The 222887-nt window shown below is 62.5% G+C and carries 221 protein-coding genes, 3 tRNA genes and 1 other RNA gene (2 of these 225 cut by a window edge); 114 read left to right on the forward strand and 111 right to left on the reverse strand.

Going from position 1 to position 222887, the window contains the following annotated elements:
• A protein-coding gene (locus HB375_RS04835) for a LysR substrate-binding domain-containing protein (protein ID WP_167671862.1) crosses the window boundary here: on the forward strand, nucleotides 1-50 show its 3' portion. Its footprint begins 919 nt before the window's first position; only the last 50 of its 969 coding nucleotides appear in the window; its start codon lies off the left edge, out of view; its stop codon occupies nucleotides 48-50.
• Between the two features lie 18 nt (nucleotides 51-68).
• Here HB375_RS04835 and HB375_RS04840 read toward each other — a convergent pair whose 3' ends face one another.
• Entirely contained in the window at nucleotides 69-545 is a 477-nt protein-coding gene (locus HB375_RS04840) for a thioesterase family protein (protein ID WP_167671863.1), read from the reverse strand.
• Between the two features lie 10 nt (nucleotides 546-555).
• On the reverse strand, nucleotides 556-1845 hold the full coding sequence (locus tag HB375_RS04845) for an ArgE/DapE family deacylase (RefSeq protein WP_167671864.1): 1290 nt from the start codon (nucleotides 1843-1845) through the stop codon (nucleotides 556-558).
• 310 nt (nucleotides 1846-2155) lie between these two features.
• On the opposite strand from HB375_RS04845, the gene HB375_RS04850 reads away from it, so the two are divergent.
• The 8 genes from HB375_RS04850 (at nucleotide 2156) to HB375_RS04885 (ending at nucleotide 9203) form a co-directional block, all read left to right on the forward strand.
• Complete coding sequence (locus HB375_RS04850) at nucleotides 2156-2941, forward strand: transporter substrate-binding domain-containing protein (protein ID WP_167671865.1); 786 nt, start codon at nucleotides 2156-2158, stop codon at nucleotides 2939-2941.
• Between the two features lie 79 nt (nucleotides 2942-3020).
• Nucleotides 3021-3668 carry an amino acid ABC transporter permease gene (locus HB375_RS04855; RefSeq protein WP_167671866.1) on the forward strand — a complete coding sequence of 216 codons (648 nt, stop codon included), beginning with the start codon at nucleotides 3021-3023 and terminating at the stop codon, nucleotides 3666-3668.
• A 12-nt stretch (nucleotides 3669-3680) separates the two neighbouring features.
• Nucleotides 3681-4340: an amino acid ABC transporter permease gene (locus HB375_RS04860; RefSeq protein ID WP_167671867.1), complete on the forward strand. Its 660-nt coding sequence runs from the start codon at nucleotides 3681-3683 to the stop codon at nucleotides 4338-4340.
• A 38-nt stretch (nucleotides 4341-4378) separates the two neighbouring features.
• On the forward strand, nucleotides 4379-5125 hold the full coding sequence (locus HB375_RS04865; RefSeq protein WP_167672494.1) for an amino acid ABC transporter ATP-binding protein: 747 nt from the start codon (nucleotides 4379-4381) through the stop codon (nucleotides 5123-5125).
• A gap of 43 nt (nucleotides 5126-5168) precedes the next feature.
• The gene (locus tag HB375_RS04870) at nucleotides 5169-6800 is read left to right on the forward strand and encodes a N,N-dimethylformamidase beta subunit family domain-containing protein (protein WP_167671868.1); all 1632 of its coding nucleotides are present in this window, start codon (nucleotides 5169-5171) and stop codon (nucleotides 6798-6800) included.
• Between the two features lie 11 nt (nucleotides 6801-6811).
• Nucleotides 6812-7291: a GNAT family N-acetyltransferase gene (locus tag HB375_RS04875; protein WP_167671869.1), complete on the forward strand. Its 480-nt coding sequence runs from the start codon at nucleotides 6812-6814 to the stop codon at nucleotides 7289-7291.
• Between the two features lie 392 nt (nucleotides 7292-7683).
• Nucleotides 7684-8901, forward strand: coding sequence for a molybdopterin-dependent oxidoreductase (locus tag HB375_RS04880; protein WP_167671870.1), 1218 nt, complete (start codon nucleotides 7684-7686; stop codon nucleotides 8899-8901).
• A gap of 8 nt (nucleotides 8902-8909) precedes the next feature.
• Nucleotides 8910-9203, forward strand: a complete 294-nt coding sequence (locus HB375_RS04885) for a c-type cytochrome (RefSeq protein WP_167671871.1) — start codon at nucleotides 8910-8912, stop codon at nucleotides 9201-9203.
• A gap of 102 nt (nucleotides 9204-9305) precedes the next feature.
• On the opposite strand, the gene HB375_RS04890 is transcribed toward HB375_RS04885, so the two are convergent.
• The 4 genes from HB375_RS04890 to HB375_RS04905 all read right to left on the reverse strand — a co-directional run bounded on the left by HB375_RS04890 (nucleotide 9306) and on the right by HB375_RS04905 (nucleotide 11565).
• A complete protein-coding gene (locus HB375_RS04890; RefSeq protein WP_167671872.1) occupies nucleotides 9306-9497 on the reverse strand; it encodes a hypothetical protein in 192 nt (63 codons plus the stop codon).
• 98 nt (nucleotides 9498-9595) lie between these two features.
• The gene (locus HB375_RS04895; RefSeq protein WP_167671873.1) at nucleotides 9596-10453 is read right to left on the reverse strand and encodes a sigma-70 family RNA polymerase sigma factor; all 858 of its coding nucleotides are present in this window, start codon (nucleotides 10451-10453) and stop codon (nucleotides 9596-9598) included.
• A gap of 114 nt (nucleotides 10454-10567) precedes the next feature.
• Nucleotides 10568-10876 (reverse strand): antibiotic biosynthesis monooxygenase family protein, encoded by a 309-nt coding sequence (locus HB375_RS04900; protein ID WP_167671874.1) that lies wholly within the window; start codon nucleotides 10874-10876, stop codon nucleotides 10568-10570.
• 599 nt (nucleotides 10877-11475) lie between these two features.
• Nucleotides 11476-11565: transfer RNA gene (locus HB375_RS04905), tRNA-Ser, on the reverse strand.
• 211 nt (nucleotides 11566-11776) lie between these two features.
• On the opposite strand from HB375_RS04905, the gene HB375_RS04910 reads away from it, so the two are divergent.
• From HB375_RS04910 to HB375_RS04920, 3 genes are all read left to right on the forward strand, one after another.
• Nucleotides 11777-12097: a PetM family of cytochrome b6f complex subunit 7 gene (locus HB375_RS04910; protein ID WP_167671875.1), complete on the forward strand. Its 321-nt coding sequence runs from the start codon at nucleotides 11777-11779 to the stop codon at nucleotides 12095-12097.
• Nucleotides 12098-12177: 80 nt separating this feature from the next.
• Nucleotides 12178-12837, forward strand: a complete 660-nt coding sequence (gene msrA / locus HB375_RS04915) for a peptide-methionine (S)-S-oxide reductase MsrA (protein ID WP_167671876.1) — start codon at nucleotides 12178-12180, stop codon at nucleotides 12835-12837.
• Nucleotides 12838-12894: 57 nt separating this feature from the next.
• The gene (locus tag HB375_RS04920) at nucleotides 12895-13419 is read left to right on the forward strand and encodes a TIGR00645 family protein (protein ID WP_167671877.1); all 525 of its coding nucleotides are present in this window, start codon (nucleotides 12895-12897) and stop codon (nucleotides 13417-13419) included.
• 6 nt (nucleotides 13420-13425) lie between these two features.
• On the opposite strand, the gene mepA is transcribed toward HB375_RS04920, so the two are convergent.
• Nucleotides 13426-14310: a penicillin-insensitive murein endopeptidase gene (mepA, locus tag HB375_RS04925; protein WP_246728359.1), complete on the reverse strand. Its 885-nt coding sequence runs from the start codon at nucleotides 14308-14310 to the stop codon at nucleotides 13426-13428.
• 183 nt (nucleotides 14311-14493) lie between these two features.
• On the opposite strand from mepA, the gene HB375_RS04930 reads away from it, so the two are divergent.
• Nucleotides 14494-14904 (forward strand): PRC-barrel domain-containing protein, encoded by a 411-nt coding sequence (locus HB375_RS04930; RefSeq protein WP_167671879.1) that lies wholly within the window; start codon nucleotides 14494-14496, stop codon nucleotides 14902-14904.
• Nucleotides 14905-15019: 115 nt separating this feature from the next.
• Here HB375_RS04930 and HB375_RS04935 read toward each other — a convergent pair whose 3' ends face one another.
• A complete protein-coding gene (locus tag HB375_RS04935) occupies nucleotides 15020-15691 on the reverse strand; it encodes a histone (RefSeq protein ID WP_167671880.1) in 672 nt (223 codons plus the stop codon).
• A 558-nt stretch (nucleotides 15692-16249) separates the two neighbouring features.
• Between HB375_RS04935 and HB375_RS04940 the strand changes: the two genes are divergently transcribed.
• The 3 genes from HB375_RS04940 (at nucleotide 16250) to HB375_RS04950 (ending at nucleotide 19589) form a co-directional block, all read left to right on the forward strand.
• Complete coding sequence (locus HB375_RS04940) at nucleotides 16250-17203, forward strand: DMT family transporter (RefSeq protein WP_205800066.1); 954 nt, start codon at nucleotides 16250-16252, stop codon at nucleotides 17201-17203.
• A complete protein-coding gene (locus HB375_RS04945) occupies nucleotides 17200-18291 on the forward strand; it encodes an ATP-dependent DNA helicase (protein ID WP_167671881.1) in 1092 nt (363 codons plus the stop codon). Before HB375_RS04940 ends, HB375_RS04945 begins: the two co-directional genes overlap by 4 nt.
• A 209-nt stretch (nucleotides 18292-18500) precedes the next feature.
• Entirely contained in the window at nucleotides 18501-19589 is a 1089-nt protein-coding gene (locus HB375_RS04950) for a TRAP transporter substrate-binding protein (protein ID WP_167671882.1), read from the forward strand.
• A gap of 38 nt (nucleotides 19590-19627) precedes the next feature.
• Here the strand turns inward: HB375_RS04950 and HB375_RS04955 are convergent, their stop codons facing one another.
• Nucleotides 19628-20458: a lytic murein transglycosylase gene (locus HB375_RS04955; RefSeq protein WP_167671883.1), complete on the reverse strand. Its 831-nt coding sequence runs from the start codon at nucleotides 20456-20458 to the stop codon at nucleotides 19628-19630.
• A gap of 159 nt (nucleotides 20459-20617) precedes the next feature.
• Here HB375_RS04955 and HB375_RS04960 point away from each other — a divergent pair, with 159 nt between their 5' ends.
• The 3 genes from HB375_RS04960 to arsC all read left to right on the forward strand — a co-directional run bounded on the left by HB375_RS04960 (nucleotide 20618) and on the right by arsC (nucleotide 23188).
• Complete coding sequence (locus HB375_RS04960; RefSeq protein WP_167671884.1) at nucleotides 20618-21229, forward strand: hypothetical protein; 612 nt, start codon at nucleotides 20618-20620, stop codon at nucleotides 21227-21229.
• 185 nt (nucleotides 21230-21414) lie between these two features.
• A complete protein-coding gene (locus tag HB375_RS04965; protein ID WP_167671885.1) occupies nucleotides 21415-22749 on the forward strand; it encodes a sensor histidine kinase in 1335 nt (444 codons plus the stop codon).
• Nucleotides 22750-22759: 10 nt separating this feature from the next.
• Nucleotides 22760-23188, forward strand: a complete 429-nt coding sequence (arsC, locus tag HB375_RS04970; RefSeq protein ID WP_167671886.1) for an arsenate reductase (glutaredoxin) — start codon at nucleotides 22760-22762, stop codon at nucleotides 23186-23188.
• Here the strand turns inward: arsC and HB375_RS04975 are convergent.
• Genes HB375_RS04975 through HB375_RS04985 form a run of 3 tightly spaced genes read right to left on the reverse strand, consistent with a single transcriptional unit; the run spans nucleotide 23185 to nucleotide 24859 of the window.
• The gene (locus HB375_RS04975) at nucleotides 23185-23979 is read right to left on the reverse strand and encodes a sulfite exporter TauE/SafE family protein (RefSeq protein ID WP_167671887.1); all 795 of its coding nucleotides are present in this window, start codon (nucleotides 23977-23979) and stop codon (nucleotides 23185-23187) included. The genes arsC and HB375_RS04975 overlap by 4 nt on opposite strands.
• Nucleotides 23980-23984: 5 nt before the next feature.
• Nucleotides 23985-24515, reverse strand: a complete 531-nt coding sequence (locus HB375_RS04980) for a rhodanese-like domain-containing protein (protein ID WP_167671888.1) — start codon at nucleotides 24513-24515, stop codon at nucleotides 23985-23987.
• Nucleotides 24516-24544: 29 nt separating this feature from the next.
• Nucleotides 24545-24859, reverse strand: coding sequence for an ArsR/SmtB family transcription factor (locus HB375_RS04985; RefSeq protein WP_167671889.1), 315 nt, complete (start codon nucleotides 24857-24859; stop codon nucleotides 24545-24547).
• An 82-nt stretch (nucleotides 24860-24941) separates the two neighbouring features.
• On the opposite strand from HB375_RS04985, the gene HB375_RS04990 reads away from it, so the two are divergent.
• The gene (locus HB375_RS04990; RefSeq protein WP_167671890.1) at nucleotides 24942-25817 is read left to right on the forward strand and encodes an MBL fold metallo-hydrolase; all 876 of its coding nucleotides are present in this window, start codon (nucleotides 24942-24944) and stop codon (nucleotides 25815-25817) included.
• 53 nt (nucleotides 25818-25870) lie between these two features.
• On the opposite strand, the gene lepA is transcribed toward HB375_RS04990, so the two are convergent.
• Nucleotides 25871-27676 (reverse strand): translation elongation factor 4, encoded by a 1806-nt coding sequence (gene lepA / locus HB375_RS04995; protein WP_167671891.1) that lies wholly within the window; start codon nucleotides 27674-27676, stop codon nucleotides 25871-25873.
• A 204-nt stretch (nucleotides 27677-27880) separates the two neighbouring features.
• On the opposite strand from lepA, the gene HB375_RS05000 reads away from it, so the two are divergent.
• Entirely contained in the window at nucleotides 27881-28417 is a 537-nt protein-coding gene (locus HB375_RS05000; RefSeq protein ID WP_167671892.1) for a Dps family protein, read from the forward strand.
• Between the two features lie 9 nt (nucleotides 28418-28426).
• On the opposite strand, the gene hrcA is transcribed toward HB375_RS05000, so the two are convergent.
• The gene (gene hrcA / locus HB375_RS05005) at nucleotides 28427-29518 is read right to left on the reverse strand and encodes a heat-inducible transcriptional repressor HrcA (RefSeq protein WP_246728360.1); all 1092 of its coding nucleotides are present in this window, start codon (nucleotides 29516-29518) and stop codon (nucleotides 28427-28429) included.
• 232 nt (nucleotides 29519-29750) lie between these two features.
• Here hrcA and HB375_RS05010 point away from each other — a divergent pair, with 232 nt between their 5' ends.
• From HB375_RS05010 to rdgB, 3 genes are all read left to right on the forward strand, one after another.
• Nucleotides 29751-30269 carry a hypothetical protein gene (locus tag HB375_RS05010; protein WP_167671894.1) on the forward strand — a complete coding sequence of 173 codons (519 nt, stop codon included), beginning with the start codon at nucleotides 29751-29753 and terminating at the stop codon, nucleotides 30267-30269.
• Nucleotides 30270-30337: 68 nt separating this feature from the next.
• On the forward strand, nucleotides 30338-31051 hold the full coding sequence (gene rph / locus HB375_RS05015; protein WP_167672496.1) for a ribonuclease PH: 714 nt from the start codon (nucleotides 30338-30340) through the stop codon (nucleotides 31049-31051).
• A 32-nt stretch (nucleotides 31052-31083) separates the two neighbouring features.
• A complete protein-coding gene (gene rdgB / locus HB375_RS05020) occupies nucleotides 31084-31734 on the forward strand; it encodes an RdgB/HAM1 family non-canonical purine NTP pyrophosphatase (RefSeq protein WP_167671895.1) in 651 nt (216 codons plus the stop codon).
• 44 nt (nucleotides 31735-31778) lie between these two features.
• Here rdgB and HB375_RS05025 read toward each other — a convergent pair whose 3' ends face one another.
• Complete coding sequence (locus tag HB375_RS05025; protein ID WP_167671896.1) at nucleotides 31779-32300, reverse strand: DUF2852 domain-containing protein; 522 nt, start codon at nucleotides 32298-32300, stop codon at nucleotides 31779-31781.
• A gap of 82 nt (nucleotides 32301-32382) precedes the next feature.
• A complete protein-coding gene (locus HB375_RS05030) occupies nucleotides 32383-33009 on the reverse strand; it encodes a TetR/AcrR family transcriptional regulator (RefSeq protein ID WP_167671897.1) in 627 nt (208 codons plus the stop codon).
• 137 nt (nucleotides 33010-33146) lie between these two features.
• Here HB375_RS05030 and hemW point away from each other — a divergent pair, with 137 nt between their 5' ends.
• Nucleotides 33147-34307, forward strand: a complete 1161-nt coding sequence (gene hemW, locus HB375_RS05035; protein WP_167671898.1) for a radical SAM family heme chaperone HemW — start codon at nucleotides 33147-33149, stop codon at nucleotides 34305-34307.
• A gap of 136 nt (nucleotides 34308-34443) precedes the next feature.
• Here hemW and gshB read toward each other — a convergent pair whose 3' ends face one another.
• A complete protein-coding gene (gene gshB, locus HB375_RS05040; RefSeq protein WP_167671899.1) occupies nucleotides 34444-35388 on the reverse strand; it encodes a glutathione synthase in 945 nt (314 codons plus the stop codon).
• A gap of 141 nt (nucleotides 35389-35529) precedes the next feature.
• Nucleotides 35530-35835, reverse strand: a complete 306-nt coding sequence (locus HB375_RS05045; protein WP_205800068.1) for a DUF1127 domain-containing protein — start codon at nucleotides 35833-35835, stop codon at nucleotides 35530-35532.
• Nucleotides 35836-36084: 249 nt separating this feature from the next.
• Between HB375_RS05045 and HB375_RS05050 the strand changes: the two genes are divergently transcribed.
• Nucleotides 36085-36957: a LysR family transcriptional regulator gene (locus HB375_RS05050; RefSeq protein ID WP_167671900.1), complete on the forward strand. Its 873-nt coding sequence runs from the start codon at nucleotides 36085-36087 to the stop codon at nucleotides 36955-36957.
• Between the two features lie 9 nt (nucleotides 36958-36966).
• Here the strand turns inward: HB375_RS05050 and HB375_RS05055 are convergent, their stop codons facing one another.
• Together HB375_RS05055 and rsmI are read right to left on the reverse strand one after the other, a co-directional pair.
• The gene (locus HB375_RS05055) at nucleotides 36967-37344 is read right to left on the reverse strand and encodes a YraN family protein (protein WP_167671901.1); all 378 of its coding nucleotides are present in this window, start codon (nucleotides 37342-37344) and stop codon (nucleotides 36967-36969) included.
• On the reverse strand, nucleotides 37341-38279 hold the full coding sequence (rsmI, locus tag HB375_RS05060) for a 16S rRNA (cytidine(1402)-2'-O)-methyltransferase (RefSeq protein WP_167671902.1): 939 nt from the start codon (nucleotides 38277-38279) through the stop codon (nucleotides 37341-37343). The genes HB375_RS05055 and rsmI overlap by 4 nt, the downstream gene beginning before the upstream one ends.
• A gap of 123 nt (nucleotides 38280-38402) precedes the next feature.
• Between rsmI and HB375_RS05065 the strand changes: the two genes are divergently transcribed.
• Nucleotides 38403-39719 carry a penicillin-binding protein activator gene (locus tag HB375_RS05065; protein ID WP_246728361.1) on the forward strand — a complete coding sequence of 439 codons (1317 nt, stop codon included), beginning with the start codon at nucleotides 38403-38405 and terminating at the stop codon, nucleotides 39717-39719.
• Nucleotides 39720-39729: 10 nt separating this feature from the next.
• Here the strand turns inward: HB375_RS05065 and HB375_RS05070 are convergent, their stop codons facing one another.
• Both HB375_RS05070 and HB375_RS18480 read right to left on the reverse strand, forming a co-directional pair.
• Entirely contained in the window at nucleotides 39730-40239 is a 510-nt protein-coding gene (locus HB375_RS05070) for an OsmC family protein (RefSeq protein WP_167671903.1), read from the reverse strand.
• A gap of 27 nt (nucleotides 40240-40266) precedes the next feature.
• On the reverse strand, nucleotides 40267-40593 hold the full coding sequence (locus tag HB375_RS18480) for a hypothetical protein (protein WP_205800069.1): 327 nt from the start codon (nucleotides 40591-40593) through the stop codon (nucleotides 40267-40269).
• Between the two features lie 380 nt (nucleotides 40594-40973).
• On the opposite strand from HB375_RS18480, the gene HB375_RS05085 reads away from it, so the two are divergent.
• The 3 genes from HB375_RS05085 to HB375_RS05095 all read left to right on the forward strand — a co-directional run bounded on the left by HB375_RS05085 (nucleotide 40974) and on the right by HB375_RS05095 (nucleotide 45101).
• Nucleotides 40974-43724, forward strand: a complete 2751-nt coding sequence (locus HB375_RS05085; RefSeq protein WP_167671904.1) for a [protein-PII] uridylyltransferase — start codon at nucleotides 40974-40976, stop codon at nucleotides 43722-43724.
• A gap of 61 nt (nucleotides 43725-43785) precedes the next feature.
• Nucleotides 43786-44394: a nucleotide exchange factor GrpE gene (grpE, locus tag HB375_RS05090; RefSeq protein ID WP_167671905.1), complete on the forward strand. Its 609-nt coding sequence runs from the start codon at nucleotides 43786-43788 to the stop codon at nucleotides 44392-44394.
• Between the two features lie 71 nt (nucleotides 44395-44465).
• Nucleotides 44466-45101 carry a trimeric intracellular cation channel family protein gene (locus HB375_RS05095; protein ID WP_343232351.1) on the forward strand — a complete coding sequence of 212 codons (636 nt, stop codon included), beginning with the start codon at nucleotides 44466-44468 and terminating at the stop codon, nucleotides 45099-45101.
• Here HB375_RS05095 and HB375_RS05100 read toward each other — a convergent pair.
• From HB375_RS05100 to HB375_RS05135, 8 genes are all read right to left on the reverse strand, one after another.
• The gene (locus HB375_RS05100; protein ID WP_167671906.1) at nucleotides 45098-45613 is read right to left on the reverse strand and encodes a MepB family protein; all 516 of its coding nucleotides are present in this window, start codon (nucleotides 45611-45613) and stop codon (nucleotides 45098-45100) included. The genes HB375_RS05095 and HB375_RS05100 overlap by 4 nt on opposite strands.
• Nucleotides 45614-45626: 13 nt before the next feature.
• The gene (locus HB375_RS05105; protein WP_167671907.1) at nucleotides 45627-46565 is read right to left on the reverse strand and encodes a hypothetical protein; all 939 of its coding nucleotides are present in this window, start codon (nucleotides 46563-46565) and stop codon (nucleotides 45627-45629) included.
• 32 nt (nucleotides 46566-46597) lie between these two features.
• The gene (locus HB375_RS05110) at nucleotides 46598-47218 is read right to left on the reverse strand and encodes an alpha-ketoglutarate-dependent dioxygenase AlkB family protein (protein WP_167671908.1); all 621 of its coding nucleotides are present in this window, start codon (nucleotides 47216-47218) and stop codon (nucleotides 46598-46600) included.
• A gap of 45 nt (nucleotides 47219-47263) precedes the next feature.
• A complete protein-coding gene (locus HB375_RS05115) occupies nucleotides 47264-47782 on the reverse strand; it encodes a GNAT family N-acetyltransferase (RefSeq protein WP_343232352.1) in 519 nt (172 codons plus the stop codon).
• Nucleotides 47779-48399 carry a 2,3-bisphosphoglycerate-dependent phosphoglycerate mutase gene (locus tag HB375_RS05120; RefSeq protein WP_167671909.1) on the reverse strand — a complete coding sequence of 207 codons (621 nt, stop codon included), beginning with the start codon at nucleotides 48397-48399 and terminating at the stop codon, nucleotides 47779-47781. The genes HB375_RS05115 and HB375_RS05120 overlap by 4 nt, the downstream gene beginning before the upstream one ends.
• A gap of 40 nt (nucleotides 48400-48439) precedes the next feature.
• Nucleotides 48440-49246: a 4-hydroxy-tetrahydrodipicolinate reductase gene (gene dapB, locus HB375_RS05125; protein WP_167672501.1), complete on the reverse strand. Its 807-nt coding sequence runs from the start codon at nucleotides 49244-49246 to the stop codon at nucleotides 48440-48442.
• A gap of 118 nt (nucleotides 49247-49364) precedes the next feature.
• Nucleotides 49365-49670, reverse strand: a complete 306-nt coding sequence (locus HB375_RS05130; RefSeq protein ID WP_167671910.1) for a DUF1330 domain-containing protein — start codon at nucleotides 49668-49670, stop codon at nucleotides 49365-49367.
• Nucleotides 49670-49960: a DUF1330 domain-containing protein gene (locus HB375_RS05135; protein ID WP_167671911.1), complete on the reverse strand. Its 291-nt coding sequence runs from the start codon at nucleotides 49958-49960 to the stop codon at nucleotides 49670-49672. Before HB375_RS05135 ends, HB375_RS05130 begins: the two co-directional genes overlap by 1 nt.
• A 168-nt stretch (nucleotides 49961-50128) precedes the next feature.
• Between HB375_RS05135 and HB375_RS05140 the strand changes: the two genes are divergently transcribed.
• The gene (locus tag HB375_RS05140; protein ID WP_167671912.1) at nucleotides 50129-51100 is read left to right on the forward strand and encodes a metallophosphoesterase family protein; all 972 of its coding nucleotides are present in this window, start codon (nucleotides 50129-50131) and stop codon (nucleotides 51098-51100) included.
• Between the two features lie 8 nt (nucleotides 51101-51108).
• On the opposite strand, the gene pyrF is transcribed toward HB375_RS05140, so the two are convergent.
• The 5 genes from pyrF to HB375_RS05165 form a co-directional block, all read right to left on the reverse strand.
• Nucleotides 51109-51837 carry an orotidine-5'-phosphate decarboxylase gene (gene pyrF, locus HB375_RS05145; protein WP_167671913.1) on the reverse strand — a complete coding sequence of 243 codons (729 nt, stop codon included), beginning with the start codon at nucleotides 51835-51837 and terminating at the stop codon, nucleotides 51109-51111.
• A gap of 8 nt (nucleotides 51838-51845) precedes the next feature.
• On the reverse strand, nucleotides 51846-52433 hold the full coding sequence (locus tag HB375_RS05150; RefSeq protein ID WP_205800070.1) for a class I SAM-dependent methyltransferase: 588 nt from the start codon (nucleotides 52431-52433) through the stop codon (nucleotides 51846-51848).
• 204 nt (nucleotides 52434-52637) lie between these two features.
• A complete protein-coding gene (gene dnaJ / locus HB375_RS05155) occupies nucleotides 52638-53783 on the reverse strand; it encodes a molecular chaperone DnaJ (RefSeq protein WP_167671915.1) in 1146 nt (381 codons plus the stop codon).
• Nucleotides 53784-53897: 114 nt separating this feature from the next.
• Nucleotides 53898-55811, reverse strand: a complete 1914-nt coding sequence (dnaK, locus tag HB375_RS05160) for a molecular chaperone DnaK (protein WP_167671916.1) — start codon at nucleotides 55809-55811, stop codon at nucleotides 53898-53900.
• A 261-nt stretch (nucleotides 55812-56072) separates the two neighbouring features.
• The gene (locus tag HB375_RS05165) at nucleotides 56073-56477 is read right to left on the reverse strand and encodes a VOC family protein (RefSeq protein ID WP_167671917.1); all 405 of its coding nucleotides are present in this window, start codon (nucleotides 56475-56477) and stop codon (nucleotides 56073-56075) included.
• Between the two features lie 83 nt (nucleotides 56478-56560).
• Between HB375_RS05165 and HB375_RS05170 the strand changes: the two genes are divergently transcribed.
• Entirely contained in the window at nucleotides 56561-56986 is a 426-nt protein-coding gene (locus HB375_RS05170) for a GNAT family N-acetyltransferase (protein ID WP_167671918.1), read from the forward strand.
• A 63-nt stretch (nucleotides 56987-57049) separates the two neighbouring features.
• Here HB375_RS05170 and HB375_RS05175 read toward each other — a convergent pair whose 3' ends face one another.
• From HB375_RS05175 to HB375_RS05185, 3 genes are all read right to left on the reverse strand, one after another.
• Complete coding sequence (locus HB375_RS05175) at nucleotides 57050-57481, reverse strand: hypothetical protein (RefSeq protein ID WP_167671919.1); 432 nt, start codon at nucleotides 57479-57481, stop codon at nucleotides 57050-57052.
• Between the two features lie 2 nt (nucleotides 57482-57483).
• Nucleotides 57484-58386: a methylated-DNA--[protein]-cysteine S-methyltransferase gene (locus HB375_RS05180; protein WP_167671920.1), complete on the reverse strand. Its 903-nt coding sequence runs from the start codon at nucleotides 58384-58386 to the stop codon at nucleotides 57484-57486.
• A gap of 85 nt (nucleotides 58387-58471) precedes the next feature.
• Complete coding sequence (locus HB375_RS05185) at nucleotides 58472-58981, reverse strand: DUF2244 domain-containing protein (protein ID WP_167671921.1); 510 nt, start codon at nucleotides 58979-58981, stop codon at nucleotides 58472-58474.
• A gap of 20 nt (nucleotides 58982-59001) precedes the next feature.
• Between HB375_RS05185 and nth the strand changes: the two genes are divergently transcribed.
• A complete protein-coding gene (gene nth, locus HB375_RS05190) occupies nucleotides 59002-59721 on the forward strand; it encodes an endonuclease III (RefSeq protein WP_167671922.1) in 720 nt (239 codons plus the stop codon).
• 5 nt (nucleotides 59722-59726) lie between these two features.
• Here nth and HB375_RS05195 read toward each other — a convergent pair whose 3' ends face one another.
• On the reverse strand, nucleotides 59727-60524 hold the full coding sequence (locus HB375_RS05195; protein ID WP_167671923.1) for an undecaprenyl-diphosphate phosphatase: 798 nt from the start codon (nucleotides 60522-60524) through the stop codon (nucleotides 59727-59729).
• A 176-nt stretch (nucleotides 60525-60700) separates the two neighbouring features.
• Here HB375_RS05195 and HB375_RS05200 point away from each other — a divergent pair, with 176 nt between their 5' ends.
• Together HB375_RS05200 and queG are read left to right on the forward strand one after the other, a co-directional pair.
• Nucleotides 60701-61393, forward strand: a complete 693-nt coding sequence (locus HB375_RS05200) for a glutathione S-transferase family protein (RefSeq protein WP_246728362.1) — start codon at nucleotides 60701-60703, stop codon at nucleotides 61391-61393.
• Nucleotides 61291-62517, forward strand: a complete 1227-nt coding sequence (gene queG / locus HB375_RS05205) for a tRNA epoxyqueuosine(34) reductase QueG (RefSeq protein ID WP_246728363.1) — start codon at nucleotides 61291-61293, stop codon at nucleotides 62515-62517. The genes HB375_RS05200 and queG overlap by 103 nt, the downstream gene beginning before the upstream one ends.
• Here the strand turns inward: queG and olsB are convergent.
• Together olsB and HB375_RS05215 are read right to left on the reverse strand one after the other, a co-directional pair.
• On the reverse strand, nucleotides 62505-63422 hold the full coding sequence (gene olsB, locus HB375_RS05210) for a l-ornithine N(alpha)-acyltransferase (RefSeq protein WP_425515159.1): 918 nt from the start codon (nucleotides 63420-63422) through the stop codon (nucleotides 62505-62507). The genes queG and olsB overlap by 13 nt on opposite strands.
• Before the next feature lie 193 nt (nucleotides 63423-63615).
• Nucleotides 63616-65154 (reverse strand): YifB family Mg chelatase-like AAA ATPase, encoded by a 1539-nt coding sequence (locus HB375_RS05215; protein WP_167671926.1) that lies wholly within the window; start codon nucleotides 65152-65154, stop codon nucleotides 63616-63618.
• A 212-nt stretch (nucleotides 65155-65366) separates the two neighbouring features.
• Between HB375_RS05215 and HB375_RS05220 the strand changes: the two genes are divergently transcribed.
• Nucleotides 65367-66758 (forward strand): selenium-binding family protein, encoded by a 1392-nt coding sequence (locus HB375_RS05220; protein ID WP_167671927.1) that lies wholly within the window; start codon nucleotides 65367-65369, stop codon nucleotides 66756-66758.
• A gap of 13 nt (nucleotides 66759-66771) precedes the next feature.
• Complete coding sequence (locus HB375_RS05225; protein WP_343232353.1) at nucleotides 66772-67401, forward strand: hypothetical protein; 630 nt, start codon at nucleotides 66772-66774, stop codon at nucleotides 67399-67401.
• Nucleotides 67402-67404: 3 nt separating this feature from the next.
• Here the strand turns inward: HB375_RS05225 and mutS are convergent, their stop codons facing one another.
• A complete protein-coding gene (gene mutS / locus HB375_RS05230; RefSeq protein WP_167671929.1) occupies nucleotides 67405-70125 on the reverse strand; it encodes a DNA mismatch repair protein MutS in 2721 nt (906 codons plus the stop codon).
• Between the two features lie 146 nt (nucleotides 70126-70271).
• On the opposite strand from mutS, the gene HB375_RS05235 reads away from it, so the two are divergent.
• A complete protein-coding gene (locus HB375_RS05235; RefSeq protein WP_167671930.1) occupies nucleotides 70272-72560 on the forward strand; it encodes an NADP-dependent malic enzyme in 2289 nt (762 codons plus the stop codon).
• Here HB375_RS05235 and HB375_RS05240 read toward each other — a convergent pair.
• Nucleotides 72557-73297, reverse strand: a complete 741-nt coding sequence (locus HB375_RS05240; RefSeq protein ID WP_167671931.1) for a sulfite exporter TauE/SafE family protein — start codon at nucleotides 73295-73297, stop codon at nucleotides 72557-72559. The genes HB375_RS05235 and HB375_RS05240 overlap by 4 nt on opposite strands.
• A 90-nt stretch (nucleotides 73298-73387) precedes the next feature.
• Between HB375_RS05240 and HB375_RS05245 the strand changes: the two genes are divergently transcribed.
• The gene (locus tag HB375_RS05245; RefSeq protein WP_343232354.1) at nucleotides 73388-74005 is read left to right on the forward strand and encodes an HAD family hydrolase; all 618 of its coding nucleotides are present in this window, start codon (nucleotides 73388-73390) and stop codon (nucleotides 74003-74005) included.
• 105 nt (nucleotides 74006-74110) lie between these two features.
• Nucleotides 74111-76576 carry an ATP-dependent helicase HrpB gene (hrpB, locus tag HB375_RS05250; RefSeq protein ID WP_167671933.1) on the forward strand — a complete coding sequence of 822 codons (2466 nt, stop codon included), beginning with the start codon at nucleotides 74111-74113 and terminating at the stop codon, nucleotides 76574-76576.
• On the opposite strand, the gene HB375_RS05255 is transcribed toward hrpB, so the two are convergent.
• The 4 genes from HB375_RS05255 to aroA form a co-directional block, all read right to left on the reverse strand.
• Nucleotides 76573-76950 (reverse strand): methylglyoxal synthase, encoded by a 378-nt coding sequence (locus HB375_RS05255; RefSeq protein ID WP_167671934.1) that lies wholly within the window; start codon nucleotides 76948-76950, stop codon nucleotides 76573-76575. The two genes, hrpB and HB375_RS05255, sit on opposite strands and share 4 nt — an antisense overlap.
• 13 nt (nucleotides 76951-76963) lie before the next feature.
• Nucleotides 76964-77770, reverse strand: a complete 807-nt coding sequence (locus HB375_RS05260; protein WP_246728364.1) for a DUF1194 domain-containing protein — start codon at nucleotides 77768-77770, stop codon at nucleotides 76964-76966.
• 71 nt (nucleotides 77771-77841) lie between these two features.
• On the reverse strand, nucleotides 77842-78465 hold the full coding sequence (gene cmk, locus HB375_RS05265) for a (d)CMP kinase (protein WP_167671935.1): 624 nt from the start codon (nucleotides 78463-78465) through the stop codon (nucleotides 77842-77844).
• Between the two features lie 8 nt (nucleotides 78466-78473).
• Entirely contained in the window at nucleotides 78474-79823 is a 1350-nt protein-coding gene (gene aroA, locus HB375_RS05270) for a 3-phosphoshikimate 1-carboxyvinyltransferase (protein ID WP_167671936.1), read from the reverse strand.
• Nucleotides 79824-79992: 169 nt separating this feature from the next.
• Here aroA and HB375_RS05275 point away from each other — a divergent pair, with 169 nt between their 5' ends.
• The 7 genes from HB375_RS05275 to HB375_RS05305 all read left to right on the forward strand — a co-directional run bounded on the left by HB375_RS05275 (nucleotide 79993) and on the right by HB375_RS05305 (nucleotide 94850).
• Nucleotides 79993-80382 (forward strand): TIGR02300 family protein, encoded by a 390-nt coding sequence (locus HB375_RS05275; RefSeq protein WP_167671937.1) that lies wholly within the window; start codon nucleotides 79993-79995, stop codon nucleotides 80380-80382.
• 82 nt (nucleotides 80383-80464) lie between these two features.
• Nucleotides 80465-80540 (forward strand) — tRNA-Ala (locus tag HB375_RS05280).
• A gap of 578 nt (nucleotides 80541-81118) precedes the next feature.
• A complete protein-coding gene (locus HB375_RS05285) occupies nucleotides 81119-86719 on the forward strand; it encodes a cadherin domain-containing protein (protein ID WP_167671938.1) in 5601 nt (1866 codons plus the stop codon).
• A 253-nt stretch (nucleotides 86720-86972) separates the two neighbouring features.
• Complete coding sequence (locus HB375_RS18350; RefSeq protein WP_167671939.1) at nucleotides 86973-88877, forward strand: calcium-binding protein; 1905 nt, start codon at nucleotides 86973-86975, stop codon at nucleotides 88875-88877.
• A 74-nt stretch (nucleotides 88878-88951) separates the two neighbouring features.
• The gene (locus HB375_RS05295) at nucleotides 88952-93091 is read left to right on the forward strand and encodes a beta strand repeat-containing protein (RefSeq protein WP_167671940.1); all 4140 of its coding nucleotides are present in this window, start codon (nucleotides 88952-88954) and stop codon (nucleotides 93089-93091) included.
• 722 nt (nucleotides 93092-93813) lie between these two features.
• Entirely contained in the window at nucleotides 93814-94341 is a 528-nt protein-coding gene (locus HB375_RS05300) for a hypothetical protein (protein WP_167671941.1), read from the forward strand.
• A 110-nt stretch (nucleotides 94342-94451) separates the two neighbouring features.
• The gene (locus HB375_RS05305; RefSeq protein ID WP_167671942.1) at nucleotides 94452-94850 is read left to right on the forward strand and encodes a transcriptional repressor; all 399 of its coding nucleotides are present in this window, start codon (nucleotides 94452-94454) and stop codon (nucleotides 94848-94850) included.
• Between the two features lie 729 nt (nucleotides 94851-95579).
• On the opposite strand, the gene HB375_RS05310 is transcribed toward HB375_RS05305, so the two are convergent.
• Nucleotides 95580-96539, reverse strand: coding sequence for a helix-turn-helix domain-containing protein (locus HB375_RS05310; RefSeq protein WP_167671943.1), 960 nt, complete (start codon nucleotides 96537-96539; stop codon nucleotides 95580-95582).
• A gap of 292 nt (nucleotides 96540-96831) precedes the next feature.
• Here HB375_RS05310 and HB375_RS05315 point away from each other — a divergent pair, with 292 nt between their 5' ends.
• Nucleotides 96832-100149 carry a calcium-binding protein gene (locus HB375_RS05315; protein WP_167671944.1) on the forward strand — a complete coding sequence of 1106 codons (3318 nt, stop codon included), beginning with the start codon at nucleotides 96832-96834 and terminating at the stop codon, nucleotides 100147-100149.
• A 415-nt stretch (nucleotides 100150-100564) separates the two neighbouring features.
• On the opposite strand, the gene HB375_RS18485 is transcribed toward HB375_RS05315, so the two are convergent.
• Nucleotides 100565-102910, reverse strand: a complete 2346-nt coding sequence (locus HB375_RS18485; RefSeq protein WP_167671945.1) for a calcium-binding protein — start codon at nucleotides 102908-102910, stop codon at nucleotides 100565-100567.
• Between the two features lie 450 nt (nucleotides 102911-103360).
• On the opposite strand from HB375_RS18485, the gene HB375_RS05325 reads away from it, so the two are divergent.
• Nucleotides 103361-104461, forward strand: a complete 1101-nt coding sequence (locus HB375_RS05325) for a helix-turn-helix transcriptional regulator (RefSeq protein ID WP_167671946.1) — start codon at nucleotides 103361-103363, stop codon at nucleotides 104459-104461.
• Between the two features lie 9 nt (nucleotides 104462-104470).
• On the opposite strand, the gene HB375_RS05330 is transcribed toward HB375_RS05325, so the two are convergent.
• Nucleotides 104471-105574 (reverse strand): response regulator, encoded by a 1104-nt coding sequence (locus HB375_RS05330; protein ID WP_167671947.1) that lies wholly within the window; start codon nucleotides 105572-105574, stop codon nucleotides 104471-104473.
• A gap of 190 nt (nucleotides 105575-105764) precedes the next feature.
• Between HB375_RS05330 and HB375_RS05335 the strand changes: the two genes are divergently transcribed.
• Nucleotides 105765-106238: a hypothetical protein gene (locus HB375_RS05335; protein WP_167671948.1), complete on the forward strand. Its 474-nt coding sequence runs from the start codon at nucleotides 105765-105767 to the stop codon at nucleotides 106236-106238.
• Nucleotides 106239-106344: 106 nt separating this feature from the next.
• The gene (locus tag HB375_RS05340; protein WP_167671949.1) at nucleotides 106345-108507 is read left to right on the forward strand and encodes a malate synthase G; all 2163 of its coding nucleotides are present in this window, start codon (nucleotides 106345-106347) and stop codon (nucleotides 108505-108507) included.
• 73 nt (nucleotides 108508-108580) lie between these two features.
• On the opposite strand, the gene HB375_RS05345 is transcribed toward HB375_RS05340, so the two are convergent.
• The 3 genes from HB375_RS05345 to HB375_RS05355 are packed head-to-tail and all read right to left on the reverse strand — an operon-like array spanning nucleotide 108581 to nucleotide 112247.
• Entirely contained in the window at nucleotides 108581-110239 is a 1659-nt protein-coding gene (locus tag HB375_RS05345; protein WP_167671950.1) for an ABC transporter permease subunit, read from the reverse strand.
• Nucleotides 110236-111237 (reverse strand): ABC transporter ATP-binding protein, encoded by a 1002-nt coding sequence (locus tag HB375_RS05350; RefSeq protein WP_167671951.1) that lies wholly within the window; start codon nucleotides 111235-111237, stop codon nucleotides 110236-110238. Before HB375_RS05350 ends, HB375_RS05345 begins: the two co-directional genes overlap by 4 nt.
• Nucleotides 111238-111251: 14 nt before the next feature.
• Nucleotides 111252-112247 carry an ABC transporter substrate-binding protein gene (locus tag HB375_RS05355; protein ID WP_167671952.1) on the reverse strand — a complete coding sequence of 332 codons (996 nt, stop codon included), beginning with the start codon at nucleotides 112245-112247 and terminating at the stop codon, nucleotides 111252-111254.
• 97 nt (nucleotides 112248-112344) lie between these two features.
• On the opposite strand from HB375_RS05355, the gene hisN reads away from it, so the two are divergent.
• The gene (gene hisN, locus HB375_RS05360) at nucleotides 112345-113133 is read left to right on the forward strand and encodes a histidinol-phosphatase (RefSeq protein WP_167671953.1); all 789 of its coding nucleotides are present in this window, start codon (nucleotides 112345-112347) and stop codon (nucleotides 113131-113133) included.
• Between the two features lie 4 nt (nucleotides 113134-113137).
• Here hisN and HB375_RS05365 read toward each other — a convergent pair whose 3' ends face one another.
• Entirely contained in the window at nucleotides 113138-114166 is a 1029-nt protein-coding gene (locus HB375_RS05365) for a 5-oxoprolinase subunit C family protein (protein WP_167671954.1), read from the reverse strand.
• Nucleotides 114163-114885: a 5-oxoprolinase subunit PxpB gene (gene pxpB / locus HB375_RS05370; RefSeq protein ID WP_167671955.1), complete on the reverse strand. Its 723-nt coding sequence runs from the start codon at nucleotides 114883-114885 to the stop codon at nucleotides 114163-114165. The genes HB375_RS05365 and pxpB overlap by 4 nt, the downstream gene beginning before the upstream one ends.
• Nucleotides 114886-115068: 183 nt before the next feature.
• On the opposite strand from pxpB, the gene HB375_RS05375 reads away from it, so the two are divergent.
• Nucleotides 115069-115857 (forward strand): 3-hydroxybutyrate dehydrogenase, encoded by a 789-nt coding sequence (locus HB375_RS05375; protein ID WP_167671956.1) that lies wholly within the window; start codon nucleotides 115069-115071, stop codon nucleotides 115855-115857.
• 7 nt (nucleotides 115858-115864) lie between these two features.
• On the opposite strand, the gene pip is transcribed toward HB375_RS05375, so the two are convergent.
• Nucleotides 115865-116809, reverse strand: coding sequence for a prolyl aminopeptidase (gene pip / locus HB375_RS05380; protein WP_167671957.1), 945 nt, complete (start codon nucleotides 116807-116809; stop codon nucleotides 115865-115867).
• Nucleotides 116810-116997: 188 nt separating this feature from the next.
• Between pip and HB375_RS05385 the strand changes: the two genes are divergently transcribed.
• The 4 genes from HB375_RS05385 (at nucleotide 116998) to HB375_RS05400 (ending at nucleotide 120929) form a co-directional block, all read left to right on the forward strand.
• On the forward strand, nucleotides 116998-118071 hold the full coding sequence (locus HB375_RS05385) for an extracellular solute-binding protein (protein ID WP_167671958.1): 1074 nt from the start codon (nucleotides 116998-117000) through the stop codon (nucleotides 118069-118071).
• A gap of 69 nt (nucleotides 118072-118140) precedes the next feature.
• Nucleotides 118141-119226 (forward strand): ABC transporter ATP-binding protein, encoded by a 1086-nt coding sequence (locus tag HB375_RS05390; RefSeq protein ID WP_167671959.1) that lies wholly within the window; start codon nucleotides 118141-118143, stop codon nucleotides 119224-119226.
• Nucleotides 119223-120086 (forward strand): ABC transporter permease, encoded by an 864-nt coding sequence (locus tag HB375_RS05395; protein WP_167671960.1) that lies wholly within the window; start codon nucleotides 119223-119225, stop codon nucleotides 120084-120086. Before HB375_RS05390 ends, HB375_RS05395 begins: the two co-directional genes overlap by 4 nt.
• 3 nt (nucleotides 120087-120089) lie before the next feature.
• Nucleotides 120090-120929: an ABC transporter permease gene (locus tag HB375_RS05400; protein ID WP_167671961.1), complete on the forward strand. Its 840-nt coding sequence runs from the start codon at nucleotides 120090-120092 to the stop codon at nucleotides 120927-120929.
• Between the two features lie 65 nt (nucleotides 120930-120994).
• Here HB375_RS05400 and HB375_RS05405 read toward each other — a convergent pair whose 3' ends face one another.
• From HB375_RS05405 to HB375_RS05430, 6 genes are all read right to left on the reverse strand, one after another.
• Complete coding sequence (locus HB375_RS05405; protein ID WP_167671962.1) at nucleotides 120995-122062, reverse strand: dipeptidase; 1068 nt, start codon at nucleotides 122060-122062, stop codon at nucleotides 120995-120997.
• 127 nt (nucleotides 122063-122189) lie between these two features.
• On the reverse strand, nucleotides 122190-122960 hold the full coding sequence (locus HB375_RS05410) for an ABC transporter ATP-binding protein (RefSeq protein WP_167671963.1): 771 nt from the start codon (nucleotides 122958-122960) through the stop codon (nucleotides 122190-122192).
• Between the two features lie 11 nt (nucleotides 122961-122971).
• Nucleotides 122972-123808: an ABC transporter ATP-binding protein gene (locus HB375_RS05415; RefSeq protein WP_167671964.1), complete on the reverse strand. Its 837-nt coding sequence runs from the start codon at nucleotides 123806-123808 to the stop codon at nucleotides 122972-122974.
• Entirely contained in the window at nucleotides 123805-124737 is a 933-nt protein-coding gene (locus HB375_RS05420) for an ABC transporter permease (RefSeq protein ID WP_167671965.1), read from the reverse strand. The genes HB375_RS05415 and HB375_RS05420 overlap by 4 nt, the downstream gene beginning before the upstream one ends.
• Nucleotides 124734-125795 carry an ABC transporter permease gene (locus tag HB375_RS05425; RefSeq protein WP_425515160.1) on the reverse strand — a complete coding sequence of 354 codons (1062 nt, stop codon included), beginning with the start codon at nucleotides 125793-125795 and terminating at the stop codon, nucleotides 124734-124736. Before HB375_RS05425 ends, HB375_RS05420 begins: the two co-directional genes overlap by 4 nt.
• Nucleotides 125796-125802: 7 nt before the next feature.
• A complete protein-coding gene (locus tag HB375_RS05430) occupies nucleotides 125803-127398 on the reverse strand; it encodes an ABC transporter substrate-binding protein (RefSeq protein WP_167671966.1) in 1596 nt (531 codons plus the stop codon).
• Between the two features lie 204 nt (nucleotides 127399-127602).
• Here HB375_RS05430 and argH point away from each other — a divergent pair, with 204 nt between their 5' ends.
• The 3 genes from argH to HB375_RS05445 all read left to right on the forward strand — a co-directional run bounded on the left by argH (nucleotide 127603) and on the right by HB375_RS05445 (nucleotide 129918).
• Nucleotides 127603-129003 carry an argininosuccinate lyase gene (argH, locus tag HB375_RS05435; RefSeq protein WP_425515161.1) on the forward strand — a complete coding sequence of 467 codons (1401 nt, stop codon included), beginning with the start codon at nucleotides 127603-127605 and terminating at the stop codon, nucleotides 129001-129003.
• 184 nt (nucleotides 129004-129187) lie between these two features.
• Entirely contained in the window at nucleotides 129188-129622 is a 435-nt protein-coding gene (locus HB375_RS05440) for an Hsp20 family protein (protein WP_167671968.1), read from the forward strand.
• Nucleotides 129623-129645: 23 nt separating this feature from the next.
• The gene (locus HB375_RS05445; protein WP_167671969.1) at nucleotides 129646-129918 is read left to right on the forward strand and encodes a BQ00720 family protein; all 273 of its coding nucleotides are present in this window, start codon (nucleotides 129646-129648) and stop codon (nucleotides 129916-129918) included.
• 46 nt (nucleotides 129919-129964) lie between these two features.
• Here HB375_RS05445 and HB375_RS05450 read toward each other — a convergent pair whose 3' ends face one another.
• A complete protein-coding gene (locus HB375_RS05450; protein WP_167671970.1) occupies nucleotides 129965-130723 on the reverse strand; it encodes an alpha/beta hydrolase in 759 nt (252 codons plus the stop codon).
• 73 nt (nucleotides 130724-130796) lie between these two features.
• Between HB375_RS05450 and HB375_RS05455 the strand changes: the two genes are divergently transcribed.
• The 6 genes from HB375_RS05455 (at nucleotide 130797) to pheT (ending at nucleotide 137331) form a co-directional block, all read left to right on the forward strand.
• Complete coding sequence (locus tag HB375_RS05455) at nucleotides 130797-132041, forward strand: glycosyltransferase (protein WP_167671971.1); 1245 nt, start codon at nucleotides 130797-130799, stop codon at nucleotides 132039-132041.
• A 137-nt stretch (nucleotides 132042-132178) separates the two neighbouring features.
• A complete protein-coding gene (gene infC, locus HB375_RS05460) occupies nucleotides 132179-132700 on the forward strand; it encodes a translation initiation factor IF-3 (protein ID WP_246728365.1) in 522 nt (173 codons plus the stop codon).
• 331 nt (nucleotides 132701-133031) lie between these two features.
• Nucleotides 133032-133232, forward strand: coding sequence for a 50S ribosomal protein L35 (gene rpmI, locus HB375_RS05465; protein WP_167671973.1), 201 nt, complete (start codon nucleotides 133032-133034; stop codon nucleotides 133230-133232).
• A 39-nt stretch (nucleotides 133233-133271) separates the two neighbouring features.
• The gene (gene rplT / locus HB375_RS05470) at nucleotides 133272-133640 is read left to right on the forward strand and encodes a 50S ribosomal protein L20 (RefSeq protein ID WP_167671974.1); all 369 of its coding nucleotides are present in this window, start codon (nucleotides 133272-133274) and stop codon (nucleotides 133638-133640) included.
• Nucleotides 133641-133812: 172 nt separating this feature from the next.
• Complete coding sequence (pheS, locus tag HB375_RS05475) at nucleotides 133813-134895, forward strand: phenylalanine--tRNA ligase subunit alpha (protein WP_167671975.1); 1083 nt, start codon at nucleotides 133813-133815, stop codon at nucleotides 134893-134895.
• 12 nt (nucleotides 134896-134907) lie between these two features.
• A complete protein-coding gene (pheT, locus tag HB375_RS05480; protein WP_167671976.1) occupies nucleotides 134908-137331 on the forward strand; it encodes a phenylalanine--tRNA ligase subunit beta in 2424 nt (807 codons plus the stop codon).
• Between the two features lie 12 nt (nucleotides 137332-137343).
• Here the strand turns inward: pheT and HB375_RS05485 are convergent, their stop codons facing one another.
• Entirely contained in the window at nucleotides 137344-138153 is an 810-nt protein-coding gene (locus HB375_RS05485) for a HesA/MoeB/ThiF family protein (RefSeq protein ID WP_167671977.1), read from the reverse strand.
• Between the two features lie 157 nt (nucleotides 138154-138310).
• On the opposite strand from HB375_RS05485, the gene HB375_RS05490 reads away from it, so the two are divergent.
• The 10 genes from HB375_RS05490 (at nucleotide 138311) to HB375_RS05535 (ending at nucleotide 147754) form a co-directional block, all read left to right on the forward strand.
• Nucleotides 138311-139315, forward strand: coding sequence for a BMP family lipoprotein (locus tag HB375_RS05490; RefSeq protein ID WP_167671978.1), 1005 nt, complete (start codon nucleotides 138311-138313; stop codon nucleotides 139313-139315).
• A gap of 152 nt (nucleotides 139316-139467) precedes the next feature.
• Entirely contained in the window at nucleotides 139468-140991 is a 1524-nt protein-coding gene (locus tag HB375_RS05495; protein ID WP_167671979.1) for an ABC transporter ATP-binding protein, read from the forward strand.
• Complete coding sequence (locus HB375_RS05500) at nucleotides 140991-141425, forward strand: VOC family protein (RefSeq protein ID WP_167672504.1); 435 nt, start codon at nucleotides 140991-140993, stop codon at nucleotides 141423-141425. The genes HB375_RS05495 and HB375_RS05500 overlap by 1 nt, the downstream gene beginning before the upstream one ends.
• Nucleotides 141422-142528, forward strand: a complete 1107-nt coding sequence (locus HB375_RS05505) for an ABC transporter permease subunit (protein ID WP_167671980.1) — start codon at nucleotides 141422-141424, stop codon at nucleotides 142526-142528. The genes HB375_RS05500 and HB375_RS05505 overlap by 4 nt, the downstream gene beginning before the upstream one ends.
• A 7-nt stretch (nucleotides 142529-142535) precedes the next feature.
• Entirely contained in the window at nucleotides 142536-143441 is a 906-nt protein-coding gene (locus HB375_RS05510) for an ABC transporter permease (protein WP_167671981.1), read from the forward strand.
• A 1-nt stretch (nucleotide 143442) separates the two neighbouring features.
• A complete protein-coding gene (locus tag HB375_RS05515) occupies nucleotides 143443-143847 on the forward strand; it encodes a cytidine deaminase (protein WP_167671982.1) in 405 nt (134 codons plus the stop codon).
• Nucleotides 143848-143892: 45 nt separating this feature from the next.
• A complete protein-coding gene (locus HB375_RS05520) occupies nucleotides 143893-144735 on the forward strand; it encodes a purine-nucleoside phosphorylase (RefSeq protein WP_246728366.1) in 843 nt (280 codons plus the stop codon).
• Entirely contained in the window at nucleotides 144728-145489 is a 762-nt protein-coding gene (gene deoC / locus HB375_RS05525; RefSeq protein ID WP_167671983.1) for a deoxyribose-phosphate aldolase, read from the forward strand. Before HB375_RS05520 ends, deoC begins: the two co-directional genes overlap by 8 nt.
• Nucleotide 145490: 1 nt before the next feature.
• Nucleotides 145491-146813 (forward strand): thymidine phosphorylase, encoded by a 1323-nt coding sequence (deoA, locus tag HB375_RS05530; RefSeq protein WP_167671984.1) that lies wholly within the window; start codon nucleotides 145491-145493, stop codon nucleotides 146811-146813.
• Nucleotides 146810-147754 (forward strand): NAD(P)-dependent oxidoreductase, encoded by a 945-nt coding sequence (locus tag HB375_RS05535; RefSeq protein ID WP_167671985.1) that lies wholly within the window; start codon nucleotides 146810-146812, stop codon nucleotides 147752-147754. The genes deoA and HB375_RS05535 overlap by 4 nt, the downstream gene beginning before the upstream one ends.
• On the opposite strand, the gene HB375_RS05540 is transcribed toward HB375_RS05535, so the two are convergent.
• The 18 genes from HB375_RS05540 to HB375_RS05625 all read right to left on the reverse strand — a co-directional run bounded on the left by HB375_RS05540 (nucleotide 147751) and on the right by HB375_RS05625 (nucleotide 168014).
• Nucleotides 147751-148602, reverse strand: coding sequence for a C40 family peptidase (locus HB375_RS05540; RefSeq protein ID WP_167671986.1), 852 nt, complete (start codon nucleotides 148600-148602; stop codon nucleotides 147751-147753). The two genes, HB375_RS05535 and HB375_RS05540, sit on opposite strands and share 4 nt — an antisense overlap.
• The gene (locus HB375_RS05545) at nucleotides 148599-148946 is read right to left on the reverse strand and encodes a MarR family transcriptional regulator (RefSeq protein ID WP_167671987.1); all 348 of its coding nucleotides are present in this window, start codon (nucleotides 148944-148946) and stop codon (nucleotides 148599-148601) included. The genes HB375_RS05540 and HB375_RS05545 overlap by 4 nt, the downstream gene beginning before the upstream one ends.
• A gap of 67 nt (nucleotides 148947-149013) precedes the next feature.
• The gene (locus HB375_RS05550; RefSeq protein ID WP_167671988.1) at nucleotides 149014-150396 is read right to left on the reverse strand and encodes a leucyl aminopeptidase family protein; all 1383 of its coding nucleotides are present in this window, start codon (nucleotides 150394-150396) and stop codon (nucleotides 149014-149016) included.
• A 63-nt stretch (nucleotides 150397-150459) separates the two neighbouring features.
• Nucleotides 150460-151959, reverse strand: coding sequence for a phosphomannomutase/phosphoglucomutase (locus HB375_RS05555; protein ID WP_167671989.1), 1500 nt, complete (start codon nucleotides 151957-151959; stop codon nucleotides 150460-150462).
• A 111-nt stretch (nucleotides 151960-152070) separates the two neighbouring features.
• Nucleotides 152071-152979, reverse strand: a complete 909-nt coding sequence (locus tag HB375_RS05560) for a 2-dehydro-3-deoxygalactonokinase (RefSeq protein WP_167671990.1) — start codon at nucleotides 152977-152979, stop codon at nucleotides 152071-152073.
• Between the two features lie 44 nt (nucleotides 152980-153023).
• On the reverse strand, nucleotides 153024-153653 hold the full coding sequence (gene upp / locus HB375_RS05565) for a uracil phosphoribosyltransferase (RefSeq protein ID WP_167672506.1): 630 nt from the start codon (nucleotides 153651-153653) through the stop codon (nucleotides 153024-153026).
• Nucleotides 153654-153689: 36 nt separating this feature from the next.
• Nucleotides 153690-154943 carry a DUF1688 family protein gene (locus HB375_RS05570; RefSeq protein ID WP_167671991.1) on the reverse strand — a complete coding sequence of 418 codons (1254 nt, stop codon included), beginning with the start codon at nucleotides 154941-154943 and terminating at the stop codon, nucleotides 153690-153692.
• A 52-nt stretch (nucleotides 154944-154995) separates the two neighbouring features.
• Nucleotides 154996-156258 carry a GTP cyclohydrolase II gene (locus HB375_RS05575; protein WP_167671992.1) on the reverse strand — a complete coding sequence of 421 codons (1263 nt, stop codon included), beginning with the start codon at nucleotides 156256-156258 and terminating at the stop codon, nucleotides 154996-154998.
• 326 nt (nucleotides 156259-156584) lie between these two features.
• Complete coding sequence (locus HB375_RS05580; protein WP_205800073.1) at nucleotides 156585-157415, reverse strand: hypothetical protein; 831 nt, start codon at nucleotides 157413-157415, stop codon at nucleotides 156585-156587.
• Nucleotides 157416-157475: 60 nt separating this feature from the next.
• A complete protein-coding gene (locus HB375_RS05585; protein ID WP_167671994.1) occupies nucleotides 157476-158696 on the reverse strand; it encodes a phosphopentomutase in 1221 nt (406 codons plus the stop codon).
• A gap of 74 nt (nucleotides 158697-158770) precedes the next feature.
• Nucleotides 158771-160420, reverse strand: a complete 1650-nt coding sequence (locus HB375_RS05590; protein WP_205800074.1) for an ABC transporter ATP-binding protein — start codon at nucleotides 160418-160420, stop codon at nucleotides 158771-158773.
• Nucleotides 160407-160907: a hypothetical protein gene (locus HB375_RS05595; RefSeq protein WP_167671995.1), complete on the reverse strand. Its 501-nt coding sequence runs from the start codon at nucleotides 160905-160907 to the stop codon at nucleotides 160407-160409. Before HB375_RS05595 ends, HB375_RS05590 begins: the two co-directional genes overlap by 14 nt.
• The gene (locus HB375_RS05600) at nucleotides 160904-162067 is read right to left on the reverse strand and encodes an ABC transporter permease (protein WP_167671996.1); all 1164 of its coding nucleotides are present in this window, start codon (nucleotides 162065-162067) and stop codon (nucleotides 160904-160906) included. The genes HB375_RS05595 and HB375_RS05600 overlap by 4 nt, the downstream gene beginning before the upstream one ends.
• A 1-nt stretch (nucleotide 162068) precedes the next feature.
• The gene (locus HB375_RS05605; protein ID WP_167671997.1) at nucleotides 162069-163181 is read right to left on the reverse strand and encodes a microcin C ABC transporter permease YejB; all 1113 of its coding nucleotides are present in this window, start codon (nucleotides 163179-163181) and stop codon (nucleotides 162069-162071) included.
• Nucleotides 163181-163585: a DUF4260 domain-containing protein gene (locus tag HB375_RS05610; RefSeq protein WP_343232356.1), complete on the reverse strand. Its 405-nt coding sequence runs from the start codon at nucleotides 163583-163585 to the stop codon at nucleotides 163181-163183. Before HB375_RS05610 ends, HB375_RS05605 begins: the two co-directional genes overlap by 1 nt.
• A gap of 4 nt (nucleotides 163586-163589) precedes the next feature.
• The gene (locus HB375_RS05615) at nucleotides 163590-165455 is read right to left on the reverse strand and encodes an extracellular solute-binding protein (protein WP_167671998.1); all 1866 of its coding nucleotides are present in this window, start codon (nucleotides 165453-165455) and stop codon (nucleotides 163590-163592) included.
• Nucleotides 165452-167290: an extracellular solute-binding protein gene (locus HB375_RS05620; protein ID WP_167671999.1), complete on the reverse strand. Its 1839-nt coding sequence runs from the start codon at nucleotides 167288-167290 to the stop codon at nucleotides 165452-165454. The genes HB375_RS05615 and HB375_RS05620 overlap by 4 nt, the downstream gene beginning before the upstream one ends.
• A 184-nt stretch (nucleotides 167291-167474) precedes the next feature.
• Nucleotides 167475-168014 (reverse strand): c-type cytochrome, encoded by a 540-nt coding sequence (locus HB375_RS05625; protein ID WP_167672000.1) that lies wholly within the window; start codon nucleotides 168012-168014, stop codon nucleotides 167475-167477.
• Nucleotides 168015-168251: 237 nt separating this feature from the next.
• On the opposite strand from HB375_RS05625, the gene HB375_RS05630 reads away from it, so the two are divergent.
• The 3 genes from HB375_RS05630 to HB375_RS05640 are packed head-to-tail and all read left to right on the forward strand — an operon-like array spanning nucleotide 168252 to nucleotide 170373.
• Nucleotides 168252-168995, forward strand: coding sequence for a 3-deoxy-manno-octulosonate cytidylyltransferase (locus HB375_RS05630; RefSeq protein WP_167672001.1), 744 nt, complete (start codon nucleotides 168252-168254; stop codon nucleotides 168993-168995).
• Nucleotides 168992-169846 carry a prephenate dehydratase gene (locus HB375_RS05635; protein WP_205800076.1) on the forward strand — a complete coding sequence of 285 codons (855 nt, stop codon included), beginning with the start codon at nucleotides 168992-168994 and terminating at the stop codon, nucleotides 169844-169846. Before HB375_RS05630 ends, HB375_RS05635 begins: the two co-directional genes overlap by 4 nt.
• Nucleotides 169843-170373, forward strand: coding sequence for a GNAT family N-acetyltransferase (locus tag HB375_RS05640; RefSeq protein ID WP_167672002.1), 531 nt, complete (start codon nucleotides 169843-169845; stop codon nucleotides 170371-170373). The genes HB375_RS05635 and HB375_RS05640 overlap by 4 nt, the downstream gene beginning before the upstream one ends.
• A 4-nt stretch (nucleotides 170374-170377) precedes the next feature.
• On the opposite strand, the gene nudC is transcribed toward HB375_RS05640, so the two are convergent.
• Together nudC and HB375_RS05650 are read right to left on the reverse strand one after the other, a co-directional pair.
• A complete protein-coding gene (gene nudC, locus HB375_RS05645) occupies nucleotides 170378-171280 on the reverse strand; it encodes an NAD(+) diphosphatase (protein WP_167672003.1) in 903 nt (300 codons plus the stop codon).
• Between the two features lie 2 nt (nucleotides 171281-171282).
• On the reverse strand, nucleotides 171283-171699 hold the full coding sequence (locus tag HB375_RS05650) for an HIT domain-containing protein (protein WP_167672004.1): 417 nt from the start codon (nucleotides 171697-171699) through the stop codon (nucleotides 171283-171285).
• 96 nt (nucleotides 171700-171795) lie between these two features.
• Here HB375_RS05650 and ffs point away from each other — a divergent pair.
• The 4 genes from ffs (at nucleotide 171796) to recR (ending at nucleotide 174701) form a co-directional block, all read left to right on the forward strand.
• Nucleotides 171796-171892, forward strand: an RNA gene (gene ffs, locus HB375_RS05655) — signal recognition particle sRNA small type.
• Between the two features lie 46 nt (nucleotides 171893-171938).
• Nucleotides 171939-173762, forward strand: coding sequence for a DNA polymerase III subunit gamma/tau (locus HB375_RS05660; RefSeq protein ID WP_167672005.1), 1824 nt, complete (start codon nucleotides 171939-171941; stop codon nucleotides 173760-173762).
• Between the two features lie 5 nt (nucleotides 173763-173767).
• The gene (locus HB375_RS05665) at nucleotides 173768-174088 is read left to right on the forward strand and encodes a YbaB/EbfC family nucleoid-associated protein (protein WP_167672006.1); all 321 of its coding nucleotides are present in this window, start codon (nucleotides 173768-173770) and stop codon (nucleotides 174086-174088) included.
• 7 nt (nucleotides 174089-174095) lie between these two features.
• The gene (recR, locus tag HB375_RS05670; protein WP_167672007.1) at nucleotides 174096-174701 is read left to right on the forward strand and encodes a recombination mediator RecR; all 606 of its coding nucleotides are present in this window, start codon (nucleotides 174096-174098) and stop codon (nucleotides 174699-174701) included.
• Here the strand turns inward: recR and HB375_RS05675 are convergent.
• Nucleotides 174698-176311 carry a sensor histidine kinase gene (locus tag HB375_RS05675; RefSeq protein ID WP_167672008.1) on the reverse strand — a complete coding sequence of 538 codons (1614 nt, stop codon included), beginning with the start codon at nucleotides 176309-176311 and terminating at the stop codon, nucleotides 174698-174700. The genes recR and HB375_RS05675 overlap by 4 nt on opposite strands.
• Before the next feature lie 158 nt (nucleotides 176312-176469).
• Between HB375_RS05675 and dapD the strand changes: the two genes are divergently transcribed.
• From dapD to HB375_RS05695, 4 genes are all read left to right on the forward strand, one after another.
• Nucleotides 176470-177312, forward strand: coding sequence for a 2,3,4,5-tetrahydropyridine-2,6-dicarboxylate N-succinyltransferase (dapD, locus tag HB375_RS05680; protein WP_167672009.1), 843 nt, complete (start codon nucleotides 176470-176472; stop codon nucleotides 177310-177312).
• Nucleotides 177313-177364: 52 nt separating this feature from the next.
• Nucleotides 177365-177865, forward strand: a complete 501-nt coding sequence (locus HB375_RS05685; protein WP_167672010.1) for a DUF805 domain-containing protein — start codon at nucleotides 177365-177367, stop codon at nucleotides 177863-177865.
• Nucleotides 177866-177896: 31 nt separating this feature from the next.
• On the forward strand, nucleotides 177897-179066 hold the full coding sequence (gene dapE / locus HB375_RS05690) for a succinyl-diaminopimelate desuccinylase (protein WP_167672011.1): 1170 nt from the start codon (nucleotides 177897-177899) through the stop codon (nucleotides 179064-179066).
• Nucleotides 179067-179154: 88 nt separating this feature from the next.
• On the forward strand, nucleotides 179155-179739 hold the full coding sequence (locus HB375_RS05695) for a hypothetical protein (RefSeq protein ID WP_167672012.1): 585 nt from the start codon (nucleotides 179155-179157) through the stop codon (nucleotides 179737-179739).
• Here HB375_RS05695 and truA read toward each other — a convergent pair.
• The 4 genes from truA to def are packed head-to-tail and all read right to left on the reverse strand — an operon-like array spanning nucleotide 179736 to nucleotide 182437.
• Nucleotides 179736-180479, reverse strand: coding sequence for a tRNA pseudouridine(38-40) synthase TruA (gene truA, locus HB375_RS05700; RefSeq protein WP_167672013.1), 744 nt, complete (start codon nucleotides 180477-180479; stop codon nucleotides 179736-179738). The genes HB375_RS05695 and truA overlap by 4 nt on opposite strands.
• A 1-nt stretch (nucleotide 180480) precedes the next feature.
• Nucleotides 180481-180990, reverse strand: coding sequence for a GNAT family N-acetyltransferase (locus HB375_RS05705; RefSeq protein WP_167672014.1), 510 nt, complete (start codon nucleotides 180988-180990; stop codon nucleotides 180481-180483).
• Nucleotides 180987-181919 (reverse strand): methionyl-tRNA formyltransferase, encoded by a 933-nt coding sequence (gene fmt, locus HB375_RS05710; protein ID WP_167672015.1) that lies wholly within the window; start codon nucleotides 181917-181919, stop codon nucleotides 180987-180989. The genes HB375_RS05705 and fmt overlap by 4 nt, the downstream gene beginning before the upstream one ends.
• Nucleotides 181916-182437, reverse strand: a complete 522-nt coding sequence (gene def, locus HB375_RS05715) for a peptide deformylase (protein ID WP_167672016.1) — start codon at nucleotides 182435-182437, stop codon at nucleotides 181916-181918. Before def ends, fmt begins: the two co-directional genes overlap by 4 nt.
• A gap of 87 nt (nucleotides 182438-182524) precedes the next feature.
• On the opposite strand from def, the gene HB375_RS05720 reads away from it, so the two are divergent.
• Entirely contained in the window at nucleotides 182525-183694 is a 1170-nt protein-coding gene (locus HB375_RS05720; protein WP_167672017.1) for a DNA recombination protein RmuC, read from the forward strand.
• A 346-nt stretch (nucleotides 183695-184040) separates the two neighbouring features.
• Nucleotides 184041-184568, forward strand: coding sequence for a cupin domain-containing protein (locus HB375_RS05725; RefSeq protein WP_167672018.1), 528 nt, complete (start codon nucleotides 184041-184043; stop codon nucleotides 184566-184568).
• A 265-nt stretch (nucleotides 184569-184833) separates the two neighbouring features.
• On the opposite strand, the gene HB375_RS05730 is transcribed toward HB375_RS05725, so the two are convergent.
• A complete protein-coding gene (locus HB375_RS05730) occupies nucleotides 184834-186438 on the reverse strand; it encodes a calcium-binding protein (RefSeq protein WP_167672019.1) in 1605 nt (534 codons plus the stop codon).
• 145 nt (nucleotides 186439-186583) lie between these two features.
• On the opposite strand from HB375_RS05730, the gene HB375_RS05735 reads away from it, so the two are divergent.
• Nucleotides 186584-187078, forward strand: coding sequence for a cupin domain-containing protein (locus HB375_RS05735; protein WP_167672020.1), 495 nt, complete (start codon nucleotides 186584-186586; stop codon nucleotides 187076-187078).
• Between the two features lie 8 nt (nucleotides 187079-187086).
• Here the strand turns inward: HB375_RS05735 and HB375_RS05740 are convergent, their stop codons facing one another.
• The 8 genes from HB375_RS05740 to rpmH all read right to left on the reverse strand — a co-directional run bounded on the left by HB375_RS05740 (nucleotide 187087) and on the right by rpmH (nucleotide 194070).
• Nucleotides 187087-187809: a pyrimidine 5'-nucleotidase gene (locus tag HB375_RS05740; protein ID WP_167672021.1), complete on the reverse strand. Its 723-nt coding sequence runs from the start codon at nucleotides 187807-187809 to the stop codon at nucleotides 187087-187089.
• A gap of 76 nt (nucleotides 187810-187885) precedes the next feature.
• Entirely contained in the window at nucleotides 187886-188797 is a 912-nt protein-coding gene (argB, locus tag HB375_RS05745; protein ID WP_167672022.1) for an acetylglutamate kinase, read from the reverse strand.
• Between the two features lie 73 nt (nucleotides 188798-188870).
• The gene (locus tag HB375_RS05750) at nucleotides 188871-189239 is read right to left on the reverse strand and encodes a DUF423 domain-containing protein (RefSeq protein WP_167672023.1); all 369 of its coding nucleotides are present in this window, start codon (nucleotides 189237-189239) and stop codon (nucleotides 188871-188873) included.
• Nucleotides 189239-189892, reverse strand: a complete 654-nt coding sequence (gene yihA, locus HB375_RS05755) for a ribosome biogenesis GTP-binding protein YihA/YsxC (RefSeq protein WP_167672024.1) — start codon at nucleotides 189890-189892, stop codon at nucleotides 189239-189241. The genes HB375_RS05750 and yihA overlap by 1 nt, the downstream gene beginning before the upstream one ends.
• A gap of 56 nt (nucleotides 189893-189948) precedes the next feature.
• Nucleotides 189949-191451 carry a CHAD domain-containing protein gene (locus HB375_RS05760; RefSeq protein ID WP_167672025.1) on the reverse strand — a complete coding sequence of 501 codons (1503 nt, stop codon included), beginning with the start codon at nucleotides 191449-191451 and terminating at the stop codon, nucleotides 189949-189951.
• Nucleotides 191452-191649: 198 nt separating this feature from the next.
• Nucleotides 191650-193494, reverse strand: a complete 1845-nt coding sequence (gene yidC, locus HB375_RS05765) for a membrane protein insertase YidC (protein WP_167672026.1) — start codon at nucleotides 193492-193494, stop codon at nucleotides 191650-191652.
• Nucleotides 193487-193915, reverse strand: coding sequence for a ribonuclease P protein component (rnpA, locus tag HB375_RS05770; RefSeq protein WP_167672027.1), 429 nt, complete (start codon nucleotides 193913-193915; stop codon nucleotides 193487-193489). The genes yidC and rnpA overlap by 8 nt, the downstream gene beginning before the upstream one ends.
• A 20-nt stretch (nucleotides 193916-193935) precedes the next feature.
• Nucleotides 193936-194070 carry a 50S ribosomal protein L34 gene (gene rpmH / locus HB375_RS05775; RefSeq protein WP_027314822.1) on the reverse strand — a complete coding sequence of 45 codons (135 nt, stop codon included), beginning with the start codon at nucleotides 194068-194070 and terminating at the stop codon, nucleotides 193936-193938.
• Between the two features lie 344 nt (nucleotides 194071-194414).
• Between rpmH and HB375_RS05780 the strand changes: the two genes are divergently transcribed.
• The 3 genes from HB375_RS05780 (at nucleotide 194415) to HB375_RS05790 (ending at nucleotide 197496) form a co-directional block, all read left to right on the forward strand.
• Nucleotides 194415-195857: a dihydrolipoyl dehydrogenase family protein gene (locus HB375_RS05780; RefSeq protein ID WP_343232357.1), complete on the forward strand. Its 1443-nt coding sequence runs from the start codon at nucleotides 194415-194417 to the stop codon at nucleotides 195855-195857.
• A 7-nt stretch (nucleotides 195858-195864) separates the two neighbouring features.
• A complete protein-coding gene (locus HB375_RS05785; protein ID WP_167672029.1) occupies nucleotides 195865-197325 on the forward strand; it encodes a sensor histidine kinase in 1461 nt (486 codons plus the stop codon).
• Between the two features lie 94 nt (nucleotides 197326-197419).
• Nucleotides 197420-197496, forward strand: a tRNA-Arg gene (locus HB375_RS05790).
• Nucleotides 197497-197704: 208 nt separating this feature from the next.
• On the opposite strand, the gene HB375_RS05795 is transcribed toward HB375_RS05790, so the two are convergent.
• The 3 genes from HB375_RS05795 to HB375_RS05805 all read right to left on the reverse strand — a co-directional run bounded on the left by HB375_RS05795 (nucleotide 197705) and on the right by HB375_RS05805 (nucleotide 199429).
• The gene (locus tag HB375_RS05795) at nucleotides 197705-197923 is read right to left on the reverse strand and encodes a DUF4287 domain-containing protein (RefSeq protein ID WP_167672030.1); all 219 of its coding nucleotides are present in this window, start codon (nucleotides 197921-197923) and stop codon (nucleotides 197705-197707) included.
• A gap of 41 nt (nucleotides 197924-197964) precedes the next feature.
• Nucleotides 197965-198372 carry a DoxX family protein gene (locus HB375_RS05800; RefSeq protein ID WP_167672031.1) on the reverse strand — a complete coding sequence of 136 codons (408 nt, stop codon included), beginning with the start codon at nucleotides 198370-198372 and terminating at the stop codon, nucleotides 197965-197967.
• A 268-nt stretch (nucleotides 198373-198640) separates the two neighbouring features.
• On the reverse strand, nucleotides 198641-199429 hold the full coding sequence (locus tag HB375_RS05805; protein WP_167672032.1) for a class I SAM-dependent methyltransferase: 789 nt from the start codon (nucleotides 199427-199429) through the stop codon (nucleotides 198641-198643).
• Between the two features lie 198 nt (nucleotides 199430-199627).
• Between HB375_RS05805 and HB375_RS05810 the strand changes: the two genes are divergently transcribed.
• Genes HB375_RS05810 through HB375_RS05820 form a run of 3 tightly spaced genes read left to right on the forward strand, consistent with a single transcriptional unit; the run spans nucleotide 199628 to nucleotide 202586 of the window.
• Complete coding sequence (locus tag HB375_RS05810) at nucleotides 199628-200767, forward strand: ABC transporter substrate-binding protein (protein ID WP_205800077.1); 1140 nt, start codon at nucleotides 199628-199630, stop codon at nucleotides 200765-200767.
• 5 nt (nucleotides 200768-200772) lie between these two features.
• Entirely contained in the window at nucleotides 200773-201837 is a 1065-nt protein-coding gene (locus HB375_RS05815; protein ID WP_167672033.1) for a FecCD family ABC transporter permease, read from the forward strand.
• Nucleotides 201831-202586: an ABC transporter ATP-binding protein gene (locus HB375_RS05820; protein WP_167672034.1), complete on the forward strand. Its 756-nt coding sequence runs from the start codon at nucleotides 201831-201833 to the stop codon at nucleotides 202584-202586. Before HB375_RS05815 ends, HB375_RS05820 begins: the two co-directional genes overlap by 7 nt.
• Before the next feature lie 31 nt (nucleotides 202587-202617).
• Here the strand turns inward: HB375_RS05820 and HB375_RS05825 are convergent, their stop codons facing one another.
• A complete protein-coding gene (locus HB375_RS05825) occupies nucleotides 202618-203502 on the reverse strand; it encodes a hypothetical protein (protein ID WP_167672035.1) in 885 nt (294 codons plus the stop codon).
• A gap of 166 nt (nucleotides 203503-203668) precedes the next feature.
• Between HB375_RS05825 and HB375_RS05830 the strand changes: the two genes are divergently transcribed.
• From HB375_RS05830 to HB375_RS05845, 4 genes are all read left to right on the forward strand, one after another.
• A complete protein-coding gene (locus tag HB375_RS05830; RefSeq protein WP_167672036.1) occupies nucleotides 203669-204004 on the forward strand; it encodes a hypothetical protein in 336 nt (111 codons plus the stop codon).
• Between the two features lie 54 nt (nucleotides 204005-204058).
• Nucleotides 204059-204985 (forward strand): LysR family transcriptional regulator, encoded by a 927-nt coding sequence (locus HB375_RS05835; RefSeq protein WP_167672037.1) that lies wholly within the window; start codon nucleotides 204059-204061, stop codon nucleotides 204983-204985.
• A 68-nt stretch (nucleotides 204986-205053) separates the two neighbouring features.
• Nucleotides 205054-206331, forward strand: coding sequence for a 4-aminobutyrate--2-oxoglutarate transaminase (gene gabT / locus HB375_RS05840; protein WP_167672038.1), 1278 nt, complete (start codon nucleotides 205054-205056; stop codon nucleotides 206329-206331).
• Nucleotides 206332-206487: 156 nt separating this feature from the next.
• On the forward strand, nucleotides 206488-206754 hold the full coding sequence (locus tag HB375_RS05845; RefSeq protein ID WP_167672039.1) for a GlsB/YeaQ/YmgE family stress response membrane protein: 267 nt from the start codon (nucleotides 206488-206490) through the stop codon (nucleotides 206752-206754).
• A gap of 63 nt (nucleotides 206755-206817) precedes the next feature.
• Here the strand turns inward: HB375_RS05845 and HB375_RS05850 are convergent, their stop codons facing one another.
• Nucleotides 206818-207057 (reverse strand): YgaP-like transmembrane domain, encoded by a 240-nt coding sequence (locus tag HB375_RS05850; protein ID WP_167672040.1) that lies wholly within the window; start codon nucleotides 207055-207057, stop codon nucleotides 206818-206820.
• 138 nt (nucleotides 207058-207195) lie between these two features.
• Between HB375_RS05850 and HB375_RS05855 the strand changes: the two genes are divergently transcribed.
• The 8 genes from HB375_RS05855 to HB375_RS05890 all read left to right on the forward strand — a co-directional run bounded on the left by HB375_RS05855 (nucleotide 207196) and on the right by HB375_RS05890 (nucleotide 211319).
• On the forward strand, nucleotides 207196-207690 hold the full coding sequence (locus tag HB375_RS05855) for a YciE/YciF ferroxidase family protein (RefSeq protein ID WP_167672041.1): 495 nt from the start codon (nucleotides 207196-207198) through the stop codon (nucleotides 207688-207690).
• 100 nt (nucleotides 207691-207790) lie between these two features.
• Complete coding sequence (locus HB375_RS05860; protein ID WP_167672042.1) at nucleotides 207791-208261, forward strand: hypothetical protein; 471 nt, start codon at nucleotides 207791-207793, stop codon at nucleotides 208259-208261.
• A 12-nt stretch (nucleotides 208262-208273) separates the two neighbouring features.
• Nucleotides 208274-208669, forward strand: coding sequence for a phage holin family protein (locus tag HB375_RS05865; RefSeq protein ID WP_167672043.1), 396 nt, complete (start codon nucleotides 208274-208276; stop codon nucleotides 208667-208669).
• Nucleotides 208666-209067 carry a DUF3618 domain-containing protein gene (locus HB375_RS05870; protein ID WP_167672044.1) on the forward strand — a complete coding sequence of 134 codons (402 nt, stop codon included), beginning with the start codon at nucleotides 208666-208668 and terminating at the stop codon, nucleotides 209065-209067. Before HB375_RS05865 ends, HB375_RS05870 begins: the two co-directional genes overlap by 4 nt.
• Nucleotides 209068-209089: 22 nt before the next feature.
• Nucleotides 209090-209728: a hypothetical protein gene (locus HB375_RS05875; RefSeq protein WP_167672045.1), complete on the forward strand. Its 639-nt coding sequence runs from the start codon at nucleotides 209090-209092 to the stop codon at nucleotides 209726-209728.
• Between the two features lie 41 nt (nucleotides 209729-209769).
• On the forward strand, nucleotides 209770-210252 hold the full coding sequence (locus HB375_RS05880) for a response regulator (RefSeq protein WP_246728368.1): 483 nt from the start codon (nucleotides 209770-209772) through the stop codon (nucleotides 210250-210252).
• A 111-nt stretch (nucleotides 210253-210363) separates the two neighbouring features.
• Nucleotides 210364-210750, forward strand: a complete 387-nt coding sequence (locus tag HB375_RS05885) for a response regulator (protein WP_167672046.1) — start codon at nucleotides 210364-210366, stop codon at nucleotides 210748-210750.
• Nucleotides 210751-210995: 245 nt separating this feature from the next.
• A complete protein-coding gene (locus HB375_RS05890) occupies nucleotides 210996-211319 on the forward strand; it encodes an SWIB/MDM2 domain-containing protein (protein WP_167672047.1) in 324 nt (107 codons plus the stop codon).
• 15 nt (nucleotides 211320-211334) lie between these two features.
• On the opposite strand, the gene HB375_RS05895 is transcribed toward HB375_RS05890, so the two are convergent.
• Complete coding sequence (locus tag HB375_RS05895; protein WP_167672048.1) at nucleotides 211335-211973, reverse strand: hypothetical protein; 639 nt, start codon at nucleotides 211971-211973, stop codon at nucleotides 211335-211337.
• Nucleotides 211974-212047: 74 nt separating this feature from the next.
• On the opposite strand from HB375_RS05895, the gene HB375_RS05900 reads away from it, so the two are divergent.
• Nucleotides 212048-212911: a D-amino-acid transaminase gene (locus HB375_RS05900; RefSeq protein ID WP_167672049.1), complete on the forward strand. Its 864-nt coding sequence runs from the start codon at nucleotides 212048-212050 to the stop codon at nucleotides 212909-212911.
• 3 nt (nucleotides 212912-212914) lie between these two features.
• On the opposite strand, the gene HB375_RS05905 is transcribed toward HB375_RS05900, so the two are convergent.
• From HB375_RS05905 to HB375_RS05915, 3 genes are all read right to left on the reverse strand, one after another.
• Nucleotides 212915-213853 carry a coiled-coil domain-containing protein gene (locus tag HB375_RS05905; RefSeq protein WP_167672050.1) on the reverse strand — a complete coding sequence of 313 codons (939 nt, stop codon included), beginning with the start codon at nucleotides 213851-213853 and terminating at the stop codon, nucleotides 212915-212917.
• A 108-nt stretch (nucleotides 213854-213961) separates the two neighbouring features.
• A complete protein-coding gene (locus tag HB375_RS05910; RefSeq protein WP_167672051.1) occupies nucleotides 213962-214564 on the reverse strand; it encodes a DUF1134 domain-containing protein in 603 nt (200 codons plus the stop codon).
• A gap of 154 nt (nucleotides 214565-214718) precedes the next feature.
• Nucleotides 214719-215573: a 3'(2'),5'-bisphosphate nucleotidase CysQ family protein gene (locus HB375_RS05915; RefSeq protein WP_167672052.1), complete on the reverse strand. Its 855-nt coding sequence runs from the start codon at nucleotides 215571-215573 to the stop codon at nucleotides 214719-214721.
• Between the two features lie 173 nt (nucleotides 215574-215746).
• On the opposite strand from HB375_RS05915, the gene chpT reads away from it, so the two are divergent.
• Nucleotides 215747-216388, forward strand: coding sequence for a histidine phosphotransferase ChpT (gene chpT / locus HB375_RS05920; RefSeq protein WP_167672053.1), 642 nt, complete (start codon nucleotides 215747-215749; stop codon nucleotides 216386-216388).
• Here chpT and HB375_RS05925 read toward each other — a convergent pair.
• A complete protein-coding gene (locus HB375_RS05925; RefSeq protein ID WP_167672054.1) occupies nucleotides 216363-217268 on the reverse strand; it encodes a LysR substrate-binding domain-containing protein in 906 nt (301 codons plus the stop codon). The genes chpT and HB375_RS05925 overlap by 26 nt on opposite strands.
• Nucleotides 217269-217351: 83 nt before the next feature.
• Between HB375_RS05925 and HB375_RS05930 the strand changes: the two genes are divergently transcribed.
• Nucleotides 217352-218239: an EamA family transporter gene (locus HB375_RS05930; protein WP_343232358.1), complete on the forward strand. Its 888-nt coding sequence runs from the start codon at nucleotides 217352-217354 to the stop codon at nucleotides 218237-218239.
• Here HB375_RS05930 and HB375_RS05935 read toward each other — a convergent pair.
• Both HB375_RS05935 and ctrA read right to left on the reverse strand, forming a co-directional pair.
• Nucleotides 218236-218670, reverse strand: coding sequence for an EamA family transporter (locus HB375_RS05935; protein ID WP_167672055.1), 435 nt, complete (start codon nucleotides 218668-218670; stop codon nucleotides 218236-218238). The two genes, HB375_RS05930 and HB375_RS05935, sit on opposite strands and share 4 nt — an antisense overlap.
• An 86-nt stretch (nucleotides 218671-218756) precedes the next feature.
• On the reverse strand, nucleotides 218757-219458 hold the full coding sequence (gene ctrA, locus HB375_RS05940; RefSeq protein WP_167672056.1) for a response regulator transcription factor CtrA: 702 nt from the start codon (nucleotides 219456-219458) through the stop codon (nucleotides 218757-218759).
• 588 nt (nucleotides 219459-220046) lie between these two features.
• Between ctrA and HB375_RS05945 the strand changes: the two genes are divergently transcribed.
• A complete protein-coding gene (locus HB375_RS05945) occupies nucleotides 220047-220451 on the forward strand; it encodes a flagellar export protein FliJ (protein WP_167672057.1) in 405 nt (134 codons plus the stop codon).
• A 57-nt stretch (nucleotides 220452-220508) separates the two neighbouring features.
• On the opposite strand, the gene HB375_RS05950 is transcribed toward HB375_RS05945, so the two are convergent.
• Entirely contained in the window at nucleotides 220509-221105 is a 597-nt protein-coding gene (locus HB375_RS05950) for a GNAT family N-acetyltransferase (RefSeq protein WP_425515162.1), read from the reverse strand.
• A 207-nt stretch (nucleotides 221106-221312) separates the two neighbouring features.
• On the opposite strand from HB375_RS05950, the gene HB375_RS05955 reads away from it, so the two are divergent.
• Both HB375_RS05955 and HB375_RS05960 read left to right on the forward strand, forming a co-directional pair.
• Entirely contained in the window at nucleotides 221313-222308 is a 996-nt protein-coding gene (locus tag HB375_RS05955; RefSeq protein WP_167672058.1) for a lysylphosphatidylglycerol synthase domain-containing protein, read from the forward strand.
• 8 nt (nucleotides 222309-222316) lie between these two features.
• Nucleotides 222317-222887: the 5' portion of a class I SAM-dependent methyltransferase gene (locus tag HB375_RS05960; RefSeq protein WP_167672059.1), read on the forward strand. The gene runs 257 nt beyond the window's last position; only the first 571 of its 828 coding nucleotides appear in the window; the start codon lies at nucleotides 222317-222319; its stop codon lies beyond the right edge, outside the window.

Consider the following 222887-nt stretch of genomic DNA (forward strand, 5'->3'; position numbering starts at 1 on the left):
TCGACGAGACACCCTTGTCCGAGCGCACCTATCCGAGTGATGCGGTGTGAGATCCTTCGGCTCGATCCTCAGTCGCGCTTGAGGCCGACGCGGCGGCCCGCGATTTCGGGCCATCCCAGGGCGTCGGAGGCTCGGCGAAAATCTGTGAGCCTGTCCACGATTTCCGTCGGCAGTGGCGTGGAGCGGCGCTGGTTGAGATCCACGTGGATCGTCACCACTTCGAGGCTCGCGGCGAGGAAATTCTCTTGCGCGTGCTTGATCTGGTGAAACAGGTGGATGCGCTTGGCATCGAAATCGAGGACCCGCGTCTCAATCTCATAGGGCGCTTTCGGGGGAAGCTCGCGGTGGAAGACGGTATGTAGCTCCAAAGCGAAGGTCGAACATCGCTTCGCGTCGCGATAGACCGGATCGATGCCGACGCGATGCAGGAGCGCGACGGAGGCGATGTCAAAAGCCGCCACATAGGCCGCGTTCGTCATGTGACCGTTGAAGTCGACCCATTCGTCGCGCACAGTCTCGCGCACGGAGATCCACGGAGCTGCCATCTTTTTCTTCTTATGCCTTTTCGAGGCCGCACCATTCCGCGGCAAAGAGCGCCAGGACCTCGCCGACGCTGAGAATGCTATCGATGGATACCCACTCGTCGATGCCGTGATAGCTGCCGCCGATGGGGCCATAACAGGTTGCGGGCGTGTCGCCGTAGAGTGCAAGGAAGCGCACATCCGTCGTGGCGGTGGATGCCAACCGTTGCGGCTCGCTCCCGACGGCCTGCCGGTGCGCCGCGGAGAGCACCTGCATGAAGGGCGCGTTCGGATCGATGGTGCAGCCCTCGGCCTGGAAGCCGCGGTAGGAGATCTCGATGCCGATATTAGCGAGACCGGGATGCTTCGCCTTCGTCGCCGCGACATTCGCCTCGATGGCGCTCTTCACGCTCTTCAGTGACGTGCCCGGATAGAAACCGACGCGCACGAGCATGGTTGCGGAGCACGCAACCGTCGAACCCCAGTCTCCGCCTTCGATGCGGCCGAGATTGAAATTGACCGGATGAGGGTTGGTGGTGAATTCTGGGTGCCGGTTTTCCGGCCGGTTCCAATCCTCCTCCAGTTCGCGCAAGCCGTCAAACAGCATGTAGGCAGCGGTGATCGCGCTGACGCCGACGGAGGCCTCCAGCACGTGGGCGGGCTTGCCGAGAATGCGCAGCGTTACCCACATTACCCCGAGCTGGGACGTCATGATCGTCTGCTGGAACGGTTCCGGGATGATCGCCGCATCCGCCCTGTATCCGCGTGCCACGCAGGCGAGCGCGCCGTTGCCGGTGCATTCTTCCTCGATGACCGATTGGAACATTACCGGGGCCGCCGGCGCGTAGCCGAGGTCGCGCAACGCCTCATAGGCAAGGCAATAGGCGACGAGGCCGGATTTCATGTCGCCCGCGCCGCGTCCGTAGAGACGCCCGTTCCGTTCGCTCGGCGAAAAGGCGGGAGTCGTCCACAATTCCGCCTCCCCGGGGGGCACCACATCGATGTGCCCGTTGAAGATGAGAGAGCGCCCCTGAGCGCGCCCTTTCGGAACGTGCCGTGCGATCACGTTGGGGCGATTGGTGTAGTCCTGGTGAACTGGCGGCGAAAAACCGGAGCGATCGCGGATTGCATCGACGTCGACATCGAAGGTCTCGACCGCAAGGCCCATCTCAGTGAAGATTCCGGCCATGATTTCCTGGCCGGCCTGCTCCTTGCCGAGGGTCGTGTCCGCGCTGACGAGACGGTGGAGGCGCTGGAGCGCCTGATCGCGACGGGCTTCAATCGCTGCGCGCAGGTCGCTTCGGAAAGTGTCGTCGACGGGCATCGTGATCGTGACCTCGATATCGGACGCCGGCAGACGCGGCGCTCACCTCTCGACAGAACTTCATTGCGTCTTCCAGTCAAATAGAAACGCCGAATGGCGCGCATTCCCGATGGATCACGGGCGGAATAACGTATCAGGAATGCCGCGCCTCCCGGGTTGCATTCACAAAACCTATCAAACTTATTCCGAATATCTATTTGCGAAATGCTCCCTCGGCCGATCTCTTAGTGCCCTCAATGAAAGGCAGAGTCCGGCTTGTGCTCCGAAAGCCGGAGAGCCAAAACGAGGGCATCGGGGCTGGAGGCTCACAATGTTTAAGTTTTCGTCCCGCGGTTTGGCTATGGGTCTGGCGGTAGCCATCGCGCTCTCGTCCGTCGCCGCGCGCGCCGACGATCTCGCCGATGTGAAGAAGAGCGGCGAGCTGACGGCGGCTATGAGCGGCGCCTATCCGCCCTTCAACTTCGTCGATGCCTCGACGAACCAGGTGGTCGGTTTCGACGTGTCGATCGCCAATGCGCTGGCGCAGAAGCTCGGCGTCAAGGCAAAGACCGTGACGACGGCGTGGGACGGCATCATCGCCGGTCTCCTCGCCAAGAAATACGATTCCATTGTCGGCAGCATGACCATCACGCCCGAGCGCGAAAAGGTCGTCGATTTCGTCGGGCCTTATTATCACGCGGGCCGCGGTGTGTTCGTCACTGAAGGTTCTAATGTCAAGACTCTGACGGATCTTAAGGGCAAGACCGCTGCCGTCACCTTAGGCGAAACCCATGAGAAATGGGCGAAGCAGCAGGATGGCTGGACCGTCAAGACCTACAAGGGTCTGCCGGAGCTTCTTCTGGAGCTGAAATCCGGACGCATCGACGCGATCGTCGCCGACAACGTGGCGGTTCTCGTCGCGGTCAAGAGCAGCGGCGACAAGGTTCGTCAGCTCGAGACGCCGAACATCGAAGGCGGCAGCGTCGGTATCGGGATCGCCATCCGCAAGGGCAATCCCGAGCTTAAAGCGGCGATGCAGAAGGCGCTCGACGACATCATGGCCGACGGCACCTATGAGAAGATCGCCCAGCAGTGGATCGGTCGCGACATCCGCTGATCCCGTCATCGCTCTTGCGGATCCCGGGACCTTGTGGTTCCGGGATCTCCGTTAAACGACTCGTTTCGAGGAGAGGTCAATGGATTTCGGCCTGATGGCGCGCATTTTTCCGTTCTTCCTGGAAGCCGCGCTGGTCACCATTGAATTGTCGCTGCTCTCGCTCGCTCTCGGTCTCACGGTCGCGGCTGTGATCACCATGTTCCGGCTGTCACGCCTACGGACCCTGCGTGCGATCGGCACGCTCTATGTCAGCCTTATGCGCGGCACGCCCTGCCTGATCCAGCTCTTCATTCTGTATTTCGGCGGTCCGCAGATCGGCATCAATCTCAGTCCCTTCGCGGCGGGAGCTATCGGGCTCGGCATGAATATCGGGGCCTACATGGCCGAGGCGATGCGCGGCGCGATACTCGCCGTTGATCGGGGACAGACCGAGGCGGCGCGGGTGCTCGGCTTCAGCCGCTTCGAGACCATGCGGATCGTCGTTCTGCCGCAGGCGGCGAAACTGATGATCCGGCCGCTCGGCGTGAACGCGGTCGCCCTCGTCAAGGGAACCGCGCTCGTCTCCACTATCTCGGTTGTGGACCTTACCTACACCGCACAGCGCTTCATCGGCTCCACCTACAAGCCATTCGAGATTTTCGCCGTCGCCGCAATTCTCTACATGGCGATGATCTATGCCCTGTCGAAGGTGGTCGATTTCCTCGATCGTCGCTACGCCGCTGCGTGACGGAGAGATTTCATGCAGGGTTTGGATTTCAGCGTCGTCTCTTCGTATCTCGACATCATCTGGGTCGGGGTTTGGTGGACCGCCACCATCACTGTCTCCGCATCGCTGGTCAGCGTGCTCGGCGGCATTCTTCTCGCCGTGGCGGTTCTCCATGGACCGTCGGCTCTGCGCTATCCCATGCGCCTGTTCAGCTGGATCTTTATGGGCACACCGCTGCTCTTGCAGCTCTACCTGATCTATTTTGGTTTGGTGCAGATCGGCATCGACATCCCGGCGCTCGCGGCGGGCATCATCGGGCTCGGCCTCCACTTCGCGGTCTACAACGCGGACATTCTCCGCGCCGGCATCACCGCCGTCGACATGGGCCAGACGGAAGGCGCGCGCACGCTCGGCTTCTCGCGCCTGCAGACCCTTCGCTACGTCATCGTTCCGCAGGCGCTTCTGAATACCGCGCCGCCGATTGGGGGCAACCTCATCGCGCTTCTGAAGGAATCGGCTATCGTCTCCGTGATCGGGGTGACCGAACTCGTTCATTCCGCGCAACTCGCCATCAGCGAGACCTACAGGCCGTTCGAGTTCTACGTCATCGCCGCGGTCCTGTACTATGTCCTGAACCTGGCGCTTGAAGGCATCCTGAAAGTGATCGAGACAAGAGTGGAGGCCACCCGATGAACGCGGCCAGCAAGTTCGCGGGCGCTAACGACCGCCCGATGGTGCAGGTCATAGATGCGCACAAATCCTTTGGCGCCTTCGAGATCCTGAAGGGCATCAATCTCTCGGTGAACAAGGGGCAGATCGTAGCTATCATCGGCCCGAGCGGCTCCGGCAAGAGCACACTTCTGCGCTCGATCAATCATCTGGAGGCCCTCAACAAGGGCGAGGTCTGGGTCGACGGCATCCAGGTGAATCGTCCGCTCACCGGGCACGCCTTCGAGCAACACATCAACAGTGTGCGCCAGCGCATGGGCATGGTCTTCCAGCACTTCAATCTGTTCCCGCACATGACCGTCGGCGAGAACGTCACCGTCGGGCCAATCAAGCTCAGGAAGATGCCTGCCGCCCGCGCCCGCGATCTCGCCATGGAGCTTCTCGGAAAGGTCGGGCTTCAGGACAAGTACGACGCCTATCCGTCGCGATTGTCCGGTGGCCAGAAGCAGCGGGTCGCGATTGCGCGGGCGCTTGCCATGGAGCCCTCGGTGATGCTGTTCGACGAGGCGACCTCCGCGCTTGATCCCGAACTCGTCGACGAGGTCAATCTGGTGATGAAGCAACTGGCGAGCGAGCACATGACGATGATTATCGTCACACATGAAATGCGCTTCGCCAGCGAGGTCGCCGACCGGGTCCTCTTCATGGACGGCGGCATCGTCGTCGAGGAAGGGCCGCCGAGCGAGATCTTCAGCAACCCCAGGATGGACCGGACGCGCACCTTCCTCAAGAAACACTTGGCCGGTTGAGACGCGCCGCGCGCCAGACGAATACGACGAACAGGAATTGGTCATGACACGTAACGATTATCCCGATTACGGCCTCACCCATGAGGAACGGCGTCGCGCGGTTCTCGGGCATTATTACGAGCAGCCCGGCATGGACGGCGCCCGCGGAGAAATCTGGTGCTACACCGACCGCTATTCGTACCGTGCCGGGGATGTGCTCACCCTGTTTGTGAGTTCGACGGCGGAACGCTACCGGCTCGAGATCGTTCGCGACGGTGGCGTGGAGACGCCCGTTCTGACGGCGGAGCGCCTAAGCGCGTCATGGCAGGACACACCGGATCAATGCTCAGTCGTCGGCTGCGGCTGGGAGGCCTCGCACGAGATCCGGATTCCCTCCGAGTGGAGCTCGGGGGCCTACCGCATCACCCTGACGGCGGAGGGGCGCGACGGGCGGCTCATCCGCTGCTATCACCTGTTTATCCTGCGCCCCACGATGGGAAAGAAGCCGAAGCGCATTCTCCAGGTCGCTGCCACCGGCACCTGGACCGCCTACAACACCTGGGGTGGCTCCAACCATTATCAGGGGATCACCGGTCTGAAGCGCAATCAATACGCGCCGGTGGTCAGCATCGAGCGGCCCTTCTGCCGCGGCTTCGTTGTGCTGCCTCCCGAGGCGCCGCGCGTGCCTCTCGAGTTCCAGGTTCCTCCCGCCCTGCCGCCACGCTACCCGCACATGGAATGGGCCTACGCCCATGGCTACAGCAAGAAGTACGCCTCCTCCGGCTGGGCGAGCTATGACAGCCATTTCTTCCGCTGGGCGGAGCGCGCGGGCTACGCCATCGACCTCGCCAGCCAGCACGAGCTGCATTTCGAGCCAGAGCTTCTCGACGGTTACGATTGCGTGGTCTTCGTTGGTCACGACGAATACTGGACCTGGGAGATGCGCGACGCGGTCGAGCGCTATGTGAAGATGGGTGGCAAGGTCGGGCGCTTTGCCGGAAACTTCATGTGGCAGACGCGCCTCGAAGACGCGGGCCGCCGTCAGGTCTGCTACAAGTACCGCGCCGCGGAAGACCCCATTCTCAATGGCCGCGACCTGACCCGATTGAGCACGTCGTGGGAAGATGCCCGCGTCGGCCGTCCGGGATCGGAGACCTTCGGCCTCCTTGCGACGCGCGGTCTCTATGTGGGCTGGGGCGGCTGCGCGCCACGCGGGGTGCGTGGGTTCCCGATCTACCGCCCCGAGCACTGGGCCTTCGAGGGAACCGGCATCTACTACGGCGATATCCTCGGGGCGGATTCGCACGTCTTCGGCTATGAGGTGGATGGCCTCGATTATGTGATCGAGGGTGGCTTGCCGCGTCCGGCGGACGGCAGCGGCGCGCCGGAAGGCCTGCAGATCCTCGCGCTCGGCATGTCCTCACTCAAGGAGGAGAGCGCCGACATTCCCGCCGACGATCAGTTCCTCTCCGACGAGGACGCGCGCTTCGTCGCGAGAACGCTGATCGGCAACGACAAGCCCGACGCGGTGGAGAAGGTAAAGCGCGGCGCCGGCATGATAGTCAATTTCCCGATGGGCAAGGGCGAGATTTTCCACGCGGGCAGCTGTGAATGGGTCGCCGGGCTCTTGCGCAAGGACCCCATGGTGGAGAAGGTGACGGCCAACATCATGAACCGCTATCTCGGCGGCCGCTGAACAGGGATGCCATGAGCGTCGAGACGAAGGACATTATCATCCGCGAGATCGCGGCCTCGGACCACGCGGCGGTAGCCGCCATGCTTCGGAAACTCGGGCATCATGTTGGCGCTGAGCCGAAGGTCACGGCGAAGGATCTCGCAGCGTACGGTCCCCTCGGTCACCGCTGCACCGAAATTCTCGTCGCGGAAGCGCAGGGCGCGATCATCGGCATCGCGCTCTACTCCATCGTCTTTTCCGCTTGGCGGGGGCAACCGGGTATCTATGTCTCGGATCTCTTCGTGGAAGATAAAGCGCGCGGTTTGGGTATCGGTACGCGACTGCTGCGCGCTGCCGTCGCGCGGGAAATGCCGCGCGGATGCGCGTATCTAAAGCTCGATGTCGACAAGGACAATGCGGAAGGCCTCTCGTTCTACGAGAAGCGCGGCTTCAAATCGAGCGACCGCGAACGGACCATGGTGCTGGAAAAGGATGGCATGACACGCCTCTGAAGTATCGTCCTCATCGCATTGCGCGTCCGAGGGCAAGGGCGAGCTTTGCCTGGAACTGCGCCCCCATTCTCGGCGTCTTGTCGGAACGGTTAACCGTGTTTGGCGGTGCCCGCGAACTGGCGAAGTCTCGGCGGCGGAAGCAAAGCGTCAAGTCGTCGCCGGAGCCGCTGCCGCGCAAGCGCGTCCAGAAGGTCGCGTGATGGCCTCCTTCAGCCTTGCCATGGGGCGCCGACAACAACCTGAGTCTTTGAGACAGACTCACCTCTTGGATTGGTAGATCAGAGGCGAGCAGCGACACCCGTTACCTCGGCCCACGCATCCCTTGGTTCCCTCGACAGAGGCCAGTTCGACCCTACTCTTTCTAAAAAGCCTAACCAGCGGCGGGAACACCCATGGCCACGAGAAGATCCTTCATGATCGGCGCGACCCTGGCGGCTCCGGCGCTCCTCCGAAAGGCGGTTGCGGCGGAGGGCCTGGGCCTCGATCCGCACCTTCCAGCAGGAACGTTAAGCGAAGCCGCCCTGGAGGCTTTGCCCGGTAAGGTGCCTCTCATCAAGCTGAGCTATCGCCCACCGAACTACGAAACGCCGCTTCGCTATTTCAACGATCTCTTCACGCCCAACGATGCGTTCTTCGTGCGCTATCACCTCTCGGATATCCCGGAGGTCGATCCCAACACCTGGGGTCTGACCATCGGCGGTGATGCAGCGGCAAAGCCATTCGAGTTGACGCTCGATGCTCTCAAGCGGGATTTCGCGCCTATCGAGATCGCAGCGCTCTGCCAGTGTGCGGGCAACCGGCGCGGCCTGTTCGACCCTCATGTGCCTGGCGTCGAATGGGGCTACGGCGCCATGGGCAATGCCCGCTGGAAGGGTGTCCGGCTCAAGGATATCCTTGAGCGCGCGAACCTCGCCAAAGAGACCATCGAGATTTCCTTCCAGGGAACCGATGGGCCGGCCTTCGACAAGACGCCGCACTTCGTCAAGAGCATCCCGATCTGGAAGGCGCTCGATCCCGACACGCTCGTGGCTTACGAGATGAATGGGCAAGCTCTGCCTCACTTCAACGGCGCTCCGGCGCGGATCGTGGTCCCAGGATGGGCTGGAACCTACTGGATGAAGCACGTCACCCGGATCACCGCGCGCTCCACGCCCGAGGATAATTTCTGGATGAAGGCGGCCTATCGCATTCCCACCGGCAAGTTCCCCCTCGTTCAGCGCTTTCTCAGCCAGGAGACGGTCGCCAGTACCCCGATTACCGAAATGGTCGTGAACTCCGTCATCACGGCGCCGGCCGCAGGCGATGCCGTCAGGATGGGCTCGACGCTCACGGTCAAGGGTGTAGCTTGGGATGGCGGCTACGGCATCACTTCAGTCGAGGTCTCGACGGACGAAGGCCAATCCTGGGCGCGGGCGACGCTCGGTCCGGATGTCGGCCGCTACTCGTTCCGGCCCTGGACGTTTCAGGTGAGGGCGACTAGCAAAGGCCCCCTGACACTCATGGCGCGAGCCTCAAATGCGATCGGCCAAACCCAGACCTCGGCCTTGATCCAGAACCCTGCCGGATATCATCACAATCTGATGCATCGCGTCAGCGTCACCGTTGCATGAGGTCCACCATGAGAAAACCGCTTCTGGCAGCACTCGCTCTCGCCGTGTCCACTGCGGCCCACGCCGACGAGACGGTGATCACCCTCAAAAACGCTCCCGGCCGGGATGTGGTGATGAACAACTGCGCCGCCTGCCACAGCCTGGACTACATCCAGATGAACTCCCCCTTTCCCGACCAGAAGGTGTGGGAAGCCGAGGTGACCAAGATGATCAAGGCCTTCGGTGCGCCGATCGATGACGCCGATGCAAAGACGATCATCGACTATCTCAGCCGGAACTACGGGACCGGCGGTCCTACATAGGCCATGTCGAGACCGGGCATCCCCTGATCTTCGAAACCAAGAGGCTATGACGGTTCTGTCGCGAATTCTCGATAGGTATGAGGGCTATTCCCGCCAGTGGTCTCACGCAGCCAGAATGTTGAACTGTTCGGCGAGAGGCTGCCGCCGATTGCAGGCATATTTCGCCTGCTGTTTGCGCATCGGACTGGAACATTGGGCGCGGGAGAGAATGGCGAAATTCGACCCATTTGCCAGCGCGTTGAGGTCTTTATTTCGGGCTGCCAGAGAATGCGGGTTGCCGAAAAGCACCGACATTTCGGGCGCTTGCGGGTATGGCGTCCCTCAGCCGTAAGGACCTCGTGGAACGGGCGCTTGCTCATGGCAACACCGCGCCCTCTACACACTGATCCGGTTCAAGCTAGACGCACCCAATCGACGGCTTCAATCGCATAAGGAGCAAACAGGAAATCGCGGATCGCGACAATCCGGTTATCCTGCCAGTCGAGCAGAACGAAATGCGCGGGCTTTTCCATTGGACCACCGCTGTCGAACACCAGCATCGCCAGGCGCCCTTCGACCGCTCCGAAGACGAAACGCCACTTCGTTTCCTCGGCATACCGGGTAAAGTAACGGCCGATGCTCTCACGGCCCTCGAGCTTGAGCCGGTTCACCAGATCCAGCTTTACATCGTCCGCGAGCATGGCGCGGATTGCATCGAAATCCCCGTTCTGGAACAGGCGGACATAGGCGGCCATCTTCTGTCGGCTGGCATCCGACGTCAGAGGCAGCCGCATATCGTCTGGCTGTTGAGCCAGCTGCCGCAGCGCCACCCGCCCGCGCTGGAGTGCCGATTTGGCCGCGGCCGGTGTGCAATCGGCGATGGCCGCGATCTCTTCGACCGAGTGGCCGAGAACGTCCTTGAGAATCACGGTGCAGCGCTGAAGTTCGGGCAGTTGCAGGAACGTTTGAAAACCGACCACGACAATGTCTGCTTCGGGCATCGGCGCGTCTTCCAGATCTTCGGTGAGCGGAACGACGTTGTTGCGGGAGCGTTGGCGCAGAAAATCCAGGCTCGTATTATGGGCGATGCGGAGCAGCCAGGCTTCGAGATTTTCCGCTACCGTGCCTTCCGCCCGCGCGCGAAGGGCCTTGATCAACGTATCCTGTAGCACGTCCTCCCCATCCACGGCCGAACCGACCATGCGAGCGCAATAGCGGTGCAGCCGTGGCCTGAGCTCCCGCAGGAGCTTCTCGAAGTCATCCGCATTCATGTATCGAGCCTCACCGGTTCTTCTCCCACCGTTAGCCCGTAGGCCATTGGAACGATAGCGCGGGGCGGAGAGAATGTCCGCGCCCGCAAATCCATTCCAGGCATGGTTTGGCCCTCACCGATTGTTGCTGAGAACCGCTTCGCCCAGGATCGAGTCAAAGGTCGCCAGTTCGAGGAGTTGCGGGAAATAGGCCTTCATCCGCGGATCGTTGCGCATGGCCTCGACAGCAGCGGGCGTCTCCCATTCGGAACAGATGACGACGCTGGCCCCGTCCTTCGCGGCGATCAGCCGGCTTGTTTTCCAGCCGCCGAGCGTGCTGACCACGGCTTCGATGTTCCGTTGAAGAAGGGCGATCAGCGCAGCCTGCCTGCCGGGTTCGACCTTCAGCAGATTGATCAGAATGACGGGCTTAATGGTGGTCATTGGAATGTCTCCGTTTCATATGGACACACCAAAGACGAAGCGGGTGGCGGAAACGGATCGCGAAGTGAGGAATTTTTTGACCACGAGCTTTCCAAGGCGAATGCTCGAGGAACAGCAGAGTGTTGACGCTGTTAAGGTCGGGGGCACTCCCGATTGCTCCGTCGGACGGAAGACGCGGCAACGCGGTTTCAAGGAGGGCTATAGCGGGAAAACGGCGGTCAATTGGTTCGCAAGAAGCGCCGAATTGCTAAGTGTGGCGGACCGCGCGAGATTCGAAACTTCGATATCGATACAGTTCAGCTGCCAACGACATCCGGTAATCCAGCCCCAAGAGAGAGCTACAAACGCCTCCAGTGGGTAGTTCATTGATTTTCGGATCGACGCAATCCTCCGCTGAGCCTGCAGACCTTTCAATTTCACAACCGGACTGCAACATTTGGCGCGGGAGAGAAGGGCGAAATTCGACCCATTTGCTAGCGCGTTGAGGCCCTTATTTCAGGCCGCCAGAGAATGCGGTTCGCCGAAAAGCGCCGACATTTCGGCCACTTTCAGAACTAGTTCTAAATCTAAAAACTGAACAATATCAAGAAGTTAGACGGTGGCGGAGGGAGAGGGATTCGAACCCTCGATACGGTTTCCCGTATACACACTTTCCAGGCGTGCGCCTTCAACCACTCGGCCACCCCTCCTGCACAGGCCCTTGGCGGGCCCTATAATCCTGTCTCGGTGGGAACGCCGACGCGGGACAGGCTTATCTCCGCCGGATCGTGCGGAGGCGGTTCGTGTATCGCTAAATGCGGGCACAAGGCAAGATCGAACTTGTGTGAAGTTGGTGGTTGCCGACTTTTCCCTCCGACCGAAACGAATTAGTGTCCCCTCTGTTCGGGGAGGTGTCCGATATTGAAGTTTCTGGCGCGTAGTCTCGGCCTCCTGCTTGTCGCCGCCGGCTTTATCGGCCTGGTGATCGACGGAACGCGATCGATCGTCAACGACGCTATATCGTTCAAAACCCTGAGCGAACTCGTCACGGCACTATTTCCGGGCGGCGTGCCGGGGCTGCGAGCCAGCATTGCTCACCCCGCGATTCCGTGGCTATGGGACCCAGTGATGGTCCACGTGCTTCAGTTCCCAGCCTCCTTGACGGCCTTCGTGCTGGGCGGCTCGTTGCTGTGGCTCGGCCAGAAGCCGCTCGAGCCCATCGGCTACCTCGCGGGACGCTGAGCCCTCTCACGGGAAGGTAGCGCCCCTCCCGTCGCGCTCCTGAAGCACCTACATTGAGAGGGACCATTGAGGAGGTCCCCATGTCGATCTTCAGAAAGCGCCTTGATCTCCCGACCGCAGGCGAGGCCCTGCCGGGCCGGGCGTCGCCGATCCCGACCGAGAGCCATCACTTCGTCAATGGACGCGCCCTCCAGTCGCCCTATCCGGACGGCATGGAGAAGGCGCTGTTCGGGCTCGGCTGCTTCTGGGGCGCGGAGCGTAAGTTCTGGCAATTGGGGGAGGGGGTCTGGATCACGGCGGTCGGCTACACGGCCGGCATCACGCCGAACCCCACTTACGATGAAGTGTGCTCCGGCCTCACCGGGCACAACGAGGCGGTGCTCGTCGTGTTCGATCCCAAGCGCATCTCCTATGACATGCTGCTCAAGACATTTTGGGAGAGTCACGATCCGACGCAGGGCATGCGTCAGGGCAATGACACCGGCACGCAATATCGCTCCGGTATCTATGTCTTTAGCGATGACCAGAGAAAGGCCGCCGAGGCCTCCTGCGAGGCTTATGCGCGCTCGCTCGAGGGGCGCGGCTACGGTCCCGTCACGACGGAAATTTTCGATGCAGGACCGTTCTATTTTGCCGAAGGCTACCACCAGCAATATCTCGCCAAGAACCCGAATGGCTATTGCGGGCTTGGCGGCACGGGCGTCTCGTGCCCCATCGGAGTGGGCGTCTCGGCCGGTTAAGATATTGCGCACGTTCCGCCATCATGGCATCCCACCCCGATCACAAGGGAGAGCATGATGATTGAACGGGTCCTGGAGCGTTTTCTGTTTGCGAGCCGCTGGCTCCTGGCGCCGTTTTATGTGGGCCTTGTCTTCTCGCTGGCGCTCCTGCTGCTCAAGGCCATGCAGGAGCTTTTCCATTTCGTCACCCACGCGCTGCAGGCGACGGAATCGGATGTCATCCTTGGGGTCCTGACGCTCATCGATCTCACGCTCACGGGCTCGCTCATCGTGATCGTGATCTTCTCCGGCTATGAGAACTTCGTGTCGAAGATCGATGCTGCGGACCACAAGGACTGGCCCGACTGGATGGGCAAGATCGACTTCACCGGCCTCAAGCTGAAGCTGCTTTCCTCCATCGTCGCGATCTCGGCGATCCAGGTGCTCAAGGCTTTCATGAACCTTGAGAACGTCTCGGACCGCAACCTCACCTGGCTCGTGGTGATCCACCTCGTCTTCGTCGGCTCCGGCGTCGTCCTGGCGCTCACCGACCGCATCGCGGAAGGTGGCTCCAACCACAAAGCAGCGAAGAACACCGCCTGAAATTTTTTAGGGCGCGCTGAGCACGCCTCGGCATTCCGCAGGCAACTGCGCCATCGTCAGCGGCGGGCGCGGCTTGCCGGGCTTCGGGTGCAGCATGTCGGGCGTGAACCATTGCGCCAGCTCCGCGCCGCAGCCATCGCCCGCGGGTGGCGGATCCTGGTCCTCGCAGGCGTTGCCCTGCGGACAAGCGATGCGGATGTGGAAGTGATAATTGTGCCCCCACATCGGCCGCACCTTCGTCAGCCATGAGCGATCATTGCCAGCCTCGCGGCACAAAGCTTTCTTGATCGCCGGATTGACGAAGATCCGCGCCACCTCCGGCTCCTTCGCGGCAGCGCGGAGGAGGGCGGTGTGCTGCGGCGTCCAGGTCTGCGGATTGATGTCCAGCATGTCCTCGCGGACCACGTTGGTCGCCGGCAGCTCCTCACGCTCCTGACGGGTGAGACGGCGCGTGGGCATCGGCGTCAGCCAGACATCCGCATCGAGTCCGACCTGATGCGAGGCATGGCCGGTTATCATCGGGCCACCGCGCGGCTGCGAGACATCGCCAATCAGAAGGCCGGGCCAGCCGTTGATCTGTGGGGCTCGCGCGGACAGTTTTTTAAGCAGCGCGACCAGCTGTGGATGCCCCCAGTTGCGGTTGCGCGACAGGCGCATGACCTGCCACGTGTCGCCGTCGATGGGGATCGCGCTCGCGCCTGCGACGCAGCCCTTGGCGTAGCTGCCGATGGATTGTGAAGGCAATGCGGCGGGCTTGTCGCGGCGGCCGAATAGTTCCTTTGCCGCCGTCCCTGGTGCGTCGGGATTGGCGAGCGGCGGGAGTGGTTGGGGATTGAGCGTACCCTTGTCCTGGGCGGAAGCGGAGCCGCCGATGAGGAGGGCCGCGCACATGGCCAAGCATCGAATCTTACTCATGCTCTCAAGCTAGCCTGTGCTGCCAAGCAACGGAATGGCCGTCCGGTGGTGCATGTTGTCGCCGCGCTCGACAGGCCATGGCCGGGCTTCCCAGAGCCGGAACCGGCATTTCAGCCGGGGCGTTTCCTTCGCAATCGACAAAAGACAGGGAGCGAGACGATGCCGACGGTTGCGCAGGGTGGCGGCGCCAAAATTGCGCATGAGCTGATCGCCAGCGACAAGGTGGAAGGGACGCCGGTCCGTCGCATGGACGGGGAGAAGATCGGGACCATCGAGCGCGTGATGATCGATAAGAAATCCGGCAAGGTCGCCTATGCGGTCATGAGCTTCGGCGGGTTCATGGGGTTAGGCGAGGAATACTACACGCTGCCCTGGGGAGTGCTGACCTACAATACCCGCCTGGATGCCTATGAGCTCAATCTCTCCGAGGAGCAGCTCCGCGGTGCGCCGCGCCGCAACGCCGAGGGACACGACCTTTCCTACGATCGCGAATGGGAGGAGCACGTCCATCGCTATTACAATGCGAGCCCCTATTGGGATGAGGACGATCCCATGAGCGTCGGCCGCTGACGGGCGGTTGCCCTCCAAAAGAAAATCGCCCGGCCGGAGCCGGGCGATTTTTTATGCCGATGCGCCGGCGAACGGGAGATGGACTCCCCTTCCGGCGCGGGCCGACATGGCGCGCTTAGCGCTTCTTCGCGCCCTTGCGGGGAGCCGAACGCTTGGCGACGGTCTTCGACTTCTTCGTCGCCGAGGTACGGCTCGTAGCGGCGGCAGCGCGCTTCGTGGCCTTCTTGGCGGCGCGGGGCTTCGAAGCCGTGCTCCTGGCCTTCACCGCGGTGCGGCTGGCCGAACGAGCGGAGGTCTTCTTCGCGGAACGCGCGACGGTCTTCTTCGCAGCGGTCTTGCGAGCCGTGGTCTTCTTCGCAGCCGTCTTCTTGGCAACGGTCTTGCGGGCCGAAGCCTTCACCGCCTTCTTAGCGGCGGGCTTCTTAGCGGCGGACTTCTTGGCCGCCGAACGTGCGGAGGTCTTCTTCGCAGCGGTCTTGCGGGCCGAGGCCTTCACGGCGCTCTTCTTCGCCGAAGCCTTCACCGCCTTCTTAGCGGCGGGCTTCTTGGCGGCGGGCTTCTTGGCCGCGCTCTTCTTCACAGCGCTCTTCTTCACAGCGCTCTTGGCGGCCGATTTCGCAGCTGCCTTCTTAGCGGCGGGCTTCTTCGCAGCAGCTTTCTTGGCGCCGGTCTTGGCCGCCTTCTTGCTGGTCGAGCGACGCGCGCTGGTCTTCTTCTTGGTGCGGGTCGCACCGGTATCACCCGTGAACAGCATGGTCAGCGGGTTGGACTTATCATCTGTCGGCATAGCCGCCTCCTTCAAGGGCCTTCGCGTGCAACCGTCACGCTTGCAAGGCAACGTCGTTATACCAAGCGGGTTCCGATTAACGGAAAGTGTAGAAAGTAGAACGATCACATTTTCTGTGGATACTTTGACCCGTTGGTAGGTCTGAACTTGCGCTCCGAGAGCGCCCTCGCGAGCGGCGAATGCGAGTCGCAAATGCGTTGCTTGGGCGACTCTTGGATCATCTGAAACGCGATAGAAGAGGCGAATTGTGATTCAAAAAATCCTTTCTAAAACAATGCGTTACAGGAATTGAAAAACGCCGTAGCGCTTCGTCAGCATGCGCGCGGCGCGCTTTCAGACACATCGTCGACGGAGTTGCGCGGCACGCGTTTGAAGACTCCGAAATCGGCTCTTCAGAGGCTCGAAAAAAAAGTTGTGATGCGCGTCGAAAAAACGCGGTTTGGAGTCGCCGAGGGGCGTCTGCCCTGCGCAGCGAGTCAAGAATCACCTGCGCCGATACGTGACGTAGCGGCAGAATTTGTCCTCGCGATACGCCTGTCGAGGCGCATATGAGGTGGCATGCGTCGCCCCGATCATCTCATCGAGTCTTCACGCGACGGGCGCGGCGGGTTATCGGTGTGGCCCCGCCACGATCCTCGATCCACCGTGCCTCATCGCAACATTTTCGCCGTCGTCTTTTGGATGAGCGGCGCGCTCCTCTCCTTCTCCGCAGCGGCGGTCGCCATCCGTGAGCTGTCGTCGACCTTCTCGGTGTTCGAGATCATGTCGATGCGCAACGTATCCGGCCTCGCGATCCTCCTTGGCTCCGCCTTCGTGATGCCGGAGTTGCGGCCCGGGTTGAAGCCGCGCCGCTTCACGCTCCATCTCGTCCGCAACGTCCTGCATTTCGTGAGCACCGATATGTGGGCCTACAGCCTCACGCTTCTGCCGCTCGCGACCGTCTTCGCGCTCGAGTTCACCTCGCCCGCCTGGGTGGCGCTGCTGGCGATCCCGCTGTTGAAGGAGCGAATGAATCGCGGGCGTTTCGTTGCCATCGTGCTCGGCTTTGCGGGGGTGCTCGTCATTCAGCGGCCGGGCATCGGCACGCTGCAGCCGGCAAGCTTCATCGTGCTTGCGGTGGCCTTCATGTTTGCCCTCGTCGCCATCCTCACCAAGCGGCTCACGCGGACCGTGAGCACCTTCTCGATCATCTTCTTCATGAACCTGATCCAGCTGCCTCTGAACCTCGCCGGGGTCGGTGGTGCGTTCTGGCACAGGATCGAGCTGGCCCACACTCTGCCCCTGATGGGCATCTGCCTCGGCGGGCTCCTATCCCATTACTGCCTCACCAACGCCTACCGCCATGGCGATGCGAGTATGGTGGTGCCGCTCGACTTCCTGCGTATTCCGCTCATCGCATTCGCCGGCTGGCAGCTTTATCAGGAGCAGCTCGATCCCTATGTGTTTGCGGGGAGCGCCTGCATCGTCGTAGGCCTCGTCTATAGTCTGCGTCGCGAGGCAAGATCGGAATGAGTTGGTCGCCACAACAGGATGCTGCGCTTAAAGCGGTCGCCGATTGGCTGCGCCGTGGCGACCGGCAGACCTTCCGCCTGTTCGGCTATGCGGGCACGGGCAAGACGACGCTCGCACGGCATATTGCCGAAGGGGTGGAGGGAGAAGTCGCGTTCGGCGCCTTCACCGGCAAGGCGGCCTCGGTTCTGCGCGCCAAAGGCTGCGCGGATGCCTCCACCATTCACTCCATGATCTACCGTTCGCGGGAGTCCGATGAGGGCGGCCCGCAATTCGTGCTCAACCGCCAGAGCCCGGCCTCCAAGGCCTCGCTCATCATTATCGACGAGTGCTCGATGGTCGATGAGGAGCTCGGGCGTGATCTCTTGTCCTTTGGCCAACCCGTCCTCGTGTTAGGCGATCCGGCGCAGCTTCCCCCGGTGAAGGGCGGTGGCTTCTTCACCGAAGCGGAACCCGACATGATGCTCACCGAGGTGCATCGCCAGGCGCGCGACAATCCGATCATTCATATGTCGATGCAGGTGCGCGAGGGCGGAAGGCTGGAGCCGGGGTCTTATGGTGAGAGCCGCGTCATCCGCCGCCGCGAGATCGACGCTGCGGCGGTGATGGCTGCCGATCAGGTTCTTGTCGGCCTCAACAAGACGCGTCGGCTCTACAACACGCGCCTGCGCGAACTCAACGGTTATCGCGATCCGATGCCGGCAGCGGGCGAGAAGCTCGTCTGCCTGCGCAATGACAAGACCAAGGGGCTGCTCAACGGCGGCATCTGGACCATTCTTGCGCTACGCGGCATCCGCAACGATTTCGTCCGCATGGACGTGGCGGCGGAGGACGATCCGCGCCGCCGCGCGGTGGAGGTTGCGGTTCACAAGACCTTCTTTGAGGGAGCGGAAGAGGGTATCCCCTTCGTATTGCGCCGCGAGTCCGATGAATTCACCTATGGCTATGCGCTGACCGTTCACAAGGCGCAGGGTTCGCAATGGGACGATCTCGTGCTTTTCGATGAATCCTACGCATTTCGAGAGCATCGCAGCCGCTGGCTCTACACCGGCCTGACGCGTGCCGCCGACAAGGTGACGGTGGTCGCCTAGCGGCATTCCGCCCCGCAATTCCGACATCCTTCCGCTCAATTTTGCAGCAACTCATGCACTGAGTGCATGAACCCCCTGCTGCCTTGAGTCTGTTACATCCTGTCCAGGCCGCTATGAGGGGCGCACCAAGTTGTGCGTTTCACGGCCCTAGCGCGAAACATTCTGTCCGCGGGGTCGTGAGAGCGTGAAAACGCGAAAGGATTGTTTTGATGAAGCGCCGCGCTTTTCTGCAAACCGCCACCGCCGGAGTGGCGGCGGGAGCGATTGCCAAACCTGCCATTGCCCAGTCGATGCCGGAGATCCGCTGGCGTCTCAGCTCCGGCTTCCCGAAGTCGCTCGACACCCTCTTCGGGGGCGGTGAGCTTTTGGCGAAATACGTGGCGGAGGCGACGGACGGCAAGTTCATCATCCAGCCCTTCGCGGCCGGTGAGATCGTCGGCACGCCGCAGGCGGCCGATGCGGTCGGCAACGGCACCATCGAGATGGCGCATACCTGCTCCTATTACTACATCGGCAAGGACCCAACTTTCGCCATTGGCACGAACCTGCCGTTCGGCATGAACTCGCGCCAGACCAATGCCTGGCTCTATCACGGCAACGGCAACGAACTGCTCAATGAGTTCTATGCCAAGTACAACCTCTTCGCGCTGCCTGCGGGCAATACGGGCGCGCAGATGGGTGGTTGGTTCCGCAAAGAGATCAAGACGGTGCAGGATCTCTCCGGCTTGAAGATGCGCATCGCGGGGCTCGCGGGCCAGATCATGGGGAAACTCGGCGTCGTGCCGCAGCAGATCGCGGGCGGCGACCTCTACCCTTCGCTCGAGCGCGGCACCATCGACGCCGCCGAGTGGGTCGCGCCGTACGACGATGAGAAGCTCGGTCTCAACAAAGTCGCTCCCTATTACTACTACCCCGGCTTCTGGGAGGGCGGCCCCGCCATTCACTTCTTCATCAATCTGCAGAAGTGGAACGAGTTGCCGAAATCCTATCAGGCGGCGGTGATAGCGGCAGCCGGCTACGCCAATGTCGACACGCAGGCGAAGTACGATGCGCGCAATCCGGCGGCCCTGCGTCGCCTGATCGGGGCCGGCGCGCAGCTGCGCCCGTTCTCGCAGGAGATCATGGATGCGGCCTATAAGGCGGCGAACGAGATCTATGACGAACTGTCCGCTTCGAACCCCAACTTCAAGAAGCTGTACGACAGCTACAAGGCGTTCCGCGGCGAGGAATATCTCTGGTTCCAGGTCGCCGAATACGCCTACGACAGCTTCATGATCCGCGCCCGCGCGCGTGGCTGATCACGTGAGCCGGGCGAGCGGATTGCGCTTGCCTGGCTCTAATTGCTGATGTCGGAGGTATCACCGCCGGCGAGCTTCTTGGCGAAATAGGCGACGGTGCGCGAATAGACTTGCGACTTGTTCCATTCGCGCAGCACCTCGAAATTCGGTGCGCCGGGCGACCAATCGGCGCCGCGGACCCAGCCATGGCCGACGAGGAAATTGGCCGTGGACGCGAGCGCGTCGGCCGCGCTGTGCAACAGGTCGGCCCTGCCGTCGCCATCGAAATCGACCGCGTACTTAAAGTAGGCGGACGGCATGAACTGGGTCTGGCCGAGTTCGCCCGCCCAAGCGCCGCGCATCTCGGCTGGCGTCAGATCGCCGCGCTCGACGATGCGGATGGCGTCCAGAAGATGCCGTTCAAACATCTCCGACCGCCTGCAATCATAAGCGAGCGTCGCGACCGAGCGGATCGTCGCCATGTTCCCTTTCACCGCACCGAAATCGCTTTCTAGCCCCCATATCGCCACCAGCACGGGGCCCGGAACGCCGAAGCGCTGCTGAATCCGCGCGAGAGTCGCGGCGTGCTTTTTCAGAAGCGTCGCTCCCATCCTGAGCCGATAGGGCGACACCATGCGGCCCGCGAACTGCTCGAAGCTCTGCTTGAACACGCCCTGGCCGCGATCCTTGCCGATGACGCTCGGATCGAACGTCACGCCGCTCAGAGCGGTGCGGATTGCATTGGCGGAAATGCCTTCGGCCACGGCTTCCTGGCGGATGTCACCGAGCCATTTCTCAAAACCCGCGGGGTCGCGGCAAGTCGCCGCCGAGGCCTGGCCCGCAAGACACACGAGGGCCGCGGTCAACGAGATGCACAAGGCTTTCCGCATTGTTTTTCTCCTCTCACCGTCGCGCTTCGCGCTGTTTGCGAGGTAGGGCTGTGACGCTGCAACTCAAGGCCGGCAGGCCGCAGGGAGGCAACCAGATGGCCTCAAAAGCGTTGCTTTTGCCGTGGAGCTTGCGCCGCGAAATATTGAGGAGAATCAGTCATGTTGACTGCGAAGCGCTGTGTCGTCGCGCTCGCCGCCTGCTTCGTGGCGCCTTCCGTCGGGGCTTCTGCCGCGCCGTCAGCGTTCGTTGCCGCGCCTGAAACCGTCAGGGCTCAGTTCGATCCTGCTTCGCAGGAAACACGCGTCGCAAGCCGTGTAACGCCCGACCTTTGTTTCTCGCTGGCGCTGCCGCAGGAATGGCGGGTGGATACCGGCGATCTCAAGACGAGCTTGAGCGCTACTTCGTCGGACGCGGAACTCGGCCTGAACCTGCGATCTGCGCGGGAGCTGTGGAATCTGCCGCAAACCGATCTCGCACGCCGCGATGCGGCCTTGCTTCAGCGGGACTATGAGGGTCTTTTCGGCCGTCCCGCGCAAGCCGTTTCGCTCGTCTCGCCCGTGGCCGGAGCCGTGCGCTGGAGCGCGACCTGGATCGACGCGAACTTACCGGGCTTATCGCATGCTTTGACGGTCGAGACCGTCATCGTGCCATTGTCTCGTGATTGGGTTCTCGAACTCTCGTTGAGCAATGTCGAGGCTCGCGAAACCTATAATGCGCTCGTGTGGCAGGTGCTGTCCGGTTTGCGCGTACAGGATGGCGCTGGGTGCTGAAGGCTGGATACCGTAATCGTCCGCGCTGGTGGCAGCGTTTCAGTGCAGCGCGGATAGCCTCGATGCGGGCGGGGGAGGGCGCAAAGAGCGCTGGGAGGCCAACGAGCCCCCATTGCCATGGCAGCGCCTCTGCCGTTACGGTAGCTGAAGAACGCTCCCAACCCGTTTTCGACAGGGCTGGCTCCATGTTGACGCGTCTCACGAAGCTTGTCCCGGCCAATTCGCCGATCGCCATCGTGATCGCGCTCCTGTGCGTGGCTCTCGCGACCTTGGCCCGCATGTCGCTCACGCCGCTGCTCGGTGCGACCTCTCCCTTTCTCACTATCTTTCCGGCGGCGCTGGTCGCAGCATTGATTGGTGGGGTCATTCCCGGTCTTGTAGCCATTGTCGCAGCGGTCCTGTCCGTCTGGTACTTCTTCATTCCTCCAGCCTTCGCCTTCGGGGCCGTGTCGTTTGAGGTCGGCGCGGCCGCCGTGTTTTATGTCGGTGTCGCGCTGCTCATCGTGCTCGCCGTCGGCGCGATGCGAGGAGCCTTGGCGCGCGTCGAGGCCGTGCAGGAAAAGCTTTATGCGGCGCTGGCGACCTCAAAGACCGGAACCTGGCGTTGGGATATGCGGAGCGATGTGGTCGAATGGGACCCGGCGACGGGAGATCTGTTCGAGCGCGACTATCGGCATGGACCGAAAACGCTGGAAGAGTTCCTTGCGATCGTTCACCCGGACGACAGGGAGCTGATGCTCAATGTGGTCAGTGAAGCCGTGCGCACGCGAGAGGTAGCGTCTTATGAGTTTCGCGCGGTGCTTCCCGATGGATCGGTCAAGTGGATGTTCGAACGCAGCCGCGCGGTCTGCGATGCGGATGGTCGCCCGCTTTATATGATCGGTGCTTCTGTCGATATCACCGACCGTAAGCGTGCCGAGGAGCGCCAGGTCTTGCTGCTGCATGAGCTGAACCACCGCGTCAAGAATACCCTGACCACCGTTCAGTCTCTCGCCAGCCAGACGCTCCGTAGCAGCCACTCGCCGGAGGAGTTTCAAACCGCTTTTCTGGCGCGGCTCATGGCTCTTTCGGCAACGCACGACATCCTCACCCGCACCCTGTGGGAAGGTGCTCCCTTAAGCGATGTGATCGCGGCGGAGTTCAAGCCCCATGGCGGCATCGACGGGCAGCGGATCAGCGCCCTCGGCGAGTCGGTGGAACTTAAGCCCCAGCAGGCGCTGAGCCTCGGCATGGCTTTTCACGAACTGGCGACGAACTCGGCCAAATACGGCGCATTGTCGACGCCGCAGGGCAGCATCACGGTGTCCTGGATCGTGAAGGCGAACGGGAGCGTGGACCGACAGCTCTCGATCCTCTGGCATGAGTTCGGCGGTCCGGACGTGTATCAGCCCACGCACGAGGGTTTCGGCACGCGGCTTATCCAGCGCAGCATCACCCACGAACTTGGAGGTGAGGTTGAGATCAGCTACCACCGCAGGGGCATCGAATGCACGATGCAGTTTCCCTTAAGCACCGCGTGAGGAGATTTTTATGGACGTGATCGTTTATCACAACCCGCAATGCGGGACCTCGCGCAATGTGCTCGGCCTGATCCGCAATGCGGGCATCGAGCCGCATGTCATCGAGTATCTCAAGACGCCGCCGACGCGCCTGCTCCTGCGCCAGCTCATAAAACGCATGGGGATCGGTGTGCGTGATGTGGTGCGCCGGAAGGGCACGCCCTTCGATGAGCTTGGGCTCGGCGATCCCTCTGTCACGGACGATCAGCTCCTCGATGCCATGATGGAGCGCCCGGTCCTGATTGAGCGCCCCATCGTGGTGACGCCTTACGGCGTCAAGCTCTGTCGCCCGTCTGAAGCCGTGCTCGACATTCTGCCCGTGCCGCAACTCGGCGAGTTCAGGAAAGAGGACGGCGAGCTTGTCATCGACGCCGCCGGGCGTCGCGCCGCGATAGCTTAAAAGAGCGCGCTCGCGCCGCGGATAACCACGTAGATCCCGACCGTGATGACGAGCCCCGCGAAGATCATCGCGAGAGCTTGCTTGCGTCCGGCGAGGCGCTTGCCGAGCGACACGCCGCCAAGGCCGCCGATCAATCCGCCACCGATGAACAGGGCAGCGATCCCCCAATCGACGAGGCCGGAGAAGGCGTAACTGAAAGCGGTCGCCGCGCCGAAGGCCGTCACGGCGATCAACGAGCTGCCGATGGCGAGCGGCAGCGTCATGCCGGTGGCGAGCATCAGGCCCGGTACCACGAGAAACCCGCCGCCGATGCCGAAAAATCCGGAGAGGAGACCTACGCCGAAGCCGGTGCCGAGCAGGGCGGGCAGAATCCTGCGCGCGTTGTCCCGCGTCAGGAGCACATTGGCATCGCCTCCCGCTTTCTTCCGCCGCAGCATCATCAGGCCGACGACGATCATCAGAAGACCGAAGAGCGCCAGCAATCGCTGCCCATCAACCGACTTCGCAAGGCTCGCTCCAACGAGCGCGCCAAGAACGCCCGCGCTCGCGAAGACGAGGCCGCAGCGCCACTTCACGTTTCCCGCGCGCCAATGCGCCATGAGATTGCCGAAAGCGCTGGCAGACACGGCGAGCGCGCTCGTACCAATGGCGACATGCGGTGATGCGATGCCGACCGCATAAACGAGAAGCGGAACGGCGAGGATCGAGCCTCCGCCACCCACGAGTCCCAGGATCAGCCCAACGAGAGCGCCGGACCCCATCGCAATTCCATTGGCAATAAGCAGCGACATGTCGGTCAGGCCTTCGCTGGAGCGGCAGGCTTCCGGTTCCAAGGCGCAAGCGCTAGAAGCCGCGCCATGCCGCAGAACCCCGTAGCGCCGGCAAAGATCAGGCCCGCGCCGACGAAGGCGGAAAGGGCATAGAACCAGGGATTCACGAACGTGCCGAGAAGCGCGCCGAGGACCACGAGCGAGCCTGCCGCAATCTGTACCTGACGCATCATTTCGAGCGGTTGGCTCTTGTCCTGCGCAACCGGCAGCCCAGCTTTCTTCCAGGCGTCGATGCCGCCTTCGAGAATATAGGCGTCGCAGGCCACAGCCGACGCGAGGCGTTGCGCGTTGCCGGCAGTACGCTGGCCCGACCGGCAATGGAAGATCACGGCGTTGCCACTGGTGCCGACGGAGCCGTTGAGCCGGGATAAGGCATGATGATGGGCGCCGGGAATGCGCTCACGCGCATGTTCGTCCGCCTCGCGGATGTCGACGAGCACGGCACCCTTCGCGATCAGGTCCTTGGCCTTCTGGGGCGAGATGGTTGCAAGAGACACTTTGGGAAACTCCGTGTGAGACGCCGCCGTTAACGGCGGCAATAGAGGCGATGAAGCTCGGCCATGAGGCTTTCGATGCGCGGGTCGGCGATACGGTACCAGAGCGTCTGGCTCTCCCGCCGGAAGGCGAGAATGCCTTCGTCGCGCATCTTGGCGAGGTGCTGCGACAGGGCCGACTGGCTGAGGCCCGAGGCCTCCACCAACGTGCCCGCCGTCGCCTCGCCGCACTCCGCCAGCTTGCACAGCATCATCAGCCGCCGCTCGTTGCCGAGCGCGCGCAGGATGTTCGCAACCTCGAGGGCGTTGGCCTCGAAATCCGCAAGGTCCGGCGGGGGAAGGGTCATGACGTCGTCCTATTAAATTAGATATTGCTAAATTAGCTATCACTAATATATATGTCAAGCACGATCTCAAAAGGAGCTGTCCATGACCTCTCAGGCGAAGCCCGTCATCCGCGCCTTCTTCGACGAACCTACCAACACGGTCAGCTATCTCGTCGCCGATCCGGCGACCAAGAAGGCCGCCATCGTCGATCCGGTGCTCGACTACGATCATCGCTCTGGCAAAGCTTCCATGAAGTCGGCGCAGGGGCTTTTGGCGGCAGCGCAGGAGGCGGGCTACACCATTGAATGGGTGCTGGAAACGCACGCCCATGCGGATCACCTGTCCGCCGCGCCCTACGTCAAGCTGAAGACCGGCGCGAAGGTCGGCATCGGCGAGCATATCCGCGAGGTGCAAAAAATCTTCCGGCCCATCTTCGATGCCGCCGACGTATCCGGCGACGGCACTGAGTTCGACCATCTCTTCAGGGATGGCGAGCGCTTCCGCATCGGCGAGCTGGAAGTGGAGGTGATGCACGTCCCCGGCCATACACCCGCCGACATCGCCTACAAGATCGCGGATGCTGTCTTCGTCGGCGACACCATGTTCATGCCTGATTACGGCACCGCCCGCGCTGACTTTCCCGGCGGCAGCGCACAGAGCCTCTACCGCTCAATCAAGAAGATCCTCGGCCTTCCGCCGGAGACGCGCCTGTTCATGTGCCACGACTACAAAGCGCCGGGCCGCAGCGACTACGCCTGGGAGGCCACGGTCGGTGAGCAGGTCGCGAACAACGTGCACCTCAAGGACGGCGTGACGGAAGAGCAGTTCGTCGCCATGCGCGAGGCGCGAGATGCGACGCTGGCTGCACCGACGCTTCTTCTCCCCTCCATCCAGGTCAACATCCGCGCCGGCAATTTGCCGCCGCCGGATGCGAACGGCGTGCGCTATCTGAAAGTGCCGGTGAAGATCGCGGCGTAACAAAAAGGGCGCGCTTGCAGCGCGCCCTTTTTGTTTGTGAGTGAAGTGAAACCTCAGCTATCCATCTTAAGGGCTGCGATGAACGCTTCTTGCGGGATGTCGACCTTGCCGAACTGGCGCATCCGCTTCTTGCCTTCCTTCTGCTTGTCGAGCAGCTTGCGCTTGCGGCTGGCGTCACCGCCGTAGCACTTGGCGGTCACGTCCTTGCGCAGCGCGCGGATGGTTTCGCGGGCAATGATCTTGCCGCCGATCGCGGCCTGCACCGGGATCTGGAACATGTGCGGCGGGATCAGCTCTTTGAGCTTTTCGCACATGGCGCGGCCGCGGCTTTCGGCGCGGGTGCGGTGCACCAGCATGGACAGCGCATCGACGGGCTCGGCATTCACCAGCACCGACATCTTCACGAGATCGCCTTCGCGATAGTCGGAGATGTGGTAGTCGAACGAAGCGTAACCCTTCGAGATCGACTTCAGGCGGTCGTAGAAATCGAACACCACTTCGTTGAGCGGCAGGTCATAGACGACCATGGCGCGCTTGCCGACATAGTTGAGGTCGATCTGGTTGCCGCGCCGGTCCTGGCAGAGCTTGAGCACCGAGCCGAGATATTCGTCGGGCGTCAGGATCGTGGCGCGGATCCACGGTTCCTCGATGGCTTCGATCTTCATCACGTCCGGCATGTCGGCTGGGTTGTGAAGCTCCTTCACCGTGCCGTCGGTCATCTTAAGGTGATAGACCACGCTCGGTGCGGTGGAGATGAGGTCGAGGTTGAACTCGCGCTCCAGGCGCTCCTGAATGATTTCGAGGTGCAGCAGCCCCAGGAAGCCGCAGCGGAAGCCGAAGCCGAGCGCGGCGGAGGTCTCCATCTCGAAGGAGAAGCTGGCGTCGTTCAGGCGAAGTTTGCCCATGGCGGCGCGAAGGTTCTCGAACTCGGCGGCGTCGACGGGGAAGAGACCGCAGAACACCACCGGCTGCACGGGCTTGAAGCCCGGAAGCGCCTGGGCGGTGGGCTTGCGGTCGTCGGTGATGGTGTCGCCGACGCGCGTATCGGACACTTCCTTGATCGAGGCGGTAAGGAAGCCGACCTCGCCCGGCCCGAGTTGAGCCATGTCCTGCATCTTCGGGCGGAAAACGCCGATCTTGTCGACGCCATAGGTGGCGTTGGTGCCCATCATCTTGATGGTCATGCCCTTTTTCAGCACGCCGTCGATGATGCGCACGAGCACGACCACGCCGAGATAGGCGTCGTACCAGGAATCGACGAGCATCGCCTTCAGCGGCGCGTTCTCATCGCCCTTCGGCGGAGGCAACTTCTTGACGATGGCTTCCAGCACGCCCTCGATGTTGAGGCCTGTCTTGGCGGAAATCGGCACGGCATCCGAAGCGTCGATGCCGATCACCTCCTCGATCTGCTCCTTGATCCGGTCCGGATCGGCGGCGGGCAAGTCGATCTTGTTGAGGACGGGCACGATCTCATGGTTGGCGTCGATAGCCTGATAGACGTTGGCGAGCGTCTGCGCCTCCACCCCTTGCGAGGCGTCCACGACCAGGAGCGAACCTTCGCAGGCTGCCAGCGAGCGTGAGACCTCATAGGCGAAGTCCACGTGGCCGGGGGTGTCCATGAGGTTCAGGATGTAGGTCTTACCGTCTTCAGCCTTGTATTCCAGGCGCACGGTCTGGGCCTTGATGGTGATGCCCCGTTCCCGCTCGATATCCATGTTGTCGAGCACCTGCTCCGTCATCTCGCGGGCGGTGAGCGCCCCCGTGGTCTGGATCAGGCGGTCGGCAAGGGTCGACTTCCCGTGGTCGATATGGGCCACGATGGAAAAGTTGCGGATCAGGTCGAAAGTATGTGCGCTCATGCCGGGCACATAGCAGCGCGGGCACAGGAAGCCAAGCGAAGGCGTTGTCGCGAAGGGGAAAATCGGCGGGAAAGCCTCGGCTTGGGGCCAGGGTGGGCAACGCTTTGGGGCCTTGGGGCGTTGACGAGGCGCTTCCCCTTCCGGGGCAGTTCGCGCCGGGCGGCTCACGGCCCGGCCCGTCCAACCAACAAAAGGACCCGGACGATGACGAAAGTACGCATGCTCCGGCCGCAGCGGAAGGCGGCCGCTCTCGATACCCCGACCGACCTCGCGCCTGATGCCGTGGTCGAGATTTCCAGAGCTCTCAATACGCTCCTTGCCGATACGTTTGCTCTTTACCTAAAGACCAAGAATTTTCACTGGCATATGAGCGGGCCGCATTTTCGCGACTACCACCTGCTCCTCGACAAGCATTCCGAGCAGATTTTTGCCATGACCGACGACATGGCGGAGCGCGTCCGCAAGATTGGCGGCATGACCATCCGCTCCATCGGCCACATCGCGAAACTGCAGCGGGTCGACGACAACGATGCCGAATTCGTGCCGCCGCTCGATATGCTGCGAGAGCTTCTGGCCGACAACAAAGCCTTCACTGCCAACATGCGCGCGGCCCATAAGATCTGCGACGACAACGGCGACGTCGCAACCGTCAGCATGATCGAGGTCTGGATCGACGAAACCGAACGCCGGACGTGGTTCCTCTTCGAGGCCAGCCGGGGCGCGGACCGCACCGGGCACTAGGACGGCGGGTTAGCGTCCGCGCTCGAGAATGCGTGAGACCACCTTCGCGGTGTAATCGACCATCGGCACGATGCGGGCATAGTTCAGCCGCGTCGGGCCGATGACGCCGACGACGCCGACGATCTTCTGGTTCCCGTCCCGGAAAGGCGCGGCGATCATCGACGAGCCGGAGAGCGAGAAAAGCTTGTTCTCCGAGCCGATGAAGATGCGCACCCCTTCGCCGCCTTCGGCGCGGCTCAGCAGGTCAATCACGTCCGTCTGGGTTTCGAGGTCGGCGAAGAGCAGGCGGATGCGCTCAAGGTCCTCCGTGGCCTTCAGGTCATCGAGCAGGTTCGCCTGGCCGCGCACGATGAGCTGACGCGATTCCACCGGCCCCACCGTGGTCGCGAGGCCTGCCTCGACGAGCTTGGCGGTGAGGCCGTCGAGTTCCTTCTCCATCTCGGCACGCCGGCGCTGGATGTCCTGCCGGAGATCGCCGAGAGTGCGGCCCTGAATGCGCGCGTTGAGAAAGTTTCCCGCCTCCACCAGCGCACCGGCGGGCAGGCCGACGGGTAAGTCGAGCAGGCGATTTTCCACCGATCCGTCCTCGGACACCAGCACCACGAGGGCCCGGGCGGGGTCGAGGCGCACGAACTCGATGTGTTTGAGCGCCGCATTGGATTTCGAGGTCACCACCACGCCTGCGCCCCGCGACACGCCGGACAGCAGCGTCGAGGCCTCCGCCAGCGCGGTCTCCAGGGTGTGGCCGGAAGCGGCGGCCCTCATCTGCGCTTCGATATGGGCCCGCTCCTCCGTCGTCACGTCGCCGATTTCCATCATGGCATCGACGAAGAAGCGCAGGCCCGTCTCCGTCGGCAGGCGTCCAGCGCTGGTATGGGGCGCGAAGACCAGCCCCGCCGCCTCCAGATCCGCCATCACGTTGCGTATCGAGGCCGGGGAGAGCGGATGGGTCAGAACGCGCGCAAGATTGCGCGATCCGACCGGCTCACCAGTGACGAGATAGGTCTCGACGATCTGGCGAAAAATCTCGCGCGAGCGCTCGTTCAGGTCCGCAGCGAGGCGGGCTTCTAGTGAGGAGGGCGAAGAACTCGAAATAGGCATCACAATCGAAAGTCTGGACAAGCTCATCCGGTGAGGGACAGGGCGGCGATAGGAATATGGGAGCTTCGCGTCCCGAACGCCAGCGCTAAACACGGTCTATGCCGTGGCCGAATCCCGGCGATCACCGCCATAACAGGGATGTGTGTTCCCCCACATTTCTACGCGCCTGAGGTTGCCAAGGTCCGAGCGCGGGGAGGAAATTCACCCCTCCGCATTGGAGAAAGGCCCTCTGATGACACGAAGTGTGAAGTGGATCTTGCTCGCGGTAACGCTTGCCGCGGCAACGCCGTCTTCCGGGCAGGCGCGGAAACTGGATGCCTTTCTCGGGGAGTTCCAGGGCGGCTGTACTGGATCGGACGAATACGGGGCATTCGTTGCCTCATTGGGTGAGTGGTATACGTCCTCAGGCTCGCTGCAAAATCCCATCGTCGCACCGGAGGAGATCAAGAAGGCCATGGGCCCCCTGCGGGCGGTCGATCGTGGCGAGTACGTCTCAATAAGCGTGCCTTTGGCCGGCACGTTTAAGGGGCTTCCGGTCTCAGGGCTCGAATTCGAGCTTGGGAACGAAAACGGCATTCATACGGAGGCAATCCTCTTTGCCTCCAAGCTGAGCGAGGTTCGACGGCTCCTGGGTCGGAGCGTCGTCGCGAGCCGCAAAACCTTGGCGAAGAAGTTCCCGAACAGCGTCCCCTCCATCGACATCGTTCAGGAGAAAGGCCAGGTCAAAATCCTCTGCATCCTCTCGGATTGAGGCTTTGGAGGTTGCCCCTCCAGGCTCCGAGGCTTAAGGAGAGCGTCCATTTTCTGGGAGAATAGATGATGCGTCCCTCCAACCGCGCCCCCGACCAACTGCGCCCTGTCACCCTGGAGCGTGGCGTCGCGCGTTACGCGGAGGGCTCGTGCCTCGTGACCTTCGGCAATACCAAGGTGATCTGCACCGCCTCGCTCGAGGAAAAGGGGCCGCCGTGGCTGCGCGGCACCGGCAAGGGCTGGGTGACGGCGGAATATTCCATGCTGCCCCGCGCCACCCATGAACGCACCCGCCGCGAGGTGACCGCCGGCAAGCCTTCCGGCCGCACCCAGGAGATTCAGCGCCTGATCGGCCGTTCGCTTCGCGCCGTGGTTAACCTGCCCGCCGTCGGCGAGCGGCAGATCGTGGTCGATTGCGATGTCATCCAGGCGGATGGTGGCACCCGCACGGCGTCCATCACCGGTGCCTGGGTGGCCCTGCACGAATGCTTCAGCTGGATGCAGAGCCGCTCGATCATTTCGCTGAACCCGCTGCGCGAGCCGGTGGCAGCGGTGTCCTGCGGCATCTATCAGGGAACCCCGGTGCTGGACCTCGACTATGCCGAGGATTCCGCGGCCGAGACGGATTCCAACTTCGTCATCACCGGCTCCGGCGGCATCGTCGAGGTGCAGGGCACGGCGGAGGGCAAGCCCTTCTCCGAGGACGAGTTCTTGACCCTTCTACGTCTCGCCAAGGCGGGTGTCTCGCAGCTCGTGGATTTGCAGAAGAAGGCGGTGGCGTAAACCGCCTACCGCCCATGACCGTGGAGGCATCCATGCACCGCCCCCTGACCGGCAAGGTCGTCATCGCCACCCACAATTCCGGCAAGCTGCGCGAGATGAAAGAACTTCTCGCGCCGTTCGGGATCGAGGCCGTGTCGGCGGCCGAGCTTGGCCTGCCCGAACCGGACGAGACCGGGTTCATGTTCTCTGAGAACGCGGCCATCAAGGCGCATGCAGCGGCAAAGGCTACGGGCCTGCCCGCGCTCTCCGACGATTCGGGGCTTTGCGTCGATGCGCTCGATGGCGCGCCGGGGCTTTTCACCGCCAACTGGGCGGGGCCAAGCAAGGATTTTTCGGCGGCGATGGCGCGGGTCGAACGCGAATTGCAGAAGCGCGGTGTGGACGCGGACGGCAATCGCAAAGCCCATTTCACCTCGGCGCTGGTTCTCGCGTGGCCGGATGGGCACGAGGAGCTGTTCGAGGGCCGCGTCTTCGGCCACGTCGTATGGCCGCCCCGTGGCAATCAGGGCTTCGGCTACGATCCCCTGTTCCAGCCGGACGGCTTCACCAAGACGTTTGGCGAGATCTCATCGGAAGAAAAGCACGGCATCGATTGGACGAAGCCAAAGCCGGAAGCCCTGTCGCACCGGGCGCGCGCCTTCCTGAACCTCGCCGCCGGCTGCCTGCCGAAGCGCGCTGTGTGAAACGAGACGGAGCGCCTGACGAGGCGCTCCGCTGAATGCTTGGCTTAGATATCGACCGGGCCGTTCTTCTCAGTGCGGCGCTTGGCCATGAAGGCGTCGAATTCCTCGCGGTCCTTCGCGCGCTTCAATTCCTCGACGAATTCGGTGAAGGCGCGGGCCTCCTCGTCGAGACGGCGGCGCTCCTCTTCGAGGCGCTGCAATTCCTTGCGGCGGTATTCCTCGAAAGCAGCGTTGCCGGTGCCCGTTCCAAAGCCTCCGTTGCTAAAACCGCCGGCCGGACGGCGATACGCGAACAGATCGTCCATCGGGCGGCCGAAGTTCTCGCGAAGGAAAGCCTTCGCCTCGTCGAATTTGGGATATCCCATGAGCTTCCACACCAGATAGGCCAACGCGAGCGGCCAGAACCAGACGAACGCGACAATGATGCCGATGATTTCCAACGCGCGGCGGGGTGGACGCCCGCCGCATCGGTGATGAGCGCTGGCTCCCCACGGACCCCCGTGAGGGCCGGATTGAGGACCCGAATAAGGCCCCGAATTCCAGGCAGACGAAGCAGAGTCAGACATCGCAGCTCCCGCATGTTAATGCTAACAACATTTACATGCGGTTCGATTTTGGCGCTTTCAAGGGCAGGCCCGGCCTCAATTTTTAAGGATCCTTGCGGCCGCCCTGGAGCGCTCCGTGGACGAGGGCGAGCACGCCTGCGCGCAGCAGTTCGTACTTGCTCGGCAGGCCGGGGCCTTTCGGCAGCTGGCCGGCCGCATCAAGCATCGCGATGCCGTGGGAGAGCGCCCAGACCTCGATGGCAATGAAGCGCACATCGACATCCTTGAAGCCGTCCGGAAAGGTTTCCGAGAGGGCATGGACGAGAAAGTCGAAAGCGTGCCCGCCCGGCTTGTCCTTGGCATCCGCTTCGGGCTGTGCGGAGAACATGGCGGCGTAAAAGCCCGGCTCCTGCTCCGCGAAGGCGAGATAGGCCTCTCCCATGCGCGTGAAGCGCTCGAGCGGCGTGCCCTGGCTTGTCAGGGCATGGCCGAGCCGTTCGGTGAGCTGGCTGAAGCCGCGAAAGGCCACCTCGGCCACTAGGTCCTCGCGACCCCTGAAGTGGCGATAGAGCGCAGCGGGCGTCACGCCCACGAGCTTTGCCGCATCGGCCAGCGTGAACCCGCCTAGGCCTCGCTCGGCAATGAAGCGCTGCGCCGCCTCGATCAGCGCCTCCTTCAGATTGCCGTGGTGATAGCCCTGCCTGTCGAACGGGCCGCGCCAATGCCGCATGGTGGTTCCTTAGTTCACTCTTTTAAGATTAGGCCCTTGAGCGCGGGGAAGCCAGCGCAAGTCTCCTCACAAGATGGACACCGATGCGGCAAGGCAGGAGCGTGACGCCGAACGTGCAACCTGCCATAAGCGGGCGCATGATCGATCATCCCACGCGCGATGCGGGTTTCGGTGTTTATGTGCACTGGCCGTTTTGCGCCTCGAAGTGCCCCTATTGCGACTTCAACAGCCATGTCCGCCATCAGCCGGTGGACCAGGAGCGCTTTCTCGCGGCCTTTAGCCAAGAGATCGCACACACCGCGGCGCGCATTCCGGGGCGCACGGTCACCAGCATCTTTTTCGGCGGCGGTACGCCCTCGCTCATGAAGCCGGACACGGTTGGCGCGATCCTCGACGCCATCGGCGGCGCGTGGAGCATCGATCCCAATGCGGAGGTGACGCTGGAAGCAAACCCCACCAGCGTCGAAGCGGAGCGGTTTCGCGGTTATCGTCATGCTGGCGTGAACCGCGTTTCGCTGGGCGTGCAGGCGCTGAACGACCCGGATCTACGCCGTCTCGGACGCATGCACTCCGTCGATGAGGCGCTGGCCGCCGTGAAGGTCGCTGCCTCGATCTTCGAGCGCTATTCCTTCGACCTGATCTATGCGAGGCCCGACCAGACACCGCAGGCGTGGGGAGAAGAGTTGGAGCGGGCGATCAGCCATGCGGTTGAGCATCTCTCACTCTACCAGCTCACCATCGAGCCGGGCACATGGTTCGAACGGCTCTATCAGGCGGGCAAGCTCACCGTGCCGGATGAGGAGACAGGCCGCGCGCTCTATGACGTGACTCAGGAGGTCTGCGAGCGGCGCGGCTTGCCGGCTTATGAGATCTCCAACCACGCCCGGCCTGGCGCGGAATCGCGGCACAATCTCGTCTATTGGCGCTACGGCGAATATGCGGGCATCGGCCCCGGCGCCCATGGCCGCCTTGTCACCGGCAATGCGCGGCTTGCGACCGCCACCGAAAAACATCCCGAAACATGGCTCGAGCGCGTCGAGCGTGAAGGCCACGGCGTAATCGAAGAGGAGGTTTTGACCTCCGAGGCCGAGGGCGACGAGTTTCTGCTCATGGGCCTTCGCTTGAAGGAAGGCGTCGATCCGCGCCGCTATGAAGCGTTCACCGGAAAGCCGCTCAATGAACGCGGCTTGCGCATACTGCGGGAGGAAGGCCTCATCCGCATAGACGGCACGCGCCTGAGCGTGACGGAGAAGGGCTTTCCGGTGTTGAATGCGGTAATCGCGGAGCTGGCGGCTTAAGCGTTGGGTTGGGTCACCTCATCCGGAGGAGCCGCGAACGCGGCGTCTCGAGGATGATCCAGTGTGCACTGGAGGCGCCTCGTCCTTCGAGACGGCCTGCGGCCTCCTCAGGATGAGGCCGCATTTCGAGAGGCATCTATCGCTTCACCTTGCTCTCAATCACATCCCACACCGTCACCGCGAGATCCGGTCCGCCGAGGCGCTTGATCGCGCGGATGCCGGTGGGGGCGGTCACGTTGATCTCGGTGAGGTGGCCGTCGATCACGTCGATGCCAACGAGAATGAGGCCCATGCGCTTCAGATCAGGGCCGATGGTCTCGCAGATCTCACGCTCGCGAGGGGAGAGATCGGTGGGCTTGGCCGCGCCGCCGCGCACCATGTTGGAGCGGATATCGTTGGCCGCCGGAACGCGATTGATCGCGCCTGCCGCCTCGCCGTCGATGAGGATGATGCGCTTGTCGCCTTCCGTGATCTTCGGCAGGAAGCGCTGGATCACCCAGGGCTCGCGAAACAGGTTGGAGAAGAGATCGTAGAGCGAGCCGAAATTCGGATCTTCGCGACTGACCTTGAACACGCTCGCGCCGCCGTGTCCGTAGAGCGGCTTCATCACCACATCGCCATGCTCGCGGCGAAACTCTTCGATTTCCGCCTTGTCGCGCGAAATCAGCGTTGGCGGCATGAGATGCGGGAAATGCGTGACGAAAATTTTTTCCGGCGCATTGCGCACGTGCTCGGGATCGTTCACCACTAGGGTTTTGGGGTGAATGCGCTCCAAAAAATGGGTGGCGGTGATGTAGGCGAGATCGAAGGGCGGGTCCTGGCGCATGAGCACGGCGTCGACCGTGGACAGGTCCACACGCTCTTGCGATCCGAGGGTGTAATGATTGCCCACCTCGTCGCGCACCTCGATGGGGTCCACCATCGCGAACACCTTGCCGTCGCGCAGAGACAGACGGTCGGGCGTGTAGTGCAGGATGTTGTGCCCCCGCCGTTGCGCTTCGAGCAGTAGCGCAAAGCCGGTATCGCCGGCGATCTTGATGCTGTTGATGTGATCCATCTGGATCGCAACAGTGAGGGTCATAGGTCAGCCTCCTCGGGAAGCAGGTTTATTGGACTGTTTCTCGCGGAAGGCAACAGCAAAGCCAAGTCCGAGTAAACGAAAAGATGGGCATCGCGCGCGGGACGAGGTTGCGCGCCATACCGTGTTTGCACCGGTGGGTCTTTAACGCCATTCGGTCAGATTAAGCGGTGTGATCGTCGCCGTCGCGTCCGGCAACGGCTGATCGAAGGTCATCGGTCCCTTTGTGTAGGCGCGACCGTGACGAACGACGTCCTCCACCCCGCTGCGCACAAGACCCAAATCGTGCAGCGCGGCGTCATCGAGCGAACCGAGAAGCCGCATGTCGCGGCGGAGGCGGATTTCACGCGCGATCGCGGAAACGATACGGCTCAGGAGCGAAGGGCGTGTGACGGCCGGAAGCCCGGCCGAAAGGCTTGCGGCGGCATTGCGGGTCATCGGCATCGACATGGCTCACTCCTTCTCCAAACGGTGGGGCCGCCTCGCTTTCGGCCAAACGCCACCGTCCGGCGGACAGGCATCCGACGCCGTCAGGCACGCTCGACAATTCCAGCGAACAACCCCAGTTCAACAGGCCGCTCCGGCACCCTCGGGAGAGGCCTTTTGCAGGAGCGACAAAGGAACCATACGCCTTACTCTTGCATAAAGAAAACGAATGTTCATTATATTTGAAATAACGAATGTTTATGGAGACGGGAGATGCCCCACAATCTGGATATCGGTCTCCTGCGGGCTTTCGTGGCGGTAGTGGATGCGGGCGGCATGACCGCGGCCACCCGGACCCTCAATCTGACCCAGGCCGCCGTGAGCCAGCAGATCAAGCGGCTGGAGGACACGTTCGGCGAGGAACTGATCAGCCGCGAGCGGCGCAACGTGCGGCTCACCAATGCGGGCGAGCGGCTTTTCGGGCGCGCCAAGCGGCTTCTGGCGCTCAATGATGAGATCTGGTCCGACATGACCACGCCCGTTTACGAGGGCGAGGTGATCCTCGGCATTCCGAGCGATATCGTGACGACCTATCTGCCGACCTTCTTGAAGGGCTTCAAGCAGGCTTATCCGAAGGTGCAGATCACGATCAAATGCACGTCGAGCGTCAACCTTCTCGATCAGCTCAACGCGGGCAAGCTCGATCTCACGCTCACCACGGAAATGGAGTGCGGGCCGACGGGTGAAAATCTCGTGCGCGATCGCCTCGTCTGGGTCGGCGCGCGCGGTGGTGAGGCCCACCGGCAAAGGCCGCTGCCGGTGTCCATCGGCTGCGCGGATTGCGCATTCCGCGCGCCCATCCGCGAAGTGCTGCACAAGGCCGGCATCGAGTGGCATTCGGCCTCCGAGGTCACGAATACCTCGGCGCAGGTCGCCACTGCTGTCGCCGACACCGCAGTGATGGCGGTGATGGCATCGAGCGTGCCGAATGGGTTGGAAGTGCTTGGCAAGGAATCCGGCCTGCCGTCGCTGCCGCCCTTTGCGGTCAACCTCTACCTGCCGAAGAATGGCGGCACGCAGATCGCGCAGGAAATGGCTCGCCACATCCGCCAGGCGGTCGCGGAGCAGCGGCGTCTGGCGGCGTGAGGTACAGCCTTAAGCGATCTCCAGCTCGAATGCCGATATAATGTGCTGCGGCCACCGTCTCGGCGCGATGAACAGAGCATCGGCGCGCCATGTCTTACCCTCAGCCCATTGATTGCGTGAAAGCCAGCTGCGCACGGCACGTGAAAAGCGCTGGCGCTTGGTAGCGGTGATCGCGGAGAGCGCATCATCCATCGCGCGTCGCGCCTTCACTTCGACGAAGGCGATGGTGTCGCCCCGCATCACAATGAGATCGATCTCGCCGCCCGCCGCCGCATACCGGCGGGCGAGGGGGCGATAGCCTTTGAGCAGCAGAAACAGCAGCGCAAGCGTCTCAGCGCGGTGTCCGCGCAGAAAGGTCGCGCGGCGACGCTCGAGGGCGCGGGTCATGTGTCCTTTTTCGCCAGCGTGAGCGCGCGGGCATAAACCTCGCGCTTTGGCAGATCGAGTTCCGCCGCCACGAGGGCTGCCGCGTCCTTGATCGAATGGCTCTTCAATGCGGCCTCGAGTTTTCCATCGAGCGCGGCATCGGCTTCCGCCGCATGCATCTCCTTCGTCGCTTCGCCTATCAGCACCACGATCTCGCCCTTCGGCGGGCCTTCTTCCGCGAACTGGGCTGCGAGTTCCGGCAGCGTGCCGCGCCGGATGGTTTCGAACATCTTGGTGAGTTCGCGCGCCACCACGGCTTGCCGTTCGCCCAACACTGCAGCGGCGTCGGCGAGCATTTCCGGCAGGCGGTGAGGGCCCTCGAAAAGCATCAGCGTGCCGGGGATCGAGGCGATCTCCGCCAATCGCGCCCGGCGCGCGCCGCTTTTGGCCGGCAGGAAGCCTTCAAAGAAGAAGCGATCCGTAGGCAGGCCAGAGACCACCAGCGCGGTCAGCACTGCCGAGGGGCCTGGGATCGGCGTGACCGGCAGCCCTTCCTCAATCGCCGCCTGCACCAGCTTGTAGCCGGGATCGGAGACGAGCGGCGTGCCGGCATCTGACACCAGCGCCAAAGCCTGTCCTTCGCGGACGCGGTGGATCATGCGCTCGCGCACAGCTTCGTTGGAGTGCTCATGATAGGCCACGAGCGGCGTGGTGATGCCGTAATGGGCGAGCAGTGTTTTCGTAACCCGCGTATCCTCCGCCAGAACCGCGTCCGCCGCCGCCAGCACGCTGAGCGCGCGGAAGGACACGTCGCGCAGGTTGCCGATGGGGGTCGCGACCACATAGAGGCCGGGCGAGAGCGGTTCAGCCTCGGCGGCGAGGCCGAAGGCGGTGAAAGTCGAGGCCTGGGCGCCGGGTTCGCGCCGCCTGGTCCGGTTGTCGATTCTGTGCGTCATCGTCGTTCAGTGTCGCATAAAGCCCCGGTCCGGAGGAAGCCTGAGGGCTTGGAAACAATGTTTACCTTTCCGTGCCACCATCGGGCCAATTTGTCGAAATCCGCTTCGATGGGGAGGCCGGAAATGGCGCGCATTCCTCTCGTTTCTACCCGAGAGACAAGGTCCCTGGGGCTGAAAGTCTGGGTCGCCGTGCTGGCAGGTTCGCTGGTGCTGTCGGGTTGCGTCGGTTCCGGCAGCATGCGGCCCCCTCGCCGCGTGGCTCAGGCTCCCGCCGCCCCGCCGCAATACGAGGCCGATCTTCCGCCGGAGGGCGTGCCGCAGAGCCAGCCGCAGGCTTACGCCTCCGCGCCCTCCAACGCGCCCATGCCGGGGCCGGTGGGCACCGGCACGACCATCGGCAACGGCCCCGTGCGCGTCGCGCTGATCCTGCCGCTCTCCGGTCAAGGGCAAAGCGCCGTCGCCGCCCAGAGCTTGCAGAACGCGGCCGATCTGGCGCTCAGCGAAACGCCCGGCGCCGAGCTGACCATTCTGGTGAAGGATGATCGCGGCACGCCCGAAGGCGCGCGCGAGGCTGCGAGCCAGGCCCTCGCCGAGGGCGCGGAACTCATCCTCGGCCCGCTCTTCGCCCCCTCCGTCCAGGCGGCAGGGCAGGTGGCGCGCCAATCCGGCCGACCGGTCATCGCCTTTTCCACCGACGCCACGGTTGCCACGCGCGGCATCTATCTTTTGAGCTTTCTCGTGCAGGCGGAGGTCGACCGCATCGTCTCCTTCGCCGCTTCGCAGGGGCGCCGCTCGGTGGCGGCCCTCGTGCCCGAGACCACCTATGGCCACGTGGCGGAAGCGCAGTTCCAGGAAGCGGCGGCGCGGCAGGGTCTGCGCGTCGTTGCCGTCGAGCGCTATCCGGCAGGCCAGCCGCAAGCGGCCGTGCAGCGTCTTGCTCGCGTCATCGGCGGTCCTTCGGCGCAAGCCGATGCGCTGTTCCTGCCCGAAAACGGCGACGGGTTGCCCGCCGTCGCGGCGGCCTTGCAGAGCGTCGGCTTCAATCCGCAACAGGTCAAGCCGCTCGGCACCGGCGTGTGGAACGAGGCGCGCGTGTTCGCGCTGCCTGCCTTGCAGGGCAGCTGGTTCGCAGCGCCGGATAATCGCGGCTTTGCCGCCTTCGCCGCGCGCTATCGCGCCCGCTACAACACCGATCCGATCCGTCTTGCCACCCTGTCCTACGATGCGGTGACGCTCGCCGCCGCGTTGACGCGCGTGCAGGGTTCGCAGCGCTTTGCGGAAAACGTGCTCACTAACCCAGCCGGGTTCGCGGGCGCGGATGGCGTGTTTCGCTTCAAGGGCGACGGAACCAACGACCGCGCGCTCGCTGTGCAGGAAATCCGCAACGGCGCGGCGGTGATGGTCAGCGGCGCGCCGCGAACGCTCATGGCGGGCAACTGATCGCAACAGGCTACCGCTTTGTGATCGTCGCACTCAGTGCCGGCTTGTTGTTGAGCGTCTGAAACACCACGCAATAGCGCTCGGTCAGCTTGAGCAGCTGGTCGATCTTCTCCTGCGACGCGTCGGTGTCGATCTCGAACGACAGGCGGATGTCCTTGAAGCCGACGGGCGCGGTCTTGTCGACGCCGAGCGTGCCGCGAAAATCGAGATCGCCTTCAGCCTTTACCGCGCCGTGACGCAGCTCGATTTCGAGTGCGGTCGCGACCGCTTTCAGTGTCACGCCCGCGCAGGCGACGAGCGCCTCGAGCAGCATGTCGCCGGAGCAGAGTTCCGCGCCTGAGCCCCCGGTCGCCGGGTGCAATCCCGCCACCGCCAGAGCGCGGCCGGTTTCGACCTTGCAGGCGATGTGCTGGTCATCGAGCCTACCTTGCGCCTTGAGCGTAATGACGGCGGAATCCGGGTCGTTGCGGTATTGGTCCTTCAGCGACGCTTGCAACGTGCGCAAGGTTGTCGAGTCCATGGGCGATCCTCCGTTGTCGTTCTACCACTACAACGCGGCGGCCTGCCGGTCGCGTACGCGGGGCGGTTCCTGCGGGGTGTTGAGCGAATGATCGAGGGCCGTCAAGACGCGCCGCACCGCCGCCTCGAAGGGGGCAAGCGTCGTGATAATGCGGCTCGGCGGCGGAACGAGGCGGCCTTGCGGGAAGCCGAAACGCACCGCCGCTTCCCAGGCGAGTGCGATGGTGACAGGTAAGAAAGAGCCGAGAAGAACACGCGCATCGAAGGCGCGGCGCTTCTCGGCAAGGCGAGGGGCCGCGAGAGCGGCAGACCCCTTAAGGGAGGACCAGGCGTTGCTTGTGGCTTGGCCTGTCACGGCGCTCTCCCGTGATGAAACGTATCAGCGCGACGCGGTGGCGAGGCTGCGGTCGATCAAGGCATCGACAGCGGCCTTCACCTTCGTGTCGGGGGTAATCACGCCCGCCTGCTGCAAAGCGAGGCTCATGTTTTGAAGTCCCATGTTGGCGCATGGGACTTCGACCGTTGAGGCTGAAGACGCCCGGCGCTTTAGCTGCACATGTTTCGCGCCCGCAAACTGCATGCTCAAATCGGCGCGTGTCCGTTTTATAGAACTACATGTTCTTAATGTCAAACACGAATTTTATACAGAACGAATCTGTATTTTGCCGGGACGCGACGGTGGGCGAAAATCTCCGGGGGTGGTAAAGCCCTCTTATCCTTTGAGCCGGGTTCTCCATGCCGCGTCATAGCCTTGAGACCATTCTGAAAAACCTTGGTGACGAGCCTTTGCGCGAGGCGGCGCTTCTTCGCGCCAAGCTGGTTCCAGAACTGAAGCTCTATCTCGACGAAGGACGGGCGGAAGCCGAGAAGGTTCTGTTGGAAAAACAGAACGGCCTCGCCTGCGCGCGGATGCTCTCCGCGCAGATGGATCAGGTGGTGAGGGCGGTGCACGATGCGGTGGTCCGCCATCTCTATCCGGCGGACAATCCATCCATGGGCGAGCGTCTCGCCGTCGTCGCAACCGGCGGCTATGGGCGCGGCACGCTGGCGCCGGGCTCGGATGTCGATCTCCTGTTTCTGCTGCCCTACAAGAAGACCGCGTGGAGCGAGAGCGTCGTCGAAGCGATGCTCTATGTGCTGTGGGATCTGAAGCTGAAGGTCGGCCACGCCACCCGTTCGGTGGAGGATTGCATCCGCGAAGGCCTGGCGGACATGACGATCCGCACCTCGCTTCTCGAAGCGCGTTTCCTCTTCGGCGACCGCGAGCTTTACGACGAACTCGTCACGCGCTTCGACCGGGAGGTCGTCGCCACCTCTGCCGCCGATTTCGCCGATGCGAAATTGAAGGAGCGCGATGCGCGCGTGGCGAAGGCGGGCGCCTCGCGCTATCTCGTCGAGCCGAATGTGAAAGACGGCAAGGGCGGCTTACGCGATCTCAATACGCTGTTCTGGATCGCGAAATATGTCTACCGCGTGCGCGAGCCCGAAGAGCTGGTGAAAGCGGGTCTGTTCACGCCGGAGGAGTTCCGACTCTTCGCGCGCTGCGAGGAGTTTTTGTGGCGCGTTCGGTGCCACATGCATTTTGTCACGGGCCGCGCGGAAGAGCGCCTGACCTTCGATCTGCAGCGCGTTCTGGCCGAACGCATCGGCTTTGCCCGCCGCGGTGGCTTGTCGGCGGTCGAGCGCTTCATGAAGACCTACTTCCGCATCGCGAAGGATGTGGGCGATCTCACCGCCATCGTCTGTGCCGAGCTGGAAGCCCGTCAGGCCAAGCGCCGCCCCGTGCTCGACCGTATGCTCGGCCGCCTTCGCCGTCGGCGTGGTGGGGCGCTCGTTGGTGCCGACTTCTTCATCGACAATAACCGCATCAATGTGCGCGCGGAAAATGCGTTCGAGCGCGATCCCGTCAACCTGATCCGCCTGTTCTGGCTCGCCGACCGGCACAACCTGCCGGTCCATCCCGATGCGAAGCGGCTGGCCACCCGCTCGTTGTCGCTCGTCGGCCCGCAACTGCGCAACGACCCGGAGGCCAACAAGCTTTTCCTCGACATTCTCACGTCTAAGAACGCGCCGGAAGTGGTGCTGCGCCTTATGAACGAAGCGGGCATTTTGGGACGCTTCATTCCCGATTTCGGCCGCATCGTCTCGATGATGCAATTCAACATGTATCATCACTATACGGTTGACGAGCATCTCATCCGCTCCATCGGCGTGTTGACGGAGATAGAAGGCGGCCAGCTCGAAAGCGATCACCCGCTTGCCAACCAGATCTTCTCGTCGATCGGTAATCGCCGCGCGCTCTATGTAGCGGTCTTCCTGCACGATATCGCGAAGGGCCGCCCGCAGGATCACTCGACGGCGGGCGCCGTCATTGCACGCAAACTCGGCCCACGCTTCGGGTTGACGGCTGCCGAGACCGACACGGTGGCGTGGCTCATCGAGCATCATCTTCTGATGTCGAACACCGCGCAGAGCCGCGACTTGTCGGACCCCGCCACCATCAAGAATTTCGCCGACGTGGTGCAGACCATGGAGCGGCTGAAGCTTCTGCTCGTGCTGACGATTGCCGATATCCGCGCCGTCGGGCCCGGCGTGTGGACCGGGTGGAAGGGGCAACTCCTACGCAACCTCTATCATGAGACGGAGGTCATGCTCGGCGGCGGCACGGCGGACCTTGCGCGCTCCGAGCGTGTGCGCCTCGCGCAGGAGAAGTTGCGTGCGGAATTGGCGGATTGGCCGCATGAGATGTTCGAGGCATACGCCGCGCGTCATTCGCCTGCCTATTGGCTCAAGACCGATGAGGAGCGTCGCGCCAAGCAGGCGCGTTTCGTGAGGGAGGCCGACAAGGCCGGCCGCACCGTCACCACTGCTTACGAGACCGACCGTTTTCGCGGCGTGACCGAATTGACCGTTCTCTCGCCCGATCATCCGCGCCTTCTTGCCATCGTCACCGGCGCGTGTGCGGCGGCGGGCGGCAACATCGTCGATGCGCAAATCTTCACCACCACGGACGGCATGGCGCTCGACACCATCGTCCTGTCGCGCGCCTTCGACCGGGATGAGGACGAACTGCGCCGGGCTGCGCGTGTCGCGAAGGCCATCGAGCGGGCGCTCAAGGGCGAGGTGAAGATCGCCGATCTCGTCGCTGGTAAGCGCCCGGCAAAGGAGCGCGCCAAGGCCTTTCATGTTCCGCCCGAGGTCGTCATCGACAACTCCCTGTCGAACCGCCAGACTGTCATCGAGGTCTCGGGGCTCGACCGGCCGGGCCTGCTTTACGATCTCACGACGGCGCTCGGCAAACTCAACCTCAACATCGCCTCGGCCCATATCGTGACGTTCGGCGAAAAGGCCGTGGACGTATTTTACGTCACGGACCTGACCGGCACCAAAGTCACCCATTCGGGCCGCCAGACCACCATCCGCCGCACGCTGCTCGAGGTGTTCCAAGGGGAGGAAAGGGAACCCCCTCCGCGCCGGAGCGCTTGATTTGTGACGCCAGGGACCTGATATGTGGCCCGAACCTTTTTCCCATCTCTGTTGAGCGATGATGAAGCCGAACGATACCCAAGACCCGAATGCGACCCCGCAGACCGAGACCGCTCAGGAGCCCGCCGCCGAGGCCGCCGCTCCCGATCCCATCGCCACGCTCGAGGCCGAGAAGGCGGATCTTAAGGACAAGATTCTTCGCGTCATGGCGGAAATGGAGAATCTCCGCCGCCGTTCCGAGCGCGAGACGGCGGATGCCCGCACCTACGGCGTCGCCAATTTCGCCCGCGACATGCTGAACGTGGCCGACAACATCCGCCGCGCGCTTGAGAGCATCCCGGCGGAAGCCTTCAGCGGCGCCGAGGGCGCTTTCAAGGGCCTGATCGAAGGCATCGAGCTGACCGAGCGGGACTTTTTGAAGACCATGGAACGCCACGGCGTGAAGAAGCTCGACCCGCAGGGCCAAAAGTTCGATCCTCACCTGCATCAGGCCATGTTCGAGGTTCCGAATCCGGAGGTGCCGAACGGCACCGTCGTCCAGGTAGTCCAGTCGGGCTACGTCATCGGCGACCGGGTGCTGCGCCCGGCTCTCGTTGGCGTCGCTAAGGGCGGCCCGAAGGCCAATGGCGGCGAATCGCAGGCCGCCGACAATTCCTCAGCTGCCTCGTAAGGCTTTGCCGCGGTTGACTTCCCGGGCATGATCCTGTCGGAAGGGGTTCTCCCTTCCCGGATCATGCCCTCGTGACCTTTCTCGATAATCTTCCCTTCGAATCCATTGGCGTTGCCGTTTTCGCGCTGTCCGGTGCGCTCATGGCGGCCCGCAAGGGCATGGACCCCTTCGGCTTCGCCCTGCTTGCCACCCTCACCGGGGTCGGCGGCGGCACGGTGCGCGACGTGCTCATTGGTATCAAGCCGGTCTTTTGGGTGGGTGATCCGACCGATGTGCTCGTCTGCCTACTCGTGGCCGAACTGGTCTTTGCACTCGGCCCTGAGCGGGTGGCTCGCATCGAAGGCGGGCGGCGAGGGCGGGTGCTGTTGTGGGCGGACGCTGTGGGCCTTGCCCTCTTCGCCGTCATGGGAACCGGCAAGGCGTTGACGGCGGGCGTGCCGGCCCTGTCCGCGATTGCACTCGGCACCGTCACGGCGACCTTCGGCGGCATCATCCGCGATATCTTTGCCGGAACGACGCCACTCGTGCTGCGGCAGGAGATCTACGTCACGGCAGCGGCGCTGGGCGCTGCGGTCATGGTTGCGCTCGGCAGCCTTGGCCTCGATCCCTTCCTGAGTGCGGGATGCGGCTTCGCGGCAGGTTTCACCTTGCGCGCGCTCGCGCTCCTGCGCGGCTGGTCCCTTCCGGCGTTTCCCCGGCGGGACTAAGTCGCCAGGCCATAGAGCGTCCGGGCTCGAGCGTGGTCCAAAGGCCGGTCGCCCGCAATGTGCAAGAAATAGTCGAGTTGCCAGTGCTGCGTTTTCAGGGCCTGCCGGTTCGTCGGCCTGTCCCAGGGCGGATAGACGCGCATTCCACGTTTGCCGCCCTTGCCGTCGCGGGAAACGATGTCCCGCTCGCATAAGACAGATTTGGGAAAGACAAACTGGCCCAGGCGCTGATCCTGACGACAACTGATGACGAAAAGATCGATCGGGTCTGAGGTGTCGAAGGGTTGGATCGGGCCTTGGCCGCTCCGCTTCCACAAGGTCACGAACTGCCCGATTTTTGTGGGCGTGATCTTCGACACCCTAAACCACAAGGCCCGGCCGCTCAGCTCAATCGCGCAGGCGCCATAGTCCAGACTTTCCGGCTCCGCTCGCGGCGGTGAACACGAGAATCCATTCGGCTCGTAGACAAGCGCGATGGCGGCCAGCAAATCCTGCGGGAGCGTGTCTTTCATGCGGCCGAACGCTCTAGCGCTTCATATCCACGCTATCGATCACATTGCGGAAGCGGGGCATGAGTTGCTCGCGCTGGTCGATCTTCGCCATCCCAACCATGCGCACATAGCGGTCCGAATCGAAGCGGATCGTCTGCAACACGATGACCGGTTGGTTGGACGCTGCATCCGTCGCCTTGGCGACGATCTCGTGCCATTCTTGCCCCTTGAAGCGGAAGGATTCCGAGCGCTCGTAAGCGACGTCCTTCAGAATTTTGTTCGAGGTCAGCGCCGCCTGCGCAAACTGGTCGCGCCGCTCGCCAGGCGGCGGCGGGGGCGTCAACGACGCGGCCAGGATCACGACAGGCTGCTCCATGGCCTTGAAGGTGTCTAGCGGCCCCTCCGTGTACAGCACGGACGAGCCGGACAGCACCTTCACCGGGCGGAACCCGGCGGCGTCGGTCACCCGAAAGGGCAGGGCGGAAACCTGCTCGTCCAATGATACGGGGCCACGCAGGGCAACGCTTTTGAGCGCGCTGCGCATCTGCGCCTCGCTATAGCCGTCGGAGCCGCCCTGGACCTGCGCGACGAGAAGCGCGGTCAGATCGCCGCCTTTCACCGCCAGCACCCATTTGCGGCCCGCGTCCGGCCCCGAGACGGTACCTCCGATCAGCACGCCGGTCCTGGAACCGACCTTGAAATTCTCGCGGAAGGTGACGCTCATGCCCTGGCGCTTCAACGCCTCCTTGGTCAGGCCGGAGACGAGCTGGCTATAAGCCTCGGGGGGCATCTCGACGAAGGTGATGGCGGCGGCCTTCTCCTCGTTCTCGAAACCGGCGAAGCGCTTCGAGGGCACCATATCCTCCGGCGGCACGATGCCGATCCGCGAGGCGGGCGGAAACACCGGCTCGGCCGCAAAGGCGGCGGAAAAAGACAGGGTGAGGCCTAACGCTGCGGCAACGAAACCCTTCATAAGGTCGCCCTCCAAATGCTTCTCTTTAAGGCTTAAAGCGGCTTCTCCACCTTGCGCAAGGTGAGATTCAGTCGTCCCCCTTGTGGCAACAGGTCCGACGTGCCTGCGATCAGCCGGTCGACGCCGTGAAAGATCAGCCGCGCCGGGCCTCCGAACACAATGGCATCGCCCGATTTCAGTTTGATCGAGCGTGTCGGATCGTTGCGCTTCAGCCCGCCATAGCGAAACAGCGCCGTGTCGCCGAGCGAGAGGGAGACGACGGGCGCATCGAATTCCTGCTCGTCCCTGTCCTGATGCAGCCCCATCCGCGCGCTAGGCTCGTAGAAATTGACGAGGCAGGCATCGGGCGGATGCGGATAGCCGGAGAGTTCCGCCCAGGCTTCCAGCACCCGCTGCGGCATGGGGGGCCAGGGCTTGCCGGTTTCGGGATGGGTCGGCTGGTAGCGGTAGCTGTCGATATCCGACACCCAGCCCAGCCGTCCGCAATTGGTCGTGCGCACAGAAAACGGCTTGCCCGTGCGCGGCATCCGCGGCGTGAAAAGCGGCGCCTGCCGCGTGATGTCGCGCAGTTCCAGAAGCAGGGCTTCCTGAGCGGAGCGGTCGAGATAGTCGGGGTAGTAGATGAGGCCCGGGGCGAGCGTGACGCTGGTCATGGCAGTATTTTAGCGGGCGGGGCGCTCGATCAGAAGCAGGTCCGATTATCCCAGCTTCTTCCAGAAAACCGTGGTGTCACAGAGCCGCCCGTCCGGCCAGAGTGCGTAATCAGGGATGATGCCGGATTTCGTCCAGCCGAGCCGTGTGTACAGCCGCTCGGCGGGGGAGCCGGTGACGGTGTCGAGGGTCAAAAGGTGTAGGCCACGGCGGCGGGCTTCGTTTTCCAGCGTCGTCATCAAGGCGCCCGCCAAGCCCTTTTCACGCGCACGACGGTGGACGAGAAGCTTTTTCACGTCGGCGCGGTGGGGCTGGTTCGGGGGCGTGTCGAGGCCGAGCTGCACGGTGCCGGACAAGACCCCGTCGGCGTAGCCGCCGAACAGGATCGTCCGGCCCGCCGCGACGCTTTCGATCACGCCGCCCCACCAGGCATAGGCCTCCTCGACGGGGAACGGCCACATGAAGCTCACCGAGGCTCCGCCCGCCACGCAATCGGCGAGCGTTTCGGCAAGGCTCATGCGCTCACGCTCGGCCTGTTCCGCATCGAGAAGGCGAATGTCGGTCACGCTTCGAGCACCTTCTTGGTGGCGACGGTGGTATCGTCCTTGAGTTCGTAAACCAGCGGCACGCCGGTCGCGAGTTCCATGGAGGGGATGGTGTCGGCGTTGAGCCGGTCGAGTACCATCACGAGCGCACGCAAGGAATTGCCGTGCGCGGCCACCAGCACCCGGTCGCCGCGCATCACGCGGGGCAGGATCTCGCTGACATAGTAGGGCATCACGCGGGCGACCGTGTCCTTCAGGCTCTCGCCGCCAGGCGGAGGCACGTCGTAGGAGCGGCGCCACACATGCACCTGCTCCTCGCCCCACTTGGCGCGGGCGTCGTCCTTGTTGAGGCCGGACAGATCGCCGTAATCGCGCTCGTTCAGCGCCTGATCCTTGATCGTGGTGAGGTTCGGCTGGCCGATCTCGTCCAAAATCAGCTGGCAGGTGCGCTGGGCGCGTGACAGGTCGGAGGTGTAGGCCACGTCGAACTGGATGCCGAGCGCCTTCAGGCGGCGACCCGCGGCGCGCGCTTCTTCGACGCCAAGATCGGTCAGGCCCGGGTCCTTCCAGCCGGTGAACAGGTTCTTGAGATTCCAGTCGCTCTGGCCATGGCGGGCGAGGACGAGAAGGCGCTTCATATCGTAGGGTCTCCAGTTGATGTCGTGATGCGTTGGCCGGTCACAGGCTGTCGAGGCCGAGCACGTCGTTCATGCCGTAATAGCCGGGTTTCTTGTCGAAGGCCCAGAGGGCGGCTTTCACAGCGCCGTGGGCGAAAATGCTGCGGTCTTCCGCGCGGTGCGAGAGCTCCAGACGCTCGCCGAGGCCGGCGAAGATGACCGTGTGATCGCCAACGACCGAGCCGCCGCGAAGGCTGGCAAAACCGATATCGCCGGCCTTGCGCACGCCGGTATGCCCGTCGCGAACGCGCACCGAATGATCTTTTAGCGCGATCTGCCGCCCCTTCGCCGCCGCCTCGCCGAGAAGGAGCGCGGTGCCGGAGGGCGCATCCACCTTCATGCGGTGATGCATTTCCAGAATTTCGATGTCGAACTCGTTATCGAGAGTCGCGGCCACCTTGCGCACGAGTCCCGCCAGCAAATTCACGCCGAGCGACATGTTGCCGGACTGCACGATGCGCGCATGGCGCGCCGCCGCTTCGAGCTTGGTGTAGTCCTGATCCTGCAGGCCCGTTGTGCCGATCACATGCACGATGCGGGCCTGGGCGGCCAGCGCGGCGAAAGCGGTGGTGGCGGCGGGCGAGGTAAAATCGAGCACGCCATCGGCCTGCGCGAAGACGGGGAGGGGATCGTCGGTGACTTTGACGTCGAGGAGGCCAAGTCCCGCAAGCTGCCCGGCATCCTGCCCGAGCGCGCTGGAGCCCTTTTTGGCGATGGCCCCGACGAGGCGGCAGCCTTCGGCTTCGGCGACCGCTTTGATGAGCATGCGTCCCATCCGTCCGGCCGCGCCCACCACGACGAGTCGCATCTCGCTCATGCCCGCTCTCCTTTGTCGGCAGCCGGTATAGCCGCTGGAAGAGGGCCTGAGAAGCCGACGGCGGCGTGGAACTGCCAGGCGCATTTCACCCCGGCACATTTTCCGGCAACTACCCCGGCTGCGGCCCGTCATACCCTTCGATGACGATGATATCCGCTACCGCGTGGCCGTCGCGCTCGGCTTTTGCGGCCTTGTATTCGGGCGAATCCCAGCAAGCCAGCGCCGCCTCGTAGGATGGGAATTCGATCACCACGTTGCGGGCGCGGGCCTCGCCTTCCACCGTCTTGAACGCGCCGCCGCGCACCAGAAAGCGCGCGCCGAACTTGGCGAAGGGGACGGCATTGGCCTTGACGTAGTTCTGGTACGCGTCGGGGTTGGAGACGTCGACGCGGCCGATCCAATAGCCCTTGGCCATTACGCGGCCCCCTCGACGAGCACGAATTCGGCAATGCACGCCCCGTCGCGCTTGGCCTTGGCGGCCTGATACTCGGGCGAGTGGTAATAGGTCTTCGCGGCCTCCATCGAGTCGAACTCGATCACCACATTGCGGGCGCGGGCCTCGCCCTCCAGAGCCTCATAAGCGCCGCCGCGCACCAGCGGCCGGCCGTTGTACTGACGGATTGCCTCCGTCGCGCCCTTGGCGTACTCGGCGTAGGCCTCCGGATTGGTCACGGTAACGCGGGCGATGATGTAGGCTTTAGGCATGGCGACAGCTCCAATCGTGATGCTGCACCGAACGCCAAGCTGAGGAACCCGTCAAGACGGGATCTTGCGTCAATCGCGGAAGAGCGCCCTTCATCCGATCTCCGCCGCTGTCACGCCGCTGTGATGGTCGCGACGTATCGAAGGCCCCGTCCAACCAAGGGGTTTTCCATGATCAGGACTTTCACAGCGGCCTGCCTCGGCCTTCTCGCGCTCACCTCCCCAAGCCTCGCGACGGGGCCGAATGCCTTCGAGTTCGTGGCGCTCGGCGACATGCCGTACAACATTCCGAAAGACTACGAGAAGTTCGACCGCCTGATCGCGACGATCAACAAGAACGGCCCGGCCTTCTCGATTCACATCGGCGACATCAAGTCCGGCTCGTCGCTCTGCACGAACGAGAATTTCCAGAAGGTGTTCGAGCAGTTCGCGACCTTCGAGGTCCCTCTCGTCTACACGCCCGGCGACAATGAGTGGACCGACTGCCACCGCGAGGCCGCCGGCAAGTTCGATCCGTTGGAGCGCCTGTCGGTCATCCGCTCGATGTTCTTTTCCAAGCCCGACATGTCACTAGGCCGCAAGCCGATGCCGGTCGAGAGCCAGGCCCTCGTGATGCCGGAATACAAGACCTTCGTGGAGAACGCGCGTTTCGAGAAGAACGGCGTCATGTTCGTCACGCTTCACGTCGTGGGGTCGAACAACGACTTCGAGCCTGTGAACCCTAAGACGGCGATGGAATATTTCGAGCGTGACAAAGCCAACATCGCCTGGCTCGACGACAGCGTGAAGCGTGCGGCCGAGCGCGGCGCGAAAGCCATGGTCATCGCTTTCCAGGCGAACCCTTATGACATCCGCCAGAAGACGGGCGGCCTGCCCGTCGCGTCGGCCTTCGTCAACACGGTGAAGGGACTTGAGCGCGCCGCGAAGACTCTCAATCGCCCGATCCTGGTGATCGAGGGTGACGAACACACCTTCGAATATGTTCCGCTGCTCAACACCGAGTTCAAGCCGATCCCGAATGCCATGCGCCTTCAGGTGATGGGCGCGGATCAGGTGCAGGCGGTGCGTGTCACCGTCGATCCGGACGATCCGGCGGTGTTCGGCGTGAAGCCGCTCATCGTGCGCGAGAACATCGGCAACTGAGTCTGGATTTAAGATTGGACCGAGGCGATTTCGTTCACGATCGCCTCGGCCGCCGCGCGCGGATCGGCCGCCTTCACGATGGGACGCGCCACGACGAGATGTGTGGCGCCGTTGCGGATGGCGTCACCGGGCGTCACGACGCGCTTCTGATCTCCGGCTTCCGAACCCGCAGGCCGGATGCCGGGCGTGACGATGAAGCGCTCGGGCCCAACGATGGCGCGCACGCTCGCCGCTTCTGTCGCGGCGCAGACGATGCCGTCGATGCCGATGTCACGCGCCTGGGCGGCGCGCTTGGCAACCAGCTCCGCCGCCGGCACGGGGGCGTAGCCCGCCTCGACAAGATCCTTGTCGTCGTAGGAGGTCAGCACCGTCACCGCCAAAATCTTCAGCTTAGAACCAGCCTTGCCGGCCACTGCCGCACGCATGGTCTGCGGATAGGCGTGGACGGTCAAAAACGTCGCGCCGAGCCGGGCGACGGAGCGCACGCCTTCTTCCACCGTGTTGCCGATGTCGTGGAGTTTGAGATCGAGAAAGATCTTCTTGCCTTCAGCGATCAGCTCCTCGGCGAAGGAGAGGCCGCCCGCGTAGCCGAGTTGATAACCGATCTTGTAGAAAGTCCCCGCATCCCCAATGCGTTTGACGACCGCGCGCGCCTCCTCCACGGAGGGAAGATCGAGCCCGATGATGAGTCTGTCGCGAATGTCCCTTGCCGGAATGGACTCCGAGGAAAGGGGCATCGCTGGGCTCATGGTGTCGTCGCCTTATTGTAGACCCAGACTCGGGCCGGGGGGAGGTTGCGCCAGATACGGTTCGAAGCGCGGGTTTTATACGCCTGCGAGCGCGCTGGAATGGGCGGCACGACCGCGTAGGTGAACTGAATGAAGGGAGCCTCGGGGTGCATCATGGCTTGCGCCGCTTCGAGCAGGTCGAGGCGCTGGTCCATCGGCTTGGTGAAGAGCGGCAGGCTGGAGACGGTCGCGGCTGCGGGTTCCTTCAGCAGATCGCCCAAGGTCTCCTGCAGGTCGTAGGCATCGCCCTGAACGATGGTCGCCTTCGGGAAACGCCGCTTCAAAAGCTGGCAGAAGTCATGGCTGTATTCGACCAGGATCAGTCGTTCCTGTTCCACGCCACGCCGGATCAGGGCGTCGGTGACGGGGCCGGTGCCGGGGCCGAGTTCGATGATGGGGCCGGGAATGCGCGGGTCCACATAGGACGCCATGGTGCGGGCTAGAGCCTTACCGGAGGGGGTTACCGCCCCAACAATGAGCGGGCGTTCGAGCCAGGAGCGCAGAAAACGGGCTTCATCCTCGAATCGGTCCTTGCGGAGGGGCAATTTCCGGGGCGTAGGCCGTTGAAACGACTGAAGCACTGAGAAGACCCCTCGCTCGGGCGGATCACGTTGGTTGTTTAGAACTCTCGGAAAACGACCGTCAAGCTCGCGTATTTTTCACGAAGTCTGGTTCATGAAAATGCTCCGAGGACCGGAAAGGATGCATTTCTTTTCTCACGGCCAGACTTCACTTTCGTGAAACACGCTCTAGGCGGTGCCGCCGAAGCCGTCCAGAAATTCCCGGAAACGCGAGAAAAAGCCCGAGCTTTCCGGGTGATTCTCCTTCGAGCATTCCTGGTCGAACTCCATCAGAAGCTCGCGCTGGCGCTTGGAGAGCTTCTGCGGGGTTTCCACAACAACCTGAATGTAGAGGTCGCCCACGTCCCGCGAGCGCAGCACCGGCATGCCCTTGCCCTTAAGGCGGAACTGCTTGCCGGATTGGGTGCCCTCAGGAACCTTCACCTGGGCTTCCGTGCCATCCAAGGTCGGCACATTGAGTTCGCCGCCGAGCGCTGCCGTCACCATGGAGATCGGCACGCGGCAGAAAAGATCTGCCCCGTCGCGCTGATAGAACGGGTGGGCCCTGAGCGACAGGAAGATATAGAGATCGCCCGGCGGCCCGCCACGCAGGCCAGCCTCGCCCTCGCCCGCGAGGCGGATGCGGGTGCCGTCCTCGACGCCAGCCGGAATGTTGACCGAGAGCGTGCGCTCACGCGTGACGCGACCAGCGCCGCCGCACTCGGCGCACGGATCGTCGATGATGTCGCCGCGCCCGTGGCAGTTGGGGCAGGTGCGCTCGATGGAGAAGAAGCCTTGCGTCGCGCGCACCCGGCCCGCGCCACCGCAGGTCGGGCAGGTCTTGGGCTTGGAACCCGGCTTCGCGCCGCTGCCCGAGCAGGATTCGCAGGTGATTGCGGTTGGAATCTTGAGCTCGGCAGTCTTGCCGCGAAAGGCTTCGTCGAGAGTGATTTCGAGGTTGTAGCGCATGTCCGCGCCACGCTCGCGCCCGCCCGCGCCACGGCCGCCACCGCGCCCGCGTCCCTCACCGAAAAAGTTGTCGAAAATGTCCGACATGAAGTCAGAAAAGTCGTTGCCAAAGCCCGGCCCGCCCGCGCCTGCGCCGCCATTGGCGAAAGCGGCGTGACCATAGCGGTCATAGGCCGCGCGTTTCTGGCCGTCCGAGAGCGTTTGATACGCCTCGTTGATTTCCTTGAACTTGACCTCGGCCTCGTGATTTCCCGGGTTCTTGTCCGGGTGAAATTGCATCGCGAGCTTCCGGAAGGCGGATTTCAGCTCCACCTCGGTCACAGTCTTCGAAACGCCGAGAACCTCGTAGTAGTCGCGCTTGGACATCAGCGGGTTAGCCCCTCGATAGGGCGAATGGCGAGTGGCGCGTGACGAACGGGGAACAAAGCTTCAGCGCCGTGTTCCTGCCATTCGCCATTCGCCACCCCCACTCGCTTATTTTTACGCCCGCTTCTTCTTGTCGTCGTCGCTGACTTCCTGGAAGTCGGCATCGATGACGTCGTCCTTCTTGGGCTCTGCGCCGGCATGCTCGCCGCCTTCGCCGGCCGCCTGCTGGGCCTGATACATGGCCTCGCCGAGCTTCATGGAGGCCTGCATCAGGTCCGTCGTGCGGGCCTTGATGGTCTCGGCATCCTCACCGGCGAGCGCCTGCTTGAGGGCGTCGATGGCGGTTTCGATGCCCTGCTTGTCACCCTCCGAGACCTTGTCGCCGTAATCCTTCAGCGACTTCTCGGTGGTGTGAACGAGGCTCTCACCCTGGTTCTTGGCTTCGACAAGCTCGCGGCGCTTCTTGTCTTCCTCGGCGTGAGCCTCGGCGTCCTTCACCATCTTGTCGATGTCGGCTTCCGAGAGACCGCCCGAGGCCTGGATGCGGATCTGCTGCTCCTTGGCCGTCGCCTTGTCCTTCGCGGTAACGTTGACGATGCCGTTGGCGTCGATGTCAAAGGTCACCTCGATCTGCGGCATGCCGCGCGGAGCCGGCGGAATGCCCATCAGGTCGAACTGGCCGAGCAGCTTGTTGTCCGCCGCCATTTCGCGCTCGCCCTGGAAGACGCGGATGGTGACCGCATTCTGGTTGTCTTCCGCGGTCGAGAACACCTGGCCCTTCTTGGTCGGGATCGTCGTGTTGCGCTCGATGAGGCGGGTGAACACGCCGCCCAGCGTCTCGATGCCCAGCGAAAGCGGGGTCACGTCGAGGAGCAGCACGTCCTTCACGTCGCCCTGGAGCACGCCCGCCTGGATCGCGGCGCCGATGGCGACCACTTCATCCGGGTTGACGCCCTTGTGGGGCTCCTTGCCGAAGAACGACTTCACGACTTCCTGTATCTTGGGCATGCGGGTCATGCCGCCGACCAGAACCACTTCGTCGATCTCGCCGGCCGAGATGCCGGCATCCTTCAACGCCTTGCGGCAGGGCTCGATGGTCTTCTGCACCAGATCGTCGACGAGCGACTCGAACTTGGCGCGGGAGAGCTTGAGCGCGAGGTGCTTCGGACCCGAAGCGTCGGCGGTAATGTAGGGCAGGTTGATTTCGGTCTGGCTTGCCGAGGACAGCTCGATCTTGGCCTTTTCGGCCGCTTCCTTCAGACGCTGAAGGGCGAGCTTGTCCTTCGTCAGGTCGATGCCCTGTTCCTTCTTGAATTCGGCTGCGAGATACTCGACGAGGCGCATGTCGAAGTCTTCACCGCCGAGGAAGGTGTCGCCGTTCGTCGACTTCACCTCAAACACGCCGTCGCCGATCTCGAGGATCGACACGTCGAAGGTGCCGCCGCCGAGGTCATAGACCGCAATCGTGCCGTGATTCTTCTTCTCGAGGCCGTAGGCCAACGCTGCCGCCGTCGGCTCGTTGATGATGCGGAGCACCTCGAGGCCGGCGATCTTGCCCGCGTCCTTGGTGGCCTGGCGCTGGGCGTCGTTGAAGTAAGCCGGAACCGTGATGACGGCCTGCGTCACCGTCTGGCCGAGATAGGCCTCTGCGGTTTCCTTCATCTTCTGGAGCGTGAAGGCGGAAATCTGCGAGGGCGAATATTGCTTGCCGTCGGCTTCGACCCAGGCGTCGCCGTTCGGGCCCTTGATGATGTGGTAGGGGACGAGGCCCATGTCCTTCTTGGTCATGGGGTCGTCGAAGGTGCGCCCGATCAGGCGCTTGATGGCGAAAAACGTCCGCGACGGGTTCGTGACCGCCTGGCGCTTTGCCGGCTGGCCGACGAGACGCTCGCCGTCGTCGGTAAAGGCGACGATGGACGGGGTCGTCCGCGCACCTTCCGCGTTTTCGATGACTTTAGGTTGCGCGCCTTCCATAACGGCGACGCAGGAGTTGGTAGTTCCGAGGTCGATACCAATGACCTTACCCATGGCGGGATCCCTCACTTTCAAGCAGACCGCCGCACCCCGAAGCGGTGCGGCCCATGGCTTCAAGTTGACGATATGGCCGGGCCCCGCCCCTAAAAGGCGTTCCCGGCTCTGGCGGTGATATAAGAAGGGGCGCGAAACGCCGCAAGTCGAACGTGAGACCTCGTTGGCCTCAATCGCGCGGCTTTAGCCCCAAGCGGGCCTCTCTGCCATAGGGCGGCGCGGCTGAAAAGGGGGCTTCCGGCCCATCGGATTTGCAGGGTGTCAGGGCCGACCATCCGTGAACTGCACGAGGTCCCACAAATTGCCGTACAGATCCTCGAACACGGCGACGGTGCCGTAGGGGGCCTGCTTCGGCTCACGAACAAAGGTGATGCCGGCCTCAATCATTGCCGCGTAGTCCCGGTGGAAATCGTCGGTGCGCAGGAACAGGAAGACCCGTCCGCCCGCCTGGTTGCCGACGAACGTCTCCTGGTGGGGCGAGGACGCGCGTGCCAGAAGGAGCGATGTCGTCCCATCGCCCGGCGGGCGAACGATAACCCAGCGCTTGTCTTGCTCCGGCTGATACGTGTCCTCGACCAGATCGAACCGAAGTTTGTTGGTGTAAAAGTCTATGGCCTCGTCGTAGTCGCGAACAACAAGAGCGATATGTGCAAGACTCTGGTTCAACTGATTCTCCTCTTAACGGGCGATCCACCATGTTAAATGGCCCGGCCCGTTTAGAAAGAGCCCGTTCTTAAGCTGGGATTATTATGTCAAAGCCTGAAATCGTGGTGACAAACATTATCGATCAAGAGATCGAAAAGCTCATCGGCGGTGGGTTGAATGCCTTCAATGACGAAGTCACTGGATATGCGGACAGGCAGGCGCTTGCCGTTTTGGTGAGGGACCCGGTCACCGGCCATGTTCTCGGTGGCGCAACGGGGCGTTCGTCCTTAGGCCTGCTGTTCCTGGATTTATTTTATCTGCCGAAGGACTTGCGCGGCGCGGGGCTCGGCACGGCCATCCTTAGAGCTTTCGAGGAAGAAGGCCGGCGCCGAGGTTGCGTGGCGGGTGTTCTCTACACGATCAGCTTCCAGGCACCTGAATTCTACGAGCGCCATGGCTGGCGACGGTTTGGCGAGATCGCATGCGAGCCGCCGGGAACCAGTCGGATTTTCCTAACCAAACAGCTTTAGCCGATCTTGGGCGCCCTGGAGAGCGCCCAAGCAGTTGTTTTTATTATCCCAAGATTCGGCTGGTTAATCCTCCAGCTGGCGCACCACCGGTCGCGACCCTGATCCCTGTGTGAATTCTCGGAAGGCAGCTCGCCTGTGCGCTCTCTTGGATAAAAAATATCCGACGATGGCGAGAGCTGCGATTATGAGCGGCAAGCTGTCAACTACAGCCCATGTCACAAAAGAAATTGGATCGTCTGCGTAAGAAATCCACCCAGCCTTGCCGCCGCGAGGCATGGCGAAGATGAGCCAGGAGCCGGCGAAACTATAGAGATTATAGAGGGCGAAAACGATCAGGCCCGCACAGATGCTTGCAGCCACAAGCTTTCCGAGAACTTCCTTGATGGCCCTAGGTATCAGACGCTCAAAGAGGGCTTCGATCAGATGTTCGATTAGGTTTATCAAGAACGTTCTCTGATTACACCATATCAAGTGATAAAGTATCAGGTCGTTCAAGCTTACTCCAGAGCCGAACTCCGTCCCGCTTCCCACCCCAAAATCGCTTGTTTTCGGGTGAGCCCCCAATGATAGCCGGTGAGCGCGCCGGAGCGGCCGAGGACCCGGTGGCAGGGGACGACGAAGGAGATCGGGTTCTTCCCCACGGCCGCGCCGACCGCCCGCGCCGCGGCGGGCTTGCCGATGTGGCGGGCGATGTCGGAGTAGGACGTCGCCTTGTCGCGCGGGATGCGCAAAAGCGTCTCCCAGACCCGGACCACGAAATCGGTGCCGATCAGGACGACCCGCAGTGGCTGCTCCTCCTGCCATCTGGCGGGATCGAAGATCCGCTTTGCCAGAGGGGCGATGGCTTTCGGGTCCTCCACATACGCTGCCTTTGGCCAGCGGCGCGTCATGTCAGCCAGCGCCGCCGCGCGGTCGCCGTCATCGACGAAGCCGAGGCCGGCGAGACCCCGGTCGGTGGCGATCAGCAACGCTTCTCCGAAGGGGGAGGGGTGGAAGCCGTAGCGCATGGTGAGTCCCGCGCCGCCGGTGCGGTAATCGCCGGGCGTCATGGCTTCATGGGTCACGAACAGGTCGTGCAGCCGCGCCGGGCCGGACAGGCCGACCTCGTAGGTCGCATCCAGCACGCTGGCTGAATCGGCCAGCAGTGTCTTGGCATTGTCGAGCGTGATCGCCTGCAAGAAGGCCTTGGGGCTCAGGCCCGACCAGCGCCGGAAGAGATGGTGCACATGGGTCGTCGAGAGGCCCACCTGCTCCGCGATGTCCTCCAGCGAAGGCTGGTCGCGCCAGTGCTCGGAGATATAGGCGATGATCCGGCGCACGCGCTCGTAATCCGCGCAAGGCCCTTCGGCCAGGGCCGGCGCTTCCGATTCGGTTGTGATGTCGTGCAACATGTCGAGCATGGGTGTGCTCCTTTTGCCGGCGATTTTAGCCTTGACGCGGGGAGACGACACCCGTTTCCTGTGATGGCCGCGAAATGCGCTGGCCTTAGTATCCACGCTTCACGTCCGAAAGCGCACGCCCGAAGGCGTCGGCGAAGCTTTCGCGCTCCGGCGGGGACAGGTCGTGGGCGATCACCACGTGCTCGCCGCGGGAATTGAGGGTCAGTTCCTGCACGCCGAACTCGTCGTCGACCTCGCGATCGAGGCGGGTCCAGAGTGGGTTGAAGCGCCATTCGCGCACCTCGCCCCGATGGCTGATCTTGCGGAGAAGCAGGCGCACCGGGCTCAATTCCAGAAGCTCGAAGGACTCGCCCTGCCGATAGTTGATGCGAAACGCGATATAGAGCCCCAGAAAATCGAGGCCGAAGAAACCGACGATGGGCCAGAAGCCAAGAATGACGAAGGGCAGGCTCGCGACGATGGAGGTGAGACACAACAGGATCATCATGATCCTGAAACCTTTGGGTCCAAGCGAGCGGTGAGGCCGGATCACCGCCGAGAAGACCGGCCGGTCGAACCTCTCCACATCCTCGAATGTCGCTTTGCCGCTGACCATGCCTGAATTATAACGCAACCATGTCCGATCTGAAGCCGCCACCGCGCCGCAAGGCAACGTCAAAACCCTCGGTATCCGCTGCGAAGCCCGGGCGCCGGCCGAAGCCTGTCGACAAGGCGACGGTCATCGAAATCTTTCGTCGGTTCGAGGCCGCCAATCCGCATCCCGAAGGCGAGCTGGAATACGTCAATCCCTACACGCTTCTGGTCGCGGTGTTGCTCTCCGCGCAAGCGACGGATGTCGGCGTGAACAAGGCGACGCGGCTTCTCTTTCCCCTCGCCGACACGCCCCAAAGGATGCTGGAGCTCGGCGAGGAGGGAGTGCGTGAGAAAATCAAGACGCTGAACTATTTCAATACCAAGGCGAAGAACGTCATCGCGATGTCGAAGCGTCTGGTGGAAGAGTTCGGCGGCGCGGTGCCGCGCACCATGGAAGAGCTGACCTCGCTACCCGGCGTCGGTCAGAAGACCGCGAGCGTGGTGATGAACATTGCGTTCCACATTCCGCATATCGCAGTCGACACGCATATTTTCCGCGTCGCGAACCGCATTCCGTTCGTCCACACCAAGACGCCGCTGGAGACGCAGGCGCCGCTGGAAAAGCTGGTACCGGATGAGTTCAAGCTGCACGCCCATCACTGGCTGATCCTGCACGGGCGCTATGTGTGCAAGGCGCGCACGCCGGAATGCCCGCGCTGCCCGATCAACGATCTCTGCCGCTATCCGGCAAAGACTCTCTGAACCGCTCAGCCGAAGACGATCAGTCCCGCAAGGCCGGCTGCGCCGACGATAATCCGCCACCAGGCGAAGAGAGCGAAGCCGTGGCGGGAGATATAGTCGAGGAACGTCTTCACCACGACGAGCGCCGACACGAAGGCCGCCGCGAAGCCGATGACGATGAGCAGGCCGTCGTTGGCGGAGAGGTTTTTGTAGTTCTTCAACAGATCGTAGGCGAATGCGCCCGCCATGGTCGGCATGGCGAGGAAGAACGAGAACTCCGCTGCCGCCCGCTTGTCAGCACCCAGCAGCATCGCGCCGACGATGGTCGCGCCCGAGCGCGAGACGCCGGGCACCATGGCGAGACACTGAAGGAAGCCGATCTTCACATACATCGTCAGCGGGAAACGCGTCGCGTCGTGCTGCTTTGGCTGGAGCGGGATGCTGTCCACCAACAGCAGCACGAAGCCGCCGGCGATCAGCGTCATGCAGACGATCCACGGGTTGAAGAGGATATCCTTGATGAAGCCGTGCAGCGCCGCACCGATGAGGGCGGCGGGGAGAAAAGCGAGAAAGACGCCGGTGACGAAACGGCGCGCCGCCGGGTCGGTCGGCAGGGCTTTCGCGATGGACAGAAGCTTGCCGAAATAGACCGCCAGGATCGCCAGGATCGCGCCGAGCTGGACCAGCACCTCAAAGGTCTTGCCCGTCGATTCGAAGCCCAGGAAGTGGCCCACGAGGAGCAGGTGACCCGTCGAGGAGACCGGCAGAAACTCGGTCAGGCCTTCGATCAGGCCGAGAAAAAGCGCCTCAAGGATTTGAGTCATGGGAAGATCCTGGGAAAAGTCCCAGCCAGATGGCGGGTGTTGGCTCAAGCTGTCAAGGCAACTTGCGGGGTAGTGAAACTGTTCGCATAGGCCTTGTCAGATTCACCAAAAATCCTTACCGGGTCTTAACGAAACGTGGCCTTATTCTCGCCGCCTGTTTCGCGTCTGACACGCCAATGGCCATCCTTCATTCCTATCCCTTTTGTCCGCATTCGCGGTTCGCGCGCTTGGTTTTGGCCGAATTGGGCCTCGAGCCGGACCTTGTCGAGGAAAAACCCTGGGAGCGGCGCGTTCCCGTTCTCGAACTCAATCCGGCCGGAAACCTGCCTCTTTTCATCGACGATGAGGGGCTGGCAGTGCCGGGCGCGCGGATTTTGGCGGAGTTTCTCGACGAAACGTGGGACGAGAGCGCCGGCGACCGCCGCTTTATGCCGCAGAACGCGGCGCAGCGCGTTGAGGTGCGCCGCCTGATGGACTGGTTCCTCGTGAAATTCCACGAGGAGGTGACGGATTATCTGGCGACGGAAAAGATCTACAAGCGTTTCATGCCCGCCGAGCTTGGCGGCGGACCGCCGGATATGAGCGCGATTCGCGCAGCCCGCACCAATGTGCGATACCACCTGAAATATATCGGCTTCCTCACCGCGAAGCGGAATTGGCTGGCGGGCGACCAGATGACCTATGCGGATCTGGCGGCGGCGGCTCATCTCTCGGTGGTGGATTATCTCGGCGACGTGCCATGGGACGAGGACGAAACAGCCAAGCATTGGTACGCCAAGGTGAAATCCCGGCCGTCCTTCCGCACGCTTCTGGCGGACCGGGTGGCGGGCATGGCCCCGGCGGATCACTACGACAATCTGGATTTCTAGAAGCCCGCGCGCTGAAAGAGGCGTTCATCGCCCGCGCCAGGGCGCTCGGCTTCGATATCGTCCGCGTCGCAAGGCCGGATGCGATCCCGCTTGCGCCGGAGCGGCTGCAAAGCTGGCTCGCCCAAGGCCACCAGGGTTCCATGGAGTGGATGGCGGAAACGGCTGAGCGCCGCGCCGATCCGCGCGTGCTCTGGCCGGACGTGAAAAGCGTCCTGCTGCTCGGCCTCAATTACGGCCCGAGCGGCGATCCGCTCGCCGCCCTTCAGCTCAAGGACCGCGCCTCGATTGCCGTCTATGCCCGCAATCGCGACTATCACGACGTCATCAAGGGCAAGCTGAAGGAGGCTGCCGGCTTCCTCGCCGCCAAGGGTGGATCGGATGTGAAGGTCTTCGTCGACACCGCGCCGGTCATGGAAAAGACGCTGGCAGAAGCGGCGGGCCTCGGCTGGCAGGGCAAGCACACGGTTCTGGTCTCACGCGAATTCGGCAACTGGCTCTTTCTCGGTGCGATCTTCACGACGGCGGAGCTTCCCGCCGATGCGTCGGAAAAAGATCATTGCGGCTCCTGCCGCCGCTGCCTCGACATCTGCCCGACGAAGGCCTTTCCGGCGCCCTATCAGCTCGATGCGCGCCGCTGCATTTCCTACCTCACCATCGAGCATAAGGGGCATATTCCGCCGGACCTTCGCGAAGGCATCGGCAATCGCATCTTCGGTTGCGATGATTGCTTGGCCGTGTGCCCGTGGAATAAGTTCGCGCAAGTTGGGCGCGAGGTGAGATTGCAGCAGCGGGAAGATTTGGCCGCTTTGCCGCTGGCCGATTTGGCGCGGCTCGATGATGCGGCGTTCCGCGCGTTCTTTGCGGGCACGCCGATCAAGCGCACCGGGCGTGATCGGTTCGTGCGCAACGTCCTCATCGCCATCGGCAATTCAGGCGATGAGCGCCTCGCCGTCGAGGCTGAGCGTCTGCTCGACGACGCATCGCCGCTGGTGCGCGCCATGGCCGTGTGGGCGCTGGCGCATCTCACGTCGCCGCAAGTGTTGGCCGCTCATGCAAAGGGGCGATCGGAGAATGAAACCGATCCGCAAGTCCGCGCGGAATGGGAAGCTGCTTACGCCGCCTGACGGTTTGCCGCCGCGCTGAAATGGCCGACATAGCGCGGGCTGATGGCCGTGACCGGCAGGATGACCAGCACGTCGGTGGTGCCGAACTGATGGTCGATCACCGCGCCGCGACCGAAGCTGGCGCCGAGGCGGAGATAACCTTTGATCAGCGGCGGCAGTGCGTGCAGCGCCGCCTTCGGATCGACCTCCTCCTTCGGCAAAATGTCCATCGCCGTGAATCGCTCGGGGAGTGCGGCGGCGTGCCATCCGGTCGGCGGGGCGGCATAATGGTGCAGGAAGCTCAGGGGCAGGGCGAGTTCCTTAGGGTCCGTGCCTTCAAGGCTCGCGCAGCCGATCATCACGTCGATGCGGTGGTGCTGCACATAATTCCAGATGCCCTGCCACAGCAGTTCAACGGTGCGCTTGTTGCGATAGGCCTTGAGCACACAGGAGCGGCCAAGTTCGAGAAAACGTAAGGAAGGATGCGCCTTGATCAGCGGCGCGATGTCGTATTCGCCCGCGGTGTAGAAGCCGGAATGGCTGTCTGCCACTTCCTGGCGCAGCAGGCGGTAGGTGCCGACGACCTTCGGCTTCTGCTTGCCGAAACGCTTCTTGGCATCGTGGTCGAGAACGAGCAGGTGGTCGCACAGCGCGTCGTATTCGTCGACGTCGCGGCGGGAAATGAGCGATGCGCCGTTCGGAGCTGCCGACATCTCCTTGAAGAAGACCTTGAAGCGCAGCTTCTGCGCCTTGCGGATTTCCTTGGTGGTCGTCGCCAGGCGCACCTCCAGAGAGCCGAGGCGGCCAAGTACGGGGTCGAGCGAGCCGTGATGTCGGACGATCTTGGACAGGCCAGGAATGAACTTCGTCATGCCCTTGGGCGAGACGAGCGTGTTGATCACAGGCGCCAGGGCGGGTCGCTGCATGGTTGCCGCGTTTGTCGACGGAGAGGGAATCATCGAAGCCTCGTGGGGACGCGTTCCGGTTCTTCGTTCTGGGCTGGATTCGGGGCCAGCCGCCTTGCGTCGTGACATAAAGCTCATTTCGAACGGTTTTGTGACAACAGATATCGAGGTGAAAAGCCGGCTTAGCAAGATTTTTCGTGATTTAGGTCTGCTTTCATGCCGCAGCCGGGCGCCGATCACTATGGGCGCGATAGGACAAAGCTTCGGCTAAGTGGATGCGCTGCACCCGTTCTTCGCCATCGAGGTCCGCCAAGGTGCGGGCAACTTTGAGAACCCGGTGGAAACCGCGTGCGGAGAGCCGCATGGCGTTCGCCGCGTCCCGAATCAGGGTCAGGCCACCCGAATCAGGTTGCGCCACCTCCTCCAGCAGCGGGGCGGGGCAGGCCGCGTTGGTGGCGATGCCGTCGAGGTTGAGCGCGGCATAGCGCTTCGCCTGCACCTCCCGCGCCCGGGCGACCCGGGCCGCAACTTCCGCCGATCCCTCGACGGGCGCCGGCAGGATCAGATCCGCCGCCGTCACCGCCGGAACCTCGATGACGAGGTCGATACGGTCGAGCAGCGGGCCGGAGAGCCGGGCCTGATATTGCGCGATGCAGCGTTCGTTGGGTTGCCGGCGGCAGACATAGCCCGGCTCCGTCGCCTGCCCGCAGCGGCAGGGGTTCATGGCGGCAACGAGCTGGAAGCGGGCAGGGTAGGTGACGCGATGGTTCGCGCGGGCGATCAGGATCTCGCCTGCCTCCAAAGGCTGCCGCAAGGAATCGAGCACCTGCGGCTGGAATTCCGGCAACTCGTCGAGGAAGAGAACGCCGTGATGGGCGAGCGAGGCCTCGCCGGGCCGAGCGTTCAGGCCCCCGCCCACTAACGCCGCCATGGAGGCCGAATGATGCGGTGCGCGGAACGGACGGCGGTCGGACAACGCGCCGTTTTCCAGCAAACCCGCAACGGACTGGATCATCGACACTTCCAGCAACTCGCGCGGGGAGAGCGGCGGCAGGATCGAGGGAAGACGCTGCGCCAGCATGGATTTGCCTGCGCCCGGAGGGCCGCTCATTAGGAGGTTATGAGAGCCTGCCGCTGCGATTTCGAGCGTGCGCTTGGCGCTCTCTTGCCCCTTGATGTCGCGCAGGTCGGGCAGGGCGTTTGAGAGCCGCATGATCGCCGGTTCGGGCCGCGCCAGCACCTGCGTGCCCTTGAAGTGGTTGGCGAGTTGTACGAGCGACCGAGGCGCCAGAATCTCGATCTCGCTCGAGGCCCAGGCGGCTTCCGCGCCGCAGGCCTCGGGACAGATCAGCCCGTGCTGGCGGTCGAAGGCTGCCATGGCGGCGGGCAGAACACCCGTCACCGGGGTGATCGACCCGTCGAGCGCCAGTTCGCCCAAAACGGTAAAGCCGTTCAGCGCATCGCCGGGAATGGCCCCAATGGCGGCCATGACGCCAAGCGCGATGGGCAGGTCGTAATGGCTGCCTTCCTTCGGCAGATCGGCGGGCGCGAGATTGACGGTGATGCGCTTGGCGGGCAGGGCGAGGCCGGAGGCGATGAGCGCCGAGCGCACCCGCTCGCGTGATTCCGCCACTGCCTTATCCGGCAGGCCGACGATCATGAAGGCGACCGTGCCGGACGAAATCTGGACTTGCACATCGACCGCCCGCGCTTCGATACCCTCGAAGGCGACCGTTGAAACGCGCATGACCATCAGGCTGAACCCTCCCCGGCAATGGCCGAGTTTTAGCGCGACTGGGTGCGGCGCGATAGTGTTTCATTTTGATCCGTTAAGGCCGGCCGGACCCTGATGAATCTTTGGCCGGCGAGGGGACACCGGGCGAGCGATGAGGTATGATCCGCCCCTCGCAACAAAGACCAAGACACTTGCCGTGAGCCCCGGGGGCGACAAGGGAGAGTGTCGTCATGCGTTGGCAGCCAGATCCGAGTTTCTATCCATCCCCCCGCATGGCGGAAAAGGCTCCGCCCGAGACGCTGGCCTATGTGGCCATGGTCGACCCGGACCAGCAGCAGCCCGATGGCATCGCAGTGGTCGATCTTGATCCGAAATCCTCGTCCTATTCCCAGATCGTGGGAACCGTCGCCATGCCGCATGTGGGCGATGAGCTACACCATTTCGGGTGGAACGCGTGCTCCTCGTGCCTTTGCCCGAACATGCCCCACCCACATGTGGAGCGGCGCTATCTCGTGGTGCCGGGCCTGCGCTCCTCGCGCATCCATATCCTCGACACCAAGCCCGACCCGCGCCATCCAAAAATCGTCAAGGTGATCGAGCCGGAAGAGATCGCGGACCGGACGGGCTACACGAGGCCCCATACGGTTCATTGCGGGCCCGAAGGCATCTATGTGACTGCCCTCGGCAATGCGGAGGGCAAGGCGCCCGGTGGCATGTTCGTCATGGACCACGAAACCTTCGAGCCGCTGGGGCAGTGGGAGGTCGACAGAGGCTCGCAGCGCCTCGCCTATGACGCCTGGTGGCATCTCGGCTACGACACGCTGGTAACGAGCGAGTGGGGAACGCCCGACACGTTTGAGAAAGGGCTCGATCCGGAGGTGCTTCTCGGCTCGCGCTACGGCCGGCGCATCCATTTCTGGGATCTTTTGAAGCGCAAGCATGTGCAGGAGATCGACTTCGGGGAGGAGTACCAGCTTATCTTTGAGCTGCGTCCCGCGCACGATCCGACCAAGGCCTACGGCTTCGTCAATTGCGTCATCAGCCTCAAGGATCTCTCGTCCTCGATCTGGACCTGGTACCGCGATGGCGACCGGTGGGCCGTCAGGAAGGTCATCACCATCCCGGCCGAGCCCGCGAATCCGGACGATCTGCCGCCGATCCTCAAAGGGTTTTCGGCGGTTCCGCCCTTCGTCACCGACATCGACCTGTCAATGGACGACCGCTTTCTCTACGTGGCCTGCTGGGGCACGGGCGATCTCCAGCAATATGACGTGTCCGACCCCTTCAATCCGAAGCTCACTGGCAAGGTGCGACTCGGCGGGGTCGTCTCCCGCGCAACCCATCCCAAGGCGGGCAACGGCCATCTCACGGGCGCGCCGCAGATGGTCGAGATCAGCCGGGATGGTCGGCGGGTCTATTTCACTAACTCGCTCTACGGCGTGATTGATGGGCAGCTTTATGACCGCGGCTTCGATGGCTGGATGGCAAAGGTGAATGTGGAGCCGGGAGGCGGCATGTCGCTCGACGAGGACTTTTTTATCGAATGGCCCAAGGGACACCGGCCGCATCAGGTGAGGCTCGAAGGCGGCGATTGCTCGTCGGATTCCTATTGCTATCCGTGACGCGATGAGCGCGATGTCGTCCACCCTCTGGCCTTGGCTGACCCTTGCGGGGCTCGGCGCCTTTCATGGGCTGAACCCCGCGATGGGATGGCTTTTTGCTGTCGCGCTCGGCCTTCACCGGCAGAGCCGGGGCGTTGTGTTTCTCGCGCTTGCCCCCATCGCCCTCGGCCACGCGGCGGCGGTGGCCGTCGTGCTCATGGCCGTGGTGGTATTCGGGGCCGTTCTCGACATGACGCTTCTGGCCCGCGCTTCCGGCATCGTCCTCGTGATCTGGGCCTTGGCGCATGCGCTCTTTGGCCATCGCGGACGTGTGCGCGTCGGCATGCAGGCGGGCCTCGTCGGCCTCGCCCTATGGTCGTTCATGATGGCGGGCGCGCATGGGGCGGGGCTCATGCTCGTGCCGCCGCTTCTCACCCTCTGCGCCTCGTCAGGCCCGGCGGCGGAAGTCGGGGCGAACACCTCGCTCCCGATTGCGCTTGCGGCGCTCGGAGTCCACACCGCCGCGATGCTGGCGACCATTGGGGTGGTTAGCCTGATCGTCTACGACCGAGGGCTCGCCTTCCTGCGTAGAAGCTGGATCAACCTCGACGCGCTCTGGAGCGGCGCGCTGGCCGCAGGCGGCCTTGTGCTTCTCGCGCAGTGACCCTCAGCCCTGCGCCTTCAGGCGATAGAGCGCGTCCAGCGCCTCGCGTGGGGTCATCTGGTCCGGATCGATGGCGGCGAGAGCCTCGCGCAGCAGGTCGAGCTTCGCCTGTTGGACAACCGGCTCCTGGCGGACGGGCATGGCGAACAGCGGCAGATCATCGACCAACGCCCGCTTCGGCTTCTCCCGGTCCGACTTTTCAAGCTCGCTCAAAATGGTTTTCGCGCGCTCGACCACTGCATGCGGCAGGCCCGCGAGCCTCGCCACCTGCAGGCCATAGGAGCGGTCGGCAGCACCCGGCACGACCTCGTGCAGGAACACCACCTCGTTATTCCATTCTGTGACCTTCAGCGTCGCGTTGGCGATGCGCGGCAGGCGGTCGGCGAGCGCGGTCAGCTCGTGGAAATGGGTAGCGAAGAGCGCGCGACAGCAGTTGGCTTCATGCAGATGCTCGATGGCGGCCCAAGCGATGGAGAGGCCATCGAAGGTCGCCGTGCCGCGTCCGATCTCATCGAGGATCACAAGGGAGTGCGAGGTCGCCTGGTTCAGAATGGCGGCGGTTTCCACCATCTCGACCATGAAGGTCGAGCGCCCGCGCGCGAGATCGTCCGCCGCGCCGACGCGGGAGAACAGGCGGTCGACGACGCCGACATGCGCTTCCTTCGCAGGCACGAAGGAGCCCATTTGCGCCAGCACCACAATCAGTGCGTTCTGGCGCAGATAGGTCGACTTACCGCCCATGTTCGGGCCGGTGATGAGCAGGATGTGCCCGGCGTCCTTACCTGACAGATCGGAATCGTTGGCGATGAAGGCCGTGCCCTCGCGCTTGAGCGCCGCCTCGACCACCGGATGCCGCCCGCCCTTGATGGTGAAGGCGAGGCCGTTGTCGGTGGTAGGACGTCGCCAATCGAGCCGCACGGCAAGGTCCGCGAGGGCCGCGGTGACATCGACCACCGCGATGGCCTCGGCTGCTGCCGCCACATCGCCCGACAGGTCGAGCAGTTCTTGCGCCATCGTATCGAACAATCCGAGTTCGATCTTCAGCGCCCGGTCGGCGGCGGAGGCGATTTTGGATTCCAGTTCGCCCAGTTCCATAGTGGAAAAGCGCATCGCGCCCGCCATCGTCTGACGGTGGACGAAGGTGTCCTTCCACGGCTCCTTCAACAGATCCTCGCCCACATTCTGCGGCACTTCCACGAAGTAGCCGATCATGTGGTTATGCTTTACGCGGAGCGTCCGGCAGCCGGTGTCGTTGGCGTAGCGCGCCTGAAGGGCGGCGATGAAGCGGCGGGAATCCTGCTGCAACTCGCGCAGCTCATCGAGGTCGCTCAAAAAGCCCTGACGGATGAAGCCGCCGTCGCGCTTCAGCAGCGGCAGCTCTTCGGCAAGGGCTGCGGCGAGCTTGTCGGCAACGTCCGTGCGCAGCGATTTCAGCCGCTCGGCGGCGGCGGACAATTCGCGCGGCAGGTCGGGCGTCTTCGCCAGCTCAAGCCCGAGATCGCGTGCCGCAAACAAACCGTCGCGGACGCAAGCGAGATCGCGCGGGCCGCCGCGCCCCAGGCCGAGGCGTGAGAGGGCGCGGGCGAGGTCCGGCGAGCGTTTCAGGATGCGTCGCACCCGCTCGCGCAGGTCGCCATTCTCGACGAGCGCCCCAACCGCATCCTGCCGGTCGTGAATCATACGGACATCGGTGAGGGGACCTGCCAGCCGCTCGGCGAGACACCGCGCGCCGCCGGGCGTCACCGTGGCGTCGATGGTCGCCAGCAGACTGCCCGCCCGCTCACCGGCGAGCGTGCGTGTGAGTTCAAGGTTGGCGCGGGTGGCGGCATCGATGGCGAGTGCCGCGCCTGCGTTCTCCCGGCTCGGCGGGTTGAGGACCGGGCGGCTGCCGATCTGGGTCTTCTCGATATAGAACAGCGCGCTGCCCGCCGCCGTGATCTCCGCCCGGCTGAACGAGCCGAAGGCGTCGAGCGTCGCAACGCCGAAATAATCTTTCAGCCGCCGCTCGGCGGAAGCCGGGTCGAGGCCCTCGCGAGAGAGCGGTGTGATGGCGGTCCGCGTCTCGCGCCAGAAGGCGGCAAGCTCGGGGTCGTCATGGATCACATCGGGGATGAGGATTTCGCGTGGCTCGAAACGGGCGATCTCCGCCGCAAGCCCGGTGCCGTCCGTCTCGCTTAGAACGAAATGTCCGGTCGAGATATCGACGGCGGCGAGCCCATAAGCCCATTGCGTGTCGGAGGCGCGGCGACGTGCGATGGCGAGGAAATAGTTTGCCCGGCCGGGATCGAGCAGGCGGTCTTCCGTGATCGTGCCGGGGGTGACGAGGCGCACCACGTCGCGGCGCACCACCGATTTCGCCCCCCGCTTCTTCGCCTCCGCCGGGTCCTCGGTCTGCTCACAGACGGCGACCCGGTGGCCGAGGCCGATCAGGCGCTGGAGGTAGTCGTCCGCCCGGTCCACCGGCACGCCGCACATGGGGATGTCTTCCCCCTGGTGCTTGCCGCGCTTGGTCAGAACGATACCGAGGGCCTGGCTCGCGATCTCCGCGTCGTTGAAGAACAGCTCGTAAAAGTCCCCCATCCGGTAGAACAGGAGGCTGTCCGGGTTCGCAGCTTTGATCTCGACGTACTGCGCCATCATGGGCGTGACGCGGGCCTCCGGCGCGGGTTTCACTGCGGGCGGCTCGGTCGGTTCGGGGGATTCGGAGAGGGCCTGGGACGACATCCTGCCTGTCTAGCAAAGCCGGCCCCGGCTTTCACCCGCCTCATGGCTTTCAAGGAAAGGGTGTGGACAAGTCTTGAGGGAGGCCGCCACCTTGTCTTAAAGTCGCAGCCCCTTTGGAAACGCCCAGACAACGCCAGACCTGTTCCATGAACGATCAGCCCTCGAACCGCCGCAGCCGCCCGACCTTCACCGACCAGGAGGCCCTGCAATTTCATGCGCAGGGCCGCCCCGGCAAGCTGGAGGTGGTGCCCACCAAGCCCATGGCGACCCAGCGCGACCTGTCGCTGGCCTATTCGCCCGGCGTCGCGGTGCCCGTGAAGGCGATTGCGGAAAACCCCTCGCTCGCCTTCGACTACACCACCCGCGCCAACATGGTGGCGGTGATTTCGAACGGCACGGCCATTCTCGGCCTTGGCAATCTCGGCGCGCTCGCCTCCAAGCCCGTGATGGAGGGCAAGTCGGTCCTCTTCAAGCGCTTTGCGGACGTCGATTCCATCGACCTCGAGGTCGACACGGAAGACCCGGACGCTTTCATCAATTGCGTGCGCTATCTCGGACCCTCCTTCGGCGGCATCAATCTGGAGGACATCAAGGCTCCCGAATGCTTCATCATCGAGGAGAAGCTGCGCGAGCTGATGGACATTCCCGTCTTCCATGACGACCAGCACGGCACGGCTATCATTGCGGCGGCAGGTCTCATCAATGCGCTGCATCTCACCGGACGCGACATGGCGAAGACGAAGCTCGTGGTGAATGGCGCGGGCGCTGCCGGCATCGCCTGCACCGAGCTTTTGAAGGCCATGGGCTTCGCGCCCGACAACGTGATCCTGTGTGACACCAAGGGCGTCGTCTATCGCGGCCGCACCGAGGGCATGAACCAGTGGAAGTCGGCCCACGCTGCCGAGACCGATGCCCGCACGCTGGCCGATGCCTTCAAGGGCGCGGATGCCGTGTTCGGCCTGTCTGCCAAGGGCGCGTTCACGGAAGACATGATCCGCTCCATGGCGCCGAACCCCATCATCTTCGCCATGGCGAATCCCGACCCGGAAATCACGCCGGAAGAGGTGGCGCAGATCCGCGATGACGTGATCATCGCCACGGGCCGGTCGGACTATCCGAACCAGGTCAACAACGTTCTGGGCTTTCCTTACATCTTCCGCGGTGCGCTCGACGTGCAGGCGACGACAATCAACATGGAAATGAAGATCGCCGCCGCGCAAGCGCTAGCCGACCTTGCGCGTGAGGATGTGCCCGACGAGGTGGCTGCCGCCTATCAGGGCGCGCGCCCGCGCTTCGGACGCGAGTACATCATCCCGGTGCCGTTCGATCCGCGCCTCATCCACACGATCCCGATGGCGGTTGCGAAGGCGGCCATGGATACGGGCGTCGCGCGCCGTCCCGTCGTCGACATGCGTTCCTATAAGGCACAGCTTTCCGCGCGGCGCGACCCTGTCGCCGGAACGCTCAACCGCATCTTCGAGCGCGTGCGCAAGTTCCCCAAGCGCGTCGTCTTCGCGGAGGGCGAGGAGGAGCAGGTGATCCGCGCCGCGATCTCCTTCGTCAACCAGGGGCTTGGGCGCGCGATTCTCGTGGGGCGCGAGGATCGCGTTTACGAGACTGCCGCGCATGCGGGCATCGATCTCGAAGGCCGCGAAGGCATCGAGGTCCACAATGCGCGTCTGTCGCACCGCAACAGCACCTATGCGCAGTTCCTCTATGAGCGCCTGCAGCGCAAGGGCTTCCTGTTCCGCGATTGCCAGCGCCTCATCAATCAGGACCGCAATCACTTCGCAGCCTCCATGGTGGCGCTCGGTGATGCGGATGCAATGGTGACGGGTGCGACCCGCAACTATTCGACCGCGCTTTCCGATATCCGCCGCGTCATCGACGCGAAGCCCGGCCACCGCGTCATCGGCGTCTCGCTTTGCCTCGCGCGCGGCCACACCGTGCTTGTCGCGGACACCGCGATTCATGAAATGCCTACCGCGCAGGAACTGGCGGAAATCGCTATCGAATCTGCGGGCGTCGCACGCCGTCTTGGCTATGAGCCGCGCGTGGCATTGCTCTCCTTCTCGACCTTCGGCCATCCGCGTGCCGAGCGTGCCGAGAAGATTCAGGAAGCGGTTGAGATCCTCGACGATATGCGCGTCGATTTCGAATACGACGGCGAAATGTCGGCGGATGTGGCGCTCAACCGGGACCTGATGGCGCAATATCCGTTCAGCCGATTGAAGGGCCCGGCGAACGTGCTCGTCATGCCCGCGTTCCACTCGGCCTCGATCTCGACCAAGATGCTGCAGGAACTCGGCGGCGCGATGGTTTTGGGCCCGCTCGTCGTCGGCCTCGACCGGCCGGTGCAGATCGTCTCGCTCGGCGCAACCGATGCGGACATCGTCAATATGGCAGCGCTGGCGGCCTATAACATCGGCGGTTAACGCGAACCCTGCGCGATCAGCACGACGCCGCCGCAGATGATGGCGGCGTCAAGAATGGCGTTGTGGATGTGAATCGGCAGCGCCTGTGTCAGCCGCTTCGCGATGAAAGCGCCGGGTGTCGCGGAAAGCCCCACGATCAGCGCCATGATCCAGGCCGAGAACGGCAGCGCGCCCGCAACGTGGAATGTGCCCGTCTTCACCAGTCCCAGGCCGAACGAAATGATCGCGTCCGTCGCGACGACGGCGCGGCCGTTAAGGCCGGCGGCCATCAGGATCGAGAGAAGCACCACGCCCGATCCCGCGGTGCCGCCGACCAGCAGCCCGTAACCTGCGCCCGCCGTCATCAGACCGCCGCCATCCAAGCGAGCGCGCAGACGCTTCAGCAGAAGCCGCGCCGGGACCATGAGAATGAGAAAGGTGCCGATGACCAAGGTTGCGCCTTTGCCCGACAGAAACGTGTAGCCATAAGCGCCGAGCATGCAGGTCGGCAGCGCCAGGGCTCCGATCAGCAGGGCGCGGCGATAGTCGATCTCATCACGGAAGGCCGCGACGCGGCTGGCATTGGTCAACAGAGCCGAAACCCCGATGATCGGCACTACGGCCTCGCCGCCGACGATGGGTGTGAGGATCAGCGGCATGAGAAGCCCGGTGCCGTAGCCCGCAATTCCGCCCAGCGTTCCCGCCGACAAGGCACAGATGGCGACGAGGGCGTATTGCAGGAGCGTAACGTGTTCCATAGGTTCTCTCAGGGTCGTTGCCGGCTGCGGTAGATTAGCCGCCTCAAAAACGCTAGACCGTCTTTCTGCTCATAACGGATGAGGGAAAACGTGACTGCCAAAGCGCCCACCACCGTCGTATTCGACATCGGCAATGTTTTGTTGCGCTGGGACCCGCGCAATCTCTACCGCAAGGTCTTTTCTGACGAGGCGGAGATGGAGTGGTTTCTTTCCACGGTTTGCACCAACCAGTGGAACCTCGAGCAGGATCGCGGCCGCGATTGGGAGGAGGCGGTCGCCCTTCTCGTGACGGACTTTCCCGACCACCACACCGCCATCCGCGCCTATCACGACCGCTGGGAAGAAACCGTTGCGGGCGTGTTCGAGGACAACGTCGCGGTGCTCGGCCACCTGCGCGATGCCGGCGTGCCGAACTACTGCATCACGAACTTTTCCTCGCCGAAGCTCGGCCTGTCGAAGAAGCGCTATCCTTTCCTCGCGAGCTTCGACGGCATCATCGTTTCCGGCGATGAACAACTGCTCAAGCCTGAGCCGGCGATCTACCATCTGCTGCTCAGCCGCTATGGGTTGCAGGCTGAGGATTGCATCTTCATCGACGATTCGAAGGCCAATGTGGAAGGCGCGAAGGCCGTTGGCATGCACGCGATCCATTTTGTCGAGAGCGTCGATCTTGCGGTCGAGCTGCGCCAGCACGGGTTTCCTGTCTGACAAACCACCCTGTCATTCCGGAACTCCGCCTTCAGCGCTCTGGAATGACAGAGGCGTTCAACGCCCCCGCTTGCCCTTAAGCCCCACATAGGCCATCAGGCGGCCATGCGCGCCTTTGACTCCTCCTTGCCGATCGATGCCGTCCTTGCCGATCTGACGGAGAGCCTTCGCGCGCGCCCCAATGCCGTGCTTGTCGCCCCGCCCGGCGCGGGCAAGACGACCCGGGTGCCGCTCGTGCTCCTCGATGAGCCTTGGGTGCAGGGCAAAAAGCTCATCCTCCTCGAGCCCCGGCGCCTTGCCGCCCGCGCGGCGGCGGACCGTATGGCGCGGACCTTGGGCGAGGCGGTGGGCGAAACCGTGGGCCTGAGGGTGCGTCTTGGCTCCAAGATCAGCTGTAAGACCCGGATCGAGGTGGTGACCGAGGGCGTGTTCGCCCGCATGATTTTGGACGATCCCTCCCTTGAGGGTGTCGCCGCCGTTCTCTTCGACGAATTCCACGAACGCTCCCTCGATGCCGATCTCGGGCTTGCGCTCGCGCTCGATGCGCAAGGCGGCTTGCGGGAGGATCTGCGGCTTCTCGTCATGTCCGCGACGCTCGACGGGGCGCGGGTTGCGGGGCTGTTGGGTGGCTCACCCGTGATCGAATCAGAAGGGCGCGCCTATCCGGTCGAGACGCTCTATCTCGGGCGCGATCCCAACCGCCGGATCGACGAGCAGGTCGCGGACGCGGTTACTCGCGCCTTGCGGGCGGAGACCGGCTCCGTCCTCGTCTTCTTGCCGGGGCAGGGCGAGATTCGCCGGGTTGAAACGCTTCTGCGTGAACGCGTGACCGATCCCGCCATCGACATCGCGCCGCTTTACGGCGCGTTGGAACGGGGCGAGCAGGATCTTGCAGTGAGCCCCGCCAAGCCCGGTCGCCGCAAGGTGGTGCTGGCCACCTCGATTGCCGAAACGTCGCTCACCATCGAGGGCGTGCGCGTCGTCATCGATTCAGGCTTGGCGCGCGTGCCGGTCTTCGAGCCTGATATCGGTTTGACGCGGCTTGAAACTGTGCGCGTCTCCCGCGCCGCCGCCGATCAGCGGCGGGGCCGCGCCGGGCGCACGGAACCGGGCGTGTGCTATCGCCTGTGGGAAGAAGCCGCGACCGGCGCTCTAGAGGCCTTCGCGCGTCCTGAAGTTCTCTCCGCCGATCTTGCGCCGCTGCTTCTCGATTGCGCCGCTTGGGGTGTGACCGACCCGGCAAGCCTCGCCTTCCTCGACAAGCCGCCGAAGCCCGCCGTGAAAGAGGCGAGGGCGCTTCTACAGCAATTGCAGGCATTGGATGATGAGGGGCGCATCACCGAAACCGGCCGCCGCCTGCGCGATCTGCCCTTGCCGCCGCGCTTAGGAAGAATGGTGCTGATAGCCGGCGAGAGCGGACAGGCGCGCGATGCGGCGGACCTCGCCGCCGTGCTGGTGGAGCGCGGTCTTGGCGGTGACGTCGTCGATCTCTCCGAGCGTGTCGAGCGTTTCCGCCGTGATCGCTCGAAACGCGCCGAAGATATGCGCCGCATGGCGGAGGGCTGGGCGAAGGCGGCTGCTTCTTCAGCCAATGGCGAGAAGCATTCCTCCGGTGCGCTGCTGACGCTCGCTTATCCCGACCGCCTCGCCAAAGCACGCGGCAAGCCCGGCGAATACCTGATGGCCAATGGGCGCGGGGCCGCGCTCGAACCCCATGACCGGCTGGCGAAGGAGCCTTATCTCGCCATCGCCGAAATCTCCGGTGGCGCGGCCTCCGCCCGCGTTCTCGCCGCCGCGCCGATTGCGCCGGATGAGATCGAAGCGTTCCTTGGCGACAAGATCGAGCAGCGGCAGGAAGTGACGTTCGATCGTCAGGCCCGCGCCCTGCGCGCTCGTGCCGTGCGCCGCTATGGGGCGATCGCTCTCAATGAGCGTCCGCTCCGGGTGCCTGAGACAGAGGAAGCGGCGCGTGCGCTCGCAACCGGTCTCGTGTCGCTTGGCATCGATGGACTGCCCTTCTCGAAGGCGCTGGCGCAGTGGCGCGAGCGGGTGATGTTTCTGCGCAAGGCCGAAGGCGAGGAATGGCCGGACCTGTCCGATGAGGCGCTCGTCGCGACAGCGGAGGAATGGTTTGCGCCGCATCTTGTCGGCAAGGCAGGCATCAACGATATCGGGGCGGATCTCTTGAGCGAGGCCTTACGGAGCCTGCTGCCCTGGAATCTCCAGCGGCGGCTCGATGCGGAAGCGCCGACCCATTTCGAGGTGCCGACCGGCTCCGAAATCCCGGTCGATTATGGATCGGAAGAAGGCCCGGTGCTCGCTGTACGCGTGCAGGAACTCTTTGGCCTCGACAAGCATCCGACGATTGCCGCCGGGCGCGTGCCGCTCGTCCTGCACCTTCTCTCGCCGGCGCATCGCCCGATCCAGATCACCCGCGATCTGCCGGGTTTCTGGCGCGGATCGTGGGCGGCGGTGAGGGCCGACATGCGTGGGCAATATCCCAAGCACCCGTGGCCCGAAGACCCGCTGACCGCGCCGCCGACAAGGCGCGCCAAGCCACGCGGGACTTAGTCCTCAAAGCTCGCGATCAGCCGCTCCGCCGTCGCGACGTTGAGAGCCATGGGGATGTTGTAGACCAGCGCCAGACGCATCAGCGCCTTCACGTCCACATCGTGCGGATGTGGCGACAGAGGATCGACGAAGAAGAACAGGGCATCGATCTTGCCCTCCGCGATCATCGCGCCGATCTGCTGGTCGCCGCCGAGCGGCCCGCTCTTCAATCGGGTGACGGTAAGAGACGGGCATCGTTCCATGATGCGCCCGCCGGTCGTACCGGTGGCGAAGAGCGTGAGGGGGCGAAGGGTCGCTTCGTGCATGGCCACGAAATGGGACATGTCGTCTTTTTTGGCGTCGTGCGCGACGAGCGCCAATGTGAGGTTCTTCATGCTCGATCTGACGTCAGTTATAGGTCCGGTCGCGCCATTGCATCTCGCCGGCGAGGCAATTGGCTTTGGGGACGTTCTGCACCCGATGGATCAGGCCTTCGGGCGGTGTCAGATTGGCGATCTCAAGCAAAATCTTGGTCTTGATCGCCTGCACGAACTGGTCGCGCTCGCGCACCGGCACCATGAACGCCCCTTGGCCTCCAATGACGCAATCCTTGTAATAGAGATCGAGGTCGGCGATGTCGAGGTAGCCGGGCCGGCGCATCATGATCGGCAGGCCGTTGATGGTGATGCCCTTGGCGAGTGTATCTTTCCGCGCATCCGTCACGATGCGGCCCTGGTTGTTCGGGCCGTCACCGGACACGTCGATGACACGGCGCGTCGGCGTAACGTTGCTCTCGGTAAACAACTTCGTGCTGAAATCGATTGCGCCGGAAATCGACGTCCGCTGCGCCCGCCGCAGCGGCGTCGACGCGATCTTTTCGGCAAACGCCATGAGGCTTTCGGGATTGTCGAGAACAGTCCAGGGCACGATGACCTTCTGGTCCGATGCACCCGCCCATTCGACATAAGTCACCGCGATCTTGCCGAGCATTCCGCCGCGGATGGCGTCATGCACCTGCTTCGACCGGAAGGCCTGCGCAAAGCCCTCGCGCTGAAGCGCCTGCTCCTCTGTGTCCATGGAGAAGGAAATATCGACCGCGATGACGAGGGCGAGATCGACGTCGGTCTCAGCCAGCGCGCGGCCCGGCGGGATCGTCAAGGCGAAGGCCAGGGCGAGGCCGGCTAGAATGCGGGCAAAACCGACGCGAACCATCATCGTCTCCTCTTGGGAGCAGGATCGGTTCGAAAGAGTGTGCCAGCTTCCTTTTCCGCCGCAAAGCCGAGATTTCAGGCGCGGCGCGTTTCCACGAGGTCCAGGGCGGCGCGAAAAGCGGCATCGGCGTCGAGATGGGTCGTATCCAGGGTCAGCGCGTCCTCGGCGGCCTTTAATGGGGCGGTGGCCCGGTTCATGTCGCGCTCGTCCCGGCGGCGGATATCATCGAGAATGGTCTCATATGCCGCGTCTTCGCCCCGCTTCAGAAGCTCCAGATGGCGGCGGCGCGCCCGCTCTTCCGGCGCGGCGGTGATGAAGAGCTTCACATCCGCGTGCGGGCACACCACGGTACCGATGTCCCGCCCGTCGAGCACTGCGCCCGGCTTTTGGCTGCCGAATTGGCGCTGGAAGGCCAGAAGCGCATCGCGAACCGGCTGGTAGACGGAGATCGTCGAGGCCGCTTCGCCCATTTCCGCGCCGCGCAGGCGCGGATCGTCGAGATGGGTCACGTCGAGATTCTGCGCCACCAAGGTCGCGCCTTCCTTGTCGGTGAGGGCGAGCCCACGATCCAGCATGACCCGCGCGACGGCCCGGTAGAGCAGGCCCGTATCGAGATGGGCGAACCCGAAGTGCTCCGACAGGCGCTTGCCGAGCGTTCCCTTGCCCGATGCGGCGGGGCCGTCGATGGCGATGATCATCGGCCGCCTCAGTCCTGAATCGTCGCGCCGAGTTCGCGCATGAGGGGGATGAAGGTCGGGAAGCTCGTGGCGATCATCGCCCCGTCGTCGACCGTCATCGGCTCCTGGGCGGCGAGGCCCATGACCAGGAAGGACATGGCGATGCGGTGGTCGAGATGAGTTGCGACCGGCTTGCCGCCGCCCCGGACCTTGCCGTTGCCGCCCTGCACGATCAGGTCGTCGCCCACAATTTCATGCTGCACGCCGGCCTCGGCCAGGCCCGCCGCGACGGCGGCAAGGCGGTCGGATTCCTTCACGCGGAGCTCGTGCAGGCCCTGCATCCGGGTCGTGCCTTCCGCGAAGGAGGCCGCGACCGCGAGGACGGGATATTCGTCGATCATCGCCGGGGCGCGGGCGGCAGGCACCGTCACGCCCTTCAGGCGGCTGGTGCGCACCCTGAGGTCGGCAACCGTCTCGCCGCCCTCTTCGCGCTCGTTCAGCCGCTCGATATCGGCGCCCATTTCCAGAAGCGTCGTGATGAGGCCCGTGCGCAGCGGGTTCATCATCACGCCTTCGAGGATGATGTCGGAGCCCGGGGTGATGAGGGCCGCCACCAGCGGGAAGGCGGCAGAGGAGGGGTCGGTCGGCACCACGACGGTGGAACCGCGAAGCTCGGGCTGGCCCTGGAGGGTGATGGCGCGGCCATCCTCGCCATGGGGCTTCACATCGACCTTGGCGCCGAAATGGCGCAGCATCCGCTCGGTATGATCGCGGGTCGCCTCGCGCTCGATCACGGTGGTCTGGCCCGGTGAGTTCAGGCCGGCGAGCAGGATGGCCGACTTGATCTGGGCCGAGGCCGCCGGGGTCTCATAGGTGATCGGGATGGTCTCGCGCGGGCCGCGCAGGGTCAGCGGCACGCGCCCGCCTTCCGCCTCACTGACCACGGTGACGCCCATTTTGACGAGCGGGTCGAGGATGCGGCGCATGGGGCGCTTGCGCAGCGAAGCGTCGCCGTCGAAGGTCGTGGTGATGGGGTGGCTACCCGCCACGCCCATCATGAGGCGCGAGCCGGTGCCCGCATTGCCGAAATCCAGAACGCCTGCGGGCTCTGTGAGGCCGCCGATACCGACGCCGACGATCCGCCAGCTACCCGGTCCCTCGCGGGTGATGGTGGCCCCGAGCGCCCGGCAGGCCTCGGCCGTGCGCAGCACGTCGTCGCCCTCCAAAAGCCCCTCGACCCGGGTTTCGCCGATGGAGAGAAGACCGAAGATCATGGAGCGGTGCGAAATTGACTTGTCGCCCGGGACGCGCAAACGTCCCTTCAGGGCCTTGCCGGGCCTGCTGGTGACGGGGGTTGCCAAGCCATGCGCGTGCGACATTCTGTTATTCCTTCGCCTTCTCGATGAGGGGGCTCCTAACACGGGGTTTCGGAACCGTCATCTTGAAGCTTGCGCGGGAAGGGGCACCTCCGGCAATTTCGCATTTGACAAGGAATGGCCCCGCGACTAACGGAGCGTTCCCAACCATTACTTTTGTAGGGCAAATACCGTGGCCAAACCGGAACTCGGCTTGAAGCGCCAGTGCATGAGCTGCGGCGCGAAATTCTACGATCTGAACAGGGATCCTGCGACCTGCCCGAAATGCGGCACCGTCTTCGAGGCCGTCGCGCTGAGCCGCGTCTCCGCCCCCGTGGTCGCTCGCGCCGCCGCCGCCCCCGTCGATGAAGAGGATACCGAGCTCGAATCAGCGGGCCCGGAACTCGTCTCTCTCGATGAGGTCGAGGCGGAAGAAGAGGGCAAGGATCTGCCTTCGGAAGACGATATCGACGTCGGTGAGGATGTCAGCGACGACGACACTTTCCTTGAAGATGAAGAGGAAGGTGACGATGACGTGTCGGATTTGATCGATAGCGACATCGAAGACGACGAAGAGGCTTGAACCTCGCGTCGGACCCGACTATAGAGACGCACCGCTTCGGCGGTGACCCTTTCCGCGGTGCCCCAACACTGCGGATTAGAGTGGGGCCATAGCTCAGCTGGGAGAGCGCTTGCATGGCATGCAAGAGGTCGGCGGTTCGATCCCGCCTGGCTCCACCAAATACTTGTAGGGAACAGGCCAGAGAGCCGTCGTTCCCGAGACACTCCCAAAAACACGCTTTCTCAAAGACTTGGCGGTTTGGCTGGGGTTGGCCACGTCTCAGGCAGTTAAAGTTCCAAGATTGGCCCGGTCCTTTGCGGCCGTTTTCTTCTCCACAATTTGCAACTTCTCCGGGGCGCGTTCGGGACCGCTGTTTCAAGGCGTGCGGTCTGAAGGGTTTTGTTGGCTGCTAGTGGCCTGATGCAACCCCCATCCGCCAGGAACACGGACCGCTTTGCTCCGTAGCGGCCGGCCAAGAGGCAGCGCACCCGACTGCGCCGCAGATTTTTGCGTGATGGTCGCCCGTCAGTCGGCTCCCCGGTCATTGTCAGGTTTGCTGATCGCGAGAGTTCGTTGTCAGCCAATGACCGTTCCTTGATGGCCAAGACGCAACTTAGAGTAATGGCTACGCTTCCGCCTCGCTCATGGGACCCAATTCCAAAGGACGAGGCGCTTGCAACTTTCGTGGCCTGACCACCCTCTCAGGCTTACCGAGCGCGCCTTTCATTCGATTCACTGATTTCAGCGCGAGGTAAATGTGGCTTCCAGTCTTACGATCGTTGTCGCCGAAGGTGGTGCCCAGGGTTCCGGAACGAATGGCCCATTCACGGTTATCTTTAACGAAAACCTGACCACAGGCACTGTCGTCGGCACGATTTCGGGTTCCGGTCCCGTCGCGCAGTGGACATTCCGTTTCGTGACGATCAATGGCGAAATTCAGGATGCTGGCGGGCGATACAAGATTGAAGGAAACCAGATTGTTGTCGCCAACGGCGGATCGGAGACCTTCAACTACGAGGACGAGATCCTTCATTCCATCCGGGTGGAGGCCGTTGATAAGAAAGGCGTCGTACAGGCGCAGGGCAACTTCGGCATACAGCTTGCAGACGTCAACGAGCCTCCGAGCGATCTGAAGCTCTCGCAAACCCGCATTGACGAAAATGCGCCAGGCGGCACGCTCATCGGAAGACTGAGCGGAGTGGATCCTGACGAAGACGCTGCCCTCACCTACGAGATTGTGGCTGATGCCGACGGGAAGTTCGACATCGTCGATAACAAACTCGTTGTGAAGAAGGGGGCGGTCTTGGATTTCGAGTCCAAGACATCCCATCAGGTCACGGTGCGCGTCTCCGATGGTACGTACTCCTTCGAGAAGACATTCACGATATACGTGAACAACCTGAGCGAGATCGGGAACGATGCTCCCACGGACATCATGCTGTCTGCGACAACAGTTGATGAGACGCTTCAAGGCGGCGGCGTGATCGGTCTTCTTTCAACGGAAGATTTCGATATCGATGACGTCTATACCTACACCATTTTGAACGACCCCGATGGGAAATTCCAAATCGTCGACAATGAGCTGCGTCTCAAAGACGGTGCAACGTTCGACTTCGAGAGCAAGACCTCGCACACGGTCACGGTCCTGGTGGTCGACTCAGGCGGTCTGTCATATGAAAAGACTTTCACGATCAAAGTGAATGACGTGAATGAGCCTCCCACAAGCATCTCCCTCTCATCGACCGAAATCGACGAGGACATGAAGGGTGGGGATATCGTCGGGGTGCTCGGGGCCAGTGACCCGGATAGTGCGGGGCCGTTCACCTACTCCATCGTCGGCCCGAGTGACCTCTTCGTTATCGTCGATGGTACCTTGCGATTGAAGGACGGGGTGGTTCTCGATCACGAAAGCCAGCCGACGCTTCAGGTCACGATCCGTGTTTCGGATGGGACGCTTACCTATGATCAGACCTTCACGATCACTGTTCGCGATGTGAATGAGGCTCCGGTCGATATCGTGCTGTCGAACGCCGTCATTGCAGAGAACAGCCACGGCGGCACGAATATCGGGCAGCTCTTTGGAGACGATCCGGACAGCGGCTCAAGCTTCACCTACACCATCGTCACCGATCCGGATTCGAAGTTCCAGATCGTGGGCGATTGGCTTCAGGTGAGGGAGGGCGCTGTTCTCGACTATGAAACGAATGCTACGCATCAGATCGTCGTTCGGGTATCCGACGGAGAACTTAGCTTCGACAAGATTTTCACGATCCATGTCAGCAATGTGAATGAGGCCCCGACCGACATCTCCCTCTCATCGACCAATATCGATGAGAACAAACTCGGCGGAACGCTTGTCGGTCTCTTGAGTGCCACGGATGCGGACACGCCTGGTGGCTTCACATATGCAATCATCGACGACCCGGATAGGAAGTTCCAGATTGTCGATGACCGTCTCGTGCTGAGAGCAGGGGCGACGCTCGACTTCGAGCGGAAAGCCTCTCATGAAGTCACGATCCGTGTGTCGGATGGACAACTGTTCTACGATAAGACCTTCATCATTCAAGTGAATGATGTGCCGGAAGATCCCGCTAACCGTCCGCCGACCGACATAACCCTGCTGACACCCTTTGTTGCCGAAAATGCCGGCGGAGGCACCTATATCGGCTCTCTGGCCGCCATCGATCCTGACGCGGGAAATGAGTTCACCTATGAGATCGTTGAGGATCCGGATGGGCGGTTCGAGCTCGTTGGCAATTTGCTACGGGTCCGGAGCGGAGCTTCTTTCGACTACGAGACGAAAGCGGCGCATCAGGTTGTGATACGCGTCATGGATCAGGGAGGCCTGGCCTATACGAAGGTCTTCACCATCGCCGTAACCGATGTGAACGAGCGGCCGACCGACATCATTCTGGCAACGACGAGCATCGATGAAAACAGGCCTGGCGGAAGTGTCATCGGCACCTTGACCGGAGTCGACCCCGATTTTGAGAACGCCTTCACTTACGCCATCATCAACGATCCTGACGGCAAGTTCCAGATCGTAGGCAATACTCTTCAGGTCAAAGATGGGGCCTCGCTTGATTTCGAAGCGAAGAGTTCTCATTCCGTGACGATCCGGATATTCGACCGAGGTGGTCTGTCTTTCGATAAGACGTTCACTATTCTCGTTCACAACGTCAATGAGGCGCCGACCGGGATAACGTTGTCCGCGACGGGAATCAGCGAAAGCAGCCCGCCCGGCACGATTGTTGGAACGCTAAGCGGCATCGATCCCGATGCGGGCAATACGTTCAGCTATGAGATCGTCAACGATCCGGACGGGAAGTTTCAGATCGTCAACAATCTGCTTCAGCTGCGCGCGGGTGCTGTTCTCGACTACGAGACAAAAAGCGCGCATCAAGTGACGGTCCGCGTCATCGATCAGAATGGCCTGTCGTTCGACAGAACCTTTACGATTGCCGTCGGCAATGCGCCCGAGCCCGTTCCCAACTCCACGCCGGTCAACATCACTCTGACGGCGACGAGCGTGAGTGAGAGCGCGCTGGGAGGCACCGTCATCGGAAAGCTGAGCGCGGACGATCCGGATGCCGGGAATACCTTTACCTATACGATATTCAACGATCCGGACAGTAAGTTCCAGATCGTCGGAAACACCCTGCAGCTCAGGAGCGGCGCGACGCTGGATTTCGAGGCGAAAGCCGTCCATCAAGTCACTGTCAGGGTCAAGGATCAGGGTGGCCTAACGTATGACAAGATCTTTTACATTACCGTCGGCGATGCCAATGAACGGCCAACGGACATTCTTCTCTCCACCAGTCGCGTGAACGAGGATAGCGCCGGTAACGCGCTGATCGGGATGCTGACCGGCGTCGATCCGGATGCGGGAAATACCTTCCGCTACACCATCGTCGATGATCCCGATGGGAAGTTCCAGATCGTTGGTAACGAGCTTCGTCTGCGGGCTGGCGCTGTTCTCGACTATGAGAAGAAAGCGAGCCACCAGGTGACCGTTCGCGTCATCGACCAGAACAATCTGTTTCATGACAAGACATTCACCATATCGGTCAACGATGTCGATGAGACACCGCACAACCGACCGCCGATCGACGTGACGCTTTCGACGCGCTTTGTCATGGAGGGATCGCCCGGAGGAACGGTGATCGGCCTTTTGGCGGGTGTTGATCCTGATGTTGGTGATCGACTGACTTACGTGATCGTTGACGATCCGGACGGTAAGTTCCAGATTTCCAACGATGCGCTGGTTCTGAAAGCCGGCGCGGTCATCGATTACGAGACCAAGAGCAGTCACCAGGTCACGGTCAGGGCGATCGACCGAAATGGGCTTTTCGTTGACAAAATCTTTTACATTACGGGCGGCGATGCCAATGAACGGCCAACGGACATTCTTCTCTCCACCAGTCGCGTGGACGAGGACAGCGCCGGTAATGCGTTGATCGGAATGCTGACCGGCGTCGATCCGGATGCGGGAAATGCCTTCAACTACGCCATCGTCGATGATCCCGATGGCAAGTTCCAGATCGTTGGTAACGAGCTTCGTCTGCGGGCTGGCGCTGTTCTCGACTATGAGAAGAAAGCGAGCCATCAGGTGACCATTCGCGTCATCGACCAGAACAATCTGTTTCACGACAAGACGTTCACCATATCGGTCAACGATGTCGATGAGACACCGCACAACCGACCGCCGACCGACGTGGCGCTTTCGACGCGCTTTATCATGGAGGGAGAGCCTGGAGGAACGGTGATCGGCCTTCTGACGGGTGTTGATCCTGATGTTGGTGACCGACTGACTTATGTGATCGTTGACGATCCGGACGGTAAGTTCCAGATTTCCAACGATGCGCTGGTTCTGAAAGCCGGCGCGGTTATCGACTATGAGACCAAGAGCAGTCACCAGGTCACGGTCAGGGCGATCGACCGAAATGGGCTCTTCCTTGACAAGATCTTCACCATCGCCGTCCACGATGTGAATGAAGCCCCGATCGAGTTGACGCTTTCGAATAGCAGGGTCGATGAGAACGCCTTGGGCGGCACCGAGATCGGCCTGCTCAGCGCGGTAGACCACGATGCGGGAGATGATTTCACGTACGAGATCGTCGATGACCCCGACGGAAAGTTCCAAATCTCGGGCGGCGTGCTCCAAGTCCGGGCCGGGGCGTCTCTCGACTTCGAGAGCAAGGCCAGTCATCAGGTCAAAATCAGGGCGCTCGACCAGGGACACCTGTCCTATGAAAGAGTTTTCACGATCCGGGTGAGCGACCTCAATGAAGCTCCTTCCGGTCTGACGCTCTCGTCGACCAGCGTGAAGGAGAATGTCCCTGGAGGCACGACGATCGGTATTCTTCACGGTATCGATCAGGATGCCGCGAGTTCAGCGACATACGAGATTGTCAGCGATCCGGATGAAAAATTCCAGGTCGTCGACAATCTCCTTCAGGTTCGCAACGGCACTGCGCTCAACTATGAAACGCAGGCCTCCCACCAAGTCACGGTGAGGGTGAAGGACCAGTATGGCCTCACCTTTGATCAGACTTTCACCATCGTCGTTCAAGACATTTCTGAGGCTCTGCCCAACCGCGCGCCGTCCGCTCTCGGTGTCAGCAATCTGAGAGTTTACGAATTGACCGCAAAGGGCACCGAGATCGGAACGCTGGTTGCTTTGGACGCCGATGAGGGCGACACGCTCACTTTCTCTATCGCCGATGATGGGGCTGCTGGCCGCTTCATGATTGAAGGCAACAGGCTCTTGGTCGCCGACGGTACCAAGCTCGACTACGAGCAGGCATCGTCGCATCAGTTACGAATCCGCGTGACAGACAAGAGTGGCGCGTATCTTGAGCAATCCGTAACGGTTACCGTTCTCGATGTTTCGCCGGAGAACGTGACCGGAGGTGCCAGTGACGACACATTCATCGGCGGTGCCGGACGCGACAATATCGCGGGCGGCTCCGGCAACGATAAACTTTATGGACGCCTGGGTGCAGATACACTGAGCGGGGGCGCTGGAAGGGATATTTTCGTCTTCGATATCAAGCCGGGAGGGAAGGCGGATCGCGACAAGATCGTCGACTATCGTGTGAGCGACGATTCGATCTATCTTGATAACGCGATCTTCCGAAAGCTGGGCAAGGGCTCGCCAACCAAACCCTTGAAGCTGAACAAAAATTACTTCGTCGTTGGGGAGGCCGCTCAGGACAGCAACGACTATCTGATCTACAATCCGCGGAAGAAGACACTTTACTACGATGCGGATGGATCAGGTCCTGGAAAGGCAGTTGAGATTTTCACGACGCAAAGTGTCGTGAAGTTCACGGCGAGCGAGTTCTTCGTTATCTAGTGGCCTGGCCGCAACGCCAGTGCTGAGCCCCGACATGGATCGGGGCTCTTTGCTTTTTACAGACGCTTTGTTGGCCTGCATTCCGGCCAGCGACATCGCTACGAGCGACCGCTCTGTTCCCTGGCAGCCAATAACCGTTCCTTGGGGGCCAAGACGCCCTCGGTGACCTCGCGTTAGATCGTTGCATAGGGACAAATTCCGTCAAAATCCGGTTCGCGTCCCTAACCGCAGTTTTAACGTGAGGGGGTACGCCATGGCTAACGAGGCGTTTGGGGCAAATCAGCTTTCCGTCAATGGGATTGACTGGGAGGAGCAGGAGAAGGCGCTGACGACTCCTATCGAAGGCGGGGCGTCGCTGGCCGATACCTCCTCCGTGCAGTCCGCCAATCCGGGGCAGGTCTATGAGCTGACGGCCGGGGCGGACGCTCTCTTCGGGACGGGCGGCGACGACACGTTTCGCGTGAATGTCTACACCGATCTCTCGTCGCAGGACGAACTTCATGGGGCCGACGGGATTGACACTTTGATGGTGTCGGTTGCTGCAGACCTGTCCTCACTGAAGGCGTTTGATGGCATCGAAGTTATTCAAGGCGATGACCGGGGCACCCATATCACGATTTCCGCCGAGCGCCTTCGGGATGTTTTGACGATTTCTGGTGGTGCGGGGACGGACGTTCTTGTCCTGACCGGCGGCGTCACCAGCCTCGTCGGCAAGACGATCCTTGGAATCGAGCAGATCATTTTTGACGGCTCCAAGATGTTGCTCACGGTTGACAGCAAGGATGTCGCGCTTGCGGTGAGCGGTAGCAACGATAGCAGCAGCACTCTCATCTTGACCGGCGGCGCTGCGTTTACCGCTGCAGAGGTGGAGCGGCTCTTCAAGCAAGGCATTTCCGTCGTTAAAGACAGTGCTGGGACCTACACGAATCTCGTCCCTGAACTCACCGGACAAATCGGTGGGTATGTGAAGGCCGGCGAGCAGATCCATTTCCTGTCGAAGACAACCCTCATTGATGACGACATCCGTGATATATACGTGCAGATTGAAGGCGCGCGCGACGGTATTGACCATTGGAGTGTCGATACAAGCGGACGTGTCCAGCTGGTGCAGCAGGACGGCTCGACGTTCGTGAGCGTTGACGGGACCATCATCGGAGCTCTTCAGGACTTCGGTCCCCAGAATGGGATGAATCTGTCAGCGAACTCGAACGCGACTATGGAGCGGGTAACCGAATTTCTTCATGCACTAACTTACTGGACTTCGAATCTGGAAGATCCAATCGGTCATCAGGTCAATTTCCGCGTCGCCATGATGGATCAGGTGGGCCGGGAAATGAACACGTGGGGCAAAGTCTTCATCGGCGAAGAGCAGAACTCGGCGCCCACCGACATCATTCTCTCGGACCTGACGGTCCTTGAGCATGATCTCCCCGGTTCCGGCATCGGCCTGTTCACGACGGAAGATGCGAATGCTGGCGATACCTTTACCTACACGCTCATCGACGATGCCGGCGGATTGTTCGCCCTCGATCCCCTCCGGAATAACAAGCTCGTGGTTGGGGATGGCTTCCGCATCGATTTTGAGCGCCAGCGGGAACACGACATCGTCGTACAGGTCGATGACGGCCATGGCGGTGTATTCCAGAAGACGATCACCATCAGCGTCCGCGACGCGGCTCCGGAACTGACGCGCGGGACTGAGGGCGATGATCTCATGCTTTCCGATGTCGGCAATGACATGTTGTTCGGCAACGGCGGAAACGACACCCTCATCGGTGGTGAAGGGCGTGACCGCCTGTATGGCGGTGTGGGCCACGACGTGTTCGTCTTTGACCAGCCCCAAACCTTGTCCAATCGAGACACCATCCACGACTTCAACACCGCGGAAGACATGATCTATCTGGCGAAGGGCTTCTACGTTACCGCGGGTGCAATAGGTGCGCTGACGGAACAGGCCTTCGTTGTCGGATTGGAGGCGACGACGGAAGATCAACGCTTTATCTATGATATCGAAGAAGGCCGGCTTTATTACGATGCCGATGGCAGCGGCGAAGATTTCACCATGCGTGAGATCGCGTTTTTCGCCGGAGACGAGAAGCCGGTTCTGACGTTCAGCAACTTCTATATCTACGACAACGTCAATTCCCCTTTCATCTGATCAAGAAAAAGGCGTGGGCCCCACATCTAGTGGGGCCCAGTGCGTCCTGACACGAGAAATTTGGAGATTCAATAATGGCTTACAATCTCACAATCGTTGCCGCATCCGGGGGAACACAGGGAACGGGCAGCAACGGCCCGTACACGGTCATTTTCCCCGAGAACATCGCGACCGACACCGTGATCGGCACGATGGTCGGCTTTGACACGACGAAGAATTATACTTTCCGTTTCAAGACGGTTGGCGGCGTCCTGTACGATGGTGAGGGCCGCTTTAAGATTGTTGGAGACAAGATCGTCGTTGCTGACGGCGGCGATGTTAAGTTCAATTACGAGGACATTTCGCTCTTCAACCTCAAGATCGAAGTTGTCGACGCGTTGGGAGTCGTTCAGCATGAAGGCGGCTATAACGTCAGCCTTACGGACGTTAATGAGGCTCCCAAGAATCTCAATCTCTCCAACACGTCAATCGTTGAGAATTCAGCCGGTGCCCTCATCGGCAACCTGACCGCATCCGACCTCGATGCAGGCGATACCAAGACCTACTCGATTACGAAGGATGATGACGCCAAGTTCGTCATCACCAACAACAAACTCTACCTGCGCGCGGGCGTGAGCCTCGATTATGAAACGAAGCAATCTCACAAGGTAACGGTGCGCGTAACGGACAAGGCGGGGCTCTTCGTCGAAAAGGAGTTCACCATCGCGGTCACTAACGACCCTTCTGATGACGCCCCCACGAACACGGCTCCGAGCAATGTCCGCTTGACGACGGGTGGCACGACGGCGGCTGTGAATGAGAACTCGGGGGCAGGCACGCCTGTTGCGACGGTAACGGCGGATGACAACGGCGGCACCGCGGGTCTTCGTTACACGACGAACAGCTCGGTGTTCGACATCAACGCCACCACCGGCCAGATCACGGTGAAGAACGGTGCGGTTCTCAACTATGAGGGCACGAACACCTACACGATGACGGTGACGGTGACGGATTTGAACGGCACCGGCCTGTCGACGCAGCAGACCTTCACGATCAATCTGAACAACGTGAACGAAGCGCCGACTGGGGTGAACTTCACGAACGTTCAGACGGTCCAGGCAGGTGCGACGGGGGCGAATTCCCAGGTCGTGAAGGCGAATGCTGTCGATCCAGATGCCGCCGGAAGTGGCTTCACGAACAACAGCTACCGTTTCAGCAACGGCAACCTGACCGACGACACGGGCCTGTTCAAGATCGACGCCACGACCGGCCAGATCACGACCACGCGTGCAGTGACGGCAAGCGACGCCGGAACGAAGACGTTGAATGTCGTTGCGTATGACGGAAGCCTTGTCGGCCCGGCTGTGGCGTACACCGTCACTGTGCAGGGCGCAGCCAACACGGCTCCGACCAATGTCCGCCTGACAGCAGGTGGCACGACGGCGGCTGTGAACGAGAATTCGGCGGCAGGCGCGGTTGTCGGCACCGTAACGGCGGACGACGACGGCGGCGCATCGGGTCTTCGCTACGCGACGAGCAGCTCGATGTTCGACATCAACGCCACCACCGGCCAGATCACGGTGAAGAACGGTGCGGTTCTCAACTATGAGGGCACGAACACCTACACGATGACGGTGACGGTGACGGACACGAACGGCACCGGCCTGTCGACGCAACAGAACTTCACGATCAACCTGAACAACGTGAACGAAGCGCCGACTGGGGTGAACTTCACGAACGTTCAGGCGGTCCAGGCGGGTGCGACGGCGGCGAATGCCCAGGTTGTGAAGGCGAATGCTGTCGATCCGGATGCTGTCGGAAGCGGCTTCACGAACAACAGCTACCGTTTCAGCAATGGCGGCCTGACCGACGATACGGGCCTGTTCAAGATCGACGCCACGACTGGCCAGATCACGACCACGCGTGCAGTGACGGCGAGCGACGCCGGAACGAAGACGTTGAATGTCGTTGCATATGACGGAGGCCTTGTCGGCCCAGCTGTGGCGTACAATGTCACCGTGCAGGCCGCGACCAACACGGCTCCGACCAATGTCCGCCTGACAGCAGGTGGCACGACGGCGGCTGTGAACGAGAACTCGACGGCAGGCACGGTTGTTGGGACCGTGACGGCGGATGACGACGGCGGCGCGTCGGGTCTTCGTTACGCGACGAACAGCTCGGTGTTCGACATCAACGCCACCACCGGCCAGATCACGGTGAAGAACGGCGCGTCTCTCAACTATGAAGGCACCAACACCTACACGATGACGGTGACGGTGACGGACACGAACGGGACCGGCCTGTCGACGCAGCAGAACTTCACGATCAACTTGAACAACGTGAACGAAGCGCCGACCGGGGTGACCTTCACGAACGTTCAGGCGGTCCAGGCGGGTGCGACGGGGGCGAATGCCCAGGTTGTGAAGGCGAATGCCGTCGATCCGGATGCCATCGGAAGCGGCTTCTCGAACAACAGCTACCGCTTCAGCAATGGCGGCCTGACCGACGATACGGGCCTGTTCAAGATCGACGCCACGACTGGCCAGATCACGACCACGCGTGCAGTGACGGCGAGCGACGTCGGGCAGAAAACTCTGAAGGTCGTTGCATATGACTCTGCAAACGGCTCCCTGATCAGCCCTGAAATCTCTCACATCTTCGATGTCGTTGCCGCGGATATACCGACCATCTGGATCACCGCCGCGGACGCAGTGAAGAATGAGGGGAATTCCGGAACCACCGCCTATACCTTCACAGTCACTCGAAGCCACGGAGTCGGAGCCTCGAGCGTTAACTGGAACGTCGCGGGGACGGGAAATGATCCGGCGACGGCGGATGACTTCGTCAGCATGAGCGGCTCGGTCAGTTTCGCGGACAAGGAGACCGTCAAGACCATCACCGTTCTGGTGAAGGGTGATACGGTGTTTGAGGCGAATGAGGCGTTCACCGTCACGTTGTCGGGCGCCACGAACGGGGCGATCACCGGCGCTTCCGCGACTGGCGTCATCAACAATGACGATGTGGCGCCGGGCGTTCCGACCGTCTCCATCGTTGCGACGGACGCTGTGAAGGCTGAAGGTGATACGGGGACGACCGATTTCACCTTTACCGTCACGCGCAACAGCAGCGTCGGTCTTTCGACGGTCGACTGGTCGCTGGGCGGAACCGGAAACAATCCGGCAGCCTCAAGCGACTTCGAGACGACGAGTGGCACAGTTGTCTTCGCGAACGGCGAAACGACGAAAGTCATCACGATCAAGGTCAAGGGTGATACCGTTGTCGAAGCCGACGAGGGCTTCGCCGTGACGTTGGTTAATCCGGAGAACGCGGTGATCGACACGGGTGTTGCCTTCGGCGAAATCCGCAATGACGACACGACCCCCGTCCAGAACCGCGCGCCGACCGACATCACCATGTCGAATTACAGTGTCCAGGAACTCAGCGGTGAGACGACTGTCGTCGGTCAACTGTCGACCGTTGATGCCGATAATACGAGCGGTTTCACCTATACCTTGATCGACAATGCAGGCGGGCGCTTCAAGATTACCAACGGCGTCCTGGTCGTGGACAACGGCTTCAAGCTCGACTTCGAACAGGCGACGTCTCACCTGGTCAAAATCAAGGTGGAGGATACCGCCGGTGGGACATTCGAAAAATCGCTGACGATCTCTGTCACCGACATGCCGCGAGAATTCACCCTCGGATCTGTCTACAATGACATCTTCAAGGGCGGAGCGGGCATTGATCGTCTCTCAGGGAATGCTGGAAATGACACAATTTTCGGCAATGGTGGAAACGACGTTCTCGCTGGCGGTGCCGGTAACGACGTGCTGAGAGGCGGCCTCGGCAAGGATGTCCTGACTGGTAACTCAGGAAAGGACACCTTCGTCTTCGACACCAAGTTCAACGCGAAGACGAACAAGGACCTGATCAAGGACTATAGCGTCAAGGACGACTCGATCTGGTTGGAAAACACCCTCTTCAAGTCGAACAAGGCGCTTTACGCCACGATCAAGAAGGGAACCGAGGCGAAGCCTGCCAAGCTCGCCAGCAAGTTCTTCACTGTCGGTGACAAGGCGAAGGATAAGGACGCCTACTTCGTCTACGACTCGACGAAGCGCGTCTTGTATTACGATGCGGACGGTGACGGTGCGAAGGCTGCCGTCGCTATCGCGACCTTCAGCAAGAACAAGGCACTGAAGAACTTCATCTATAAGGAGCTGTTCTTCATCTAAACGAAGAGCATCGCGCGAACAGAGCCCCGGCAGGCAACTGCCGGGGCTCTTCAGTTTTCGGGCATGTTTCGTGCGATGTCGGAAGTGATTCGCCGATTACTTCACCGGAAACCTACAGGTGCGCTGTATTACAATGCAGACGGATCCGGCAAAGGCGCAGCCCTGAAGTTTGCCTAACTCGGCAGAATCTCAAGATGACGGCGTCGGATTTCTACGTCATCTAGTCGAAGCAGTAACTCTCACGCCTCGTGCCGGTGGAGCATCAGGTTTGTTTCACCGCCGACCGCCTGCCTCTCGCCAAGCGCCATTCGCTCGCGCTATGACCTACTACGATGCCGACGGATCGGGCGCAGGGGGGGCGTTGAGATTTTCACGACGAAGAAAGCTATCAAGTTTGTCGCCAACGAGTTCATGATTATCTAACGCTGGAAATCAGACGCAACTCGAACCTCGGCGCCCCCGCGCCGAGGTTTTTTATTTCTGATGTCAGCGCGACAGCCGTCCTTGTAAGCGCTGAGCGTGTTCTTGCTCGCGATTTGTCTGTTCCGATGTATCTCGAAGCAACTCTTTTCCTTCGACTTTTAAGTCCGGACCTGAAGGGCGCGGTCGTATTATAACATACATACATGGAAACTGTTCCGTTCTAGCCAATTCTAGTTCCGCGCACGCCAAGACATATATCCTGAACTTGACCAGGTTGCATTTCGGAAACGAGATCGCGAATGCGAAATGCTATTGCGAAGCTGAGCGATGATCCGCTCGGTCCAGCGGCGATTGCAGACGATCTGTTCAAATGGACGATCCATTGGAAGCGCACGATCATGAAGAAAGACAACCATGGATATGGAAAAGTCAGCCTCATAACGCCGGCACTGCACGTGATATCGATGCTTAGTATCAATGTGCTCGTGGTATTGGTTGCGTTGAACTTGGGCGCGAGCAGTTTGCTCGATCTTGATTTCAGAGAGGGATTATACTTCTTCTCAGAAATTTATATGATCGCTCTGCTCGCGATTTTCAGTTTGGTTTTTCTTCTAAACGACCTCCCGGGAGCCATACTTGTCAAGCTCGCCGTTTGGATTGGTTTCAAGAGCTTTGGCAGCAAGCGGTCGGCAAACTGGCGGGCGAAGCTCAATAGAAGCGGACGAAGCCGGAGCTTCGCATCCAGGCTGGTATCCTGGCTCGATGGTTATTCAGATCTCCGTGGCTTCTCGGATCAGGAGAAGCTTCCGAACTGGCGATATAACTAGGGCTTTTCCTCTTTACAGAAAACGAGACGCGGACATTGCTCACAATGAAGACGAAAATGCGAGACGATACACTCCTGATGACTCCAAGAGAGTTCTGCTTGGCGAGAGGATTGAACTTCACGCCGATGCGCCAGCGTGTCTATCGGGAGATAGCGGTGAATGGGAGCATTGGAGCCTATGAAATCGCGCACAATCTCAGCTCTCTTGGAAAGCAGGTCAATGTGACCAGCATCTACAGAGCCCTGGACTTTCTGCTTTCGGGGGGGCTGATCTACAAAGTGAATCTCAGTAAGAAATTCGCTGTCGCGCCGTTGGCTGAGGCCGTGCCAAGCGCCGTCAATATGGTGCTGATTTGCAAGGCCACGGGGCTCGTTACGAAGGTCTATTCCTCAGAGTTGGAAGAGCATATTGCGCAACTGACAAGGAAGATGGGGTTCAGCATGACGCGAGCCGTCGTCGAAATTGAAGGAGATGGCAATCGGCCCCAACTCGCGCGGAGCGCCTCATAACGCCACGACGCGCGTTTCCATGGAGCGAAGCCGCCTGACGCGCGGCCTATCCTTAGCCGTCATCGTCTCTCACTCATCTATCTATCTGGGGATGCGTGCGGTGTCGTGTTGCAATTGACCTGCCTGTTCCTTCCGAGAGATTTCTATGAAGTCCAAGGTTTTGTGTAGGCGTCTCGCTCGATGAAAGCCGCTATGTGCGTGAGGCGATGCTAAATCGGATCCGGACCTCGTTTGAAGCGCACAACTTGCCAAATGACGCAAAGCTGGCGACGCTTTCTTGGGGCGGAAACGCTCTGACCGTATGGGGCAGGGTTTCGGTGCATGGGCGCGCGCGAATAGCTATGGTAATGTGGCGACGTTTGATCGGTCGACCGGAGGTTTCTTCCTTGGTGCCGACCTCTTCGCCGACCACTGACATCTAAGTTTTGTTGATGGCTATAGCCAAAGCGCGATTGACGTCGAGAAACGGGCCTCGCCGGTGATTGTCGACAGCTATCACGCGGCGTTCTATGGCGGCACGCAATTTGGCGCGTGGGGCGTGCGGACATGAAAATCGGCGTCGTCTATTCGGGTCAACTTACAAAGAATGCGTAAGATCCCGCCGTTAAGGCGAGCATACTCGTCAAGTTCTACTCAGAGCGCAGTTCTCTGGGGACGACAAACGCGCGATGACAACGCAGGGGGCCGTGATCATAAGCCTCTGCGTTTTGCCTCAAACGGCGGCGCACGTCATGCGCATGACGCCAGGGACCGGCGGCCGTTGCGCGTGTCTCCCGGCGTTTCATCCCATTGTGCGCGATAGCGCCTATAAAAATGCGAGAGGTCACTGAAGCCATACTCAAAGGCAATGTCGGCGATCGTTCTATGATCCTCAGACGGCGTGCGTAAGACATGCCGGCAAGCATCGAGACGCGCGGCGATCATGTTCTCGCTGAAAGACTTTCCGGTAAGTTCGAAAAGTTTATGAACATAGCGCTCCGAAACGCCGAGATGCTGGCTGACCTTGGTCGGGTTCAGGTTCGGGTTCGTGAGATTCTGATGGATGAATCGTTTCGCTGCGGCAAGCCGTGCCGCGCGCAGCCCGCCGCGAAGCTGTTCCACCTCCCCGGGCTTTGCAGTTGCAGCCAGGAGATCGCAGAGAATTTCCCCGGCTTTCTCGCCGACTTCGTCCGGCAGCGTGCGGATCGTTCGGGATAGCGAAGAAACGTAGTCGGCCAGAAGTCTGACAACGCCTGAGTCTTTTGACAGTTGCTGACTGACATCGAAAGCTGCTCCCAGGCGGCTGTCGAGAAGACGCTTCGGAATATGGATGGTCGTCGTGTTCAGGCTCCGGTCGAGAATGAACGCGTCGCTTGGAGCGGTGGTGTCAAAGATGGCAATATCACCGGTGCTGAGGGAAAACTGATTGCGAGCGACGGAATGCGCCGTTCCGCCATTGATGAACTGAAGGCAATATGCCTCTTCGGTCGCGCGGCGGATTTCCGCCGCGTCACGGTACATGCGCTGCGGGGGAAGGCGGGCAAGCGACAGGTTTACCGCGCCGAGACCAAACATCTCAACGCGAGCTTCGAACGCTCCGCGACCCGATCGCTCAGCCTTCATGCCGAGGAAGGAGTCGCAGATCACATCGAGCCAGAAGGGAAACTGATCTTCAGTCTTTAGGGCACTTGTATCGAAGATGAGGGGCATGCGAGGTCTTGAGGCAATTAGTAATGATGTATCATGCACAGATGTAAATGATGTATCATATGCATATAGAAGAGAATAACATATAGTTATATTTATAGTATAGTGTCTCAAAGCTAAAACTAAGTTTGTCTGAAGTGGGCGCAGGCGGGCGAAAACAGTTCTCTCTGGACCAATCAGAGTTCCCTCTCGTCCAGAGACGCGAGAGCGTGAGCCTCCTAGACTCGAAGGTTGGACACGAGCTTTTTTGCGAATCCCCCGCGAAATCAGCGCATCAACCGAGGTTAAGGACATCATGACCGCGCCAGCATTTTGGAACAGCGAATTCACCGTTAACTCGACCACGACGAATGACCAGAACGAGCCTGTCGTTACGGCCCTCGCTGATGGACGTTTCGTGGTGACATGGACCGATTGGAGCCAGGGGGAAGGCGACACGACCGTCCGCGCTCAGATGTACAATGCGGATGGTTCCAAGAAGAGCAATGAGTTCGTCGTTCACAGCACGACGACGAACAATCAACATCAGCCGTCGGTCACGGCGTTGAGCAACGGCAATTTCGTCGTCGTCTGGGCCGACGACCGTCTATCGACGGAAGCGAATCCGAATGTGGAAGTCTACGGCCGGGTATTCAATGTCGATGGAGTGCCGGTAGGGAATGAGTTTCTTGTTCCGATGCAGATGGGCGGCGGATCGACAAATGGGAATCAGATGTTGCCGAGTGTCTGCGCGATCTCCGGCACAGCGGGTTTCGCGGTTTCCTGGCACGACGACAATCCGCACGGAACCGACTCGTCCGGCTCGTCCATCCGCACGATCATGTATAATGGAGACGGAACGCCTCGCACAGGCGAAATACAGGTCAATGTCAAGGCACAAGACGACCAGACGTCGCCTGCTATGGCCGATCTCGGCAATCAAAAGTTCGTCGTTGTCTGGACTGATCAGACGGGCGATGCCGACCAGAGCGCCGCAATCAAGATGCGCATCGTCAACAGCGACGGGACATTCGCAACTGGGGAAAACCGCGTCAACACGGAGGTGGGCGGCGATCAAATGAATGCCAAGGTCACTCGCCTCGCCAATGGCGGATTTGTCGTGACATGGCAGAGCGGCGAGCTGAACGACTATGAGATCGCGGCTCGCGTTTATGACGCTTCCGGGGCTCCGATCGGGGGCGAATTCGCGGTCAATTCTTCGACGTTCGATAAGCAGATCGAGCCGACGGTCACGGCTTTGAACGATGGTCGTTTCATGGTGACCTGGTCGGACAATAGCGAGTTCGTGGAAAGCGACTACGAGGTGAAGGGGCAGATCTTCGCACTTTCCGGCGGTCACTATGCAAAGGACGGCGGCGAGTTCCGCGTCACGACGGGGGGAATACACAATCAGCAGAAGTCTTCCGTAACCACGCTGGTCGATGGCCGCGTGGTCGTTGCCTGGTGGTCGGACAATGGGGATTCATCGTCCGGAGCCGTCCATGCCCGCATTCTCGAGCCGCGCGAAGCCGGCATCGAACTTCCCGGGACTGCACTCAACGACGATTACATCGGTACGGCCTTTAATGACACGCTGCACGGAGCGGGCGGCAACGACAAGCTCGACGGGGCCGGCGGGAATGACATTCTGGACGGTGGCGCTGGCGCCGATGCCCTCATAGGCGGAGCCGGGTTCGACTATGCCGATTATCGTTCTTCGACCTCGTGGGGCGTTAACGTCAATCTCCAGGAGGGAGGAGGCGAGTACGGAGATGCCGCGGGCGACGTCTATGTCGGCATCGAAGGTGCCTATGGAAGCGCGTTTGGCGATTCCTTCATTGGGAATGGCGCAGCGAACCACTTCCTCGGGGGCGACGGAGACGACTATTTCACCGCTTCTGCGGGCGCGGACACCATGGACGGTGGTCGAGGTATGGATACGGTCGACTATTGGGGTGCCACATCATCCGTCATCATTTCGCTCATGCCTGGCGCTGTACAAGGTGGCTTCGCAGCAGGGCAGGTTCTTATCGACATCGAGAAAGTCTTCGGATCCGCCTTCAACGACACGATGAGCGGTAATGATGAAGTCAACTATCTCATTGGCAATGCAGGAGATGATTCCCTAAGTGGCCTCGGTGGGGATGATTATCTCGCTGGCGAGGCCGGCAACGACACGCTGCTTGGCGGAAGCGGGGCAGATCTGTTGATCGGCCAAGAAGGGAATGACCTTCTCGAAGGAGGCTCTGGCGCCGACACTCTGAGAGGGGACGACGGTATCGACATGGCGTCCTACGCCCACTCGTCTGAAGCCGTGGTGGTGTCCCTGGCTGATCCCAGCATCAATCAAGGTGTCGACGCCATCGGCGACCGCTATCTCGGTATTGAGGGGCTGATCGGTTCCGCTTTCAACGATTGGCTGATTGGTGACGCAGGCAACAACATTCTGGAAGGCGGTGCGGGTGCCGATACGCTCGATGGTGGCGACGGGTTTGATATCGTCAGCTACGCGAGATCCTCAAGCGCCGTCCGCATGGATCTTGGAGGCATAGGGCTCAGTACCGGCGATGCGGTGGGCGACGTTCTTATCAGCATCGAAGGCGTCGAAGGATCTCAGTTTGATGACGTTCTCATCGCGGGGAGCTCCGGCAGCTACTTCCTCGGCGGTGGCGGGAACGATTGGATGCAGGCCGGCGGGGGTGCGGACAACCTGAATGGTGGCGATGGTTTCGACACAGTGACGTGGGCGACCGCGAGCGGTCGTGTCGTCGTCAACCTGTCTAATCAGGCCGCGAATGGCGGAGCGGCGTTGGGTGACGTCGTGACCGGCGTCGAAGCGTTCTATTTGACCGCCTATGGCGATCACTTCACCGCGAACCCGGCGACCTCCGTCACCGTCTATGGGATGGCAGGTAACGATGTGATCATCGGCTCCGCACAAGCCGACTATCTCGACGGTGGTTCCGGAAGCGATGTGCTTCAAGGCGGCGGCGGGAACGATACCTATTTGGTCGATGTCGCATCTGACGTCGTCGTGGAACTCGCCGGAGGAGGCTACGACACGGTTTACGCAAGCACGAACTATGTTCTTGGCTCGCGTATGGAGGTTGAGGTTCTTTGCGCAGCAGGAGGGTCCGCGTCCATCTCGCTCACGGGATCTGAAACCAACAATACGATCATCGGGAATGATGGTGCCAATCGCCTCGAAGGTAAGGGGGCGCGCGATGTTATCCGCGGCGGGGCTGGTAACGACCGCATCGATGGCGGCCTTCACTCGGACACGCTCGATGGCGGTGCGGGGCGCGATATCTTCGTGTTCAGCACGAAAATCGACAAGAAGAAGACGAACGTCGACAAGATCGTCAAATTCAATGTCAAGGATGACTCAATCCACTTGGAGAACGCGATCTTCAAGGCGCTCGGCAAGGGGTCGGTGAAGAAGCCGGTGAAGCTGAAGGCTGACATGTTCACGATCGGCAAGGCGGCAACCGATGAGAATGATAGGATCATCTACGACAAGAAGACGGGTGCCTTGTATTACGATGCAGATGGAAGCGGTTCAGGCGCGGCTCTGATGTTCGCTCAGCTCGATAAGAACCTGAAGCTGACGGCAGCGGATTTCTTCGTCATCTAGCAGCCAGGGGGGGCGGCCGTGCGGCGGAGCGATCACTCCGCCGCACGATAGTGGGATCGGTGATTGCCACGGCCGCCATCTTCGGCGTCGGTGGTCGTTTACATGACCGGACGCTGGTGGCAGCGGCAGCGGGGCGGCCCCTGGAGCGTTGCTATCGAGCGCGGCCTCGGGCCAGTCGCGGTCGGATTGATTTTCGCCGGTCCTCTCGCCGTCGCCCAGGCCGCCCATCTCTGGCGCCGCGCTCTACCTGACGAAAATCGGGCCTTATCCGCTCCTCGGAGCCGTGGCAGCGGTTTATCTTCTCGTTCACATGATGGGGTTTTGAACCGGTATCGCCGATGCTTGCATCGAGACTCGCGCGTAAGCTCGATCGTCGCGGTCGGAGAGCCGCGACGATCTGTTCGTCAGGAAGCGATCAGATGACGTAGAAATCAGCGTAGGTCATCTTCAGGTTTTTGGACAGGACCGCGAACTTGATCGCGGCTGCCCCGCCGATGCCATCCGGATCGTAGTAGAGCACGCCGGTCTTCTTGTTGTAGATGATGCGGTCGCTTGCATCATGGGCGCTTGTGCCGATGTGGAACATATCGGCCGCAAGCTTCTTCGGCTTTGTCGGCGAGCCGCTGCCGAGTTTCTTGAACACGGCATTGTCGAGCCAGATCGTGTCGTCCTTCACGCTGAAGTCCAAGATCTTGTCGACGTTCTTCGAGGCGTGAAGCTTCGTATCGAAGACGAAGATGTCCTTGCCGGCATCGCCCTTGAGCACGTCGCTGTCGAGTCCGCCGTAAAGCTTGTCGTTGCCGATGCCGCCATAGAGCGCATCACGTCCGGCGTTGCCGAGAAGCGCATCATTGCCGCCCTGGCCCTTGAGGACATCATTGCCGCGCGTACCGATAATTCGGTTCGCGGTGTTGCTGCCGGTCAGGCTGATGGCGTTGACGCCATAGGCGATGAGCTCTTCGATATCCGCAGTCGCATCGAGGGCGTAGGAAAAGTTGGCGTAGACGCGGTCGTACCCCTGTCCGGAGCCTTCCACGACCTGGTCACCAACGCCGACGTAATACGTGTCGTCGCCACCGAGGCCGATGAACGTGTTTGCGGCGCTGTTGCCGACAAAGATGTTGGCTGTATTGCTGCCCGTCAGCGTGATCGCGGCGTTGCCGGTGGCGTACATGTACTCCACATTCGGCGCGCTCGCGAGGCTGTAGCTGACGCTCGTATAAATGTAGTCCGTGCCGCCCCCGGCGGCCTCGACGATCGCGTGGGCGGCGTCATTGATGTAATAGATATCGTTGCCAGCACCGCCGTCGAGAGTGTCAGCGCCGCAGCTGCCGGTCAGCGCGTCGTTGCCGCCGCCGCCCCACAAGTAGTTGCTGCCATCGCCACCTGTGAGAGTGTCTGCGTAGTTCGAGCCGAGGAGGTTTTCGATGCTGATATAGGTGTCGCCAGCGGCCTCTCCGGCGGTGCCGGTGTTCGTATCGAGGCTCGCCGCAACACCCGCGGTTGCGAACTGGAACGAGGCGGTGTCGATGTCATCGCCGCCATCGATGGTGTCGCCGCCGAGACCGCCGGTGAGGATGTCGTTGCCTCCCATGCCGAGAAGCCGGTCGCCGGCATATTCGGTGCCGATATAAACGTCGTTGACGCCCGTTCCCGTGACCGTCACGGGAGCGATGCGTGCGTCGACGATGGTGGTCGAAATCAGGCCATAAACAGCCGCGGGGTCATACCACGTGACGGCGAGCCGCCCGTCCGCCATCTCGGAAATTTGAGGCGTATATTGCTGGCTCATTTTGTCGGTGGCAGCGTGGGAGTTCAGCAGCAGCTTCTCGGTCGCATTGCCGTTCCCGTCGACGACCTTGAGATAAATGTCGCCGTTGTCATCCGGGCTTTTCTCGCTATAGACAACGGCGACACGGCCGTCGCGGAGCGCGACTGAACTGATGTAATCGCCATCGTACAATCCGGACGTGGTGATGTCGACCGTCGTCCCTTTGACGCCTGCGAGATTGTAGAACTGTGCGACAACGCTTGCACCGTTGCTATAAACAACGGCGAATCCCGTTGCTACACCGGCGGCGTTCTTCTGCACCACGGTGTCCGAATAGGTTCCGTTGGCAACCGCCACTTCGCTTCCGATCGGCGTTCCCGAGGCGAGGTCGATCATGCGGTATTTTATTGAACCGCTTCGTGCGTAACTCAGAAGGAAACGATCCCCACCGAGTTCGACGATATCGGGATATTGCAAGCCCACCATCTGGAGAACGTTGATGTCGCTTCGTACCGTTCCGTCCAGGTTGTGAGCCGCCAGGCGCAGCGAGTCGTTCGTGTTGTAAACCGTGAGGAACCCGGTGTCGCCATAGCGGGCAAGAGACGGCGTATCCAACTGGCCGAGCGATTGATTGTCGACCACCGTTCGCGTGGAGCCCACCAAAGCGCCACTGGCGTTGAACACGCTCGTCTTGATGGCCGAGCTGTTCACGGAGCCGGTCGACTCGTTCCAGCTTATCGCGAAGCTGCCGTCGTTTCCGACGGCCTGAATCGTGCCGCTGTTCTGATACACCGCGCCGCTGGTCGAAACGGCGTGAGGGCCACCCATCTTCACGCCGGTGGAGGTGTAGATCTGGAAGTAGAGCTTTTGCCCCTCCCGCCAGCCGACGACATATCCGCCGGTCGGAAGGGTGCCGATGAAGTCTCGGTCGACGGAGGTCCCGCTTCGGGTGCGTACGTCGTCCTCAGTTCCCCAAATTCGATATGTCACAATCCTTCTCCCTTGTGATGAACCCGTCCACGGGAGACGCGGTTCTCTGCAGAGACGGGAGTTAACATTGGGGAAAACGGCGCGTCCCTAGGTGTTTACATGGGGTGGCAGATACTTATTGCCCGCAATTAATTACCTTTAACAGCGTTGACATGGAACAATTCTAAAGCAGATGTCGTATATCTGCTTTGAAATTTACTATTGTAATAGTTCTATGGAGGATTTGGGGGGAGGTGATTTGTCTTTGCGGCTTGTGCGTTGGCGCACATTTCCCGAGATGCTGTGGTTGTTCCGCAAGGGAAGATGGATGATAAGGCGATCGATGCTGTTGATATCACTCGTTAAAGCGAGCCGCATTCGGACTGAAGGGGTCCTTTGTTCTGAGAGCAATTGTGCGTTTACACTGCCGTTCGGCAAAGGGTCGCTCGGCTTAAGAAGCACTGTTCCCGCATGACCGTCCGCCCCGCGATCTCCGATTTGATCGAGCTGATCTACAAGGCCGCTGTTGATCCCGATGGGTGGGGCGCGGTGGTGTCGTGCATGGCGGAGATTTTTGGCGGCACGGGCTCCCTATTCGTGCACGACGCCGCTTCGTCGAACCTTGTGATGGAAGTCAGCGACGGGTTCGACCAATCGTATATCGACAGCTTCAAAGCGTATTATGGCGCCACGAACCCGCTGCTGTTCGGAGCGCTCAACGCGCCCGATTCCAAGGTCTCGCGCATGTTCGACCTGACTTCGAAGGCGGTGTTGGACAATTCGGAGTACTTCATCGACTGGCTGCATCCGCAGCGGCTCTATCATTGCATCGGCACACGCTTCAGCATTGATCACTCGGTGTCGATGTTTGCCACCTTTCATCGCGCCACCGGCGACCGCGATTTCAATGAGCGGGAGATGAATGATCTGGCCCAACTCGTTCCGCATCTGCGGCGCGCGGTCGATATCAGCACGCGGCTCAGTCAGCAGCCCGTGTTATCTCCCATCACCAAGAGCACGCTAGGAGAGCTTTCGATTGCCGCTTTTCTGTTGAGCCGCGACGGCGCGGTCGGCGACATGAATGCCGAGGCGCATCGCCTGCTCGCTGAGGGGGCCTTTCTCAAATTGCAGCTTGAACGCCTCGTGCCGAGCGAACTGCAGAGTGTCGCGGCGTTTCGCAACGCCTTGAAGCAGGTGGTCGATGGCAAAGCGGCGGAAATCGTTGCTCTGCGCTCTTCCCACGGTGAGGTCATGAGGGGAACGATTGTCCCTGTCCCGATGTCGAACTTCTGGCTGGGCGGGATGCAGCAGCAGGCGCTCTTCACGGTGAAGGCGCCGGGTGCAAAGCGCGTGCAGACCGCCGATTTCATGCAGAAGGCCTTTCAGTTGACCTTTGCCGAGGCGCGGCTTCTGGAGGCTTTGGCGGCGGGAGAAACCATCGCTCAATTCTGCGCGCGTCATCAGATCAGCCGCAACACCGCGAAGACGCATCTGCAGAACCTGTTTCAGAAAACCGGCACCTCTCGCCAAGCCGCCCTCGTCCGACTGGCGCATCAGGCCAGCGACATCTAGCGCCTGTCCTCATGCCTCGGCGTGCAGTGTGGTCAACGCGCTGCGAATGAGAAGCGCGACAAGATCGCTCTGGCGGCTCGTCTGCGTCTTGCGGAAAAGATTTTGCAGATGGAAGGAAACAGTGGTCTGTGACACGCTGAACGTGTCGGCGATCTCTTCCAGTCGCTTGCCCTCCGCAATCGCGGTGGCGAGGCGCGCTTCCGCCGGCGTTAGCCCATACATCTCTGCCACGACCTTCTGATCAAGCGAAGGGCGCCGCTCCGGATCCAGCACGAAAACCGCGACTGCCGGGTTGCCGGCGGCGTCACCTGCGCTGAAGGGAAAGACCTGCAGCAGCAGGGGACGGCCGAGCTCTTTCGCCACCGTCACTGCGCCGCTCCTGGCCGTCTCCTCAAGCACATCGCGAACAGCCTGCTTGAGCTGGCGCGTCGCGCGTGGAACGCTCGTGCGCAGCTGCCCCACCGCGATGGTGAGACCGTCTTTCTCATCGATGATCCGGCGGGCGGTTTGATTGGCGAACTGCAGCTGCATCTGGCCGTTGACGATCAAGAATCCGCTGGACATGCCGTCGAGCACGCGCGCCATGCCATCCAGCGCGTTTCGCGTTTCATGCTGTGCCTTCTCGATGGCCGTGCTGCGTTCTCGTTCCAGGTCCGCCAGCAGACTGCGCCGCATCCGTTCGATCTGGGTCAGGCGGGCCTTTACCGTCGCCAAAAGATGCTCGTAATCCACCGGCTTGGTCAGAAAGTCGTCAGCGCCGATACGCTTGCTTCGGATGATCTCGGCCCGCTCGCCAAGGCCGGAGAGGAAGATGAAGGGCACATCGTTCAGGTCCGGCCTCTTTTCGCGGATGACCCGCAAAAGATCATAACCGCTCATGACCGGCATGGTGATGTCGCAGAGGATGAGATCGGGCTTTCGATCCTGCAACGCCACGAGCGCCTCGGCGCCATTGCCCGCCTCCGTCACCTCATGGCCGGAGGCGGTGAGCTCTTCCACCACGTCGGCGCGCGCATAGAGGTCGTCGTCGACGCAAAGGATCAGGGGGCGCCGGGCGTTGGCGCTTTTCGGCAAATCCAGCGACAGGCTCCATGTACCGGACAAGGGGCTCATGGTCTGCGATCTTCCGGTCCCCAATGGTGCCTCCCTCAGCCCCACCGTCGGGGTCGTGCCATGCACCCAGTGATACCCTCTATTCGGCTAGTTTCTTCACCCGTTCGGGTGAACATGCGTGTTTCTCGACAACGTTGCAGTGCGGAGCGACTTCTTGTGTCTTCATGTTTTTTAGTTACATTCATGGGGCATGAAGAAAGCGCCGACTCTCGTCCTTCTCTCCCTTCTATTCGGTTTCTTGGTTCCGGCGGCATCCGCCAAGGACCTATCGCCGCCGCAGCGGTTCAATATCTTCTATGGAAACGGGCTGTTCGGCTTCGTTACGGTGCGGCTCGAAGACGGACAACGGCTCATTTTGGAGCGGCATGTCCGCAATCCGGGAAGGGAAGTCATCGAACCTTCGCCGGAGGCGTGGCGGCGCTTCCGCGGGCGGCTGGATCGGCTTGCGGTCTGGAAATGGAAGAAGAGCTATCCCAATCCGTGGGTGAAAGACGGCACACAGTGGCGGATCGCTATTCGATACAAAGACAGGACGCTCGATGTGTCGGGCTCAAACGCCTATCCGCTGCCGGGTGGAACTTCCAACAAATCGCCGAGGACGAGCCCCCATTTTCAGGCTTTTCTCGATAGCCTGCGGGACTTGATGGGGCAGGAACTGCGCTGAGACGGCGGTGCCCCTCCGACTCATGGCCAAGGGGCGTTCATCTTCTCTTTTCGGGTTGTGGCCTTAAAGTAGGGGGCAGGAATCCAAATCCACGAAAGCGGAAACGATGACACGCGTTCAAAAGAGCGGCCTCCAGATCGCGCCGGTTCTCCATGATTTCATTGAAAAGGAAGCCCTGACGGGCACCGGAATCGCCCCTGATGCCTTCTGGGCGGGGCTCTCGGCCCTAGTGAAGGAGTTCGCGCCGCGTGACCGGGACCTGCTCGCCTTCCGCGATGATTTGCAGGCCAAGATCGACGGTTACCACCGCGCCCGCGCCGGCAAGCCGTTGGATCAGGCGGATTACGAGCGCTTTTTGAAGGAAATCGGCTACCTCCGCCCCGAGCCCGAGGCTTTCAGTGTCGCGACTCAGAATGTGGATGACGAGATCGCCCGCATTGCGGGTCCCCAGCTCGTGGTGCCGGTGTCCAACGCCCGCTATGCACTGAATGCCGCCAATGCCCGCTGGGGCAGCCTTTATGACTCCTTCTACGGCACGGATGCGATTCCGGAGGACGGCGGTGCGACCCGCGCGGGCGGCTACAACAAGGTGCGCGGCGCCCTGGTCGTGGCGAAGGCGCGCGAGTTTCTGGATCAGGCGGCACCGCTCGCCAAGGGCAGCCACAAGGCGGCAACCAGCTACGCGATCCAAGGCGGCGTCTTGAAGGTCAAGCTTCAGGATGGCACCGAGACCGGCCTTGCCGATCCGGCGCAGTTCCTGGGTTATCAGGGCGAGGGACCGAGCCCCTCATCGATCCTTCTGCGCCACAACGGCCTGCATCTCGACATCCGCATCGACCGTAAAAGCCCCATCGGGGCTGACGATCCGGCGGGTATCGCGGATGTGGTGATCGAGTCCGCCATCTCCACCATCATGGACCTCGAGGACAGCGTCGCCGCCGTGGACGCGGAGGACAAGGTCGTCGTCTATCGCAACTGGCTCGGCCTGATGAAGGGCGATCTGGCTGAGACGTTCGACAAGGGTGGCCGCAAGGTCGAGCGCCGGTTGAATGCCGACCGCGTCTATCGCGGCGCGAAGGGCGGCGAGGTGAGCCTGCATGGGCGCAGCCTCATGCTCGTGCGCAATGTCGGCCACCACATGTTCACCGATGCGGTGCTCGATGAGCATGGCAACGACATTCCCGAAACCATTCTCGATGCCGCCGTGACATCGCTGATCGCGATGCACGATCTCAACGGCAAGAGCGACCGGCGCAACAGCCGTACCGGCTCGGTCTATATCGTGAAGCCCAAAATGCATGGGCCGGACGAGGTCGCTTTCGCCAACGACCTTTTTGCGCGCGTGGAGGAGAAGCTTGGTCTTCCCCGCAATACGCTCAAGATGGGCATCATGGACGAGGAGCGGCGCACCACGATCAACCTCAAGGCCTGCATCAGGGCGGCGGCCGAGCGTATCGTGTTCATCAACACCGGCTTCCTGGATCGCACAGGCGATGAGATCCACACCTCCATGGAAGCGGGTCCCATGGTGCGCAAGAACGACATGAAGTCGACCGCCTGGATCAAGGCCTATGAAGACAACAATGTCGATGTCGGCCTCGCCTGCGGCCTGCCCGGCAAGGCACAGATCGGTAAAGGCATGTGGGCCGCGCCCGACAAGATGGCGGACATGATGGCGCAAAAGATCGGCCACCCACAGGCTGGCGCGAACACCGCCTGGGTGCCGTCGCCCACCGCCGCCACGTTGCATGCGCTACACTATCATCAGGTCGATGTGTGGGCGCGGCAGGCCGAGCTGAAGAAGCGCGCGCCTGCGAAGGTCTCGGACATCCTCACCCTTCCGGTGTCGCAATCGAACTGGGCGCCGGAGGCGGTGCAGCAGGAACTCGACAACAATTGCCAGGGCATTCTGGGTTACGTGGTGCGCTGGATCGACCAGGGCGTCGGCTGCTCCAAGGTGCCGGACATTCACGATGTCGGCCTCATGGAAGACCGCGCGACCTTGCGCATTTCCAGCCAGCACGTCGCCAACTGGCTGCGCCACGGCATCGTGACGGAAGAGCAGGTGACGAAGACTTTGCGCCGCATGGCCGAGGTGGTGGATCGCCAGAACGCAAGCGACCCGCTCTACAGGCCGATGGCCCCCGGCTTCGACGGCCCGGCCTTCAGGGCCGCCGCCGATCTCATCTTCAAGGGACGCGCGCAGCCGAACGGCTACACCGAGTGGGTCCTGCATGCACGCCGCCGGGAGGCCAAGGCGGCGGGTTAATTCTCACGCATCGCATATGAAAAGCCGAGGGCGATATCGCCTTCGGCTTTTTTTGTTGGTGCTTTGAGCACCGTCACTGCTTCCGCTTCAAAGCCCACAGGCATGCGCGCATCAGCACAGAGGCCACGACCACGATGCCCATGGTGCAGGTGGCATAGGCTGCCGCCTGCGACGTGAAGCCCGCTTCATCCAGCCGCATGATCGACACCGATGCGACGCTCACTGACGCGGTGATGAGGAAGATGACAGCGGAGAGCGTCACCATGGAGCGCATGAACATGAAGAAGAAGACGGAGACAAGCGTCGGCGCCATGGATGGCACGATCACGTCACGGACCAGGCGCGGCAAGCTCGCGCCGAGGCACGCGGCGGATTCTTCCAGCGTCGGCGGCACCTGCCGCAGGCCCGTCATCGTCGTCAGGAATCCTTGCGTCCAGTAATGCGTCACGTTGCAGATCGCGAGCAGCGTCGCGGTGCCGTAGAGCGCATAGACCGGAAGGCCGGGCACGTTGAAGGCGAAGATATAGGCGAGACCGAGCACGAGCCCCGGCACCGCCGCGGGCAGCAGGCAGAGGAAATAGATCGGCTTCACGATGTGGCGCGGCAGCCGTTGCAGTGAAAAGCCGAGCGCGAAAAGCATGAGTGAGCCGATCACGCCGGCAACGATGGAAATCTGCACCGTCGTCCAGAGCGGATCGTAACCGCCCGCGACCTTGACCGCGTAGTGCTTGAGCGTGAGATCGAAACGATAGGGCCAGAGCCACACGAAGCTGCCATAGATGACGATGGCGACGGTGACGACGGGCAGAAGGGCCACGAGCCACGCGGCAAGCGTCATCGGCACGTCGCGCTTCGGCGTGAAGGTCGGCACCAGCGGCACGGCGGAATCGCTCACCGAGCCGAACTGGCGCTGCGAGGCGACGCGTTCAAGATAGAACGACAGAATTGTCGGCAGCAGGAGCAGGATGCCGACCACCGCGCCGAGGTTGAAGTTCATCTGCCCCACGACTTGATTGTAGATCTCAGTCGCGAGAATGGCATAGTCGCCGCCGATGGTCGCGGCGTTGCCGAAATCGGTGATCGTGACCGTGAAGACGATAAAGCCCGCGCTTAGGAGACCGAACTTGATGTTCGGCAACGTGATGTCGACGAACTTCCTGAAGCCCGACGTGCCAAGAATCTCCGCCGCTTCATAGATACGCGCATCCGCCGCCCGCAGCGCCGCGCCGATGATCAGCACTGCCTGCGGCAGCGCATAAAGCCCGTTGGCGATCAAGAGGCCCCAGAAGCCGTAGATGTTGATGTCGAGGCCCGTCGTCTTGGTGACGATACCGTTGCGTCCAAGCAGGAAGATGAGGCCGAGCCCCTGCACCAGCGAGGGAGCGAGAAGCGGCAGCGACACCGCCCCGAGAAGAAGCGCGCGTCCCGGCACCTTGCAGCGATGCACCGCATAGGCCACGACAAGCCCGCACATCAGCACCGCCGCCGTGGTGGAGAGCGACATCACCAGACTGTTGACGGTCGCGCGCCAAAAACTCGGTGCATTGAGAATGCGGATGTAGTTGCCGATGCCGATTCCCCCGTCGGCTTCCGTGAGACTCCGGGTGACGACGGTGAGGAGCGGATAGGCAAAGAAGATCGTCAGTGCCGTGAGTGGAACGAAGAGACAGAAGCCGAGAAACAGCTTGTCGATATCGAGTTCGCGCCATGCCGGCGCAGCGGTCGCACTCATTGTGGCGCCACCCAAGCGCAGCGATGGGGCGCGATGTCGATGCCGACTTCCGCACCCGGCACGAGGCTGGTGCGGCCCGCTTCTTCGGCGACAAGCTTTCCGCCCGGCCAGTCCAGCTCGATGCGGGAGAGATTGCCGAGGAAGTGCACCTGCCGCACACGCGCGCCCGTCGCGCCGGGGCGAAGCGTGATATCTTCCGGGCGAATGCAGGCGATATAGTCGGCGGGCGGCGTGTGGCCGTTGAGCAGATGCGACGCCCATTGGCGGATCGTGCTCTGCTCCATGAGGTTGCTGACGCCCATGAAGTCCGCAACGAAGCGATTCACCGGCGTTGCATAAAGCTCGCCCGGCGTGCCGACCTGCGCGATCTTGCCATGCTGCATGCACACCACGCGGTCAGCGAGAAGCAGCGCTTCTTCCTGATCATGCGTGACCATGATGGTGAGGATGCCGAGGCGCTGCTGCAACTCGCGAATTTCCGCGCGCAGCTCGGTGCGCACCTTCGCGTCGAGCGCGGAGAGCGGCTCGTCCAGCAACAGAAGCTTTGGATCGACTGCGACGGCGCGCGCCAGCGCCACGCGCTGCTGCTGGCCGCCGGAGAGCTGATAAGGATAGCGATCCGCCAGATGCGGCAGGCGGATCAGATCGAGAAGTTGGCCGACGCGTTCCTTGATCTCGGCGGTAGGCCTGCCGCGGATCTTCAATCCGTAGCCGATGTTCTGGGCCACGGTCATGTTGGGAAACAACGAATAGGCCTGAAAAACGATGCCGAAGCCGCGGTCGCGCGCGGGAATGCGCGTCAGGTCTTCGCCATCGAGCCGCAATTGTCCCCTGTCAGGCATCGACAGGCCGGCAATGAGCCGGAGCAATGTCGTCTTGCCGCAGCCGGACGGACCGAGGAGGCAGATGAATTCCGGAGCCTCGGCGGAGAAGGACACGTCGTCGAGGGCGACGACGGGTCCGAACTCCTTGGTGATGTTCTGAAGGTGCAGCTTCATCGGGCTGGCTTCCGTCAGCGGCCGATTTCCTTCTGCCAACGCTCCAGAATGGCGTCGCGCTCCTTAGCCGACTTGGCGAAGTCGATGGGGAGCAGCGCCTTGGTGACATCTGCCGGCAGGCCGGCCTTGATCGAGTCGGCCGAGGGCTTGTAGCCGGCGGTGGTCACGATCTCTTTGTACTTGCCGTAGATCGAGGCAGCCTCCGGCGAGAGCGTCCAATCGAGGAAGCGCTGCGCATCCGCCTTGTTCTTCGCGCTCTTCATCAGCGCGGATGCTTCAAGCTCGTAGCCCGCGCCCTTGGCCGGAATGACCATGGTGACGGGGAAGCCTTCCGTGACCGACTGGACGGCCGCGAACGCCAGCGACGTGCCGACCGCGAACTCGCCCGCGCGCGCCGCCTTGCACGGACGCGAACCGGACTTGATGTATTGCGCGACGTTGGCGTCGAGATCTTTGAGGAACTTCCAGCCCTTTTCCTCGCCCATCTGCTGCAGGATGCCGACGATCTGGAGATAGCCGGTGCCGGAGGAAACCGGGTTCGGCATCACCACTTCGCCCTTGAACTTGGGATCGAGCAGGTCTTCCCAATCCTTCGGCACCGGCAAGCCCTTGGCTTTCACGCGCTCGTTGTTGACGCAGAACGCGGCCATGTATCCGGTGGCGGCGAACCACTTGTCATCCGCCGCGTGATAGGGGGCCGCGAGCTTTTCCGCGCCCTTCGCCTTATAAGGCTCGAGCAAGCTGAGAATGCGCGGGTCCATCGTATTCGTGACGGCCCAGCCCCAGATCACGTCGTGCTGCGGGTTGGATGCTTCGGCGAGGATGCGTGCGCCAAGCTCACCCGTCGAAAGCCGCAGCACTTTCAGGTCGATGTCGGGCAGTGCCTTCTTGGCTGCTGCCGTATAATCCGCAATCTCATCTTCCTCGAGCGCGGTGTATGCTGTGACCGTACCGGCATGTGCTGCGCCGGAAAGCAAAAGACTTAAGGCAAGAGCATTCCATACTTTCATTTTGCCAGTCCCCTCTGCGCATGTTGCGCTTGTGTAATTAGTTAGCAGACTTACAAATACACGATATCTTGTCCACTACCTTGTTTGGGGGATTTTTATGCAGCGTCATGCGAGCGGCGACTTCAGGCGGATTGCGGCTTTTGCCGAGGAATTGACGGCGTTGGCGGCGCCCATTGCGCTTCGTTACTTCCGCCAAAAGCTTTTGGTCGAATCCAAGGCAGATGCCTCGCCGGTGACCATTGCCGACCGCGAGATCGAACTCGCCGTACGCCATAAGATCCGCGAACGCTTTCCCGATCACGGCCTCTTTGGCGAGGAGCATGGCCTGGACAAGGCCGAGGCCGAGCGCATGTGGGTGATCGATCCCATCGACGGCACCAAGAGCTTCATTTCCGGCATGCCGACCTTCGGTACGCTGATCGCTTATCTCGAAAGTGGTACTCCCAAAGTAGGGGTCATCGACCATCCGGTGCTGCGCGAGCGCTGGGTCGGACAAGCAGGCGAGGTCACGCGCTACAACGGCCAGCCCTGCGCCACGAGCGGAAAGACGAAGCTGTCGGACGCGATCCTTTACGCAACGACGCCGGATATTTTCACCGGCCGCGACCGTGATTGCTTCGAGGCGCTGAGCAAGCGCGTGGCTTTGCGCCGCTTCGGCGGTGACTGCTATGCCTATGCGCTTCTCGCGAGCGGACATGTTGACGTGGTCGCTGAGGTGGATCTTCAGCCTTACGATTACCTCTCGCTCGTGCCGGTCATCGAGGGCGCGGGCGGCGTCATCACCGATTGGTCGGGCAAGGCACTAGGCCTGAACAGCGACGGACGCGTGGTCGCAGCTGCAACCCCGGCGCTGCACGCGGAGGTGCTCGCGGCTCTCAAGGGGTGAGGCTTTAAGCGTCCGCGACCTTCGGCGCCAAGGCGTTGACGGTGCCGCCGATGAGGTTAGTGCTGAGCAGGTGCTCGGTCGTCAGCGCGAAGCGCACCGGGATAAGAGCATCGGGTAGGGCGGCGATCCAGGCCTTGGCCTCGCGCGCCGCTGCCACCGCTTCTTCTCGCGACACGGCGCGGAAGCGCACCGGCGAGCCGGGCCGCAACTGCGCGAAATGGTCGAGATCGGCGCTGATCACGGTGGCGATCTTCGGATAGCCGCCGGTGGTCTGCCGGTCGCGCATCAGCACGATGGGGTGTCCTGCGCCCGGCACCTGGATATGCCCGTCGACGATGCCGTCGGAAACAATATTGAAGCCCTTCGCATGGTCGAGTTTCGGCCCGGAAAGCTGAAAGCCCATGCGGTCCGCCTGGGGGGTGATGGTGAATTCGCTTTCCAGGAACAAGCGAATGGCGTCTTCCGTGAAATAATCGTCCTGCGGCCCCAGCATCACGCGGATCGTATCGGGCAGTTGGGGGAGGTCGCCCGTAAAATGCACCGGCGCACCTTCCTGCGCCTCCGCCCGGCAGGGCAGCCGGTCGCCAGGCTGAATGGAGCCGCCATTGTGGCCGCCGAGTTTCGAGCGGGGATGGAACGACAGGCTGCCGAGCTGCGGCGCGATGGCAAAGCCGCCCGCGACCGCGAGATAGGCAAAGGTGCCCGTGCGGGCATGACCGATCTCGGCCGTCTCGCCATCCCTCAAAATCGCCGTCGTGTGCGGCGGGATGGCGGTGCCTTCGATGCGCAAGGTTGCGCCCGCGCCCGCAAGCGCAATGCGCAGATCGCCGCCGGACGCGGCCAGCGTCCCGCCGAGATTCATGAATTCGAGGGCGGCGGTCTCGGGCGCATTGCCGACCAGCGCGTTGGTGAGCGCGAGCGAACGCTTGTCCATCGCACCAGAGGGGGAGACGCCGAAGCGCTGGTAACCGAGCCGTCCACGATCCTGCAGCGTCGTCATCGGCCCGCAGGTTTTGACAACGAGCTCCGTCATGGCGTCACAAGCTCCGCCACTAGCTCGCCCGCAAGCGCTGCGCGTTCAAGGGAGGCCCATTGGAAAGCGTCGATAGGCTGAAACACGACCTCGTCGCCAGCAGCCAGAAGAAAGGCCGGGTCGCGCTCGGGCGCGTAGCTGCGCACAGGCGTGCGGCCCAAAAGGTGCCAGCCGCTCGGCCCTTCGATGGACATCACGGCGGCCTGCGCGCCGCCGATAATGATGGACCCGGCTGGAATCTTGGCCCTCGGCTGTGTCCGGCGCGGGGTCGCGATCCTGGGATCGAGCCCGCCGAGATAGGCGAATCCCGGCATGAAGCCGATCATGTAGACGCGGTAGATCGCGGCGGAATGGATCTCGATGAGCTGTTGCGGCGAAAGGCCGTGCTGCCCCGCCACCTCGTCGAGGTCCTCTCCAAAAGCGCCGCCATAGACCACGGGTACCCGCCAGCGCCGGCCGATGGCGTTGCGGGGGGCAATCGTCGCCGCCTTTTCGGTGAGGAAGGCGGCAAGCGCGTCGTAATCCGTAAGTGTTGGGTCGAATTGGATCGTCAGCGAGCGGTAGGTCGGCACGGTCTCGATGAGGCCCGCGGGCGGGGAGGCCAGCAGCAGATCCTCGAGCGCGAGCACCTTTCCGTTCAGGTCCGGGTCGATGGCGTCCCCGAACTCGACGGAGAGCGCGCTGTCGCCGCAGGGGAGAATTCTCGCTGTCCGCACCATATTGATCGTCGACTATGCCCAATTTCTTGAAATGGTCCCATGTCACATCGGGGCCGATCGTTCAACGGAAAGGCTCCGCGTCATGCGCCTTTGGTATGCCGAAGGTGCATGTTGATGGCCCCGCGCTCCATGCTATGTCGTAACCGAGATTGAAGCCTGCGACGCAGGCTTTTTTGGGAGTAGATGACGATGTTGAAGTCCAAGACGGCTGTCGTGACCGGTTCCACCAGCGGCATCGGCCTGGCTATTGCCCGCGCCCTCGCGAAGGAGGGCGCTTCCGTCCTCATCAACGGCTTCGGTCCCGCCGATGAGATCGAGAAGGAGCGCGCCGCCATCGAGTCCGAGTTCGGCGTGAAGGCGATCTATTCCCCGGCCGACATGTCGAAGCCGGAGGAAATCGAGGGCATGATCCGCCTGGCCGAAAAGACCTATGGCGGCGTCGATGTTCTCGTGAACAATGCCGGCATCCAGTTTGTCTCGCCGGTCGAGGATTTTCCGGTCGAGAAGTGGAACCAGATTATCGCAATCAATCTCTCCTCGGCCTTCCACACCATCCGCGCGGCGTTGCCCGGCATGAAGGCGCGAAAGTGGGGACGCGTCATTAACACGGCTTCCGCCCATTCGCTCATCGCTTCGCCGTTCAAGTCGGCTTATGTCGCGGCCAAGCACGGCATTGCTGGTCTGACCAAGACGGTCGCGCTTGAGGCGGCGACCCACGGCATCACGGTCAATTGCATCAGCCCCGGCTATGTCTGGACGCCGCTCGTCGAAAAGCAGATTCCCGACACCATGAAGGCACGCGGGCTGACGAAAGAACAGGTCATCAACGACGTGCTGCTCGAAGCGCAGCCCACCAAGCAATTCGTGACGGTCGATCAGATTGCGGCTCTGGCCGTGTTCCTGTGCTCGGATGCCGCAAGCCAGATCACCGGCGCCAACCTGTCGATGGATGGCGGCTGGACGGCGAAGTAACGCCGGTTCAAGCCTTCGCGAAAGCGTCCGTCGTCTCGATCAGATGATGCAGGATGCCGGGCTCGCTCACCGCGTGGCCTGCATCCGGCACCATGATGAACTTGGCCTCCGGCCAGGCCTTATGCAGCTCCCAGGCCGTCTTCGGCGGGGTAGCGACGTCGTACCGGCCCTGGATAATTACGCCCGGGATGTTTTTGAGCCGGTGTGCATCGCGGATGAGCTGCCCGTCCTCGAAAAATCCACCGTGGATGAAGTAGTGGTTCTCGATCCGCGCGAAGGCGAGGGCATAATGCTCCTCGGCGAATTGGACGCTGTAATCGAGGTTCGGCAATAGCGTGATCGTCTCGCCTTCCCACACGCTCCAGGCTTTTGCGGCCTCAGTCTGCACAGCCGGGTCGGGGTGGGTCAGGCGCTTGCGGTAGGCCGCCATCATGTCTCCGCGCTCCTCGACCGGGATCGGCGCGAGATAACGCTCCCACAGGTCGGGGAACATCCAGGACGCGCCTTCCTGGTAGTACCAGAGCAACTCCGCACGACGTAACGTGAAGATGCCCCGCACCACGAGTTCGCTCACGCGCTCGGGATGTGTCTCCGCATAGGCCAATGCCAGCGTGCTACCCCACGACCCACCGAAAACCATCCATTTTTCGACGCCGATCATGGTGCGCAAACGTTCGATGTCCGCCACGAGATGCCAGGTGGTGTTGGCGTCCAGGCTCGCATGGGGCGTTGAGCGTCCGCATCCGCGTTGGTCGAACAGCAGAATGCGATACTTTTTGGGATCGAACAGGCGGCGTTGGGTCGGCGTGCAGCCGCCACCCGGCCCGCCATGCAGGAACACGACAGGCTTGCCGTTCCGGTTACCACAGAGTTCCCAATAGACCCGGTGTCCATCCCCGACATCCAGCATTCCGTAGTCGTAGGGTTCGATCTCAGGGTAGAAAGTGCGCATCGATACAGGCTCCGGGCTCGCTCCTTCATACCCATAGGGTAGTGGTCTGTCAGCCCGGTGCGAGTTAACTAAGCCGGCTTACAAAGATTGTATAACGTGCGGAAAATAGGTGGCGTGTCGTCCGAGTGTCATATAATTTTGCAACGGGGAACCACGGGTTCAAGCCCGGATCACATTGGAGGAATATGATGTTGACCAAGCGCGCCGGCCTTAAGCTGGCTACGGCTTTTGCGGCTCTCATGATCGCCGGCTCGGCGAATGCCGCCGAGAAACTGCGCCTTCTCACCTGGGCGGATTACGCACCGGCAGACATCGTGGCGCAGTTCACCAAGGAAACCGGCATCGAAGTTGAGGTCACGCTCTCGAACAATGAAGAGATGATCTCGAAGCTGCGCGCCACGCAGGGCGCGGGCTTCGACCTCGTTCAGCCGAGCCAGGACCGCATCGCCGGCCCGCAGGTCGAATTCGGCATCTACAAGCCGATCGATCTGTCGAAGCTCAAGGGCGATCTCTTCATCGCCTCGATGCTCGAAGCGACCAAGAAGAACACCACCATCGACGGCAAGGTCTATGGCGTTCCGCACATCTGGGGCACCGACGGCCTGATCGTGAACACGAAGGCAGCCCCGAAGGTTGCCGACTACAACGACCTCTGCGATGCGGCGATTGCCGGCAAGACGAGCTTCCGCGCCAAGCGCCCCGCGCTGATCGCGTTCGCTTTCGCCAACGGCATGGATCCCTTCGCGTCGTACAAGGACGCCAAGGCCTATTCCGCGATGATGGACAAGGTCGGCGCCAAGCTCGCCGAGTGCAAGAAGAACGTGAAGTTCTTCTGGGACGGCAAGGACCAGCTCCTCAACGCCCTGCGTTCGGGTGAAGTCGTCGCCGCCATGGCGTGGGATACGGGCGGCTGGAAGCTGAACTCCGAAAACCCGGACCTCAAGTTCGTCGCTCCGAAGTCGGGCGCACTGGGCTGGGTCGACACGTTTGCGATCCCCGCCAAGGGCCGCAACGACGATGCCGCTTACAAGTGGATCAACTTCAACATGCGTCCTGAGATCGCTGCGAAGGTGGCCGCTTCCGCCGGCAACTTCACGGCTTCGAACGGCGCCGACAAGCTCATGCAGGGCAAGCTGAAGGATCAGTTCGCCGAGAGCTTCCCGAAGGCCGCCATCGACAACATCAAGTGGTATCCGGCGGTGCCTGCTGGCATCGAAGAGATCGAGGGCAAGGTTCTCGACCGCCTGAAGGCTGGTTCGTAATCTCGTCCATCAATTGATCATCGTCCCCCGGCTCGTCCGGGGGGCGACTTTTTTATGTTTGCACCTTCCATGTCCCAATCCACCGATCTCGATCTCGTCAACGTCACGAAGAAGTTCGGCGCGCATGCGGCCGTCAATGACGTGACTTTCAGCGTCGCTCGCGGCGAATTCTTCTCGATCCTCGGACCGTCCGGCTGCGGCAAGACCACCTTGATGCGCATGATCGCCGGCTTCGAGCATCCGACCAGCGGCGACATCCGCATTCGCGACAAGTCGATGATCGGCGTTCCGGCGAACCGCCGCCCGGTCAACATGGTTTTCCAGAGCCTCGCGCTCTTTCCGATGATGAGCGTGGGCGAGAACGTCGCTTACGGCCTGACCTGCCGCGGCGTATCCCGCGCGGAGGCCGATGAGCGCGCTACCCGCATGCTGGAGCGCGTCGGCCTCAAGGGCTTCGGCGAACGCCGCGTGACGGCTCTTTCCGGCGGCCAGCGTCAGCGCGTGGCGATTGCCCGCTGTCTCGTTCTCGAACCGACCCTCGTGCTGCTCGACGAGCCGCTCGGCGCGCTCGATCTCAAGCTGCGCGAGCATATGAAGATCGAGCTGAAGCAGTTGCAGGGTCAGTTCAACACGACCTTCGCCTACATCACGCACGACCAGTCCGAAGCCCTCGTGATGTCCGACCGCATCGCGGTCATGAACCAGGGCCGCTTCGAGCAGGTCGGCAGCCCGCGCGAGCTTTATCACAATCCCGCAACGCCGTTCGTCGCGAGCTTCGTTGGTGAAACCAACCGCTGGCAGGGCGAGGTCGCTTCGGCTTCCAACGGCGCGGTCAACGTGCGCCTTTCCTCCGGCGGCACGCTGCATGGACACGGCAACGCCTCGCAAGGTGCAACGCTCTCCTTCGTGCGGCCGGAAGCGGTGGCGCTGGCGCAGGATGCTTCCGTGCTCTCAAGTCTGCCCAACCGCTATGAAGGCCGCGTCTCCGCCGTGCTCTTCGATGGCGCGGCATCGAGCCTGCTCATCAAGACGCCCGGTTTCGACCAGCCGGTGCGCGCGGTGCTGCCGCAGGCCGGTCCGCTTGCAGGAATCGAGGTTGGCGCTGCGGTTCATCTCGGCTGGACGGCCGAGGCGATGAAGGTTTTCGCCGCATGAACCCGGCGCAGCGTCTCACCCTATTTCTCCTGATGGCCCCGGCCATCCTGTGGCTTGGGCTGCTCATCGTTCTGCCGCATGTGGAGATTCTCGTTCTCTCCTTCAGCCAGCGCGTTGCGCCGCGGGTTTATGAATTCGGGCTGGGCAATTATCTCGAGTTCTTCACCGAGCCGCTTTATTGGCGCACCTTCGCACGCACGGCGATCATGTCGATCATGGTCACCGCGATCACGCTCGTGCTCGCGTTTCCGATTGCCATGTATATCGCGCGCGTGGCGCAGGGCCGTCTGAAGGCGATGCTGCTTCTTCTCTGCCTGCTGCCGTTCTGGGTGTCGGAACTGGTCCGCACGCTCGGCTGGATGATGCTTCTGCGCGAGACCGGTATCATCTCGTACTTGCTTCGCCTGACGGGCCTCGCAAGCCAGCCGGTGGAGCTTCTCTACAATGACGGCGCCGTCATCCTCGGCCTCGTCTATGGCGGTTTGCTCTTCATGATCGTGCCGCTGGCGAATGCGCTCGAGAGCCTTGAACCATCTGTCGTTGAGGCGGGCTTCGATCTCGGCGGCAGCCGCTTCACGGTTCTGCGCCGCATCGTCATTCCACACGCGATGCCCGGCATCGTCGCGGGTTCGATCATCGTGTTCATGCTCACCGTCGGCAATTTCGCGACGCCGGTGCTCCTGGGCGGCAAGAACGGCCTGTGGTTCACCGAGCAGATCTACGCGCAGTTCATCACGCGCTTCAACTGGCCTCAGGGCGCAGCCTTCGGCATCCTTCTTCTCCTGCTCTCGTCCGCCATCGTGGCGGCGGGCCTGCGCCTTACGGGGCAGAGCTTGGGCACGACTTTGCGGCAGGCTTGATCCATGAACCGTCCGTCGATCCTCTGGAAACTCTACATCGCGGCGTTCTACGTCTTCCTGTTCGCGCCGCTTCTGGTCGTGGCGATCTTCGCCTTCAACGCCAGCCCGTTCCCGTCTCCGCCGTGGAAGGGCTTTACGCTCGAATGGTTCATCGGTAACGGCTCCGTCTTCGGCAAGCCCGGCGTGCTGATGGACCCGATCTGGCTCACCACCATCGGCAACAGCTTCAAGATCGCGCTGCCGGTGGCGCTGCTTGCGGTCATCATCGGCACAGTGAACGCCTGGGTGCTGGAGCGCGCGGAGTTCCGCGGCAAGACACTGCTCGCGATGATGATGCTCTGGCCGCTCGTCATCCCCGGCGTCGTGCTCGGCATCTCGATCCTGGCCTTCTTCTCGCGCACCGCGAACGGGCTCGAGGATGTGTTGAACACCGACATCGACTCGCTGCGTCCGGGCCTGCCGTTGGTGATCCTCGGTCAGCTCTCCTTCATCCTCACCATCGCGACGCTCATCATCGCCGCGCGGCTGAGGAAGTTCGACCGCTCGCTGGAAGAAGCCGCGCTCGATCTCGGCGCCAGCCGCACCCGCGTGCTGCGCACCGTGACGCTGCCGTTCCTCCAACCGGCGCTGATCGGCGCGGGGCTGGTGGCGCTTCTCATGTCGTTCGAGAACTTCAACACGACCTTGATGCTCGTCGGCTCCGATCCGCCGCTGCCGATCACCATGTACGGCCAAATGCGCGAAGGCGCGACGCCGGCGATCAATGCGGTCAGCCTCATGCTCATGCTCGGCGTCGGCGGCATCGCCAGTATTTTTGCGCTGACATCGAAGGCGCAGCAGTAACGCGGCCTGATCCAATCATGAAAAAAGCCCCGGCTGGTGAGGCCGGGGCTTTTTGTTTTCGGGTTTTACTTGCCCCAGGTCCGTTCCAGCACGTTGACCCAGTTTTCGTAGCAGAGCTTGCGCAAGGTGGCGTCGTCATAGCCGTGCTTGCGCATGGCATCGACGAGACGTGGCAGGCCGGCGACGTCGCCGATCTCGTTCGGGATCGTTGCGCCGTCGAAATCGGAACCGAAGCCGACGCCGTCAACGCCCACGTGCTCGATCAGGTGATCCATGTGGCGGATCATTTCTTCGAGCGGCGTGTCGTCGTTGCGCTGGCCATCGGGGCGGATGAACGAGGTCGCGAAGTTCACGCCCACCATGCCGCGACTCTCGCGAATGGCGGCGAGCTGCTTGTCGGTGAGGTTGCGCGAATGCGGGCTGATGGCATGCGCGTTGGAATGCGTCGCAACCAGCGGCGCATCCGAGAGCTTCACCACATCCCAAAAACCCTTCTCGTTCAGGTGCGAGAGGTCGATCATCACTTTGAGGCGATTACAGGCGCGCACCAGGTCCTTGCCACGCTCCGTCAGGCCGGGGCCGGTGTCGGGCGTCGAAGGATAGCGGAAGGGCACGCCGTGGCCGAAGATGTTCGGGCGGCTCCACACAGGACCGATGGAACGAAGGCCGCTTTCATAAAGCACATCGAGCATGTGCAGATCGGCGTCGATGCCCTCGGCGCCCTCGATGTGCAGGATCGTGGCAAGCGTGCCGGTGTCGATGCAGTGGCGCAGATCGGCGGCGGTGCGGCAGATCTTCACCGTGCCCTTCGATGCGCGCTCGATGCGCATCAGGAGGGATGCCATATGTAGCGTTACTTTCTGGCTCGGCGCGAGGTCGAGTTCCGCCGGCAGCGGCACATCGTATTCCGGCTTCGTCATCAGCGCGTCAATGTCGAGGCCGCCGCTGTCGGAGGGGACATAGACCGCGAAGAAGCCGCCGACGAAACCGCCCTTCTTCATACGCGGCAGGTCGAGATGACCTTGATTGTCGCCTTCGAGGAAATCGCGCTCCGGCTCGGTCTTGCCACGAATGAGGCGGAGCAGAACGTCGTTATGGCCGTCGAAGACGGGCATCAAAGAAGAGCGGGCCATGTCACACCAGACAGATTGAATTGAAAACGATCATCTGGAGCAAAATCCGACGGGATCGGATTTTGCTCCCTATCTCTTTGCTTTGCCGCATGATCCGGGCGAACAACCGGTGTCCACTGATCATGCTCTACGCGGCAGCGGGCTTTAGCACCTCTCTGGTATAGCCGCTGCTCGCGTGGATGAGGGACTGCGTATAGTCGTTCGACGCGGTGCCGTGGCGCAAAGCTGCGGCCGTCGTCTCCTCGACGCCCTCACCGTGGCGCATCACCAGAAGCTTGTCGCATAGGTGCGCGACGACCGCGAGGTCGTGGCTGACCAGAATGTAGGTCAGGCCCATCTTGTGACGCAGTTCGTCGAGCAGGTTCAGCACTTCCGCCTGCACGGAAGCGTCGAGTGCTGAGGTCGGCTCGTCGAGCAGCAACACCTTCGGACGCAGGATCAGCGCGCGTGCAATCGCGATGCGCTGGCGCTGGCCGCCGGAAAGCTGGTGCGGATAGCGGAAGCGGAAGGACGGGCCGAGCCCCACCTCGCGCAGAGCCTGGGCGATACGCTCCTCCGCGTTCTTCTCGCCGTGGATAGCGAGCGGTTCGGCGAGCGTCCGGTCAACGGTGTGGCGCGGATGAAGCGAGGCATAGGGGTCCTGAAAGACCATCTGCACCGTGCGATAGAAAGTTTGATCGCGCGGCGTCTTCACTTCCGTGCCGTCCACGAGCACGCGGCCGCCAGAGATCGGCGCGAGGCCGCAGATGGCGCGCAGCACCGTCGACTTGCCGGAGCCGGATTCGCCCACGAGCCCGTAGGCTGCGCCTTTCTTCACCTGGAAGCTAACGTCCTTGACCGCATCGACTTGAAGGCGGCCGGTGCCATAGGTGACGCGAAGATTTTGAATGTCGAGCATTGAACGCCTCCTTACAGCGCCCAGGCCGGATCGCGGTTGAGGGTGGGCAGCGGACGAACATCGGCGGCGAGCGTCGGCAGGCAATTCATCAGCCCGCGCGTATAGGGGTGCTGCGCCTCACGCAGATGCTTCGCCTCCAACTCCTCGACCACACGGCCCGCATACATCACCAGCACGCGGTCGCAGAACGAGGAGACGAGCTTCAGGTCGTGCGAGACGAAGATGAGGCCCATGCCGCGTTCCGCGACGAGTTCGTCGAGAATGCGTAACACCTCCATCGAAACCGTCACGTCGAGCGCGGAAGTCGGCTCGTCGGCGATCAGAAGGTCGGGGTCCGTGACGAGCATCATGGCGATCATCGCGCGCTGACCCATGCCGCCCGAAACCTCGTGCGGATAGAGCGCGAAGACGCGGCCCGGATCGCGCATCTTCACCGCTTCCAGCATCGCGAGTGCCTTGTCGCGCGCTTCCGCGCGGCTCACCTTGGCGTGCGCCTGATAGGCCTCGATGATCTGCTCGCCGATGGTCATGACCGGGTTCAGCGAATATTTCGGGTCCTGCATCACCATGCTGATGCGCCCGCCGCGCAAGGTGCGCAGCGTCCGCTTCGAGGCGGTGAGAAGGTCGATGCCGTCGAAGCTCAGCTTTTTCGCCGCAACTTCGCCGGGCGGCGGCGTCAGGCCGAGAATGGCGCGCCCGGTCTGCGACTTGCCGGAGCCGGATTCGCCCACGATGCCCAGCCGCTCGCGGCCGAGCTGGAACGACACGCCGCGCACCGCATCCACGGTGCCGGTGCGCAGGTGAAAGCGGACGCGCAGGTCCTCAACTTCGAGAAGCGGCTTCGTCATTTGGCTGCCTTCGGATCGAGAACGTCGCGCAGGCCGTCGCCCAGCAGGTTGAATCCAAGGCTCACGACGAAAATGGCGAGACCCGGCATGGCGGCGACCCACCATTGGTCGATGAGATAATTGCGGCCCGTCGCGACCATCGCGCCCCATTCGGGCATCGGCGGCTGCGCGCCGAGACCGAGGAAGCCGAGGCCCGCCGCAGTTAGAATGATGCCCGCCATGTCGAGCGTTACGCGCACGATGACGGAGGAGATGCACAGCGGCACCACATGGCCGAAAATAATGCGCGGCGTCGATGCGCCTTGCAGCTTCACGGCGGCGATGAAGTCGCTGTTGCGCACCATCAGCGTCTCAGCGCGCGCGATGCGCGCGTAAGGCGGCCAGGACGTGATCGCGATGGCGATGATGGCGTTCTCAATGCCAGGGCCCAGCGCTGCGACGAAGGCAAGCGCCAGAACGAGGCGGGGGAAGGCGAGGAAGATGTCGGTCAGGCGCATCAGAACCGTATCGACCCACCCGCCGAGATAGCCAGCCACTGTTCCGACGAGGAGCCCGATCGGCGTCGCGATGACGGAGACGAGCAGCACGACCCAAAGCGTGATGCGCGAGCCGTAGATGACGCGCGAATAGATGTCGCGCGCCTGATCGTCAGTGCCCAGCCAATGCGCGGCGCTCGGCGGCAACAATCGCGCCGTGCGCAAGTCCCCGCCGGCGATGGGCGAATACGGCGCGAGGAAATTCGCAAACACGGCCACGAGCAGAAGCAGCAGGACGATGCAAAGCCCAAACACCGCAAGCGGGTTTTTCGTGAAGGTGCGCCAGCCGAGATAGGCGCGGCCGAGCCGCGCCTGCCATCGGGAGGCCGGCTCGGGCGAAAGCAGCCAAGCCCGAAAACCGGCCGGCTGAGGGAGGGAAGCGGCACTCGTCATGAGCGAGTCCTCGGATCAAGCAAGCGATAAAGCAAATCGGACATGAGATTGAGAACGACGAAGGCTGCGCCAATGACGAGCGTTCCGCCAAGCACCGCGTTCATGTCCGCGTTTTGCAACGAGTTGGTGATGTATTGGCCAAGCCCGGGCCAGGCGAAAATCGTCTCGGTGAGAACCGATCCTTCCAGCAGGTGCGCATAGGACAGGGCGATCACGGTAATCAGCGGCACGGCGGCGTTGCGCAAGGCATGGCGCCAGATGACCCGGATCTCGGACAGTCCTTTCACGCGTGCCGCGATCACATATTCCTGCGCCAGTTCGTTGAGCATGAACGAGCGCGTCATGCGGCTGATATAGGCGAGCGAGAAATAGCCGAGCAGACAGGCGGGCAGGGTCACATGCGACACCGCGTTCCAGAAGGCATCCATCTGCCCCTGCATCAGCGTGTCGATCAGCACGATGCCGGTCACCGGCGTGTACATATAGGAATAGGTCACGTCCAAACGGCCCGGGCCTTCGACCCAGCCGAGCTTGGCGTAGAACAGAAGCAGCGCCATCAGTCCGAGCCAGAAGATCGGAATCGAATAACCGATGAGGCCGAGCACGCGCACGCACTGGTCGATCAGCGTGCCACGCTTGACCGCGGCGAGAACGCCGAGCGGAATGCCGATCAACGTGCCGATAATGGTGCCGAGCGTCGCCAGTTCAAGAGTGGCGGGAAAAACGTTCACGATGTCGGTCAAGACCGGGTTCGTGGTCAGAACCGAATTGCCGAAATCGCCGGAGACTGCCTTCTTCAGGTAGATCCAGAATTGCTGGATCAGCGGCAGGTCGAGGCCGAGTTCCTGGCGGACGCGCGCATAAACATGCGCGGGTGCTCTGTCGCCGACGATGGCGATGACCGGATCGATGGGGACGACGCGGCCGATGAAGAACGTGACCGCAACCAATCCGAGCAGAGTCGTCGCCAGGACGATAACGAATTGAGCGATCTTCTTAAGGAAGGAGCGGAGGGCACTGACGTGCCCTCCGCCCCGGCTCATGACTGCAGATGTCATCGAAGCGTCAGTTCTTCTTGGCTTGCGACACGTCATTGTCGCTGAACGACGGGCCGAGGACGAAGTTGTCCACGTTCTTGCGCACGGCGGCGACTTCCGTCTGCTGAAGGAAGACGACGAACGGGCCGTCATCGAGAACCGACTTCTGCAGTTCCTTGTACATCTGCGCGCGCTTCGCTCCATCGCGCTCCATCACGGCGGCGCGGGTCTTCGCGGTCAGCGCGCCCGGATCCCAGGCGTTACGCCACGCCAGCGGCTTGGCCTTCGCATCGTCCGCGTTGTTGTCGTTCGCCGCGAACGTATCAGCGTTCGAGTTCGGGTCCTGATAGTCCGAGCCCCAGTTGCCGATATAGATATCGTGCTGGCGGGCGCGGTACTTGGTGAGAGCCTGCTTGCTGTCCATCGGCAGGATTTCGAGCTTGACGCCCGCCTGGGCGAAGGTCGCCTGCATGGCCTGCGCGATGCCGGTGATCTCGGCGGTGGAGCGGGTGTCCATGGTCACCGAGAAGCCGTCCTTCAGGCCGGCTTTGGCAAGAAGCTCCTTCGCCTTGGCGACATCGAGCTTGTAGGGGTTGGTGGTTTCCGCACCGAGGAAGCCCTTGGGCAGGAAGTTCTGATGAACGTCGCCCTTGTTCTTCATGATGGTGTCGGCAATGGCCGAGTAGTCGACGAGATATTTCAGGGCGAGGCGAACTTCAGGCTTGGCCAGGTTCGGGTTCTTCTGGTTCAGGCCGAGATAGTAGACCGTTCCCTTCGGACCGCTCTGGAGCTTGACGTCCGGGTTCTTGGCAACCGCCGCGAGTTCTTCCGGGTTCAGGTTGCGGGCCACGTCGACGTCGCCCTTTTCGAGGAGAAGACGCTGGCTCGCGGTTTCCTTGATGTGGCGATAGATCACGCGGGCGAGCGGGGTCTTCTGGTCGTAGTTCGGGTTGCGCTCGAGAACGAGAACCTCGTTGGCTTTCCACTCGCGCATGATGTAGGGGCCCGAGCCCGCATAATGCGTCTTCAGCCAGTTGTAGCCGTAGTCGCCGTCCTTCTCGTTCTGCACGAGAACCTTCTTCTCGACGATCGAGGCCACCGAGTTGCCAAGGCAGTAAAGGACGAGCGTCGGCGCGTAGGGCTTGTCGACTTCGAGGGTCACCTCAAGCGGGCCGGTCTGCTTGATCTTGTCCTTCACGTTGTCCTTCGTGAGGCCGAACTGGCCGAGGATGAAGGCCGGGGACTTGTCGAGGATCACGGCGCGCTGCAGCGAGTACACCACGTCTTCCGCGGTGATCGGGCTGCCGGAAGCGAACTTCTTGTTCGGGCGGAGCTTGAACGTATAGGTCTTGCCGTCCGGCGACACGGTCCAGGACTCGGCGACCTGGCCGGAGATCTTGGACACGTCCTTGATGTCGTAGGAGATCAGGCGCTCATAGGTGTTGCCCGCGATTTCCGAGGCGCTGAACTCGAAAACCTCGGCGGGGTCGAGCGAGATGATGTCGTCGCTCTGCCAAGCCTGGACCAGGGTGTCCGGAGGGGTCGCCGCCTGCACGGCGGAGAACGATGTTGCCATCGCGCCGACCATCGCGGCGGATAGGATGAATTTCGGAAGATGCTTCATGTGGGCCATTCCCTTGCAGCGCTCGAATGCGCTTTGTGCCTGGGTATGAATACAAATCAAAAGGTCGCTGTCGAGTCCATCACTGGTTTTAAACTGGCAAACATAATGCCTCATGCTTAATTCCCGTGCAGAGACGATCCGGCTTGGCCTTCGGGGGTAACCTATGGCAAAGGCTGAAGGACCCGACGAAGCTGGATGAAAAACGTGTCTGAAGAAGCCAAGAAAGCCGGTGCCAACACCATGTGGGGAGGGCGGTTCTCCTCATCCCCGAGCGCGCTCATGGAAGCGATCAACGCGTCCATCGATTTCGACAAGCGCCTGGCTTCCCAGGACATCCAGGGTTCGATTGCCCACAGCACCATGCTGGCGAAGCAGGGTATCATCGCCGAGAGCGATCGCGACGCGATCCATCAGGGGTTGCAGCGCGTGCTCGGCGAAATCGAAAGCGGAAGCTTCACCTTCTCCAAGGCGCTCGAAGACATCCACATGAACGTGGAAAGCAGGCTCCGCGAGGTCGTCGGCGATCCGGCGGCGCGCCTGCACACGGCCCGCAGCCGCAACGACCAGGTCGCCGTCGATGCGCGCCTCTGGGTGCGCGACGCCCATGACCGGACCGACCTGCAGTTGACCAGCCTCATCAAGGCGCTGCTCGACAAGGCCGAGCCGCATGCCGCCACCGTCATGCCGGGTTTCACGCATCTCCAGAGCGCCCAGCCTGTGACATTCGGCCACCATCTCATGGCCTATGTCGAAATGTTTGGCCGCGACCGCAGCCGCATCCGCGATTCCCGCAAGCGCCTGAACGAGTGCCCGCTGGGCTCCGGCGCGCTCGCCGGCACTTCGTTCCCCATCGACAGGCACATGACGGCGAAGGCGCTGGGTTTCGACGGGCCGACCCGCAACTCGCTCGATTCGGTCTCCGACCGCGACAGCCTCATCGAATTCGTCTCGGCGGCCTCGATCTGCGCCGTGCACCTGTCGCGGCTGGCGGAAGAGATCATCATCTGGATGTCGGCCCCCTTCGGCTTCGTCCGCCTGCCTGACCGCTGGACCACCGGGTCGAGCATGATGCCGCAGAAGCGCAACCCCGACGCGGCTGAGCTTGTGCGCGGCAAGACGGGCCGCATCTTCGGCTCGCTCATGGCGCTTCTGACCATGATGAAAGGCCTGCCGCTCGCCTATTCCAAGGACATGCAGGAAGACAAGGAGCAGCTTTTCGACGCTGCCGACACGATTGAGATCGTGCTCGCGGCCATGACCGGCATGATCCAGGATTTGGAGCCCGTGCCGGATCGCATGGCAGCGGTCGCAGGCGCCGGGTTCTCCACGGCGACGGACCTCGCCGACTGGCTCGTGCGCGGCCTCGGCATCCCCTTCCGCGATGCCCACCACATTACCGGTCGCATCGTCTCCGAGGCGGAAAAGCGGGGCTCGACCCTGGAAGACCTGCCGCTCGACGTCATGCAGGCGGTCGAGCCGCGCATCCACCAAGGCATCTTTGAGGTTTTGGGCGTCCAGAACTCCGTCCGCTCGCGGACGAGCTTCGGCGGAACATCCCCCGTTCGGGTCGCCGAGCAGATCGCCTGGTGGCGCGGGCAGGTGTGAGAAAAAGGGGAGGGCGGTTGGTCTTTCACCCCCTCGGCCGACCGCTTACCACTCTCGGTCCACACCTCTTGATCCCCTGAAACATCGTCTCCATATTCGCTGCAGCGAACCTGTCACGGTCGCCTGGGTGCCGCATGAGCGGGCCCACAATCAACCGAAGTGCCTCTAACCTTGGGCTTCGAATATGTCGCGTCAGTCGCCCTTTGGGCATCCGTTTCTGTTAGGCTTCGACGAGATCGAGCAGGCGCTTGATCGTGTCGCGAAAGCCGCGGGCGATGGATACCCTCCCTACAATATCGAGCGCCTGGCTCGTACCGCGCAGGATCCCGAGCGCCTTCGGATCACGCTGGCTGTCGCCGGTTTCACCCGCGACCAGCTGGAGGTGACTCTGGAGGAAAACCAGCTCGTCATCCGCGGTCGGCAATCCGACGATAAGACGAGACACTTCCTGCATCGCGGCATCGCCGCACGCCAGTTTCAGCGGGCCTTTCTCCTTGTCGACGGCATGGAGGTTCTGGGCGCTGATCTGTCCAACGGCCTTTTGTCGATCGATCTCGCCCGGCCCGAGCCGGAACGGATCATCCGTAAGATCGACATCGCGGCCCCGGACAAGGCGTAACGCCGCCGCGCGAGGAGTGGACGATGCACAAGACTCATACGACCGACACGCACACCGGGCAGCCTCAGAACATCACGGAACTGGCCGCTTTGGGCGAAGGCCGCATGGCCTATGTGAAGCCCTTGCGGTCGGATGACGTGGCGAGGCTCTTCCCGCAGGCCCCCAAAATCGAGCCGGGCCTCCAGCTCTTCGCCCTGCTCTCCGCCAGCGGCGAGCCCATCCTGCTGGCCGATTCCCGCGACGCCGCAGTGGCTAACGCCTGGGCGCACGACCTGCAGACCGTGAGCCTGCATTAATTTCCCGACGATGGCGCCATTCCGGGGGCACTCCGGAGTGGCGCGGCTAAATCCCCTCGACCGCTTTGATCAACCGCTCTAGGTCCTCCGGCCGGGAGAGGCGATGATCGCCGTCCTTGATGAGGGTCAGCGATGTGCTGTCTCCCGGCAGGTGCTCCATCAGCTGGAGCGCATGGGCGGGAGGCACGTCGGGGTCCTGCATGCCCTGCAGGATATGGACCGGGCAGCCGGTCTTGATCGGCGCGCCGAAAAGCAGGTGCTTCCGCCCGTCCTCGATCAGCCCCTTCGTGATGGGGTAGGGGTCTGGTGAATATTCCGAAGGACGGTAGTAGACGCCCGTCTCTAGGACGGTGCGCTTGATGTCTTCGGGAAAACGGTCCCACATCAGCCGCTCGGTGAAATCCGTCGCGGGTGCGATGAGCACGATCCCGGCGGGCGCGCTGTCCGGCTTATCGTCGAGAAGGCGGCGGGTCGCGAGAAGCGAAATCCACCCGCCCATGGAGGAACCGACGAGGATCGGCTTCGCCTCGACGAACCGGTCGAGGACGGCCAGCGCATCCTCCAGCCAATGGGAGATGGTGCCTTCCTCGAAGGCTCCGCCCGATTCCCCATGGCCGCTATAGTCGAAACGCACGAAGGGCCGCCCGGCCTTTTCCGCCCAGGCATCGAGTGCTTCCGCCTTCGTGGAGCGCATGTCGGACTTGAAGCCGCCGAGCCAGACCACAGGCTTTCCCTTGCCTTTTCGTGCTAAAACCGCGATCTGACGCGCTTGGGTTCCTTGGCCCACCGTGATGGTTTGCGGCATGGTTAACGGATCCTCAACTGCTTAAAGCCAGCATTTCCCAAACGATTCGATTTTGAAGAAGGCTCTTACCTCAGTGAGTTTCTCAGCGCGACCCGTCGGAGGGGCGGCCTTTCCGACCTCTCATTCCCATCCGCTGGCGGGTCGGACCATTCTCCAGATCATTCCCGAGCTGGAAGCTGGGGGAGCCGAGCGCACGGCGGTGGATATCGCCGAGGGCTTAGCCCATGTGGGCGCGCGGGCGCTGGTCGCGACCGAAGGCGGGCGGCTTGTCGGTGAACTCCAGGCCAAGGGCGGCATCTGGCTTCCTTTCCCGGCTGCGAGCAAGAACCCGATCTCCATGCTGCGTAACGTGCGACGGCTCGCCAAGCTCTGCCGGAAGGAGAGGGTGTCGCTGATCCACGCCCGCTCGCGTGCTCCGGCCTGGGTGGCGCTCGGCGCGGCGCGGCGGCTCAACATTCCCTTCGTCACGACCTATCACGGCAGCTATTCCGGCCGTTCCTCGGTCAAAGTGCTCTACAACTCGGTCATGGCGCGCGGCGATGTGGTGATCGCCAATTCCTATTACACCGGCGACCTGATCCGCTCGCTTTATCCGATTGCCGATGGGCGTGTCCGGGTCATCCATCGCGGCACCGATTTCTTGAGCTTCTCCCCCACCGCCGTCGCGCCGGAGCGGGTGGAGGCCCTGCGCAAGGCGTGGAACGTCGCGCCGCACGAGCGCGTGGTGCTGCTGGCCGCCCGGCTCACGGGCTGGAAAGGCCAAAAAGTTCTGATCGAGGCCGCTGCCAAGCTGCGCAATGCTGGCGTCACCGACGCCGCCTACATTCTGGCGGGCGATCCGCAGGGCCGCGATTCCTATGTTCGCGAACTGGACGCTCTCATCGAGGAGCGCGGACTCCACGGCATCGTGCGCCGCGTCGGCCATTGCACCGACATGCCCGCGGCCTTCTTGGCCGCGTCCGTGGTCACGGTTCCCTCGACGGAGCCTGAGGCTTTCGGCCGCTCCGCTGTCGAGGCCCAGGCCATGGGCACCCCGGTCGTCGTGTCCGATCTCGGCGCGGTCCCGGAGACCGTGCTCTCGCCGCCCGCGGTTGCGCCTCATGAGCGCACCGGGTGGCGCATTCCGCCGGACGATGCTGGCGCGCTTGCCGAGGCGGTCGGGGCGGCCCTGTCGCTTGGCGCCAGCGCCCGCGATGCGTTAGGCAACCGCGCTCGCACCCATGTCCAGCGGCACTTCTCGCTGGAGAACATGGTCACCAGCACGCTTGATGTCTATTCGGCCCTGCTGGAGGGCCATTTCACACGCAGAACAAGTTGACTTCGCGCGGATTTGCGCGAAATGTCAGTTCGTTCGTGGCACAGTCAGGCGAGTGAGCAGAGATTCGATTAAGAGTCTCCGGCCTCGACTGAGCCCTTAAACAGGAGATACGAGCCATTCGCCGACCAATGAGACCTATGCCGGTGCCGCAAAAGGACGGACCGCGCGCCAACCGAGACATTCGCGGTGTCCGCGAAGTGCAGCTGATCGACGATACCGGGCAGAATAAAGGCGTCATGCCCTTCTTCGACGCCTTGCGCCTTGCAGAGGATGCGGGCCTCGACCTCGTCGAAATCGCTCCGAACTCCGCTCCTCCGGTCTGCAAGATCCTCGACTACGGCAAGTACCGCTTTCTCGAGCAGAAGAAGGCCGCCGAGGCGCGCAAGAAGCAGAAGACCGTCGAGGTCAAGGAAATCAAGCTGCGTCCCGGCATCGACGATCACGACTATGATGTGAAGATGAAGGCGATGAAGGGCTTTTTCGAGGAAGGCAACAAGGTCAAGATCACCTTGCGCTTCCGCGGCCGCGAAATGGCCCACCAGGATCTCGGCCTCAAGGTTCTCGAGCGCGTCAAGTCGGACGTCGGCGAACTCGCCAAGGTCGAGATGGAGCCGAACTTCGAGGGCCGTCAGGTCGTGATGGTACTGGCGCCACGGTAATCGCGTTTTTGACTGCGGCCCTCGTTTCAAGGGCCGTGAAAGGGCGTCCGAAAGGACGCCCTTTGTCGTTTTGGGGGCGAAGGGGAGGGGACGTGGCGGTCTCATGCCCGGTGACACGAGCGCACGACGCGCAATGCGGGGGAGAGGCCCCCCGCCGCGTCCACTCACCTCTGCCCGAGCCATTGCTTTTCAAGCCGTCTTCTGCCATAAGCCGGCCTTCACCGAACCGCCCGGCTGTCAGGGCTGCCGTGGCGGTTTGTTTTGCTCATGCAGCAATACAAGGGTTTTCAAGGGCTTAGGTCCGAGAGGCCCCACTTATACGGAGAGCAAAATGCCCAAGCTGAAGACGAAATCGGGCGCGAAAAAGCGCTTCAAGATCACTGGCACCGGCAAGGTCGTTTACGCCCAGTCCGGCAAGCGCCACGGGATGATCAAGCGGACCAAGAAGCAGATCCGCAACCTGCGCGGCACCACGACCATGTTCGAGAGTGACGCGTACAACGTGAAGAAGTTCTTCCTGCCGAACGGCTGAGACGGCTTCCCACATCCCGGATTTTGAAGGAGTTTTTCCATGTCGCGCGTCAAACGGGGCGTTACCGCCCACGCCAAGCACAAGAAGGTTTTTAAGGCTGCCAAGGGCTTCTACGGCCGCCGCAAGAACACCATCCGCATCGCCAAGCAGGCGGTCGAGAAGAGCATGCAGTATGCTACTCGCGACCGTCGCAATAAGAAGCGCGCTTTCCGCGCTCTCTGGATCCAGCGCCTCAACGCTGCAGTCCGCCTGCATGGCCTGACCTATTCCCGATTTATCGACGGTCTCGGCAAGGCTGGGATCGAGATCGATCGCAAGGTTCTGTCCGAAATGGCCATCCACGAGCCGGCTGCTTTCGCCGCTTACGTGGAGCGCGCCAAGGCCTCCCTGCCTGCGCAGGCCGCCTAAGGACAACCTGGCTCCGGCGCGACGGGGTTCCCGTCGCGCCGCCTCTATCCCGCCTCCGAGACCCTTCGCATCGACGGCGCATGACGCTGTCGTTTGACTTTTTGCGGCTCGGAAGGCTTGACGGTTCCCGCGCCGCGTCTCACTCAAGCGCACGCATTCTGGCACGGGACCGATGACCGACCTCAACCAACTCCAAAGTGATCTGCTTAAAGAGATCGAAGCCGCCGGTGACGAAGCGGCTCTTGAAGCTGTGCGCGTGGCCGCGCTCGGCAAGAAGGGCTCCGTCTCTGAACTCCTGAAGACGTTGGGCGCCATGACGCCGGACGAGCGCAAGGAACGCGGGCCGCTCATCAACGGATTGCGCGACGCGGTTCAGGCAGCCCTCGCGCAGAAGAAGGAAACGCTCGCCGAGGCCGCCCTTGGGGCCCGCCTTGCCGCCGAGCGCGTGGACGTCACCCTGCCGGTGCAGGAAGGCCCCGAGACGCGCGGACGCATCCATCCCATCTCCCAGGTCATCGAAGAGCTGACGGCGATCTTCGCCGATATGGGTTTCTCTGTCGCCGAAGGGCCGGATATCGAGACGGATTATCTCAACTTCACGGCGCTGAACTTCCCCGAGGGCCATCCGGCCCGCGAGATGCACGACACCTTCTTCCTCGCGCCCGATGAGAAGGGCGAGCGCAAGGTGCTGCGCACTCACACCTCACCCGTACAGATCCGCACGATGATGGCGCAGAAGCCGCCGATCCGGGTCATCATTCCGGGCCGCACCTATCGCCACGATTCGGATCAGACCCACACGCCGATGTTCCACCAGGTGGAAGGCCTCGTCATCGATAAGCAGGCCGACATCGCGCACATGAAGTGGATTCTGGAGGAGTTCTGCAAGGCCTTCTTCGAGGTCGAGCAGGTGAAGATGCGCTTCCGCCCGTCCTTCTTCCCGTTCACGGAACCGTCGGCGGAAGTCGACATCCAGTGCTCACGCAAGGGCGGTGAAATCCGCTTCGGCGAGGGCGAGGATTGGCTCGAAATTCTCGGCTGCGGCATGGTGCACCCGAACGTGCTGAAGAATTGCGGGCTCGATCCGGACGAGTACCAGGGCTTTGCCTGGGGCATGGGGATCGACCGCATCGCCATGCTGAAATACGGCATGCCGGACCTGCGCCCCTTCTTCGAGGCCGATGTGCGCTGGCTGAACCACTACGGCTTCCGCCCGCTCGACATTCCGTCCCTCGTCAGCGGCCTGACCGCGTAAAGGAGAGCAAAGATGAAGTTCACCCTCTCCTGGCTCAAAGACCACCTCGACACCACGGCGTCTCTCGACGAGATCGTGGAAACGCTCACCCGCATCGGCCTCGAGGTCGAAGGCGTGGAGGACAAGGCGAAGACGCTTAGCGCGTACAAGATCGCCTATGTGATCTCGGCCGAGCAGCATCCGAACGCAGATCGCCTGCGCGTCTGCATGGTTGATACGGGCGAAGGCAAGCCGATCCAGGTCGTCTGCGGCGCGCCCAATGCCCGCACCGGTATGAAGAGCGTTTTTGCGCCCCCCGGCACCTACATCCCGGGCAAGAACATCACCCTCGGCGTCGGCACCATTCGCGGCGTCGAGAGCGCGGGCATGCTGTGCTCGGCGGCGGAGCTCGAACTCTCCGAGGATCACGACGGCATCATCGAGCTTCCCGCCGATGCGCCCGTCGGCGTCGCTTATGCGGCCTATGAAGGGCTCGACGATCCGGTCATCGAGATCAACCTCACGCCGAACCGGCCCGACTGCACCTCGATCCACGGCATCGCCCGTGATCTAGCGGCCGCCGGCCTCGGCACGCTGAAGGGCGAGGCGATCTCGCCGGTTGCTGCCAAGGGCGCATGCCCGGTGTCGGTGAAGCTCGATTTCGCAACAGGCGATGAAAAGCTCTGCCCCGCCTTTGCGCTTCGCCTCGTGCGCGGCGTGAAGAACGGCCCCTCGCCGGATTGGATGCAGCGCCGCCTGCTCTCCATCGGCCTCCGGCCCATCAACTCGCTGGTCGACATCACCAACTACATCACCTTCGACCGGGGGCGCCCGCTCCACGTTTTCGACGCCAAGAAGGTGAAGGGCAACCTCACCGTCCGGCGCGCGAAGGACGGTGAGGAGATCGTGGCCCTCGACGGGCGTACCTACAAGCTCGAAGCCGGCAATGTCGTCATCGCCGACGAGAACGGCGTCGAGTCGATTGCCGGCATCATGGGCGGCGAGCATTCCGGTTGCGACGAGAACACCACGGACGTGCTCATCGAGTCCGCGCTCTGGGACCCGCTGAACATCGCCCAGTCGGGCCGCAAGCTGAACATCATCACCGACGCGCGCTATCGATTCGAGCGCGGCATCGACCCGGCCTTCACGGTGCCGGGCCTCGATCTCGCGACCAAGATGGTTCAGGACCTCTGCGGCGGTGAGGCGACCGAGTCAGTCGTCGCGGGCAAGGTGCCCGATACGAAGCAGGTCTACGAGTTCCCCTGGTCGGAAGTTCCGCGCCTGTCGGGGCTCGATGTGGAGCCTGCCGAATCGCGAAAGATTCTGGAAAAGCTCGGGTTCGTCGTTGAAGGCTCCGGCGAGCGCGTGAAGGTCATCGCGCCGTCCTGGCGGCCGGATATCGACGGCAAGGCCGATCTGGTGGAGGAGGTCATCCGCATCGCGGGCGTCGACCGCATCCTGCCAAAACCCCTGCCGCGCCTTGAGGACACCGTCGCCAAGCCGGTCCTCACGCTGATCCAGAAGCGCACCCGTCTGGCCCGTCGCCTCCTGGCCTCGCGCGGGCTGGTGGAAGCCGTCACCTGGTCCTTCATCGCTAAGAGCGAGGCTGAGCTTTTCGGTGGCGGTGATGCGCGTTTGGCGCTGGCAAATCCCATCGCATCGGACCTCTCCGACATGCGTCCGAGCCTGCTGCCGGGCCTTTTGAAAGCGGCCCAGCGCAATGCGGATCGCGGCTTCGGCGACGTCGCGCTGTTCGAGGTCGGCCAGTGCTTCGCCTCGGACGAGCCGGAAGGCCAGACCATCAAGGCGACGGGCGTGCGCCGTGGCTCGGCCCGCGCGGAGGGTGTGGGACGTCATTGGGACGGCGGCGCCGTTGCCGTCGATGCCTTCGACGCCAAGGCCGATGTCCTCTCGCTTATGAATGCGCTCGGTATTCCGACCGGTGGCCTGCAGGTGGTTCCCGGCGGTCCGGCATGGTTCCATCCCGGCCGTTCGGGCACCGTGCAATTCGGGCCGAAGAACGTGATCGGCACTTTCGGTGAGGTCCACCCGAAGGTCTTGAAGGCGCTCGACCTCAAGGGGCCGCTCGTCGCCTTCGAATTGACCCTCGACGCCCTGCCGCCGCCGAAGGCGAAGCCGACCAAGATGAAGCCGAAGCTGGTTCTCTCGGACTTCCAGCCCATCACCCGCGACTTCGCCTTCGTGGTCGGGCGCGACGTGCTGGCGGGCGACATCATCAAGGCGGCGCAAGGGGCTGAGCGCCAGCTCATCGCGGCGGTCGAAGTGTTCGATGTCTACGAGGGCACCGGCATCGACCCGGACAAGAAGTCCGTCGCCATCGCGGTTACCCTCCAGCCGACCGAGAAGACGTTGACCGACGTCGAGATCGAGGCCGTGTCGCAGAAGATCGTCGGCGAAGTCGCCAAGAAGACCGGCGCGGTGCTGCGCGGATAAAGTCTAAAAATGTTATCCCGGACGCGACAGGGTCGTTGTCCGGGATGGCTCTTTCGCGCCGCTTAAGGGGTTCGCCTCATCCCAAGCGTAGCGCACCGTGTCGAACCGCATCGAGCGTGCATCGACCATCAGCAGGCGTCCGACGAGACCCTCGCCGAAGCCGACGATCTGGCGGATCACCTCCATCGCCATCAGACTTCCCATGACCCCGGCGAGTGCACCGAGAATGCCGGCTTCCGCGCAGCTTGGGATTGTGCCGGCAGGGGGCGGGGAGGGGAAAAGGCAGCGATAAGTGGGGTTCGGCTTACCGTCTGGGCTGATTTCATAGGCGCGAATGGTTGTTAGCGACCCGTCGAACGGGCCCAGAGCCGCCGTGACGAGTGGCTTTTTCTCGAAGAAGCAGGCATCCGAGATCGCATACCGGGTCTCGAAGTTGTCCGACCCGTCCGCGATGACGTCGTATCGGCGGACGAGTTCCCGCGCGTTGTTGGCGTTCAGCCGCAGTGCATGGGTTTCTACCGTTACGTGAGGGTTCAGCCGCGCGATGGCCTGCGCTGCGCTCTCCGTTTTGGTGCAGCCGACATCCGGTGTGCCATGGATCACTTGACGCTGGAGATTGTCGAGGGAAACCACGTCATCGTCCGCGATCCCGAGGGTTCCGACGCCCGACGCTGCAAGATATTGCAGGAGTGGCGCGCCGAGTCCCCCCGCTCCGACCACCAGCACCCGCGCGGCCTTCAGTCTCAATTGCCCCGGTCCACCCACATCGTGAAGAACGAGGTGGCGGGCGTAGCGGTCGATTTCATCGGGCGTGAGCGACATGGCCTGACCTTAGCGTCATGGCCGGCTCTATCAACCATTTCACGGCGGAATTAGCGTAAACGGCTTGACAGGGAGCTTGGCGATGTGACCCTTCCCATGCCATCGTCTGGGCGCAACCGGGTAACAAGCCGGCGCGCCAAACAGGGGAACAAAGCTTATGAAAGCAACTAAATTCGGCCTTGCGCTCGCGGGCCTCGCCTTTTCCGCCACGGCGGCTTTTGCACAGGACGCGTTCAAGCCGGCGATCGTCTATGACCTCGGCGGCAAGTTCGATAAGTCCTTCAATGAAGGCGTCCATACAGGCGCCGAGAAGTACAAGAAGGACACCGGCACCGATTATCGTGACTTCGAGCCGCAGAACGACGCCCAGCGCGAGCAGGCGCTCCGCCGCTTCGCGCGCGACGGCTTCTCGCCGATCGTTGCCGTCGGTTTCAGCCAGGAAACGGCTCTGAAGAAGGTCGCCGACGAGTTCCCGAAGACCAAGTTCGCCATCATCGACTCCGTGGTCGAGAAGCCGAACGTCCAGTCGGTCGTCTTCAAGGAGCATGAAGGCTCGTTCCTTGTCGGCCTTCTGGCCGTGCAGGCCTCCAAGACCGGCAAAGTTGGCTTCGTCGGCGGCATGGACATTCCGCTGATCCGCAAGTTCGCCTGCGGCTACGTCCAGGGCGCGAAATACGCCAAGGCTAACGCCGAAGTGTTCCAGAACATGACCGGCACCACGGGCGCGGCCTGGACCGACCCGGTGAAGGGCGGCGAGCTCGCCAAGAGCCAGATCGATCGCGGCGCTGACGTCGTCTATCACGCGGCCGGTGGCACCGGCGTTGGTGTCATGCGCGCAGCTGCGGATGCGGGCAAGCTCAGCATCGGCGTCGACTCGAACCAGAACGCCCTGCACCCGGGCAAGGTTCTCACCTCCATGGTGAAGCGCGTCGACATCGCCACCTACAACGCCTTCGATCAGGCGAAGAAGGGCACCTTCAAGGCCGGCGTCTCCGTGCTTGGCCTGAAGGAAGACGGTGTGGCTTGGGCGCTCGACGACAACAACAAGTCGCTGATCACCGCCGATATGAAGGCTGCTGCCGACAAGGCTGCCGAGGGCATCAAGTCCGGCGCCATCAAGGTGCATGACTACATGTCCGACTCGAAGTGCCCGGTGCAATAAGCCACCAGGGTTCTGCTCCTCCCGCCGCGCATTTTGCGCGGCGGATTGGGTTTTAAACGCGACCGGTGCCGTTCGTGGCGTCCGGTCGCGAAATCCGTTTTCATCCGTCGGAGTTTGCGCTGCCGATCCGAGGATGATGTGTGAGTTTGCTCATGCCTTCCGCCATTGAACTGCACGCCATTAACAAGCGCTTCGGTGAGGTTCACGCCAACAAGGACGTGAATCTCACGGTCGAGCGCGGGACGATTCACGGGATCGTTGGTGAAAACGGTGCAGGCAAGTCGACATTGATGTCGATCCTCTACGGCTTTTACGAAGCCGATTCCGGCGAGATCCGCGTCAACGGCAAGTCGGTTTCGATCCGCTCTCCCAACGACGCGATCTTTGCGGGCATCGGTATGGTCCATCAGCACTTCATGTTGGTGGAGCCGTTGACCGTCGTCGAGAATGTCATGCTCGGCGCCGAAGGCGGCACCATGCTGCGCGGCGGCGAGGCGAAGGTTCGCGCGGAGCTGGCGCGCCTTGCACACGACTACGGACTCGAGATCGATCCCGACGCCATCGTCGGCGAACTCTCGGTCGGCTTGCAGCAGCGTGTTGAAATTCTAAAGGCCCTTTATCGTGGGGCCGATATCCTCATTCTTGACGAGCCGACTGCGGTGCTGACGCCAGCGGAGGCGGATGCGCTCTTCAAACTGCTCCGCGCATTGCGCGCCCAGGGCAAGACCGTTGTCCTCATCACGCATAAGCTGCGCGAGATCATGGCCGTGACGGATCGCGTTTCTGTCATGCGACGTGGTGAGATGGTCGCGACGGTTGAGACGAAAGACACGTCTCCGCCGGAACTTGCTGAGTTGATGGTAGGCCGCCACGTTCTTCTGCACGTCGAGAAGAGTGAGCGGGAGCCGGGCGCACCGCTGCTCGAAGTGGATAATCTCTCCGTGATCGACAATCGCGGCGTGCTTCGGGTGGCGAATGTCTCGCTGACCGTTCGCGCAGGCGAAATCGTCGGCATCGCAGGTGTGGCGGGCAACGGCCAAAGCGAATTGCTTGAGACGCTGGCTGGCATGCGCCAGCCTGTTCTCGGCACGATCAAGTTCGAAGGGCGGGAGATCGGCTTTGCCGAGCACAACCCGCATGGGATGCGCAAGCTTGGCCTCTTGCATGTGCCGGAGGACCGGTTGCGCATGGGTCTCGTGTCCGCGTTCCCGGCCTTCGAGAGCGCAGCGCTCGGCTTCACCGATGATCCGCGCTTGGGACCGGGGCCGCTCCTTGATCATGACCGCATGATCGCGGATCTGTCGTCAAAGATGGAAGCCTACGATGTGCGCCCGCGCGCGCCGCGTCTGAAATCCTCTAAGTTCTCCGGCGGTAATCAGCAGAAGATTGTTCTGGCCCGCGAGATCGAGCGTAATCCGAAGGTGCTGCTTGTCGGCCAGCCGACGCGTGGCGTCGATATCGGTGCCATCGAGTTCATCCATCGCCGTCTCATCGCTCTGCGCGATGCGGGCGTTGGCATTCTTCTCGTGTCGGTCGAACTCGACGAGATCATGAATCTCTCCGACCGCATTCTGACAATGTGCGGCGGGCAGATCACCGGCGAGCGCAAGGCGAGCGAGACCGACGAGCAGGATCTCGGCCTTCTCATGGCCGGCGTTACGGAGCAGGCGGCATGATGCAACCACGTTTGACCCTTGTGACGCTCGGCGTCGCCGATGTCGCGAAAGCGACTGCCTTTTACGAGGCGTGGGGCTGGAAGGCTTCGTCCGCCAGTCAGCCGAGCGTCACATTCTTCCAGGCGAATGGTCTGGCGCTTGCACTCTTTGGGCGTGCGGACCTCGCTGCAGATGCATATGTGGAAGATAGGCCGACCGGCTTTTCCGCCGTCACGCTTGCCTACAACGCGCGTTCAAAGGCGGAGGCCGACGAGGTTTTCGCGTTGGCGCTGAAAGCCGGCGCGCGCGAACTCAAGCCACTGCAGGATGTGTTTTGGGGCGGCTACTCGGGTTATTTCGCCGACCCGGACGGACACCTCTGGGAGGTTGCCTGGAATCCTTCTTTCCCCCTTGACGACGAGGGACATATGTTTTTGCCGGATCATCAAAAGTGAGCGCACCCATCGATCTTCCCAAATGGGTCGACACGGCCCTTGTACCCGCCGTTTCGGTGGTGGCAGCGTTCCTCGTGGCCGGCCTCGTCGTGGTCGGCATCGGCGAGAATCCGCTAACCGCAACCCGCCTCCTGATCCAGGGCAGCCTCGGCACCGGCGAGGGGCTTGGCTTCACGCTGTTCTACACGACCAATTTCATCTTCACGGGGTTGGCGGTGGCGGTGGCCTATCATGCGGGCCTGTTCAACATCGGCGCGGAAGGCCAGGCGACGCTCGCCGGCCTCGGCGCGGCTCTCGTCCTCCTCAATCTGGGATTCCTGCCGGGCTTTTTGCTGATCCCGCTCGGCATCCTGGGCGCTGCGGCATTCGGCGCTCTCTGGGCTGCGATTCCCGGTTACCTGCAGGCGAAACGAGGAAGCCATATCGTGATCACCACGATCATGTTCAACTGGCTCGCGAGCGTGCTGATCGTCTACCTGCTGGTCAACGTGCTGCGTGAACCGACCAACATGAACCCGGAGACGCCGGCATTTCCGGTGCAGTCGCAGATCCCGTTCATGCATGATGTCTTCGCCGCGTTCGGAATCGAGATCGCGCCGTCGCAGCTCAATCTTACCTTCGTGCTGGCATTGGCCGCCGCTTATGGCATCTGGCTGCTCATTTATCGCTCCCGCCTCGGCTATGCGATCCGCACCATCGGCTTCAATCCTTTGGCGGCGGTCTATGCGGGCATCTCGCCCGCGCGCGTTACGGTCATTGCGATGATCCTCTCCGGCGCGCTGGCCGGGGGCCTCGCGGTCAATGAGTTGATGGGCTATCAGCATCGGCTGCTGCTTGAATTCACCTCGGGCTACGGCTTCGTCGGCATCGCCGTTGCGTTGATGGGACGCGCGCATCCGCTCGGCATCATTCTCGCATCGCTTCTGTTCGGCATTCTCTATCAAGGCGGTGCGGAGCTCGCTTTCGAGCAGCCAGCCATCACTCGCGACATGGTGGTCGTGATCGGCGGCATCATCATCCTGTTCGCAGGGGCGCTCGAAGGGCTTTTCCGCCGCGTCGTGGCGCGCATGCTGACGCCGGCCCTGAAGCAAGTGAGGGCTTAAAATCATCATGGATCTCAGCTTCTTCGTCACTGTATTCGATTCCTCGCTACGCTTGTCGATCCCGCTTCTCGCGGCGTGCCTCGCAGGGCTCTGGTCGGAGCGCTCCGGCGTCGTCGACATTGGGCTTGAGGGCAAGATGCTGGTCGCAGCCTTCGCGGCGGCAGCGGCAGCGCACGCGTTTGGCTCCGCCTGGATTGGGCTTCTCGCCGGCATCGGCGCTTCCGTCGCGTTCGCGCTCATTCACGGCTTTGCCTCGATTAGCCAGCGCGGCAATCAGATCGTCTCCGGCGTCGCCATCAACATGCTTGCCGTCGGGTTGACGGCCATCGTCGGAAACGCCTGGTACGGCCAGGGCGGCCGCACGCCGCCGCTCGAAGGCGCCGAGCGTTTCGGCGAGGTCTTTCTGGGCCACTCCGCTCCGGTCTACATCGCGCTGCTTGCCGTCGTGGTGACTTGGTTCGTCCTCGGCAAGACGCGCTTTGGCTTGCGTCTTCGCGCCGTCGGTGAGAACCCCGCAGCGGTCGATACCGCTGGCATTTCCGTCACGAAGCTGCGCTATGCGGCCGTTGTTATTTGCGGCGCCCTCTGCGGCCTTGCGGGCACCTATCTCTCGGTCGGCCAGTCGGCTGGATTCTTGCCCAACATGACGGCGGGCAAGGGCTTCATTGCGCTCGCGGCGCTGATCTTTGCCAAGTGGCGCGCGTGGCCGGCACTCGGCACCTGCTTCCTGTTTGGCGTGCTGGAGGTCGCTGCCATTCGCCTGCAGGGCATCGCGCTTCCCGGCATCGGCGAAGTGCCGGTGCAGGCCATTCAGGCTTTGCCTTATCTCATGACGGTGATTTTGCTTGCCGGTGTCATCGGCAAAGCCATTCCGCCGCGCGCATCCGGCGTTCCTTACGTGAAGGAGCGGTGACATGGCATCTCTCGACACGTTGTTCGAAGCCGCCAAGGCTGTGCAAACGAAAGCCTACGCGCCGTATTCCCGCTTCAAGGTCGGCGCTGCGATCATGACGCCGGACGGCAAAGTCTTCTCGGGCTGCAATGTCGAGAACGCGGCTTATCCCGTGGGCTCCTGCGCAGAAGGCGGCGCGATTTCGGCGATGGTGGCGGGCGGTGAGAGCCGCATCGCTGCGATTGTTGTGATGGGCGAAGGCGATGCGCTCGTCACCCCCTGCGGCGGTTGCCGCCAGCGCATCCGCGAATTCGCCGCGCCGGATACACCCATTCACGTGGCGGGCCCGGAGGGCATTCGAAAGAGCTTTACGCTCGATGAGTTACTGCCCTTCTCCTTCGGGCCTCACAACCTCGGCACCCGATAAGACACGGCGTAAAGCTTCACGAGATTTGAAAGTAGGAGGAGCGTGATGGAGATTATGCTCCGAGAGATGATGATGGAACAGAAGGTTCAGGAAACAGCCGAATTCGTTCGAGCGCGTGGTTTTGACGGGAAGTTCGACGCCGCTTTCGTGCTCGGCACCGGTCTCGGCACCTTGGTCGATGAAGTGACCAACGCAGTCAGCTTGCCCTATGCGGACATTCCACACTTTCCGAAGAGCGGCGTCTCCGGCCATGCGGGGCGTCTCGTTGCCGGTATGTTGGAAGGCAAGCGTGTCCTGCTTTTCCAGGGCCGCGCGCATTATTACGAAACCGGCGATGCGGGCGCGATGCGCGTGCCAGTGGCGCTAGTGCGGGAGCTGAACGTGCCGGCGCTGGTTTTGACCAATGCCGCCGGTTCCGTGCGCGCCGAGATCCGCCCCGGGAGTCTTGTTGCGATCAACGATCACCTCAACCTCTCCGGCACAAATCCGCTGCTGAAGGATCACACAGACGGCCGTTTCGTTTCGCTGACCGGCGCTTATGACGAGGGCCTACGCAGGACCTTGCAAGGAGCGGCGAAGAAGGCAGGCATTGACCTGCCCGAGGGCGTCTATGCGTGGCTTTCCGGGCCAAGCTTCGAGACGCCGGCTGAGATCCGCATGACACAGATTCTCGGCGGCGATCTTGTTGGCATGTCGACTGTGCCCGAGGTCATCCTCGCGCGTTATTATGGCCTGAAGGTCGCGGCAATCTCGGTTGTCACCAACCTCGCAGCCGGCATTGAAGGCGCATCGCCGTCGCATCAGGAGACGAAGGATACGGCCGCCGAGGCATCGGAGAGGTTCAAGCGTCTCATTCGCTCGTTCGTTGCGGAGTTGTCTCATGTCTGACGCCCAAATCGCACAACGCGCCCTGCGCAGTCTCGATCTGACGGACTTGACGGATAACTGCACTGACCAGGCGATCGATGCGCTTTGCGCCAAGGCGCTCAATCCGCACGGCCCTGTCGCCGCAGTGTGCGTGTGGCCACAATACGTGGCGCGTGCGCGTGATGCGCTGCGTGGCTCCTCCGTCCAGATCGCGACGGTGGTCAACTTCCCTGCCGGTGGCGAGGACATCGGCCGCGTCGTCGACGATACGCGCGAAGCGCTCGCCGATGGCGCCAATGAAATCGATCTCGTGCTGCCTTGTGCGGCAGTGCGTCGCGGTGATCTGCGCACAGCGAGCGAGATGGTTGAAGCGGTGCGCGAGGTTGTCGGCGAGGGGCATCTCCTGAAGGTCATTCTTGAAACGGGTGAACTCGCCGATCCGAAACTGATCGCCACCGCAAGCCGGATCGCCATCGAAGCGGGTGCCGATTTTATCAAGACCTCGACCGGCAAGACGCCCGTTTCCGCCACACCCGAAGCGGCGGAAATCATGCTCAATGCGATCAAGCTTTCCGGTCGCCCCGTCGGGCTCAAGCCATCGGGCGGTATTCGCACCGTCGCGGATGCAAAGATTTATCTCGACCTTGCCGACCGGATCATGGGTGCTGATTGGGCGACGCCCAAGACGTTCCGCATTGGAGCCAGCAGCGTCTATAACGCGCTGATTGCAGCCATCGAAGGGCGAGCGAGCACGACCGCCGCCGGGACTTACTGACATGACTCTTCTTCCGCAGGAAATCATCCGCCGCAAGCGCGACGGCGGTGTGCTCGAGGCCGAGCTGATTCAGGACTTCATCGAAGGCCTGACGACCGGACGCGTCTCGGAAGGGCAGGCGGCTTCGTTCGCCATGGCAGTGTTCTTCCGTGGATTGTCGGTGCCTGAACGCGTAGCGCTGACTCAGGCGATGATGCGCTCCGGCGAAGTGCTGAAATGGGATCTCCCCGGTCCGGTGCTCGACAAGCATTCGAGCGGGGGCGTGGGGGATACGGTGAGCCTCGCGCTGGCTCCGGCGGTTGCGGCCTGCGGCGGCTATGTGCCGATGATTTCCGGTCGCGGTCTCGGCCACACGGGCGGAACGCTCGACAAGCTCGATTCCATTCCCGGTTACGTGTCTCAGCCCGACATCGAGACCTTCCGACGCGTGACGCGCGAAATCGGCTGCGCCATCATCGGCCAGACCGCGGATCTCGCGCCCGCCGACAAGCGCCTCTATGCCATCCGCGACGTGACGGCGACGGTTGAATCCATCGATCTCATCACCGCGTCGATCCTGGCGAAGAAACTCGCAGCCGGATTGCACGGCCTCGTCATGGACGTGAAGTTCGGCTCCGGTGCCTTCATGGACAACGCGGCCGATGCGCGCGCCCTTGCCGAAAGTCTCGTTCTCGTCGCGAACCGCACCGGGCTGCCGACGAGCGCGCTTCTCACCGACATGAATGAGCCGCTTGCTTCCGCTGCCGGCAACGGGGTGGAGGTTGCTTACACTGCCGATTACCTCACGGGGCGCCGCCGCGAGGAGCGCTTCCATCGCGTGACTGTGGAGCTAAGCGCCGAGATGCTCGTGCTCGGCAAGCTTGCAAGCGACATTACTGAGGCGAGAGCGAAGATCGAAGACGCTATTGCGTCGGGCAAGGCCGCGGAGATTTTTCAGCGTATGGTTGTCGCGCTCGGCGGTCCCAGCGACCTTCTGGAACATCCTGACAAGCGGCTCGAAGCGGCACCGTTCGTGCGTCCGATCTATGCGGAGCGCGCGGGCATCGTTCAGAAGATCGCGACCCGCGATGTCGGCGTTGCCGTCGTCGCGCTCGGCGGTGGGCGTACGCGTCCGCAGGATCCTATCGATCACGCCGTCGGCCTGACGGAGTTGGCGAGTGTCGGTGCGGCAATCGATGCGCAGCAGCCGCTTGCCATCGTTCACGCGCGCAGCGAAGCCGCGGTCGAAGAGGCTACGCGTGCGGTCCGCGCCGCCTATACCGTCGGTGATGCCCCTGCTAAATCGGGGCCATTGATCCTCGAACGCATCGGAGCCACGTCGTGACCCTGCTCGTCGCGCTGACCTGGGACCCTAAGCCGTGGGTCGAACGGTTCAGAAGTCATCTCTCGGGGCGTGACATCGTCGTTTTGGGCGAGGATTTCGACAGGGCGCGCGTGCGCTATGTCGCGACGTGGGGCCCGAAGCCCGGCAGCTTATCGAATCTCCCATCGCTCGAGGCCATCTTTTCGCTCGGTGCCGGTGTCGATCACCTGATGGGATATCCCGACCTGCCTGATGTGCCGATCGTGCGCGTGTCGCAGGATGATCTGACTTACCGCATGAGCGAATATGTGGTGATGCATTGCCTCATGTACCTGCGCGATCAGCGCCGGTTCGATGCGGACCAGCAGGCGAAGCGCTGGGAGCCGGACCGTGCGCCGCCGATTGCGGCCCAAGTGCGCGTCGGCGTCATGGGCTTTGGTGCGCTGGGTCAGGATGCAGCGCGCAAGTTGAAGGTCATGGGCTTCGATGTGGCCGGTTGGAGCCGCACGCCGAAGTCGGTCGACGGTTTCGAGATCTTCTCCGGTGAGGCGGGACTAGAGCAGTTCCTCGCGCGCACGGATATTCTCGTCAGTCTGCTTCCGTTGACGTCAGAGACACGCGGCATTCTCAAGCGCGATCTGTTCAAGAAACTGGCGCGCGACGGACATCTCGGTGGCCCTATCCTCATCAATGCTGGGCGCGGCGGGTCGCAGGTCGAGGCGGATATTCTTGCCTGCCTTGATGATGGCACACTGAAGGGCGCGACGCTCGATGTATTCGAGGTCGAGCCGCTTCCGCAAGAGTCGAAGCTCTGGAACCATCCGCGCGTCACGGTCACGCCGCACAATTCCGCGACAAGCGATCCGGAGATGACGGCGCGCTACATCGCGCACCAGATCCTCCGCCATGAGGCGGCGGGCGAGCCGTTCCAGCATGTGGTGGATCGGGGACGCGGCTACTAGCGAAGGCGCTTGATGCTGCTGATCGCGCCGTAGCTCGTCTCGCGGATACGCTTTTCGGCCACGGCAAGGGGTTCGACATAAACCGTCATGCTGTGGCCGGTGGCGTGGATGAGACGAGTCTCGTCCATCATCAGGCCGACATGGCCTCTCCAGAATACCAAGTCGCCGCGTCGCAGGCCGCTGAGATCGAGCTTCACCTCGACGGCTGCGCCGAGCAACTTCTCTTGCATGTCGCTGTCGCGCGGCGCCTTGATGCCGGCTGCCGTCAGGCAGGTTTGCGCGAGGCCGGAGCAATCGAGCCCGACGGTGGTCTTGCCGCCCCAGAGATAGGGGGTGTGCTCAAGACGCTCGGCGACGCCGACATAATCCGTTTCAAAGGAATCGAGAGCGGCGAGGTGGGCTGCGAAGACGTAGCAGCCGCTTGCCAAGCGTGCGTACTCACCTTCGATGCCGACGACAGCTACTTTTGAATGCAGCGTCAGAAAGCCCTCATTGGGCAGCTTCAGGTTCGGGCCGGGATAGAGGAAGGTGCGGAGCGTGCCGACCTTGTGAGTCGGCTCGGGTCCCGGTTCGCCGAGCGTGGCGCTCGGCAGATATCCCACATAGCCGTCGTCGCGCAGCTGCACCCAGGCCCAGCCCTCGTGCTCGTCGTAAACGGTTACGCTTTCACCATAGATCGCCTGCGTGTCGACCGGCGCCTCGCGCGACGGATTGCGGTGCAGAGAGATATAGGAGGCAATGACGCGCTTCGCGGTGCCCGGAGAAAACCGCTCCGCTTCGACCTGCCCGCGCAGGCGCTCGTCGGCCAGATCGGCACGGAAGGGCGTGATGCGGCGGTCGAAATTCATAGGGGCAACTCCTTGGCGCGGGCCGTGACGATATCTCCTAGCCGCTCTACCGCCAATGCGCCAGCGACCGTGCGCTGAATGATAACATTGCGGCGATCGACCTCATCCCGGCGGCGGGAGACGAGATCGAGCTTGCCCATGGTGTCGAGGGCCCGGGTGATAACCGGCTTGGTGACGTTCAGCTTCTTTGCGAGGCCGCGCACCGTATGCGGCGGCGGCTCGAGATAGATCGTCAGCAGAATGGCGATCTGACGCGAGGACAGGTCGCCATCCTGATGCACGAGGTCGAGATGGACGTCGTGCCACAGCTTGAGGGATTGCGAGGCTCGTAACTCGACAGGCATGGCCGCACCGCTCGTTTCGGACCCGTATTATTCGGGTTCCGGGCGAGCGGCGCAACCCCGTATCTGTTTAGCGGCCGTACCGATCCTTCAGGAGCGCATACATCAGTCGCGCTGCCTGCACCTCAGCGCCTTCGGGGCGGCCGGGCTTGGTGGCGTTGTTCCAGGCGAAGATGTCGAAGTGGACATAAGCCTTCGCCGCAGACACGAACCGGGTCAGGAACAGCGCAGCCGTGACCGAGCCCGCCATGGGGCCGCCCGTGTTGTTGATGTCGGCGGACTTGGAATCGAGCTGAGACAGGTAGGATTGCCAGAGCGGCATGCGCCAGACCGGATCGTTCTGCGCTTCGCCGTGGCGGGCGACGTCGAGCGCCAGAGCATCGTCATCCGTGAAGAAGGCGGGCAGCTCGGGGCCGAGCGCCACGCGCGCCGCACCGGTCAGCGTCGCGAAATCGACGATGAGGTCCGGCGTTTCCTCGTCGGCTAGTGCCAACGCATCACCGAGGACCAGGCGGCCTTCGGCGTCCGTGTTGCCGATCTCGACCGTGATGCCCTTGCGGCTCTGCAGGATGTCGCCAGGGCGGAAAGCGTTGGCGGAAATCGAGTTCTCGACGGCGGGGACGAGCACGCGCAGACGCACCGGCAGGTTCGCGCCCATGATCATGTCGGCGAGCGCGAGGGTTGCTGCCGAACCGCCCATGTCCTTGCGCATCATCAGCATGGAGGCGGCAGGCTTGATATCGAGACCGCCGGTATCGAACGCGACGCCCTTGCCGACCAGAGTGACGCGCGGCGCGCCCTCCTTGCCCCAGGTGAAATCGATGAGGCGCGGGGGCGTAGCGGAGGCGCGGCCGACCGCGTGAATCATCGGGAAGTTCTGCTTCAGCAAATCGTCACCGACGATGGATTTGAATTTCGCACCGTGCTTTTCGGCGAGCTTGCGGGCCGCCGCCTCGATGCCATCGGGGCCGAGATCGCTGGTGGGCGTGTTGATGAGATCGCGGCTTGTGATCACCGCATCGGCGATGCGCGAAACCTCATCCACATTGACGCCTTCCGGTGGGACGAGACGGACGGATTTTTCGGTACGCTTGCGATAGCGGTTGAACGAATATGCCCCGAGAATCCACGCGAGCGTAGCAAGGGTGGGGTTCGGCGCCTGCGTCTCGAAACGATAGACGCCGTCCGGCAGCAGCGTGACGAGCTTGCCGGGCAGGAAGGGGTCGATGCGCTTGGCATCTTTGCTGTCGAGGCCGAAGACGACGCCGAGAATATTTCCGTCCGCATCGGGCAACACACAGTGGCTACCGGCCTTCGCGTCGAACCCCTGCGCCTTCGCAAAGGCGCGCGTGGCTGCGGGGAATTTTTCCAGAATACCGGGCCAGGTCGCGTCGTTCACGAGCCAGATCGGGAGTGACGCTTCATGCGGGAAGGCAAGCAGGGAGTGGGGCATCGAACAGTCTCGGTGGAATGAGAAAATCCGGCAGGGGTGCCTGCCGGATTGGGAGAGGAGGGATCAGATCGTCTGGTTGTAAGCGCCGACTTCCGAGTTCTCGTGAAGCACGGCATCGACCGCTTTGAACATCTCGTGCATGCGCGCTTCCGCCACCGGGCTCTCAACGACGACCACGATCTCCGGTTTGTTGGAGGACGCGCGCACGAGACCCCAGGTGCCGTCTTCGGTCACCACACGCACGCCGTTGACGGTGACGAGATCCTTGATCGCATAACCGCCGACCTTCTCGCCTTTGGCCTTCAGGTCGATGAAGCGTTTCACCACGCGCTCGACGACATCGTACTTGATCTCGTCGGCGCACTTTGCGGCCATGGTCGGCGAGCCCCAGGTCTTCGGCACGGCAGCGTAAAGATCGGCCATGGACTTGCCGGGATTGCGGTCGAGCATTTCGCACACGGCAATCGCGGTCAGAACGCCGTCGTCATAGCCGCGTCCGACTGGCTTGTTGAAGAAGAAGTGACCCGACTTCTCGAAGCCTGCGAGCGCGGAGAGTTCCGTGACGCGGCGCTTGATGTAGGAGTGGCCGGTCTTCCAGTAGTCGGTCTTCGCGCCCTGCGCTGTGAGTTCGGGATCGGTCGCGAACACGCCGGTCGATTTCACATCGACCACGAAGGTTGCATTGGGATGGAGCTTCGAGAGATCGCGCGCGAGCATCACGCCGATCTTGTCCGCGAAAATCTCGTCGCCGTTGTTGTCGACAACACCGCAGCGGTCGCCGTCGCCATCGAAGCCGAGGCCGACATCCGCGCCGGTTTCGCGCACCTTGTCCGCGATGGCATGAAGCATCTTCATGTCCTCTGGATTCGGATTGTAGCGCGGGAAGGTGTGATCGAGATTGGCATCGAGCGGGATCACCTCGCAGCCGATCATCTCCAGCACCTTCGGTGCGAACGCACCCGCCGTGCCGTTGCCGCAGGCCGCGACGACCTTGAGTTTGCGCTTCAGCTTCGGACGATTGGTGAGGTCCGCGATGTAGCGGGCCGGGAAGTTTTCGACGAACTGGTAGGAGCCGCCGTCGCGCAGCTTGAACGCCGCGTTCATGACGATGTCCTTCAGGCGTCCCATTTCGTCGGGGCCGAAGGTGAGGGGGCGGTTCGCGCCCATCTTCACGCCGGTCCAGCCATTGTCGTTGTGGGAGGCGGTGACCATGGCGACAGCCGGGCAATCGAGTTCGAACTGGCCGAAATAGGCCATAGGCGAAAGCGCGAGGCCGATATCCTTCACGCGCACGCCCGCGGCCATGAGGCCGGAAACCAGGGCGTATTTGATGGAGGAGGAATAACCGCGGAAATCGTGGCCCGTCACCAGGTCAGGCCGTACGCCCATCTCATGGATCAGAGTGCCCAGGCCCATGCCCAGGGCCTGTATGCCCATGAGGTTGATCTCTTTCTCGAACAGCCAGCGAGCATCGTATTCGCGAAAGCCGGTCGGCTTTACGAGCGGGAAGGATTCGTACTCGTAGGTGTTCGGCGAGAGAGCGACTTGAGGCTTGGGGAACATGGTCCATCCGGAATGGGAGGTTTCAGTGAGGCGCGATCTTGAGGATCGGATATGAATGAAGTCTGACTACTCGGTGGGTCAGGTCGGATTATGGTTTCTTTCACCCAGGCTTCAACCGGCCCGGTGATGCCTGACGATTCGGGCTAGCCCGGCGATCAGGGCCTCCTGCGGGGCTTTGACATGGGTCTCGATGCCGTGGCGGGCAAGGGCATGGCGGTAGAGATCGGCGCGGGGCCGATCTGCGATAATGGTTACCGCGGAAGGGCGTCCGAACTGTGACAGGGCGCCGTTGATCTCGTCCCCGGTCAGGAGGCCGGACAGATAGGGCGCGAGCAGGCTCGTCTCCATGTGCCCGGAAACAACGGCGGCGCGGGCGCCGAAGAGGAGGTGGAGCAGGCCGACATGCTGTCCGCCTTCGCCGCTGTTGCGGCGGGCGGCCTCCAACCCGAGATCGAAGCCACGCGGGTCTTCCGGTTCGGTTGCGGGGCGGCCGATCATCGAGTGCTCGCGCAGGAGTGCATACATTTCGCCGGTCATATAGGTGGCGAAGCGCTCGATCTTGCCGCCTCGCATCTCGATCCACTTGGGATGCGTGCCGGGGGAGCAGACCAGCCCGTTCTCGACGCCGGCGCCCAGCACGAGCGTTTCTTCGCCGCGCATGACATCCGGCGCGCCGGGGGTGGGTTCGCAGTAAAGGCCGGGGATGATGTAGGCCTTGCGGCCGTGATCCAGATCAACCGGAATCATCGCGCCAGCAATCTCGGCCGGGCCGGCCGGGCAGGAGGCGTAAGGAGCGACGACCCAGCCCTCGCGGCTGCCGACCATGCCGACGAGGAGGACGGGAGCATCCGGCTCGACATCGAGCCAGCGTCCACAGTGGCGAAGGAACACGTCGCGATGCTGGCCCTGTTTGAGGGCGGAGACGCCCTCATCGGAAGAGACCTGATCGAGAATGGTTTCGTTCTCGATCAGATAACCGCGAAAACGGGTTGTTCCCCAATCGGCGACGATGAAGCGCAAGGCTGGCGATCCTGCGGGTCCGAGGATTTAAACCGGGCTGGCCCTTAGCGCGTTCCATACATGCGGTCGCCCGCATCGCCGAGGCCCGGCACGATGTAGCCGTGATCGTTGAGGTGGTTGTCGATGGCGGCGGTCCAGATCGGCACGTCGGGATGGGCGCTGCGCATCCGCTCGATGCCTTCCGGGGCGGCGAGCAGGCAGACGAAGCGTAGATCCTTTGCGCCACGCTCTTTGAGCCGGTCGATGGCGGCAACCGCCGAATTGGCGGTGGCAAGCATGGGGTCGAGCACCAGCACCATGCGGTCGGCGAGGTCGGACGGGGCCTTGAAATAATATTCGACCGCCTGGAGCGATTCCGGATCACGATAGAGGCCGATATGGGCCACGCGCGCGGCGGGCACGAGGGTCAGCATGCCGTCGAGAAAGCCAACACCGGCGCGCAGGATGGGGGCGAAGACGAGCTTCTTGCCGGCGATCTGCACACCTTCCGTGATGGTCAGCGGTGTTTCGATGGTCACGCGCTCCACAGGCAGGCTGCGGGTCACTTCGTAGCAGAGGAGCATGCCGATCTCGTTGAGGAGCTGGCGGAAGCCCTTCGTTGACCGCTCCTTCTCCCGCATCAGGGTCAGTTTGTGCTGAACCAGCGGATGATCGACCACGGTGACGCCCTGCATGCTCTTTTGCCCTTCAATCGTCTTGTGCTGGTTCATTTAAAACACCGTCCCGTCGCTGATTATCGTAAGCGGAGGAGATCCATCGCCGCGCCGTGCCTTGGCAAGCCTGCGCCCCGTCGCCCAGGTGCCGCCTTCAAGCACCTTGGCGAGGGGAAAATCCTCCGCCTTCAATCCGAGCTTCGCACGGATCGGATCGGCAATGCGGTCTAGAAGCGCGACGGTCAAGGCCCGCCATTCCACGACGAGGGTGGAATCCACCGCGTGAGGACGATTGGCCTCAGCCGGATCCTTCAAGGACAGTACGCCCGCATCGAGAAACAGGCCGCCGTTGCGGTATTCGGGCAGGCCCGTCAGGCCGTCGATTTCCACCACGTCATAGCCCGCCCATTCCAGCGGCTCGATGAGGGAATAGGAGAGCCACTGGGAGAGCTTGTGGAACGGAATCAGGCCGTTGGTCGCGTCCGGCGCATCGACGAGGGGATGCCGCCAGGTATCGCCGAGATGGACGCCGCCGAGCGTGATGCGGCTCGGCCAGATCGCGCCGAGATGGGTGAGAACGGCGTCGAGGATGGCGGTCGCCTTGATCGTGTCGTTCTCGGCGGTCGCCTCGATGACCTCGAAAAGTCCGCCGGGGCGGGGATCGTCGTTCTGGCCGAAGATGTCGGGGTTCGTCGCCACGACCCGGCCGAGACGGTTGAGGAGGGCGACGCGTCCGTCGAGGCCGAGGATGGGATTATCCGCCGAAACTTGAAATCCCTCGGCCAGATCCTCCGGCCGCAGGCTCAAGAGCACATCCGCATCGACCCGGAACGGGTCTTCCGGGTGGCTTGAGAACAGGCCGCTGACGAACATGTTGAAGCTCGCGACGGCAAGACCTTCCGAGCGGGCGTAAGTTTCGCCGGTGCGGCCTTCCTCATAACGCCAGTCGGGACCCGCGCCCGCATCGAGCAGAACCGAGACGATGGCGAGGTCGAAGGCGGCGCGGGCCATCTCGCCGGTATTGGTCCAGGTAGCGCCGTGCACCACCGCGCCCCAGCGGTCATAATCTCCGGCCGCGAAGTGTCGCCAGCGGGCATGGAAAGGGACGTCGAGGGACGGATAGGCTTCGCGGATGGTGGCCACCACCTCGTCGGCGCAGGCGTCCAGCCGGTCGAGATGAACCGCGAAATGCGCCAGGCGGCCCTCAAGCCCGTGCTGTAAAATTTGATGAGAACGGTCGCGCACCGCTTTAGCGCTCAGGAGGTTTTTGGCGGCCTGTGTATCCGGGGCGAGGGGCGAGGGGTCCGTCACGCGCAACTCCTGGGCTTTCGACGCGGAAGCGATAGCATGACTGACCGCTGCTCTAGAAGTGCTCGAGATCGCGCCCTTTCACCCGCTCCAGCGTCGAGGCCTCGGGCGCACCATCCGGCGTGTAGTAGCCCGCGGCCTTCTTGGCTTCCAGCTCTACCTGCGCATCGGGGGGCACCAATTCTGCGGGGATCGGCACGCGCTCCACGACCTCGATGCCAGCACTGGTGATGGCGTCGTACTTCATGTTCGACATGGACATGAGCCGGTCGATGCGGCGGATGCCAAGCCAGTTGAGCACATCGGGCATGAGCTGCTGGAAGCGCGCATCCTGCACGCCCGCCACGCATTCGGTGCGCTCAAAGTAGGTCGAGGCCGTGTCGCCGCCTTCCTGCCGCTTGCGAGCGTTGTAGACGAGGAACTTCGTGACCTCGCCGAGAGCCCGGCCTTCCTTGCGGTTATAGGCGATGATGCCGACTCCGCCGCCTTGGGCTTCCCGTACGCATTCCTCGATGCCGTGCACGAGATAGGGGCGGCAGGTGCAGATGTCCGAGCCGAACACGTCCGAGCCGTTGCATTCGTCATGAACGCGGCAGGCGATGCGGGTCCTCGGATCGTTGAGCTTGGCCGCATCGCCGATGATGTAGACCGTCGTGTTGCCGATAGGCGGCAGAAACACGCTCATGTCGGGCCGGGTCACAAGTTCGGGGAACATGCCGCCGGTCTGCTCGAACAAGGTGCGCCGCAACTCGCCTTCCGAGCAACCGAACCGATCCGCAATGCCGGGCAGATACCAGACCGGATCGACCGCAATCTTGGTTACAGCGATGTCGCCGGAAGCGTGCAGCACACCGCCATCGGCTTTCAGCCGCTTCGACCCCATGGCACCCAAAATCTCCGGCATGTTCAGCCGCGCCTTGGTGATCGCGATAGTGGGGCGGATATCGAGGCCGCCGGCGATCTCATCTCCGTAAACTGCGCCGACCAGATGGCCCCACGGATCGAGGGAGACGATGCGGCCCGGCTCGAACCATTGCGGATGGGGGCCGATATCGGCGGTGGGGTGCGTATTGTGCAGGTCCGGCCGCGTCACCGGGTTGAGCGCGCGGGCTGAAATCGCGAGCGCCCGATAGAGCGAATAGGACCCGCCATGCGCGCCGATGACATTGCGGTCGGAGGGGTTAGTGACGGAGCCGATGATCGGCCCGCGCTCCCTCGGATCGCCTGCACCCCATTTGATCGGGCGGCGGATCGTGGCCGCGTTGGGTTCTGGATGGGAGGTCAGCCGGATATGGGTCGTGCGGTTCGGCGAGTTCATCGGGGTCTTCCACGCGGTGGAGGACTCTCCGAAAGGACCGTTCGGAGCGCCTCCTTACGATCTACGGTAGATTGATCCGAAGTTACGAGGACGTCAATGATGTCGATCACTCAAGGCTTCCTTGAGGACGGCGCAAAGATTGGTTTTCAAAGAGCAAGCGCCTTCGGGCTCGGGGCGTCTTATCCAGCACCATCAGCGATTATGGGTTCCGGGCTCCGCTGCGCGGCCCCGGAATGACAGCAGTGCGGCGTGTCCAAGACGCGGATGGCTGGGACAAGCCCGGCCATGACGAGGCGGGCGCGGCGATTAATGGAGCTGGACAATCCTCAAGCCGGAAACTGCCTTCGCCATTGATCATTGATATTGTCCCACCTCCTGTCGACCTCCCCGGTCTCGTCCCTCTCGCAGGCGAAGTAGACGATGCTCAGAGCCGCGTACTGGCCTGGATGGTGGGAGATCGTGTCCATGAGCGCGAGACATTGTTCAGTCGAGATACAGCGCCCTCCAATTCGAGCGATAGCCACCTCGCTGACATCCTCGGCCAGCGGGTGATCAAACCCGGCACGCCAATAATTCATGACGTCCCTTTGCGCCGGTAAAGAGACCTTTGCGCTTCTCGGAGGGCGGCTGATCTCGTCGAGAACCGCGAAGACTGCGTTGGCCGAAATTGCTCGGCCGAGGTCAATCATGATCTTCCAAAAAGGTATATCCGGGTGGCCCTTGTCCGAGATCGGGCAGTCAATGACGTTCAAAAATTGCTCTTCGGTCATCGGAAGCGCCCGCAGCACGGACGGCGGGTTAAATATGAGCTTCAGAGCTTCCTGGGCAATGGCCCGGATCTCACGCCACTTTGGATGGTCGATCGTAATCTTGGGGTCCGGATCTGATCCAACCTCCTGCTGGTAGGCTTGGATAGTATTGCGGAGTCGCCGGAGAGCCGCCTGTGCCTGAGGCGAGAGCGCAAGTTCCTTATCGGTGATGAAGCTATGCTCGCCCTCATCCAGCGGTGGCAGGAGATCGCAAATCTCGTCGCCAGGCGAGTCTCGGAGGTTGGGGTCCAGACCGAACCAGGAGACCCGCTGCGTGGCCTCATCGGCGATGCCTTCAAGTGCTTCACGAGCCCACCGTAACTTCAGCTCCGGGGGTGTTTCCATCACGCTCTTCTCCAGATACGTCACGAATGTAGCGCCGCGCGCTAACACTCATCACGCCGCAGCTCAAAGCCAGGACGTGCCCTTGCCAGGATGCGGCACCTTCAAGTGGGCCAGCACGCTCGCCCCGATATCCGCAAAGCTTTCCCGCCGTCCGACGCTGCCCGTCTTCACGCCCGGACCGAAGGCCAGGATCGGCGTATGCTCGCGGGTGTGGTCGGTGCCGCGCCAGGAGGGGTCGTTGCCGTGATCGGCGGTGATGATAACGAGGTCGCCGGGTTTTAGCGCGGCTTCGATCTCGGGAACGCGGCGGTCGAAGGCTTCGAGGGCTGCAGCGTAGCCGGGGATGTCGCGGCGGTGGCCGAACTCGGTGTCGAAATCGACGAGATTGGCGAAGACGAAGCCGCCATCGGGCAGATCCTTCATCGCGTCGATGGCGGCTGACAGGCACGCATCATTGCCGGAAGGTTTCACTTCCTTGCCAGTGCTGCGATGGGCAAAGATGTCGCCGATCTTGCCGACGGTGACGATGGCGCGGCCCGCCTTCTGCAACGTGTCCAGAATCGTGTCGGCGGGCGGAAACACCGCAAAGTCCTTGCGGTTGCCGGTGCGCTTGAAACCCGTTTCCGCCGTGCCGACGAAGGGGCGGGCGATGACGCGGCCGATGTTGTAGGGGTCACAGAGTTCGCGCGCGATCTTGCAGAGATCGTAGAGGCGCTGAAGCCCAAAAGTTTCCTCGTGCGCCGCGATCTGCAGCACGCTGTCGACGGAGGTGTAGCAGATGGGTTTTCCCGTGCGCACATGCTCCGCGCCGTAATCGTCGATCACAACGGTGCCGGAGGCGTGCTTGTTGGCGAGAATGCCGGGAAGGTTCGCGCGGGCGATCAGCGCGTCCGTTAGTTCCTTCGGGAAGGACGGCACGGTGTCGGGGAAATAGCCCCAGTCGAAAGTCACGGGCACGCCCGTGATTTCCCAGTGGCCGGAGGGCGTGTCCTTGCCGTTGGAGGTTTCGACGCCGTAGCCCCAGGCGCCTTTCAGAGGGCCCTTTGGAGCGAGGTTCGGCGGCATGCGGCCCGTGGAGGCCTCACACGCGAGGCCCAGGCCGAACGCGGTCATGTGCGGAAGGTTCAGCGGTCCCTGGCGCAAGCCGACCTGGTCGCCCCGGCCTTCTGCGCAGGCTTCCGCGATGTGGCCGACCGTATCTGCGCCGGCATCGCCATAGATGTCCGCGTCCTCAGCGCCGCCGATGCCGACGGAATCGAGCACGATGATGAGAGCGCGGGGCATGGCAAAATCCTTCAAGCGATCAGAATCGGACACTGATACGGCATTACGGGAGAAGAGGCGATAGGGGAGGTATGCTACTGCCGGACGGCGTTGTTGCCGAGCGTTTCGAGGTTGAAGGCGGCGGCGAACAGGGCGCGGGTGTAATCGGTCTGTGGCGCGGCAAAAATGCTTTCCGCCGCGCCTTCCTCGACGATCTTGCCGTTCTGCATGACGACGACGTGGTTCGCGAGCGCCCGCACCACTTTCAGGTCGTGGCTGATGAACATGTAGGCGAGGTCGCGCCGCTTCTGGAGATCGCGCAGCAGCTCCACGATCTGGGCCTGCACGGACATGTCGAGCGCGGAAGTCGGCTCGTCGAGCACGATGAATTGCGGCTCCAGCGCCATGGCGCGGGCAATGGCGATGCGCTGGCGCTGGCCGCCGGAGAATTCATGCGGATAGCGGTCCATCGTCGCCGGATCGAGGCCGACATCGTAGAGCGCGCGGGCAACGACATCGCGGCGCTGGGCGTAGGAGAGACTCTTGTTCTGCACCGACAGGCCTTCCTCGACGATCTCCGCCACCGAGAGGCGCGGCGAGAGGGAGCCGTAGGGGTCCTGGAACACCACCTGCAAATCCTTGCGCATGGGGCGGATGTCGCGCGAGCGCAGACCGTCGATGCGGTTGCCGAGAAACACGACCGGACCTTCAGACGCGACGAGGCGCAGGATCGCAAGGCCGAGCGTCGTCTTGCCAGAACCGGACTCGCCGACGACGCCGATGGTCTCGCCCTTGCGCACGCGAACGGAGACGCCATCGACCGCTTTCACATGGCCAACAATTTTGCGGAAGAAGCCACGCTTGATCGGAAACCAGACTTTCAGCGGCCCGGCCTCGACGACGGTGGGCGCATTGGCGGGCACAGGATTGGCACGGCCCTTCGGCTCCGCCGCGAGGAGGCGCTTCGTGTAAGAATGCTGCGGGTTGCCGAAGACTTCGTCGACGGGCCCCTGCTCGACGATCTCGCCCTTCAGCATGACGCAGACGCGGTCGGCCACTTTGCGCACGATGCCGAGATCATGCGTGATGAAGAGCATCGCCATGCCGAGCCTGCTCTTCAACTCGGCGAGCAGCTTTAGAATCTGCGCCTGCACCGTCACGTCGAGCGCCGTGGTGGGCTCGTCGGCGATCAGAAGATCGGGCTCGTTGGCGAGGCTCATGGCGATCATCACGCGCTGACGCTGGCCGCCGGAAAGCTGGTGCGGATAAGCGCCGAGGCGGCTTTCCGCATCGCGGATGCCGACGAGTTGGAGCAACTCGAGCGTTTTCGCGCGCGCATCGCGATCGGACAGACCGCGATGCAGTTTCAAAATCTCGCCGACCTGTCGCTCGATGGTGTGGAGCGGATTGAGCGAAGTCATCGGCTCCTGAAACACCATGGTGATGTCGTCGCCGCGCACACGGCGGATGTCGTTCTCGCTCGCCGCGAGCAGGTCTTGTCCCTTGAACAGGATGCGGCCGGAGGGATGATGCGCCGTCGGATAGGGCAGGAGCTTGAGGATCGACAGGGCGGAGACCGACTTGCCCGAGCCGGACTCGCCGACAAGCGCCACCGTCTCTCCCTTGCGAATGTCGAACGAAACGCGGTCGACCGCCAACGCATCGCGCCCGCCCTGGCGGAAGGCGACGGAGAGGTTTTGGACGGAGAGGAGGGGAGTGTTGGGAGTTATCTCAGCATGGGACAAGAGATGCCTCCCGTTGCAGGGCGGAGATACGCCACAGAGCGCCGTTAGCCATTAAGGCGCTGACTGCGAACACGGTGAACGCGTGCCAGGGATTGGGCGGCTTCTTAAGAACGTAGCGAGTGAAGAGAAGGAAAGTGCATAAGGCCGATGCAGGAAGCAGAAGAGCGATCCCGATTTCGGGGAGCATGCCGCTGGCACGATTGGGTAGGCAACTGAGCAATTCTTTTTCATCTTCGGACAACCCGAAGACGATCTGGTGCAGCAGAAAAGACGCTGAGAGCACGAGGCCGATAGGTCCACTGACAAAGCCGACGAGATATATAACAGCGGATATAATTGCCGTTGTGACCAGCATGTCGACGAACGATAGGAAATCGAACGGCCTTGTGAAAAACGCCAAAACGAAAGGATTAAGCAGCAATGCACACACGGCCGTGAGCAGCCATGGCTGTTTCCTCGAAATGCGAACCGAACCAGCCTCCCTCATCGAAAAGCCTTCCGCGGATCGAAAGCGTCGCGCACGGCTTCGCCGGTGAAGATCAAGAGGCTTAGCATGAGCGCGATCACGAAAAAGCCCGTGAGACCCAGCCACGGTGCCTGCAAGTTCGCCTTGCCCTGCGCCAGCAATTCACCGAGGGAGGGCGAGCCGGGGGGCAGGCCGAAGCCGAGGAAATCGAGGGAGGTCAGCGTCGTGATCGAGCCGTTGAGGATGAAGGGCAGGAAGGTCAGCGTCGCGACCATCGCATTCGGCAACAGGTGCTTGAACATGATGGTGGTGCTGGATAGGCCCAAAGCTCGCGCGGCGCGCACATATTCGAAGTTTCGCGCACGTAAGAATTCCGCGCGCACCACGCCGACCAGCGACACCCACGAAAAGAGCAACAGGATGCCGAGCAGCACGAAGAAGCTTGGCGTAATGATGGCTGAAATGATGATGAGGAGATACAACGCGGGGATCGCGGTCCAGATTTCGATGAAGCGCTGGAACAGAAGATCGACCCAGCCGCCAAAGTAGCCCTGCACCGCGCCGGCGAGAACGCCGATGACGGATGAGATGCCCGCGAGCACGAGGCCGAAGAGCACGGAGAGGCGGAAGCCGTAGATGAGGCGCGCGACGACATCGCGGCCCTGATCGTCCGTGCCGAGCCAGTTCCACTCGATGTCGCGACATGTCTTGTCGCCGACGCGCTCGGCGGCTGCACGGCATTGCGCGTCCGTCAGCATCCAGGTCGGCGGCGAGGGGGCGGGCACCGGCAGGTCGAGATTGTGCGTGTTGTATGAGAAGCGGATCGGCGGCCAGACAATCCAGCCGTTCGCCTGGATCTCCTTCGCGATGACGGGATCGCGATAATCGGTCTGCGCGAGGAAGCCGCCGAATTTCTCTTCCGGGTAGTCGACGAAAACGGGGTAGAGAATTTCGCCCTTGTAGGAGGCGAGGATCGGCCTGTCGTTGGCGATGAATTCGGCAAAGAGGCTCAAGACGAACAGGACCATGAAGATCCAGAACGACCAGTAGCCGCGTCGGTTTGCCTTGAAATTCTGCAGCCGCCGCCGGTTGAGTGGCGAGAGACGCAGCCAACCTTCGCGCGGCACGGGCGGCGCGACGGGGGCGACGACAGGCGGGGTGACGGTGATGCTCTCGTTCATCTCACGTCTCCCGCGTTTCGAAATCGATGCGCGGATCGATCCCGGTATAGGTGAGATCCGAGATCAGGTTCACCGCAAGCCCGAGGAGCGAGAAGATGTAGAGGTTCGCGAACACCACCGGGTAATCGCGGTTCACGATGGACTCGAACGAGAGAAGGCCGAGCCCATCGAGCGAAAAGATGGTCTCGATGAGGAGCGCACCTGCGAAGAACGCGCCGATGAATGCGCCGGGAAAGCCGGCGATCACGATCAGCATCGCATTGCGGAAAACGTGGCCGTAAAGCACCTGGCCCTCGGACAACCCCTTCATGCGAGCCGTCAGCACATATTGCTTGCGGATCTCATCGAGGAACGAGTTTTTCGTGAGCAAGGTCGAGGTCGCGAACGCGCCGAGCGCCATGGCGGTAATCGGCAGGGCGATGTGCCAGAGATAATCGACCGCCTTGCCAGCGAGCGAGAATTGCGACCAGTTCTCGGAGGTCAGGCCGCGCAAGGGGAAGAGCTGCCAGAACGAGCCGCCGGCGAACAGCACGATCAGAAGGATCGCGAAGAGGAAGCCGGGGATCGCATAGCCGATGATGACGATCGCCGAGGTCCAGATGTCGAAGGACGAGCCGTCATGCACGGCTTTACGGATGCCGAGGGGAATCGAGATGGCGTAGGAGAGAAGCGTCATCCAAAGCCCGAGGCTGATCGAGACGGGCAGTTTCTCCTTGATGAGCTGCAACACCGAGATGTCGCGGAAATAGCTCTTGCCGAAATCGAAGCGCGCGTAGTCCCACAGCATCTTGGCGAAGCGCTCGGGCGCGGGCTTGTCGAAGCCGAACTGCACTTCGAGCTGCTTGATGAATTGCGGGTCGAGTCCCTGCGCACCACGATAGCGCGAGGAAGAGGCCTCCGCCGCGCCGCCGCCTGCCGCGCTTTGTCCGCCGGAGAAGTCGCCGCCGCCGCCCGAGATGCGCGAGGTGGCGCTGGAATCCTGGCCTTGAAGCTGAGCGATGATGCGCTCCACCGGGCCGCCGGGGGCGAATTGCACGATGGTGAAGGAAATCAGCATGATTCCGAGCAGCGTCGGAACCATCAGCAGGATGCGGCGCGCGATATAGGCGAACATCAAGCGCCCGCGCGGTCACGACCGATACGGCCGAGATGGGTGTCTGAGAAGCCGGTCGCGTATTTCAATCCGTACCCCAACATGCGGTCAAACCCGATATGAGCCGCCCAGATCGCGGCCAGTCCCAGTAGAAGCGGGCTTGCCAGAAAAAGCCCGATTCCGATCAGGAGAGCAGGCCCGATCATCGTGTGAAGGATATTGTAGATCATAGCTCCGAGCCTGGGGCCAGCCCCATAGGCGACAAAGCTCACATCGGGAAGGAGGAAGAGTGCCGCATAGAGCCACCAGGACAACCCGGTATAGCTGAAGGCCACGCTTGCGATCGTGAAGAGTGCCAGTCCTTCTAGCCGCAGGATCGTCCGAGGAGTGCCCGCGATGGCCGGCGATGCGGTGTTTTCGCTCACACTCTCAGCCCCGCCCGATCCGCTTGGATTTTTCCGCGTCGTACCACCAGGTGTCTGGCGCGCCCGTGGTGAAACGCGGCTTTATGGCGGGCCGCGAGAATTGGTCCCAGAAGGTCAGCCAATTGTTCGCCTTCCACCACATGGGCACCCAGTATTGGTTTGCGCGCAGCACCCGGTCGAGGGCGCGGCAGGCGACGTTGAGTTCGGCCCGGCTCTTTGTATCTGCGATGCGCTGCACCAGCGCATCCACGGCGGGGTCCTCGATGCCGGCGATGTTTCGACTGCCAGGTGTCCGCGCGGCTTCCGAACCATAGACGATCCGCAAGTCATCGCCGGGCGTCGTCGAGCCGCTGAGTGCGCGGCTCGTCATGTCGAAATCGTAGTCGTTCAAGCGGCGCTGATACTGCGCGGCATCCACGATGCGCGACGTGGCGTCGATGCCGAGCTTCTTGAGATTGGCCTGGAACGGCTCGGTGTGCGGCTGGAACGCGGCGGAGAAATCGAGAAATTCGATGCGGAAAGGCTGACCGTTCGGCAGCTTCAACACGCCGCCGTCGCGCTTGCACCCGGCTGCGCGCAGAAGCTCGTCGGCGCGGCGCAGCAATTTGCGGTCCTGGCCCGATCCGTCGGAGACCGGCGGCAGATAGGGCTCGCCGAAGACCGCATCCGACACCTTGCCCCGGAAGGGTTCAAGAAGCGCCAGTTCCTCCGGCGAGGGCAGGCCGACCGCCTTCATGTCCGAGTTTTCGAAGAACGACGTGAGCCGGCGATAGGAGCCGAACATGATGTTCGCATTCGTCCACTCGAAGTCGAAAGCAAGGCCGATGGCTTCGCGGATGCGCGGGTCCTTGAACGCATCGCGGCGCGTGTTGAAGTACCAGCCCTGGATGGGAGAGGGCGCGTTGTTCGGCAACTCTTCCTTCTTCACGCGACCTTCGCGAATGGCGGGAAAATCGTACCCCGTCGCCCAGATGCGGGAGGTGTATTCCTCCTGAAAGTTCAGCACGCCGCTCTTGAAGGCCTCGAAAGCCACCGCACGGTCGCGGAAATATTCGTACCGAACATGGTCGAAATTGTTGAGGCCGACATTCACCGGCAGATCTTTCGCCCAGTAATCCGGCACGCGTTCGAATTCGATGAAACGGCCCTGCTCGAACTTTCCGACCTTGTAGGCGCCGGAGCCGAGCGGTGGCTCCAGCGTCGAGGCCTCGAAGTCGTGGCCTTGCCAGTAGCGTTCCGAGAAAATCGGCAGGCCGGCGACGACGAGGTGAATATCGCGGCTGCGCTTGGGAGAGAATTGAACGCGCAGCACATCGTCCGCCTCAGCCTCGGCGGATGTCATTTGCGGCAGAACAGCACGAAAGACCGGGTGGCCTTTCTCCTTGAGAACGTTGAGCGAGAAAGCCGCGTCCCTTGCGGTGAGCCTTGAGCCATCATGAAAGCGCGCTTCGGGCCGCAGCAGAAAGCGATAGGTCAGCTTGTCGGCCGAGACGCGAACGCTTTTGGCGACGAGGCCGTAAAGTGCATCCGGTTCGTCCGCCGCCGACGTCATCAGGCTGTCGAAGGTGCTGCCCATGCCGGCCGCGCCGTCGCCTTGCAACACGAAGATGTTGAGCGTGTTGAAGGTGTCGAAATTCTGATTGCCCGTGCCCTGCTTGAGCTGGATCGCCAGCAGGCCGCCCTTCGGCGCATTGGGATTCACATAGTCGAAATGCTTGAAGTCGGGGCCGTATTTGAGGTCGCCGAAGCTCGACAGGCCGTAGGTTTCGATGTCCGATGCTGTCTGCGCGAAGCCGCGTCGTGGCAAGGCTGACAGGGCCGTCATCGCGGCCCCGCCGATCAGGATGCCTCGGCGGTTAGGGTGCTTCATCGCGGCGCTCCGGTCTTGGCGGCTTTTGCCTCATCATACCACCAGATGGTCGGAAAGGCGGCGCCGCCATAGCGCGGCATTGTCTCAGGGTGGCTGAAGCGGTCCCAGCGGGCGGTGCGTTGCTTCCCGTAAGTCCAGTGCGGGATCATGTAGTCATGTGCCAGAAGCACGCGATCGAGCGCCTTAGTCGCGGCTACTAACTCCTCGCGGCTCTTCGCGAAGATGACGCGGTCGATCAAGGCGTCGACGCCGGGGTCGGCGATACCCGCGATATTGCGCGAGCCGGGACGCTCCGCTGCTTCTGAACCCCAGAACTCACGCTGTTCGTTGCCGGGTGATTGGCTCTCGGCCCACGCGCCCATTGTGACGTCGAAGTCGAAAGAACGGATACGGTTGACCTGCTGCGCATCATCCACGATGCGCACGGTGGTGGAGATGCCGAGGCGATCGAGCGCGGCCTTGTAGGGCAGAAACAACCGCTCGTCGTTGGGGCTGTCACCCAAAAGCTCGATGGTGAATTGCTCGCCCTTGGCATTGACCCTTTTGCGGTCTTTCACCTCCCAACCTGCCTCGCGGAGTAACCTGTCTGCCTCGCGAAGGTTGTTGCGGATCGCCTCCTGTGAGTCGCTGACGGGGTTCGTGTAGGGCGTGGTGAATACCTGGGGCGGCACCTTGTCCCGCACGGTTTCCAGAATGGCCAGCTCCTGGCCCTCCGGCAGCCCGGAGGAGGCGAGATCGAGGCCGTCGAAATAGCTCGAAATGCGTTTGTACTGGCCGTAAGCGAGGGTCTTGTTGATCTCCTCGAAGGGGAGGGCGAGGTTCAATGCGCGCCTGACGCGCTGGTCCTTGAACTTGTCGCGTCGCAGGTTGAGCACGAAGGCCTGCATCACGCCCATGGAACGCAATGGGAATTCCTCGATGATGACGCGGCCGTCCTTGCGGGCTGGGAAGTCGTATCCCGTTGCCCAGTTGCGGGCGCTGTTCTCGGTGCGAAAATCGGTCCGGTCGCCCTTGAACGCTTCCAGCAGCACCGTTGCGTCCCGGTAGTACTCCACGCGCAGTTCATCGAAGTTGTACTGGCCGACATTCACGTTGAGGTTTTCACCCCAATAATCCTTCACCCGCTCATAGGACACGCTGCGGCCCGCATCGAAGTTTTTGACACGGTAAGGGCCGGAGCCGAGTGGCGGCTCCAGGGTGGTCTGGTTGATGTCGCGCTTGCGCCCGTCCGGAGCGGTTCCCTCCCACCAGTGCTTCGGCAGAATGTAAAGCTGGCCCATGATGTGGGGCAGTTCGCGGTTGCCCTTCTGGTTGAACGTGAACTTGACCTCGCGCTCGCCGACCTTCTCCGCGCTCACGACGTTGGCATAATAGAAGGCCTGGGCTGGGTTGAGGGTCTTCCAGCTCTGGAAGGAGAAGACCACATCCTCGACCGTGACCGATCGGCCATCATGCCAGCGCGCCTCGGGGCGCAGGCGGAAGGTGACGGAGGAGAAGTCATCCGGATAGCTGAACGCCTCGGCCAGAAGCCCATAACTCGCGCTCGGCTCGTCGAGGGACGAGGTGGTCAGGTTTTCATAGACGTCGTTCAGGCCTGCCGCCGGGACGCCTTTGACTCCTGCGATGACGATGTTGAAGCTGTCGAAGGTGCCCTGGGCGCCGAGACGCACCAGCCCGCCCTTGGGCGCGTCGGGGTTCACATAGTCGAAATGCTTGAACCCGGGACCGTATTTCGGCTGGCCGAGGAGCGTCGAGCCGTGCCGCCATTCCTGCGCCGCAAGGGGGGAGGCGGCAAAACAGGCGGCGGCAAGGCTGAGCAGAACGGGGCGGATCACAAGGCATCTCCTGCGTGAGGCGTCTATCCGGGGCCGCGCGTCCCGGCGCTCACAGGACAAGGAAAAACCGCTTGTCCGTCAAGTGGATGGGGCGTCACGAAGCCGAATCGATTCCTGTGATAACGCACAAAACAAAAAGCCGGGCTTAACGGCCCGGCTTCTCGAAAGGGGTATGGTCCGCGCCTTACTTGGCGGGGAAGGGGACCGGGTTGTCCGAGAGGGTCCGCAGGTAAGCCAGGATATCGGCGCGCTCTTGCGCCTGGGCGACGCCTGCGAAGGCCATGATGGTGCCGGGGGCGTCACCCTTGGGCGAGGTGATGAAGTGGTCGATCTTCTCGTAGGTCCAGTTGCCGCCCTTGGCCTTGAGAGCTGCCGAGTAGTTGAAGCCCTCGTGCGAGGCGACAGGACGGTCGACGAGACCGTAGAGATTCGGGCCGACCTTGTTCGGGCCGCCCTTTTCGAAGGTGTGGCAGGCGGCGCACTTCTTGGCAGCCGACTGGCCCTTGGCCGGATCGGCCTTGGCGAGGAGGACGGGCAGGGGCTCCGCAGGAGCTGCCGGAGCGGCTGCGCCACCGGCTGCCGTCTCTGCCGCTCCCGGAAGATCGTAGCCCGGCACAGCAGGCTTCTTCGGCGCGAACAGACCACCGGCGATGACGTTGACGCCGACCACGAAAAGAAGCGAGCCGAATACGGCACCCGCGATCTTATTGGTCTCGATATTCATGGATTAGGCTCTCCTCGCCTCTCAGCGGCGAAATCAGCGCAACGGAATAGGGCAGCCGCGAGCGGGCGCCCGCGACCGTGGCGTTGCTTAGCCGTAGAGATGGGGTTTTGACAATGGGGGGCGAGCGGGTTTTCGCCGGTCTCGTGGTCGCAGCGCGGTCTTTTCGGGGCAGGGGCCGCTCATGACAAAACCGCCCGGCCTTGGTAAGGACCGCCCCGAGTTTCATTGGGGCGCACCATGTCCGATCCTCTCGTGCTGATTCCGGCACGCCTTGCCGCAACCCGCCTGCCGAACAAGCCGCTCGCCGATATCGCGGGCGAGCCCATGATCGTCCATGTGTGGCGCCGGGCCGTCGAGGCCGGAATCGGGCCGGTGGCGGTAGCGACTGACGCTCCCGAGATCGCCGACGCCGTCATCCGCGCCGGGGGACAGGCCGTCATGACCCGCTCCGACCACGCCTCTGGCTCCGATCGCATCTTCGAGGCTGTGGAAAAGCTCGACCCGGAAGGGCGGCACGACGTGGTGGTGAACGTGCAGGGGGACCTGCCGACGGTTGACCCCCGCGCCATTGCCGCCTCCATCGCCCCCCTTTCGGACGCCGCTGTCGATGTCTCGACCCTGGTTGCGGTGATCGAGCGGGAGGAGGAGCGGACCAACCCCAACGTCGTGAAGATGGTCGGCAGCGAAGTTTCGCCCGGCCGCTTCCGCGCGCTCTATTTCACCCGGGCGACCGCGCCTTATGGGGGCGGGCCGCTCTATCACCATATCGGCCTCTATGCGTATCGCCGCAAAGCGTTGCAACGGTTCGTCGGCATGCCCGCGTCGCCGCTGGAGCTTCGCGAGAAGCTTGAGCAGTTGCGGGCGCTGGAAGCCGGAATGCGCATCGATGCGGTCGTGGTCGACGATGTGCCGCTCGGAGTCGATACGCCCCACGATCTGGAAAGGGCGCGCGAGATCATCGCGGCGCGGAGGACATCATGAACAAGGTCATTTCGTTTCAGGGCGAGCCGGGGGCCAACTCCCATATCGCTTGCGATGAGGTTTTCCCCGATTGGCAGGTGCTGCCGAGCCCGACCTTCGAGGATGCCTTTGCCGCCGTGGACGAGGGGCAGGCGGGTCTCGCCATGATCCCGATCGAGAACTCGATCGCGGGCCGCGTGGCGGATATCCACCACCTGCTGCCGACTTCGGGGCTGCACATCATCGGCGAACACTTTCTGCCGATTCATTTCCAGCTCATGGCTATTCCGGAAGCCAATCTCGGCACCATCAAGAGCGTGCACAGCCACGTTCACGCGCTCGGCCAGTGCCGCAAGATCATCCGCAAGCTCGGGCTGAAGGCTCATGTGGCGGGCGATACGGCGGGCTCCGCGCGCGAGGTGTCCGAGTGGAAGGACCCGTCCAAAGCTTCGCTCGCGCCACGTATGGCTGCGAACATCTACGGCCTGAAAATTCTCGCCGAGGATGTGGAGGACGAGGCGCACAACACGACGCGTTTCGTCATTCTCTCCAAGACGCCGCAATGGGTCGCGGCAGGCAAGGGGCCGACGGTGACCTCTTTCGTCTTCCGCGTCCGCAACCTGCCGGCCGCGCTCTACAAGGCGCTCGGCGGTTTCGCGACGAACGGCATCAACATGACGAAGCTCGAAAGCTACATGCTGGAAGGCGAGTTCTTGGCGACGCAATTTTACGCGGAAGTCGACGGCCACCCGGATGACGTGAACCTGAAGCGCGCGCTCGAGGAGCTTGAATTCTTCTCGCGCGAATTGCGCATCCTCGGCGTCTATCCGGCGCATCTGTTCCGCGAAAAGATCAAGGAAGCGGCCGAGTGACCATTCTCGTCCGCGACGGCGGGGTCGAGGACGCAGAAGGCGTCGCCCGCGCGCATGTGCAGGGTTGGCGTGAATCCTACAAGGATTTCCTGAACGCGGAATCGCTTGCGGGTTTGTCGGTCGAAGAGCGGTTTCGGATGTGGAGCGACATACTCTCCAGGCCCGATCCGACGGCGAAGTTTCTGGTGGCTGAAGATGTGGACGGCACCATCGTCGGCTTTGCGCGCGGCGGCGCCGTGCGCGAGAAGGGCACGACGCCGCTCGATACCGAGTCCGAGCTTTACGCGATCTACCTCATCGACCGCGTGAAGCGCCAGGGCATCGGTCGGCGGTTGGCGATAGGCGTGTTCGACCATCTCGCGCAGAACTTCGCCTCCGCTGGGCTCTGGGTGCTTGAGCAGAACTTTTCCGCACGTAGCTTTTACGAAATACTTGGCGGCAGGCCGACGGTCGAGCAGCGGCTCGAACTGCGCGGACAGACCGTGACGGAAATCGGCTATCGCTTCGAGCCGATTCCGAGAAGCTGAAGCGTCAGTTCCGCATCCACTCGCGCAACAGATGATGCGCAATCGCGATGGGGGAGGGCGCGGCAAAATCCTCGTGCGTGCCGTCGAGCATGCGGCGGATATCGTCGCGCGTGAACCAGCGCGCATCTTCCAACTCCGCAGTGTCGATGGTGATGGCGTCGGTCTCGGCTTCCGCGACGCAGCCGATCATCAGCGATGACGGGAACGGCCAGGGTTGCGAGGAGAGATAGCGCACCTTGCCAACGCGCACGCCCGCTTCCTCGAAGGTCTCGCGCCGCACCGCGTCCTCGATGGTCTCACCGGGTTCCAGAAAGCCCGCGAGGCAGGAATAGGTTTTGGTCGTAAACCGGCTCTGGCGTCCCATGAGGCATTTGCCGCCGCGCGTCACCAGCATGATGACGACCGGATCGGTGCGCGGAAAATGCTCCGTGCCGCAGGCTGCGCAATCGCGCCGGAAACCCGCATGCGCGGGCTCTGTCCGAGCGCCGCAATTGGCGCAGAAGCGATGGCGCGCATGCCAGCCAAGCATGGACTTCGCCATGGCGAGCGTGCCCAGTTCCTCGAACGGTACGAGGCCCTGCACCGCGACCGAGCGGAGATCGGTGACGGTGAAGGCGGGATCGTCCTGAAACAGCTCCGCCGATTCCGGCGGCGCAAGAGTCGCGATGACCGGGCGGTCGTTCAGCGTCCCGAGGAGGACCTGTTCGTGGTGGTTTTTAAGTCGTGCCAGGGCAGAAGAGGGGAGCAGCCCGGTTCCCGGCGCGCCCACTTGCAGGATCGGCAAGTCGCCTGCGAAAATCACCATGGCCGCGTCGGGGTTGCCGAGGTGGCGGATGAGCGCGTCCGGGTCCTCCTCGGCGCTGTGGCGCACGAGGGCGTTCGTGATGTAGCCGGGAGCGAATGTCATGGTCAGGCTGCTGCAAAAAGGGCCGCGGCGCGCTCGATGAGGGCAGTCGCTGCGTGAGGCCGATAGGGGGTACGGGTGCCGTGGCCCCAGACCGGGCCTGGCCAGGCGGGGTCGGAGCGGAAGCGCCCGATCACATGAACATGAAGCTGCGTCACGATGTTCCCCAGCGCCCCGACATTCACCTTGTCGGGCTTGGCCAGCGCCATCATGACCTTCGTCGCGATGCGGATTTCCTGTGTGAGCTGGGCGTAATCCGCGTCCGACAGATCGGTGATCTCGCTGACAGTCGGGACGCGCGGCACCAGTACGAACCAGGGAAAGCGGGCGTCGTTGAGGAGGAGAACCGAGGACAGGGCCAGATCCCCGACCGGGATGGTATCGGCCTCAAGCCGCGAATCGAGCTGGAAATGTGAATTCATGGCCTCACGTTACCCGAGCTTGACCGGCGGTGCCTATCCCCACCCCGCTCGGCTATGAAACTTGCGTTCCTCTGACGAAAACTCCATATAGGCGGCGGGAGGTTGGCGAGGGACGTCTCACTCGCCAACCGGGTCAGGTCCGGAAGGAAGCAGCCCTAACGAGACCGAACGGGTCTTCGTCCAGCCTCCCACCCTGGCGCTTCAGGTCGGCGCCTCACATCCCAGAGCCTCAAGAGCCGATGGACGAAACCACAACCGGCACGCCCCTGAACGACGAGCCGGCTTTGCCCGGTTTCCCGCCCGCGCCTGCAGCCGCGCCGGGCTCGCCCTATCGCGTTCTCGCCCGCAAATACCGCCCCCGCACCTTCGACGATCTCATCGGCCAGGAAGCGATGGTGCGCACGCTCTCGAACGCTTTCGAGACGGGCCGCATCCCGCAAGCCTGGATGCTGACCGGTGTCCGCGGCGTCGGCAAGACCACGACGGCCCGCATTCTCGCGCGCGGCCTGAACTATCAGAGGGCCGACGGCACCGGTGGGCCGACCATCCATATGCCTGAGCTTGGCGTGCATTGCGAAGCGATCATGGAATCGCGGCATGTGGACGTGCTGGAAATGGACGCGGCCTCCCACACCGGCATCGACGACGTCCGCCAGATCATCGACGGTATCCGCTATTCGCCGGTTTCCGCGCGTTACAAGGTCTACATCATCGACGAGGTTCACATGCTCTCGGAGAAGGCGTTCAACGCCTTCCTGAAGACGCTGGAGGAACCGCCGCCGCATGCGAAGTTCATCTTCGCGACGACCGAAATCCGCAAAGTCCCGGTCACCATTCTCTCGCGCTGCCAGCGCTTCGACCTGCGCCGCATCGAGACGGACAAGCTCGTCGCGCATCTCGGCCGCATCTGTGACGCGGAAAGTGTGAAGGCCGATCAAGAGGCGCTTGCCGCCATCGCCCGCGCGGCGGAAGGCTCGGCGCGTGACTCGCTCTCGCTGCTCGATCAGGCTATCGCCCACGGCGCGGGGCATGTCGCGGCCGAGACCGTGCGAGACATGCTGGGCCTTGCCGACCGCACGCTCGTCCTCGACCTGTTCGAGGCGGTGATGCGCGGCGACGTGCCTGCCGCTTTCGCGGGACTTCGTGCGCAATACGATGCGGGTGCGGACCCGAGCGTCATCCTCTCCGATCTCGCTGCCTTCTCCCATGTGGTCACGCGGCTCAAACTCATTCCCGATGCGGCGAAAGACCCGGCCTTGTCTGAGGCCGAGCGGTCGCGCGGCAGCGAGTATGCCCAAAAGCTTTCGGTGCGCACACTCTCCCGTGCTTGGCAGATTTTGCTGAAGGGTATTCCTGAGGTGCAGGCCTCGAACCGCCCCATCGCGGCGGCGGAAATGGTGCTGGTGCGCTTGGCCTATGCTGCCGATCTGCCTACGCCGGACGAGGCTTTGCGCGCGCTGAAAGACGGCGCTCCCGTCTCGACGGGTGGACCGTCTGCGCCGCTGCCGTCGTCGCCTCCGCCTTCGGGCCCCATCGTGTCCGGCAACGTGGCGCTTGCGACGTCGCAGCCCATGCCGCAGCCCATGCCGCAGCCGCGGCCTCAGCCGCAGGGCACCGCGCCCGTCATGCGTCTGCGTCGCTTCGAGGACGTGGTGGCTTTAGCCGCCGAGCAGCGCGAGATCGTGCTGAAAACCGCGCTTGAGCGGGATGTGCGCCTCGTCCGCTTCGAGGAAGGGCGTATCGAATTCAACTTGGCTGAAGGCGGTAGCCGCACGATCGCCAACGATCTGGCGCGCGCGCTGCAACAATGGACCGGCCAGCGCTGGATGGTCGCCCTGTCATCCGACGCGGGTGCCCCCACCTTACGCGAACAGGCCGACACGGCGGAGCGCGAGCGCAAGGAAGGCGCGACGAACCATCCGCTGGTGCAGGCGGTGCTCGCGAAATTTCCCGGCGCGCAGGTCGTCAACGTGATCGAGCGCGCGAAGGCGGCCGAGGACGGTGCGTCCGAGGCGGACATGGATATGCTCGGCGCAACCGACGCCGAAGACGAAGTGGAGTAGAGACGATGCGCGACATGATGGGATTGATGAAGCAGGCGCAGGCCATGCAGCAGAAGCTGCAGGACGCTCAGGCTGAACTCGACAATGTCGAAGTCGAAGGCAGCGCGGGCGGCGGCGTCGTTACCGTCAAGGTATCGGGCAAAGGCGTACTCAAAGCCATCAGCATCGACCCTTCACTCATGAATGCGGACGAGAAGGAAATTCTCGAAGACCTGATCGTCGCCGCCATGAACGATGCGCGCGGCAAAGCCGACCGCGCCGCGCAGGATCGCATGGCCGAGCTGACCAAGGGCCTGCCTCTGCCGCCCGGCATGAAACTCTTCTGAGAATTCGATGGCCCAGTCCGTCGCCGGCCCCGAGATCGAACGCCTGATCCAGCTTCTGGCCCGCCTGCCGGGTTTGGGTCCGCGTTCGGCCCGGCGCGCTGCACTGCATCTCATCAAGAAGCGCGAGACGCTGCTCAATCCGTTGAGCGAGGCCATGCGCGTCGCCAACGAGCGGATCGTCGTGTGCTCCTCCTGCGGCAACGTCGATACGTCCGACCCCTGCACGATCTGCCGCGACCATCGGCGCGATGCGTCGATCATCGTGGTGGTGGAGGACGTGTCCGATCTCTGGGCACTGGAGCGCTCGGGCGCGATCAACGCGCTCTATCACGTGCTCGGCGGCGTGCTCTCGCCGCTCGATGGCGTGCGGCCGGAGCATCTCAATCTCGACCGTCTCGTGGAGCGGGCGACGCAATCCGGCGTCGCGGAGGTGATCCTGGCACTCAGCGCCACGGTCGATGGGCAGACCACGGCCCATTACATCACCGATCTTTTGAACCACCTGCCGGTGAAGGTCACGAAACTCGCCCACGGGGTGCCGGTGGGCGGCGAACTCGATTATCTCGACGAAGGCACGCTCTCGGCGGCGATCCGCCAGCGCACGACGTTCTAACCCTCCGCCGGAATTGTCAGCCTGAAAACGGTTCCGTCATGCGCCTCGATGCCGAAGGTGCCGCCGAGCTGGTCGGTGAACGCGCGGATCAGTTTCATGCCGAGGGAGGAATCCGTCTCCTTGACGCCAAAAACACCCTTGCCGGTGTCGTGGACTGTGACCTCGATCTGATCGGCGACACGCGCAGTCGAGACGATGATGCGCCCTCCCTGGCCGGGTGCGAAGGCATGCTTGAAGGCGTTCGAGATCGCCTCCGTGACCGCAAGCGCCAGCGGAGCGGCGCGTTCGAGGTCGATTGAAATCGGCTGGGCTTCAAGCTCCACCGAGATGCCGCGATCGGACGCTCCATAGGTCGCCGACAATTCCTTCAGCAGGCGATCAAAATAATCCTGCAGATCGATCAATCCGCCGGATTCCTTGCGATAGAGCGTGTCGTGAATGAGGCCGATGGAGCGAAGCCTGTCCTGTGTTTCGCGGAAGGCTGTCTTGACGACAGGGTCCGTGAAGCGGCGCGATTGCATTTGCAGAAGGCTCGATGTGACCTGCAGATTGTTTTTCACCCGGTGGTGAATTTCCTGCAATAGAACGACCTTGTCCCCGAGTGCTTTTTCGAGTTCCGCATTCGCCTTTGCGAGGTTGTCGTTCGCCAGCTGCAGTTCGTTCTGCGTCTCCTCCATGCGGTAGCTGATTCTTGAGCCGATGGTCGTCAATCCGCCGAAGGCCGTGAGGATGATGGCTGCGAGCGCGGTGCTCCAATAAAAATTCGTCGTCCAGGACGAGAGGGCCGTCGCCACCGGGATGCTGGCCGTGACGATCACATGCCATTGATCGATGCGGCGAAACGAGACGATCCGCTCCGCCCGGTCAGCCGTCGTATCGGATCGGAAGGTTCCCATCGGCTCTGAGGCCAGCGGGTGCAGGATCCGCGATTGGTTGAGGGAGACGTTGAGCTGTGCGGGAGTAAGCCCCGTCCTGGCGATGATGCGTCCGTCATCACCCCAAAGTCCCAGGATCAGCTTCTCGCTCTCGGCCCCCGGCCCGGTCACGGTTTCGAGAAAGGCCGGTCTTAAGACCACATGGACCGCTCCGGAGAATACGCCTTTGAGGTCGTCGATGCGGCGGCTGTAGCTGTAAAGGACCTCGTTGGTACCCTGCCGGATAATCGGATCGCCGATATAGGTTTTGGCTCCGTCACGAAGAGCCAGGAACCAGGTCTCGTTTTCGTAGCTGGTCCGCAGCGGGATGGGGCTGTTCGATGTCGAGACGGTAAATCCATACTTGTCGACGATCAGGAATTGTTCGCTGGCCTCGGACCGTTGGGTCAGTTCGACGAGATACTCATGAACGTCGAGCGCGCCGCTTGCGGTCTCCACGCTGCCCTTCGCCCGCAAATAGGCAATCACTTGGCGTGCGAGCAGATCGCTCGTTTCCAGCGTCCGCTCGGTATTCTCCTCGACGAGGAGGGCGAGGTCCCGCGTCGACGCCTCGGCCCGACCGATGGCGTTGCGGTGCTCGATCCAGAGGAAGAGACCACGGATGCCCACAACCGCGACTGCGAAGAGGATCGCGGTTGCATACAGAACGCTGCGCACGTCGCGGGCAGTGGTCATGATACGCGCACTCTAGATGCGAAAAGGTGCACAATTGTGTAGCCCATTCGCGCGGTGGTTGTCAGGCCGCTAAATGGGGCTGCTGAAACAGTCTTTCAGGTGACAGCCCGAAATGCCATTGCTAATCAGTCTGTATTGCCCTCTCGCTTGAGTTCCCCATGTCCTACACCGATCTCGCCTCGACCATCGACGCCGCCTGGGAAGACCGGGCCAACGTGAGCGCCTCCACCACCGGTACCGTTAGAAAAGCCGTGGAGCAGGCGCTCCAGCTTCTCGACTCTGGCCAGGCCCGCGTCGCGGAGAAGGTCGCCGGCGAATGGCAGGTCAATCAATGGCTGAAGAAGGCGGTTCTCCTATCCTTCCGCCTCAACGACATGGCCGTGATCAAGGGCGGCCCGGGCGAGGCCGTGTGGTGGGACAAAGTGCCCTCCAAGTTCGAGGGCTGGTCGGACACCGAGTTCAAGCAGGCGGGCTTCCGTGCCGTGCCGAACTGCGTCGCGCGCCGGGGGGCCTATGTCGCGCCGAACGTCGTCCTCATGCCCTCCTTCGTCAATCTCGGCGCTTACGTGGGCGAGGGCACCATGGTCGACACCTGGGTGACGGTCGGCTCCTGCGCGCAGATCGGCAAGCACGTGCACCTCTCCGGCGGCGTCGGCATCGGCGGCGTACTGGAGCCACTCCAGGCGAACCCCGTCATCATCGAGGACAATTGCTTCATCGGCGCGCGCTCGGAGGTGGTCGAGGGCGTGATCGTTGGCGAGGGCTCGGTGCTCTCCATGGGCGTCTTCATCTCGGCCTCGACCAAGATCATCGACCGCAACACCGGAGAGGTCTTCATCGGCCGCGTGCCGCCCTATTCGGTGGTCGTCCCCGGCTCGCTCCCCGGCAAGCCGCTCCCCGACGGTACTCCGGGCCCGTCGCTCTACTGCGCGGTCATCGTGAAGCGCGTCGACGCGCAGACCCGCGCCAAGACGGCGATCAACGAGCTGTTGCGGGATTGACAATCATCGAAGTTGAAATTGATATGGTTTATCATATCAATTTTGGTTTCCCATGCCCGCACTTGAGCAAACGCACCCCGACAGTAACGCTAAGGAACTGTTTGAGCTGTTCTTCAGCTTCAAGGGGCGCGTGAACCGCGCGCACTACTGGAAGGTGATAATAGCGCTGTTCCTTGCCGATGTGGCCCTCGAATATCTGGGCCCGCTGTTCGCGCGCATTGTGGGGCCGATTGCGGTGGAGTTGTTCAAGGCTGCCTTTGCTCTGGCAGCCTTTTTTCCATCGCTCGTCACGATCATAAAGAGGCTCCAAGATTGCGACCTCAGCGGCTGGTGGATGTTTGCTCCCGTCGCGGCGATCCCGGTCTTGGTTGTTGGATCGATATTGCACCTGTCCTCCTTTCTCATGCTCGGGTGGATCGCTTTCGGGGGGCTCTCGATCTGGCTGTTCGTGCAGGTCGGCTTCCTCCGCGGCACCGTCGGGCCGAACCGGTTCGGGCCTGACCCACTCGGCGAAGCGCAACCGGCCATGCAATTGCAGCCTGCCGGGGATTGATTTCCGACAGCAACGTAAGTCATGAAAAGCCATGACGCACGACATCTCGCCCCTTCACCTCGCCCAATCCCTCCTGCGATGCCCCTCCGTTACTCCGGCGGAAGGCGGGGCGCTGGCGTTCATCGAAGAGGTTTTGAACGAGGCCGGGTTCGAGGTGCATCGGCCGGTGTTTTCTGACCCCGGTACGCAGGATGTCGAAAACCTCTACGCCCGTTACGGCAAGGGCGAACCTTATCTCTTGTTCGCTGGGCACACAGATGTCGTGCCGCCGGGGGACATCAATCACTGGCGGCATGATCCGTTCAGCGGAATGATCGAAGAGGGCGAGCTTTTCGGGCGCGGCGCGGTCGATATGAAGGGCGGCATCGCCTGCATGATGGCGGCGGCGCTCGCGTTCATTCGAAGCAACCCGGATTTCAAGGGCTCCATCGGCTTCCTCATCACGGGAGACGAGGAGGGGCCGGCCATCAACGGCACGGTCAAGCTTTTGGAATGGGCGAAGGCGCGGGGCGAGCGGTTCGACCATTGCATCCTCGGCGAGCCGACCAATCCGAATACGCTCGGCGACATGATCAAGATCGGCCGTCGCGGCTCGCTGACCGGTAAAGTCGTCGTCGACGGCAAGCAGGGCCATGTGGCCTATCCGCACCTGGCGGATAATCCGATCCCGGGCATGCTGCGCCTGCTCGACGGCCTGCTGCGCGAGCCGCTCGATCGCGGCACGGAGCACTTTGACGCGTCCAATCTCGAGGTGACGACGGTCGATGTGGGCAACCCCGCCGCGAATGTGATCCCCGCCGAGGCGCGGGCGACCTTCAACATCCGCTTCAACGACCTCTGGACGCCGCAAAGCCTGGAGGAAGAGATCGCCCGCCGTCTCCGCGAGGCCGCCGGAAATACCGTGCGCTATACGCTGACTTGCGAGCCCACCAATGCGGTGGCCTTCATCACCGAGCCGAACGCTTTCGTCGGCTTCATCGCGGATGCTATCCAGGCCGAAACTGGCATTCGCCCCAAGCTGTCGACGACCGGCGGGACCTCGGATGCGCGCTTCATCGTGCGCTATTGCCCGGTCGTCGAATTCGGGCTCGTCGGACAGACGATGCACCAGATCGACGAGCGGGTTGCTGTGGCCGATCTCGACCGGCTCGTGGGGATCTACGGCAAGGTTCTGGAAGCCTATTTCGCCGCAGCGGTTTAGGCGGATCTTCTAGAACCAAAGTCTATATCAACCGGAACGATTGCCGCGTCCGCCGGTTTTCGTGGGCAACGTCTTTCGGTGTTTGCCCATGATCCTTGACGCGCAAGAAGTAAACCGCTCGTTCCGGGGAGCGCTGGAACTGCTCAACAGCCGGGTCGAGGGCCTGCAGGCCTTCGACATGAGCGAGAACGGCTTCTGGCGTTCGTTCAACGCGATCTGGCTCACGCTTCCAGCCTATATCGTCTCCGTGGCCGCAGAGCGTCTTCGCCTCGGCTTGTCCGAGCAGGGCATGCTTGGCAGTTTCTGGATCGATCTCGTGGTGGCGCTTGGCTATGGCGCGAGTTTCATCGCGCTGCCCGTGGCGATGATCTGGATTACGCGCCGCATGCAGCTGACCGACCGCTACGTTCCCTTCGTCATCGTCAACAATTGGGTCACGGCCATCGGGCTGCTGGTGCTGTCGTTCCCAGCCTTTCTGCAGCTTCTGGGCCTCGCTTCGGCCGGGCTCGCCACTATTTTCGGCTTTGCTTTCGCGGTGGTGTTTCTGCGGCTTCAGTGGTTCGCCACTAAGGCCACGCTCGACGTGCCGGGGATAGCCGCCTTCGGCATCGTCGCGCTGGGCCTTGTGCTCAACATGCTGGTCGGCGCCGCGATGCGAGGGCTACTCGGCTAATCAGGATAATCGACGCCGATGAGGTAGAGCCCCATCGATGGGGCCATGGGGCCGCAGCGTGTGCGGTCGCGCGCGTCGAGTGCGGCGCGGACATCGTCGACGCTCCAGCGTCCCGCTCCAGCGCGCTCCAACGTTCCCACCATCGAGCGGACCTGATGGTGCAGGAACGAACGTGCGGAAGCGTAAACCCGGATCTCGTCGCCGATGCGCTCCACATCGAGCCGGTCGAGTGTGCGCACGGGGCCGCTCGCCTGGCACTCTGCGGCGCGGAAGGTGGTGAAGTCGTGCCGCCCGATCAGCGTCTGCGCAGCCTCGTGCATGACATCGGAATCAAGCGGCCAGGCCACATGCCACACGCGATTGGCTTCAAGCGTCGGCGGCGCGCGGCGGTTGAGGATGCGATAGACGTAATGACGCTTGATCGCCGAGATGCGCGCGCTGAACGTCTCCGGCACCAAAGCGGCGGAAAGAACAGCGACGGGCGCAGGCTTCAGATGCGCGTTGGTGGCATCGCGCACCGTGTCGGTGCGCCAATCCTTGCTCAGATCCACGTGGACGACCTGATGGGTGGCGTGAACACCCGAATCCGTGCGCCCGGCGCAATGAATGCGCACTGTCTCGCCCGCGAAACGCGCAATCGCATCCTCCACCGCCTGCTGCACCGAAAGACCGTTCGTCTGGTGCTGCCAGCCAGTAAAGGGCGTGCCGTCATATTCGATGACGAGCTTGTAGCGGGGCATGTCAGGTCAGCTCCGCGAAGGCGCGTGCATACACGACCGGCCCGGAGGCCGTGCGTCCGTTCTCCGACAACGGCAGAGCCTGAAGATAGGGGCCGTCGTAAGGCGTCTTGAGACCTTCCGCTGCTTCCACCCGAAAGCTGAAATCGCCGTAGTAATCTGGCTCGCCCAGAACAAGCACGAGGTCCATGTCCGCATCGGCGAGACGCTGAAGCGCGTCCTCGATCAACGCGGCACCGATCCCACGGTTTTGGAACGGCGGAAGGACCGCGACAGGCGCGAGTGCGCAAGCCTTCACGGATGGACAATCGGCGAGAGCCAGCGGCGAGAAGGCGATATGTCCGACCACATCGTCACTGGCGCAGGCGACGAGGGAAAGGGTGAGATCGCCATCCGCGCGAAGGCGATCCACCAGATCGGCCTCCGCATTGCCGCCAAAAGCGGCAGCGTGAATGGCACGGATCGCCGCGCGGTCGGTAGACTCCTCGATGCGGATCCTTAAGGAAGACGTCATGCGAGGCTTGCCCCCGCGCCAAGGCGGACGCCGCGCAGGAAGTCGCCGGCGCTCATGGGGGCTTTGCCTGCGCGCTGCACTTGAAGCAGACGAACCGCGCCGTTGCCGCAAGCGACGACGCCATCGGCATCGAGCAGTTGGCCAGGCGCGCCAGAACCTTCCGCGAGCGTCGTGCGCAGAACCTTCACGCGCTCCGGCCCCTTCCCGAAATCGGCGGTGAAGAACGCAGCCGGAAAGGGCGAGAGGCCGCGCACATGGTCGTGCACGTTCTGCGCCGACTTTGCCCAGTCGATGCGCGCATCGTCGTTCGCGAGCTTCTGCGCGTAGGTCACGCCATCTTCCGGCTGAGGCGTGAAACTCAATCCGCCGCGCGAAAGCGCCGCGAGCGCTCGCACCATCAGGTCCGCACCGAGCCCCATGAGCTTGTCGTGCAATTCGCCTGCATTCATGTCGGGCGCAATCACCACGCGCTCGACCATGGCGACGGGGCCGGTGTCGAGGCCTTCTTCCATCTTCATGACCGCGACGCCGGTTTCCTTATCGCCCGCCATAATGGCGCGCTGGATCGGCGCTGCGCCGCGCCAGCGTGGCAGCAGAGAGGCGTGAAGGTTGAGGCAGCCGAGGGTAGGGGCGTCGAGGATCGCTTTCGGCAGCAGCATGCCATAGGCCACCACCACGGCCACATCGGCCTCATGCTGGCGAAAGGTTTCCGCCGCCTCTTCGGTGCGCAGGGTCTTGGGTGCGAGCACGGGCAGCCCGAACCGCTCGGCCATGCGATGCACCGGGGAGGGCTTCAATTCCATGCCGCGGCCGGCGGCCGCCGGGGGACGGGAGTAGACCGCCACGACCTCGTGTCCCTGGCCGACGATCTCCGAGAGAGTGGGCACCGCGAAATCGGGCGTGCCCATGAAGACAACGCGAAGGCTCATGCGCCGCCCACCTCGCGCTTCGCCGCCTTCTTGAACTTGGTCATGACCCGGTCGCGTTTGAGCTTGGAGAGGTAATCGATGAACAGGACGCCGTTGAGATGGTCGATCTCATGCTGCACGCAGGTCGCCAGAAGCTCGGAGGCTTCCTGCTCGATGGTTTCGCCAGCGAGGTTCATGTAGCGGAAGCGCACCCGGTCGGGCCGCTCGACTTCCTCGTAATATTCGGGGATCGAGAGGCAGCCTTCCTCGTAAACCCGCTTCTCCTCCGAGGCCCAGACAATCTCGGGGTTGAGCAGCACCAGGGGCTGGCGCTCGTCCTCGGTTTTGGAGACATCCATCGTCACGACCCGCAGGGGCACGCCGATCTGAATCGCGGCGAGGCCCACGCCGGGGGCGTCATACATGGTTTCCAGCATGTCGTCGGCGAGCAGCCGGATCTCGTCGGTAATGCTCGCCACCGGCTCGGAAACGAGGCGGAGCTTGGGGTCGGGAAGGATGACAAGGGGTCTGATGGTCATGATTGCCGGAGATAAGGGCTTGGCTCGGGATGGTCAAATCGTTCGTCTTATGTTCGGATGCGCCGGTCAACCGGAAGTTCGCATTTCATGAATGACATCCTCTTTCTCGTCGGCTCGGTGCCCGTCACCTGGGGCAAGGTCGTGCTCGGCATGGCCGTTGTGAGCCTTGTGCTTCTCGTCCTGGTGACGGTCCTGCTCCTGCGGACTCGGCGGGAGCGAGCCCTGGAGGCGGCGGTCTCGGGCGAACGGGCGCGGGAGATGGATGACAAGGTCGCCGAACTCACCCGCATCCAAGCCGAGATGACCGGGCGGATGCAGACCATCGCGGAGGTGTTCGGCTCCCGCCAGAGCGATTTCGTGCGGCTGATCTCCGAGCGGATCGACGGGCTCCAGCACCGGGTGGGGCAGGGGCTGGAAGCGACGACGCAGCGCCAGACAGAAAACCTGTCGAAACTCAACGAACGGCTGGCGGTGATCGACGCCGCGCAGAAGAACCTGACGGATCTGACCGGCGAGATCGTCGGCCTGAAGGACATCTTGGCCAACAAGCAGAGCCGCGGCGCTTACGGGCAGGGCCGCATGGAGGCGATCATTCGCGACGGGCTGCCCAACGGCGCGTTCGAGTTTCAACCGACCCTGTCCAACCGCACGCGGCCGGACTGCATCGTGCGCCTGCCGGGCGACTCGCGCGGCCTCGTGATCGACGCCAAGTTCCCACTCGAAGGGTTCAGCCAGTTCCGCGAGGCGAAGGGAGACGACGCGCGCAAGCAGGCCGCGAGCCGTGTGCGCAACGACATGCTCGTGCACGTGAAGGACATTTCGGAAAAATACTTCATCGCCGGCGAGACGCAGGACATGGCGATGATGTTCGTGCCCGCCGAGTCGATCTATGCCGATCTCGCCGAGCATTTCGACGACGTGATCCAGAAGGCGCATCGCGCCCGCATCGTGATCGTCTCACCGTCGCTTCTCGCCCTTGCGGTTCAGGTCATGCAGGCGCTGGTACGCGATGCGCGCGTTCGCGAAGAAGCGCGCGTGATCCAGGTCGAGGTGCAGAAGCTGTTGGAGGACATCGAGCGGCTGGACAGTCGCGTCGCCAAGCTCGACGCCCATTTTCGGCAGGCGCAGGAGGACGTGGGCCAGATCCGCATTTCAACGGAAAAGATTGTGAAACGCGGCGAGCGGATTGAAACGCTGGAGTTTGAAGACGGGGACGCACAGGTCCGCGCCGAGATACTGCGGCTGCAAAGGGCGTGATCTACGCATTGCCGAATAGGTTCGGAACTGCATTTCCTTCGCGAGGTTTGCCAACGCGCCACGCGAACGCTGGCGCTTGCATGTTGGCGACACCGCAAATCGGAAGGATTGGCGCTACGGGCCACGGATCAGAAACTGAACCGGATAGCGGAGAGCAAGATCAATACGAAAGCTGATTGATCGGCGCGCTCGCTTAAGTTGCAAGGCGGTCTCAATCAGGAGGCCGCCTTTGTTTTCGCCTTATGCGGCCTGCTTCACAGGCAGTGTAGGTTACAAGATTTCCGTTGCAGAAAAATCTTCATAGTAGGATGTAGGGGTAAGACGCTGCGCTAGGGACGAAAACACCGTGTTAAATCGCAAACAGCCTACCAGGCCTCAAACGGCTATCCGGCAGGCTCAGGAAGGGGACAAGATCAGCCTTGGTGCAGAGGAACTGCGATACGTCTTCACAAGTCAGGAGACGAACGGGGCCTTCGATCTTATCGAGCGGGTTGTTTCGCCAAACTTCGAATCCCCTCCCGTCGCGAATGGCCACACGAAGGAAGATTTTCTCTACTATCTTCTTGAAGGGCGCCTTATCTTTCGGCTCGATTCAGAAGAAGTCGAACTCAAGACCGGTGCATCCTTGTTCGTTCCTCGCGGAGTCTTCTTCCGCTGGTGGAATCCTGATCCCATAGCTGCCCGTGTCCTTGCCCTCTACACTCCCGGCGGATTTGGAGAGTATTTTCGCGAAGTTATCAGTCATGCAGCAAAAAGGACGGACAAGGTGCACGACTATGGCGCTACTCTCACCGCTGTAATGGCTCTTCATGCCAAATACGGCATGAAGGAAGAGTCCAAGTGGCGGGATCGCCTCAGGAATGATCCGGCCTAGTTGCCAAGCTCGACGCCCATTTCCGGCAGGCGCAGGAGGATGTCGGGCAGATCAAGATTTCAACCGGCAAGGTCGTGACGCGCGGCCAGAAGATCGGGGCGCTGGAATTCGAAGACAGCAGCGCGCATGGGCAGGCGGATTTGTTGCGGCTGCAGGGACGTAATCGGCGCGCGGTGGAGTAGGGAGCAGAAACGCTCCCTCACATAAAAACGGCGGCCTCGAAGGCCGCCGTTCAGTCGCACCGCGAGCGCCACAACGCCGCGCGTCAGATGACGTAAAAGTCGGCGTAGGTCATCTTGAGTTTCTTCGGCAACACTGCCAGGGCGATCGCTTTTGCGGAGCCGGTGCCGTCGGGATCGTAATAGAGAATGCCCTTTTTGTTGTCGTAGATGATACGATCATCCTCATCGTGCGCTTTCGGGCCGATCCAAAACATTTTCTTATGCAGTTTGACCGGTCTGTCCGGCGCGCCCTTGCCGAGCGCGGGCATGTATTTGTTGTCGAGCCAGATCGTGTCGTCCTTGACGTTGAAATCGACGATCACGTCGCGATTGGTCTTGGCGTTCGGCTTGGTGTCGAATACGAACGTGTCCTTGCCCTTGCCGCCGACAAGAGTGTCGTTACCCAAGCCGCCATAGAGTTTGTTGCTGCCGTCGTTGCCCACAATCTTGTTCTTGAGAGTGTTGCCGGTCAGCGAAAGGAGCGCCTTTCCGGCAACGGCCATGAGATCTTCCAGGTTGGCGCCCAGGCGGTAGTCGATGGAGGTGACGACGAGATCGGTGCCGCTGCTGGACGCCTCAACAACGACGTCGCGGACGTTGTCGACCACATAAGTGTCGTTGCCCTTGCCGCCTTCCATCCGGTCGGCGCCGAGGCCGCCATCCAGGTAATCGCCGCCCCCTCCGCCGATCAAGATATTGTTTCCGCTATTGCCGACGATGACGTTGCTCAGGTCGTTGCCGACGCCCTTGAAATTTCGCGAGCCTTGGAGGATGAGGGCCTCAAGATTGGCGGCGAGCGTCCAGTCGGATAGGGCAAAGACTGTGTCGTACCCCTCGTTTGCGGCCTCGATGATTGTGTCCAGGGCATCGACAAAATAGACATCGTCGCCCAGCCCGCCGACGAGCGTGTCGGCGCCAGCGCCGCCGTCGAGCGTGTCGTTGCCTTTTCCGCCTTCCAGGCGGTTTTTACCGCCATTACCGTGCAGTTCATTGTTGGCGTCGTTTCCGAAGCCGTCGATGCCGTCGATGCCGAAGAGAACGAGATTCTCGAAGCTGGTTTTCAGGGTATAGCTGATCGAAGCGATGACCGTGTCGATCCCTTCATTGGGTTCCTCGACCAGCTCAACCCACGCTTCGTCGACACGATACACGTCGTTGCCGCGCCCGCCGACGAGCGTGTCGTGCCCCCCACCGCCGTCCAGCGTGTCATTCCCGTCTCCGCCGAAGAGGCGATTGTTGCCCCCTTTGCCGGTGAGGACGTTGTTGGCGTCGTTGCCGGTGCCGTCGATGTCTGCGGCGCCTGACAGGATCAGATTCTCGAAAGTCGGCAGAAGCGTGTAGCTGAAGTTAGCTTCGACGGTATCGATGCCCTCGCCGGGGTTTTCGATGAGGAGATCGTCCTTGTCGATCACGTAGTAATCGTCGCCGAGTCCTCCGATGAGGGTGTCCGCCCCTCCGCCACCGCGCAGAAAGTCGACGCCTTCGCCTCCCTCGAGACTGTTGGCAAATCCGTCGCCGATGATGGTGTTGCTCAGGCGATTGCCACGAACATGGCGAGCTTCGGTCAGATTGAGCGACCCGAGATCAAATGTAATCTCGTCGGCCAGTATGTAGGTTCTGGTATCGGGATCGTAGGTGAAGGTGGCCATCGAAACCTCTGAATAAAAGCTTCCGTTTCGTAACCGAAAGGCGACGCATGAGCAACGATATTTCGTATGCAAGAGCGCCTTCCCGCAAATCGGCTCGACAGATGAAATAACGTGACGTATAGGGAGTCTCACTGAGGTGCCCCCCATGACCGCTGCGATTTTGAAAGCTCTTGCCCGTCAAAATGGAGAGGGTGAACGCATCAAGATGGGTGCGGAGGAAATGCGTTTCGTGCTGACGAGCGCCGAGACCGGCGGACGATTCGACCTGATCGAGCGCTGGGTTTCTCCGAACTTCAAGTCTCCGCCGCTGCCGCACACGCATACGCGCGAGGATTGGGCCGGCTATCTCATGGAGGGGCGGCTTGTCTTCCAGCTCGATGGCAAAGTCACGGAGTTGACCGCGGGCGGATCGCTCTTCGTGCCGCGCGGCGTTTATTTCCGCTGGTGGAATCCTGAAGTTACGTCCGCGCGCGTTCTCTTTGTCTACACGCCCGGCGGCTTCGGCACGTTCTTCAAGGAAGTCTTCGAACTCTCCGCGCGGAAGGCCGACCAAGTCCACGACTACGACAAGACGCTCGCCGGCATCATGAAGCTGCACGACAAGTACGGCATGATCCGGCAGGAGCCGAAGGCCGAGTAGAATCGCCGTTACGGCTTCAGGCAGGATTGCAGGAAGACCGCCAGATCGTCGGTGATGTAATCGATATGGGGCGTCTTTGACGCTTCCTGCTCGAAAGCCTCGCGGAAGGGATCGAAGGTTTTCGGCACAACGAGCGTCGTTGTCATGCCAAGCTCGCGCGGAACGACGAGGTTTTTCGCGAGATCCTCGAACATCGCGGACCGGGCCGGATCGACGTCGTGCCTTTCGAGGAAGATCTCATAGGCCCGCTTCTCGGGCTTCGGCACGAAATTGGCGTCCGCAATGTCGAACACGTCGTCGAAGTGATCGAAGATACCGAGCTTTGTCGCGACGTTCCGAGCGTGCTTGCGCGATCCGTTGGTGAGGATCAGCTTGCGACCGGGAAGGCGCTCGATAGCGGTGCCGAGGTCGCTGTTCAGTTCCAAGTCGGTGTGATCGATGTCGTGCGCGAAATCGAGGAACTGGTGCGGATCGATGCCGTGTTCTTCGATCAGTGCCCGCAGGGTCGTGCCGTATTTGTGGTAGAAATACTTTTGAAGCGCCTTGGCGGACATGCCGTCGAGGCCGAACAGGTCCGCGACGTAAAGCGTGATCCGCGCGTCGATCTGGGGCCAGATCCGCGAGCTGTGCGGATAGAGCGTATTGTCGAGGTCGAAAACCCAGGTGTCCACATGCGCGAAGCTTCGGTGTTCGGCGACCGGGGCAATTGAGGCGGGTTTGTCGGCTTTCATTTCATTCACAGACGAGAATGGGGCCGGACGGCCCCATTGAGTTGAATATAAGAAGGGTCGGGTGGCCAGAAAAGAGCTACCCTCGACGGATCATCGTTCCGGCGCCGTGATCGGTGAACAATTCCAGCAGCACCGCGTGAGGCACCTTGCCGTCCAGGATCACGACCGCTTCCACGCCGCGTTCCAGCGCGTAGATGCAGGTCTCGATCTTCGGAATCATCCCGTCCGTGATCGTGCCGTCCGCGATGAGACGGCGGCAATCGTCGATGGTCATGTCGGGGATCAGGTTTTTGTTCTTGTCGAGCACGCCCGGAACGTCGGTGAGGAGCAGAAGGCGCTTGGCGTTCATCGCGCCGGCGATGGCGCCCGCGAAGGTATCCGCGTTCACGTTGTAGGTGTGACCGTCCTTGCCGATGGCGACGGGGGCGAGAACCGGGATCAACTCGGCGCTGAGCACCTGGTCGAGAACGGCGCGGTTCACCTGCTCCGGTTCACCGACGAAGCCGAGATCCACGACCTTCTCGATGTTGGAATCCGGATCGACCGTGGTGCGGGTCACCTTACGGGCGGTGACCATGTTGCCGTCCTTGCCGCACAGGCCGACCGCCTTGCCGCCCTCGGCCCCGATCCAGCCGACGATCTGCTTGTTGATGGAGCCCGCGAGCACCATCTCGACGACCTCGACCGTGGCCGCATCGGTCACGCGCAGGCCGCCCTTGAATTCCGACTTGATGCCGAGCTTGTCTAGCATCTTGCCGATCTGCGGCCCGCCGCCATGCACCACGATGGGCTTGATGCCCGATTGCTCGAGCAGAACCACGTCCTCGGCGAAGTCCTCAGCTGCCGCGCGGTCGCCCATGGCATGGCCGCCGTATTTGACGACCACAACCTGCTGGTCATAGCGCTGCATGTGGGGCAGGGCCTGGACCAGCACCTCGGCGCGCACATGCACGTTGGGGAGCTGATCGGACGCAGGATTATCGGACATGGAGGGCTCCGGCTCGGATGACTTGAGACGGCGAGCCTTCTAGCCCAGCTACGCCGTCATGAAAACAGGGAGTTCAGCCGCGGCGGCCGAGGAGGCCGGAGACGCCCGTCAAAGCCCAGCCGAGTATGAGAAGAATGCCGCCGGTCGGGGCCGCCATGGGCGCCAGTGCCTCGCCTGCCAGCGCTCGCCGAGCGAGGTCCCCCGAGAAGAGCACAAGGCCGATGACGAGGAGGTACCCGGCCAGCCGGGCAAGCTTGGCATTGACGGCCCCGCTCGCGATGAGGGCGACGAGCGCCAGCAGGGCAGGGGCGTGAAACAGGAGGAACTGCGCCGCCGTCGACAGGCTGCCGCCGGTGACGTGGGCGGCCGCCGCCGACAGGGCGACGCCGGCAAGGCCGGCCAGGGCCGCGAGCGCGATGAGAACCCGGTCGGGCAAGCTCATCACGCCCCCCTCTCATGCAGGAGCCTTGCGATGTTCGCCCGCAATTCAGGGATGCCATCGCCGGAACGGCTCGAGGTCGGCATGATCTCGGGGAAGGCCGCGGGGCGCTTGGCGATCTTTTGGGCCGTGTCCGCGATGCATTTCTCGATCTCGCCCTTCTTCAGCTCGTCCGCCTTCGTCAGGACGATCTGGTAGGAGACGGCGGCTGTATCGAGCCCGTCGAGCACGGCGGCATCTACCGGCTTGATGCCGTGGCGGGAGTCGATGAGCACATAGACACGCGCCAGGCTGGCCCGGCCGCGTAGGTAGTCGTGGATCAGCTTGGTCCAGGCTTGGACCTTTTCCTTCTCGACGGCGGCATAGCCGTAACCTGGCATGTCCACCAAGTGGAAATGCCCGCCGATGTCGAAGAAATTGAGCTGCTGCGTCCGCCCCGGCGTGTGGGATGTACGAGCCAGAGTATTGCGCCCGGTGAGCGCATTCACGAGGCTCGACTTGCCCACATTCGAGCGCCCGGCAAAGGCGATCTCGACCTTGCTCTGGGGCGGCAGGTTTTTGAGGGAATTCGCGGCCCACATGAAATCGGCCTCGCCCGCAAAGATCTTGCGGCCGGTTTCAAGGAAGTGGTCGGTGTCAGGTGCCATCTCGGTCATGAGCCCCTTATCGGCGCTCGCAAGCCGTTGTTCAAGGCACCTTATCTTGAAGAGGCCTAGCCCCAGAAGGGCTCGACCTTGAGAAGCTTGCCGCAGGCGGCCTCGGCTTCGCGGTGGAGCTTTTTGAGCCGCTGCCCCGAGCGGGCGGGCTTCTCCTCACCGTGGGAGAGCGCCAGGGCCTCCCCGACCACGATGTCGTTCATCTCGCCCAGGACGTCCTGCAGCTTGCGCAGAAAGCCGAGCAGCGACCGGCGGCGTTTCTTTTCCGGGCTACCGGGAAACAGGGTGGAGAAAAATTCCGCCCCATAGCGCATCTTCTTGATGCGCATGCGCAGGCGGTGACGCTCGTCGAAGTCCAGCTCCGCGATGCGCTTCGCGCTTTTGCGAATGCGCTTCCAATGCCGTGTCAGCTCCGTCGCGGCCAGTTCTTCCACGGCCAGCGCGCGGGCGGTGCTGATCGCGCCTTTGTTGCGGGTCAGCCACTTACCGGACTCGATCCAGGCGGCAGTGTGGAGGATCGCGTCGGTGAAGCGTGGCTTTTCGAGGGTCTGCAAGAGAACCTGGTAGGCGTCGGAGCGTCGCCGCTCGGCTTCTTTCATCCACTCATCGTTGGGCTTTTCAGGTGTTGTTTTGCGCAGGTCGCCGATGAAGACATCGAGATCGCGGACAGCGCCAAGCTGCTTTCCCACCCAGCGAAGATCGGACTTGATGGACCGGCTCTCGCGGCTATTGAGCATCTCTTTGAAGAGAATGTTCGCAGCATTGAGGCGCCGCAATCCGACGCGCATCTGATGCAGTATTTCCGGGTCCTGATCCCGCCGCAGCGTGGCCTCGTTGCGCACCACTTGAGCCAGGCAGGATCGCGCGATGATCCGAAATGCGTCCGCGCTGGACGTGCCGCGCGGCAGGTCGATGTCCGTGGCGGAGACCGGCTGAATTGCGCGCCTGTCGAGAAGCGCATAGGCGCGTTCGGATTTCGTGACCGGCGTCAGCCGCAGAGGCGCGGCCTCGGTGAGATCGCGCGCGACCGCAAAAAGATTGGCGGCATCGCCGCTCTTCAGTTCCAGCTCCAATTCGCAGAAACGCGAGGAGGACTGGCCCGCAGAAACCTTCACTGTGTCGAGGGCGAGTTCGATGACCGTTCCGTTCCGCTCGACCTCATAGGCCTTCCGGTCGGTATCCACGATGAAGACGGGGTGGATGTTTGCGGCTTGAGATTCGTCGGAGACAAACGGGGCGAGTGGTGTTCCCGCCGCTGCCGCCATGTCGAGTTCGCCATTGACGATGCACTGCCATTCGGAGCGATCGAGCGCGAGAGAGCGGTGCTTGCGCTCGGCCTTGATGGTTTGCGTGTATTGACCGTTCTCGCGGCGGACGCGCACGGAGAGCCCTGCGCGGCGCAGGGCGAAATCGTCTGTATCGTAATAGACCGCATGAAGCGCTCCGCCCCGCGCGGGCAGGGGAAAGGCGTGCGCGAAGACAGGGTGGCCGAGAAGCGAGGCAATCTTGTCGGAGTCGAGCTCGAGTTTCAGCTCGACCTCACGCGATTTGCCTGCCACGGGCGCAGCCGCGAGCTTCCTCTTTTTGGGTCGAGCGGGGCTCATGCAAAGGAACGTCGGATGATCGCTGTAAGGAATCATATGGGGCGCAAGCCCGATGGCTCAATGCGGCTCATCGCGCCTCTGCGTGTGTCGGCAGCGCTGGCAAAAAAAATCCCCGGGCTGTCCCGGGGATCTTTCTGTGGCCCTTCAGGTCCGTCAGCCCTTGGCGGGGCTCTTCCGGGAGAAGGTGTTGCGCAGGTTGTCCCAGAGTTCGATCTTCACGCCATTGCGCTTCATGATGAACCCCTGCTGGGTCACGGAGAGCAGGTTGTTCCAGGCCCAGTAGATCACCAGACCGGCGGGGAACGAGCCGAGCATAAAGGTGAAGATCACCGGCATCCAGGCGAAGACCTGCTTCTGCACCGGGTCCGGCGGCTCCGGGTTCATCTTCATTTGCAGCCACATGGTGACGCCCATGATGAGCGGCCAGGCGCCGAGCATCAGGAAGTGGCCGATCATCGGCACCGCGCCCGGATCGTAGGGGATCAGGCCGAAGAGGTTGAAGACGGAGGTTGGGTCCGGCGCAGCAAGGTCGCGGATCCAGCCGAAGAACGGCGCATGGCGCATTTCGATGGTGACGAACAGCACCTTGTAGAGCGCGAAGAAGACCGGGATCTGGATCAGCACCGGCCAGCAGCCGGCCACCGGATTGATCTTCTCCTTCTTGTAAAGCTCCATCAGCGCCTGCTGCTGCTTCATCTTGTCGTCCGCATAGCGCTCGCGGATCGCGGTCATTTCCGGCTGCACCGCCTTCATCTTGGCCATGGAGGCGTAAGACTTGTTGGCGAGCGGGAAGAAGATGGCCTTCAGGATGACCGTCACGAGCAGGATCGCGACGCCGAAGTTGCCGAACAACCGGTAGAAGTAGTCCAGCACCTGGAAGAGCCGCTTGGTGATGAAATAGAAGTAGCCCCAGTCGATCAGGCGATCGAAGTTCTTGATGCCGAGGGAGTCGTGATAGCCGTCGACGACGGCCACTTCCTTCGCACCGGCGAAGAGGCGTTGCGTCACTTCCGCGGTGCCGCCCGGCTGCAGCGTCAGGTTGCTGCCCAGCATGTTTGCCTGATAGACGCGGTTGTTGCTCGCATCGCGGGCCGTGAACGAGCCCTGGAAGGGCTGCGCCTGATCAGGGATGACGGCGGCGGCCCAATACTTGTCCGTGATGCCGACGAAGCCGCCGGTCACGCCGTCCCACATCTTGCCGACCGCGTTCTGGCCGGGCAGGGCGCTTTCCTTGTCGAGATTGGTGTAGGTGACCTCCTGCAGGCCCTTGTCGCCGAGGACGCCGATCATGCCTTCATGCAGCACGTAATAGCCGAGGGTGGTCGGCTTTCCGTGGCGGGAGACGAGGCCGTAGGAATTCAGGGTAACGGGGCTTGCGCCCTTGTTCTCGACCGAATTCTTCACCGTGAACATGAAGTTGTCGTCCACGCTGATCTGGCGGCGGAAGATCAGGCCCTGGCCGTTGTCCCAGCTCAAGGTAACGGGGGTCGAGGGGGTCAGCGTGGTCTTGTCCGCCGTCCACACCGTGTCGGCGGTCGGCAGGGCGATGCCCGCCTGCGTACCGACCCAGCCGAAATCGGCGTAATAGGGGTGCGGGCTGCCGGAGGGAGAGAAGAGGACGATGTTTGGGCTCTTGGGATCGACCGTCTCGCGGTAGTGCTTCAGCGAAACGTCGTCGATGCGGCCGCCGCGCAGGTTCAGCGAACCGGCGATCGAGGGGGTGTCGATGGCGACGCGCGGCGAGCGGGCGAGGGCCGCCTCGCGGGTTTCGACGACCGCAGGAGCGGAAGCGTTGGGAACCGTGCCTGGCGCGGCGGGCGTCGGCGCCTGCCCGGCGGTCGGGGCATTCGGGGTCACCTGCGTGGTCTGCTGGGCCGCTTGCTGCGCGGCCTGCCGCTGTTTCTCCGCCTGCGGCGTGGCGTAGAAATATTGCCAGCCGAGCAGAATCGCCACTGACAGCGCGATGGCGACGATGAGGTTTTTGCTATCTTCACGCATGAGTATGTCCGCGACGCTCGCCGTTGGGGTGAGGTGGGGAGGAAGGACAATCGGAAGGCTTGTTGCTCTTGGGTTTGGTCACAGTCCGAAGAGCGCGCCTAAGATCGTCGATGAGCAGGTTATAGTCAGCCGTCAGGATGTCGCGCCGTCCAATAATCACGACGTCCACATTCACGGCCGCATAGTCTGTGCCTGCCTCCTGGCAGACGCTCCGGAGACGGCGCTTGATGCGGTTGCGCTCCGTGGCATGTCCGACGCGCTTCGTGACCGTGAGGCCGAAGCGCAGGCCGAGGCCCAGATCGTCCCGCGGACGGCCCTGGACCGTCATCCGCTCCGTATGAAAGCGGCGGCCGGAGGCCGCCGCAACGAAGTCAGGTCGTTTCGTCAGGCGCCCGATCAAGCGTGCGCGAGGCGCGCGCATCGGGCTTGCCTTAACGCTGCTTACGCCGAAAGGCGCTTGCGGCCATGGGCGCGGCGAGCGGCAATGACCTTGCGGCCGCCCTTGGTCGCCATGCGCGCACGGAAGCCATGGCGGCGCTTGCGAACCAGCTTGCTCGGTTGATACGTCCTCTTCACGGCTCATCTCCGGTCGAATGGGGCAGCGGTGCCCGAAGGCTCGCGCCCGTCTGAATACTTGGGGTTGCCCCCGAAACTGTCTCTAAAAAACGATCAGCGCCCGAGAAGAGCGCTGTCAGCTTGCGGGCTTATGACGGAAGGATGAGCCAAAGTCAACGCACCCGGCGCCCCCAAGCCCCGCAAAAAGCGCCTTTACCCCGGGTGCCTCGTCGGCGGCCAAGACCGTTCTTACTTGAAGAGGGGCGCTGCCGCCATCCCTACCGGAATTTGCCTGAGGTCCCACCGATTATAGGAACTTTGGCTCCCCGGCCGGGATTGGTCGAATGGGCGTCGAGGGAAGGCGTGTGACGGGACCGATCGAGACCGAGGTTTTAACCCCGGACCTCTGCATCATCGGAGCAGGGGCGGCGGGACTGTCCGTGGCCGCCACGGCGGTGTGGCTCCTCGGGGGCTCGGTCGTTCTCGTCAATAAGGAGCCGATGGGGGAGGTCAGCCTGAAGTCCGGCTGCGTCCCCTCGCAGGTCCTCATCGCCGCAGCCAAGCGGATGCATGAAGCCCGAGCGGCCAGGGCGTTCTCCAGCGAATCGACGGATGATGATCCAGCCGTAGATCTACCTCGCCTCAGGCAGCACGCGATGGACGTTCTCGCCACCCTCGCGCCCATGAACGCGACGGCCCGCTATACCGCCATGGGCGTCGAGGTCATCCGAGCCGAGGCCCGGTTTCTGGATGCCTCCACGGTCCTTGCCGGAAAGAAGACCATCAAGGCGCGTCGTTTCGTTCTCGCTACCGGGTCGCGGCCTGTCGTTCCGGATCTTCCGGGACTGGAGAACGTCGCCTGCCTCACCGACGAATCCCTCTTCGATCTCGCGGACAGGCCCGACCATCTCGTCGTGGTCGGCGGCAGTGCGAGCGGGGCGGAACTCGCGCAGGCCTATCGCCGCCTCGGCGTTCCGGTCACGCTCATCGAAGCGGGAGCGCGAATCCTTCGCCATGAGGACCCCGAGCAAGCGGCGGTGATCGAGCGCGCCCTGCGCCGTGAGGGCGTTTGTCTCAAGACCAGTGCAGCTATTGAAAGAATCGAGCCGCAGCCGACCGGCGGCCTCGTCGTCCACCTCGACGGCGGCAGCACGATTGCGGGCAGTCACCTTTTGGCTGCGACCGGTCGCCGGACGCGGACGGAAGGGCTGGGGCTGGAGATGGCGGGAATCGAGACTGACTGGTCGGGAATTCTGGTCAATCGGGGCTTCAGGACGACGAATCCCCTCGTCTACGCGATCGGGAGCTGTGCCAGTGGGCCTGTTGCCCATTCGGTGCAATACGAGGCGGGGCTGGTGATCCGCAATGCCCTGTTCAGAATGCCCGGCTGGCTCGGCCGGACACCCGTTCCCCGCGTTGTCAGGACCGACCCAGAACTGGCTGCGATCGGCCTGACCGAGACGGAGGCGCGGGCGAAATATCGCTCCATCCGCATCCTGCGCTGGCCGCTCTCCGCCATCGACCGGGCGCAGATCGAGGGGGCGACTGCGGGCCACGTGAAGGCTATTTTGACGCGTCGGGGGCGGGTTCTCGGCTGCTCCATCACGGCCCCCCACGCGGGCGAACTCATTATGCCGTGGGCTCTGGCCATGGTGCGGCAATTACCGGTTTCCGATCTCGCCCGTCTCGTCTACCCCTATCCGACTTTTTCGGAGGCCTCGAAGGGTGCAGCGATGGAATTTCGGAAGCGCTCCGCCCCAAATCCCTGGCTCAAGCGGCTGATCGGCTTGGTTCGCCGATGGGGATAGGGCAGGCATGAGTGTGACGCAGCCGCAACCGGCTCAAGGGCGTTGGGGGCATTTCGGGCTCTCGGCGCGCCTGCTCCTTTTGACGGTCCTGTTCGTCATGATCGCGGAAGTGCTGATCTATGTGCCGTCCATTGCCGATTTCAGGCGGACTTGGCTGAGCGACCGGCTCGCCGCCGCGCGGGTCGCCGCGCTCGTTCTCGACGCCGCGCCGGAAGAAAGGCTCTCCGAAGAGCTGGAAATGCGCCTCCTCAACGGGGTCGGCGCCAAGGCCATCGCCCTTCGGGCTGGCGGCAAGCGAAGCCTGCTCGCCACCGGCGACATGCCGCCCGAGGTCGGAAAGACCGTCGACCTGCGCTATGCCAGCCGGATCGATCTGGTGAGGGATGCGTTCGAGACCCTGCTCTTTCCCTCCGACAAGCCGATGCGGGTCGTCGGTTGGGGCATGGGCGTGGATTTCGTGGAGCTGATTCTCGACGAGCGGCCGTTGCGGGCTGCGATGCTGATCTTTTCCCGCAACATCCTGCTCCTCTCGCTCTTCATCTCGGCCATGACGGCGGGGCTGGTCTATCTCGCGCTACAATGGGTGATCGTGCGGCCCGTGCGGCGATTGACGGGCAACATCACCGACTTTGCCGAGCAACCCGAGGATGCCGCGCGAGTCATCCAGCCTTCGAATCGCGCCGACGAGATCGGGCACGCCGAGCAGGCGCTCGCGCGGATGGAGCACACGCTCGCGGACGAGCTGCGCCAGAAGCGTCGGCTGGCGCAGCTGGGCCTCGCGGTCAGCAAGATCAATCACGAACTGCGCAACATTCTCACCACGGCGCATCTGCTCACCGACAGGCTGGACCGGGTCAACGATGCGACCGTTCAGCGCGTCGCGCCGCGCCTTGTCGCCACCCTCGATCGTGCCATCGCGTTTTGCGAATCGACCCTGGCCTACGGCCGGGCGACGGAGAGGCTGCCGCAACGCCAACTTATTCCGCTCAAGCCCCTCGTCGCTGATCTTGCCCACCTGACCGACCTCGCGCCCGAGGCCGGCATCGCGTTTAAAGCGCAGGTGCCCGACGATCTGATGGTCGATGCCGACCACGATCAGCTCTCCCGCGCGCTGGTGAATCTCGTCCGCAACGCCGTCCAGGCTCTGAGCCACGCGGGCGCGCCGGAGAAATGCCCCTCTATCGACATCACGGCGAAACGCGAGGGGAGGGAGGTTGTCATCCGGGTGCAGGATAACGGGCCGGGCGTGCCTGAGTGCCTCAAGGCCGATCTTTTCACGCCGTTCCAGAGTTCGGCCCGGGAGAATGGGACGGGCCTCGGCCTGACCATCGCGGCCGAACTCATCCAGCTTCACGGCGGCACGATCACCCTGGAAGACACGCCAACCGGCACCTGTTTCAAGCTCATCGTGCCGGATCGCCCAGGGGGGCGGGAGGGGAACGGAGAAGGGCGGGGGGCGCTTGTGTAAATCTTCTTCACAATGAGGCTTGCCAACCGCGCCGGAACCCTTTAAGTCACCCGCCTCGGCAGATGACGCCTCGCGCAAATCACCGCCGACGCAAGCGCCCGTAGCTCAGCTGGATAGAGCACCAGACTACGAATCTGGGGGTCAGAGGTTCGAATCCTTTCGGGCGCGCCATTTTCTGCCGTAGGCCAACTTGCCTACGCCAGTAGCCGCAACGACTATGCGAAGCGGCGCACCGATATCGTTCCCGTAGCAAGATAATCAGCGCGGCAGCCTGGGTGCCTTAGGCTGTGAAAGTCCGAATCGTTTCGGTAAGATCGAAGCCTTGCCGGATATGCATCGGCATCAATTCACGTCGCTCGCGATGGACGGGAATCGGTGATCATGAACGCTTTCCCTTGAGCAGCGCTACAATGGCCATGGCATGACCGTGACCCAGTTCAAATTCGGATTTTAGCCACGCGACGATATTCCCCGCCTTTACACCTGGCTTCAGGGAGCCGTTCTCGGCAAAGCCCTTCTGTTTTGCCAGCGCGATAAACTCCTCGGGCGTCTTGCCGGTCTTCGCCTGGATGTTGTCGAGATAGGCCTGGAATGACATTGCAGACTAGCCTTTCATTCGAATGATCGACGATGCCGACTTCATGCCGCGTCGGGCGTCGCGCGCCGCCAGGGAAAGATCGCCCTGACCTGCGGATCCCGCAGCCAGAGGCCACCCCACATGAATAGCCCGAGGTAGACGCTGAAGAGAATGTGGCTGAAGAGAGGATTCCCCACCCTGATCTGCGCCGCCATCGCGCCGCCGAGCAAGCCCATGGTCAACACCGCGCCCAGGATACTCGTACGTGGAATTAGATAAAGTACAACGCACGCCAGTTCGATAATGCCGATCATGAGCACATGATCGGCGGGCCAGCCAAGCCCGGTCATGGCCTCTGTCGCGACGCGCGCGCCAACCAGCTTTGGTGCGATTGAGGCCCCGAGCAAAAAGATCGCGAATATCCCGCTCATGATGCGCCCGATCAACACCATTGCCCGTTCACTTTTCATGATAACACGCCTCCCTGGATGGAGCAGTCCAGCCGCCCTTCAATTGGTGGTTCACGGGCGGTTCGGCTGCGTTCCGTACGTTTGCGCCAAGCGGAATGACTGTCCTGACATCAAGATAAGACTAAATACCTTGACGTCAACATAACTCAAAGGACATCATCGGGCCTGCTGGATCATGGCGAAGCACGGCGCGCGCACGGTCCAAGGAACCTATCGCGCTATCCTCTTCAGAAATTTGTGAAACTCATCTGCGCGGTCGATTGAGGTCTCAAGCAGGTTTCGACGCGACGACGGCGTAGCGGTGTTGCGTTTGGCGTTCGAGGGCTTTGAAGAACGGCAGATTGCGCGCCTGCTCGCGGTGGATGCGCGACAAGTTCTGATCGATCTGGATGTTCGCGAATCCGGCATCGCGTAACAGATCGGCGACGTCCCCGGCTTTTGCTCCATTCGAGAAGTGCACCTGCTTGAGAATACGCTCATGCGTCTCACGCATCGCATTCGGCGTATGCGGAGTCGCCACGCTGCGTCCCGTCAGCCGCTCGATCAGTTGAATCATACGCTTGACCAGCGTGTTCGAAATGAAGTCGCCGTCGATGATGAGCACTTTTCCGCCTGGCTTGAGCAATGAATGCCATTCGCGAAAGGCCGTACGCGGGTCGACGAGAGTCCAAACGAGGTGGCGTGTGACGATCACGTCGTAGCTGCCGGGTTGCTCCAGCGTTTGTTCCGCATCGCCGATGACGAAGCGGATATTTGCGCCGCGCGCTCTCGCTTTCGCCTTCGCGCGGCTCAGCATCGCCTCCGACCAATCGAGGCCGGTAACTTCGAAGTCGAGACCGTCGAGCAGGTGAGAGATGACGCCTGTGCCAGCAGCGAGATCGAGCGCACGGCGTCCGTCACCCTGTCCGAGATGGCGCAGAAAAAGTTCGCGCCAGGCCTGCCGTTCTTCTTCGGAAAAAATTTCGTGCCCCGCCTGCTCGTCGAAGGTCGCTGCGCGCGCGGACCAATAGTCGCGAATTTCGTCGCGGATCGTGTAGTTCGTCATACTGTCGCTCATCGGTCGAGTTTCCCGGATTTGGGCGATGCTTTACTCGTCGATGTGGGTTCGGTCAAACTATAACTATTCTAATATACAGTTTAGAAATCATATAAACTTCGCAAATGCTTCGTAGCCTATAGTAATTCTAAAACATAATTGTTGCGATGGGGGTATTTCAACTCTACGAGGAAGCTGTCTTACGAGTTGGAAACGATCATGAAGCTCCATCACTTCGCAGCCTACGCGGCTTTGTCGCTTTTGGCCCTGGTACCGTCGCTCTCACATGCAGCGGGCAGCACAATCACCGTCACCGATGTCATCGGCCGCAAGGTCGAGGTCAAAGCACCGGTCGAGCGCGTCATCCTTGGCGAGGGCCGTCAGATCTATTTCGTCGCGGCCCTCGACACCGACGCGCCGTTCAAGCGCGTCGTCGGATGGCGCGACGATTTCGAAAAGGCGGATCTCGACGGGTACAAGGACTATCTCGCGAAGTATCCGCACATTGCTAAGCTGCCGAGATTCGGCGGCTCGAAGGAAGGAACCTTCGATATCGAGCAGGCCATTTCGCTTGCTCCCGACGTCATGATTATGAATGTCGAGGCGAAGACCGCAACGGACGATTCCAAGCTGATCGAGAAACTCGCCAAGGTCGGCATTCCGGTGGTGTTCGTCGACTTCCGCGACAAGCCTTTCGAGAATACCGATCCGAGCATGCGGCTCATCGGCAAACTGTTCGGTAAGGAAGCGCGTGCGGAGGAATTCATCGCATTCCGCAACGAGCAGATCGACCTCGTCACCAAGCGACTGGCAGGCGCGAATCCGCCGAAGCCAGTGGTGATGATGGAGCGCGCAGCGGGTTATTCTGACGATTGCTGCATGTCGTTCGGCAACGAGAATTTCGGCAAGATGGTCGAGATCGCCGGCGGCATCAACATGGCGAACAAGATCATTCCGGGCACATTCGGCGTCGTGAATCCGGAGCAAATCATCGCGGCCAATCCCGATCAGGTTATCGTCACCGGATCGAACTGGGAGCTTTATGTTCCTGGCGGGGCGTGGGTCGGCGTCGGCGCAGGAGCGGATGGTGCAGAAGCCCGCCGCAGGCTTGCCGCTCTCATGAAGCGGCCGGCATTCACGGGCGTGAAGGCCGTCAAGACCAATCAGGTTCACGCCATCTGGCACCAGTTCTACAACAGCCCGTATCAGTTCGTCGCCATTCAGGCGATGGCCAAGTGGCTGCATCCCGATCTGTTCAAGGATCTCGATCCGCATCGCACCATGCGGACCCTGCACGAACGCTTCCTGCCGGTCGCCTACAAGCCCGGCTATTGGGTCTCACTCTCGGACAAAGAGTAACGGCCTTGGCCAGTTCATCCTCACTTTCGCTACAGACAGGGCGCGGTGCATACCGCGCCCTCGTGAACCGCAAGAAGCTTGTGCTGCTTGCGCTCGTCATCGTCCTTCTTGTTTCGGTGGTCGCGGATCTGGGGATCGGACCTGCGCGCTATAGCATGAGTGAAGTCATCCTCGCCCTGATCGGGTCACCGGATGTATCGCACCAGATGAGTGTCGTGATCTGGGACATCCGCATGCCGACAGCCCTCATGGCTGTCATCGTCGGCGCGGCGCTGTCTGCCGCGGGCGCACAGATGCAGACGATTCTCAACAATCCTCTCGCGAGCCCCTTCACGCTCGGCATCTCCGCCGCCGCGAGTTTCGGCGCGTCGCTCGCGCTCGTCTTCGGCATCGGCCTTCTCCCGTGGGCCATCGAATATGTGGTGTCGCTCAACGCACTAATCATGGCGCTCGCCGCCGCGCTGTTCATTCACTTCATGAGCCAGCGTCGCGGCGTGACGGTGGAAACCATCGTGCTCCTGGGCATCACGCTTGTCTTCACCTTCAATGCCCTGCTGGCGCTGGTGCAGTATCTCGCCTCCGAGCAAGCGCTGGCGGCTGTGGTCTTCTGGACCATGGGATCGCTTACGCGTGCCACATGGCCCAAAGTTGTGATCACAAGCGTCGTGCTCCTCATCTGCCTCCCGATCTTCATGCGCCGAGCCTGGGGGCTGACGGCGCTTCGCCTCGGTGAGGACAAGGCCGCGAGCTTCGGCGTCAATGTGCGCTGGCTCCGGTTGGAGACGATGCTTGTCGTTAGCCTTCTCGCCGCCGTTCCCGTGGCTTTTGTCGGAACCATCGGCTTCATCGGCATCGTCGGTCCGCATATCGCGCGCATGCTGATCGGCGAGGATCAACGGTACTTTCTTCCGGCCTCGGTTCTGTCGGGGGCGGCGATCCTGTCGCTGACATCGGTCATCAGCAAATCGATCGTGCCGGGCACGATCTTTCCCATCGGAATCATCACGGCGCTCGTGGGTGTGCCGTTCCTCTTCAGTTTGATCATGAGCAACCGGAGGCGGTCATGGTAGCATCACTCCAGCTTCACCAGGTCGGCGTGCGATACGGCAAGCAAAGCGTCCTCTCCGAGATCACCACGCCGCTCCTCAAAGGCGGCGAGGTGACGGCCGTGATCGGGCCGAACGCAGCCGGAAAGTCCAGCCTGTTTCGCCGGATCGCGGGACTTCTCGAGGGTCCGGGCCAAATCCAGGTCGATGTCGGTGTCTCTGGCGGGGTCTGTTACATGCCGCAAGACACGTCTGTGAACACAGTGCTGACGGTGTACGAGTCCATTCTCCTGGCGCGCAAGCAGGGGAGGGACCGTAAGGTAGGGGACGAGGATCTCGAAGTTGTCGATCATATCCTCTCGTCCCTTCGCATCGAGAACATTGCCTTCAAGGGATTGTGCGAGCTGAGCGGCGGCCAGCGGCAATTGGTTTCACTGGCGCAGACGCTGGTCCGCGATCCGAAGATCCTGCTGCTTGACGAGCCGACGAGCGCTCTTGACCTGAACCGTCAAGTCGAGGTGCTCACGCTGATCCGCACGCTCGCCCGCGAGCGGGACATTTGCGTGATGCTGGCTATTCACGACCTGAATCAGGTGATGCGCGTGGCTGACCGTGTGCTCGTGATCGATGCGGGCACCATGATCACGTGCGGCCCTGTCGAAGACGTGATCACGCCCGATCTTTTGCGGCGCGTCTATAAGGTAGACGGCCGCATCGAGCGGTGCTCACGCTTGTGCCCGCACGTGATGATCGACGGTCCTGCGACCCATTGAGGATGGGAGGGTGCCCGGCGAGGAATTGGCATTACCACTTCATGCTGATCCCGAGGATGGGGCCGTGTTGGAGCATGTCGTATTCATAGCGTGTCCGGCCCTGGCCGCGGACATAATCGACAAAAAGCGCACGGTAGCCAATGATGCCGGAGAAGGTGACGCCTTTGTATATAGCGAAGTCGACTCCATAGCCGCCGATGGCCTGCCATGAGAATTTGCTGCCGACATTGAAGCCGCCGATATCGCCGCGCAGAAAAAGTTCGTGACCGGGCGCAATGGTGTAGCGCAGCCGCGCGCCGACCATCGGATCGAGCCAGTCGATCGAACCTGACTTCGCGATGGCACGCCCATCGGCGATCCGAAGATCGCTGGTATCGACGGTGCCGGCGAGATCGAAGGAGAGATCGGCTTCCTGAAACCAGTATCGGCCACCGGCCACGACATCGATGGCAAGGCCGTTCAGGCGTGCGATTTCATAAAAGGCGCCAAACTCGACGATGCCGAGCTGAGTGCTTGCCGCGACGGAGGCACCCAACGTGCCTGTGATGCCGGGTGCAAGGGAGCGCGTCCGCATGTGCTTTCCAGCAAAATCGACCTTGGTCCAGACCGCATTGGCATAAAGGGAAAAGGGGCCGTTGCGGGCTTCGAAATCGCCCATCAATCCCACGAGGGTGTCGGCCTTCTCAGCAACGTCGATGAAGCTCGCATTGATCTTCACGCTGCGCCCACGCACGGTCTGCGTGCCCCTAAGCCCTATCAGCCAGCCATAGGGAACGAAGCGGTAGGTCCAAGTGGGTATCTGCGGGGGAGGCTCGATGAGGGGGGGCGCGGTCAAGTCGGCTGATTGCGCGCTTCCGGTCGCGAGGCCAAGCGGCGCGAGGATGGCGAGAGCAAGCCAGGTCGTGCGGCGGTGCATCGAAATTCCCCTTTGCATCGCCCCTGTGATGCGGGACGACTGTCCAGTCCGGTCCTTGCGGGGAGATCGATGCCGCTCCACCTAATGGGTTTGGCGGAGTTCCACAGCCTCTCGTCCCCGGCCGAGGTTACAAATAGGCCGCGAAGGCGAGATGAGGAGGTTGGCGATGATGATGCCGCTCGCAGCTTTATTTCTTTCATCCCAAATGGTCGTCGCGGTCGCGGATGGGCCGCCGAACCTGAAGTTCGAGCCGGGATGCCGCCATCTGGCGCAGCTCGATCTGACCATTGACCCCAGCTACAAGAACTGCGTGCAGGAAGAAAAAAGTGCCCGCACGCAGCTCAGCCGTGAATGGGCAAAGTTTTCGGCCGCCGACCGGACGCGATGCGTGGCCGAGACCAACATGACCCCCGGCGTCGCCCCGAGCTATGTCGAGGTGCTGGAGTGCCTGAACATGGCCCGTGACGTGGAGAATACCGCCGGGACCAACCGCAAGCGTTGAAGACCCCGCTATTCAATCGCTAAGATAGGCCGGTCACGTTTTTGGAGTGTGTGAATGACCGGCCGCCTGCCGCCCCTGATCGCCCTGCGCGCTTTCGATGCGGTCGGCCGATGCGGCAGCGTGCGCGCGGCGGCCGAGGAGCTGTCTGTCAGCCACACGGTGATCTCCCGCCATATCCGCAACCTCGAGGCCCGGCTCGGCCGGGCGCTGTTCGTCGCCAAAGGGCGCGGGCTCGCGCTGACGGAGGATGGCGCGCGCTATCACGCCCAGATCCGGCAGGCTTTCGACCAGATTGCCAGAGCCACCGCCGAGCTGGGGCGCAGCCAGCGTCGCGTGCTGGAGATCTGGTGCACCCCCGGCCTAGCGACCTTGCGGCTGATGCCGAACCTGCCTGACCTTGAGGCGGTTCTTCCCGACCGGGAGATCGTGCTTCAGCCGACCATCTCGCGGCCGCAACTGACGCGCGGCGAGGCGGATGTGGAGATCGTCTATCTCGACAATCCGCCCACCTCCGACGCTGTGCTGGCGGAGATGCTGGCCGCGCCGCGGGTATTTCCCGTCGCCAGTCCCGCGCTTCTCGCCCGGCGCCCCATCGGCGACGATGTGGCGGCGCTTTTGAACCTGCCTCTGGTGCATGAGGAATCGACAGTGCAGTGGCGCGACTGGCTGCGGCGTGCAGGTCTGCGCCATGTGCCGGAGTTGCACGGGCCGCATCTGTGGCATGCTCATCTCACCATCGAGGCCGCGCGCCTCGGCCAGGGCGTGGCCATCGCCAACGAGGTGCTTGTCGCGGACGATCTTGCGTCGGGCCGCCTCATCGAAGTCGGCAAGACCGATATCGAGCTCGGCGCTTATTATTTCGTCGCTCCGCGCGCCCGCTGGGACGACCCTGACATCGCTAAGCTGCGTGGCTGGGTGCACGGGCTTATGGCTCAGGCCCCGGCATTGGTGCATCGGAGGCACCGATTGGGCGCAAAATAGATCGTTGTTCCTGATCGGTCCTTTGGGGAAGCTCGGCTTTCCCTGTGTTTCGCAACCGAGGCCGATCCATGTCATCCAATGCCGATCTTTTCACGCGCCGCCAGGCTGCCATTCCCCGTGGTGTCGGCAATGCGACGCCTATCTCCGCCGCTCGCGCCGAGAATGCCGAGGTCTGGGACGTGGAGGGCCGGCGCTACGTCGATTTCGCGGGCGGCATCGCGGTCCTCAACACCGGACACCGCCATCCCGTCATCATGGAGGCCGTGAAGGCGCAGATGGAGCGCTTCACGCACACCTGCTTCCAGGTTCTGCTCTACGATTCCTACATCGAACTTGCTGAGCGGCTGAACGCGCTCGCGCCAATCCCTGAGCCCGCCAAGTCGATCCTGTTCACCACAGGCGCGGAGGCGACCGAGAACGCCATCAAGATCGCGCGCGCCGCCACCGGCCGCTCGGGCGTGATCGCGTTTACCGGCGGCTTCCATGGCCGCACGATCATGGCCATGAACATGACCGGCAAGGTCGTGCCTTACAAGAAAGGTTTTGGCCCGGCGCAACCGGAGGTCTGGCACGTCCCGTTCCCCGTCCCGCAACTTGGCGTCGATGTCGAGGATGCGCTGAAATACCTCAACTTCCTGTTCAAGGCGGACGTCGATCCCTCCCGCGTTGCTGCGATCATCATCGAGCCTGTGCAGGGCGAGGGCGGGTTCCATCAGGCTCCGCCGGAACTGATGCGCGCACTACGCCGCATCTGCGACGAGCACGGCATCGTCCTGGTAGCAGACGAAGTGCAGACCGGGTTCGGCCGCACGGGTCGCATGTTCGCGATGGAGCATTATGACGTCGCCCCCGATCTGATCTGCGTTGCGAAAAGCTTGGCGGGCGGCTTCCCGCTCTCCGGCATCATCGGGCGTGCTGCAATCATGGATGCGGTCGAGCCGGGTGGGCTCGGTGGAACCTATGCCGGCAACCCGCTTGCCTGCGCAGCGGCGCTTGCGGTGCTCGACGTGTTCGAGAAAGAGAAGCTCATCGAGCGCGCGAACGCCATCGGCGAGCGCCTGAAAGGACGTCTCGAAGCTTTGCGGCGTCGGAACGATCTCGCGCCCATCGCTGCCGTGCGCGGCCCCGGCGCGATGGTGGCCTTCGACATCGTCAAGGAGCCCGGAACCGATCTGCCGGATGCGGAAGCAACGAAGCGGGTCGTGGCCCGCGCCAGCGAGAAAGGGCTGATCCTTCTCTCCTGCGGCGTTTATGCCAACACCATCCGCATTCTCGTTCCGCTCACCGCGAATGATGCGCTCATCGACGAGGGCCTCGATATTCTCGAGGAAGCGCTCGCCGCTTAGCTTCGGGAACAAGCGATCACAAGCCGGATTGTCCCTGAACCGCCCTCGTCAGACGAGGGCGGTTTGACGCGTCGGTGGCCAAATGTTCCAGTGGGCGCAACCTTAGCCACTTCTCATGCGTTCCCTGTTGAGCCACCAGACATAAGGGATCATGTCATGAGCTTCATTTGGACCATCATCATCGGTTTCGTTGCCGGCGTGATTGCCAAGATGATCATGCCGGGTGAGAAGGAGCCGTCGGGCTTCATCCTCACCACCATCCTCGGCATCGTCGGCGCCTTCGTCGCGACCTATCTCGGCCAGGCGATCGGTTGGTACCGGGCTGACGAGGGGGCTGGCTTCATCGGCGCCATCGTCGGAGCCGTGGTCGTGCTCTTCGTCTATGGGCTGATCGCGGGCCGCGGCCGCACGACGAGCTACTGAAGCCGATCCTGCTTCTTGAAGTGATCCTTGCGGGCTGCGCGCTCTCGCGGTCCGCAATGCAGCTCAGTTTTGCCGTGCGAGCGACGCGGAGCCGATCAGCGCGGCCTTCACCGGACAATGGCCGAGATAGCCTCTCCAGGCGAGGAAGGACCCGCCGAGGAGCGCCAGCGCACTTAGAAAAGTGTTGGGGCGCGGACGCAGGCTCGTGGCGGCGAGACCAAGGCCGGCGACGATGTAAACCGCGCGCTCCGCCGCGGTCAGGTTCTGCTCTCCGTTGACTGGGATCTCTGGCGCGTTCTCCACGGCGCATCTCCGTTGCTTCGATGGGTCGAACGCCAGGCGCGGCGCCGTTGTTCCGCGGTGAAGGCGGCGCCTGCGATCTCAGGAACATCCCATTTTGAGCGCCGTTGAGCACACTCTGATGTTAAAGGAGACCCTGCGATGGCCGCGAAGGGCAAGACACTCAACGACCTGTTCCTTCATACCTTGAAGGACATCTATTACGCCGAGAAGCAGATCGTCAAAGCTTTGCCGAAGATGGCGAAGGCTGCCGAGACGAAGGAGCTGAAAGAGGCGTTTGCAACCCATCTTACCGAAACCGAAGGGCAGATCGAGCGTCTGGAGGAGATCTTCAGAATCCTCGGCAAGGAAGCGCGCGGTGTGCAATGCGAGGCGATGGCCGGAATCATCGAAGAGGGCCGCGAGGTCATGGAGGACTTCGCTGACAGCGTCGCTCTCGATGCCGGTATTCTTGCTGCCGCTCAAGCTGTCGAGCACTACGAAATCACGCGCTACGGCACACTCAAGACCTGGGCGTCGGAGTTGGGAATGAACGACGTTGCAGCCCTTCTCGACAAGACGCTGCAGGAGGAAAAGAAGACGGACAAGCTTCTAACCCAGATGGCCGAAGCGCGCGTGAACATGAAGGCGGCCTAGCCGGAACGGCGTCTCACGTTGGAACGTCAGGCGCTTCCGCTCCCGCGCGGAACTCGCTGCTTGTGCAGCGGTTTTCCCTGAGTTTCGGGAAAGGTCGGCGATGGTTGGGAAAGAGCAAAGCCGCGGCGCGCGGCAGAGCGAGTCTGCAAGTGAGGAATGGGATGCGCTGAAGGGCGATTTCGACGACATGGCTGACGCGGCCATCAGCCGTGGCCGGCACTTCACCGAGATCGCACGCATGCAGGTCGCGGACTTCGCAAACCGCCGCAAGGATGGTGCAGCGCAGTCGGTCGCCGATGTAGCTACATCCCTGCGGGAGGCGACGCACTCGTTCGACGACCGGCCCGACATTCGCGCCGTTGTCGATACGGCCGCCGAGGGCCTCGAGCAATTCGCCGATAGCATTCGCAGCCGCAGCCTCAACGATATGCTCGCGGATCTCGAAGATATCGCGCAGCGGCATCCGACAATGACGGCGGTTCTGTCGGTCACCGCTGGTTTCATGGCCGCCCGATTCATCAAGAGTACGAGTGTGGAGCGCCGGCGAAGCGCGCCGATCCCTTCGCCTTGACGGAGAGCGATCATGCCGGATCACGGCCATCAGACCATCCGGGAGCTGGCGGGCGAGGCCCTGCGAGATACGAGCGATCTGGCACAGAAGGAACTCGCGCTTTTTCTGCTTGAAGTAAGCGAGCAGGTTCGCGCCGCTTCGTTCGGCGTGGCACTCATCATCGCCGCGGCGGTTTTCGCGATAGGGGCGATTGTCCTGTGGACACAGGCGCTGGTCGACTGGCTGGCGACCGTTCTCGGCTCAGCGCCGCTGGCGGCCTTGGTCGTCGGCGGTGTCATGGCGCTCATCGCCACTGCGCTTGCGCTTTACGGCCGTCGTGTCATGGCGGGATTCTCGCTTGCGCCGCGCCGGACCATGCGGTCTCTCCAACGCGATGCGGCGGTCTTATCCGAGAGAGTGACGGGATGACACGCAACCCTGACGATCTCGAAAAGGATATCGAGCGGACGCGTGCGAAGCTCGACACGACGATCGAGCGCCTGCAAGACAGGATCACCTTGTCGGGAATTGTCGACGATCTTCTGGGCTCGGCGCGGAAGGGACGATACGCGACGCTTTTCGAAAACGTCCTCGACACGATCAAGCGCCACCCCATTCCAGTGCTGCTCGTCGCCGCCGGTGTCGGGTATCTCGTTCGACACGCCCGACACAGGCCGCCCGCGCAGCATCGAAGCACACGACTGATGGATGAAGAGGACGTCATGGGAGAGCCGGAAGACTTTCGTCTTTACGGCTCCGGCGCATCACCATTCCAGCCACCGGAAGAGGCGTTGGAGCGCCGGCGGGTCACGACGTCTCGCATCTGAAACGCTGACACAGGAGCGTTCCATGGCCGACAGCAAGCGTGAGTCCGAAGCGTCTTCGAGCGAAAGACAGGGCAATTCCGAAAAGGGCGTCCGCTCAAGGGTCTCCGCGGGGACGTCGGTCGGCGACATCGGGCACTCGCCGATGCCGCATGCCCAGGAGGTGACCGAGACGAAAGGGCGGGCGCAGGAAACAGCTGAGCGTGTTCGCGAGGTCGCCGAGGAGGCGCGACGGCGGGCTTCCGAAACTTACGAGGATGCGACGGAATGGGCGCACGACACCTATGATCGCGTCTCGGATTGGGCCTCCGACGCCTATCGGCATCGCGGCGAAAAGATGCATCACCTGCGCGAGCGCTCGTCCAAGCGCTTTTCCGAGGCGCGTAGCGGCATCCAGCACTATGCCGCAGACAACCCTCTGGTGGTGGGGCTCGTCGGATTTGCCGTCGGACTTCTCATTGGCGCCCTGCTGCCGCGCACGCGCCGCGAGAACGAGCTGTTCGGCGGCTGGTCGGATGCGGCGCGCAGCCAGGGACTGCGCTATGCCCGCGAGGCCGCACGCACGGGACGCGAATATGTCGAGGACATGCTCGACGCGGAGGATCCGCGCTTGAGAGAAGCAGGCAACGAGTTGCGGCGAAAGCGCCCAAGAGCGCCGGATTAGCCCGAATGCGGTACCCTTCCGGATTAGAATTGCGCCGATATTTGAAGGGTTTCGCCGAAATTGCCACTGTGCTGGACCGGAACTTCCTGGCGCGCAGCCCGTTTCCTGCCTCGTACAGAGTTGCATCCGGGCAGGGGCTACGGGTCATCAAAATGTGGGTGGGCCGGTGGAGGCGTGGCGTGCGTGTTTTGATCTTGGAGGACGACCCTCTGATCGCTCTCGATCTGCAGGCGATCCTGGAGAACGATGGTCATGAGGTCGTAAGCGTCTGCGACTCGCTTGCCGAGGCGCGGGGGCATCTGGAAGACGGGTTCGATTGCGCGTTGCTCGATATCGATCTCGTTGATGGCAAAAGCTTTGGCGTTGCGACCGTTCTCATGGAGCGGCACATCCCTTTTGCGTTCGTGTCGGCGTCGCACCCGGGCGAGGTTCCGGACACGCTGCGGGTGGCTTCCTTCATAGCCAAGCCCTTTGAAGAAGAGGCAATTCTTCGCTCCCTCGAGGAAGTTGTTCCGGGGGGATGAGTGTTGCGTCCTAGCAACTGCGCCGAAAGTCGTAGAAACTGGTTCCTAAATGGTATGGAACTCAGCTGTCACGAGGACGTTAACCGGCAACGTTTGGCGAGCTGAGAGACCATGGCGAAAGACCAATCCACAATTCTTTTGGTTGAGGACGAACCCCTCATTCGCCTTTTCCTCGTGGACCTTCTCGAAGAAGCTGGTTTCAGGGTGATCGAGACCGCGAATGCTGCCGAGGCGCTCGTGGCCCTGGAGTCGGGATTACGGGTCAACGTGCTTCTGACCGATGTCGATATGCCAGCCGGTTGCGACGGTTTCGAACTCGCCCGCAAAGTGCATAAGTCGTGGCCGGAAACGGAGATTTTGATCATGTCGGGCCGGCATTGGCCGGATCCGGCGGACCTCCCTCCGGGGGCCGCGTTCTTGGCCAAGCCGTTTCCGAACGAGGCGATCGTCTCGCAAGTTCACTACGCGGTGGCGCGGAGGCGACGCGCCTATTCTTGAGCCGTCGCGCGCCCTGCTTCCCCGGATTTTTCAGGACACTTTTCCTTGGTTTGTAGCGCCGCACGGCGCAAGTCCGGCTTGCTGACGGCGCGGACCAGACATAAGCTCCGCCCATGTTGACCACCTGGTTGGGGCCAGGGATGCATGGGAACATGCTCCTACGCTCGGCTTGGTGCCGGTCAATGAGCTTTTCACGGCCGAACGTGTGCCGTCGAAGGGCGTTTCATCCACTTTCGGAGGAATCCATGCCGACCAAGACGACAGCCGGAAAAGCCAGTGCGAAGAAGCCGGCGGCCAAGGCGCCTGCCGCCAAGAAGGCCGGGGCCAAGCCCAACGCTCTCCAGCAGCCCCTGCAGCCCTCCAAGGAGCTGGCGGCTATCGTCGGTTCCAGCCCGCTCGCTCGTGGCGAGGTCGTGAGCAAGATGTGGGAGTACATCAAGAAGCACAACCTCCAGAATCCCGAGAACAAGCGCGAGATCCTGGCGGACGACAAGCTTGAGCCGATCTTCGGCAAGAAGAAGGTCACGATGTTCGAGATGAACAAGCATCTCGCCCAGCACCTGAAATAATCTCGCTGCTGTAATTCAGGAATCCTGCCGCCATTGGCTGAGCGGCAGGATATCCGGCCACTGGCCGGGAGCCTTCGTCCACGGATCGACCGCCCATTCGCGCCCGGTCCGCTTTTCCGCGATGATCGCGGTGACGTGCGGATAGCGCCCATCGATGAACAGGCCGCGTGACTGGGGACGCTCCACGATATGGTGCGCCAGCAGGCCTTGCCCCTCCAACACCAGAAGCAGGCTCGTCGTGTTGGCGGTTTCGTCCACGCAGTCCATCTGTCCATTTTGCCCTGAGAGCTGCGGCGGCGAACGCGGCGCATCGGGCGCGCCGCCGAACTGACGCGCCAGATAGGCCGTGTAGGCCCTCACCACCTCGCCGATGGCCCGCCTTTCCGCTTCCGGGGAGCCGTGCGCGCTACTCATCATCGTCCGTGCGCGACTGAGCCACGCCCCATCGATGTCCAGAACTGCACGCCTCGAGCAGCCATAGCCGTGGCACGCAACGATCATCGTCGCGCTCGGTGGAACGAAGCCCTGGTCCCCGAACCAGGACTGGGCCGAGGGCGCGGCTGAAGCAGGAGAGAGAGCAGAGAGCGCGAGAGCGGACAGCAGCGTCGAAAGGAAAGCTGGCGCGCATTTCATGATCCGGATACCTCTGGTCACTAGACTGCCCCGCGCCCTTGGCGGTCTTCGCCGACCAAGGCCAAGGTTAATCGACTCGCCGCACCGGAGTTCCCATGTCCCGCATTGTTTTCCTGAATGGCTCCTTCCTTCCCATCGAAGAGGCCAAAGTGTCCTTCATGGATCGTGGGTTCCTGTTTGGGGACGGCGTCTATGAAGGCGTCGGGGTGCTGGGCGGGCGTCTCATCGATAACGAGGCGCATCTGACGCGGCTTGAACGGTCTTTGCGTGAGATCCGCATTTCGAACCCCTACACGCGAGAGGAATGGACCCGCCTTCAGGAAGAGTTGGCCCGCCGCAACGGCATGACCGAAGGCTTTATCTATTTCCAAGTCACGCGCGGTGTGGCGGAGCGGGATTTCGTTTTTCCCGAGGGCGCCGCGCCCACCGTCGCGATGTTCACGCAGGCCAAGTCAATCGCGAACGCGCCTGCCGCCGAGACTGGCATTGCAGTGATCACCGTTCCCGACCTGCGGTGGGAGCGGCGCGACATCAAGTCGATTTCGCTTCTCGCGCAGGTTCTCGCCAAGCAGGCGGCGAAGGAGGCTGGTGCGCAGGAGGCGTGGATGGTCGAGGACGGCTACGTGACCGAAGGCGGCTCTTCGAGCGCCTTTATCATCACGAAAAGCGGCAGCATCGTCGTGCGGCCGCTCTCTAACGCGATCCTGCCGGGCGTGACGCGCCGTTCGCTGCTGCAGTTGTCGCGCGAGAAAGGCATCGTTCTCGACGAGCGTCGTTTTACCGTCGAAGAGGCCTATGATGCCGCCGAGGCCTTTCTGACCAGCGCGTCGAACTTCGTGCTGCCCATCGTGACCATCGACGGTCGTTCCATAGGCGATGGAAAGCCTGGCCCGCTGACCAAGAGGCTCCGGCAGCTTTATCTCGAAATGGCGCTCTCGCCCGCGGCGGGCGTGGCGTAAGGCTCACTCGCCCGCTGTCGCGGGCGGCGCTTGGGGCGCGTCCTTCTCCACCCGCATGATTTCGTTCGCGACTTCGGTGATGTGGCGGCGTAGAGCGGCGCGGCGGGTTTCCAGATCGCCATCGGGCTCAGGTGCGGCATCGTGAAGGTGCTCTTCGAGCGCCAGCACGCGCACCTGCTCAGCGGTGAGGTTGGCGGCCAGTTCCGTGATCTGCCGACGCAGGTCGACAAGTTCGTTCTGGCGCTCTTTGAGCATGCGCTCGTAATCGTCGCCGCGGGAGGTCTGCGTCATCAGGCGGGTTTCCAGATCCGAAATCACGATGCGTTTGACATCGACTTCCTTCAAAACCGTATTCAGCCGCTTGTCGAGATCGTTTGAGGCGGCTTTGCTCTTTTCAAGACTTTGCTGCGATTGCTCCAGTTCGCGTTTGGCTTTCGCGAGATCCGCCTTCACCAGCTTCAGTTCGGTGCGCAGGTCGGCCAGTTCCTCGGGAGCCACGACGGAGGCGACGTCAACGACGGGTGTTTCCGCGCTCGCGGCCAGGGCCGCTTTGGCCCGCTCGAATTCCTGGGATGTCGCGGCGAGGTGCTGGCGGGCGCCGTCCAGTTCAGTTCGGAGCGCCGCGATAATCTCGTCGCGCTCCGCCAGGGTGTTGTCGAGGGCGGTGATCCGCATGGCCTGACGGCCGAGCTCTTCCATGCTTTGGCGCTTGGCCTCAAAAGCCTTCTCGGCCTTGCGTTCGATCCGCCTCTGCAGCACGGCGAACTCAGCGCGCAGGTGATCCTTCTCGGCGGTCATTTCGGAGATCGAGAGCGGAAAGAGCGCCTCGGCCCGGCGTCGCGCCAGACGTTCTGCGCGGGCGTTGATGGCCGGGATGACGAGAAGCGCGATGAGGGCTGCCGCGAGGAAGCCCAACGCGAAGATCATGACCGTTTCGACCACGCGGACGCAAACTCCAGGCGCTTGACCGAAAAGGGCTCAAGCACCGTGCCTCGTGCCTGCGCGGCCTCCCGGAGCAGAGTTGCCCCAGAAAACCGGATTTAGCGCGGCCTAGAAGGGATTCCAGGTCGGGTCGGGAGTGAACTTCAGGTAGCCCATGTTGACGCCGAGGCGGGCGCCGACCCCGGTGCGGATTGGGACGACCACCATGTCGTCGGCCTTCGCGGCGGTCACGCCGAAGCCGCCGATGAGATAGGCCGAGCCGTCGATGCCGACAAAACGCCGATAGAGGGCGTCCCTATGCGGCAGGTTGTAGACCAGCATCATGGTGCGCGCGCCTTCGCCGCCCACATCGAAGCCGAGCGAGGGCCCCTGCCAGAAGATGCGGTGCTCGCCCGCATTGCGGGTGAAGAGCTTGCCCTCGCCATAGCGGAGTCCGCCGAAGAACGCGCCGGAGGCCTCCTGGCCGAGAATGTAGCCGTTGGGCTCGCCCCAGCGGCGTACGGCCTCCTGAAGTGCCAGAGCCAACCCGCGCGAGGCGGAACCGAAGAATTGATGGCCCGATTCGACGAGGTCGTTCGAGCTGTAGGAATTCGGATCACCCGGGTTCTGCGCATAGGTGCGTTGGACGCCCTGAGCGGACGCTTCCATCGGAAGCGTGCCAAGAAGGGCGGCGAAGGCCGCCCCGAGAAGCGAAAAATGGCGCGAGCGCATGGGCTATCTCCTCGCACGAGACGCCGGAAAAACGGCTCCGGCATGAAGCAGGGGGAGGGCTCTCAGGCGAATCCGGGAGCCTCTCGACGAAGCCCAAGCTTAGGGTCATCAACCCTAACAATCTCTGTACGGAGGGTTGTCTCTTGCCGGCGCGTCAGCGACCGAATGCCACATGCTTGGCCGTATCGCAGGCCACCGGCAGGGCGAGGCGCGGTGCGAGCGCGATGTCGCCCAGCGCGGCGAAGGGGCCATTGAGATAGCCCCGATCTTCATGACCGTAGGTGAGGCTCGATCCGCCGGGACCGATCACACAGCCGCCGGCTCGGGAGAGAATATGGTCGCCCGCTGCCGTGTCCCATTCCATCGTCGGGCCGCATCGAACGTAGACATCCGCTTCCCCCGACGCGATGAGGCAGAATTTGAGGGCCGAGGAGGTCATGCGGCGCGTGCCGATGGAGAGGGTCGACAGGCAGGCTTCGGTCGCGTCATCGCCATGGCGGCGGCTGACGAGAGCGATGAGTCCTTGTTCGGGAGCGACGCGGGCGCCGACCTTGCGCCAAGTGATGTCGCCGTCTGCGTCTTCAGGGATTGCGCCGACGAGGGCACCGTTTCCGGCAATCCAAATCGAGCCCAGGGCCGGGGCCGAGACCACGGCGGCGACGGGGCGGTGGTTGCGCACCAGCGCAATGTTGACGCTGTATTCGCCCGTTCCGTTGATGTAGTCGCCCGTGCCGTCGAGCGGATCGACAAGGAAGAACTCGCTGTTCGGAGCGGCGGTGCTGGCGGTTTCTTCGGCGACGATGGGGACGCCCGGCCAATCCTCGTTGAGGCGCCTGATGATCAGTAGCTCCGCGGCGAGATCGGCCGCCGTCGTGGGAGTGCCGTCATCCTTGATGTGCTTCTCAAGAGCCTCGCATTCCATCCGGCGCAGGACGCGTCCCGCCTCCACCGCGATCTGGGCGAGCTTGAGGGCAACGTCGTCTGCATTCTGATCTTCGAGGCGCATCATAGCTTTTTGCCCGGTTGTACGCGGGCTGTCGATCCCTCTGACCCGCTTTTCAAAGAACTCATTGCCGGGTATCCGGGTTCACCTTCTCTTTCCAGTTCCGATGTACTGATGCGGTCGGAAGCCCAGCTTCCACGAAAAGACATCGCTGAACCTGCCGCCATTCCGGAGCCCTTATGGCCACGATTTCCCTGGACTCGCTCGACCTCGCCGCTCTTCTTTGCTCCCGCGTCTGCCATGACGTGATTTCGCCGGTCGGCGCGATCGTGAACGGCCTCGAGGTGCTCGAGGATGACAACGACGCCTCCATGCGGGATTTCGCCCTGGACCTGATCGGCAAGAGCGCCCGGCAGGCCTCGGCCCGGCTGCAATTCGCTCGTCTAGCCTTCGGCGCGGCGGGTTCCGCCGGCGCCTCCATCGATCTGGGCGACGCTGAGCAAGTAGCGCGGGGCCTGTTTCAGGACGACAAGATCTCGTTTGCGTGGAGCGGGCCGCGCCTGCTTGTCCCGAAGAACCGCGTGAAGCTGCTGCTCAACCTCATCATGATCGCGATAACGGCGATCCCGCGTGGCGGCCAGATTTCTGTAACCGTTTCGGGCGATGCCGAGGCTTGCGAGTTCGCCATCATCTCGAAGGGCCTCAACGCCCGCATTCCGGCGCATTCGGAGGCGCTGCTTGCCGGCGATTCCGAATCCGGCACGGTCGATGCCCACGGCATCCAGATCTACTACGCCGGCATGGTGGCTCGGGCTGCGGGTATGACGGTCGCCTTCAGCATCGAGGGTGACGAGGTCACAATCCGCGCGACGGCGGCGTAGGCGTCCTCTCGGCTTCTTGCGCCAGCCACGCGCAGAAAACCTCGGCCTTGCGGTTACGGCGCGGGCGGCGGGCGGCGATGTAGTCCATGCCGCTCGGCACGAAGCCGAACGGCGCGACAAGCCGACCTGCGCGGATGTCATCGATCACGAGCTGCCAGGGCGCGATGCAGATTCCGAGCCCGCCGGTCGCTGCTTCGAGCATGTAGTAAAAATGCTCGTATTCGGTGCCCGGAAGGTGCGCCCCCTGCCAGTCGGCGGCGCGAGCCGCCCAATCCTCCCAGGCATATCGGCGCGTGATGGTGTGCAGAAGCGGCGCGCGTGCCAAGTCCTTTGGCCGCTTGAGCGACAAGCGCGCCGCGAGCGCCGGGGAGAGAACCGGGCCGACGGACTCCGCAAACAGAACCGTGACCGGAGCGTTCGGCTGCGATGCGTGATCGAGCGAGCGGATGGCGACCTCGTAGCGCTCGCGCGCAAAATCCACGGGTGCGTAGGACGCGGACAGCCTGACCTCGATGCCGGGATGAAGCTCCTGAAATCGGTAGAGACGAGGGATCAGCCAGCGCATACTGAAGGTGCCGTTGCACGAGACATCGAGCGCGCCTTCCTCCTCATCCGCAACGGCGCGGACTCCGGCCTCGATGCGGTCGAGTCCGGTGGTCAGATGCGAGAGAAGCGTCTGCCCCGCTTCCGTCAGCCGCAGCGCGTTCTTCGGCCCCTCGAACAGGCGGATCCCTAAAACCTCCTCAAGATGGCGGACATGCCGGCTGACGGCCCCATGAGTGACCGCCAGTTCGTCCGCCGCGAGCGTCATGCGGCCCAGGCGAGCCGATGCCTCGAAGGCGACAAGGGCGTTGAGCGAAGGAAGGCGGCGTCTGGCCATGTGAGGAAAGTGCACATTCTCTGTCAGATGATCTCGATTATCAGCCGGCTCAATGAGTGACACAAGAGCACATAGAAAGGCGGGTGGACGGGTCTGTCGCGTACCACATCGCTGCCGGATTGGGGGACGTCTTGGAGCCGTTCGTTTTTGTCGCCGTTCTCGCGGCGGCGTCGCTGCATGCGAGCTGGAATGCGATGGTGAAGGTCGGGCTCGACCGGTTTTCATCCATTGTTCTGCTGGCGCTGTCGGGACTGGGCATCAGCCTCGTGCTGCTCCCTTTCTTTCCGCTTCCCGCGCCAGCGGCGTGGCCGTTCGTTATCGCCTCGGCCCTCATCCACGTCTGCTACAAGCTCTCGCTCGTCAAAGCCTACGAGCATGGGGACCTCTCGCAGGTCTATCCGTTGGCGCGCGGCGCGGCTCCGCTGGTCGTTGCGATTGTCAGCGCGGTTTTCCTCGGTGAGGTGACGACGCTGACAAAGGTTTTGGCGATCCTCTCCATCGGGCTTGGCGTCTGCCTCATGTCGGTGAAGGGCGGGGCGATGGGGCGGATGCCGCCGAAGGCGCTGGGTTTCGCGCTCATCACGGCGGCCTGCACCGCGTCCTACACGCTGGTCGATGGCATGGGCGCGCGGCTCTCCGAATCCGCATCCGGCTTCATCATCATGCTCACCATTGTCGATGGGCTCTTTACGACCACCTATGCCTTCGCCACGCGCGGCAAGACGGTTTTCGCACGCCTTGCTCCCGCATGGCGCAGTGGCGTGGCGGCGGGGGCAATGTCGCTCGCGTCGTATTGGATCGCGGTGTGGGCCTTCACACAGGCGCCTATCGCGCTCGTCGCGGCCTTGCGCGAAACGAGCGTTCTGTTCGCCATGCTGATTGCGGTGCTGTTCCTGAAAGAAAGGGCAGGGGTGGCGCGCATCGCCGCCGCATCGCTGATCGCCGGCGGCGTCGTGTTGATGCGGATCTAGCGAAAGGCCACCAGCACTGCGCCTGCCGCGATGAGGGCGATGCCGACCCAGTTCATGCCCGACAGGCGCTCGCCCAGGAAGATGCCGCCGAATATGGCGACGAGCACGACGCTGAGCTTGTCGATGGGAGCAACGCGGGCCGCATCGCCGAGTTTCAAGGCGCGGAAATAGCACAGCCACGACGCGCCGGTGGCAAGGCCAGACAGCAGCAGGAAGAGGTAAGTCCGGCCCGGAATCGTGTCGAGCGGTTGCCATTGCCGCGTGCCGACGAGGAGCGCGCCGAGCACCAGCACAATGACGATGGTGCGGATGAAGGTGGCGAAATCGGAATTCACCTGCTCGACGCCGACCTTGGCGAAGATGGCGGTGAGCGCCGCAAACGAGGCCGAGGAGAGGGCCCAGAACTGCCACGACAGCAAGACGGATTTCATGGGCGGCTCCCTTCGGTTGGCGCGGGGGAGGATAACAAAAAAGCCCGGTTCTCACCGGGCTTTTTCTTGAACTGTCGGCGATGCGATCAGACCGCGATGCGCTCGTCCGCCTCGCTCGGCTCGCGCAGCACGTAGCCGCGGCCCCAAACGGTTTCAATGTAATTTTTGCCCTGCGAGGCGTTGGCGAGCTTCTTGCGGAGCTTGCAGATGAAGACGTCGATGATCTTCAATTCCGGCTCGTCCATGCCGCCATAGAGATGATTGAGGAACATCTCCTTGGTCAGCGTCGTGCCCTTGCGGAGCGAAAGCAGCTCCAGCATCTGGTATTCCTTGCCCGTCAGGTGGACGCGGGCGGTGCTGACTTCGACGGTCTTGGTGTCGAGGTTGACGATGAGATCGCCGGTCGTGATGACCGATTGCGCATGGCCCTTCGAGCGACGCACGATGGCGTGGATGCGCGCCACCAGCTCGTCCTTGTGGAACGGCTTCGTCAGGTAGTCGTCGGCTCCGAAGCCCAGACCCTTCACCTTGTCCTCGGTGCCGGCCATGCCGGAGAGGATCAGGATCGGCGTCTTGACCTTCGCGACGCGCAAGGTGCGCAGAACCTCGTAACCCGACATGTCGGGCAGGTTCAGGTCGAGAAGGATGATGTCGTAATCGTACAGTTTGCCGAGGTCGACGCCTTCTTCCCCGAGATCCGTCGCATAGACGTTGAAATTCTCGGATTTGAGCATCAGCTCGATGCTTTGCGCAGTGGCGCCGTCATCTTCGATCAGAAGTACGCGCATAGTTTATTCCCCAGCCTTTGCCCTTGAGCCACCGAGTAGCGGAGAGCTACCCACTCGCCACAGGGCTTGTGGCGGATGCCCTTTTGAACTGATTCGCAACGCTAATACGGAATGGTTAACAAACCCTGATTCGCAGATGCAAGCGATTAACGACATGTCGTCAACAAGATGTCGTTCAAGGCCGCCGTCATGGTGATTCAGGTCTGTCATTCCGAACCGCGCTGCATTCCCTGAAAAGCTTTGTTTGCAAGGTCTTTTGCCTGCAACGGGCTTCCACCCATAAGGCCGGAAGCTGTCGCGAGGCCAGTGTTAACGAAACCGGTAAATGAAAGGTTGACGGGGCTCGACCGGCCCTCCGGCCATGCGGGCTCGCCGCCGACCCGCCCGCATTTTTCGGTGTCGGCGGTAAGGAAGAGTCAACTTCCATGGACGATGGTGGCGAGTGTCAGGCGGGTAACTGAGCGATCCGCGGGGCGCATTTCGAGCAGGGTCCGGCAAGCCCCCATTGGCGGGCCGTGCTCAAGCAATGGTATGGGGCAAGGCGCGCATGCGCTCGGCTCCAGCAGCGACGTGTGGAGTTCAATCAAGATGAAGTCGCGGGACACGCTCATCCGCCTCAAGCGCTTTCAGGTCGACGACAAGCGTCGGCGCGTGGCGCAGATCGAGATGATGATCGCCGAGTTCGACCGCATGGCGGCCGACCTTAATCGGGAGATCGCAGCGGAAGAGCATAAGGCCGGTATCTCCGATCCGAACCATTTCGCCTATCCGACCTATGCGCGCGCCGCCGCGGCGCGGCGCGACAACCTTCTTCAGTCGATCGGGAATCTTCATACCCAGCTCGACGATGCGAAGGCCGAACTGGGCGAGGCGTTCGAGGACTTGAAGCGGGCCGAGAGCCTGGAAGATCGCGAGCGGTCCGTCGAGCGGACGCTGGAGCAAGCCGCCATCGGACAGATGGGACACAGCCGCGCGCTGCGTGCCACGGCGTAAGACAAGCAGCTTTTGAGTTTCGAGAACGCGCCGGTTTCCGGCGCGTTTTTTGTTGGCTTAGTCGAAAAGCGGAATCTGCGGCGCGGCCTCGCGCGGCAGCGCGCCCGTCACGCGCGGATCGTCATCCACCTCGATGGCGAACTTGTAAGGAACGAAGCCCGAGCGGCGGTAGAAGTCGAGCGCTGAGGGGTGATCGTAGTTGCAGGTGTGAACGAAAAAACGGCCGATGGGCCGGGCGAAGGCGCGGGTGATGGCCTCGTTCATCAGGAAGCGGCCCGCCCCCTTGCCGATGGTTCCGGGCACAAGGCCGAGAAAGCCCAATTCGGCTTCGCCCGCGACGCGGAAATCGAGTTCGAGCAGCCCGACATCGGCGGTACCGTCGTGTAATGCATAGGCCTCGACCTTCGGATCGTCGAGGATCGCCGCCAGTTCCTCATCCGAAATCGTGATCCGGCTGAACCACAGCCATGGCTCGCCCACACGCCGGAACAGGGCGCGATAGCGGTCACGGTCGCCTGTCAGCCGTTGAAGCGACCACCCGTCGGGCAAGGTCGCCGGCGACAGGGCGGGCGCCTCGCGCATCTCCAGATAGGTGACGATCGACGCGATCTTGCCGGGTGGCAGATCGGTATAGCCGGAGAGGTTCAGTTCCACGGGGAGGCCTCGTCGGGTGGGAAGATCAGCCGATGTCTCATGGGGCGGTGACGAGCGCAAGCATGGTGGAGCGGGGCCCCCTCCTGCTCTTCCGAATGACCTCTGTCGAGCCGACCGGGTGGCCGCTCGTCGCGGGACGCAATCCCCCCCTTGCGGAATATAGGGGGGTGGGGCACAGAGAAGGGAACCAGGAGCCGGGCCGCCTCAATGAAGAATGTGCGTGAGTTCATTTGGCCTGTGATCGGGCTTGTGGCGGTTGTCGTCTCCGGTTGGCTTCTCTATCGCGAGCTTCGTGGCCTCTCCCTGGAGGCCGTGTGGGACAGTCTGAAGGCGGTTCCGACACACCGTTACGCCTTGGCCGGACTCTCCACGCTCGTCGCCTATGCCGCGCTCGCCTGGTACGACCGCATCGCGCTTCTGCATCTGGGCGTGCGGCACATCTCCTGGTTCTTCGTCTCGATGACATCGTTCACCACCTACGCGCTGTCACACAATATTGGCGCGTCGGTGTTTTCCGGCGCGCTCGTGCGCTACCGGGCCTATACGTCCAAGGGCTTGAACGCGGCGCAGATCGCCGTCCTCGTGGCGCTGTGTTCCTTCACCTTCGGTCTCGGCACCATTCTTCTTGGCGGTATCGTCCTGACGGTGGACCCGACGCTGCTGCACCGCCTCGAAGAACTGTTGCCCTCGGCCCTGACGAACCCGGCGACCGCGCGCATCGTCGGCGTCCTGCTGCTCGGCTTCGTCCTGCTCTACGCGGCGGGTTCCATCCTGCGTCTGCCGCCTCTCGCCATCCGCAAGGCGAGGCTCGAATATCCGCGCCCGTCGATCATGTGGCGGCAGTTGGTCGCCGCGCCGCTCGAATTGCTCGGGGCCGCGGGCATCATCTATTTCGTCCTTCCCGCCCATCTCGAACCCAGCTTCCTGGTGGTGCTCGCGGTGTTCCTGGCCTCATTCTCAGCGGCCCTCGTCAGCCACGCGCCGGGCGGGCTCGGCGTTTTTGAAATCGTGTTCTTGACCGCGATGCCTGACATTCCGAAGGCGGATGTGCTGGCGGCGCTCATCGTGTTCCGCCTGTTCTACCTGCTCATCCCGTTTGCGCTGTCGATCGTCGTCGTGCTGCTCTTCGAGCGCGCGCGGCTGGCCCAGGCCCTGCGTCGCCGGATGGGGGGAGAAGTCGACCCGCCCCCGCCGGCGGCCTGAGAGGCGTCATGACGGTCTTCTTTCGAAGGCTGCGCTTCGGTCTCTCGACGCTTTTCGGAATCAAGCCCCTCGGCTTTTTCATTCCTTACCGCTATGCCGCCGGCGTCGAGGCCAGCGACTATCCCGCGTTGCGTCCGCTCTTCGAGGCGTCGCTGGCGAGTTTCCAAAGCGTGCTCGATGCCATCGAAAGCCATGCCGAGGAGCTTCGCCGGATCAGGGACGGCGAAGGGCCGGCGCGTTTCGATCAGGATTGGTTTCCCCGTCTCGATGCAGCAGCGGCCTATGCCAGCGTCCGGCGGGAAAAGCCCGCGCGCATCGTGGAGATCGGCTCCGGGCATTCCACGCGCTTCATGGCCCAGGCGGTCAAGGATGGAGGGCTTGCAACCCGCATCACCTGCATCGACCCGGCCCCGCGCGCCGCGTTGACGCGGTTAGGGGTGGAGCATCAGCCGGTTTTGCTGAAGGACGCCGACCCGGCCGTGTTCGAAGGCCTGAGGGCGGGGGACATTCTCTTCATCGATTCCAGCCACATCGCCATGCCGGGCACGGATGTGGACCGGCTGTTTCTGGACGTCCTGC

The organism is Microvirga terricola (assembly GCF_011777495.1).
Lineage (GTDB): Bacteria > Pseudomonadota > Alphaproteobacteria > Rhizobiales > Beijerinckiaceae > Microvirga > Microvirga terricola.

What these genes read in the sequence shown, in the direction of transcription:
- HB375_RS04840 (WP_167671863.1), bottom strand. Translation starts at nt 545, where the DNA reads ATGGCAGCTCCGTGGATCTCCGTGCGCGAGACTGTGCGCGACGAATGG.
- HB375_RS04845 (WP_167671864.1), bottom strand. Translation starts at nt 1,845, where the DNA reads ATGCCCGTCGACGACACTTTCCGAAGCGACCTGCGCGCAGCGATTGAA.
- HB375_RS04850 (WP_167671865.1), top strand. Translation starts at nt 2,156, where the DNA reads ATGTTTAAGTTTTCGTCCCGCGGTTTGGCTATGGGTCTGGCGGTAGCC.
- HB375_RS04855 (WP_167671866.1), top strand. Translation starts at nt 3,021, where the DNA reads ATGGATTTCGGCCTGATGGCGCGCATTTTTCCGTTCTTCCTGGAAGCC.
- HB375_RS04860 (WP_167671867.1), top strand. Translation starts at nt 3,681, where the DNA reads ATGCAGGGTTTGGATTTCAGCGTCGTCTCTTCGTATCTCGACATCATC.
- HB375_RS04865 (WP_167672494.1), top strand. Translation starts at nt 4,379, where the DNA reads ATGGTGCAGGTCATAGATGCGCACAAATCCTTTGGCGCCTTCGAGATC.
- HB375_RS04870 (WP_167671868.1), top strand. Translation starts at nt 5,169, where the DNA reads ATGACACGTAACGATTATCCCGATTACGGCCTCACCCATGAGGAACGG.
- HB375_RS04875 (WP_167671869.1), top strand. Translation starts at nt 6,812, where the DNA reads ATGAGCGTCGAGACGAAGGACATTATCATCCGCGAGATCGCGGCCTCG.
- HB375_RS04880 (WP_167671870.1), top strand. Translation starts at nt 7,684, where the DNA reads ATGGCCACGAGAAGATCCTTCATGATCGGCGCGACCCTGGCGGCTCCG.
- HB375_RS04885 (WP_167671871.1), top strand. Translation starts at nt 8,910, where the DNA reads ATGAGAAAACCGCTTCTGGCAGCACTCGCTCTCGCCGTGTCCACTGCG.
- HB375_RS04890 (WP_167671872.1), bottom strand. Translation starts at nt 9,497, where the DNA reads ATGTCGGTGCTTTTCGGCAACCCGCATTCTCTGGCAGCCCGAAATAAA.
- HB375_RS04895 (WP_167671873.1), bottom strand. Translation starts at nt 10,453, where the DNA reads ATGAATGCGGATGACTTCGAGAAGCTCCTGCGGGAGCTCAGGCCACGG.
- HB375_RS04900 (WP_167671874.1), bottom strand. Translation starts at nt 10,876, where the DNA reads ATGACCACCATTAAGCCCGTCATTCTGATCAATCTGCTGAAGGTCGAA.
- msrA (WP_167671876.1), top strand. Translation starts at nt 12,178, where the DNA reads ATGTCGATCTTCAGAAAGCGCCTTGATCTCCCGACCGCAGGCGAGGCC.
- HB375_RS04920 (WP_167671877.1), top strand. Translation starts at nt 12,895, where the DNA reads ATGATTGAACGGGTCCTGGAGCGTTTTCTGTTTGCGAGCCGCTGGCTC.
- mepA (WP_246728359.1), bottom strand. Translation starts at nt 14,310, where the DNA reads ATGTGCGCGGCCCTCCTCATCGGCGGCTCCGCTTCCGCCCAGGACAAG.
- HB375_RS04930 (WP_167671879.1), top strand. Translation starts at nt 14,494, where the DNA reads ATGCCGACGGTTGCGCAGGGTGGCGGCGCCAAAATTGCGCATGAGCTG.
- HB375_RS04935 (WP_167671880.1), bottom strand. Translation starts at nt 15,691, where the DNA reads ATGCCGACAGATGATAAGTCCAACCCGCTGACCATGCTGTTCACGGGT.
- HB375_RS04940 (WP_205800066.1), top strand. Translation starts at nt 16,250, where the DNA reads ATGCGTCGCCCCGATCATCTCATCGAGTCTTCACGCGACGGGCGCGGC.
- HB375_RS04945 (WP_167671881.1), top strand. Translation starts at nt 17,200, where the DNA reads ATGAGTTGGTCGCCACAACAGGATGCTGCGCTTAAAGCGGTCGCCGAT.
- HB375_RS04950 (WP_167671882.1), top strand. Translation starts at nt 18,501, where the DNA reads ATGAAGCGCCGCGCTTTTCTGCAAACCGCCACCGCCGGAGTGGCGGCG.
- HB375_RS04955 (WP_167671883.1), bottom strand. Translation starts at nt 20,458, where the DNA reads ATGCGGAAAGCCTTGTGCATCTCGTTGACCGCGGCCCTCGTGTGTCTT.
- HB375_RS04960 (WP_167671884.1), top strand. Translation starts at nt 20,618, where the DNA reads ATGTTGACTGCGAAGCGCTGTGTCGTCGCGCTCGCCGCCTGCTTCGTG.
- HB375_RS04965 (WP_167671885.1), top strand. Translation starts at nt 21,415, where the DNA reads ATGTTGACGCGTCTCACGAAGCTTGTCCCGGCCAATTCGCCGATCGCC.
- arsC (WP_167671886.1), top strand. Translation starts at nt 22,760, where the DNA reads ATGGACGTGATCGTTTATCACAACCCGCAATGCGGGACCTCGCGCAAT.
- HB375_RS04975 (WP_167671887.1), bottom strand. Translation starts at nt 23,979, where the DNA reads ATGTCGCTGCTTATTGCCAATGGAATTGCGATGGGGTCCGGCGCTCTC.
- HB375_RS04985 (WP_167671889.1), bottom strand. Translation starts at nt 24,859, where the DNA reads ATGACCCTTCCCCCGCCGGACCTTGCGGATTTCGAGGCCAACGCCCTC.
- HB375_RS04990 (WP_167671890.1), top strand. Translation starts at nt 24,942, where the DNA reads ATGACCTCTCAGGCGAAGCCCGTCATCCGCGCCTTCTTCGACGAACCT.
- lepA (WP_167671891.1), bottom strand. Translation starts at nt 27,676, where the DNA reads ATGAGCGCACATACTTTCGACCTGATCCGCAACTTTTCCATCGTGGCC.
- HB375_RS05000 (WP_167671892.1), top strand. Translation starts at nt 27,881, where the DNA reads ATGACGAAAGTACGCATGCTCCGGCCGCAGCGGAAGGCGGCCGCTCTC.
- hrcA (WP_246728360.1), bottom strand. Translation starts at nt 29,518, where the DNA reads ATGCCTATTTCGAGTTCTTCGCCCTCCTCACTAGAAGCCCGCCTCGCT.
- HB375_RS05010 (WP_167671894.1), top strand. Translation starts at nt 29,751, where the DNA reads ATGACACGAAGTGTGAAGTGGATCTTGCTCGCGGTAACGCTTGCCGCG.
- rph (WP_167672496.1), top strand. Translation starts at nt 30,338, where the DNA reads ATGCGTCCCTCCAACCGCGCCCCCGACCAACTGCGCCCTGTCACCCTG.
- rdgB (WP_167671895.1), top strand. Translation starts at nt 31,084, where the DNA reads ATGCACCGCCCCCTGACCGGCAAGGTCGTCATCGCCACCCACAATTCC.
- HB375_RS05025 (WP_167671896.1), bottom strand. Translation starts at nt 32,300, where the DNA reads ATGTCTGACTCTGCTTCGTCTGCCTGGAATTCGGGGCCTTATTCGGGT.
- HB375_RS05030 (WP_167671897.1), bottom strand. Translation starts at nt 33,009, where the DNA reads ATGCGGCATTGGCGCGGCCCGTTCGACAGGCAGGGCTATCACCACGGC.
- hemW (WP_167671898.1), top strand. Translation starts at nt 33,147, where the DNA reads ATGATCGATCATCCCACGCGCGATGCGGGTTTCGGTGTTTATGTGCAC.
- gshB (WP_167671899.1), bottom strand. Translation starts at nt 35,388, where the DNA reads ATGACCCTCACTGTTGCGATCCAGATGGATCACATCAACAGCATCAAG.
- HB375_RS05045 (WP_205800068.1), bottom strand. Translation starts at nt 35,835, where the DNA reads ATGTCGATGCCGATGACCCGCAATGCCGCCGCAAGCCTTTCGGCCGGG.
- HB375_RS05050 (WP_167671900.1), top strand. Translation starts at nt 36,085, where the DNA reads ATGCCCCACAATCTGGATATCGGTCTCCTGCGGGCTTTCGTGGCGGTA.
- HB375_RS05055 (WP_167671901.1), bottom strand. Translation starts at nt 37,344, where the DNA reads ATGACCCGCGCCCTCGAGCGTCGCCGCGCGACCTTTCTGCGCGGACAC.
- rsmI (WP_167671902.1), bottom strand. Translation starts at nt 38,279, where the DNA reads ATGACGCACAGAATCGACAACCGGACCAGGCGGCGCGAACCCGGCGCC.
- HB375_RS05065 (WP_246728361.1), top strand. Translation starts at nt 38,403, where the DNA reads ATGGCGCGCATTCCTCTCGTTTCTACCCGAGAGACAAGGTCCCTGGGG.
- HB375_RS05070 (WP_167671903.1), bottom strand. Translation starts at nt 40,239, where the DNA reads ATGGACTCGACAACCTTGCGCACGTTGCAAGCGTCGCTGAAGGACCAA.
- HB375_RS05085 (WP_167671904.1), top strand. Translation starts at nt 40,974, where the DNA reads ATGCCGCGTCATAGCCTTGAGACCATTCTGAAAAACCTTGGTGACGAG.
- grpE (WP_167671905.1), top strand. Translation starts at nt 43,786, where the DNA reads ATGAAGCCGAACGATACCCAAGACCCGAATGCGACCCCGCAGACCGAG.
- HB375_RS05100 (WP_167671906.1), bottom strand. Translation starts at nt 45,613, where the DNA reads ATGAAAGACACGCTCCCGCAGGATTTGCTGGCCGCCATCGCGCTTGTC.
- HB375_RS05105 (WP_167671907.1), bottom strand. Translation starts at nt 46,565, where the DNA reads ATGAAGGGTTTCGTTGCCGCAGCGTTAGGCCTCACCCTGTCTTTTTCC.
- HB375_RS05110 (WP_167671908.1), bottom strand. Translation starts at nt 47,218, where the DNA reads ATGACCAGCGTCACGCTCGCCCCGGGCCTCATCTACTACCCCGACTAT.
- HB375_RS05120 (WP_167671909.1), bottom strand. Translation starts at nt 48,399, where the DNA reads ATGAAGCGCCTTCTCGTCCTCGCCCGCCATGGCCAGAGCGACTGGAAT.
- dapB (WP_167672501.1), bottom strand. Translation starts at nt 49,246, where the DNA reads ATGCGACTCGTCGTGGTGGGCGCGGCCGGACGGATGGGACGCATGCTC.
- HB375_RS05130 (WP_167671910.1), bottom strand. Translation starts at nt 49,670, where the DNA reads ATGGCCAAGGGCTATTGGATCGGCCGCGTCGACGTCTCCAACCCCGAC.
- HB375_RS05135 (WP_167671911.1), bottom strand. Translation starts at nt 49,960, where the DNA reads ATGCCTAAAGCCTACATCATCGCCCGCGTTACCGTGACCAATCCGGAG.
- HB375_RS05140 (WP_167671912.1), top strand. Translation starts at nt 50,129, where the DNA reads ATGATCAGGACTTTCACAGCGGCCTGCCTCGGCCTTCTCGCGCTCACC.
- pyrF (WP_167671913.1), bottom strand. Translation starts at nt 51,837, where the DNA reads ATGCCCCTTTCCTCGGAGTCCATTCCGGCAAGGGACATTCGCGACAGA.
- dnaJ (WP_167671915.1), bottom strand. Translation starts at nt 53,783, where the DNA reads ATGTCCAAGCGCGACTACTACGAGGTTCTCGGCGTTTCGAAGACTGTG.
- dnaK (WP_167671916.1), bottom strand. Translation starts at nt 55,811, where the DNA reads ATGGGTAAGGTCATTGGTATCGACCTCGGAACTACCAACTCCTGCGTC.
- HB375_RS05170 (WP_167671918.1), top strand. Translation starts at nt 56,561, where the DNA reads ATGTCAAAGCCTGAAATCGTGGTGACAAACATTATCGATCAAGAGATC.
- HB375_RS05180 (WP_167671920.1), bottom strand. Translation starts at nt 58,386, where the DNA reads ATGCTCGACATGTTGCACGACATCACAACCGAATCGGAAGCGCCGGCC.
- HB375_RS05185 (WP_167671921.1), bottom strand. Translation starts at nt 58,981, where the DNA reads ATGGTCAGCGGCAAAGCGACATTCGAGGATGTGGAGAGGTTCGACCGG.
- nth (WP_167671922.1), top strand. Translation starts at nt 59,002, where the DNA reads ATGTCCGATCTGAAGCCGCCACCGCGCCGCAAGGCAACGTCAAAACCC.
- HB375_RS05195 (WP_167671923.1), bottom strand. Translation starts at nt 60,524, where the DNA reads ATGACTCAAATCCTTGAGGCGCTTTTTCTCGGCCTGATCGAAGGCCTG.
- HB375_RS05200 (WP_246728362.1), top strand. Translation starts at nt 60,701, where the DNA reads ATGGCCATCCTTCATTCCTATCCCTTTTGTCCGCATTCGCGGTTCGCG.
- olsB (WP_425515159.1), bottom strand. Translation starts at nt 63,422, where the DNA reads ATGCAGCGACCCGCCCTGGCGCCTGTGATCAACACGCTCGTCTCGCCC.
- HB375_RS05215 (WP_167671926.1), bottom strand. Translation starts at nt 65,154, where the DNA reads ATGGTCATGCGCGTTTCAACGGTCGCCTTCGAGGGTATCGAAGCGCGG.
- HB375_RS05220 (WP_167671927.1), top strand. Translation starts at nt 65,367, where the DNA reads ATGCGTTGGCAGCCAGATCCGAGTTTCTATCCATCCCCCCGCATGGCG.
- HB375_RS05225 (WP_343232353.1), top strand. Translation starts at nt 66,772, where the DNA reads ATGTCGTCCACCCTCTGGCCTTGGCTGACCCTTGCGGGGCTCGGCGCC.
- mutS (WP_167671929.1), bottom strand. Translation starts at nt 70,125, where the DNA reads ATGTCGTCCCAGGCCCTCTCCGAATCCCCCGAACCGACCGAGCCGCCC.
- HB375_RS05235 (WP_167671930.1), top strand. Translation starts at nt 70,272, where the DNA reads ATGAACGATCAGCCCTCGAACCGCCGCAGCCGCCCGACCTTCACCGAC.
- HB375_RS05240 (WP_167671931.1), bottom strand. Translation starts at nt 73,297, where the DNA reads ATGGAACACGTTACGCTCCTGCAATACGCCCTCGTCGCCATCTGTGCC.
- hrpB (WP_167671933.1), top strand. Translation starts at nt 74,111, where the DNA reads ATGCGCGCCTTTGACTCCTCCTTGCCGATCGATGCCGTCCTTGCCGAT.
- HB375_RS05255 (WP_167671934.1), bottom strand. Translation starts at nt 76,950, where the DNA reads ATGAAGAACCTCACATTGGCGCTCGTCGCGCACGACGCCAAAAAAGAC.
- HB375_RS05260 (WP_246728364.1), bottom strand. Translation starts at nt 77,770, where the DNA reads ATGATGGTTCGCGTCGGTTTTGCCCGCATTCTAGCCGGCCTCGCCCTG.
- cmk (WP_167671935.1), bottom strand. Translation starts at nt 78,465, where the DNA reads ATGATCATCGCCATCGACGGCCCCGCCGCATCGGGCAAGGGAACGCTC.
- aroA (WP_167671936.1), bottom strand. Translation starts at nt 79,823, where the DNA reads ATGTCGCACGCGCATGGCTTGGCAACCCCCGTCACCAGCAGGCCCGGC.
- HB375_RS18350 (WP_167671939.1), top strand. Translation starts at nt 86,973, where the DNA reads ATGGCTAACGAGGCGTTTGGGGCAAATCAGCTTTCCGTCAATGGGATT.
- HB375_RS05295 (WP_167671940.1), top strand. Translation starts at nt 88,952, where the DNA reads ATGGCTTACAATCTCACAATCGTTGCCGCATCCGGGGGAACACAGGGA.
- HB375_RS05300 (WP_167671941.1), top strand. Translation starts at nt 93,814, where the DNA reads ATGCGAAATGCTATTGCGAAGCTGAGCGATGATCCGCTCGGTCCAGCG.
- HB375_RS05310 (WP_167671943.1), bottom strand. Translation starts at nt 96,539, where the DNA reads ATGCCCCTCATCTTCGATACAAGTGCCCTAAAGACTGAAGATCAGTTT.
- HB375_RS05315 (WP_167671944.1), top strand. Translation starts at nt 96,832, where the DNA reads ATGACCGCGCCAGCATTTTGGAACAGCGAATTCACCGTTAACTCGACC.
- HB375_RS05325 (WP_167671946.1), top strand. Translation starts at nt 103,361, where the DNA reads ATGACCGTCCGCCCCGCGATCTCCGATTTGATCGAGCTGATCTACAAG.
- HB375_RS05330 (WP_167671947.1), bottom strand. Translation starts at nt 105,574, where the DNA reads ATGAGCCCCTTGTCCGGTACATGGAGCCTGTCGCTGGATTTGCCGAAA.
- HB375_RS05335 (WP_167671948.1), top strand. Translation starts at nt 105,765, where the DNA reads ATGAAGAAAGCGCCGACTCTCGTCCTTCTCTCCCTTCTATTCGGTTTC.
- HB375_RS05340 (WP_167671949.1), top strand. Translation starts at nt 106,345, where the DNA reads ATGACACGCGTTCAAAAGAGCGGCCTCCAGATCGCGCCGGTTCTCCAT.
- HB375_RS05345 (WP_167671950.1), bottom strand. Translation starts at nt 110,239, where the DNA reads ATGAGTGCGACCGCTGCGCCGGCATGGCGCGAACTCGATATCGACAAG.
- HB375_RS05350 (WP_167671951.1), bottom strand. Translation starts at nt 111,237, where the DNA reads ATGAAGCTGCACCTTCAGAACATCACCAAGGAGTTCGGACCCGTCGTC.
- HB375_RS05355 (WP_167671952.1), bottom strand. Translation starts at nt 112,247, where the DNA reads ATGAAAGTATGGAATGCTCTTGCCTTAAGTCTTTTGCTTTCCGGCGCA.
- hisN (WP_167671953.1), top strand. Translation starts at nt 112,345, where the DNA reads ATGCAGCGTCATGCGAGCGGCGACTTCAGGCGGATTGCGGCTTTTGCC.
- HB375_RS05365 (WP_167671954.1), bottom strand. Translation starts at nt 114,166, where the DNA reads ATGACGGAGCTCGTTGTCAAAACCTGCGGGCCGATGACGACGCTGCAG.
- pxpB (WP_167671955.1), bottom strand. Translation starts at nt 114,885, where the DNA reads ATGGTGCGGACAGCGAGAATTCTCCCCTGCGGCGACAGCGCGCTCTCC.
- HB375_RS05375 (WP_167671956.1), top strand. Translation starts at nt 115,069, where the DNA reads ATGACGATGTTGAAGTCCAAGACGGCTGTCGTGACCGGTTCCACCAGC.
- pip (WP_167671957.1), bottom strand. Translation starts at nt 116,809, where the DNA reads ATGCGCACTTTCTACCCTGAGATCGAACCCTACGACTACGGAATGCTG.
- HB375_RS05385 (WP_167671958.1), top strand. Translation starts at nt 116,998, where the DNA reads ATGTTGACCAAGCGCGCCGGCCTTAAGCTGGCTACGGCTTTTGCGGCT.
- HB375_RS05390 (WP_167671959.1), top strand. Translation starts at nt 118,141, where the DNA reads ATGTCCCAATCCACCGATCTCGATCTCGTCAACGTCACGAAGAAGTTC.
- HB375_RS05395 (WP_167671960.1), top strand. Translation starts at nt 119,223, where the DNA reads ATGAACCCGGCGCAGCGTCTCACCCTATTTCTCCTGATGGCCCCGGCC.
- HB375_RS05400 (WP_167671961.1), top strand. Translation starts at nt 120,090, where the DNA reads ATGAACCGTCCGTCGATCCTCTGGAAACTCTACATCGCGGCGTTCTAC.
- HB375_RS05405 (WP_167671962.1), bottom strand. Translation starts at nt 122,062, where the DNA reads ATGGCCCGCTCTTCTTTGATGCCCGTCTTCGACGGCCATAACGACGTT.
- HB375_RS05410 (WP_167671963.1), bottom strand. Translation starts at nt 122,960, where the DNA reads ATGCTCGACATTCAAAATCTTCGCGTCACCTATGGCACCGGCCGCCTT.
- HB375_RS05415 (WP_167671964.1), bottom strand. Translation starts at nt 123,808, where the DNA reads ATGACGAAGCCGCTTCTCGAAGTTGAGGACCTGCGCGTCCGCTTTCAC.
- HB375_RS05420 (WP_167671965.1), bottom strand. Translation starts at nt 124,737, where the DNA reads ATGACGAGTGCCGCTTCCCTCCCTCAGCCGGCCGGTTTTCGGGCTTGG.
- HB375_RS05425 (WP_425515160.1), bottom strand. Translation starts at nt 125,795, where the DNA reads ATGACATCTGCAGTCATGAGCCGGGGCGGAGGGCACGTCAGTGCCCTC.
- HB375_RS05430 (WP_167671966.1), bottom strand. Translation starts at nt 127,398, where the DNA reads ATGAAGCATCTTCCGAAATTCATCCTATCCGCCGCGATGGTCGGCGCG.
- HB375_RS05440 (WP_167671968.1), top strand. Translation starts at nt 129,188, where the DNA reads ATGTCGCGTCAGTCGCCCTTTGGGCATCCGTTTCTGTTAGGCTTCGAC.
- HB375_RS05445 (WP_167671969.1), top strand. Translation starts at nt 129,646, where the DNA reads ATGCACAAGACTCATACGACCGACACGCACACCGGGCAGCCTCAGAAC.
- HB375_RS05450 (WP_167671970.1), bottom strand. Translation starts at nt 130,723, where the DNA reads ATGCCGCAAACCATCACGGTGGGCCAAGGAACCCAAGCGCGTCAGATC.
- infC (WP_246728365.1), top strand. Translation starts at nt 132,179, where the DNA reads ATGCCGGTGCCGCAAAAGGACGGACCGCGCGCCAACCGAGACATTCGC.
- rpmI (WP_167671973.1), top strand. Translation starts at nt 133,032, where the DNA reads ATGCCCAAGCTGAAGACGAAATCGGGCGCGAAAAAGCGCTTCAAGATC.
- rplT (WP_167671974.1), top strand. Translation starts at nt 133,272, where the DNA reads ATGTCGCGCGTCAAACGGGGCGTTACCGCCCACGCCAAGCACAAGAAG.
- pheS (WP_167671975.1), top strand. Translation starts at nt 133,813, where the DNA reads ATGACCGACCTCAACCAACTCCAAAGTGATCTGCTTAAAGAGATCGAA.
- pheT (WP_167671976.1), top strand. Translation starts at nt 134,908, where the DNA reads ATGAAGTTCACCCTCTCCTGGCTCAAAGACCACCTCGACACCACGGCG.
- HB375_RS05485 (WP_167671977.1), bottom strand. Translation starts at nt 138,153, where the DNA reads ATGTCGCTCACGCCCGATGAAATCGACCGCTACGCCCGCCACCTCGTT.
- HB375_RS05490 (WP_167671978.1), top strand. Translation starts at nt 138,311, where the DNA reads ATGAAAGCAACTAAATTCGGCCTTGCGCTCGCGGGCCTCGCCTTTTCC.
- HB375_RS05495 (WP_167671979.1), top strand. Translation starts at nt 139,468, where the DNA reads ATGCCTTCCGCCATTGAACTGCACGCCATTAACAAGCGCTTCGGTGAG.
- HB375_RS05500 (WP_167672504.1), top strand. Translation starts at nt 140,991, where the DNA reads ATGCAACCACGTTTGACCCTTGTGACGCTCGGCGTCGCCGATGTCGCG.
- HB375_RS05510 (WP_167671981.1), top strand. Translation starts at nt 142,536, where the DNA reads ATGGATCTCAGCTTCTTCGTCACTGTATTCGATTCCTCGCTACGCTTG.
- HB375_RS05515 (WP_167671982.1), top strand. Translation starts at nt 143,443, where the DNA reads ATGGCATCTCTCGACACGTTGTTCGAAGCCGCCAAGGCTGTGCAAACG.
- HB375_RS05520 (WP_246728366.1), top strand. Translation starts at nt 143,893, where the DNA reads ATGGAGATTATGCTCCGAGAGATGATGATGGAACAGAAGGTTCAGGAA.
- deoC (WP_167671983.1), top strand. Translation starts at nt 144,728, where the DNA reads ATGTCTGACGCCCAAATCGCACAACGCGCCCTGCGCAGTCTCGATCTG.
- deoA (WP_167671984.1), top strand. Translation starts at nt 145,491, where the DNA reads ATGACTCTTCTTCCGCAGGAAATCATCCGCCGCAAGCGCGACGGCGGT.
- HB375_RS05540 (WP_167671986.1), bottom strand. Translation starts at nt 148,602, where the DNA reads ATGAATTTCGACCGCCGCATCACGCCCTTCCGTGCCGATCTGGCCGAC.
- HB375_RS05545 (WP_167671987.1), bottom strand. Translation starts at nt 148,946, where the DNA reads ATGCCTGTCGAGTTACGAGCCTCGCAATCCCTCAAGCTGTGGCACGAC.
- HB375_RS05550 (WP_167671988.1), bottom strand. Translation starts at nt 150,396, where the DNA reads ATGCCCCACTCCCTGCTTGCCTTCCCGCATGAAGCGTCACTCCCGATC.
- HB375_RS05555 (WP_167671989.1), bottom strand. Translation starts at nt 151,959, where the DNA reads ATGTTCCCCAAGCCTCAAGTCGCTCTCTCGCCGAACACCTACGAGTAC.
- upp (WP_167672506.1), bottom strand. Translation starts at nt 153,653, where the DNA reads ATGCAGGGCGTCACCGTGGTCGATCATCCGCTGGTTCAGCACAAACTG.
- HB375_RS05575 (WP_167671992.1), bottom strand. Translation starts at nt 156,258, where the DNA reads ATGAACTCGCCGAACCGCACGACCCATATCCGGCTGACCTCCCATCCA.
- HB375_RS05585 (WP_167671994.1), bottom strand. Translation starts at nt 158,696, where the DNA reads ATGCCCCGCGCTCTCATCATCGTGCTCGATTCCGTCGGCATCGGCGGC.
- HB375_RS05595 (WP_167671995.1), bottom strand. Translation starts at nt 160,907, where the DNA reads ATGAGGGAGGCTGGTTCGGTTCGCATTTCGAGGAAACAGCCATGGCTG.
- HB375_RS05600 (WP_167671996.1), bottom strand. Translation starts at nt 162,067, where the DNA reads ATGAACGAGAGCATCACCGTCACCCCGCCTGTCGTCGCCCCCGTCGCG.
- HB375_RS05605 (WP_167671997.1), bottom strand. Translation starts at nt 163,181, where the DNA reads ATGTTCGCCTATATCGCGCGCCGCATCCTGCTGATGGTTCCGACGCTG.
- HB375_RS05615 (WP_167671998.1), bottom strand. Translation starts at nt 165,455, where the DNA reads ATGAAGCACCCTAACCGCCGAGGCATCCTGATCGGCGGGGCCGCGATG.
- HB375_RS05625 (WP_167672000.1), bottom strand. Translation starts at nt 168,014, where the DNA reads ATGAATATCGAGACCAATAAGATCGCGGGTGCCGTATTCGGCTCGCTT.
- HB375_RS05630 (WP_167672001.1), top strand. Translation starts at nt 168,252, where the DNA reads ATGTCCGATCCTCTCGTGCTGATTCCGGCACGCCTTGCCGCAACCCGC.
- HB375_RS05635 (WP_205800076.1), top strand. Translation starts at nt 168,992, where the DNA reads ATGAACAAGGTCATTTCGTTTCAGGGCGAGCCGGGGGCCAACTCCCAT.
- nudC (WP_167672003.1), bottom strand. Translation starts at nt 171,280, where the DNA reads ATGACATTCGCTCCCGGCTACATCACGAACGCCCTCGTGCGCCACAGC.
- HB375_RS05650 (WP_167672004.1), bottom strand. Translation starts at nt 171,699, where the DNA reads ATGAATTCACATTTCCAGCTCGATTCGCGGCTTGAGGCCGATACCATC.
- HB375_RS05660 (WP_167672005.1), top strand. Translation starts at nt 171,939, where the DNA reads ATGGACGAAACCACAACCGGCACGCCCCTGAACGACGAGCCGGCTTTG.
- HB375_RS05665 (WP_167672006.1), top strand. Translation starts at nt 173,768, where the DNA reads ATGCGCGACATGATGGGATTGATGAAGCAGGCGCAGGCCATGCAGCAG.
- recR (WP_167672007.1), top strand. Translation starts at nt 174,096, where the DNA reads ATGGCCCAGTCCGTCGCCGGCCCCGAGATCGAACGCCTGATCCAGCTT.
- HB375_RS05675 (WP_167672008.1), bottom strand. Translation starts at nt 176,311, where the DNA reads ATGACCACTGCCCGCGACGTGCGCAGCGTTCTGTATGCAACCGCGATC.
- dapD (WP_167672009.1), top strand. Translation starts at nt 176,470, where the DNA reads ATGTCCTACACCGATCTCGCCTCGACCATCGACGCCGCCTGGGAAGAC.
- HB375_RS05685 (WP_167672010.1), top strand. Translation starts at nt 177,365, where the DNA reads ATGCCCGCACTTGAGCAAACGCACCCCGACAGTAACGCTAAGGAACTG.
- dapE (WP_167672011.1), top strand. Translation starts at nt 177,897, where the DNA reads ATGACGCACGACATCTCGCCCCTTCACCTCGCCCAATCCCTCCTGCGA.
- HB375_RS05695 (WP_167672012.1), top strand. Translation starts at nt 179,155, where the DNA reads ATGATCCTTGACGCGCAAGAAGTAAACCGCTCGTTCCGGGGAGCGCTG.
- truA (WP_167672013.1), bottom strand. Translation starts at nt 180,479, where the DNA reads ATGCCCCGCTACAAGCTCGTCATCGAATATGACGGCACGCCCTTTACT.
- HB375_RS05705 (WP_167672014.1), bottom strand. Translation starts at nt 180,990, where the DNA reads ATGACGTCTTCCTTAAGGATCCGCATCGAGGAGTCTACCGACCGCGCG.
- fmt (WP_167672015.1), bottom strand. Translation starts at nt 181,919, where the DNA reads ATGAGCCTTCGCGTTGTCTTCATGGGCACGCCCGATTTCGCGGTGCCC.
- def (WP_167672016.1), bottom strand. Translation starts at nt 182,437, where the DNA reads ATGACCATCAGACCCCTTGTCATCCTTCCCGACCCCAAGCTCCGCCTC.
- HB375_RS05720 (WP_167672017.1), top strand. Translation starts at nt 182,525, where the DNA reads ATGAATGACATCCTCTTTCTCGTCGGCTCGGTGCCCGTCACCTGGGGC.
- HB375_RS05730 (WP_167672019.1), bottom strand. Translation starts at nt 186,438, where the DNA reads ATGGCCACCTTCACCTACGATCCCGATACCAGAACCTACATACTGGCC.
- HB375_RS05735 (WP_167672020.1), top strand. Translation starts at nt 186,584, where the DNA reads ATGACCGCTGCGATTTTGAAAGCTCTTGCCCGTCAAAATGGAGAGGGT.
- HB375_RS05740 (WP_167672021.1), bottom strand. Translation starts at nt 187,809, where the DNA reads ATGAAAGCCGACAAACCCGCCTCAATTGCCCCGGTCGCCGAACACCGA.
- argB (WP_167672022.1), bottom strand. Translation starts at nt 188,797, where the DNA reads ATGTCCGATAATCCTGCGTCCGATCAGCTCCCCAACGTGCATGTGCGC.
- HB375_RS05750 (WP_167672023.1), bottom strand. Translation starts at nt 189,239, where the DNA reads ATGAGCTTGCCCGACCGGGTTCTCATCGCGCTCGCGGCCCTGGCCGGC.
- yihA (WP_167672024.1), bottom strand. Translation starts at nt 189,892, where the DNA reads ATGACCGAGATGGCACCTGACACCGACCACTTCCTTGAAACCGGCCGC.
- yidC (WP_167672026.1), bottom strand. Translation starts at nt 193,494, where the DNA reads ATGCGTGAAGATAGCAAAAACCTCATCGTCGCCATCGCGCTGTCAGTG.
- rnpA (WP_167672027.1), bottom strand. Translation starts at nt 193,915, where the DNA reads ATGCGCGCGCCTCGCGCACGCTTGATCGGGCGCCTGACGAAACGACCT.
- HB375_RS05785 (WP_167672029.1), top strand. Translation starts at nt 195,865, where the DNA reads ATGAGTGTGACGCAGCCGCAACCGGCTCAAGGGCGTTGGGGGCATTTC.
- HB375_RS05795 (WP_167672030.1), bottom strand. Translation starts at nt 197,923, where the DNA reads ATGTCATTCCAGGCCTATCTCGACAACATCCAGGCGAAGACCGGCAAG.
- HB375_RS05800 (WP_167672031.1), bottom strand. Translation starts at nt 198,372, where the DNA reads ATGAAAAGTGAACGGGCAATGGTGTTGATCGGGCGCATCATGAGCGGG.
- HB375_RS05805 (WP_167672032.1), bottom strand. Translation starts at nt 199,429, where the DNA reads ATGAGCGACAGTATGACGAACTACACGATCCGCGACGAAATTCGCGAC.
- HB375_RS05810 (WP_205800077.1), top strand. Translation starts at nt 199,628, where the DNA reads ATGAAGCTCCATCACTTCGCAGCCTACGCGGCTTTGTCGCTTTTGGCC.
- HB375_RS05820 (WP_167672034.1), top strand. Translation starts at nt 201,831, where the DNA reads ATGGTAGCATCACTCCAGCTTCACCAGGTCGGCGTGCGATACGGCAAG.
- HB375_RS05825 (WP_167672035.1), bottom strand. Translation starts at nt 203,502, where the DNA reads ATGCACCGCCGCACGACCTGGCTTGCTCTCGCCATCCTCGCGCCGCTT.
- HB375_RS05830 (WP_167672036.1), top strand. Translation starts at nt 203,669, where the DNA reads ATGATGATGCCGCTCGCAGCTTTATTTCTTTCATCCCAAATGGTCGTC.
- HB375_RS05835 (WP_167672037.1), top strand. Translation starts at nt 204,059, where the DNA reads ATGACCGGCCGCCTGCCGCCCCTGATCGCCCTGCGCGCTTTCGATGCG.
- gabT (WP_167672038.1), top strand. Translation starts at nt 205,054, where the DNA reads ATGTCATCCAATGCCGATCTTTTCACGCGCCGCCAGGCTGCCATTCCC.
- HB375_RS05845 (WP_167672039.1), top strand. Translation starts at nt 206,488, where the DNA reads ATGAGCTTCATTTGGACCATCATCATCGGTTTCGTTGCCGGCGTGATT.
- HB375_RS05855 (WP_167672041.1), top strand. Translation starts at nt 207,196, where the DNA reads ATGGCCGCGAAGGGCAAGACACTCAACGACCTGTTCCTTCATACCTTG.
- HB375_RS05860 (WP_167672042.1), top strand. Translation starts at nt 207,791, where the DNA reads ATGGTTGGGAAAGAGCAAAGCCGCGGCGCGCGGCAGAGCGAGTCTGCA.
- HB375_RS05865 (WP_167672043.1), top strand. Translation starts at nt 208,274, where the DNA reads ATGCCGGATCACGGCCATCAGACCATCCGGGAGCTGGCGGGCGAGGCC.
- HB375_RS05870 (WP_167672044.1), top strand. Translation starts at nt 208,666, where the DNA reads ATGACACGCAACCCTGACGATCTCGAAAAGGATATCGAGCGGACGCGT.
- HB375_RS05875 (WP_167672045.1), top strand. Translation starts at nt 209,090, where the DNA reads ATGGCCGACAGCAAGCGTGAGTCCGAAGCGTCTTCGAGCGAAAGACAG.
- HB375_RS05885 (WP_167672046.1), top strand. Translation starts at nt 210,364, where the DNA reads ATGGCGAAAGACCAATCCACAATTCTTTTGGTTGAGGACGAACCCCTC.
- HB375_RS05890 (WP_167672047.1), top strand. Translation starts at nt 210,996, where the DNA reads ATGCCGACCAAGACGACAGCCGGAAAAGCCAGTGCGAAGAAGCCGGCG.
- HB375_RS05900 (WP_167672049.1), top strand. Translation starts at nt 212,048, where the DNA reads ATGTCCCGCATTGTTTTCCTGAATGGCTCCTTCCTTCCCATCGAAGAG.
- HB375_RS05910 (WP_167672051.1), bottom strand. Translation starts at nt 214,564, where the DNA reads ATGCGCTCGCGCCATTTTTCGCTTCTCGGGGCGGCCTTCGCCGCCCTT.
- HB375_RS05915 (WP_167672052.1), bottom strand. Translation starts at nt 215,573, where the DNA reads ATGATGCGCCTCGAAGATCAGAATGCAGACGACGTTGCCCTCAAGCTC.
- chpT (WP_167672053.1), top strand. Translation starts at nt 215,747, where the DNA reads ATGGCCACGATTTCCCTGGACTCGCTCGACCTCGCCGCTCTTCTTTGC.
- HB375_RS05925 (WP_167672054.1), bottom strand. Translation starts at nt 217,268, where the DNA reads ATGGCCAGACGCCGCCTTCCTTCGCTCAACGCCCTTGTCGCCTTCGAG.
- HB375_RS05935 (WP_167672055.1), bottom strand. Translation starts at nt 218,670, where the DNA reads ATGAAATCCGTCTTGCTGTCGTGGCAGTTCTGGGCCCTCTCCTCGGCC.
- ctrA (WP_167672056.1), bottom strand. Translation starts at nt 219,458, where the DNA reads ATGCGCGTACTTCTGATCGAAGATGACGGCGCCACTGCGCAAAGCATC.
- HB375_RS05945 (WP_167672057.1), top strand. Translation starts at nt 220,047, where the DNA reads ATGAAGTCGCGGGACACGCTCATCCGCCTCAAGCGCTTTCAGGTCGAC.
- HB375_RS05955 (WP_167672058.1), top strand. Translation starts at nt 221,313, where the DNA reads ATGAAGAATGTGCGTGAGTTCATTTGGCCTGTGATCGGGCTTGTGGCG.